A 203,534-nucleotide genomic window follows, 5' to 3' on the forward strand; every position below is an offset into this window, starting at 1 on the left:
TCAAAAATCGCACGCGCACATGAGACCCCCGCTCGGGCTATGCCCTCCCGGCGGTCTCATGTGCGCGCCAAAGGTGGCCTGGTCTTGCTCCGCCTAATGGCCGGATTTTACTCCGCCGTTGACAAGCAAACCAAAACTTATCCCCGCCCTCAAATCCTCCCGCATACTCCAGCCATCTCTCCGGGATACGGGCGGCGCTGCAGCGACCGGTGTCCGGGGCGACGGTCGGGAGGGTGGAGGTCGCGCTCCGCCCTGGGCTGTGCGGATGGGGCATTCGGGCATGGGGCTACGGTTCCATGCTGGGGCTTGCGGTCTGCCTTCCGAGAAAACCCGACGCCCCGAGGCGGTTTCGTCTCACTATTTATACCTTACCAGAGGCGATAGCCGCCTCGGGGCTCCGCTCGTTATTGCCATCGGCATCTGGCCGGGCGGCGCTTTCGCACGCGCCAATCCATGCTCCAAAATCGCCCCTCATCATATCAAGCTTTCTTTATATCCTTCTTGACCGCGACCGCTGGCGATGTCACAACCGCCTTATAATCGTTGGTTTTGAGCCATTTTCGTCAGTTTCGGGGGATACTCGTTGGCACGCTCGTCTTATCTCTTCACCTCGGAATCGGTTTCCGAAGGCCATCCGGACAAGGTTTGCGACCGGATTTCCGATGAAATCGTCGACCTGGTGTTCCGCGAAGCCAAAAAGAGCGGCATGGACCCCTCCCAGGTCCGGATTGCCTGCGAAACGCTGGCCACCACCAATCGCGTGATCATCGCTGGCGAGGTGCGCGTGCCCGAAACCCTGCTCAAGCACGGCAAGGACGGTCAGGTGCTACGCGACGCCGCCGGTCACCCGCTGGTCAATCCCTCCAAGTTCAAATCGGCCGCCCGCAAGGCCATCCGTGCCATCGGCTACGAGCAGGCCGGCTTCCACTGGAAGACCTGCAAGATCGACGTGCTGCTGCATGGCCAGTCGGCCGATATCGCGCAGGGCGTCGATGAGGCCGGCAACAAGGATGTCGGCGCGGGCGATCAGGGCATCATGTTCGGCTATGCCAGCCGCGAGACCCCGGAATTGCTGCCGGCGCCGATCTATTATGCGCACAAGATTCTCGAAAATCTGACCATCGCCCGCAAGGCCAATAACAGCGCGGCCGGCAAGCTCGGCCCCGATGCCAAGAGCCAGGTCACCGTGCGCTACGAAAATGGCAAGCCGGTCGGGGTCACCCAGATCGTGCTGTCGACCCAGCATCTGGACGAAACGCTGACCTCCGAAGATGTGCGCGTCATCGTCGAGCCCTATATCCGCGCCTCGCTGCCCGAGGGCTGGATCAACGCCGACACCGTCTGGCACGTCAATCCCACCGGTAAATTCGTCGTCGGTGGCCCCGATGGCGATGCCGGCCTCACCGGCCGCAAGATCATCGTCGATACCTATGGCGGCGCAGCGCCGCATGGCGGCGGCGCCTTTTCGGGCAAGGATCCCACCAAGGTCGACCGCTCGGCGGCCTATGCCGCGCGCTATCTGGCCAAGAATGTGGTCGCTGCCGGCTTTGCCGACCGCGCCACCATCCAGCTCAGCTATGCCATCGGCGTGGCCCAGCCGCTGTCGATCTATGTCGATCTGCATGGCACCGGCACGGTCGCCGAGGAAGCGGTCGAAATCGCGCTCGGCCAGGTGATGGACCTGACGCCGCACGGCATCCGCACCCATCTCGATCTCAACAAGCCGATCTATGCCAAGACCAGCGCCTATGGCCATTTTGGCCGCAAGGCTGGCCGCGATGGCTCGTTCTCCTGGGAAAAGACCGACCTGATCGGCGCCCTCAAGGCGGCGTTGAAGTAATCCCCGCCCGTTCCGGTCGCGGTATTGTGCATGAGAGGATTCCCGCGTAAGCGGGCATCTTCCCTTCGTTGACGACCGAAAAGGTCATCCCTGCTCACGCCGGGCTGACCCAGCCGATCCAAGGCCAGCATGACCAAGCCAGACCACGAACTCCCCAAGACGCGCTCGGGCGAACCGCGCGCCTTTTTCGGCCGCCGCTCCGGCAAGAAGCTGCATAGCGGCCAGCAGGCGGTGTTCGACGCCACCCTGCCCGACCTCGAAATCACCCTGAACGGCCAGCTCGATCCGCGCACGCTGTTTCCAGCTTCGGACCGGATCATCGTCGAAATCGGCTATGGCGGCGGCGAGCATCTGGCGCTGGAAGCCGGGCGATCTCCCGATACCGGCTATATCGGCTGCGAGGTGTTTACCGGCGGCATCGGCAAGATGGTGCAGACCATCGCTGCGGAGAATTTGCGCAATATCCGCCTGTTCACCGATGATGCGTTCAAGCTGCTGGTGGCGCTGCCCGACGCCTCGCTGGACGAGGTCTATCTGCTCTATCCCGATCCCTGGCCCAAGACGCGGCATCACAAACGCCGCTTTGTCTCGCCGACCACGCTCAACGAGCTGGCACGGGTGATCCGGCCGGGCGGTCAGTTCCACTTCGCCACCGATATCGAGGATTATGCCAACTGGACGCTGGCGCATATTCTGCGGGCGCCGCAATTCAGTTTCGCCCCCGAACAGCCGGGCGACTGGCATCAGCCCTATCCGGGCTGGCAGGCCACGCGCTACGAGCAAAAAGCCCGCCGCGAGGGCCGGCCGATCAGCTTTTATTTCAGCTTCACCCGGCGCTGATCACATTTTGAGGCAAGGGGGAACCTGCCGAAGTTTAATGAGGAAAGGCTCTGGAAGCGCCACAATCGCGCCTTATTATCGAACCCGACCACAATTTTGAGGTTCGCCATGCCCACTTTGTCTCCGTCCAGTCCGAACGAGAACGATGTGCTGATGGTCAGACCCGGCAAGTGGACGGTGACCGTTATCACCTTGCTGCGGGAGGACACCCGCCGCTTCAACGAGCTCAGGCGCGCTGGCGGCATTTCCCAGAAGACGCTGACTGTGACCTTGCGGGAATTGGAGCGCGATGGCTTCGTGACCCGCACCATGTATGCGACGATCCCGCCTCGGGTCGATTACGAGCTGACCGCGCTGGGACACGATCTGCTGACACTGGCCGACAGCCTGCGCGGCTTTGCCGATCGCAATCGCGAGCAGATGCAGGCGGCACGGGAGCGCTTCGATGCCCATGGCCACGACCCGGCCATCCGCCTCGTCGGGCATATCAGCTAGGCTAGAGGCGCCACCGACAAGAGCCGGCAGCGCCTGGGTAGACTGGTTAGAGAGCCACTGGCTGCAGCGAGCCGGGGGAGTAGAACTGCATCACCTGGCTACCGTCATCGAGGATAACATAGGCGCGGACCAGGCCGCTCCAGTCTTCGACGGCGGTGGCATTGATGCCGCGGCGGTTGAGTTCGGTGAGGACCGAATCGGCGACGAAGTCACGCATTTCGGGAGTGGTCTCGCCAAACGCGTTGTCGGCAAAAGCCGGGGCGGCAACGCCGACAAGGGCAGCGGCGGTAACCAGGGCAACTATCGTGTTCTTGATCATTTCGGTGTTCCTTTCGTGTTGAACACCACCGAAGTGATCCTGCCGACCGGCACTCTCAAGGGCTGATTTCAGCATTTTTGCCCTTGAACTTCGCTCCCGAGGCCCCAGAGTTCTATCAAGGTTCTCAAGGGCTTAAGCCGACCCTAAGTTCCCCTGGCGCTACCTGGTATCACCACGAGAACCCCTGACGATCGCGGGCCTTGGGCCGGGAACTATTGGCTCAGGTATGCGTCTAACGGGCACAAGGAGTTGGTCATGCCCGTCAGCGTCAAAATTCTCAAAACCGAACTGCTCACCCCCAATGTGCGGCGCTATCGGCTCGAAAAGCCGAAAGACTTTCATTTCGAGCCGGGTCAGGCGACCGAGCTGTCGCTCGACAAGGATGGCTGGCGTGACCAGAAGCGCCCCTTCACCTTCACCTCGCTCAATGCATGGGACGAACTCGAATTCACCATAAAGAGCTATCGCGACCATCCCGGCGTCACCAACCAATTGTGGACCGCCTGGCCCGGCGACCGGCTGCTGCTGCGCGATGTGTGGGGCACCATTACCTATAAAGGCCCCGGCACCTTCATCGCCGGCGGGGCCGGCGTCACCCCCTTCATCGCCATTCTGCGGCAGCTGGCCCAGGACGGCAAAATCGCCGGCAACCGGCTGATCGCCTCCTATCGCACCGAAAAGGACATCATTCTGCGCGATGAATTCGAGGCCATGGCGGGGCTCGAAACGCTATGGACCATCACCGATGATCCCGCCACCAGCCTGTCGCGAGCGCGGATCGATATCGACTTTCTCAAAACCCACATCACCGATTTCGCGCAGAACTTCTATCTCTGCGGCCCCGACCCGCTGGTGCATGATCTGCGCCAGGCCCTGAGCAAGCTGGGCGCGCGGGTCGAGCTGCTGACCTGGGAGCGCTGAAGCGGCGTCTCCAGCCTGCCCTTGCGGCGCGAGCGGTTCGGCGCTATATAGACGCCAACATCTCTAGCAATTTGCAGAGTGGGAGCCGCCCGGCCCCGCTCTTTTTTATTACCTGAAGGGACTGATGAGCTTCGATCTCGCAGCCAAGCGCTATATCAAGGAAACGGGCCTGGAAGCCCGGATCTCCCGTATCGTCGAGCCCGTGGCCAACGGTCTGGGCTTCGCACTCGTGCGGGTGAAGGTCACCCAGGAAAACGGGGGCACCCTGCAGATCATGGCCGAGGACGAACACGGCCGTTTCACCATCGTCAATTGCGAGGCGCTCAGCAAGGATCTGTCGCCGGTGCTGGACGTGGAAGATCCGATCGAGCGCGAATATCATCTCGAAGTCAGCTCCCCTGGCATTGATCGGCCGCTGGTGCGCCAGCGCGATTTCGCGGCCTATGTCGGCCACGAGGTCAAGATCGAGCTCAGCGACATGATCAATGGCCGCAAGCGCTATCGCGGCGTGATCAAGGCGGTGGACGACGAGGCGGTGACCGTCACCGTGCCCGACGCGCCCACCGGCACCGACCCAGACCATCGCCTGCTGCTCATAAATCTGGGCGAGGCCAAGCTGGTGATGACCGATGCCTTGATGGAAAAGGCGCGGCTCGACCAGGAAGCGCATCCCCTTGACGATGACGAGACCGAGACGGTCGAAATTGCCGATACTGACGATTCCGAGGAGACACATTAAATGGCTGTGAGCGCGAACCGCCTCGAACTGCTACAGATCGCAGATGCCGTTGCCCGCGAAAAGTCGATCGACCGCATGGTCGTGATCGGGGCCATGGAAGACGCCATGGAAAAGGCGGCCAAGGGCCGCTACGGCGCCGAGACCGAGATCAAGGTTGAGATCAACCCGCGCTCGGGCGAAACCCGCATGTGGCGTCTGCTGGAAATCGTCGAAACGATCGAAGAGACCAGCCGTCAGATCGACCTCAAGCATGCTCTGACCAAGTCGCCCGAAGCCAAGATCGGTGACTATCTGACCGAGCCGCTGCCGCCGATGGAATTCGGCCGTATTGCTGCGCAGTCCGCGAAGCAGGTTATCGTGCAAAAAGTGCGCGATGCCGAGCGCGAGCGCATGTATGACGAATATTTCAACCGCATCGGCGAGATCGTCAACGGCACCGTCAAGCGTGTCGAATATGGCAACGTCATCGTCGATCTGGGCCGTGGCGAAGCCATTATCCGCCGCGACGAGCTGATCCCGCGCGAAATGTTCCGCTATGGCGACCGCGTCCGCGCTTACGTCTATGACGTGCGCCGCGAACAGCGTGGCCCGCAGATTTTCCTCAGCCGCACCCATCCCCAGTTCATGGCCAAGCTGTTCATGCAGGAAGTGCCGGAAATCTATGATGGTGTCATCACCATCCGCTCGATTGCCCGCGATCCGGGCAGCCGCGCCAAGATTGCCGTGACCTCCTCGGACAGCTCCATTGATCCGGTCGGCGCTTGCGTCGGTATGCGCGGTTCGCGCGTTCAGGCCGTGGTGGCCGAGCTGCAGGGCGAAAAGATCGACATTATTCCGTGGACCGACAGCATTGCCGACCTCGTGGTCAGCGCGCTGCAGCCCGCCGATGTTGCCAAGGTGGTGCTCGATGAGCAGGCCGAGCGCATCGAAGTGGTTGTCCCCGACGAACAGCTGTCGCTGGCCATTGGCCGTCGCGGCCAGAATGTCCGCCTCGCGTCGCAGTTGATCGGCTGGGATATCGACATCCTGACCGAGCAGGAAGAAAGCGAACGCCGGCAGAAGGAATTCACCGAACGCTCGTCCCTGTTCATGGCTGCCCTTGACGTTGACGAGATGGTTGCCCAGCTATTGGCTTCGGAAGGCTTCTCCTCGGTTGAGGAACTGGCCTATATCGACGCCAATGAAATCGCTTCGATCGACGGGTTCGACGAAGAAACCGCTGGCGAAATCCAGAACCGCGCCACCGAATATCTGTCGGCCATCGACCAGGCCCATGACGAAGAGCGCAAGAAGCTCGGCGTCGCTGACGAGCTGTACGAGATTGCCGGCCTCACCGCCGCCATGCTCGAAGCCCTGGGTAAGGACGACATCAAGACGGTGGAAGACTTCGCCGGCTGCGCTGCGGACGATCTGATCGGCTGGAGCGAACGCAAGGATGGCGAGACCAAGCGCTTTGAAGGAACCTTCAAGGACTTCCCGATCAGCCGAGAGGAAGCCGAAGACATGATCATGCAGGCCCGGATCAAGGCCGGCTGGATCAATGAGGAAGACTTGCCGTCGATCGAAGGTGGCGAAGACGCCGAATTCACCGACGAGGCGACGGCTTAGGCCGTTTCGGAGCGAGGGACCAGATGGCCCGGCGCGAAGAAACGAGCAGGATGTGTGCTCTGACACGGGTTGAAAAACCCGTGGCGGAGCTGATCCGTTTTGTGCTCGGCCCCGATGATGTGCTGGTGCCTGATACGGAAGCCAAGGCCGAAGGCCGCGGCGTCTGGATCAGTCTCAACCGCGATCTGGTGGCCGAGGCGGTCAAGAAGAAGGTGTTTGCGCGGAGCCTCAAGACCGAGGTGACGCTGCCGGACGATTTGCCCGGCCTGACCCAGCTCCGGCTCGAGCAGCGTTATCTCAATGCGCTCAGCATGGCACGCAAGGCGGGCCAGCTGACCTTTGGCGCCACTAAAGTGCGCAGCCTGATCGATAGTGGTTCGCTGATCGCCCTGATTACGGCGACCGACGCGGCCGACGATGGCCGCAGCAAGATGGTCGGACCACTCAAGGCGCTGCATTACGCAGCGGCCGAAGACGGAATCGAAGGCTTCGATGTGCCCCATTTCGAATTGCTCGCCTCAGAGCAAATGGGTTTGGCACTCGGGCTGGAAAATGTGATACATGCTGCCCTAACAAGAGGGGCAGCAGCCCAAGCGGCAGTAGCAAAGGCCCGGAGACTGGCCTTATACATTGCCAAACCGACGGAACAGGACACCGACCGCGCTGCGGTTGACGGTGACCTTTTGCCCGAGGCCACCGACGAAAGACGCGAGATACATGGCTGATAACGACGACAAGCGCACCGACGACACTGGCGCCAAGAAGACGCTGACACTGAAGGGCGGCCCAGGCCTGGGCAACCGTCCGGGCATGTCGCGTGGTCCTTCGCGCTCGACGGTCGTCGTCGAGAAGCGCACGCGCCTGGTTCCCAAGCCCAATGCACCGAGCGCGCCCCATCGCCCCGCCGGCCCCCCGCAGGGTCAGCGGCCAGGATCCGGTCGCCCGGCCGCCGCACCACGCCCACCGCTGGGCCTGTCGGCAGCTGAAGCCGAAGCCCGCCGTCAGGCGTTGGCCCTGGCTGGCGCCCGCGCCGCCGAGGATCAGCAGCGCTTTGTCGCTGAAGAAGCGCGCCGCATGGAAGACGACGCTCGCCGTCGCCAGGTCCGTGAGGAAGCCGCCCGGCTCGAGCAAGAACGCGTCGCTGCCGATGCACCTTCCGAGCCGCAGGCTCCGGTCGCAGAAGCTCCGGCCGCAACGCCGGCCGCCGAAGCGCCTGCTGCTGCTGCTGCAACGGCAGCTGCGGCTCCCGCCGCAACGCCGGATGCCGCCGAGGCAGATTCCGACTATACACCGGCATCGCAGCGCAATCCGGGCCCGTCCAGCGTGCGCGTCGTCGCCGGCCGTCCTGGCCAGCCGCCGCGCCCGGTCCGTCCGGCCGGTGAGCGTCCGAGCGGCGGCAACACCCGCCCGGAAAGCGAACGTGGCGCCAATGCCCTGATCCGTCCCGGTGCTGCCGGTGCCCGTCCAGGCGGCGCCCCCGGCGCCCGTCCCTCGGGCACGGCTGGCCGTCCGGCCGGCGATCGTCGCCCGGGTGCTGGCATGGCGCCGATCGGCAACGTGCCGCCGGCACCGCCGAGCGAGGCCGATGGCCGCAAGATCCGTACGGGTGCACCGGCGACACGGCCGACCACCGAAGCTGAACTCGAGAACGCCCGCCGCGCTTCGCGCGCTGCGCCGGAACGGCCGACGCGCCGCGCTGGCCAGGATACCAATGCGCGTGGCCGCCTGACCGTGACCAATGCCGGCGCCGAGAGTGATCGTGATAAGGGTCCGTCCCTGGCCGCGATGCGTCGCCGCCGCGACAAGAAGATGGGCCGCAACCAGCAGGAAGCGCCCAAGCTCAGCCGCGAAGTCATCATTCCGGAAGCCATCACGGTTGCCGAACTGGCCAACCGCATGGCCGAGCGCTCGGTGACCGTCATCAAGATGCTGATGGCGCAGGGCACCATGGCCACGATCAACGATGTGCTCGATGCCGATACGGCCGAGCTGATCGCCACCGAACTGGGCCACACCGTCAAGCGCGTGTCGGAAGCCGACGTTGAAGAGGGGCTGTATGACATCCCCGCCGACGACAAGGCCGAGGATCTGACCGATCGTGCGCCGGTCGTGACCATCATGGGTCACGTCGACCACGGCAAGACCAGCCTGCTTGACGCGATCCGCAACGCCAATGTGGTGTCGGGCGAAGCCGGTGGCATCACCCAGCATATCGGCGCCTATCAGGTTGAGCGTAACGGCGCCAAGATCACCTTCCTCGACACCCCGGGCCACGAGGCGTTCACCGCCATGCGTGCTCGCGGTGCCCAGGCCACCGATATCGCTATCCTGGTGGTGGCGTCGGACGACAGCGTGATGCCGCAGACCATCGAATCGATCAAGCATGCCAAGGCAGCTGGCGTTCCGATCATCGTGGCCATCACCAAGATGGACAAGCCTTCGGCCAATGCGCAGAAGGTTCGCACCGAGCTGCTGCAGCATGAAGTGTTCGTGGAAACCATGGGCGGCGACGTGCTCGACGTGGAAGTCTCCGCCAAGACCGGCGAAGGCCTCGACAAGCTGCTCGAAACCATCCTGCTGCAGGCCGAAGTGCTCGAGCTCAAGGTGGCCCGCGATGGGCGCGCCGAGGGCCTGGTCATCGAAGCCAAGCTCGATCGTGGTCGCGGTGCGGTTGCGACGGTCCTGGTGCAGCGCGGTACACTCGCCATCGGTGACATTCTAGTCGCCGGCACCGAGTTTGCCCGCGTCCGCGCCCTGATCAACGACAAGGGTGAGCAGGTCAAGGAAGCTGGTCCCTCCATTCCGGTGGAAGTGCTGGGCTTTACCGGCGTGCCGAGTGCGGGCGACCGCTTCTCGGTCGTCGAGACCGAAGCCCGTGCTCGCGAAGTCACCGAATATCGTCAGCGCGCCATCCGTGAAAAGACGGCCGGCGGCGGCGCTACCAGCCTCGAGCAGATGATGAATCAGCTCAAGGTGGCCGGCATTGCCAAGTTCCCGCTGATCATCAAGGGCGACGTGCAGGGTTCGGTGGAAGCCATCGTCTCCTCGCTCAACAAGCTGTCCACCGACGAAGTGTCGGCGCAGATCCTGATGAGCGCCGTGGGCGGCATCACCGAAAGCGACGTGACCCTGGCATCGGCCTCGAACGCCATCGTCATCGGCTTCAACGTCCGTGCCAACAAGCAGGCGACCGAACTGGCCACCCGCGACGGCATCGAAATCCGCTACTACAACATCATCTACGACCTGGTGGATGACGTGAAGAACGCGATGAGCGGGCTGCTGAAGCCTGAGCGCCGTGAAACCTTTATCGGTAATGCGGAAATCCTCGAGGTGTTCAACATCACCAAGGTCGGCAAGGTCGCCGGCTGCCGGATCACCGAAGGCATGGTCGAGCGTGGCTCGGGCGTCCGTCTTATCCGCGACAACGTCGTTATCCACGAAGGCAAGCTCAAGACGCTCAAGCGCTTCAAGGACGAAGTCAAGGAAGTCCAGATCGGCCAGGAATGCGGTATGGCCTTCGAGAATTACGAAGACATGCGCGCCGGCGACGTCATCGAATGCTTCCGCGTCGAGACCGTGCAGCGCACGCTGTAATCCGGTCCAGACCGTTAGAAATGCCAAAGGGCGCGGTGCAAACCGCGCCCTTTTTGTTGGCTGGGTCACCCCAAACAAAAAAGGCCCGCTCAGTGAGCGGGCCTTTCAATTTCAATCCCGGGTCCTTGTCGCGGCAGCAGGTAACTTTGTCTCGGTGACTACGGATTCCGAAACAAGGCGTCCCACTGCCGCGGCAGTGACCCGGGAGGGAGTTAGTTGATCACGACGACGCGGGCGCCGGTGGGCACGCGGGCATAGAGATCGAGAATGTCCTGATTCATCAAACGGATACAGCCGGAGGAGACGCTGGTGCCGATGGTGTAGGGCTCGGTGGTGCCGTGCAGGCGGAACAGGGTGTCGGCGCCATTCTTGTAGAGATAGAGGGCGCGCGGGCCGAGCGGGTTGGTGATGCCGCCCTCCATGCCGCCGGCATAGGGGCCGTAGCGCTCGGGTTCGCGGGCGATCATCGAGCGGGTCGGGGTCCAGCGCGGCCACTCGGCCTTGCGGCCAATGGTGGCCGTGCCGCGGAACACCAGCGATTCATCCTTGCCGACGCCGATGCCGTAGCGCAGCGCGCGGCCGCCTTCGAGCACCAGATAGAGGAAGTGCTGCGGCGTATCGATGACGATGGTGCCGGGGCGCTCGCTGGTCGGGTAGGGGACTTCCTGGCGCCACCACTGAGGATCGACGCGGCGCAAATCCATGGCAGCAATGGGGAATTTTTCTCCCAGCACCGCGCCATACATGCGCTGGTAATACGGGTCGATCTGGGGCTCCTGCACGACCGGCGTGCGGGTCGAGGAACAGGCGGCCAAGGCTACTGCGGGCAAACCGATCATGAATAGGCGACGAGAAAGCACGGTAATTTCCTGGGTCACGGGTGACGCAAAACTGTGTAGGGCCAATGACCTAAGCCGTGACCAGAAGCTTCGCTAGTGCAGGAAAGCCTCACTGCCCAAACGGGCGATTAAGGAAGCGGTTCCTCGCAAAAAAGTGATGGCTTCTGACCTGTTGCCGCAAGGCCACACCATAAAAAGAGGCCCGGATCGCTCCGGGCCTCGTCTTCCAGCATGCTGGCGATTTTCTTGTGGTTTGCTGCCTATTCGGCGGCTTCTTCGTTCTTGATTTCCTTGCCGGTCGCCTGATCGACGATCTTCATGGAAAGACGGACCTTGCCGCGCTCGTCAAAGCCGAGCAGCTTGACCCAGACCTTGTCGCCTTCCTTGACCACATCGGTGGTCTTGGCAACGCGGGCTTCGGCCAGCTGGCTGATATGAACCAGACCGTCCTTGGCGCCGAAGAAGTTCACGAAGGCGCCGAAATCGGCGGTCTTGACCACGGTGCCCTGATAGATGGCGCCGACTTCAGCTTCATCGGTGATCGACTTGATCCACTTGATGGCCGCTTCGATCTGCGAACCGTCCGAGGAGGCGATCTTGATGGTGCCGTCGTCTTCGATGTTGATCTTGGCGCCGGTCTTTTCGACGATCTCGCGGATCACCTTGCCGCCGGTGCCGATCACTTCACGGATCTTCTCGGTCGGGATCTTCATGGTCTCGATGCGCGGAGCGAATTCGCCCACTTCCGAACGGGACGCGGTGATGGCCTTGGCCATTTCGCCCAGGATGTGGATACGGCCGCCCTTGGCCTGCTCGAGAGCGATCTTCATGATCGCCTCGGTGATGCCGGCGATCTTGATGTCCATCTGCAGCGAGGTGACGCCGACTTCGGTGCCAGCCACCTTGAAGTCCATGTCGCCGAGGTGATCTTCGTCACCCAGGATGTCGGACAGCACGGCGAACTTCTCGCCTTCGAGGATCAGGCCCATGGCGATACCCGCCACCGGACGCGCCAGCGGCACGCCGGCATCCATCAGTGCGAGCGAGGTGCCGCAGACGGTTGCCATCGACGAGGAGCCGTTGGATTCGGTGATCTCGGACACGATACGGATCGTGTAGGGGAATTCTTCGACCGACGGACGGATCGGGTTGATGGCGCGCCAAGCGAGCTTGCCGTGACCGATTTCGCGACGACCGGGCGAACCCATGCGGCCAGCTTCACCAACCGAATATGGAGGGAAGTTGTAGTGCAGCAGGAAGTTCTGCTTGTAGGTGCCTTCGAGCGAGTCGATATACTGCTCGTCTTCGCCGGTGCCGAGGGTGGCAACGACCAGCGCCTGGGTTTCGCCACGGGTGAAGATGGCCGAACCATGGGTGCGCGGCAGAATGCCGACTTCCGACACGATGGGACGCACGGTCGACAGGTCGCGACCGTCGATGCGCAGGCCGGTGTCGAGCACGTTCCAGCGCACGATCTTGGCCTGGAGGGTGTGGATCACTTCGCTGAGGGCTTCGCCGGAGACTTCACCCGACTCGACCTTGGCAGCAAAAGCTTCCTTGACCTTCTTCTTGGCAGCGTCGACAGCAGCGTAGCGATCTTCCTTCTTGGTGATCTTGTAGGCGGCGCGCAGATCGGCTTCGGCAACCGCCAGCACGTCCTTTTCCAGATCCGAATAGTCCGGAGCGTGGAAATCGCGGGGTTCCTTGGCGGCCAGCTCGGCCAGCTTGATGATGGCAGCGATCACCTTGCGGCTCTCGGCATGACCGAACATCACGGCGCCCAGCATGATTTCTTCGCTGAGTTCCTTGGCTTCGGACTCAACCATCAGCACGGCGTCTTCGGTGCCGGCCATCACGAGGTCGAGCTTCGACTCGGAACGACGGTCAACCGGCAGGTTCAGCACATATTCGCCATCGACATAACCGACGCGAGCCGCACCGATCGGGCCCATGAAGGGAATGCCCGAAATGGTCAGCGCGGCAGAGGCAGCGACCAGCGCCAGCACGTCCGGGTTGTTTTCCATGTCGTGCTGCAGAACGGTGACGACCACCTGGGTCTCGTTCTTGTAGCCATCGGGAAACAGCGGGCGGATCGGACGGTCGATCAGGCGCGAGGTCAGCGTCTCGTTTTCGGTCGGACGGCCTTCACGCTTGAAGTAGCCGCCCGGGATCTTGCCGGCGGCGAAGTATTTTTCCTGGTAGTTGACGGTCAGCGGGAAGAAATCCTGCCCCGGCTTGGCCGACTTGGCGCTCACGACAGTGGCGAGCAGCACGGTCTCGCCCAGGGTGGCGAGCACTGCGCCATCGGCCTGGCGGGCCATCTTGCCGGTCTCGAGCGTCAGGGGCTGACCGCCCCAGTTGAGCTCGACCTTATGGTGATCAAAATTGATCGTCATGTTTTTCGTCTTTCCATTCTGCCGGTTGAGCGGAAACGTGGGGGCGTAGCAATCCCACGAACTCAGCCGGTGTGCCCGCACCTGCTACTGCACCCCATGTGCAGCCCAGGCTCAAAATCAGGCACTGTTCACGTCTGGCGGTGACGAAACATGAGCAAGACAACAAGCAGCTCCCAGAGAATTCCCTGGCGGTCGCGCGGTCGAACCGGAAAAGTCTGCAACTTTTCCTGACCACGCTCCGTCTGGGAAGCCTCACGGATCAAAACCAAAATGTTGATTTTGTGCGCGTGAGGCGGGGGAGCGGCCAATAATCCTGCCATGCTCCGGCATGCGCCGGTCTACGCTTCCAGCGTCTTGATCTTCACGTGAGGACGGCCTGCAAAGCCCGATTTTCTGCGCTTCCGGTGCTCACGTACCTGAGTACGCTCCGCTCCGGTTCTCGAAAACCGGGTTTTCGGCTCGCCCTGACGTGATCTCAAGGCGCTGGTGACGGCTGCGGGGGAAAAGCCCCGCAACCGCAATTCGGTTGGACGCGTTAGCGACGCAGGCCGAGACGCTCGATGAGCGACTTGTAACGGGCGTCGTCAACCTTCTTGACGTAGTCAAGCAGGCTGCGGCGGGTCGAAACCAGCTTCAGCAGACCGCGGCGGGAATGGTTATCCTTGCCATGGCCCTTGAAGTGCTCGGTGAGGTTGGCAATGCGCTCGGACAGGATGGCCACCTGGACTTCCGGAGAACCGGTATCGTTCGGCTTGATGGCATATTCCTGGATCAGAGCATATTTGCGCTCAGCAGTGATCGACATCGGATAGATCCTTTACATAAGAGGATTGGGTCGCCCCGGCCGGGATGTCGTCCAGGAGGGGCCATGAAAGCCTCGGGCAAGTGGGCCAAAGACTGGCGTCCCTATAGTGCAAAGCGGGCGGGAAAGCCAGAATTTATTGGCATGTGGGGGAGGGGCTGGGCGTTGCGGATGTCAGTTCGCCGCCTCGGAGGCCTGTTGCTTAATTTCGGTCGCTAAACGCGGTGTCATCCCGGCCTTGAGCCGGGACCCATCTCGAGATGGAACCACCGGCAGGATCTCAGGATGGGCCCCGGCTCAAGGCCGGGGTGACATCGGGGTTGGCGCTAGAAAATTCCTCAATTCCGCTCAGTATTTGGCGCTGGAATCGCTGGCCGGGAAGCTTTCGTCCACGGCGTCGTCCTGTTTGTCCCAGGCGCTGGGCTTGTCGGCCTGGGCGTCCTTGCCGGCATTGCGCACCTGCACCGGGGAATCCTTGGGGCCGGGTTTCTTGCCGTTTTTCATGGCGGCGGCGTCGTCAGTCTTGTTCGGTTTGGTCATTTTGCAAACTCCCATGGGTTGGGAGAGAAACCCGCCACGCGCCTGCATGGTTGCAGACCCTTGGAGTCTGCGCCCATCCTCTGATAAAGAGCCGGCATGACCGAGACCCGCGCCAATACCAAGAAGCTGTTCATCAAGACCTATGGGTGCCAGATGAACGTCTATGACAGCGACCGCATGAGCGATGCGCTGGCGCCGCATGGCTATGAAACCACGCTGGATATGGCGCAAGCCGATCTGGTGCTGCTCAACACCTGCCATATCCGCGAAAAGGCCTCGGAAAAGGTATTTTCCGAGCTGGGACGGCTCAAGGAATTGCAGAGCGAGCGCCGCGCCGTGGGCGGCGACATGCTGATCGGCGTGGCCGGCTGCGTGGCGCAGGCCGAGGGCGAGGAAATCGCCCGCCGCGCCCCGGTGGTCGACATGGTGTTCGGCCCGCAATCCTATCACCGGCTTCCCGATATGCTGGCGCGGGCCGTGGCGCAGCAGCATCTGCATCCGAGCCTGAAAGTGCCGGTGATCGACACCGACTTCCCCGAGGAAGACAAATTCGAGCATCTGCCGGCGGCGCGCAAGGAAGTGACCATCAAGCGCGGGCTGACGGCGTTTCTCACCGTTCAGGAAGGCTGCGACAAATTTTGTTCGTTCTGCGTGGTGCCTTATACCCGCGGGGCGGAAGTCTCGCGGCCGGTTAGCCAGATCATTGCCGAGGCGCGCGGGCTGGTCGACGCCGGGGTCAAGGAAATCACCCTGCTGGGGCAGAACGTCAACGCCTATCACGGGCTTGATGGCGCCGGGCGCGTGGTTGGGCTGGGCGAGCTGGCGTTTCTGCTGGCCGAAATTTCCGGCCTGGAGCGACTGCGCTATACCACCAGCCATCCGCGCGACATGGATGACGCACTGATCGCGGCGCATCGCGATCTCGATATTCTGATGCCCTATCTGCATCTGCCGGTGCAGTCGGGCAGCGACCGAATTTTGAAGGCGATGAACCGCCGGCATACCGCCGCCGAATATCTGGCGGTGATCGAGCGGATCAAGAATGCGCGGCCGGATATGGCGCTGTCGGGCGACTTCATCGTCGGCTTCCCCGGCGAGACGGATCAGGATTTCGAGGACACGCTGCGGCTGATCGCCGAGGTTGGCTATGCCTCGGCCTATTCGTTCAAATATTCCACCCGTCCGGGCACGCCGGGGGCCAATCTGGGCGACCAGATCGACGAAGCGGTCAAGAGCGAGCGGCTATATCGGCTGCAGCATCTGGTCGATATGCAGACCACGGCGTTTCACGCGTCCTGTGTGGGCCAGACGCTGCCGGTGCTGATCGAGCGGCCGGGCCGCATGGCAGGGCAGGTGGGCGGACGTTCGCCCTATCTGCAGGCCGTGCATCTGGACGGCAGCCCGGATTTGATCGGGGCGATCCATCAGGTGGAAATTATCGGAACCAGCACCAATTCGTTGTTGGGCCGGCTGAAGGCGGCGGCGGCGGCTTAGGACTTGCTTTGCGGCCGACCTGGCCGCAAGCTCTCGAGGTTCCGGGTTCCTGGCCAAGCAGGATGGCGATGCCGCCAAATGACGAGATCTCGCCCAAGCCGGTCTGGCTATCGATCTGGCATGGCCTGAAATGCCGATGCCCGCGTTGCGGCAAGGGCTGGCTGTTCCACCACTATATCGAGCAGGTTGAGCACTGCGCGAATTGTGGCGAACCGCTTGCCCGCTACCGGGTGGGGCTGTTTCTGCCGCTGATCGTCATCACGGTGATGGTGCATATCATCGGCTTCACGATGCTGGAAATGGAACTGCATGGGCGTGGCAGCCCCTTGATCTACCTCTATGTGCTGGTGCCGCTCGCGGTCATTGTCCCACTCGCCATCCTGCCTTCGAGCAAGGGCGCGATCATCGGGCTGCTCTGGGCCAAGGGCTGGAGCGACGAGCAGGACCGCTGACGCCGGTCGCCCTGTGCCCCGCCATTCGGGCATAGCCCTCATGGCCTCCAGAGCTAAAATCGCTCCACCGGAGCGATTTTGCCGTTTGGGCCGCTCTGGAGCGTCACAATATTGCTACAGACAGCGGACCCAAATCGTCCTAGCCTCGTTAGCATATCGTGGCGCAGGCCCGCGCCACCCTCTTCCGGGAGCCACACCAGTTTGAGCAGGCACTTGTCACCGACCGCAGACAACGCACTCGCAACCCAACTCGAACTCGCTTTTGAAGACAATCGTCTCGCTGCCCAGCTGTATGGCGATTTTGACCAAAACCTGGCGCTGATCGAACAGCGGCTCAAGGTCACGGCCACGCCGCGCGGCAATCACGTTCTGCTGAAAGGCGCCGCCTCGTCGGTCGATCAGGCCCGAAGGGTGCTGGAATCGCTGTATGGCTCGCTCGAAGAAGGCCGCAGCGCCAATATTTCCGACGTCGACGGCGTCATCCGCATGATCGAGACCGAGGATAGCCAGCTGACGCTGCCGACGCTGGAGCGTAAGGGCAAGGTGCGCATGGCCCAGATCGCCACGCGCAAATCCACCATCGTCGCCCGCACCCCGGCCCAGGACGCCTATATGCGCGCCATGGAACGCAGCGAGCTGGTATTCGGCGTCGGTCCGGCCGGTACCGGCAAGACCTATCTGGCGGTGGCGCATGCCGCGTCGCTGCTGGAACGCGGCGATATCAACCGCATCATTCTCTCCCGTCCGGCGGTGGAAGCCGGCGAGCGTCTCGGGTTCCTCCCCGGCGACATGAAGGAGAAGGTGGACCCCTATCTGCGGCCGCTTTACGACGCGCTCTACGACATGATGAAGCCGGAAAATGTCGAGCGCTGTCTGACTTCGGGGATCATCGAAGTGGCGCCGCTGGCCTTTATGCGCGGCCGGACCCTGGCCAATGCCGTGGTCATTCTCGACGAGGCGCAGAACACCACCTCGATGCAGATGAAGATGTTCCTCACGCGCCTGGGCGAGAATTCCAAGATGATCGTCACCGGCGATCCGACCCAGGTCGATCTGCCGCGCGGCGAGCGCTCGGGGCTGATCGAAGCGGTGCATCTGCTTGATGGCGTCGAGGGCGTGCATATTTCGCGCTTCAACGATAAGGACGTGGTCCGTCACGCGCTTGTCGGCCGCATCGTGCGGGCCTATGAAGCCGATACCGCAAAACGACTGGCCGAAAAGGCCGGCGAAGGAAATATCCGCTGACTTCTCTACCGCTTGAAATCGCTATTATCCGCAATGACGACGCCTGGCCGGAGGATCTCGATCCCCTGGCCGAGCGCGCCGTGCTGGAAGCCCTCAAACAGGCCAAGGCCAAGGTCAAAGGGGCGGCGGAGCTGTCGATCCTGCTGACCAATGACGCGGAACAGCGCGAGCTGAACCAGCAATGGCGCGGCATCGACAGTTCCACCAATGTGCTGAGCTTCCCCCAGATCGAGCCGTTCGAGCCGGTGGTGGGCATATTGGGCGACATCACGCTGGCGCGCGAGACGCTGCTGGCTGAAGCCGATGAGCAGGGCGTCAGCTTCGAGGCGCATTTTACCCATCTCGTGGTGCATGGATTTTTGCACATTTTGGGTTATGATCACCTGACCGATGACGAGGCGACCGAGATGGAAAGCCTCGAAACCCGTATTTTGGCCGTTTTGGGGGTCGATGACCCCTATTCTGACTAGGCCTGCGACCCTATATTCGTCGGTGCAGTATTTCCGTTTGAGGATAGAAAGCCGCTTAGGTGCGGCGCCATGCAATGAACGACAGCGACAGTTTGGGCCCCTCGGCGCCCGCCAATCCCGAGCCTCCTTCTAGCCCCGCCTCCGTGCCTGCACGGGGGCCTTCGATCTGGAACCGCCTGCGCGCCATGCTCGCTCGCGGCACGGTTTCCCTGCGCGACGATTTACAAGTTGCGCTCGATGAACAGGGGAGCGCCGAATCTGCGGATTTTTCCGAGAGCGAGCGCACCATCCTGCAAAACGTGCTCAAGCTGTCCGATGTGTCGGTCGGCGACGTCATGGTGGAGCGCAGCGACATCCAGGCCGTCGATACTGACGTCAATCTGGGCACGCTGATCGCCAAATTCCGCCAGGTCGGTCATTCCCGCCTGCCGGTCTATGACGACAATCTCGACAACATCGTCGGCTTCATCCACGTCAAGGACGCGCTGGGCAAGATCACCGATCCGGTGACCGACCCGACCAAGGATGTGCCGGTCAAGCTGATCTCCCCGGTGTTGCGGCAGAAGCTGAGCAAGCTCGACATCACCCGCCAGGCGATGTTCGTGCCCACCTTCATGCCGGTGGGCGATCTGCTGCAGTCGATGCGCGCCTCTCGCGTGCATATGGCGATCGTGGTCGACGAATATGGCGGCACCGACGGTCTGGTGACCATCGAGGACCTGCTCGAAGCCGTGGTCGGCGAGATCGAGGACGAGCATGACGAGCTGGCCGCGGCGCTGATCCGCAAGGTCGGCGTCGACACCTATATCGCCGATGCCCGCGCCGAATTGAGCGATGTGCGCAGCCTGATCGGACCGGATTTCGACCCCGGCGAATATGCCGAGGAAGTGGACACGATTGGCGGGCTGGTGTTCGACCTGGCCGGGCACGTGCCCAAGCGCGGCGAACGGGTGACGCGGCTGGCCGGCTTTGAATTCGAAGTGCTGGCTGCCGACAGCCGCCGCATCAAGCGGCTGCGCATCCGCCGCCAGCGCGACGGCGGCGAGGTGCTGGCCATTACCGACCAGCGCAGCGACGCCCAGAAGGCGGCCGCTGAATAAGCTTACAGCTTTGGGGGAAGCATGACGGTTCATCGGTTTAACGCCAGTGTCTGGCACAATGTGCTGGGCACGGTGCCGGCTGCCTTGACCATCGCCGATGGCGACAGCGTCATCACCCAGACGCTGGATGCAGCGGGCTTTGACAAGGACGGGGTGCAGCGCGCCTCGGGCCCCAACCCGATGAATGGGCCGATTTTTGTCACCGGCGCCGAACCGGGCGATAGTTTGCGGGTGGAAATCCTGCGGATGACGCCGATCCGTGACCGGGGTTGGACCCGGGCGGCGCTGGCGGCCAATGTGCTCGACCCCGAACGCGCCCGCGACCTCTCGCCGCGCGACCGGACGGAATGGATCATCGAGAATGGCACGGTGCGGCTGGAGCAGCCGGTTGCCGGACTGGAGCATCTGGTGCTGCCGCTGGAACCGATGCTGGGCTGTTTCGGCGTGGCGCCGCATAGCGGTCAGGCGTTTTCGACCGCCACCAGCGCCGAAAACGGCGGCAATATGGATTATCGCGGCTTTGGGCCGGGGACGACTGTGTGGTTGCCGGTGGCGGTGCCGGGGGCGCTGTTCTTCCTCGGCGATGGCCACGCCATCCAGGGCGACGGCGAAATCGTCGGCACCGGGGTGGAAACGGCATTCGAGGTCGAAGTGCGGCTGAGCGTGATCAAGCAGCAGGCATTGAGCTGGCCGCGCGGCGAGACCGCAGACGCGATCTTTACCGTGGGCAATGCCCGCCCGCTCGAACAGGCCTTGCAGCATGCCACCAGCGCGATGCTGGACTGGCTGATGGGTGAGTTTGGGCTGAGCCAGATCGCGGCCAGCCATTTGCTGGGGCAGGTGGTGCGCTACGAAGTCGGCAATGTGTTCGACCCGGCCTATACCATGGTGTGCAAGATCGAAAAGCGCTGGTTGCCGCGCGGGGGGTGACGTTCCGACCACCTTGCGGCGGCGGCGAGATCTCGGGATGGGTCCCGGCTCGAGGCCGGGATGACATCGGGTATGTTGAAACAAAAAGGCCCAGGGATTACTCCCTGGGCCTTTTGGCTTGCTGCTTGACTGAAATCAGACCTGCTGGACGGCTTCGACGCCGGGGACGAAGTGGCGGAGCAGGTTTTCGATGCCGCTTTTGAGCGTGGCAGTGGAAGACGGGCAGCCCGAGCAGGCGCCCTGCATATGCAGGAAGACGGTGCCTTCCTTGAAACCCTTGAAGATGATGTCGCCGCCATCCATGGCCACGGCCGGGCGCACGCGGGTGGCCAGCAGCTCCTTGATCACTTCAACGGTTTCGCTGTCTTCGGCTTCGAAGAATTCCTCGACTTCGTCGTGATTGGCCACCTCAGCGGCGCCCTCGACGATCACCGGCTTGCCGGAGAGGAAATGGTCCATGATGACGCCGAGAATGGCCGGCTTGATATGGGCCCAATTGGTGTCGTCCTTGGTCACCGAGATGAAATCGGAACCAAGAAACACCCCGGTCACCCCGGAGATGGAAAACAGGCCCTGCGCCAGCGGCGAATTGACCGAGGCCTCGACGCTGCGGAAATCGCGCGGCTCACCAACCAGCACATCGCGCCCCGGCAGGAACTTGAGGGTCGCGGGGTTGGGCGTGGCTTCGGTCTGAATGAACATCTGGCGCCTCTGAAGTTTACGATTAGAACGCTTCTAAAATAGACTTTTGGCGGCGAAGTGCAAGGGCGTTTCCGCATAGCGACCACGTGCCGCCTTCACGGCTCGCCCGGGCAGGGATAGCCAAAGCGCATGATCCAGATCTTTCGCAGCGTCGGCCTTATCGAAGGCATCACCACTCTGGCCCTGTTTGGGGTGGCCATGCCACTCAAATATGGCTTCGACTATCCGCATCTGGTGCCGCCAGTGGGCATGATCCACGGCGTCGCGTTCGTGGTCTACCTGATCGCCATGGTGATCTGCCTATGGGGTCGAGGCTTTAGCGCCGGGGAATGGGCACGGACCACGGTCGCGTCGTTGTTTCCGTTCGGGACGTTTTTGAATGACGGGATGTTGAAGCGCAAGCAGCTGGCGGCAAGCGCTGCTTAGGTCCACCGCGCCGTCACCCTCGGGCTTGACCCGAGGGGGTTGCACTCACGCGGCGCTCAGCAAGTGAAGAGCCCTCGGGTCAAGCCCGAGGGTGACGCGCGGTGGTGGTTGGAGCCTTGCCATTCGAGCGCAGCTCTCATGGCCTGCTTCCCTAAAATCGCGCCACTGGCGCGATTTTGCCTGCGGCCGGTCAGCAGATGGCGATGATCTCGTCGTCGGTCATGCGGCCGGGGACGACGGTGAGGGGGATGGGCAGAGCGTTGGAGCGGCTGGCGAAATGGGCGACCAGCGGGCCGGGGCCTTCGCCGGAGGTGGACGCCGCCAACACCAGAATGGCGATGTCGCGGTCCTGATCAATCACGCGCTCGATTTCTTCGGCGGCTTCCCCCTCGCGGATCACCGATTCGCTGCGCACTTCGCCAATGTCGCGGATGCGAGCGAGACGGGCATCGAGATTGCGCTCGGCCTCCTCGACCGCCTCGGCGCGCAGCACGGCTTCGACGCCCAGGCCGATGAATTCGGGCTTCTGCACCACGCTCATCAGCACCACGGTGCCGCCGGTGCGCTTGACCCGATAGGCGGCAAAGGTCAGCGCCCGCTCGCATTCGGGCGTTTCGTCGATGACGACGAGGAATTTACGCTTGTATTCAGTCTGGGAAACCATGGCGCCCCTGCATTTTTTGTCGCTGGAAACGCTTCAGCGAATGAAGCCGACAATATTGCGGACATCGACCATTGTCTTCTCCGCAATTGCACTGGCGCGCTCGGCGCCGTCCCGCAGGATGGCGTCAATGGTCGCCGGGTCCTCGATCAGCCGCCGCATTTCGTCGGCCATCGGCGCCAGCTGGGCCACCGCCAGATCGGCCAGAGCCGGCTTGAAAGTGCCCCAGCCCTTGCCGCCATATTGGGCAATGACTTCGCTCTTGGTCAGATCGGCCAGAGCGGCATAGATGCCCACCAGATTGTCCGCCTCGGCGCGACCGGCCAGGCCCTCAACGGTCTCGGGCAGGGGCTCGGGATCGGTGGTGGCGCGCTTGATCTTCTTGGCGATGGCGTCGGCGTCGTCGAGCAGGGAAATGCGCGACTGGTCGGACGGGTCCGACTTGCTCATCTTCTTGGTGCCATCGCGCAGGCTCATGATGCGGGTGGCCGGGCCGGCGATCAGCGGCTCGGTGATGGGGAAAAACTCTTCGTCCAAGCCTTCGGCGGTAATGGACTTGGCATAGTCATTGTTGAACTTGGCAGCGATATCGCGCGTCAGTTCGAGATGCTGCTTCTGGTCGTCGCCCACCGGCACATGGGTGGCCTTGTAGAGCAGGATATCGGCGGCCATCAGCGAGGGATAGGCCAGCAGCCCCAGCGACACATTCTCGGAATTCTTGCCGGCCTTGTCCTTGAACTGGGTCATCCGGTTCATCCAGCCGATGCGGGCAATGCAATTGAACACCCAGGCCAGTTCAGCATGCTGGCTGACCTGGGACTGGTTGAAGATGATCGAATTTTTGGGATCGACCCCGGCGGCGATGAAGGCGGCAGCCACTTCGCGGGTGGCGCGGCGCAGATCATCGGGCTCCTGCCAGACGGTGATCGCGTGCATATCCACCACGCAATAGATGCATTCATAGCTCTGCTGCAGCGGCACGAAACGGCGGATGGCGCCGAGGTAGTTGCCCAGATGCAGATCGCCCGAAGGCTGGATGCCGGAGAAAACGCGGGGAGTGAAGGTCATGGGATCAGCCGTTCGATAATGCGGTTGTTGGGCCCGTTCTATATGGGCGGAGGCATAATGGGAACCGGGGGTGGGATTAGCGCCGCCGCAGGCGGCGGAGCAGCAGCCCGAGCGGCTGGACGCCGGAGACGTGAATCAGGGTGAAATAGAGCGCCATGCCGAACAGCACCAGCGTCCCCAACACGCCGATCTGCTCCCAGATCGGGGCCGCCGTCGTCATATGCGCCGCGCCGCGCGCCGCCAGCAGAAACAGCGCACCGCCCATGATGATGCTGATGGCGATGATCAGGCCGTGCTTGCGCCAATCAGCCAGGCCAAGGGCAAAATGGCCGCGCCGCGCCAGAAACACCGCCAGCAGAATGGCGTTAAGCCAGGCGGCGACCGAGGTGGCGATGGCGATGCCGACATGCAGATAGGTCGGGAACAGCAGCAGCGACAGCACGATATTGGCGACCACCGAAATGCCGGCGAAAATGGTCGGGGTCACGGTGTCCGCGCGGGCGAAATAGCCCGGTTGCAGCACCCGAATCAGCACATAGGCGGGCAGGCCGGTGGCAAAGGCGATCAGCGCCTGGGCGGTCTGTAGCGTGGCTAGCGCATCGAAGGCGCCGCGTTCGAACAGCACCCGCACGATGGGTTCGGCCATGGCGATCAGTGCGGTGGCGGCGGGCATCGACAGCAGCATGGCGATGAGCAGCGACTGATCCTGGGTGGCGCGGGCCTCGGCGTCGCGGCCGCCGGTCAGATGGCGCGACAATTCGGGCAGCAGCACGGTGCCGATGGCGATGCCGATAATGCCGAGCGGCAATTGATAGAGCCGATCGGCATAGTTGAGGATGGAAATGGCGTTATCGGCGCCCGAGGCGATGATGGTGCCGACGAAAATATTGATCTGGGTGATGCCGCCAGCCAGGATCGCCGGAATCGCCAGCACCCAGAAGCGCCGCACTTCGGGATCGAGCCGGGGCAGGCGGAAGGCGGGCAGGAAATCGGCGCGTTTGATCGCCGCCCAGACCAGCCAGAGCTGGGCGAGGCCGCCGACCATGGTGGCGCAACTGACCCAGATGGCGGCGCCGACCTGGTCCTGCGCCCAGAAGGTGACCAGCGGAATCATCGCGGCGATATTGACCAGATTGAGCAGCACCGGGGCAAAAGCGGCGGCAAAGAACCGGCCGAGGGAATTGAGGATCGCCCCATAGGCGGCCATCAGCGACATGCAGGCCAGATAGGGGAACATGATCCGCGTCAGCAGCACGGTGAGGTCGAATTTTTCCGCGTCATCGGTAAAGCCGGGGACGAAGGCCACCATCAGCTGCGGCATGAAGATTTCGGCCAGGATGGTCACCACCACCAGCATGGCGACGAGCCAGCTCATGATGCGCGCCGCCAGATCGAGCGCCGCATCGGGGCCGTCCTGCTCCAGCGCACCGGAAAACATCGGCACGAAGGCGGTGTTGAAGGCGCCCTCGGCAAATAGCCGGCGGAACAGATTGGGAAAGCGGAAGGCGGCGAAAAAGGCGTCAGCAGCGGGGCCGGTGCCGAGCACGGCGGCCATCAGCGCATCGCGGGCAAAGCCGGCGACGCGGGAGACCAAAGTGAGGCCGCCGACGGAGAGGAAATTGCGGTAAAGGCTCATGGGTGGGGGCTACCCATTATTCAACGGCTTGGGGTGGAACACCGCCATCAGCGCGTCGTGAATCTTGCGCTGGCGCGGCTTGCTCATGATTTTCTGGCCGGTGAGGTCGGTGACGTAGAAAACGTCGACGGCCTTTTCGCCATAGGTGCCGATATGGGCCGAGCCGATGGTCAAATTGAGGTCGGCGATCTGATGGGTCAGCGAGTGCAGCAGGCCCATGCGGTCGAGCCCGGACACCTCGATGACGGTGAATTTTTCCGACAGCACATTGGAGACGGTGACCTGCGAGGGCACGGCGAAGGGTTTGAGGCGCTTGTTGTGGCGGCTTTCCTTGCCCAGATCGATGAGGATCTGCCGCTTGCCCTGCAGCAATTGGCGGACGGTATCGATGATGCGGGTGGCGCGGACCTTTTCATCCTCGTCGGAGGTAAAGGAACGGCGCAGGCGAAAGGTGTCGATGGCGTGGCCGTCGCGGGTGGAGAAAATCTGCGCCCCGATAATGGAGGCATCCTGCATGGTGCAGGCGCCGGCAATCAGCGACAGCAGGCGCGGATGGTCGGGCGTGTAGAAATTGACCTCGGTAATGCCCTCGAAGGCCTTGACGCGGATGGAACCGGCAAAGCTCTCGCCAGCCAGATCGGCCTGGCGGATCATGCGGGCATGTTCGACCTGCAATTCGGGCTCGGCGCGCAGCCAGTAATGGTCGTAATGGCGGGCGACATAGGTGGCCACGTCGTCGGCGGGCCAGGCCTGCAGCGCCTCGGCCAGCTCGCGGCGGGCAGTCTCGATGCGGTCGGACTGGGTGACCTGGCTGTGGCCGCCGGAGAGCAGCGGTTCGGTGGCGTAATAGAGGGCGCGCAGCAGGCTGCCCTTCCAGCCGGTCCAAACGCCGGGACCCACCGCGCGGATATCGCAGGCGGTGAGGATCATCAGCAGCGCCAGGCGCTGCGGCGACTGCACCAGCTCGGCAAAAGCCTTGGCGGTTTCGGGGTCCTGAATATCGCGGGCCTGGGCGATGGCGCTCATCAGCAGATGATGCTCGATCAGCCAGGAGACGGTATCGGTTTCGGCCGGTGACAGGCCGAAGCGCGGGCAGAGCCGGCGGGCGATGCGGGCGCCGGCGATGGAATGGTCCTCGGGGCGGCCCTTGGCGATATCGTGCAGGAACAGCGCCACATAGAGCAGGCGGGTATCGTTGAGCTGGGGCAGCAGTTCATGGGTCAGCGGCAGCTCGTCGCGCATGCCGCCATTGGCGATATTGGCCATGACGCCGACGGCGCGGATCAGATGCTCGTCCACCGTATAGTGGTGGTACATGTTGAACTGCATCAGCGCGACGATCTTGCCGAATTCTGGGACGAAACGGCCGAGCACGCCGCTTTCGTTCATCTGGCGCAGGATGCGTTCCACCGATTGCGGATCGGTGAGGATGGTCAGGAAATGCTCATTGGCCTTGCGGTCACTGCGCAATTTGTTGTCGATCAGGCGCAGCGAGCGGGTGATGACCTTGATGGCATCGGGGTGGAACAGCAATTGTTCGCGCCCGGCGACCAGGAAAATGCGGATCAGATTGACCGGATCGCGCTCGAACACGTCGGGGGCGGCGATATTGAGCCTGCCGGTATCGAGCATGAAATCGCTCTCGCCCTTGATTTTAGACCGGCCGGGGCGGAACGGCGCCAGCACGCGGCCGACCAGATCCATATCCTTGGCGTGGTTGAATTCGAGGCTGGCGCAGATGATGCGGGTCAGGTCGCCGACATCCTTGGCGACGAGGAAATAGCGCTTCATGAAGCGCTCGACGCCCAGCATGCCGACACGCTGGGCATAGCCCATGCGGCGGGCCAGTTCGGGCTGCACGTCAAAGGTCAGTTTTTCCTCGGCGCGGCCGGTGATGAAATGGAGGTGGCAGCGTACCGCCCAGAGGAAATCTTCGGCGCGGGAGAACAGGCGATTTTCGGCGGCGCTGAGCACGCCCTTGCCGACCAGCTCCTGGCTGGTTTTGACCTGGTAGAAATATTTGCCGATCCAGAACAGCGTGTTGAGGTCGCGCAGCCCGCCCTTGCCGTCCTTGATATTGGGCTCGACCACATAGCGGGTATTGCCCATCACGCGGTGGCGCTCGTCGCGCTCGGCCATTTTGGCGGCGATGAATTCGGGGCCGGTATGGGGCACGATTTCGGATTCGAAGCGCTGCACCATCTGGTCGAACAGGGTTTTGTCGCCGGTGAGGAAGCGCGCCTCGAGCGTGGCGGTGCGCACCGTCATATCGGCGCGGGCCATGCGCAGGCATTCATCGACCGAGCGGACGGCATGGCCGACCTTCTGGCCCAGATCCCACAGCATGTAGAGGATATATTCGGTGACCTGCTCGCCCCAGGGCGTCTGCTTGTAGGGCAGGATGAACAGCAGATCGATATCGGAGCCCGGCGCCAGCGTGCCGCGGCCATAGCCGCCGACGGCGGAGAGGGCGATGGCCTCGGCGCCGCTGGGATTGTCCACCGGATAGACCCGGCTGGTGGCGAACAGATGCACGGCGGCGATGATTTCGTCCTGCTGGGCACTCAGATTTTGCGCGCAGCGCGTGCCCTTGCCGCTGGCGAGCAGTTCGACCTCGGCCAGATGGCGTGCATCGGTCAGCGCCTTGCGGATATGGGCCAGCACAATGGCGCGAGCGGCGCTCGACTTGGGCGATTCATTGCCAATAGCCGCATCAAGCTCGCCGAGCAGCACTGCGGCGGGTTTGAAAGCGAAGAGGGATTTTCGCGGCTTTGCCTCAGCTTCGGCGAGCGTCATCGCGGATTTTCTTCAACTCGTACAGCGCTTCAATCGCTTGTTTGGGGGTCATCTCGTCAGGTCGGACGGCGTCGAGCGCTAAGTGTACAGGGTCCGGTCCCACCGGCAAGGCCGCAGGCTGATGGGCGAAAAGTGGCAGATCGTCTAGCACGCTGGCTTTCTGGCTGGAAGAGGCCGTGCCAGTCGAGCGCTGTTCCAGGACGGTCAGCACCTGCCGGGCGCGGACCAGCACCGGCTCGGGCAGGCCGGCTAGACGGGCCACCTGAATACCATAGGAGCGATCGGCGGCGCCGGGGCCGACTTCGTGCAGAAACACCACCTCCCCCTCCCATTCGCGCACCTTCATGGTGACATTGGCGACGCGGGTCAGGGTTTTGGCGAGACTGGTCAGCTCATGAAAGTGGGTGGCAAACAAGGCCCGGCAACCGGTGGTCTCATGCAAGGCTTCCACCGCCGCCCAGGCGATGGAGAGGCCATCGAAGGTGGCGGTGCCGCGACCGATTTCGTCGAGCACCACCAAAGAGCGCCGCGTGGCGCGGTTAAGGATAGCGGCAGTTTCGACCATTTCCACCATGAAGGTGGAGCGGCCATGGGCAATGTCGTCGCTGGCGCCGACGCGGGAAAACACCCGATCGATGACGCCGATACGAGCCAGGCTCGCCGGCACGAAGCTGCCCATCTGCGCCAGAATGGCAATCAGCGCGTTCTGGCGCAGGAAGGTCGATTTACCGCCCATATTGGGACCGGTGACCAGCCAGAGACTGCCACCGCCAATGGCGTCATCGCCCGACAGATCGGCATCATTGGCGACAAAGCTCTTACCCTCGGCCATGATCATGTCTTCCACCACCGGGTGGCGGCCACCTTCAATGCGGAAGGCCAGCGAAGTGTCGATCTCGGGGCGGGTATAGGAGCGGGTGGCGGCGAGATGGGCCAGGGCGGTGGTGACGTCGAGCTCGGCCAGCGCATCGGCGAGGTCTCGCAGCGTCTCGGTGCGGCTCAGCACGTCGGCGCGCAGGCTGGCAAAGACGCGCAGCTCGATTTCGAGCGCCGCCTCATGCGCCCGGGCGATGCGGCCTTCCAGCTCGGCCAGTTCGGTGGTGGTGAACCGCATGGCATTGGCCAGCGTCTGGCGGTGGATGAAGCTCTGGCGGTGCGGCTCTTCGAGCAGCTTGGCGCCATGCGCCGCCGGCACTTCGACGAAATAGCCGAGCACGCCATTGTGCCGGATTTTCAGCGAACGGACATCGGTCTCGTCCATCAGACGCGATTGCAAGGCGGCGACCACGGCGCGGGTCTGGCTGGCCAGCGCGCGCTCCTCGTCCAGCTGATCGTTATAGCTTTGGCGGACGAAGCCGCCATCGCGGCTGAACAACGGCAAATCATCATCCAGCGCCAGCGCCAACTCGGAGGCCAGCGGCAGCGGCGCAGCGGCCAGAATGCGGGCCAGTCGGTCGAGCACCGCCGGAATATCCTCGATGCGGGCAAAATGCCCCGAGAGCGCCGAGGCCGCGCTGACCGCCTTGCCGATCGCAGCCAGATCGCGCGGGCCACCGCGATCGAGCGCCAGCCGGGTCAGGGCGCGCGCCAGATCGGGCACCGCCTTGAGATCGGCGCGCAGCCGGCCGGTGAGCAGCGTGTCATTGGCGAGCAGGCCCACCGCATCGAGCCGCTCATTGATGGCCGGGGCATCGGCCAGCGGCGCAGCCAGTCGCGCCGACAGCAGGCGCGAGCCGGGTGCAGTGACCGTCAGATCGATGGCCTGCCGCAGCGAACCGCGCTGCTGGCCACGCTGGGTCTGGTGCAGTTCGAGGCTGGAGCGGGTGGCCTGATCGATGGCCATGTGGCGGGTCGCGGTATCGGCGACCGGCGCGCGCAGGGCGACGCCGACGCCCTTCTGGCTTTCGCGCACATAGGCGACGATGGCGCCCAAAGCGGACCGGGCCGCGCGAGACAGGGCGCTGGCGTCAAAGCCCTCGCCCGGAAAGGCGGCGCGCAGGTTTTCCGTCGCCGTCTCGCTATCAAAGCTCTCGGCCGGGGCGGGGTGGGTGATATCCACCCAATTGGGGGCAAACAAATGCCGCTCGACCAGCAGGGCGCGGGTCGCATCGGTCAGCAGCAATTCGGCCGGGTCGATGCGGGCCAGCTCGTCCTGCAACTGTTCGGCCGAGAGGTCAGTGGTAAAAGTCTCGCCGGTCGACACATCGGCCCAGGCGAGGGCGAAATCGGTTTCGCCGTGCCGCACCATGGCGAGGGCCGCCAGAAAATTGGAGGAGCGGGCGTCGAGGTGATCATCCTCGGTCAGGGTGCCGGCGGTGATCAGGCGCACCACGTCGCGCTTGACCACGGATTTGGCGCCGCGTTTTTTAGCTTCCTTGGGGTCTTCCACCTGCTCGCAAATGGCGACGCGGTGGCCGAGCTTGATCAGCTTGTTGAGATAATCATTGGCGGCGTGGATGGGCACGCCACACATGCCGATATCTTCGCCCAGATGCTTGCCACGCTTGGTTAGCACGATGCCCAAGGCAGCGCTGGCGATCTCGGCGTCCTCGAAGAACAGCTCGTAGAAATCGCCCATGCGATAAAACAGCAGATAGCCCGGATTAACCGCCTTGATCTCGAAATACTGCGCCATCATCGGCGTCAGTACCGGGGTCTGCGCGGGTTCGATTGGCGGCTGGTCCATCGGCAATAAGGTCTCGGAAAGGAAGCCGCGACCTTATGGGGTTCGTCCGCTAAATCCAACCGCTTGCAGTCGATTTGCCCGTTTTGTTGGCGGCTTACAGCCCCCTGATGTCAGAGGCCGGTTCGACCAGCTGGCGATAGAGGTGCCAGGTGCCGTGACCGAAGATGGGAATGACCAAAGCCAGCCCGACAAACAGCGGCAGCGAGCCGATGAACAGGCCCGCGCCAACCAGAATGCCCCAGACCAGCAGCGGCAGCGGATTGCGCAGCACCGCGCGGAACGAGGTTTCCACCGCCACATAGGCGCCGACATCCCGATCAAGCAGCAGCGGGAAGGCGATCACCGAGGTGCAGAGCACGACCAGCGCGAACAGTGCGCCGAGCAGCGAGCCGACAATCAGCAGGGTCATGCCGCCCGGCTCGGTCAACACCTGCTGCATCAAGCCGGTCAGCGTTTGCGGCGTTGATGAGCCAAAGATGCTCTCATACAGCGCCTGGGCGGCGGTGAGCCACAGGGTGAACAGCGCAAACAGCATGACGCCCACCACGGCAATGGAGGCAATTGCTGGCGAGCGCAGCACCTCGAAGGCATGGCGCCAGGAGGTATCGAGGCCCTGTTCGCGGCGGCGGGAAATCTCGTAGAGCCCGATGGCGGCAAATGGCCCGATCAGGGCAAAGCCGCCGACCAGCGGATAGAGCAGGGGCCAGGTGTAATAGCCGCTCATCCACACCGTCAGCACGATGCCGACAATGGGATAGATCAGCACCAGCATGACGTAATGGCTGGGCTGTTCCCAAAAATCGGCCGCGCCCCGGCGCAATGCGGTGAAAACGTCGCCCACGGAAATGGTGCGAATAATCGGGTGGTCGAGCTTGTCGCCCGCGCCGGCAATGACGTGGAAACTGGACATGGCTGTTCTCCGCTGCCTCTTGCAGAGAGTCTTCGCCATTCGGCCAAGCAGGAGAGTGGCCGTCGATGAACGAAGCCGTCTGCAAGAGGGAGAATATGCCAGAAACGGGAGCCTGTCGCCCCCGTTTCTAGAAATTGTGATTCGGGCCCTTGGCCTAGATTTCGTAGCGATCCGTCGCGTGCCGCACCGGGCGGTAGAGGAAATAGTCGAAGTCGGCCGGGCTGGCCGTACCGTTCAAATCCTGTGCCGCCATCCCGACAAAAGCGCCGGTGAAGCTGCCATGGGCCTGATGGCCACCGCATTCGTCCGACAGCAGCGAGGCATCCAGCACTGGGCCGATCGGCTGCAAATCCTGCCCGTCCAAGGCGTAGAAGAACTGCAGCGCGGGCCCGCGAATGGTGAGGGCGAGCTTGACCTTGCCGCTGTTGGGGATTTGCACCGGTTCGGCGGGGAAGCTGAGATTGCCATCGGGCCAGCTGGCTTCCGAACTCATCAGCAGCAGCTCGCGCTGGCCGTCGGAGTGGGCGGTGACCGCCAGATAGAAGAAATTGTAGCGGCTGTAATAGGCGGTGAGGCCGGCCATAGTGCGCTCGTCGGTGGCGGCGAAATCCACCAGCGTCTCAGCATCATAGGAGAAATGGGTCTGGCGGCGGGCGACCTGCGCCTGTTCGAACCACGAGCCGATCGACTCGCGGCCGTAGAGGCGCAGCCTGTTGTCCGTGAGGGCAAAAATGCGGTCGGGTTCGGGGGTGCGGAGCCACTGGAAGTCGAGGGGCAAGTCGCCGTCGAAGCTGTAGCGCTGCTCGGCCCAATAGGGGGCGTCGTCGCGGGTGCCGGGCACCTCCACATGCAATGACGGCACCGGACCGTGTTTCACGTGAATCCAGTCGTCATCGCCCCAATAGGCTTCCTGGATGGAAGTCTCGCGGCCGAGCACGCAGCGGCGCTCCTGGGTGGTCGGGCGGCCGCCGAGATGGACCAGATAGGTCTTGCCATCCGGCGTCTCGACCAAGTCGCCATGGCCGGCGCGCTGAATGGCGGCGAAGGGGGCATCCTTGCTGGTCAGAATATGCTGGTCGGGATGGGTTTCGTAGGGGCCGTCGAGGTTTCGCGAGCGGGCAAAGGTGACGGCGTGATCATAGGCGGTGCCGCCTTCGGCGGTCAGCAGGTAATACCAGCCGTTGCGCTTATAGAGATGGGGGCCTTCGACCAGCTTGAGGTCGGTGCCCTGATAAATATTCTTGATCGGGCCGACGAGCTTTTCCCCCACCGGGTCGAATTCCTGCAGCGCAATGCCGGCGAATTTCAGCGGCCGGGCGCGGTGGTCCCAGAGCATGTTGACGAACCATTTGCGGCCATCGTCGTCATGAAACAGGCTGGGGTCGAAGCCCGAGGAGTTGATGTAGATCGGATCGGACCAGGGACCGTCGATAGTGTCGGCCCAGACGATGTAATTATGCGCGTCCTTGAACGAGCCGTCCTTGCGCTTGACGTCGGTATAGACCAGCCAGAATTTTTCCCCGTCATGGCTGAGGCAGGGAGCCCAGACGCCGCAGCTATCAGGATCGCCACGCATATCGAGCTGGCTCTTGCGAGTCAGCGGGCGGGTGAGCAGCGTCCAGTTGGCCAGATCGCGGCTGTGGTGAATCTGCACGCCGGGGAACCACTCGAAGGTGGAGGTGGCGATGTAGTATTCGTCGCCGACGCGCAGAATGGACGGATCGGGATTGAAGCCGGGCAGGATGGGGTTGGTGATCTGGGGCATGTCAAATCTCGGGGTGGAGAAATCAGAACTAGACCCATCCCATCGTCATCACCGGGCTTGTCCCGGTGATCCACTCGCTTGCCCTTTGCGCCGGGGCAGAATGGATTGCCGGGACAAGCCCGGCAATGACGATGAAACAGCGGTCGGAATGACCAATCAGACGAAGCGGTTGATCAGGTTTTCCAGATATTCCTGCTGGCCGGATTTGGGCTGCGGGTTGAGGTTTTCGGCATCGACCTTGGCGGCCAGATCGGCGAGCGACAGCTTGCCGCCGAGAATGCCCTGGCCGAGTTCGCCGTTCCAACCGGCATAGCGGGCGTCGAGCGCCTGGTCATAGGTGCCGTCGGTGATCAGCGCGGCCGCCGCCTTGAGCGAGCGGGCCAGCACATCGAGGCCGCCAATGTGACCATAGAGCAAATCAGCCGGATCGATCGACTGGCGGCGCACCTTGGCGTCGAAGTTCCAGCCACCCGAGTTCAGGCCACCGGCCTTGAGGATCTGGTAGAAGGCCAGCGTGGTCTCTGGCACCGAATTGGGGAACTGGTCGGTGTCCCAGCCGGACTGGATATCGTTGCGGTTGGCGTCAACCGAACCCAGAATGCCCAGCGAGGCGGCCAGCGCCAGTTCGTGCTCAAAAGTGTGGTTGGCGAGGAAGGCGTGGCCGACCTCGATATTGCACTTCACCTTGGTTTCGAGGTCGTACTTCTTGAGGAAGCCATAGACCGTGGCGACGTCGAAGTCGTACTGGTGCTTGCTCGGCTCCTGCGGCTTGGGCTCGATCAGGATCTGGCCCTTGTAGCCGATCTTTTCGGCATGCTCGATCACCAGATGCAGGAAACGGCCCATCTGGTCCTGTTCCTGGCCAATCTTGGTGTTGAGCAGGGTTTCATAGCCCTCGCGGCCGCCCCACAGCACGTAATTGGCGCCGCCCAGCTCATGGGTCAGCTCCAGCACGTTCTTCACCTGGCCGGCGGCATAGGCGAAGATTTCCGGATCGGGATTGGTGGCGGCGCCGGACATGTAGCGGCGATTGGAGAACAGGTTAGCCGTGCCCCAGAGCAGCTTGGTGCGGCTGGTTTCCATCTTGCGGGCGAAGATTTCGCCGATCTCGCGGACATTGCGATTGCTCTCGGCCAGGCTCGCGCCTTCGGGGGCGATATCGGCGTCGTGGAAGCAGAAGAACGGCATGTCGAGCAGATCGAACAGCTCAAACGCCACATCCGCCTTGAGGCGCGCGCCCTCCATGCCCTTGTCATACCAGGGGCGATCGAACGTGCGGCCGCCAAACGGGTCGCCACCTTCCCAGGCAAAACTGTGCCAATAGGCGACGCCGGGGCGGATATGATCCTCCATGCGCTTGCCGAGGACGATCTCGTCCTTGTTGTAGTGGCGATAGGCCAGCGGGTTGGTGCTGTCCGGGCCCTCGAACTTGACCGGGGCGATATTCTTAAAGAAATCCGTCACTTACGTGCCTCCTCAATAGCGGGATAGAGCGCGGCAAAGCGCGCATATTGGTCGGAATAGGCGGCCGACAGGCTTCGGTCGGGCGCAATCACGGTTTTAATCGGCGGCATGGTCATCACCGTTTTGGGGTCGGCCCCTTCGGCGGCGCAGAGGCCGAGCCGGGCCGCACCCAGCGCGCCACCGAAATCGCCGTCCTCGGGGAGGGCGATTTCCATATCGAGATTGGTGGCGATCAGCTTGAGCCACAGCGCCGATTTGCTGCCGCCGCCGACGGCCAGCAACCGGTCGATTTTTGTGCCGGCGTCGGTGAGCACGCGCTGGCTGTCGCGGAAGGCAAAGGCGACGCCCTCCATCACCGCCTGGGCCAGCTTGGCCGGGTCGGAAAGGTGGGAGAGGCCGACGAAGCTGCCGCGCGCCGCGGCGTTGTTGTGCGGGGTGCGCTCGCCCGAAAGATAGGGCAGGAAGATTTCCTCGCCCGGCCCGGTGAACTGGGCTTCGGCGGCGGCGGAAAGTTGCGCCTGCTTCTGGCCGGTGAGCTTGCTCAGCCAGTTGAGGCTATCGGTGGCCGAGAGGATGACGCCCATCTGGTGCCAGGTATCGGGGATGGCGTGGCAGAAAGCGTGGACCGCGCCGGCAGTATTGGGGCGGAACCTGTCATTGGAGACGAACAGCACGCCCGAGGTGCCGAGCGAGACAAAGCCCTCGCCGGGCCGGATGGCACCAATGCCGCAGGCCGAGGCGGCATTGTCGCCCGCGCCGCCGGCGATCACCACATTCTCGTTCATGCCCCAGCGTTGGGCCAGATCGCGCTTGAGAAAGCCCGAGGGGGCGGAGCCTTCCACCAGACGCGGCATATGCGAGCGGTTGAGGCCGGTGACGGCGAGCAGCTCGTCGGACCAGTCGCGCTTGCCGACATCGAGCCACAGCGTGCCGGCGGCGTCGGACATGTCTTCTACATGCTCGCCGCTGAGCAGCAGGCGCACATAGGCCTTGGGCAGCAGCACTTTGGCGATCTGTTCGTAGATTGCCGGCTCGTGCTTGCGCACCCAGGCGATTTTGGGCGCGGTGAAGCCGGGCATGGCGATGTTGCCGGCGATCTCGCGCAGGCGGGGGAGCGCGGCTTCCATTTCCCGGCATTCGGCGGCCGAGCGGCCATCGTTCCACAGGATGGCCGGGCGCAGGATTTCATCGTTTTTGCCGAGCAAGGTGGCGCCATGCATGTGGCCGGACAGGCCAATGCCGCGCACCGACGCCAGTTCGGTCGGGTGGCTTTTGCTGAGCGCGTCGACGGCGGCGAGGGTCGCGGTCCACCAGTCAGTGGGGTTTTGCTCGGACCAGCCGGGATGCGGCCGGACCGGCTCGACGGCGGCGGCCGAGGCCTCGCCCAGGGCGCGGCCATGCTCATCAATCAGCAGCGCCTTGACGCCGGAGGTGCCGATATCAATGCCAAGATAGGTCATGAGGCACGTACCTCAATTCTGGGCAGCAACAACATCTCAACGTCCTCCCGCCCGATTTCGGGCCCGTCTTGTGGTGATGACCGAAGGTCTTAGCGCAGATTGTCGCGCAGGAAAATCCCGATTTCAATGGGGTCCACGGCGCCCTTGCTGCTGCCGCCGAGCGCCAGGGTGCGGGCGACAGCGATGGCCTGCCGGATTTCACCATCCGGGTTTTGGTCCAGCACCACATCAATGGCGCCGGATTGCAGCCCGCTGCGGGTCGGATCGGTCAATTCATGCGCGATGACGCGGATGGCGCCGGCGCGGCTCGAGGCATCGAGCGCCCCGACCAGACCGGCATTGCCGGCACCCAGATTATAGATTCCAACCAGGTCGCGGTGCTGCTCCAGCAGTTGGTCCACCAGGGCCTGCGTTTCGCTGCGCTCATCATGCCCCTCAAGCGGGCCGATCAGCGTGATGGCGGGAAATTCAGCACTGAGAACGGCGCGGAAGCCGGCGAGGCGGTCGGCGTGGTCGCGCAATTGCAGCGAGCCGGCGATGACCGCGATTTTGCCGCCCTGCGGCAGGAACCGCCCCATCAGCGAGGCAGCGGTGCGGCCGGCGGCGGCGTTGTCGATGCCGATGAAATGGCGGCGCTGGGTGCCCGGCAGGTCGGACACCAGCGTCATCACCGCAATGCCGCGCCGCGTGGCGCTGTCGACGGCGGTGCGCACCGAGGCCTCGTCGCTGGCAACGATGATGGCGCAGTCGCAATTGCGGGCATCGAGCGCGTCGAGGCTTTGCGCCAGCGCGTTGGCGTCCAGCGCACGGACCCGGCGGGTCTCGATATGCATGCGATCGGCCAAAGCCGGGGCGCTGCGGCGCTCGACAGCGTCGGCGAGGCTGGCCATGAACTCATTGGAGCTGTCGGGAATGACGAAGGTCAACTTGAGGTCGCGGGCGCGGGCCAGCAGCGAGGCGCTGAGATCGCGCTGGAAACCGATCTCGGCGATGGCGGCTTCGACTTTCTCGACGGTGGCGGCGCGCACGCCCGGGCGAGCATTGAGCACGCGATCGACAGTGGCCAGGGAAACGCCGGCCGCCCGCGCCACATCATGCACCGTGGCCCGGCGTCTCAAACCAATCTCGTTCACGCTGGGACCCTCGTTTGTTCGCACCAAGCTTTGGCGGCGCGCGGCCAAACGTCAAGTGTATCGTTGCAGGCGGGTGGCGAAGCAGGCTACAGCTTGCCGCGATTTTTCTGGGGGCGGCCATGGGTATTTCAGTAGCGAATTTTGGCGAATTCAACGGCAAGCGGGTCGATCAGTTCTCGCTGCTCAGCGATACCGGCGTCGCCGTCGACCTGATTTCCTATGGCGTGGTGGTGCGCGACTGGCGCGTGCCGGTGGCTGGCGGCAGTCGCTCGGTGGTGCTGGGTTTTGACAGCTTCGACGCCTATCCGGCGCATAGCCCGCATTTCGGCTCACTGGCCGGACGGGTCGCCAATCGCGTCAAGGATGCCAGCTTCGAGCTGAACGGCAAGACCTACAATCTGCCCGCCAATGCCGGCAAATTGCAGCTGCATGGCGGCACCGAGGGACTGGGAAGGCAAGTGTGGGACGGGCAGGTCGATGAGGCCAATAATGCCGTGCGCTTCACTCATTTTTCGCCCGATGGCGCCATGGGCTATCCCGGCAATGTCAATTTTTCGGCGACCTATACGCTGGCTGGCAACAAACTGCGGCTCGAACTGAGCGCCACCACCGACCGGCCGACGCCGATCAGCCTGGTGCAGCATCAATATTTCAACCTCGGCACCAGTGCCGATGTGCTCGACCATTCCATCCAGGTCAATTCCAGCGCCTATACCGAACTGGGCGACGATCTGGCCCCGACCGGCGCCATCCTGCCGTCGCGCGGCACGATTTATGACCTGCGCACGCCGAGGACCATGCGCGATGCGGCTGGCCAGCCAGTGGATTACGATATCGGCATGGCGCTCGACACCGGGCGCAGCAATGCTGATCCGATTGCCAGTGTGGTGTCGCCGAACCAGGACTTGACGCTGAAGCTGTGGAGCGACCGGCCGGGGGTGCAGGTCTATAACGGGGTGTGGACCGCGGTTCCGGTGCCGGGATTGGGCGGCAAGAGCTATGGCAAGCATGCCGGCTTCTGCCTCGAAGACCAGGCTTTCGCCGATGCGCTGCATAATCCGCATTTCCCCAATGTGATCTACTCGCCCGAGCGCCCCTATCGCCATTGGTGCGAATTCGAAATTGCCTGAGGCATCGCAGCGCTGCTGACGGATTTTGTCAGCACGCTCGGGCACGGTTGGCGGTGTGATCCACTGGAGACACCGTCATGTCCCGTTTGTGCTGGACAGTTGGCCCCGGGCCGGGAATCTGGCATCCCAATCCGCCACGGGAGACTGATGCATGGACAAAACCGAGCGGTTGTTTGCGGTCATGGACGCCTTGCGGCGGCACCGCCGCCCGGTCACGGCGGCAGTTTTGGCCGAAGAGCAGGGCGTCTCGGTGCGCACGCTGTATCGCGATGTGCAGACGCTTATCGGGCTGGGCGCGCCGATCGATGGCGAGGCGGGGGTGGGCTATATGCTGAAACCCGGATTCTTTTTGCCCCCTTTGATGTTCACGCCGGAAGAGCTGGAAGCGCTGGTGCTGGGCGCGCGCTGGGTCGGGGCGCAACCCGATGACGGGCTGGGCGCCGCCGCCCAGAACGCGCTGGCCAAGATCGCCACCGCCTCGCCGGAAGATCTGCGCGACCGGATCAACGATACCGGGCTGTGGCCGGTCGCGGTGTGGAGCAATAATCGCCAGCCGATGCCGATATTGGGGCAGGTGCGCCAGGCGATGCGCACGGAAAAGGCGCTGACCATTGCCTATGAGGACGAGGCCGGCAACGCCACGGAACGCACCATCTGGCCGGTGCAGCTGGCCTATTACGAAGGCAAGCAGACCATCGCCGCCTGGTGCTGCCTGCGGCAGGCTTTTCGCAATTTCCGCACCGACCGCATTGTGGCGCTTACCATAACCGAGGAGCGCTATGGCAAGCGCCGCGCCGTGCTGGAACGCGAATGGCACGAGAGTTGGGAGCACGACCGGCGCTATGAGGGCCGGGATTTGAAGTAGAGGCTTCGCCGCCTTCACCCCATGCGCGCATAAAGACTTTCCGGTCGCACGGCGTCGTCGAAGCGAAAGCGGTGATCGGCGGGGGGATGGGCGCGCTGGCCGCATTCGAGGCGCGGGCAGATGCGGCAGCCGACGCCAATCGGCACCAGCTGGCTGTCGCCGGTCAGATCCATGCCGTCGGAATAGATCATCTCCTTGGCGTGGTGGATGGAGCAGCCCAGCCCGATCGACATATAGCGACGCGGCGCGTTGTAGCGGTGGTCGCCCTTGGAAATGGTGCGGGCGATGCAGAAATACTTTTGGCCATCCGGCATCTGGCTGAGCTGGATATTGATCCGCTCGGGGCTGAGAAACGCCGAATAGATATTCCAGCGGGGACAGGCGCCCGAATGGCGCGGAATGTGAATGCCCGACAGCGAAAAGCGCTTGGAAATATTGCCGGCAATATCGGTGCGCACCAGATGCAGCGGAATGCCGGCGGCGCCCTTACGCTGCAGCGTGGTCATGCGGTGGCAGACCTGCTCGAAACTGGCGCCAAAGCGGCGGGCAACGCGCTCGATATCATAGCGATAGTCGCGACAGGCGCGCAGGAACGGCTCATAGGGCATGACCAGCGCCGCCGCGAAATAGGCCGACAGCACATTGCGCGCCAGCACCGGCGCATCGCCCTCGGGCAGGGCGGAATCGGCAATGATGGCGTCGATTTCGGCGCCGGCGGCGAGCTGGCCGAGTTGGTGGGCGATGAGGAATAGCGCCGATTCAGCCGGCACGATATCGGAGACCAGCAAATGCTGGCGCCGCTGATCGAGCTGGCGGGCAATGCCATGCGGCAGTGAGGCCAGCCGCACTTCCAGCCCGAACACGTTGAACAGATAGGTGCGCAAGCCATAGTCGAAATTGTCGCCACCATGGTCGATGTCGGCGCGCACCCGCTCGGCAGCGGCTTCCAGTGCCGCGAAATGATTGAGGTTTTCCTGCAGGAAATCAGAAATCGCGTCGGTGGCGAGGTGGAACGGTTCGGCTTCGCCGGCGGCGACCGGGGCCGGGCCGGATTTGGCCACCAGCTGGTAGCGGTCATAGAGCTTGAGAATGGCCCGCGCAGCGGCCGGATTGGCGTGGGCCAGGTCGCGGATTTCGAGATTGGTGACATCGCTATCGGCGAACAGATCGTCGCCAAAGGCTTCCATCAAATCGCCGACCAGCCGCCCCTCATCGCTATCGACCAGCTCACCCGGCTCGACGCCGAAATAGCCGGAAATGGAAAACAGCAGCGGCACGGTGAGTTTGCGCCGATTATGCTCGATCAGATTGAGATAGCTGGCGGAAATGCCCAGCGCCTGCGCCAGATCGGCCTGGGCGATTTTCTTCTGCCGCCGCAACCGCTTAATGCGGCCGCCGATCTGCATGTCCTGCGTCTCGTTCATCGCTGCTCCTCCGGCTTCTGTTGACAGACTTTACAAATCTGCCGCCGAAACTTGACCGCTGCTTTACAGCTTTACTCGGCCTTATGCGCTTATTTCTTGCATGTCTCGGCGTTTTGTCAAATCTTTACATCAACAAAACGAGGAGACTTTCGGATGAGCCCGTCCATTAGCGAACGCGAGGAATATCTGACCATCATCGCCCCGACGGCGGTTGAAGCCATGGCGCAGTTCAAGGCGCGTGGCCTCGACACCCAGGGCTATGCCATTGCCGGCAAGATTGGCCGCCACCAGTTTTCGCTGGTCGGCGGGGAGGGCAGCACCGAGCTGTTTTCCGGTAACGGCATGATTGCCGCGACGTTCAGCCGGAAGGTGCTGGGGTAAAATCTCTCAGTCGACACCCTCCCCCTTGCGGGGAGGGATCAAGGGTGGGGATGAGAGCCGCGATATCCGGGCTCTCGCCCCCTCCCATCCTCCCCCTTCAAGGGGGAGGTGCCGCGCGGTGGTTGTTCGGCCTGCAAGCCATTCGAGCATAGCTCTTATGGCCTGCTTGGCTCGAAAGGCTCCACTGGAGCCTTTCGCCGGCGCTGCCGGACGCCCCGCAGTGTTCCACGTGAATCACCAAAACGCCCGGTTCACCGGACCGGCGAAGCCATGTCTCAAGGAGAAGACACATGCTCGATAAGCCACAATTCCCGACGCCCGATTATGCCCCCGACCGCTGGCGCAATATTGCCCGCAATTACACGCAGGCCGATATTGCCCGGCTGTCCGGGTCGCTGCCGATCCGCCATACGCTGGCCGAAAACGGTGCGCGCCGGCTGTGGGAGCTGCTGCAGAGTGAGGATTTCGTGCCGACGCTGGGCACCTTTACCGGCAATCAGGCGGTGCAGCAGGTCAAGGCCGGGCTGAAGGCGATCTATCTTAGCGGCTGGCAAGTTGCGGCCGATGCCAATAGCTCGGGCAATATGTATCCCGACCAGAGCCTCTATCCGGTGGACAGCGTGCCATCGGTGGTCAAGCGCATCAACAAGGCGCTGCAGCGGGCCGACCAGATCCAGACCATGGAACAGGCCGACGGCATCGCCACCACCGATCACGACTTTTTCGTGCCGATCATCGCCGATGCCGAAGCCGGGTTTGGCGGCGCGCTCAATGCCTTTGAGCTGATGAAGGCAATGATTGAGGCCGGCGCCGCGGCGGTGCATTTCGAGGACCAGCTGGCTTCGGAAAAGAAATGCGGCCATCTGGGCGGCAAGGTGCTGGTGCCGACCAGCCAGTTCATCCGCACGCTGAATGCGGCGCGGTTGGCGGCCGACGTGATGGGCGTGCCGACGCTGATCATGGCGCGCACCGATGCGGAAGCAGCGCGGCTGATCACCTCGGATATCGACCCATATGACGCGCCTTTCGTCACCGGCGAGCGGACCTCGGAAGGGTTTTACCTGCTCAAGGGCGGCATCGACGCGGCCATCGCCCGCGGCATTGCCTATGCGCCCTATGCCGATCTGATCTGGTGCGAAACCAGCACGCCTGATCTGGCCGAAGCGAAGAAATTTGCCGAGGCGGTGCGCAAGGTGCATCCGGAGCAGATGCTGGCCTACAATTGTTCGCCCAGCTTCAACTGGGCCAAGCATATGGACGAAGGCGCGATGGCCCGCTTCCAGCGTGAAATTGCGGCGATGGGCTATAAATACCAGTTCATCACCTTGGCGGGCTTCCACAATCTCAGCCTCACCACGTTCGAATTGGCCCGCGCCTACAAGCAGGACGGCATGGCGGGCTATAGCCGGCTGCAACAGGCCGAATTTGCCGCCGAGGCGCATGGTTTTTCGGCGGTGCGGCACCAGCGCGAGGTGGGCACGTCGTATTTCGATGCGGTGTCGATGGCGGTGAGCGAAGGCAAAAGCGCCACCACCGCAATGGGCGAAAGCACGGAAACGGCGCAGTTTCACTAGCTGCTGCTACCCCCAATCACGGTGTCATCCCGGCTCAAGGCCGGGATGACACCGCGTTTTTGGGGAGGGCGACCTTACCCCGCCACCGGCAACAGCGCGCCCAGCAGGCCGAAGGCCAGTGCTGCCAGACCGAGCGTGTGCAGCAGGGCAATGGCCCAGGTGGTGGCGACGAAGCGCGGTTTGACGGTCTTGTGGCGATAGACTTCCTGCGCCGCCAAGCCGCCAATAATGCCGCAGCACAGATCGACGACATGCAGATTGGTTTCGCTGACCCGGTATTTGCCGGTGAGCGCATAGAGCTTGTCAAAACGATAGAGCAGGGCGCTGCCGGTGCCCATGGCGGCATAAAGCAGGCCAAGCCAGACCGGCGCCCGCTCGGTGCCGATGGCCCAGAGGATCAGCAGCGTCATCAGCGTTGCAGCGGCGGTGCGCAGCCCCAATTTGTAGCGCGAGACATTCCCGCCGCCCTGCCGGACATCGCGCAATGTTGGCACCACGGCGGCCGCGACGGCAACGGTGACATCAACGGCCGACAGCCGGCCTTTGCGGCCGATGGCGGTATCGAAGCTGAGCTGATCGCCAATGCGCGGGCGCGCGCCGCCCGACACCTTGGAAATATGGACGTAATAGTCCCGCCCCGCGTCATCGCGCACGAAGCCATAGCCGCCCTTGTTATTCCACTGGACCAGTTCGCCCGATCTTCTCATCATCACCCTGCCGGCAGTTGCCGTCACCAATATGGGGCAGAAGGTTAACGAGGCTTAAGCAAAAGCTAATTTCTGTTGGCCGTTCAACCAGGATGGTTATAGGCTTTCCCGCAGTGCCGACCAAATAGCTGCTGCTGCCATGTCCCAATCAGCCAAGCGCTTCGTTGTAAGCCAACTCGACAAAGCCGGAATTACGCCCAATGGCGACCGGCCAACCGACCCGCAAATCCATGATGAACGACTCTGGGCCCGCCTGCTGCGCGATGGCACGCTGGGGCTGGGCGAAAGCTATATGGATGGCTGGTGGGACGCGCCCGAACTGGATCAATTCCTGTTCAAGCTTATGAATGCCCATATTCAGGACGCCTTTCCCAAGGATCTGGCGGAACTGTGGAGCGTGGCTCGAGGCAAGCTGCTCAACCTGCAGCGGCTACATGTCACCGAGGTGGGCGAGAAGCATTACGACATCGGCAACGATCTCTATGCCGCTATGCTCGACAGCCGGATGATCTATTCCTGTGCCTATTGGCGGGACGCCGGCGATCTCGACGCGGCGCAGGAGGCCAAGCTCGACCTGATCTGCCGCAAGATGGGGCTGATGCCGGGGATGCATATTCTCGATATCGGCTCGGGCTGGGGCGGTTTCCTGCAATTTGCCGCCGAACGCTATGGCGTGTCCGGCGTTGGCGTCACCGTCAGCAAGGAACAGGCGGCGCTGGCCAATACCCGGACGGCGGGGCTGAAGGTGGAAACGAAACTGCTCGATTATCAGGCGCTGGACGGGCAGTTCGACCGCATCATCTCGATCGGCATGTTCGAGCATGTCGGCTACAAGAATTACCGTGCCTATTTCGACAAGGCCGCCAGTCTGCTCAAGCCGGATGGGCTGATGCTGCTGCATTCCATTGGCGGGCACCACTCCACCACCCATGGCGATCCGTGGAGCGAAAAATACATCTTTCCCAATGGCATGCTCCCCTCCGTCGCCCAGATCGGCAAGGCCATTGAAGGCCTGTTCGTGATGGAGGACTGGCATAATTTCGGTGCTGACTATGATCGCACCCTGATGGCCTGGCGCGACAATTTCGATGCGGCCTGGCCAGAACTGATCAGCGAGCAATATGACGAACGCTTCCGCCGCATGTGGCGCTACTATCTCAGCGTCTTCGCGGCGCTGTTTCGCGCCCGCAATATCAGCCTGTGGCAGGTAGTGCTGTCGCCCAAGGGCGTGCCGGGCGGCTATGTCAGCATCCGCTGAGGGGCGGATTCACGTGAAACACATAGGCTTCAAGTGGCGCCGAAATTGAGCCGATAGCTCAGAGCCTCAGCGATATGCGGGCGACCGACACTGTCCACGCCGGCCAGATCGGCCAGAGTGCGGGCTACTTTGAGCACGCGGTGATAGGCGCGGGCCGAGAGGTTGAAGCGCTCGGCGGCTTGCAGCAGCAGCGCCTGACTCTCCTTGTCCGGATTGACCAGAACCTCAATCAGCGTCGCGCTGGCGGCGGCATTGGTGAAGATGCCGGGATGCTCGGCATAACGCTGGCGCTGCCGCACCCTGGCGCGCGCCACCCGCTCGGCCACCACGGCGGAGCTTTCGGCGATGGTGGATGGCATGATCATGTCGGCGGCCGAAACCGCCGGTAGGTCGATGCGGATATCGATGCGGTCAAGGAACGGCCCCGAGATGCGCGCCTGATAATCATCGGCACAGGCCCGGCCACGCTTGCAGGTGTGACCGGGGGTGCCGGCCATGCCGCATTTGCACGGGTTCATCGCCGCGATCAGTTGCACCCGGCTGGGATAGGTGACCCGCGCATTGGCGCGGGCGATGATTGTTTCGCCCGCTTCCAGCGGCTGGCGCAGGCTGTCCAGCACGCTGGGGGCAAATTCGGGCAGTTCATCGAGAAACAGCACGCCATTATGCGCCAGGCTCACCTCGCCCGGTTTCACCCGCAAGCCACCGCCGACCAGTGCCGCCATCGAGGCCGAGTGATGCGGGGCGCGGAATGGTCGGCGATCCGACAGCGCGCCGCCGACCAAAGCGCCGGCAATCGACTGGATCATCGAGATATCGAGCAGTTCACGCGGTTCAAGCGGCGGCAGGATCGAGGGCAGGCGTGCCGCCAGCATGGATTTGCCGGCGCCGGGCGGGCCGATCATCAGCATATTGTGGCCACCGGCTGCTGCCACTTCCAGCGCCCGCCGCGCCACCAACTGGCCGCGCACGTCGCTGAGATCGGGCAGGCCCTCGGGCGCCGGGCGCTTGCGGGGCGTTGGCCGCGCCGCCAATTGATGGCCGGTGAGGTGATTGACCAGCGCCAACAGGCTTTCGGCGGCGATGATATCGAGCCCATCACCTGCCCAGGCGGCCTCGGCGCCCGAGGGGGCGGCGCAGATCAGCCCCAGATCGCGGCTCTGTGCGGCAATCGCCGCTGGCAAGATGCCACCGACATGGGCGAGGCGGCCGTCGAGCCCCAATTCGCCCAGCGCCAGATAGCCGTCCAGCGCGTCCTGCGGAATGGCGCCGATGGCGGCCATGATGCCGAGCGCAATGGGCAGATCGTAATGACTGCCCTCCTTGGGCAGGTCGGCCGGCGCCAGATTGACCACGATGCGCTTGGGCGGCAGGCCGAGCCCCGAGGCGATCAGCGCGGCGCGGACCCGTTCGCCGGATTCATTGACTGCCTTGTCGGGCAGGCCGACCAGAATGATTTTCGGCAGGCCGGGCGCGATCTGCACCTGCACATCGACCGGCACCGCCTCGATGCCTTGAAACGCGACTGTCGCTACGCGGGTGACCATCGTCCATGCCCCAAGCCCCAAGCCCCGCCGCAGAGTAGCAAAGCAAACCGAGGCTCACAAGAACGTAAAGCGAACGAAATACGGCATGTTAACCACGCCGCTTGCCACATAGGTAAACCTAATCCTCCGTTAACCGCGCCATGTTGAATCAAAGGCTCAGTCAGTCTTGCGTAGAGTTGTGATCCGATGCTTGCCAGCCGGCCTTTTCCCTCGTTTTCTGCGATCGCAAAGGGCACGGTTTCGGCCATGCTGGCCGCAATATTGGTCGCCTGTTCGTCCGGCGGCGGGCTGTATGGCCCGATCCAGGGCGATAACCGCCCCCATTCGGGCGTCGACCGGGCCAGGGCGATGCCGATCCAGGGGATCGACGTGGCGCGCTATCAGGAAAATGTCGATTTCCGACAGGCGTTTCAGTCCGGCATCCATTTCGTCTTCATGAAGGCGACCGAGGGCAAGGACTATATCGACCCCAATTTCCGGGTGAACTGGGTGCGGGCGCGCGAAGCCGGCATGCCGCGCGGCGCCTATCACTTCATGACCTGGTGCTCGCTGGCCTCCGAGCAGGCGGCCTGGTTCGTGCAGAATGTGCCCAATGATTTCGATGCGCTGCCGCCGGTGCTGGATCTAGAATGGAACAACCATTCGAGCTGCAAAAACAAGCCAAGCCGCGCCGATGCGCTGGAAAAGATCCGCGTCATGCTCGACGCCATGGAGCGCCATACCGGCAAGCTGCCGATCATCTATACCGACATGAACTTCCACCGCGACGTGCTCGACGGCGCTTATTTCCCCAATGCGTTCTGGCTGCGCTCGACCGCTGCCGAGCCGCATGAGCGCTATGGCAACCGCACCTGGACCTTCTGGCAGTGGACGCAGACCGGCGTGGTGCGCGGCGTGCGCGGCGAGGTGGATCGCAATGCCTTCTACGGCAACCAGAATGACTGGATCACCTTCCTGCTGACCGGCTGCGATCCGCGCGCCATTGCCTCATTGGGGCCGACTGGCCGGTGCCAGTCGGCGAAATAGGACTTGGTTAGCGCCCGCGCCACATGCGGGCGCGGCCATAATCGACGACCTCGGCATCGGCCTCGGGCTGATACAGCACCGAGTTGACGGTGACGGGTCCCTGCTCGGAATCATAGGTGAATTCCTGCTCGTCGCGCATGCCGAGCAGCGCCAGCCCATGCAGCGAGCGCAGGGAAATGGTCTGGCCGATGACTTCGCGCGCGGCGCCGAGCACCAGTTTATGTTCAAGCCAACGGCCATCGCCGACGCGATAGCGGACCTGGCTGTTCATGGTGACCACGGTAGGGTCGATCATCTCGGAGTCCACAACATCGGACTGGACGAGCTTTTGCCGAAGCAGATCGAAATAGCCGCGTTCTCCTGAGGGGCGCGCCATGGCGATGCCGCGCAGAATGGCATAATCCCGATCGGTCATGACGAACTGGGGCGAGTCCGACATTTTATGAGGCTCCTTAACAGCTGAAATGAAACAGGGAATGGGCGCCGCGCCAGGGAGGGCGCGGCGCCAGTCAATCAGGGCTTGCTGGTGCCGAGCGCCGTCAGCACGCGGGCGCGATCGTCAAGAGCGCGCAGGCGGATGGTCATGGTTTCGGTCTTGACCGGGGTCTGCGGCGGCAGCTTGTATTCCAGATCGGGTAGCACCGACTTGACCCAATCGGTGAAGCGCTGCAGCTTGTGCGCGCCGCTAATGGGCAGGGTGACGGCATATTTGAAGGTCATAATCGAATTATCCATACAAACGCATCGCCGCATCCCGGCGTCGGCAAGACGCGGGTGCTACGGACGATGACAACTGACCCGCGGAAAGCGGGTGCAAAATCAGCGGAAAATTAGGGACTTATCCTGGCCCGGCCCTTGCAACGCAGGTGGCCGAACCAGGTCACACACCTCGAAGGAGGCGGATCCGGTGCTGCTGGCGATGATCGGAACGATTGGCGCGCATGCCCATATCAAAGCAGAACGCGGCGGAAAGTCAAATCACTGCCGGCATACATGCCGGATCGGCTTGCCAGCCCTCAGGGTCGGGACTAGCCTTCGCCTATTATGAACCGGGCAAATTTGCCCGAGGAGGACTGAAATGGCCAAGGGTCAGATGCGCAGCAACAAAGAAGCCAAGAAACCCAAAAAGGACAAGATCGTCGCCGCCAAGCCGATCACCGGTCTGGGCTCGGGTAGCGCTGGCAACGCCAAGAAGTAAGCGTCCCAATCGCGACAGATGTGGCGGTCGACAGGGGTCGGCCGCCTTTTTTTTGTGGCCAGGCGTCAGGATGCGAGGCTGGGGGCCATCGACACTAGAATGTCCGTGCGCGGCACGCTGCCGTGGCTGGAACTGGCGGCCAGCATGGCCAGGATCATCAGGGCGATAACGGTAGCGATACGCACAGGCTCGGTCCTCCAGCAGAAGGTCTGAGCCCATCAACTGCGCCTTGGCGCTGCGGCGGTCAATGCCAGCGTTAAGACTTGCTTAACGGTGCAATTTTAGCGAATTTTCGAGGGTGTTCAGCCCGCCGTATGGCCGAGCAACCCGCTGGACTGGATCCCGTCAAAGACAAACTGCACCGCCAGCGCGGCCAGCAGGATGCCGACGACGCGCGACACCACCGCCAGCCCGGTGACCCCGAGCACGCGCTGGATCGGAATCGCCACCAGCAGCGTCAGCCAGGCCAGAAACAGGATCACCACCACCGCCAGCAACACCGACCAATATTCCAGATTGGTCTTGGTGCCGGTGGTCAGCAGGATCACTGCGCTGATGGCACCGGGGCCGGCGAGCAGGGGCATGGCCAGCGGAAACACGGCGATATCCTGGCGCTGGCGGGCCTCCACCTCTTCCTCGTCAGTGGTGCCGGTGCCGCCCGAATGGCGGGCGAACACCATGTCGATAGCGATCAAAAACAGCAGCAGGCCGCCGGCGGTACGCAGCGCCGGAATGGTGATGCCGAAGACTTCGAGGATCGGATTGCCCAGCACGCCGAAGAGCAACAGGATGATGCCGGCGATGATGACGCCACGCGTGGCGAAGGCAAAACGCTGCTTGGAGGTGTGATGCTTGGTCAGCGCCGCGAAGATAAAGGCGATATCGGCCACGCCCACAGTGGCGAACAGCGTCGCGAAGGCGACGAAAAAGGTAGTTGTGGGCATGACGCCGGTCCCCTCAGAGCGAGATAGACCTAGCGTTTTCGTGACCGTTTGGCGACCCCCTGCCGCGGGCCTGCTGTCGCCGGGTCAGACCATGCGTGCCGCGGTCGCCAGGCCGGCCAGCAACAGCAGGCCAAACCCGTCGATCCAGCCCCGCGAGCGGCTCAGCCAATCGGCTTTCGGCCGTGTTGTCGGCAGAAACCGCAGCAGCCAGACGGCGCCGTAGAGCACCCATACGGTGAAAAACGCCACCATCAGCAGATCGGCCCAACCGGAGCGGTTGAAGCCAACCATGATGCGGGTGATGCCGGCGCCGAGCAGGATCGACAGCAGATAGGCGCCGACTACGACCAGCGAGTTCCGCCAATAGGGCAGGGTCAGCCGCTGGTCGACCGGCAGGGTGCGGCGCCAGCGGCGGAACAGAAACCAGCCGACGCCGCCCAGTATCGTCGTCAGCAGCAGATACATCAGGCGCGGCGCTTTTCGATGGCGTCCCAGATCATCACGGCAATGTCCGGCCCGCCGAAGCGCTTGATCTCGCGGATGCCGGTGGGCGAGGTGACGTTGATCTCGGTGAGGTAGTCGCCGATGACGTCGATGCCGACAAAGATCATGCCGCGTTCCTTAAGCGCCGGGGCGATGGTGGCGCAGATTTCCAACTCGCGCGCGGTGAGCGGGCTCAGCTCGGGGCGGCCGCCGACATGCATGTTGGAACGCGCTTCGCCATCGGCGGGAACGCGGTTGAGGCCGGCAATCGGCTCGCCATCAATGATGATGATCCGCTTGTCGCCCTTGCGCACGTCGGGCAGGTATTTCTGGATCATGAAGGGTTCGCGATAGTTCTGCTCGAACAGTTCCAGCAGGCTAACCAGATTGTGGTCGCCCTCCTGGATGAAGAACACGCCGGCCCCGCCATTGCCGTAGAGCGGCTTGACGATGATGTTGCCATGCTCCTTGCGGAACTCATGGATCAGGCTGCGGTCGCGCGTCACCAAAGTCGGCGGCATCAGCTCGGGAAAATCCATCACCAGGATTTTTTCCGGCGCATTGCGCACCGCAGACGGCGGATTGACCACCAGGGTCTTGGGATGCAGCCGCTCGAGCAGATGGGTGAGCGTGATGTAATTCATGTCGAAAGGCGGATCCTGGCGCATATGGATCACGTCCTGCGTCGACAAATCGACCCGGCTGGCCTCGCCGAGCTGGTAATGTTCGCCCTTGGGCTTGTCGAAGACGCGGATCGGGGCGGCTAGTGCCGACACCACATTGCCGCGCAGCGCCAGCGTATCGGGCGTGTAATGCAGCAGCTCGTGGCCGCGCGCTTGCGCCTCCAGCATCATGGCGAAGGTGGAGTCGCCGAGGGGATTGATGGTGGCGACATGGTCCATCTGAACCGCGACTTTGAGCATTTTTGGCCCTTTTTGATCTGTGGTCGGGCGGCCGGAGCTTCAGCTGGCCGCATCGAAGGCGTTGATGACATGGCGCGGCCATCTGCCTTGTGCAAGGAAAATTACATCGAAGCGGCAGTTCGCCTGTGCTGCGGCGGGGTGGCGGGCCAGCCAATATTGCGCGGCGCGGGTGATGCGCGACTGGTTGACCGACGCCAGCGTCTCGGCTTCGCTGGATGCCTGACGGCGCGCCTTGACCTCGACAAAGACGATGGTGCCGAAGCGGCTGGCGATCAGGTCGATTTCGCCGACCGGGGTTTTGTAGCGTTGCGCGATGATGCGGTAAAATTGCAGGCGCAGCAGCCAGGCCGCCAGCAACTCGCCGCGCTGGCCGCCCTGGTAAGCCTTGATGCGCGCCTTACTTTTCGGCTTTAAGGGCGAGGGCGGCATCATAGACCTCCTTGCGCTTGAGCCCATATTGCTTGGTCACGTCATCGACGGCGACGCGCAGCGGCTGGTCAGCCATCGCTGCCAGCAGAGCCGCCTGCCATTCGTCGGCGTCGGGAGCGGTGGGCGCGGCGGCGCCGGCGACGACAATGACGGCTTCGCCCTTGGTTTCGGTGTCGGCAAAGGCAGCAGCCAGCGCGGGCAGGGTGCCGCGATGCACCCGCTCGAAGCGCTTGGTCAGTTCGAGCGCCACCGCGGCTTGGCGGTCTCCCCACAATTCAGCCATCGCCGCCAGCGTGTCGTCCAAGCGGCGCGGGCTTTCGTAGAACACCAGCGTTTCACGTGAATCCGTCAGCGCCTTGAGCGCATTGACGCGGGCGCCGGCCTTGGGCGGCAAAAAGCCGTGAAAGGCGAAGGCGTCGGTGGGCAGGCCCGCCACCACCAGCGCCGACAGCAGCGCCGAGGCGCCGGGAATGGGGAAGACCGGCTGGCCGGCTTCAGCGAGAGCGCGGATCAGCGGGAAACCGGGGTCGGACAGCAGCGGCGTGCCCGCGTCGGAAATCAGCGCGATGGCTTCGCCGGCGGCGACGCGGCGGACGATGTCCTCGGCCTTGGCCCGCTCATTGTGCTCATGCAGCGCCACGCGGCGCCCCTTGATGCCGTAGTGATCAAGCAGGCGGGCCGATTGCCTCGTGTCCTCGCACAGCACCACAGAGGCGGCCGCCAGCGTTTCCAGCGCGCGAATCGTGATGTCGCGCAGATTGCCGATCGGGGTAGCGACGACATAGAGGCCAGGCGCCAGTGGCGGGGCGGCAAATGTGGTGCCGGCGATGAAATAGCCCGAATTGGTGTCCGACATGCCCATTCCGCTGGTTGAGAATTGGTTAAGCAATTGCTGCCAAGTGTTAACAGACTGCTAGCATTGAGAGGCCCGAAAATGCGGATTTTCGGAAACATCGCCACTGCCATAGCACGCGGCGTCGGATCGGCGCTGCTGGTTTTGCTGGCCGCCTGTGCGCCGCTGCAACTCGGCTCCCGGGTGCTGGATTTTGGTGGCCCGGTGGGAACGCCCGACCAGCCGGGCCAGATGACGCCGAACCAGCCCCTGCAACCGAGCGGGCCGAGCCAGAGTTTTGGCCGCGGACCGGTGCCGGTGACGCTGTTGCTGCCGCTCTCGGGCGATCCCGGCATCGCCAGTGTCGGCCAGTCACTGGCCAATGCCAGCCGGCTGGCGATCAGCTTCATCGAGGCCAATCCCAATATCGCGGAAAACATCACCATCACCCTGCGCGACAGCGGCACCAGCGTGCAGGGCGCGACGGCGGCGGCCAGTGCGGCGGTGAGCAGCGGGGCCAAATTGATCCTGGGGCCCTTGCGCGCCGAGCAGGTGACGGCAGCCGGCGCGGTGGCGCGTTCGGGTGGGGTGCCGCTGATCGGCTTTTCCAACAATCCGATAGCGGCGAGCCCGGGCGTGTATTTGCTCAGCGTCTTGCCAGACATGGAGATGAAGCGCTCGCTCAACTGGCTCAAGACGCAGGGCAGACGCGGCATTGCCGGGGTGTTCCCGACCAGTGAGTTCGGCCAGGCGCAGCAGACAGCGTTCCGCCAACAGGCCATTGCCGCAGGCTATGCGCCCAATGCGGTCTATAGTTTCTCGTCAGTCGGGGAAGCCCAGCAGATCATCAATCAGGCGCTGCCCGAGATCAAAAAGGGCATGATCGACACGCTGTTCCTGCCCGACCGCGCCACCGCGCCGAATTTTGGCCTGCTGCTGGCGCAGGCCGGGGTGACGCCGGAGATGGTGCAAATCGTCGGCTCGGCCGATTGGGAGGGCGATCCGAGCATCGCCAGCAGCAGCGCCTTGGTGGGCGCGATCTATCCCAGTGTCGACCCGGCCGGCATGGCGGCAATCAGCGGCGATTATCAGCGCCAGTTCGGCGGTCAGCCGCACGCGCTGGCCACCCTCGCCTATACCGCAACCATCCTGGCCAATGTGAACACGCTGTCGATGGCCAATCCGCCCTATAATCCGGTGCTGCTGACCAGCCCGCAGGGGTTCAATGGGCGCGACGGGGTGTTCCGGTTTTTGGGCAATGGGCGCAGCGAATACGCGCTGGCGATCAAGCGTCTGGCGCCGGGCGGGGCGCAGATGCTGGAGGCCGCGGGCTCTAAGCGTCTGTCCGGCGCCTGACCTCAGCCAACGCAACCTCGACATCTACCATCGCATTGTTCAAGGCCAGTTTGGCAGCATCGAGAGCCATTGCAGCGTTGTGTAGCGATTTTCCCGACGAGTAGGGTCCTGCTGGCGGAAAATCCGACAGCGGCGACGGAACAATTTCTGGAAAAGTCCTACCCTGCTTGACATCCGCAACGCGGCCCGGGTTTACGCCAAACCACGCTGCGATGTCATGATTTCTGTCGCCTCTCAGCAGCATACCTTTTACGACTGCAGCATCAGTATCAGACAAGCGAATTCCGCTATTCTCTGCCTTCATCCCGCATCTCCATTCATGCGAGATGCATTATTGCCCGTTGCAGTTTAGATTCCAATATACTTTGGAGTCTTGCTTAAGCCGCCAGGTCGGCGACCACGGCGTCGAGCACCGGAAAGCCCTTTTCCGTCACGCGGATATTGCCATTCGGCAGGGTTTCCACAAAGCCGTAGCCCTTGAGGGTATCGATCTGGCGCTTGGAAATCTGGCGACCGGAGAGGGCGGTGAAGCGGGCGGGGGAGATGCCCTCCTTGAGGCGCAGCCCCATCACCAAAAATTCGTCGCCCTGTTCTTCCCAGGTGAGCACATCGTCCACCACCAGGCCGTGCCCCTTGTCGACGACCTTTTTCTGCCAGTCGAAGGGCATTTTTTCGGCGGCGGTGGCGTGGCGCTGATTGTTGATCATCAGGCGGCCATGAGCGCCCGGACCGATGCCGGCATATTCGCCATAGCGCCAATACAGCATGTTATGGCGGCTTTCCTGGCCGGGGCGGGCGTGATTGGAAATCTCGTAGGCTGGCAGGCCAGCTTCGGCCGTCAGCTCCTGGGTCATTTCATAGAAATCGGCGGCCAGATCTTCGTCCGGCAGCTTGAGCTTGCCGGCCTGCTGCAGATCGAAATAGCGCGTACCCTGCTCGATGGTGAGCTGGTAGAGGCTGAGATGGCCGCGCGCCATCCACAGCGCTTCCTTGAGCTCGTCTTCCCAATCATGCAGCGTCTGGCGCGGACGGGCATAGATCAGATCGAAGCTCGAGCGCTCGAACACCGATTGCGCGATGCGCACGGCGGCGATAGCTTCGTCGACGGTGTGACGGCGGCCCAGTTCGGCCAGCGGGCCGGGGCGCAGTGACTGCACGCCCAGCGAGACGCGATTGATGCCGGCGGCGCGGTAGCCCTTGAAGCGGTCGACTTCGACGCTGGTCGGATTGGCCTCCAGCGTGATCTCGGCATTGGCGTCCATGGTCCAATGCTTGGCGATGGCGTCGATGATGCGCGCCGTCGAGTGCGGGTTCATCAGCGACGGCGTGCCGCCGCCGAAAAAGATCGACTGCACGACGCGGCCCGGCGCCATGGCGGCAGCGGTGGCGATTTCGCGCTCATAGGCGGCGACATAGTCGATTTCGTCGAAGGCGCCGCGATGGACATGCGAGTTGAAGTCGCAATAGGGGCACTTGGCCGCGCAGAAGGGCCAATGCACATAGACCCCGAACATGTCGTTGGGGTTAGCGCTCAATCTGGTTCTCCACGAACAGGGCGAAAGCGCGGGCGCGATGGCTCAGGCCCTGCTGACCGGGGGTCCAACTGTGCTTCATGTCCGGCGGCATCTGGCCAAAGGTGATGTCGTAGCCGGCGGGCATGAACATCGGGTCATAGCCATGGCCCTGCTCGCCGCGCGGCGGCCAGACCAGGGTGCCGTCGCATTTGCCGACATAAAGCACGTCGCGGCCATCGGGATGGGCGAGGCAGAGCGTGGCATTGAACGAGGCCTTGCGGCGCGACGGCTCGGTAGCATTGGCGGCCTGCAGCGCATCTTCGACGCGCTTCATGGCGCGGTTGAAATCGCGCGGCACGCCGGCCCAGTCAGCGGTGTAAACCCCGGGATCGCCATTCAGCGCATCGACGCACAGCCCCGAATCATCGCTTAGCGCGATCATGCCGGCGCCTTGCGCGGCGGCATGGGCCTTGGTGCGGGCGTTCTCGGCAAACGTCGTGCCGGTTTCGTCAGGCTCGGGCAGGCCGAGTTCGCCGGCCGATACCAGCTCAAGACCAAACGGGGCGAACAGCTCCTGGAATTCCTTGAGCTTGCCGACATTGTGGGTGGCGAGGACCAGACGGTCGCCTTCGCGGAGTTTTGCAATACTGGTCATCGTGCGGTTGACCCTCCGAGGGCGGTCTTGCGGGTTTCGCTCTTCGTCCGACCCGCAGCGGGGCGAGGCGACAGATCGAGGGCGCGGGTAATGTCATGCCAGATCGCGCAAGTCTCCGCCGACACCACACGGTCTGCCTCGCCCGCCTGGGGCGCAGGCCGCGGTGAAGGGGCGGCTTTTTTGCGCGTAAAGAACTTCATGCGGTCAGCGCCGTCTGTTGCAGCAGGGTCAAATCGGCAATGCCCTGCTCGGCTAGCGTCATCAGGCTGTTCAGCTCGTCGCGGCTGAACGGGACCTGTTCGGCAGTGCCCTGGATTTCAACGAATTTGCCCGAGCCGGTCATGACGAAATTGGCGTCGGTATGGGCTTCGACGTCCTCGAGATAATCGAGGTCGAGCACCGGGGTGCCGCGATAGATGCCGCAGGAGACGGCGGCGACCGAATCACGCAGCGCCTTGCCCTTGGTCAGCTTGCGCTCATCCATCCAGGCAATAGCATCGGCCAGCGCCACATAAGCGCCGGTGATCGCCGCGGTGCGGGTGCCGCCATCGGCTTCGAGCACGTCGCAGTCGATGGTAATCTGGTTTTCGCCCAGCAGCTGCATATCGACCACGGCGCGCAGGCTGCGGCCGATCAGGCGCTGGATTTCCTGGGTGCGGCCGGTCTGCTTGCCGGCGCTGGCTTCGCGGCGGGTGCGCGAACCAGTGGCGCGGGGCAGCATGCCATATTCGGCGGTGACCCAGCCCTGGCCCTTGCCGCGCAGCCAGCCGGGCAGGCTGGTTTCGACCGAGGCGGTGACCAGCACCTTGGTATTGCCGAACGAGACGAGGCAGGAGCCCTCCGCCTTCATGGCGACTTTGCGCTCAATGCTGACTGCGCGCATCTGATGGGGCTCACGTCCGGAAGGGCGCATTAGGATTCCACGAAAAATTACTGTTAACCGCCTCTTAACCCTCCTCGCCCCGGCTCACAAGCACTGGCGGCTTGGCGCGCAGCAGCAATGCGCTTAAATGAGAGCGCAGGGTTAAAGTGAACGATTTTATCGAAAGCCGCATAGTGAAGCCGCAAGAAGACTTTCTGAGCGTGCTCAACGCCCGCAGTCAGGACATATTCAAGAAGATCGTCGAGCGTTATCTCGAGACCGGCTCGCCCGTGGGATCACGCGATCTCAGCCGCATGCTGCAGACCGGGCTGTCGCCGGCCTCGGTGCGCAATGTCATGGCGGACCTCGAAGATCTCGGGCTGATCGCCGCGCCGCATACCTCGGCCGGGCGCGCGCCGACCCAGGAAGGGCTGAGGTTTTTCGTCGATGCCATGCTCGAAGTTGGCTCGGTCAATGAGAGCGAGCGCGCCCAGATTGCGCACTCCATCGAAGGCCAGCAGCGCGGCCAGGTGGAAGATGTTCTCACGGAGGCCAGCCAATTGCTCTCCGGCCTCAGCCAGGGCGCCGGCGTGGTGATCGCCACCAAGGCCGACGTGGTGCTGCGCCATATCGAATTCGTGCGGCTCGACGCCACCCGCGCCATGGCCATTCTGGTCGGGCAGGACGGGCAGGTGGAAAACCGCATCATGGATATTCCGCCGGGGCTCACCGCCGGAGTGCTGACCCAGGCCGGCAATTATCTGGCCCATCATGTGGTGGGGCGCACCATTGCCGAGGCGCGCAAGGCGCTGGCTGACCGGCAGGCCGAACAGCGCGCCGAGCTGGATGAACTGACGCAGAAGCTGGTGGATGCCGGCATCGCCACGCTGGGCCAGGCTTCGGCCAATAGCCAGCCGACGGTGATCGTGCGCGGCCGGGCCAATCTGATTAATGACACCATGGCGAGCGATGAGTTGCTGCGCATGCGGCAATTATTCGATGAGCTGGAAAGCAAGGACGGCTTGCTCGACCTGCTCGGCGACGCCGAGAAGGCGCAGGGGGTGCGAATTTTCATCGGCTCGGAAAACAAGCTGTTTTCGCTGTCGGGTTCGTCGGTAATCCTGTCGCCCTATAAGGACGCCAATGACCGCATTGTCGGCGTGCTGGGCGTGATCGGGCCGACGCGGCTGAATTACGCGCGCATCGTGCCGGTGGTGGATTATACCGCAAACGTGATCAGCGCGATGATGGCCAGAAAGCGGACTTAGCGGCGGAGGCTTGAAAATCCGGTCGTATTGGCCGATATGCGGGACAAATCCTTTGACTGTTATGCGGAACAAAACAGATGAGCGACGACAACGCCGCCCCGGGCGAAATGCCTGAAGTCGAAATCCCGGTCGAAGAGACCATTGATCCGGTGGAAGCGCTGCGCGCCGAGAATGCCGAGCTCAAGGATCGCGTGCTGCGGACCATCGCCGAGATGGAAAACCTGCGCAAGCGCACCGAGCGCGACGTGGCCGACACGCGCAGCTATGCCATTGCCGGCTTTGCCCGCGACATGCTGAGCGCCACCGATGCGCTGAACCGCGCGCTGGTAATGCTGCCGGAAGGCACCCGCGAATCCGAAGACCCGACGGTCAAATCGCTGATCGAAGGCATCGAGATGACCGAGCGCGAAATGCAGCGCCTGCTGGCCAAGCATGGCGTCGTGCCGATCGAGGCTGAGGGCCTGAAGTTCGATCCGCACAAGCATCAGGCGATGTTTGAAGTGCCGGACGCGACCAAGCCGGAAGGCACTGTGGTGCAGGTGGTGCAGGGCGGTTTCGCCATTGGCGAGCGCGTGTTGCGACCCGCCATGGTCGGCGTCGCCAAGGGCGGTCCGGTTGCGGCTCCCAGCGGCGAGCCGGTCGACAAGAGCGCCTGATTTAGACCAATAGTTTCACGTGAATCCCCGCGAAAGCGGGGATTTTCTTTTGTGGGTTAGCCCAGAATATCCTTGGACTGGATGCGCTCCACGCCGGCTTCAGCCATGGCGGCCCAGGCGGCGGCGAGGCTGCCATTGGTGTCGATGGCGCGGCTGGCGTCGTCAATGACGGTGACGTCGAAGCCGCCGGCGGCGGCGTCGATGGCGGTCCAGCTGACGCAGAAATCGGTGGCGAGGCCGGCGATATAGAGCCGGTCGACTTCGCGTTCATTGAGATAACCGGCGAGGCCGGTCAGCGTCGAGCGGTCGGCTTCCTGGAATCCAGAATAGGAATCAATCAATCGGTTGAAGCCCTTACGGATGATCAGCTGGCCATGCGGCACGTCGAGATCGGCGGACAAGGCCGCGCCGTGGCTGTTCCAGACGCAATGGTCGGGCCACAGCACCTGGGGGCCATAGGGCAGTTCCACCATGTCGTAGGGGGCCTTGCCGGGGTGCTGGCTGGCGAAGGAAATGTGATCGGACGGGTGCCAGTCCTGGGTGAAGATCACATTGCTGAAATGGCGGGCCAGGGTGTTGATCAGCGGCACGATTTCGTCGCCGCCGGCCACCGCCAGACTGCCGCCCGGCAAAAAGTCATTCTGCACATCGACCACGACCAGCACGTCGGTGGGATTGATCTTGATGGTCATTTTCACTCCAGAAATCGTCAGTTTGCAGCAAGAAGGCTTATTGTACCCATTCGGCGCGGATGAGGCCGCGCACGGAATTGCCGAGCCAGACGGCGTCGGCCTTTGGCAAATCATCCAGCGTCAGAATCTGTTCCATCGCGCGACCGGTGGCCAGCAATTCGGCGCGCAGTGTGCCGGGCAAGAGGCCCGAGGATAGTGGCGGGGTCAGCAAGACCCCATCGCGTTCGAGGAACAGGCTGGTGATCGAGCCTTCGGTCAACTCATTGCGTTCATTGCAAAATACCACCTCATCAACGCCCAAAGCCGCCTGGGCGCGCTGGCGCGGTTCGTCGAGCATGGCCCGGTTGGTGGTCTTGTGCAGCAGAAAACGGTTCTGCGAATCCTGGCGTGTATCGGCGATGGCGAAGCGGAACAGGGCCGGATTGGGCGGCAGGGGCACGGCTGTAATGGCCGGGCCGCTGGCGTCGAGGGTGAGCCGTACCCGCATGGCGGCGTCGGTAAAGCTGTCAGCATGATCTGCCAGCATGCTGGCGATTTTCTCGCGGTTTGCTGGCAGTTGGAAATAGCGTGCCGACAATTCGAGCCGGTGCAGGTGACGCTCGAGCAGATCATAGCCGCTACCCGGTTGCCAGAGCAGGGTTTCGATCAGGGTCACCGGTTGGGCCGGTTCGGTGAAAAACGCCATTTTGAGCAGAGCCTCGCGATATTCGTCTTCGGCCTGACTATCGGCGACGATGCCGCCGCCAATGCCGATTTCGCCGTTGCCGTGATTGTCGATGACCGCGGTCCGAATCGCCACATTGAGGGTCAGATCGCCATTGGGGGCGAAGTAGCCGATGGAGCCGGTATAGACGCCGCGCGGTCCGGCTTCGACCTGGTGGATGATTTCCATGGCGCGCAGTTTGGGCGCGCCGGTGATCGAACCGCAGGGGAAGAGATTGGCCAGCAGGTCACTGGTGCTCACCCCCGGGCGGCGCTGGGCGACAATGCCCGAGGTCATGGTGTGCAGCGTGGAAAAGGTTTCGACGGTGAACAGGTCGGTGACCTTGACCGAGCCGATTTCGGCGATGCGGCCGAGGTCGTTGCGCAACAGGTCGACGATCATCAGGTTTTCGGCGCGGTTTTTTTCGTCACTGGCCAAAGCGGCCCGCCCGGCTGCGTCCTCGGCCAGATTGCGGCCGCGCTTGAGCGTGCCCTTCATCGGGCGGGCGCTGAGCTGGCCGGCCCGGCTCGAGACGAAGAGTTCGGGCGAGCGCGACAATATCCAATGGGTGCCAGTGTTGATCAGCGCGCCATAGGCGACCTGCTGTTTGCGCACCAGTTCGCGATACAGCGCCAGCGGATCGCCGTCCAACTGGAAGCCGGCCTTGAAGGTGAGGTTGACCTGGTAGGTATCGCCGGCCGCGATCAGGCTCTTCACGGTGTCGAAGGCCAGGCCATAGGCGGCCTCGTCCATGCGCGGAATGATGTTGCGGGCCGTGCCGGTGCTGATGCCAGCGAGGCGCTGCTCGACCTGTGCCGGGCTCAGGCGTTCGGGGGCGTCGTAAAGGCCGAGCCAGAGCAGGGGGGTGGCGTTGCGCTCTGGTAAAAGGGAGGTGAGGCGCTCCTCGAAGACAAAACCCAGCTCATAGGCGAGATAACCGGCAGCATGCAGGCCCTCGGCATTGGCCGCCTCCAGCCGGGCCAAAGCCGCCCGCACGCCGGCAGCGTCATGGGCGCACAAAATTTCGCGCGGGGCGGTGAACAGCAAATTCTCCCCGGCGGGATCGAGAGTATCGTGGAGCAGCACTGAACCGGGGGCGAACATGGCGGCTTTCTAATGGCTTTTGCCGCGCCCGTCACCGGGTTCGCCGTGCGAAAAAATTGCGGCTGGCCCCATGGCGCCGCTTCCGCTGATTTGGGCCGCCATGCTAAATAGCAGCGCGCCGGCGGCGGAATTGCCACCGGCTTGGGAGACTTCCATGAACTTTAATCTCAAGGGCGGCCTTGCCGCCCTGTCGCTGCTGGCCTTCGTCGTGCCGGCGGCCGCGCAGACTGTCGAATTCACGCTGATCAATAACAGCTCGCAGGCGCTGCATTATTTCTACACCAACCCAAGCAATATGGATGCCTGGGGCGAGGACCTGCTGGGCGAGGACGGCACGCTGGAATCCGGCGAGCAGGTCATAGTCACCATCGGCGATGGCTCGGACCAGTGCCTGTATGATTTCCGCTTCGAGACCGGCGAAGGCTCGATGTTGGAAGTTACCGAGGTCGATATCTGCGAACTCAGCAGCTACACGCTGACCGACTAACCCGCAAAAAAACGCGGTGTCATCCCGGCCTTGAGCCGGGATCCATCCCGAGATGGCTGCACCGGCTTGATCTCAGGATGGGCCCCGGCTCAAGGCCGGGGTGACATCGAGCGTGGGGCGATGTTTTACGACGTCACTCAAGGGGGAGGGTGTCGACTGAGACAATCGCGATAGCCCGGCAACGCCGGTCTCCGCCAATTCACCCCTTTGAGCGCTTGAAGCCATTGGGCGCCCCCCCTATATAGCCAGCAAGCCCAGACACGGGCGTATTCCAGTGCAAGGAACCCGGCCTTCACCGGCCACGGGGCTGCTTCCGAAGCGGAGGGCTCCAGCACGGGTTTGCTAGAAGAGAGGCTAATTCATAAATGGCTAAAGTCATCGGTATCGATCTGGGCACCACCAATAGCTGCGTTGCAGTGATGGACGGCGCCAATCCCAAGGTCATCGAAAACGCGGAAGGCGCACGCACCACGCCATCCATGGTCGCCTTTTCCAAGGACGGCGAACGTCTGGTTGGCCAGCCGGCCAAGCGCCAGGCCGTTACCAATCCGGAAGGCACGCTGTTTGCGTTCAAGCGCCTGATCGGGCGCCGCTACGACGACAAGGTCGTGGCCAAGGACAAGAACCTCGTCCCCTTCAAGATCGTCGCCGCCGAGAATGGCGATGCGTGGGTCGAAGCCTCGGGCGAGAAGTATTCGCCCTCGCAGGTCTCGGCCATGATCCTGCAGAAGATGAAGGAAACCGCCGAATCCTATCTCGGCGAAACCATTACCCAGGCCGTCATCACGGTTCCGGCCTATTTCAACGACAGCCAGCGCCAGGCCACCAAGGATGCGGGCCGCATCGCCGGCCTTGAAGTGCTGCGCATCATCAACGAGCCGACCGCTGCGGCGCTGGCCTATGGCCTCGACAAGAAGAACACCGGCACCATCGCGGTCTATGACCTTGGCGGCGGCACCTTCGACGTGTCGATCCTGGAAATTGGCGACGGCGTGTTCGAGGTGAAGTCCACTAATGGCGACACCTTCCTCGGCGGTGAAGATTTTGACATGCGTCTGGTCGATTACCTGGCCGACGAGTTCAAGAAGGAGCAGGGCATCGACCTTCGAAGCGACAAGCTCGCTTTGCAGCGCCTCAAGGAAGCAGCGGAAAAGGCCAAGATCGAACTCTCGACCCTGACCCAGACCGAAATCAACCTGCCCTTCATCACCGCCGACGCGTCGGGCCCCAAGCACCTGACGCTCAAGCTGAGCCGTTCGAAGCTCGAATCGCTGGTCGACGACCTGATCCAGCGCACCATCGAGCCGTGCAAGCAGGCGATCAAGGATGCCGGCGTCACCGCCGCGCAGATCGATGAAGTCGTGCTGGTCGGCGGCATGAGCCGCATGCCCAAGGTGCAGGAAATCGTCAAGCAGCTGTTCGGCAAGGAGCCCCACAAGGGCGTGAACCCGGACGAAGTGGTGGCACTGGGCGCCGCCATTCAGGCCGGCGTGCTGCAGGGCGACGTCAAGGACGTGCTACTGCTCGACGTGACCCCGCTGTCGCTGGGCATCGAGACGCTGGGTGGCGTGTTCACCCGGCTGATCGATCGCAACACCACGATCCCGACCAAGAAGAGCCAGACCTTCTCGACCGCCGAGGACAATCAGAGCGCGGTGACCATCCGCGTGTTCCAGGGCGAGCGCGAAATGGCCGCCAATAACAAGCTGCTGGGCAATTTCGACCTCAGCGGCATCCCGCCGGCCCCGCGCGGCGTGCCGCAGGTGGAAGTGACCTTCGACATCGACGCCAACGGCATCGTGCAGGTTTCGGCCAAGGACAAGGGCACCGGCAAGGAGCAGCAGATCCGCATCCAGGCCTCGGGTGGTCTCAGCGACGCCGACATCGAAAAGATGGTCAAGGAAGCCGAGCAGAACGCCGAAGCCGACAAGAAGAAGCGCGAATCGGTTGAAGCCAAGAACCAGGGCGAAAGCCTGATACACTCGACCGAAAAGTCGCTCAAGGAATATGCCGACAAGGTTTCGGCGGAAGACAAGAGCGCTATCGAAGCCGCCATCAACGACCTCAAGGGCGTGATCGAAGGCGACGACGGCGAAGTGATCAAGGAAAAGACCGACGCCCTCGGCCAGGCGGCAATGAAGCTGGGCGAGGCCATGTACAAGGCCAGCCAGGCTGAAGCCGAAGCCAAGGCCAATGGCACCGACGATGATGGCGAAGACGACGATGTGGTCGACGCCGACTTCGAAGAGGTCAAGGACGACGACGGCCAGAAGTCGGCCTAAGTTTGGCGATATGATCGCCAGCATGAATTGAAGGGGGTCCGGCGTCAGCCGGGCCCTTTTTTTTGTTGCGGGGGCTGCCTCCCTTCTCCCCTTGCGAGAGAAGGGGCCCCGAAGGGGCGGATGCGGAGTCTCTTTCCTGAAATCGCAGCATGGGGGCGCGCAGCACCCTCACCCTGAAAATCGGCTGAACGCCGATTTTCAGTCCCTCTCCCTCAAGGGAAGAGGGGAAACGGAGCCTTAAATTCTACACTTCCGCTTAGAATTGGCTTTTCTGGGCTGCATAGCCTATGAAGGCACATGAACATTCCAGACCCCCAGACCTTCATCGAACCCGAAAAACTGCGCAAGCTCATGGCCAATGCCGTGCGCCTGGGCTATCCCGACTTGGCCTTTGGCTGTCAGTTCCGCATCGCCGAACTGGCCGGCAACGCCCATGGCAAGGCCTTTGAAGGCCCCGCCGCCGAGCGCGCCGTCGAGCGCCTGTTCTGGATCGGCCTTGTTACCGCCGAAGAACTCCGCACCGCCGATAATGGCCGCACCACCCGGCTGATCAAGGTTCGCGCCAAGCACAAGCGCGTCGGCGCCGTGCGCCTGCTGTCCGATCTGATGATGACGGCCGAGCTGAGCGATGGCTTTGAAAAGCTGGTCGCCAATAACCGCAGCGACCTCACCGGCGAAGCCATCGTGGTCAGCCACGAAGACCTGTTCAGCATCGATGCGGTCAATGCCGCGCGCAAGAAGCTGATGGACCAGGGCGTGACCCTGAGCGAAACCGCCGAAGCCTGACCGTCCGCCGCTCGCTGCTTCGGCCTCCCCCGAAACTTGCAGAGCGCGTGACCGACCCCGCCATTCGAGCCCCAGCCCGCATGGCATCCCCGCAAACAATGCTCCGCTGGAGCGATTTCCCCCTAACCTTAACCTTCCTTCGTGCCATTCGAGCGTAGCTCGCATGGCCTTCTCGCCTAAAATCGCTCCACTGGAGCGATTTTGCCCTGCGGGCCGGTGAGAAGTTTCACGTGAATCCTTGTTTTCGGCCCCGGAGCGATCCGGGGCTTTTCCTTGTGGACAGCGTCCGACGCCGCAAAATGGGCTTGATTGAGTCAAGTGCCAGCCGCTTTTCGGGTGCAAATGAGCCACATGCGTTTCTGAGGCCGCTGCCATGACCGAATCCACCGCCGAGCATCCTGCGGCTGACACCACCGACTCCATCGGGCGGCTGGCCGAGCTGATCGCCGGCGATCCGATGGAACGGATCGATGCCGATATGAAGCATGTGCTCGATGGCATGGCCGAGCTGGGCGCGCGGCCGCTGGAGCTGATTTCGCCGGTGATGGCGCGACGCCAGCCGCGGGCGGCCGAAGCGATCAGCGCCATTCTGGACCGGCAGGAGCGCGAGCGCCCCGAGGATGGGGTCAGCACCGAAGACATCGCGATAGCGGGCGCTGACGGCGAATTGCCGGCGCGGCTCTATCGGCCCATGGGCCTACTGAGCCGCAACAACCCGATGATCCTTTATTTTCATGGCGGCGGCTTTGTCACCGGCGACCTCGACAGCCATGATGCCTCGGCGCGGGCTTTGGCCCGGCGCAGCGGCGCTATCGTGGTGTCACTCGCCTATCGGCTGGCGCCGGAGCATAAATTTCCAGCGGCGCATGACGATGCCTGGGCGGCGTGGCGCTGGCTGCTGGCGGCGGCACAGGGACTGGCCGGCGATGCATTGCGGCTGGCCGTGGCCGGCGAGGATGCCGGTGGCAATCTGGCGGCTTATGTGGCGCTGCGGGCGCGCGATGAGCGCGTCATCAAGCCGGTGCACCAAGTGTTGATCCACCCCATTGCCGGGGCCGAGCTGTCGACGCCATCCTATGGCCAGACCCTGCGGGCGCAGCCGATCGGACTGCCGGCGATGCGCTGGCGGTTCCGGCAGCTGTTCAATGACGACGCCGAGCGCAGCGATCCGCGCATCGCCCTGACCGAGATTACCAATCTGGCCGGCGTGGCCCCGGCGACCATCGTGCTGGCGGGTATCGACCCGCTGCGCTCGGAAGGCGAAGCCCTGGCCGCAGCCCTCGAAAGCGCCGGCGTCCCGGTGCAGTGCTGGACCTATGATGGGGTCACGCAGGGGTTTTTCGGCCTGGGCCTCGTGGTCACCAAAGCGCTGTTCGCGCAGGCCGATGTGGCCGATGCGCTGGGCAAGGCGTTTGCGCCGGACCGGCGTAGCTGACCCCACATCCTGCCAAAGCACAGCATGCCTTGCCGTTTGACGGCCTGACGCATTGAAGCGCGCGCGCTGGCTTGCTATGAGCCAGCCATGGTTTTGCCGGTTGCGGCCCCACCACCCCTTGCGGGACGTGGGGTCGATTGCCATCTAGGGGCAGACACCGGGGCATAATTTGATGCAGGGCGCGCGCCGGCGCGACCAGCAGGTTCGGAGACTATTTTTGGCCAAACGCGATTTCTACGAGGTGCTCGGCGTACAGAAGGGCGCTGACGACGCAGCGCTCAAGAGCGCCTATCGCAAGCTCGCCATGCAGCACCACCCCGACCGCAATCCGGGCAATGCCGACGCCGAAGCCAAGTTCAAGGAACTCAGCGAGGCCTATGACACGCTCAAGGACGGCCAGAAACGCGCCGCCTATGACCGGTTTGGCCATGCCGCCTTTGAAAATGGCGGCGGGCGCGGGCCGGGCGGTGGTTTTGGCCCCGAATTCACCTCCTCGATGTCCGATATCTTCGACGATATCTTTGGCGACTTCATGGGCGGCGGCGGTGGTGGCCGGGGCAGGGGTGGCGGCGCCGCCAAGCTGCGCGGCAGCGATCTGCGCTATAACCTCGAAATCAGCCTCGAAGAGAGCTTTGAAGGCCGCACCGTCGAAATCGACGTGCCGACGCTGGTCGGCTGCAATACCTGCGATGGTTCGGGCGCCAAGCCGGGCACCGGCACCCATACCTGCCGCCAGTGCAATGGCCATGGCAAGGTGCGCGCCGCGCAGGGCTTCTTCACCATCGAGCGCACCTGCCCGGTCTGTCAGGGCCGTGGCCAGATGATGGACCAGCCCTGCACCGATTGCGGTGGCCAGGGCCGCCGGCAGGAAAATCGCAAGCTCAGCGTCGATATCCCCAAGGGGATCGAGGACGGCACCCGCATCAGGCTGGCCAATGAGGGCGAGGCCGGACTACGCGGCGGACCGCCGGGCGATCTCTATATTTTCATCTCGATCCGCCCGCATGAGCTGTTCCAGCGCGACGGGGCCGATCTTTATGCTCGCGTGCCGATTGCCATGACCACGGCGGCTTTGGGTGGCGAATTCGAAGTGCCGACGCTGGATAATGCCCGGGCCAAGGTGAAAGTCGCGGCCGGCACCCAGCCGGGTCAGCGCGTCCGCCTCAAGGGCAAGGGCATGCCGGTGCTGCGTTCCAAGGATGTCGGCGATCTCTATGTGCAGCTCGATATCGAGACGCCGCAAAATCTGAGCCGCAAGCAGCGCGAGCTGCTGGAGGAATTCCAGCGCATCACCACCGAGGACACCAATCCGACCTCGGAAGGGTTTTTCGCCAAGCTCAAGAAGATGTTCGAGGCCTAAGCATTGTCCGATCCGATCGCGCCGGCCTCGCCCATTCCCCCAGCAGCCGGCCCGATCGAGATCGTCCTGGCGTTTGACGACGCCTTCTGGGCGCCGACTTACGCCACCATGCGTTCGATCTGCCTGACGACGCATCACCCCGAGCGGCTGCGGTTTCATCTGCTGCATCGCACGCTGACGCCCGAGCATCACGCCGCCATCGCCAGCATCGGCAGTGATTATGGCGCAGTGCTGAACTTCATCGATATCGATGCGCGCAACATCTTGGCGGAGCGCATCGCGGCGTTCCCCAAGATCCGGCTGGCGCGGCTCAACCCGATTGTCTATGCGCGGCTGTTTCTCGGCGATCTGCTCGATCCCGCGATTACCCGCGTGCTGTATCTGGACAGCGATCTATTCGTACGCAGTGCGCTTGATCCGCTGTATTTCATGGATATGGACGGCCACGCCATCGCCGCCGTGCTGCAGCCCGACCGCACCCATTGCATCGCCGGGCAGGATCTGCGCGCCCGCAATGCCTTCTCCATGGCCGAGCCCTATTTCAATGCCGGGGTGATGCTGATCGATATGGCGCAATACCGGGCAATGGATTTTGCCGCCACGCTGGCCCAGCTGGAGCCAGCCGAGCTGGCGATGTTCTATTACGATCAGGACATGATCAATTACTGCTTCAAGGGGCGGATTCTCGAAGTCGAGCCGCGCTGGAATTTGCAGAATGCCGAGCCGGCGCATGAGGTGTTCAACCCGACCATCGTGCATTATTCGGCCAATGCCAAACCCTGGCTGAGCTGGTCGCGCGTCGCCTTCAAGCGCACCTATCGCCATCTGATGACCAACCAATATTACTACCAGTATCGGCGCGAACGCCTGCTGCGCCGGCTCAAGCGGCTCGTCGGCTGGCGCTAAGCCGGCTTGCCGGAGGCGAAGGCGGCGGGCAGAGTGGGTCCATAACAAGGACCAATCCCCCATGCTGACTGCGCTAACGCTTTGCGGCTCGATCCGCAAAAATTCCTATAACCGGATGCTGCAGGAGCATGTCGGGCACAAGCTGGAGGCGGCGGGCGTGGCGGTCAACGCCATCAGCCTCGCCGATTTCGAAATGCCGATCTTCAATGAGGATCTGGAGCCCGACCATGTGCCCGAGGCCGCCGGACGGCTGGCCGAACTGTGGCGCAGCCACGACATCGTCTTCATCGCCAGCCCGGAATATAATGGCGGGCTGACGCCGCTCACCGTCAATATGCTGGCCTGGCTTAGCCGGCAAAAACCCAGCCCGTTTCGCCATGCGGTATTCGGCATTGGCGGGGTCAGCACCGGCAAATATGGCACCATTTTCGGCCTCAGCCATCTGCGCGATTCGCTGAGCAAGATCGGGGCGCTGGTGGTGCCGACTTTGCTCGGTATCGGCCCGGTCGAAGACGCCTTCGACAAAGACGGCAATCCCACCGAGCCCGCCATCATCCGCAAGGTCGACCAGATCGTGCAGGAACTGACCCAGTTCCGCCGGGGCGGCTAACCATGCGGGCGCTGTATCTGACCCATCCGCAGGTGGCCATCGACGCCAATATGCCGGTGCCGTTATGGGGGCTGTCGGCCCTGGGCCGGCAACGCGCCGAGGCATTTGCCCAATCGGGCGCCGTGCCGGTCGGGGCGATGATCTTTTCCAGCAATGAGCGCAAGGCGCTGGAATTGGCGGAACTGCTGGCTACGGCGGCCGGCACAGCGGTGCTGAGCGAGCATGCGATGGGCGAGAATGACCGCAGCGCCACCGGCTTTTTGCCACCGGCCCTGTTCGAGGCGACCGCCGACCGGTTCTTTGCCGCGCCGGAGCAGAGCATTGATGGCTGGGAGCGGGCCATCGACGCCCAGCGCCGCATCGTCGCGGCGGTAGCGGCCGCACTAGCCCGGGTGCCGGAGGGCACGCCGGCGATACTGTGCGGCCACGGGGCGGTGGGCACATTGCTCAAATGCCATGTGGCCGCGCGGGCAATTTCCCGCGCCGAGGATCAGGGTCCCGGCGGCGGCTATGGCTTTGTTTTCGATTTCGGCGCCGGCCGGCTGCACAGCGAGTGGACAGCGCTGGAACAGCTCGCGCCGGATTGGCTGGCCCGCGCTAACCTTGCGACAATCGCGAATTTGCTCTAGTCCGAACCCAACATCGACAGTGGAGAAAGACCATGGCTGGCCAATTGATCGTGGGCCTCGACGTTTCGTCGCGCGCCCGTGCCGAAGAGATCGTCTCCCTGCTGGGCGATACGGTGGATTTCTACAAGATCGGCTATCAGTGCTTTTATGGCGCTGATGGCTATGCGCTGGGCAAGGCGCTGATCGCCGCCGGCAAGAAGGTGTTCTTCGACCTCAAGCTGCTCGATATCGACAATACGGTCGAAAAGGGCGTCGCTGCCTTTGCCGAAACCGGCGCCACCATGCTGACCGTGCATGCCTATCCCAAGACCATGCGCGCCGCCGCCAAGGCTGCCGCCGGCTCCAATCTCTGCGTACTGGGCGTCACGGTGCTCACCTCGATGGACGACGAAGACGTCAAGGAAGCCGGCTATGAGCGCGACGCCGCCGGGCTGGTGGCGCTGCGGGCGCAGCAGGGCCGCGACGCCGGCATTGGCGGGTTGGTGGCCTCGCCACATGAAGCCACCATGGTGCGCACCATTGTCGGCAACAAGCTGGCCATCGTGACCCCCGGCATTCGCCCGGCGGGCAGCGCCATGGGCGACCAGAAGCGGGTGATGGGCCCAGCCGAGGCACTGGGGGCCGGCGCCAGCCATCTGGTGGTGGCGCGACCGATCATCGAAGCTGCCGATCCGGCGGCAGCGGCGCGGGCGATCCTGCATGAAATGAACAACGGGACGCGCCTCGCATGACCAGGTTTTCCGCCTGCATCGACATGCTGTTCGTCGGCGAAACCACCAATGCCGCCGAGCGCATCCGGCTGGCCAAGGCCAGCGGCATGGATGCGGTGGAATTCTGGCTGTGGTCGAACAAGGACCTCAACGAAATCGAGGACGCGCTGGGCGCGACCGGATTGCCCTTGGCCGGCATTGTCGCCGAGCCGTTTGCCGAACTGACCCGCGTTACCGACCATGACCGCTTTCTCGCCGGGCTGGAACGCAGCCTTGCGGTGGCGCAGCGGCTGGGCACCAAAATGATGATGCCCAGGCCGGGCCGGAACTGGCCGGCGTGCCGCGCCAGCAGCAGCATGATGCGCTGGTCGAGGCCATGGCGCGTTCGGCTGAGGTGCTCAAGGGCTCTGGCGTGCAGCTGGCGCTGGAGCCGCTCAATACGCTGGTCGATCATCAGGGCTATTATTTGCCGTCGACGGTGGAAGGGCTCGACATTGTCGATGCGGTCAACCGCCCGGAAATCGCGCTGCTGTATGATCTTTATCATTCGATGGTGATGGGCGAGGACACCGCAACGGTATTGGCCGGCCGCGTCGACCGCATCGCCCATATCCACATCGCCGACCACAAGGGCCGCAATCAGCCGGGGACTGGGGGCTTGCCGCTGCGGGCGAGTCTCGATTGGCTCGAAGGGCAGGGCTATGCCGGTTATGCCGGGCTGGAATTCGTGCCGATTGGGGCGACGGCCACGGCGCTGGATGAGACGCGAGTGGTGCTGGGGCGTTAGGGCGCTAGCGCCCGCCACCACCGCGTCCGCTCATCACAACCGCCACCCCACCCCCGATGTTACCCCGGCCTTGAGCCGGGGCCCATCTCGAGATCACGCCAGCACACCCATCTCAGGATGGGTCCCGGCTCAAGGCCGGGATGACACCGCGTTTAAATGCACGATTTGCGCTAGCGCCTATCCGACCAGGCCGTGCTGGCGGCTGAGGTCTTCCAGGTCGAGCTGTGGCCTTGCGCCGATGTGGCTGATGACTTCGGAGGCGGCCAGGCACCCGGTCTTGAGGGCGCTTTCCAGCGTCTGGCCACGGGCCATGCCGAGCAGGAAGCCCGAGGCGAACAGATCGCCGGCGCCGGTGGCGTCGACCACGCGGTCGACCGGGAAGGCCGGGACCGAGGTGATTTCGCCATTGTAGATCGCCATGGCGCCGTCGGCGCCCATGGTGATGGCGGCGAGTTCGGTGTCCTTGGCGACTTCGCGCACGGCTTCGCCCAGATCGTCGGTCTGATACAGCGACTTCAGCTCATGCACATTGGCAAACACATAGTCGATGGTCTTGGAGCGCATCAGATCGAGGAATTCGGGGCGGAAGCGATCGACGCAGAAGGGGTCCGACAGGGTGAAGGCCGCGGCGCGCTCATGCTTATGGGCGTAATGCGCGGCGCGGACGAAAGCCTTCTTGGCTTCCACCGGGTCCCACAGGAAGCCTTCCATATAGGTGATGGCGGCGCCGCCGATTTCGTCTTCGAAGATATCGGCTTCGGTCAGCTCGTGGCAGGCGCCCAGATAGGTGTTCATGGTGCGCTCGCCATCGTCGGTGACGAAGATCATGCAGCGCGCGGTCATGGCGCCGTTGATCAGGGGGAGCGTCGAATAATGCACGCCCAGATCGCCCATGTCGGCGGCGAACACCGCGCCCAGATCATCCTGCGCCACCTTGCCGACAAAGGCCGCCCGGCCGCCCAGCGAGGCGACGCCCGCGGCGGTATTGCCGGCGCTGCCGCCGGAGAATTGCTGCCGGCCGACCGGCATCTTGGCATAGAGATTGGCCGCCCGATCGCTGTCGATCAAATGCATGATGCCCTTGTTCATCGCCTCGCCGGCAATGAAGGACTCCTCCACCGGGGCAATGATATCGACAATGGCATTGCCGATGGTGAGGACGTCGAAACGGGTCTGGGTCATGCGAGGGTCCGGCGTGAGGGAAGGCCGTGAGCCGGTTTAGAGCAGGACCGGGGTCGGTGCAACCTCGCGGTTCTCGATGATGGCGGTGATCAGCGCCTCGATATCCTCGCCGGCCTGCATGGCGATCTGCCCGTCGAGCAGCAGCACCGCCAGCCCATGCACCCGCGCCCAGGCGGCCAGAGCCGCCATCCGGCCATTGCGGCCATCGCCACCGCTGACCTGGCGCAAGGTGGCAAAGGCGGCTTCGGCGGCAATGCGCAGGCCGGGCCGATTGTCGCGCCGCAGCTGGGCCGAGAACATCAGCCGGAACAAGGCCGCATTATCCAGCGCGAACAGCACATAGGTCTTGCCCATCGCCGCCAGCAGATCGGGCGGATTGGCGGCGCTGACCTCCGCCATGGCGCGGGTGAAGCGCTGATAGCCGGTGACCGCCAGCGCCTCGAGCAAGGCGGCCCGAGAATCGAAATGCCGATAGGGCGCCGCCGGCGACACCCCCACCGCCCGCGCCAGATCGCGCAGGCCCAGCCCCGCCTCGCCCTCGCGTTCGAGGATCAGCAATGCCGCTTCGAGCAGGGCATTGCGCAGATCGCCATGGTGATAGGGCGCATTTGGACGAGATGTTGACATTGTTCACTTATAGGAAAATATATGTAAGCGTTGATTACATGACGCGGAGAGGACGCGCAAATGGATATCGATCTGCTGCTGACCATTGGTCATCATCTCGCGGTGTTTAGCCTGGTTGGCATTATTGCCGCCGAATTTGCGCTGCTGCGGCCGGGATTGGCCGGGCCGCGCGTCAGCCAATTGGCGCGCATCGACGGCGTCTATGGCGCCATGGCCGGGCTGGTGGTCATCGTCGGGGTGCTGCGGGTGATCTTTGGCGCCAGCGGCTGGGAATATTATGTCGGCAATTATGCCTTCTGGGCCAAGATGGCGGCCTTCGTGGCGGTAGGGCTGCTGTCGATCAAGCCCAGCATCGCCATCCGCCACTGGGCCCTAGCGGCAAAAACCACGGCGGATTATGCCGTCCCGGCAGATGATCTCGCCAGCAATCGGCGCTTCATCCACTACCAGTTGGGTGTGCTGCTGCTGATCCCGATCTTCGCCGCGATCATGGCGCGGGGGTGAGGGCCGCTACTTGCCCACGGGCAGCGGCGATTTCGGCTCGTACCGGCACCATTGCTTGATCTCGCAGCGCCAGCATTCGGGTTTGCGCGCTTTGCAGACATAGCGGCCGTGCAGGATCATCCAGTGATGCGCATGTAGCAGATATTGCTTGGGGATCACCTTGAGCAAATGCTGTTCCACCGCCAGCACAGTCGCCCCCGGCGCCATGCCGGTGCGGTTGCCGACGCGGAACAGATGGGTGTCCACGGCGATGGTGGGCTGCTTGAACCACAGATTGAGCACCACATTGGCGGTCTTGCGGCCGACGCCGGGCAGGGCCTCCAGCGCCGCGCGATCGTCGGGCACTTCGCCGCCATGCAGATCGAGCAGCAGCTGGCTCAGGGCGAAGACGTTTTTCGCCTTGCCACGAAACAGCCCGATGGTGCGGATATGATCGGTGATCTGATCGACGCCCAGCGCCACCATGGCGGCAGGGTTGTCGGCCAGTTCGAACAGGGCTTTGGTGGCCTTGTTGACGCCGACGTCCGTCGCCTGCGCCGACAGCACCACCGCGACCAGCAGGGTAAAGGCATTGCTGTAGTCGAGTTCGCCCTTGGGCTCGGGCTCGATTTCGTGGAAGCGGTGAAAGATGGCTTCGACATCGGCTTTGGAGAGCGGTTTCACTTTTTTGACTGCGGCCATTCTCTCGCCCCTGATTCTGCGCCTATAGTGTCCAAGAGACCGCCATGCCAATGCAAGCCACAACCACCGCGCCCCTGTTCGCTGCGACACTGAAGCCCGACCGTTCGGCCCGGCTGACCGGTGGCTGGCTGGCGTTTTTCACCAGCGCCATATTGGCTTCGCCGCTGGTGGTGGTGGTGCCGGAAATGCTGGTGCCGGCAGGCGTGGCCTTTGTCGTGGGCTTTGGCGGGCTGACCGCCCTCAGCGTGCGGCAGTCGCGCCAGCGCCGGGTAACCCAACAGGTGACCCTGTGGCAAGACCAGCTGGAAATCGTCACCATTGACGGCAAGGGCGGCCGGACCTTGCAGCGCTTTGATCCGCAGGCGGTGCGGCTGGTGCTGCATCGCGATGCCAATGAAAAAACCCAATCGATGGGCCTGCGCAACGGTGCCGATGAAATCGCCATCGGCGCGTTTCTCGGGCCCGAGGATCGATCGAGCTTCGCCCAGGCCTTTGGCACGGCGTTACGCCGCGCCCGGCAGGCCGCCTAGTCAAAACCGGGTCGCGCGTGGCGACCAAGCGGCCTAGACAGACACCTTGAAACATCACCAGATGGGTGTCCCGATGAACCAGATCACGCATATGACCCCCGCCACGGATTACGACACCATCCGCGCCGCTATCCGCTATCTCAGCGAACACGGCCCCGATGCGCTCGACCTGCCCGGCTTTGCCCGGGCGCTGGGGCTGAGCGAACGCCAACTGACCGATTTGTTCCGCCGCTGGTGTGGCCTCAGCCCCAAGAGCTTTGCCCAGGCGGTGGCGCTTGACCATGCCAAGAGCCTGCTGCGCGACAAGCAAAGCGTGCTCGACACCACCTATGAGGTGGGCCTCAGCTCGACCTCGCGGCTGCATGATTTGTTTGTCACTTATGAAGCGATGCCGCCGGGCCAGTTCCGCGCCGGCGGCGCCGGGCTCGACATGGTGTGGGGCGCGGCGCCGTCGCCCTTCGGCATGGCGGTGGTGACGGCTACCGACTACGGCATGTCGGGGCTGGGCTTTGCCGATGAAGAGATTTCGGTGCAGCAGGCCTTTGAGGATCTGGCCAATCGCTGGCCCAATGCCCGCTTTACCCGCGACGACGCCCGCATCGCGCCGATGGTGGCCGATGCCTTTGATCCAGCGCGCTGGTCGCCCGACCATCCGGTGCGGCTGGTGCTGATTGGCACCGATTTCGAGGTGAAGGTGTGGGAGACGCTGCTCAAGATTCCGGTGGGCCAGGCCACCACCTATCAGAGCGTCGCCAATGCGGTGGGCCGGCCCAAGGCGGCGCGGGCGGTGGGCGCGGCGGTGGGCAAGAACCCGATTTCGTTTGTGGTGCCCTGCCATCGTGTGGTTGGCACTTCTGGCGCGCTCACCGGCTATCACTGGGGCGTGCCGCGCAAGCGGGCGATCCTGGGCTGGGAAGCCGGCGTGATCTCCGCCGCGCATTAAGTTTCACGTGAATCCTTGGGCTGGTGATCGTGGCCCCACCCCCTCCCAACCTCCCCCATCTAGGGGGAGGTGCTGTTCTGTGGGTGAGGCGAGATGCTGCCCAACACTCGATCTGATACCTCCCCCTTGATGGGGGAGGCTAGGAGGGGGTGGAGCCGAGAACTCTAGAGTTCGACCCGCTCCAGCAGCTTCCCATCGGCGCCGATCTTGTACACCGTCGGCTGGCCGGTGCCGATTTCGCGCTGCAAAATCTCGTCCGGGGTCAGCCCTTCAATGGCCATCACCAGGGCGCGCAGCGAATTGCCGTGGGCGGCGACCAGCACGGTTTTGCCGGCCTGCAGCTGGGGCAGGATTTCGCTGTCGTAATAGGGCAGGGTGCGGGCGGCGGTATCCTTGAGGCTCTCGCCACCCGGGGGCGGCACGTCGAACGAACGGCGCCAGATCAGCACCTGTTCCTCGCCCCATTTGGCGCGGGCGTCGTCCTTGTTGAGGCCGGAGAGATCGCCATAGTCGCGCTCATTGAGCGCGATATTGCGGATGATGGTGAGATTGAAAATGCCCATCTCTTCCAGCATCAGATCGAGCGTGTGCTGGGCCCGGCGCAAAGCCGAGGTGTAATACAGGTCCGGCACGATGCCGCTGGCCTTGAGCGCCTTGCCGGTGGCGCGCGCCTCCTCGATACCCAGTTCGGTCAGGTCCGGATCGCGCCAGCCGGTGAACAGGTTTTTGAGGTTCCACTCGCTCTGGCCGTGGCGGACGAGGATCAGGGTACCGGTCATCGCAGACTTCCTTGTTATGATCAGTTGAGGCCGAGCACGTCGGCCATGGAATAAAGGCCGGGCTGTTGGCTGGCGGCCCACAGCGCGGCGCGGGCGGCGCCATTGGCAAACATGGCGCGGTCTTCGGCGCGGTGATTGAACTCGACGCGTTCATGCGGGCCGGCAAAGATCACCGAATGATCGCCGACCACCGTGCCGCCGCGCAGGGTGGCGAAGCCGATGGTGCCGGCTTCGCGCGGGCCGGTATGGCCATCGCGGACGCGCACCGAATGATCCCGCAGCGCGATATTGCGGCCTTCGGCCACTGCCTCGCCCAACAGCAGGGCGGTGCCCGAGGGCGCATCGACCTTGCGGTTGTGGTGCATTTCGAGGATTTCCACGTCGTAATCGGCCAGCATGCTGGCCGCCTTGCGGACCAGGCTGGCCAGCACATTGACGCCGAGCGAGAAATTGCCGGATTTGACGATGCGCGCCCCGGCAGCGCCCGACTGGGCAATGGCCGCATCGTCGGCCGGCGCGCAGCCGGTGGTGCCGATGATATGGACGAGGCCGAGCTCGGCCGCCTTGCTGGCCAGCATGACGCTGGAGCCGGGCGCGGTGAAGTCGATGATGACGTCAGCGCCGGCCAGCGCCGCATCGATATCGTCGGTAATGGCGATATTCAGCGCCGGCAGGCCGGCATGGGTGCCGGCATCAATGCCCAGCGCCGGGGCGCCAGGGCGATCCAGCGCGGCATGCAGCACAAGGCCCGGATGCTCTGTCACCGCGCGGATATTGGCCGCCCCCATGCGCCCACCGGCGCCTGCTACCACGACCCGCAATTGTGCCATTGCCCGCCTCCTGAAATCTGGCCTGCCTATAGCAGCGCCGGGCGTAAACGCCAACAGCACTGCCCCAATGCGGTCAACATGCTAGGATCAGCTTCGACGCAGACAAAGGGACGCCAATTGACCATCTCCAATGTGCTTGCCGGCATCGCGGTGGACGATCTGAGCGAGGTGCTCGAATATTATGAGACGCTGTTCGGCCGACTGGCCGATGCCCGCCCGATGAGCGAAGTGGCCGAATGGAAGCTGCCCGGCGGTGGCTGGGTGCAGGTGTTCACTGACGCCGACCGGGCCGGCGCCTCGTCACTGACGCTGATCGTCGACGAGCTGGCCCCCGAACTGGCCCGGCTCGACCTGCACGGCCTCAAGCCGGTGGCCCAGGCGATGGGCGATTTCTTCAAAACGGCAAAGTTTCGTGATCCGGATGGCAATCAGATCATCTTTAGCCAGCCGCAGCCGGGGACGTATTGACCAAAGCCGCTCACCAAAACGCGGTGTCATCCCGGCCTTGAGCCGGGACCCATCCTGAGATGGGTGTTACCGGCACTATCGGGGGATGGGCCCCGGCTCAAGGCCGGGGTGACATCGGGGGTGGGGCTCTCGCAGAAGCTAAACCCGCCGTAGCTGCACTTTTTCGATCATGTGGCTGCGGCCCTTTTTCAGCACCAGATCGGCGCGGCTGCGGGTCGGCAGGACGTTTTCCAGCAGGTTGGGCAGGTTGATGCTGCGCCACACTGTCTTGCCGAATTCGCCGGCCTCGGCTTCGCTCATCTCGGCGAATTTGCGGAAGAAGGAGGTCGGGTCCTTGAACGCGGTGTCGCGCAGGCGGAAGAAGCGCTCCATGAACCAGGCTTCCAGATCGTCATTGTCGGCGTCGATATAGATCGAGAAATCGATGAAATCGGAGGCGAACAGGATCGGCTTGCCATCGCTGGGCAGCTCGCCCGGCTGCAGGATGTTCAGCCCCTCGACGATCAAAATGTCCGGCCGGTCGATGATCACATTGCTGCCGGCCACCACGTCATAGACCAGGTGGGAATAGACCGGCACGTCCACGTGCCCCTGGCCCGATTTGATATCGGCGAGGAACTGCACGAAGCGGGCGCGGTCATAGCTTTCGGGAAAGCCCTTGCGCTCCATGATGCCGCGTTCGGCCAGGATCGCGTTGGGGTAGAGGAAGCCGTCGGTGGTCACCAGATCGACCTGCGGGCTGGCGGGCCAGCGCTGCAACAGCGCCTGCAGGATGCGCGCGGTGGTCGATTTGCCGACGGCAACCGAGCCGGCGACGCCGATGATGAAGGGCACTTTCTGGTCGGGGGTTTCGAGAAACCGCGTCGACACATTGTGCAGGCCCTGCACCGCCTCGACATAGAATGACAGCAGGCGGGTCAGCGGCAGATAGACCTCTTCGGCCTCTTCCAGCGAAATCGGATCGCTGAGGGTACGCAGCCGCTTGATGTCGGCGGCGTCCAGCGTCATCGGCTCATCGGCGCGCAGGGCGCTCCATTGATGCTTGGTGAAGTGATGATAGGGCGCCAGCACCGGAGAGCGGCGCGCCATCAGTGCTGATCCTTGCGGGCGGCTTTTTCGGCCAGGCCCGACTGGGCGGTGCGGGTATCGAGTTCGGCCATCACCTCGGCCAGCGGCACCTCGGCGGCGCGCAGCACCACCAGCAAATGATACAACACATCCGCCGCTTCCTTGACCAGCTCGGGGCGGTCGCCGGTGACGGCGGCGATCACCGCTTCGGTGGCTTCCTCGCCCAGTTTTTGCGCGCATTTATTCATGCCGCGGGCGATCAGCTTGGCGGTGTAGCTGTCTTCGGGTGAGGCGGCAGCGCGGAGGGCGATGCGGGCTTCGAGGTCGTCAAGGGTCATGGCAGTAGAGGCTCCTCATCCCCATCGCGTTTGGGGCAGGCTTAGAGCAAAAAACTTCAGCTACGTCTCTACGACCTAAGCCGCGCCATCCATGCGCACGTCGATGCCGTGGTCGCGCAGATATTGCTTGGCCTGCTGAATGGTGAAGGTGCCGAAATGGAAGATCGAGGCGGCCAGCACGGCGCTGGCATGGCCTTCCACCACGCCATCGACCAGATGCTGCAGCGTGCCGACGCCGCCCGAGGCGATCACCGGCACTTCCACCGCATCGGCAATGGCGCGGGTCAGTTTCAGATCAAAGCCCGACTTGGTGCCGTCGCGGTCCATCGAGGTGACCAGCAATTCGCCGGCGCCGCGCGCCACCATGCGGGCAGCGAATTCCACGGCATCGAGCCCGGTCGGGTTGCGGCCGCCATGGGTGTAGATTTCCCAGCCAGCACCATCGGTGCGCTGCTTGGCGTCGACCGCGACGACGATGCATTGATTGCCGAATTTGTCGGCGGCGCGGGCAATGAAATCAGGATCGGTCACGGCCGCCGAATTGACCGCCACCTTGTCGGCACCGGCCAGCAGGAGCTTCCTGATATCCTCAATGCTGCGCACGCCGCCGCCCACCGTCAGCGGGATGAAACAATGTTCGGCGGTGCGGGCCACCACGTCGAAAATGGTGTCGCGGCCTTCATGGGTGGCGGCGATATCGAGAAAGGTCAGCTCATCGGCGCCGGCGGCGTCATAGGCGATGGCGGCGGCCACCGGATCGCCGGCATCGATCAGATCGACAAACTGCACGCCCTTGACCACACGGCCGTCCTTGACGTCGAGGCAGGGGATGAGGCGGGTCTTCAAAGTCATGGACGAGGTTTCCGGGCGTTGCGGGTCAGCGTGGCGACCAGCGTGAACGCCAGCGAAAACAGCCACATGAAAAAAGCGAAGATGGCGACGAGCAGGGCCCAGCTCGGTAGCCAGTTGAGCAGCGCCGCATAACCCAGTGCCAGAATGGGGACGATCGGCACCAGATACCACCACCAATTGACCTTCGAGATCATGATGTGGCGCGGCGCTGCCATCAGGCGGCAGCCTTCAGCAGGGCCAGTGCTTCACGTGAATCAATGCGCCCGTCATAGAGCGCGCGGCCGGAAATGGCGCCTTCCAGCACGGCATATTCGGGCTGGGTCATGCGCTCGATATCGTCCATCGAGGCGAGGCCACCCGAGGCGATTACCGGAATGGAGGTGGCGCGGGCCAGCTCCAGCGTCGAGTCCCAATTGATGCCGGCCAGAATGCCGTCGCGGTCGATATCGGTATAGATGATGGCGGCGACGCCCGCGCCTTCAAAGCGCTTGGCCAACTCGATCACCGCCAGCTCGGAGGTTTCCGCCCAGCCTTCGACGGCCACCATGCCACCGCGCGCGTCAATGCCGACCGCGACCTGGCCCGGCCATTTTTTGGCGGCCTCTTTCACCAGGGCCGGATCACGCACCGCGACGGTGCCGAGGATGACCCGGGCCAGGCCCTTGTCGAGCCAAGCTTCGATATGGGCCAGGCTGCGAATACCGCCGCCCAGCTGCACCGGGAATTTTACCGATTTAAGGATGGCTTCCACCGCTGCGCCATTGACGCTCTCGCCGGCAAAGGCGCCGTTGAGGTCGACGACGTGGAGATATTCAAAGCCCTGCTCTTCAAAGCTGCGCGCCTGGGCGCCCGGGTCGTCGTTGAACACGGTGGCCTGGTCCATATCGCCCAGCTTGAGGCGAACGCACTGGCCATCCTTGAGATCGATGGCAGGGAACAGGATCATGGAGTCCACCTTAGAAAATTATCGATGAGCTTGAGGCCCAGTGCCTGGCTTTTTTCCGGGTGGAACTGGGCGCCGAACAGATTGTCACGGCCAACGCAGGCGGTGATTGGCCCGCCATAGTCGGTGGTGGCGACCAGCGTCTCGGCGCTGGCGGTCACCAGATGATAGGAATGCACGAAATAGGCATGCAGGCCGTCAGGGCCAGTGGGAATGCCGTCGAGCAAAGCATGGGGCCGCGTCACCTCGATGGTGTTCCAGCCCATATGCGGAATTTTGAGCGCCGGGTCCGTCGGGGCCAGCGCCTGCACTGCGCCGGGAATCCAGCCGAGGCCCGGGGTGATGGTCTTTTCGCGGCCTTCACTGGCCATCAGCTGCATGCCGACACAGACGCCGAGGAAGGGCACGCCACCGCGAATCACCCGCTCTTCGAGCATCTCCACCATGCCCGGCACCGCATCGAGCCCGGCCTTGCAATCGGCAAAGGCGCCGACGCCGGGCAGCATGATGCGGTCGGCCCGGCGCACCAGCTCGGGATCAGCGGTGACGACGATGTCGATGCCACGGTCAGCAGCGACGCGACGGAAAGCATTGGCGGCGGAGGCGAGATTACCGGCGCCATAATCAATGATGGTGACCACACTCATGCCAACGCCTCCAGCTGCGCCAGCTCGGCACTGAGCGCGACGCGATCACCGCGATGGGTCCAGCCGCGCAGTTGCAGGGCATGACGGCGGAGCCCCGAGGCGGCAAAGCCGAGCCAGATGACGGTGGTGAGATAGAGCAGGAAGGCGGCATCGCCGCCGATGAAGCGGGCGAGGATGACCAGCGCCACGAGTTTGACGATCCAGAGCAGCAGTTCCAGCCAGAGGCCATGCGTGGCCAGGAAGATCGGCGGCAAGAAGGCGGCAAACCACGAGAAGGTTTCCGGGATGGCTGCCGGCAGAGCGGGTTGCCCAGGCTTCGGGTCGAAGATGGCGTAGAGGGTCACAATGGTCTCCAGTACCTCGATGTCATCCCGGCCTTGAGCCGGGATCCATCTTGAGATCTCAGGATGGGCCCCGGCTCAAGGCCGGGGTGACACCGCAGATGGGGGACGATCTAGTGCAAAAACCGCGAAAACGAAAGCCTTACAGCGTGCCCTTGGTGCTGGGCACGCGGTCACCGACGCGCGGATCGATCTCCACCGCATCGCGCAGGGCGCGGGCGACGGCCTTGAACATCGACTCGGCCAGATGGTGGTTGTTGTCGGTGTAGAAGTTTTCGATATGCAGCGTGATGCCGGCATTCATGGCAAAGGCCTGAAAGAACTCACGAAACAGCTCGGTGTCCATCTCGCCGACCTTGTCGCGCGAAAACTCGGCGCGGAACACCAGGAACGGGCGGCCGGACACGTCAAGCGCGGCGCGGGTCAGCGTGCCATCCATCGGCAGGTCGGCGCTGGCATAGCGGCGGATGCCCTTCTTGTCGCCAAGGGCCTGCTGGATGGCCTGGCCCAAAGCGATGCCGACATCTTCCGCCGTGTGGTGAAAATCGATGTGCAGATCACCCTTGCAGCTGACCTCCATATCGATCAGCGAGTGGCGCGACAGCTGGTCGAGCATGTGATCGAAAAAGCCGATGCCGGTCGCCATCTTATGCGCGCCGGTGCCGTCGAGGTTGATCGAGACGGCGATCTCGGTCTCATTGGTCTTACGGGCAATGCTGGCGGTGCGCATGGTCAGGTCTCCGAGAATACCGGGGCTGACTAGCAGATAGGCATGCAGCCGTGAAGATCACGTTAGGGGAGCACCCGTCATTGCGCCACATTCGGCTGACGATCTGGGCATCCCGCCTCACGGAGATGACCATGCGCCAAATGTTGATTCTCGCCACCGCCGCGGTGCTGTCGGCGTCGCCCGCCTTGGCCCAGTCGAGCCGCACCGCCTGCGACATGGTCCCGAGCGGCATGCTGGAGCAGAGCTTCGGCGGACTCGCCACCCTCATCGAGCGCGGTGACCAGGACGGGGTATCCTTCTGCAATTGGCAAGGTGGCGACGAGGTCTACGCCAAAATTACGTCCATCACCGCCGCCAGCCAGAACATCGTCGGGGGCACGCCGCTGCAATATTTCGCCCAGTCGCAGGCGGGGATGGCTGACAATGTCGGCGCCGAGAATCTGGCGCCCCTGGACGGGCCCTGGCAGGCCGGCTTCATCATCGACCCCGCCGATAACCCCTCGCAAGCCTATAGCATCAGCTTCATCAACCAGGACGACACCGTGACGGTGGCGACCTTTGGACTGCCCAGGGACAAAGCCGTCGCGCTCGCCGGCGCCGTCGCCGCCGGCATGTAGCAACTCACGCATTGCATTCGCTGCACTGTCACCTAAATATCACTCAACAGTTCTGGAGTACCTCCCCAATGAGTGACAATAATTTCCCCGGCTGGCACGGGACGACCATCGTTTCCGTGCGCAAGGGCAACAAGGTCGTGGTGGCGGGCGATGGCCAGGTCACCATGGGCCAGACCGTGATGAAGCACGGCGCCAAGAAGGTGCGGCGGCTGGCGGGCGGCAAGGTGATCGGCGGTTTTGCCGGCTCCACCGCCGACGCCTTCACCCTGTTCGAGCGCCTCGAAGCGCGGCTCGAGCAATATCCCGACCAGCTGATGCGCGCTGCCGTCGAGCTGGCCAAGGATTGGCGCACCGACCGCTATCTGCGCAAATTGGAAGCCATGATGATCGTGGCCGACAAGAAGGAAACCCTGGTGCTGACCGGTACCGGCGACGTGCTGACCCCCGATCACGGCGTTACCGCCATCGGCTCGGGCGGCAATTATGCGCTGAGCGCGGCGCTGGCGCTGGCCGACGCCACCGAGCTCGACGCCGAGGAAATCGCACGCCGCGCCATGAAGATCGCCGAAGAAATCTGCGTCTACACCAATGGCAATGTGACGCTGGAAACCATCGAGCTCGACAATTGAACTACGCAATCCGGCGCCTTACCCGGGATGATGTCGACGCCTATCGCGCCATTCGGCTCGAGGCGCTGACCAACCATCCCACGGCCTTCTTCAGTGCCGCCGAGGAGTTTGCGCAACGCTCGGTCACCGACTTGCTGGAGCTGCTGGCAACCCTGGTGTTCTTCGCTGCGGAAACCCCGGCCGGCGAGCTGGTCGGCATCATGGCCTATGAGCGCGGCGAGAAGCGCCAGGCCCATCGCGGCTGGGTGTATCAGGTCTATGTCAAACCGGTGATGCGCGGCACGGGCTGCGCCCGGGCACTGCTGGGGGCTGTGGTCGAGCATGCCCAATCCGAGGTGCAGCAATTGCATCTCAGCGTTGAAAGTCAGAATGAGCCGGCCCTCCGGCTCTATCAAAAGGCGGGGTTTGCCATTTACGGCACCGATCCCCGCTTCCAATGCGTGAACGGTCGCTTTTGCGACGAACACCTGATGGTGCGCTTTTTCGATAAGGCACCTGGAGAAAACCCATGAGTGAAGCCAATTTTTCCCCGCGCGAGATCGTGTCGGAACTCGACCGCAATATTGTCGGCCAGCATGACGCCAAGCGCGCTGTCGCGGTGGCGCTGCGCAATCGTTGGCGCCGGCAGCAGCTCGGCGACGATATGCGCCGCGAGATCACGCCCAAGAATATCCTGATGATCGGGCCGACCGGCGTCGGCAAGACCGAGATCGCCCGCCGTTTGGCGCGACTGGCGCAGGCCCCGTTCATCAAGGTGGAAGCCACCAAATTCACCGAAGTCGGCTATGTCGGCCGTGACGTCGAACAGATCATCCGCGATCTGGTGGAAGCCGGCATTGCCGTGCTGCGCGACAAGCGCCGCGCCGATGTGCAGGCGCAGGCGCATCAGAATGCCGAGGACCGGGTGCTCGAAGCGCTGGTCGGCCATTCGGCGGCACCCTCGACCCGCGATTCGTTCCGCAAGAAGCTGCGCAATAACGAGCTGGATGACAGCGAAATCGAGATCGAAATGACGCCGGCGCCCAATACCGGCGGCTTTGAAATTCCCGGCATGCCCAATGGCGGCATCGGCATGATCAACCTTTCCGACATGTTCAAGTCGGCAATGGGCGGGCGCGGGGTCAAGCGCAAGATCAAGGTCAAGGACGCCTATGAGCCGCTGATCGCCGAGGAAGCCGACAAGCTGCTCGATCAGGACCAGCTGCGCAGCGAAGCGGTGGAACTGGTGGAAAACCACGGCATCGTCTTCATCGACGAAATCGACAAGGTGGCGCATCGCGAAGGCGGGGCGCAGGGCGGGCCGTCGCGCGAAGGCGTGCAGCGAGATCTGTTGCCGCTGATCGAAGGCACCACGGTGTCGACCAAATATGGCCCGGTCAAAACCGACCATATCTTGTTCATCGCTTCGGGCGCCTTCCATGTCAGCAAGCCGTCCGACTTGCTTCCCGAACTACAGGGCCGCCTGCCGATCCGGGTGGAGCTGAAGGCGCTGACGCGCGAGGATTTCATCCAGATCCTGTCGAGCACCGATGCCAGCCTGATCAAGCAATATGTGGCGCTGATGGGCACCGAAGGCGTGACGCTGGAATTCTCCCAGAGCGCCATCGAGGCCATCGCCGATGCGGCGGTGAAGGTGAACAACTCGGTCGAAAATATCGGTGCGCGGCGGCTGCAGACGGTGATGGAGCGGCTGGTGGAGGACATCAGCTTCGAAGCCCCCGACAAGCAGGGCCAGACCATTACCATCGACGCCGCGTTTGTGGCCGAGAAGGTCGGCGTGCTGGCGGCCGATCAGGATTTGAGCAAGTTCGTGCTGTAGGGCGCACCCACCTCTCCCCTGAGGGGAGAGGTCGACCCATAGGGTCGGGTGAGGGGTTCAGTGTTTGGAGCGGGCGCAGCGCCTTCACCGGCACTGAACCCCTCACCCTAACCCTCTCCCCTCAGGGGAGAGGGGACTAAGAAAGTTCAGCGCTTCTTCCCTGACCGCCGCACCAGTTCGTCGCGCAGGAACCGTAAATCCTCGGCGTCGAGCTTGCCGATATCGGCCGCCAGCCGGTTGGTGAGTTCGGTGGCTTCGGGGACGAGGCCCCCGGTGTCGATGGTGACTTTTGGGTCGCTGATTTCCGCCAGCCGCTGCAATTCCTCGGCTTCATCCCAGATCACATTGAAAAACGTGATCATGCGGTGCAGCAGGAAGCCGGTGGGTTTGCCGCGTTTGCCATGTTCGAGTGCCGACAAATAAGCGCTGGATACATTGAGCGCTGCCGCCATGTCTTTCAGTGAAATGCCGCGCGCCTCGCGCAGCTCGCGGATCTTGGCTCCCAATGGCGTCATAGCCGACGCAGGCGCACATACCACGCCCCCTCGCCACCATGGCCGCGCGCGGCGAGGCTCCAGCCCGATACCATGGGCGACAAAGTCGGTTCGCTCAGCCAGAGCGGCAGCATGGTGCGCAGCACGCCGCGCTGGGTCATCGCCGCCATATAGTCATGCTCGGTTTTGACGCCCTTGCCGGTGATCACCAGCACGGTGCGGTCGCCGCGACCAAAGCGGTCATGAATGAAGCGGTGCAGGGCGCCGCGGGCTTCGAGCTGGGTCATGCCATGCAGATCGATGCGGCTATCGATCTCGATGCGGCCGCGCCCGACTTTTTTGCGAATGGCCGGATCGACGGCCTTTTCCGGCAGGGGCGCCGTCGACAAGGGCGCTTGATAGGGCGGCAGGAAAGGTTTGCGCGGCGGCTGTTTGCGGGGCGGGGCCTTGGTGGCGGCGGTCACCGCCACCGGCGTTTCTTCGACCGGCAGCGGCAGGGGGCCGGCTGCCAGTTTCAGCAGGCCCTTGCGGCGCAGCGGGTCGACGGTCGAGGCGACCGCCGTCCACAGATGGAAGTCGTGCGGCAGGCGCCTGGGATCACGCTTGGACATGGGATGGAACGCCGGCCCGCCGCTACTGGGTTCAATCGAGCTGGCTGGTGGTGACGACCTTCCAATTGGGATCGCGCGACTTGGGATTGCGGGCAAACGTCCATTCATCGGCGATGGTCTGGACCTGATCGGCATTGCCGTCGACCAGCGCGCCATCCTTGTCGCGGGTGGCGGACACCACTTCGGCATGGAAGCGCACGGTCACCAGCACGTTTTTCTTGTCATATTCGGCGTCGGAGAATTCCACCTTGGGCAGGCCGACAAAGGTGAAGTCGACCGTCTGGCCGGCGGCCTCGCGATCGGCAATGGCGCGCTGGAAGCCGTCATAGACCTCTTTTTCGACCAGGTTCTTCAACGTCTGGCGATCGCCGGAGGCAAAGGCGGTGACGATCATCTCATAGGCCTGCTTGGCGCCTTCGAGGAAGGATTTCGGGGTAAAGCCCGGATCGGCCTCGACCACGGCGCGGAAGCCTTCGGCCAGCTCGGCATTGCCCTTGGCGAATTGTTCGATCTCGGCTTCGGTCTTGCGGGCGCGACGTTCGTCATCCAGCTCGGGCGCGGCAGTGCCACGCGGGCGCAGCGGCACCACGGTGTCCTCGGCGGTGGCCTCGGCCAGCGGCTTGCGGCGCTCCTGCGGCGGACGCTCATTGCCGGTCCTGGTGCCCAGCACCGAGCGCAAGCGGAACAGTACGAAGACTGCCACAGCAATCACGATGAGGGTGGGCAGATCGAAAAATTCATCCATGGGGCATTGCACCTTAGCGTGAGCGCGCTGCAAAAAAGCGACGCGGCGCGCTCGTTGAGCGCTTCATTGTGCCTATATATAGGCAAAGCCTCACCCCAAAACCAGTTCACAACGGGGCGAGAGAGTGTTTTGCCACGCTGGCTATAGAAGGAAACCCATATCTTGGCACGATTTTTTGCGCTCGGGCTGATTGCCCTGCCGCTTATCGAGATCGCCCTGCTCATCAAGGTGGGCCAGAGTATTGGCCTGTTCCCGACGCTGGCGCTGCTGATCGGCGCGGCGATTGGCGGGGGCATGCTGCTGCGCCATCAGGGCCTGTCGGTGCTGACGCAGCTGCGCAGCAATGTAAATGCCGGCCAGATGCCGGGCCGCACCATTGCCGAGGCGATGATGATCGGGGTGGCGGCGCTGTTTCTGGTGCTGCCGGGGCTGCTCAGCGATGTGGTGGCATTGGCGCTGCTGCTGCCGCCGGTGCGCGGCTGGATTTATGCGGCGCTGGCCAGCAAGGTAACGGTGGTCGACACGGCCGGTTATCGCGCCCACAATCCCCAGACCGGCCGGCATCTGGGCGAGGGCACGATCGATCTCGACGAAGACGACTACCGCCCACGTTAAGCCGGGCGCAAAGCGCCCGCCAGCTTGTCGCTTCGGCGCAAAGATGCTAGCCACGCGGCAACAATATTCCGGCGAAGGACCACAGACCATGACCGACGAAACCCAGGGCGGCGCGGCCCCCCAGGCTGCCGAACTGCCCTCGATGAACATGGTGGGCCAGTATATCCGCGACCTTTCCTTCGAAAACCCGGGCGCGCCCGGCTCGATCATGGCTGGCGGCGGCAATCCGAGCTTCAACGTCTCGATCTCGGTGGCGGTGAAGAAGCAGGCCGACGATATCTACGCGGTCGAGCTGACGCTGAATGCCAAGGCCAATCGCGAGCAGACCATCCTGTTCAATGTGGAACTGGTCTATGGCGGCGTGTTCCGTCTCAAGAACATCCCCGAAGCCCAGCTCAGCCAGCTGCTGATGATCGAATGCCCGCGCCTGATTTTCCCGTTTGCGCGTCAGGTCCTCGCCAGTGTCACCCAGCAGGGCGGTTTCCCGCCGCTGATGATGGAGCCGGTCGATTTTGCCGCCATCTATCGCCAGAACCTGGCCAAGCTGGCCGCCCAGCAGGGCGCCGCACCGCTGACCGCCGACAGCGCCGAGACCGACAAGCCGAACTAAGTCCGCTCCATCGTCATTGCCCGGCTTGTCCGGGCAATCCACTGGCAGCCACGAATGCTGATGGATGGATCACCCGGACGAGCCGGGTGATGACGGCAGTCAAACAAAAAGCCCCGCTTCGTGCGGGGCTTTTTTTATTCGGCGGCCTGGGCGGTGTATTGGGCCCAGATGGAGTCACCCAAGGTCGCCACCAGTTTTTCATGGGCGGCGCGTTCGCTCTCGCTCAGCCGGCTGGGCAATGCCACCGGACGACGGGCGGCAATAGTTCTTGTGGCGATGGCATCGGCGCCTGACATCTGGTCTTCGGCGATCAGCGCGAGGCTGACCTGCTTGCCGCCGAGCAGTTCAAGATAGACTTCGGCCAGGATCTCGCTGTCGAGCAGCGCGCCGTGCAGGGTCCGGCGCGAATTGTCGATGCCGTAATGCTTGCACATGGCGTCAAGGCTGACGCGGGCGCCGGGGTGTTTCTGCCGCGCCAGCATCACCGTATCGATGACCGGATTGCTCAGCGGTGGCTGGCCGAGCTTGCCCAGCTCGGCATTGAGAAAGCCCATATCGAAAGGCGCATTGTGGATGACCAGCGTGGCATCGCCGATAAATTCACGGAAATCAGCCGCCACCGCCGCAAACAGCGGCTTGTCGGAGAGAAATTCCTCGCTCAGCCCATGCACGCGAAACGCCTCTTCGGGCATTGAGCGCTGCGGATTGATATAGACGTGGTGATGCCGGCCCGAGGGAATGTGGTTGATCAGCTCGACACAGCCGATTTCGACCAGGCGATCACCCGAATTGGGCGACAGGCCGGTGGTTTCGGTATCGAGCACGATCTCACGATTCATTTTTTTGGCCCTTTGGCTCTGATGCCAGCGACAAGCGCCGCGACCATCCCGACCGTTTCGGTAACGGGCATTCCGGTATCGAAGAGATAGGTGGCCCGTGCCTTCTTGTCGGCCTGGGGAAGCTGGCGGGCAAGAATGGCGTTGAGCTTATCCACGGTCATGCCCGGCCTTGCCAAAGCCCGCTGGCGCTGAATGGCCGGATCGACCCAGGTGACGCCCACCGCGTCAAAGCCATAATCATAGCCACTCTCAAACAGCAGCGGCACTTCCACCACGGCCAGTTCGGCGCCCGCTGCTTCGGCATCGTCCATGAAACGGGCAATGCGCGCCCGTACCAGCGGATGCACCACGGCTTCAAGCCGGGCGAAACCGGATGGATCGGCCGCGAGGCGTTGCGAGAGTAAATTGCGGTCGATGACGCCATCCCGGATCACGCCGGGAAACAGCGCTTCCACTGGCGCAACCGCAGCGCCCGCATAGAGTTCGGCCACCGCCGCGTCAGCCGAAAACACCGGCACGCCCAGCTCGGCAAAGGCGTTGAGCACGGTGGATTTGCCGGTGGCGATGGAGCCGGTCAGCCCGATGCGCCACATGACTCAGCCCTCCAACGTCGCTTCGACGCGGGCGCGCAGTTCCGGCGTCACCGTCGGCCGCACGCCGAACCAGGCCTCAAAGCCCGGCGCGGCCTGGTGCAGCAACATGCCCAGCCCATCGACAATGCGCAGGCCATGCGCCGCCGCGTCAGCCAGCAGGGGCGTCACCAGCGGGGTATAGACGATATCGGTGACCAGGCTGGTCTTGGCCAGCAGCCCCAGATCGAGCCAATCAAACCGGCTGCCATGCATGCCGATGGAGCTGGTATTGACCACCAACCCGATCTGCGGCGCCAGTTCGGCAAAAGCCTCAAAGCCATGCGCCTCGAACGGGCCGTCGATCTCTTCAACCAGCGCCTGGGCCTTGCTCAGCGTGCGGTTGAGCACATGCACCTTGCCGCCATTGCGCCGACGCAGCGCCACCAGCACCGCCCGGGCCGCGCCGCCCGCGCCGATGATCATGGCGTCGGCCGGACCATCGGACCAGCCGGGGGCCGCAGCATCGAGATTGCCAAGAAAGCCGAGATAGTCGGTATTGCTGCCATGCACCTTGCCGTCTTTGACCACCAGCGTGTTGACCGCGCCGATCATGGTGGCCAGTGGGTCGACGCTGTCGCACAGCGCAAACACCGCCTCCTTATGTGGAATGGTGACATTGCCGCCGACAAATTCGCCACTGCGCAGCCGCTCGAAAAATGCCGGCAGCTCGGATGGGGCGACATCGATGGCGTCATAGCGCCCGTCAATGCCGTGTTCTTCCAGCCAGGTGCCGTGAATGAGCGGGGAACGCGAATGGGCGATGGGGTGGCCGATAACGAAGGCTTTGGTGGTCAATTGAGGGTCTCGGGGGCGAATTCGCGCAAGGCGGCCAGCAATGGCAGCAAGGGCAGGCCCAGAATGGTGAAATAATCGCCGCTGACAGTTTCAAACAGGCGGATGGAGGGGCCTTCGAGGCGATACCCGCCGACCGAGGCCAGGATAGCATCGCCTTCGCGATTGAGCACATCGTCGCGCTCTGCCGGCGAAAACTCGCGCAAAGTCAGCTCCGCCGTCTCGACGCCGGACCACAGCAGCACGTCATTGCGCACCAGCGCCACCGCCGCATGCAGGCGATGGGTCTTGCCGCGCAGATAGTCGAGCTGGGCCGCCGCCTCGTCGCGATTCCCCGGCTTGTGTAAAAGTTCGGTGCCCAGGCCCAGCGTCTGGTCGGCGCCGATCACGATGGCATCGCGATGCTGGGCCGCGACCGCCGCCGCCTTGTTTTGCGCCAACTGCAAAGCCACGTCGCGACCATTGCCGCCGGCCGCTAAAACCGCGTTTTCCACTGCCCGCTCCTCGATCAGGGCCGGGGCGGTGGAAAAGCGCAAACCGGCCTGTTCCAGCAGGGCTTTGCGGGTGACGCTCTGGGAGGCAAGGATCAACATAGGGAGATGTTTTCCACACTGTCCCGCACAGCTCAAGCCCAAGCCTGTGATAATGACTCATGGTTTTGGCCATTTGCCGAACTTGTTCGACCTCGTTACCAATTCATTAACAGTCTGGCCTGCCACCCCTGCCGGACCGGGCTGGGGATAGCACTGGGGAAAACCCGCGGGGCGGGAGCCGTTATAGCAGAACGGTTTTACACAGCGAAAAGCGAATCGTTGACTCGGGAGTCGCCACGTTAACGCCTCGTTAAGACGTATTGACGACTGGTTAACGCTCGAGCCGCCGTCAAATACTAACAGGCCGTTAACCAAGGGGCTGCGCGCTTGTGCCGCCGTGGCAGAGATTGTGGACGGCGCTGAATTGTCCCAAAACACCGCTATGATAATACTGATACGAAGTAAGAAAGACTCTTTAGGGGTTTTGAAGGGAAGGCAGACATGACCCACAAACCCCTCCTCGCAACCGTGCTCGGCGAGCGACAGGCGCGCCCCCCGATCTGGGTGATGCGACAGGCCGGACGCTATCTGCCCGAGTATCGCGAAATCCGTACCAAGGCCGGCAGCTTTCTCGACCTCTGCTACAATCCAGAGCTGGCTGCCGAAGTGACGCTGCAGCCCTTGCGGCGCTTTGATCTCGACGCCGCCATCCTGTTCTCCGACATCCTGGTCATTCCCGACGCTTTGGGCCAGCCGGTTCGCTTTGAAGTCGGCGAAGGCCCGCGGCTGGATCCGATGACCGCCGAGACGCTGGCGAGCCTCAAGCCGGAAAAGGCTTTGGATCATCTGGAGGCTGTCCTGGAGACCGTGCGCAAGGTTCGGGCGGCACTGGCTCCCGAGAAGACGCTGATCGGCTTCTGTGGCTCTCCCTGGACGGTGGCGACCTATATGATCGCTGGCCGGGGCTCGCCGGATCAGGCGGCGGCGCGGCTTTATGCTTTGCAGCAGCCGGAAGACTATGCGCGGCTGATGGATATCCTGGTCGCTGCCAGCATCGATTATCTGGTGGCGCAGCTCGAAGCCGGCGCCGATGTGGTGCAGCTGTTTGAAAGCTGGGCGCTCAATCTCGACGATGAAGCCTTCACCACCCAGGTCATCGAACCCAATCGGCGGATTGTCGAAGGTGTGCGGGCGCGCATTCCCAATGCCCCGATCATCGGCTTTCCGCGCGGCGCCGCCGGCAATATCGCCCGCTACGTGGCAGCCACCGGCGTCAACGCCGTGGGGCTGGATTATTCCACGCCGCTGGATTTCCCCAAGACGGTGCTGCCGACCAGCCTGCCGGTGCAGGGCAATCTCGATCCGCTGCGCCTGGTGACCGGGGGCGAACAGCTCGACCGCCGCGTCGACGCCATCATCGAAGCGTTCAGCGATCGCCCGCATATTTTCAATCTGGGCCACGGCATCGTGCCGCAAACCCCGATTGAGCATATGGCCCAGCTGGTGAATCGCGTTAAAGGCCGCTAAGCGGCTAGGCCACTAGTGGCCGTTTGTTGAGGAGTTCGCGCTATGGAATGGGTCAAGGCGTTTCACGTGATCTCCGTTATCGCCTGGATGGCGGGGCTGATGTATCTGCCCCGTCTGTTCGTCTATCACGCCGGTGTCGCGGTGGACTCGGAGCAGTCCGAGACTTTCAAGATCATGGAGCGGCGGCTCTATCGCGGCATCATGCTGCCGGCGATGATCGCCACCTGGATTTTTGGGCTGTGGCTGGCCTTTGGCTTCGGCCTCGTCGATTTTTCGATGGGCTGGATGTGGCTCAAGGCGGTGATGGTGATCGCACTCAGCGGCGTGCAGGGCTTTTACGGCTCGCTGCTGCGCGCCTTCCAGCAAGACCGCAACACTCGCTCGCATAAATTCTTCCGCGCCATCAACGAAGTCCCGTTCGTGATGGCGATCATCATCGTCATCGCGGTGATCGTGAAGCCGTTTTAGAACTTCAATATTGCCCACCCGCGATGTCACCCCGGCCTTGAGCCCGGGCCCATCCCGAGATCACGTCTCCTAAACCATCTCAAGATGGATCCCGGCTCAAGGCCGGGATGACAGTGAGTTTGCTGAAACACCCAGCTGTTTCACGTGAATCCCGACATCCTGCTTCGGTTTCTTTCTTGAAACTGCCGCCGGATCGCGCTACATGGCAGACAACGCATCCCATAAAAAAGCTGATCTCCCCGGTCGCTGCGCGGTGCCTGCCCTCCCAAATACCCAAGACTTTCAGATTTCCCTCAAGGGTTTAATCGCTCCATGCAGAATATGAAGCTCAGTGAGCTCAAGGCCAAATCTCCGGCCGAACTTTTGGTGTTCGCCGAAGAACACGAGGTCGAAAACGCTTCGACCATGCGCAAACAGGAATTGATGTTTGCCATTCTCAAGGAACTGGCCGCCCAGGAAGTGGACATCACCGGCGAAGGCGTCGTTGAAGTTCTGCCCGACGGTTTCGGTTTCCTGCGTTCCCCGGACGCCAATTATCTCCCGGGTCCCGACGATATTTACGTCAGCCCATCCCAGATTCGCCGCTTCGGTCTGCGCACCGGCGACACGGTTGAAGGCCAGATTCGGTCTCCCAAGGATGGCGAGCGCTATTTCGCGCTGCTCAAAGTAAACACGATTAACTTCGAAGATCCCGAGGCGGTTCGCCACAAGGTCAACTTCGACAACCTCACCCCGCTCTATCCCGAAGAACGGCTCCGCATGGAGCTGCCCGACCCCACGGTCAAGGATCGCTCGGCCCGCCTGCTCGATCTGGTGACGCCCTTGGGCAAGGGCCAGCGCGCGCTGATTGTTGCGCCGCCGCGTACTGGTAAGACGGTACTGTTGCAGAATATTGCACAGTCCATCGCTACCAATCACCCCGAATGCTATCTGATCGTGCTGCTGATCGACGAGCGTCCGGAAGAAGTGACCGACATGCAGCGCTCGGTGCGCGGCGAAGTCATTTCCTCGACCTTTGACGAGCCGGCTTCGCGCCACGTTCAGGTCGCCGAAATGGTGATCGAAAAGGCCAAGCGCCTGGTCGAACACAAGCGCGACGTGGTCATCCTGCTCGACTCGATCACCCGTCTTGGCCGCGCCTACAACACCGTCGTGCCGAGCTCCGGCAAGGTGCTCACCGGCGGTGTCGACGCCAACGCTCTGCAGCGCCCGAAGCGCTTCTTCGGCGCGGCGCGCAATATCGAAGGCGGCGGTTCGCTGACCATCATTTCGACGGCGCTGATCGATACCGGTTCGCGCATGGACGAAGTGATCTTTGAAGAATTCAAGGGCACCGGCAACTCGGAAATCATCCTTGACCGCAAGGTCGCCGACAAGCGCATCTTCCCAGCCCTCGACATCACCAAGTCGGGTACCCGCAAGGAAGAGCTGCTGGTCGAGCCCGATATCCTCAAGAAGATGTATGTGCTGCGCCGTATCCTCAATCCGATGGGGACCATCGACGCCATGGAATTCCTGGTCGACAAGGTCCGCCAGACCAAGACCAATTCCGACTTCTTCGACTCGATGAACACGTAATGACGATGGGCGCGCTGCTTCCCGCCGCCGCCCATTGTTTCGCCTGATCCATGCGGTCGGGTGATACCATTGTGGCGCTGTCCTCCGGGGCACCGCCTTCCGGAGTGGCGGTGATCCGCCTCTCCGGGCCGGATGTTCCGGGACTGCTGCAGACTGTCGTCGGCAGCGTCCCCGAACCCCGCAAACTGGTGCTGCGCCCAATCGGCCATGACTCTCTGCTCGACCGTGGCCTGGTCGCCTATTTTCCCGCCCCGCATAGTTTTACCGGCGAAGACTGCGCCGAATTGCAGGTGCATGGCTCACCCGCCGGCGTGCGTGCCATCCTGAAATTGCTGGTCAATCAGGGCGCGCGGCTGGCCGAAGCCGGCGAATTCACCCGTCGCGCCTTTGAAAACGGCAAGCTCGATCTGGTCGAAATCGAAGGCCTGGGCGATCTGCTGGAGGCCGAAACCGAAAACCAGCGCCGTCAGGCGCTGGCCCGGTTTGAGGGTGGTCTTTCCCAGCGCATCGATGGCTGGCGCGACCAACTGCTCGATCTGCGCGCCGAGATTGAAGCGCGCCTCGATTTTTCCGACGAGGGCGATGTCGATGAGGCACTGCCCGAGAGTTTCGCCAGCGCGATCAATGCGCTCCGCGCCGAACTCGCCGAAGCCGTCGCTTCCATCGAACACGGCCGCATAGTCCGCGAAGGTGTTCGCGTCGCGTTGGCTGGTGCCCCCAATGTCGGCAAATCCAGCCTGCTCAACGCCCTGGCCAAATCTGATATCGCCATCGTCACCGATGAAGCTGGCACCACGCGCGACGTGCGCGAAGTGCCGCTCGATATCAATGGTCAGCTTTATATCCTGCTCGATCTGGCCGGCTTGCGCGACACCGACAGCAAGGCCGAAGCCGAAGGCATCCGTCGCGCCCGCCAGGCGATCCAGAACGCCGATATCGTGCTGTGGCTGACCGCGCCCGATCTCGACAACCATGAAGTCACGCCCACGCATGACCGGCTGCTCCGCGTTGCAACCAAGGCCGATCTTGGCCCGGTAAGCGATGCTCACATTGCCGTATCCGCCCAAAGCGGGGCAGGGCTCACAGCACTTCTGGCCGAGATCGAACGCCTCGGCGGGCAACTGGCCCAAGGCGAACCCTCACTGCTCAGCCGCGAACGCGACCGCGCTGCCCTGACCGCCGCCATGGCCGCGCTGGACCAGTCCACCGGGCAGCTCGCCATGCCCGAACTGGCCGCCGAAAGCCTGCGTATCGCTTCGCAGGCACTGGAGCGGCTGGTGGGACGGCTGGATGCTGAACGCGTGCTCGACCGGCTATTTGCCAGCTTTTGCATCGGCAAATGATTCACGTGGAACATTGTTCCCGCCGACCCGCATGGCAGGCGTGATCGGCCAAGAATTGATTCACGTGAAACATTGGCCTATTGAGCGGGTCTGGAGTTTAGACCATGACTGACTATGCCGTCATCGTTGTTGGAGGCGGACATGCCGGCTGCGAAGCCGCTGCTGCCTCGGCCCGCCTGGGCGTGCCGACCGCATTGATCACCCACAAGTTTGATACCATTGGCGTCATGAGCTGCAACCCGGCCATCGGCGGCTTGGGCAAGGGCCATCTGGTGCGCGAGATCGATGCGCTGGATGGGTTGATGGGCCGCGTCGCTGATCAGGCCGGTATTCAGTTCCGCGTGCTCAATCGCCGAAAGGGCCCGGCCGTGCGTGGCCCGCGCGCCCAGGCCGACCGCACCCTCTATCGCAAGGCGATGCAAGCAGCGATCCTGGCCCAGCCCAATCTCGATGTGATCGAGGCCGAGGTCGACGACATCGAAGTCACCGATGGCCTGGTCAGCGGTGTGCGGCTGCTCGACGGTCGCCGCATTGGCGCCAAGGCTGTGGTGCTGACCACCGGCACGTTTTTGCGCGGGCTGATTCATAGCGGCGAAACCAGCTATCCGGCGGGCCGCCTGGGCGAAAAGCCGGTGCTCGGCCTGTCGACGCGGCTGGAAGCCCTTGGCCTGCGCCTCGGTCGCCTCAAGACCGGCACCCCGGCGCGGCTCGACCGTGACTCGATCAACTATGCCGTCTTGGAAGAGCAGCTCGGCGACAATCCGCCTGAGCCGTTTTCGGCGATGACCACGGCCATTACCACCCGCCAAGTGCCGTGCCACATCACCCGGACCACGGCAGAAACCCACGCCATCATTGCCGCCAATGTGCATCGCTCGCCGATGTATTCCGGCCGCATCCAGAGCCGCGGCCCGCGCTATTGCCCGTCCATCGAGGACAAGATTGTCCGCTTTGCTGACCGCGACAGCCACCAGATCTTTCTCGAGCCCGAGGGGCTGGACGACATCACCGTCTATCCCAATGGCGTCTCCAGCTCGCTGCCGCCCGAAGTGCAGGATGCGTTCCTGCACACCATGCCGGGCTTGGAAAATGTCCGCATCATTCAGTATGGCTATGCCATTGAATATGATCACGTCGACCCGCGCGAACTGCGTTCCACCCTGGAGCTGAAGAAGCAGCCGGGCCTTTATCTCGCCGGACAGATCAATGGCACCACCGGCTATGAAGAAGCCGGTGCGCAGGGCTTGCTGGCCGGCGCCAATGCCGCGCGTGCGGTGAACAATGACGAAGCGATTGTTCTCTCGCGCACCGACAGCTATCTCGGCGTCATGGTCGACGATCTGGTGACGCGCGGCGTGGCCGAACCCTATCGCATGTTCACCTCGCGCGCCGAATTCCGCCTACATCTGCGCGCCGACAATGCTGACCAGCGGCTGACCCCGCTGGGCATTGAGACCGGTCTGGTTGGCGGTGAGCGCAAGGACATGTTTGGCACCCGTGCGCAGCAGCTGACCGAGGGCAGGGCACTGCTGCAACGGCTCAGCGCTACACCCAATGTCGCGCGCAAGGCCGGCATCGCCGTCAATGAAGATGGCAAAGCCCGCACGGCGTTTGATCTGCTGTCCTATCCCGACGTCACGCCAGCCGACACCGCGCGTCTGTGGCCCGAAATCGCCGACATCCCGGCCTCCGTGATGGAGCAACTGGTGGTCGACGCGCAATATGCGGTCTATCTCGACCGCCAGCGCCGTGACATCGAGGCGGTGCGGCGGGATGAGCAGAAGCCGATTCCCGATAGCCTGGACTATGACGAGGTGCCCGGCCTGTCGATCGAGCTGCGGCAAAAGCTGGCGCAGCACCGGCCGCAAACCATTGCCCAGGCCCAGGCGCTGGATGGTATGACGCCGGCGGCGATCACCCTGTTGCTGGCCGTGGTGCGCCGCGGCGATCTGCGTAAGGCGAGTTAATGGCTGATTTCGCGGCCATTGCCGCCTATGCCCCACATTTCAGCCGCCCCCTCGACCAGGTGGGCCGTGATCTGGAATCCTATGCTCAACTGCTGAAGAAGTGGCAGGCGGTACAGAATCTTGTTTCACGTGAAACACTGGATGCGGTGTGGTCACGGCATTTTGCCGATAGTTTGCAAATCCTGCCGCTGCTGACCGCGAGTGACAAACGCTTCCTCGACCTCGGTAGCGGCGGCGGTTTCCCGGCCCTGCCGCTGGCCATCGCCCTCAAGGGGCCGAATCACCACTTCACTTTGGTTGAACCCACCAGCCGCAAGGTCAGCTTTCTGCGCACTGTGGCGCGGGAATTGGGGCTTTCGGTGACGGTGGACGGCCGCCGCAGCGATCAGATTGATTCACGTGAAACACCGGCGCCGGATGTCATAACCTCCCGCGCACTGGCGGCTTTGCCGACGCTTTGCGGCTGGATGCAGCCGTTTTTTGCCGAGACCAGCCGGGCCATCCTGCATAAAGGCAGGGAACATGTTGAAGAAGTCACCGAAGCCGCTACGCTTTGGGACTTTAACGTGTTAGTAACCGGGAGTGATACCGACGATAAAGGTGTCCTGCTCACGCTCACGAATTTGCGTGCGAAAACAGTTAGTTAGCGGCAAACGAGCTGGAGGCCGATAGTGGCGCCCCGTATCCTGACACTGGCCAATCAAAAAGGCGGCGTGGGTAAGACCACGACAGCCATCAACCTTGCCACGGCCCTGGCCGCCATTGGCGAACGCGTGTTGATTGTCGACCTCGACCCGCAAGGCAACGCCTCCACCGGTCTGGGCATTTCGCGCGTCGATCGCGATGTGTCGTCCTATGATCTGCTGGTCGGCGAAGCCACCGTGGCGCAGGCGGCAATCATGACCAGCGTGCCCAATGTGGCCATTGTCCCCTCGACGATGGATCTGCTGGGCGTCGAATTGACCATTGCCGGCCATGCCGACCGCGCCTTCAAGCTGCGCGACGCCTTCAAGCTGCTCGGCGAGCTGAGCATTAATGACAAGCCGGTGAGCTATATCCTCATCGACTGCCCGCCCTCGCTCAACCTGCTGACGATCAACTCGCTGGTGGCCGCCGACGCGGTGCTGGTGCCGCTGCAATGCGAGTTTTTTGCACTGGAAGGCCTGAGCCAACTGCTTCAAACTATTGAACAAATTCGCTCGACGCTGAATCCGCGCCTGTCGATCCAGGGCGTGGTGATGACCATGTTCGATAAGCGCAATAATCTCAGCGAACAGGTGTTGCAGGACGTGCGCCAGGAAATGGGCGATCTGGTCTATGACACCGTGATCCCGCGCAATGTGCGGCTCAGCGAGGCGCCGTCTTACGGCAAGCCGGCGCTGTTGTATGACTTGAAATGTGCCGGCAGCCAGGCGTATCTCCGGCTGGCAACCGAAGTGATCCGCCGTGAGCGGCAGCTCAACGCGGCATAGGAGCCCGGATATGAACGACAAACCCACACGGCTCGGTCGCGGGCTGGCAGCATTGATCGGCGATATGGCCATTGTCGAGGGCGCACGCGTCACCGAATCGGGCGGCGTCAAGAAACTGCCGGTTGAGTTCATCATGGCCAACCGGGCCAATCCGCGCCGCACCTTCAATGACGAGCAGCTCGAAGAGCTGACCAATTCGATTCGCGAAAAGGGCGTGATGTCGCCCTTGCTGGTGCGGCCGAGCGAAGACCCCAATATTTTCGAGATCATCGCTGGTGAGCGCCGTTGGCGCGCGGCGCAGCGCGCGGGCCTGCATGAAGTGCCGGTGATTGTCCGCGATGTCGACGACAAGGAAGCGCTCGAACTCGCCATCATCGAAAACGTACAGCGCGCCGATCTCAATCCGCTCGAAGAAGCGATGGGCTATGGGCAGCTGATCGAGCAGTTCGATTATACCCAGCAGGATCTGGCGCAGGTGATCGGCAAGAGCCGCTCGCATGTCGCCAATACACTGCGCCTTCTACGTCTGCCCGAGGACGTGCGCAGCATGGTTTCCAGCGGCACCCTGACCGCCGGCCATGCCCGCACCCTGATCACCGCCGAAGATCCGGCCGCCCTGGCGCGGCAGATCGTCTCCGGCGGCTTGTCGGTGCGTGAGGCCGAGGCTTTGAGCCAGCAGCGCGAGATCGCCGGCAAGAAGCCGGTGGCTGGCGCCGCGACCGAGCGCGATGCCGATACCGTGGCGCTGGAGCGCCGCCTGGCTGATGCGCTGGGGCTGTCGGTGTCGTTGGCGCATGGCGAACGCGGCGGCAAGCTCGAAATCCGCTACAAGACGCTGGAACAGCTCGACGGCATCTGCCTCAAGCTAACGGGTTACCAGAACTAGGTTTTTTTGGGTTTTGCTGTTTTGCACATCACACCATCCGGGTAATACCGGGTGGTGTTTTTTTGCGCGGTGCGCCGAGGTGGCTTGGCGGCAATAACGGCCACGCGACGATATGGATTCACGTGAAACCATGCCCCGATCTCCCCGCACCGTCACCACCCGACTTGTTCGGGTGGTCCATGGAGTGGCCGGAGGACGCTGGATTGCCGGGACAAGCCCGGCAATGACGGTCAAACTTAAAATCTGCGCCCAGCGTTTCACGTGAAACATGACTCCGGCGTTTGCCCACCCACCGTGTCATCCCGGCCTTGAGCCGGGACCCATCCTGAGATGGGACCGCCGACGAGATCGGGAGATGGGCCCCGGCTCAAGGCCGGGGTGACATCGCGTTTTTACCGGCGGGGGAGGATGGCACCACGACGGCCATGGCGCTAATGCGCGGCGGCCATCATGCAGATGGCCAGCATTGTGCGACGCAGGGCGGCGTCGGCCAAAGCCGGGCGGCGGCGGCTGTCGGCGGTGGTCTGCAGAATGCGCGCCGAGGCAGTCGCCAAAGCGGCGTCGGACCACAGGCGCAATTGCTGTTCGAGTGCGCCGATGCGCGAAAAATGCGGCTTGGGGCGCTGGCCTTCCAGCACCATGCGGGGCGGCTTACCGGCATCGACTTCGACGCGCCAACGCCGCAGATTGGCGAAATGGATGGTGCACATCGCAAGCAGACGCTGCGGATCGACGGCCGATGACAGCGCCCGATTGAGCGCCAGCTCCAGCTTTTCGGCGTGGCCGCCGCCGGCGGCGTCGAGAATGGCGTCGATCACCAGCATGCCGTTGTCGGCACAGAGCAGCAGCACGTCATCGCGGGTGAGCTGCTTGCTGGCGGCGGCATAGAGCGTCAGTTTTTCCAGCTCGCGCCGGGTGATTTCGCGGTCATTGCCGAGGATTTCGCGCAGAGTGGTCACCACGTCAGCGTCGACGCGAATGCCGTGCTGATTGAAATTCTCGCGGATCAGCGCCTGCAGCGTCTCGTCACTATCGGGGTAGCAGGGCAGGGCGCGGCCATTCTTGTCGGCTTCCACCAGCGCCCGCAGCGCGTCGCGAGGCAGCAGATTGCCGGCCTCGAGCACGATGGCGGCGCCGGGGGGATTGTCACGCAGATCGGTGAGCGTCATCACCAGCGACTTGCCGGCGCCGCGCACCCGGATGATGCGCTTGCCGCCAAACAGCGACATGGTGCGGGCTTCCACCGCCAGAATCGAGGGGTCGGCATCTACCTCGCTGCCATCCAGCGTCACGATGCTGGCGGCTTCGGGGTCGTCGCCGCTCAACTGGCGGATCAGCCGCTGCGCTGTCTCGCGCACCAGGCCGGCATCGGGGCCATAGGCGAGGAAAATGCCTTCACTCAGATCGGGGCGCGCCAGAAAGCGCGCCACTTCATGGGCCTTGAGCGCCGTCATCAGCGGCTGAGCGCGGCGAGCAGGCCCAGCCGCAGCGATTCGGCGGCGGCCTTGGCGGCGCGCTCGCCGGCTTCGGTGGCGGCCGCCTGATTGGCCAGCACCTGATCACTGGTGGTGTAGTCGGCGCTGGCGTGGCGGGTGATGCTGAGCGGCTTGGTGCCGTCGCGATCGCTGATATTCAGCGTGGCCGTTACCGTGACGCGGGTGAGCTTATAGGGATTGGCCGTCGCCGACAGGCCGATCGCCACGGCCGAGGCGCTGGCGGTGACCATGGCAAGCCGTGCCGTCTCGGCGTCGGAGCTGCCGAAGCGCAGCGCCAGCTCCTGATAGATGATCTGTTCCAACCGGCTGGCGGGCTTGGCATAGGCCAGGCTCAAGGCCGGCTGGGCGGCCGTCGTGCCGCCATAGACCGGGGTAAAGCTGCAGGCGCCCAGCATGGTGCCAGCGCCCAAGAGGACGCCGGCCATGGCGATGGGGCGGAAGAGCCTAGACCACAACATTGACGATCCTGTCCGGGACGATGACGATTTTCTTGGGCGGCTTGCCGTCCAGAATGCGGACAATCTCGTCCAAAGACAAGACCAGCTGCTCAACTTCGGCCGCCGGGGTGCCCTTGGCCACGGCGATCTCGCCGCGGCGCTTGCCATTGATCTGGATCGGCATGGTGACCGTGTTGTCGACCAGCAGCGCCGGATCGACCTCGGGCCACAACGCATCGGCCACCAGCCCGGTCTTGCCCAGGGCCTGCCAGCAGGTTTCGGCCAGATGGGGCATCATCGGTGCAATCAGCTGGATCAGCCGCTCCACGCCGTCCTGCAGCGCGCCAATGCGGGCGGCAGGCGCGGCCGAGGCAATGCCGGCCGAGCGGACCAGCGCATTGGTCAGTTCATAGATCTGGGCGACGGCGCGGTTGAAGTGCAGGCCCTCGATTTCGGCGGCCACATTATGCACGGCGCGATGGGCGGTCCGGCGCAGCGCCAGCCCCTCATCGTCGTCCGAAACGCGAACAGTCTCGGCAGACTGTTTCACCAAGGCGATGGTTTCGCCGACCAGCCGCCAGACGCGCTGCTGGAAGCGGCTGGCGCCTTCGACGCCGGCCTCGGTCCACTGCACGTCACGCTCCGGCGGCGAATCCGACAGCATGAACCAGCGTGCGGTATCGGCGCCATAGGTGGCGACGATCTCGTCGGGATCGACGACGTTCTTCTTGGATTTGCTCATCTTTTCGATGGAGCCGATGGTGATCTTCTCGCCCGATTGCAGATGGCGCGCCGTGCGGGTCTCGCCCTGGGCCTCCAGCACGATATCGGACGGCTGCACCCATTCGCCGCTCGGCGACTTATAGGTCTCGTGGGTCACCATGCCCTGGGTGAACAGCCCCTTGAACGGCTCGTCGACGCCGACGTGACCGGTGGCCTTCATGGCGCGGGTGAAATAGCGCGAATACAGCAGGTGCAAAATCGCGTGCTCGACGCCGCCGATATATTGATCCACCGGCAGCCAGCGATTGGCCACTTCGGGAATGGTCGGGGTGGCGGCGTGCGGAGCGGTAAAGCGGGTGAAATACCAGGACGAGTCGACAAACGTGTCCATGGTGTCGGTTTCACGCCGCGCCGCGCCACCACACTGGGGGCAGTTCACATGCTTCCAGGTCGGGTGATGGTCCAGCGCATTGCCCGGCTTGTCGAAAGTGACATCTTCGGGCAGCACCACCGGCAGGTCCTTCTTGGGCACCGGCACGGTGCCGCAGACCTCGCAATGGATCACCGGAATCGGGCAACCCCAATAGCGCTGGCGCGACACGCCCCAGTCGCGCAGGCGATAATTGACCTCCACAGCGCCTTGCGGCTTGCCGTCGACCGTCAGCGCGGCAAAGTGCGCGGCAATGGCCTTCTTGGCGGCGTCGATCGACAGGCCGTCAAGGAAACCGGAATTGAAGATGGTGCCGGCATCGGTATAGGCCTCGTCGCCCACCGCAAAGCTGGCCGGGTCGGCATCGGCAGGCAGCACCACGGGCACCACCGGCAAATCATAACGACGAGCAAATTCCAGGTCGCGCTGATCATGCGCCGGGCAACCAAAGATGGCGCCGGTGCCGTAATCCATCAGCACGAAATTGGCGACATAGACCGGCAGGGTGACGCCGTCCAACACCGGATGCTTCACGTGAAGCCCGGTGAACACGCCCTTTTTCTCGGCCTTTTCAATGGTTTCGGTGGCCGTGCCATGGCGATGGCATTCGGCGACGAACTCGGCCAGCTCGGCATTGTTCGCGGCCAGCTGCGCGGTCAGCGGATGGTCGGCCGACAGCGCCAGGAACGAGGCGCCAAAAATCGTGTCGGGCCTGGTGGTGAAGACTTCCAGGCTGGTGGTGGCGGTCAGCGCGCTGGGTTGCACTTCAAACAGCAGCCGCAGGCCTTCGGACTTGCCGATCCAGTTGCGCTGCATGATGCGCACTTTCTCGGGCCAGTCGGTCAGCCCGTCCAGCGCTTCGAGCAGCTCTTCGGCATAGTCGGAAATCTTGAAGAACCACTGGGTCAGCTCGCGCTGCTCCACCGGCGCGCCGGAGCGCCAGCCCTTGCCGTCGATGACCTGCTCATTGGCCAGCACGGTCATGTCGATGGGGTCCCAATTGACCTTGGACTTTTTGCGGGTGACCAGATCAGCCGCCATCATGTCGATGAACATCGACTGCTGGTGCTGGTAATATTCCGGCTCGCAGGTGGCGATTTCGCGGGTCCAGTCGATGGCCAGGCCCATGGATTTGAGCTGGGCCTTCATCGCGGCAATGTTTTGGCGGGTCCAGGTGCCGGGATGGGTCTTGCGCTCGATGGCGGCATTTTCCGCCGGCAAGCCAAAGGCGTCCCAGCCCATGGGGTGCAGCACATTCTTGCCGCGGGCGCGGTGGTAGCGCGCCACCACGTCGCCCATGGAATAGTTGCGCACATGGCCCATATGGATGCGGCCCGAAGGATAGGGGAACATCTCGAGGACGTAGTAGGGTTCACGCGGATCGTCATTGGAGCTGACAAAGCTGCGGGCATCGTCCCACACCTGCTGCCACTTGGGTTCCATTTCACGCGGATTGTAGCGTTCGCCGCTCACTATTGTTGTCCTTGGATGTTCGTCGCGAAGCTGCACAAAGGTCCGGCGCTGCTTGCGTTTATGGGGGATTTTGGCTACCGGACCATCACCAGAAATCCCCACCAAGGTCAACAGGAACAGGGCGAAAGCATGGACTCTGCCGCTGCCGAGAGGCTTGCCGACATCACCACACGCATCGCCCACGCCCAGGCCCGCTTCGGCGCGCCGCCTGAAAAGGTGGAACTGGTCGCCGTTTCCAAGACCTTTCACGCCGCCGAGATCGAGCCGTTCCTCGCCGCCGGGCAGCGCGTGTTCGGAGAAAACCGGGTGCAGGAGGCCAAGGACAAGTGGCCGGCTTTGCGCGAAGCCTATCCGGATGTGGAACTGCATCTGATCGGCCCGCTGCAAACCAACAAGGCGCGCGAGGCGGTGGCGCTGTTCGACGTGATCCAGACCGTCGATCGCGAGAAACTTGCCAGCATGCTGGCAGCAGAGATGGCTCTTGCTGGCAGAAATCTGCCCTGTTTCGTGCAGGTCAATATCGGGCTCGAGCCGCAAAAGGCCGGCATCACCCCCGCCGAAGCGACTGCCTTCGTCGCCCGCTGCCGCGACGTGCATGGCCTCGATGTGGTGGGGCTGATGTGCATCCCCCCCGAAGGGGTGCCGGCTGGCCCGTATTTCGCCCAATTGGCCATGCTGGGGCAGGCCGCCGGCGTCGCCAAATTGTCGATGGGAATGAGCGGCGATTTCGAGACCGCCATCGCCATGGGAGCCACCCATGTGCGGGTCGGCTCGGCGCTGTTTGGCAGTCGCCCACCCCTGGCCGAGCCCAAGCGCGACTGAATTCGCGATAACGGCGATTTGGCGTGCAACTTCCGGTCACTCTGCATCGTTGCTGTGGGCAATGACGCCGTTGTGATCACCTAGCCCAAAACCGGTCGCAATCTTGTGACTCATGGGCTGGCTGACGCGAAAAGGCCGGAGAAAACAATGATCAAGCGACGCATCCTGTTGGTGGACGACGACGCCGACCTGCGCCAGACCCTGGTCGAACAGCTCGAGACCCATCCCGAGTTCGACATTCTGCAGGCTGGCACCGCCAATGATGCGCTCAAGGCGACGCGTGAGCACAATATCGACCTGATGATTCTCGATGTCGGCCTGCCCGATATGGATGGCCGCGAAGCGGTCAAGCTGCTGCGCAGCGAGGGCTATCAGAGCCCGATCCTAATGCTGACCGGGCACGACACCGATGCCGACCAGATCAGGGGCCTCGAAGCGGGCGCCAATGATTATCTGACCAAGCCGTTCCGCTTTCCCGTGCTGCTGGCCCGCATCAATGCGGCGCTGCGCCAGCACGACCAGAGCGAGGGCGTGGTCTTCACCATCGGCCATTACAGCTTTCAGCCGGCGGCCAAGGTGCTGGAGACCAATGACGGCAACAAGGTGCGCCTGACCGACAAGGAAACCTCCATCCTGAAGTATCTTTATCGGCAGGGGCCGAAAACCATCACCCGCGATGTGCTGCTCAAGGAAGTGTGGGGCTATAATAACCGCGTCACCACCCACACGCTGGAGACCCATATTTATCGGCTGCGCCAGAAGATCGAGCGCGACCCCTCCAATGCGCGGCTGCTGGTCACCGAAGAGGGCGGCTATCGGTTGGTGCCGTAGAGCCTTATGCGATTTGACTAAATCAAATCGCCGGCTCTCGGTTTTTTGCCGCAAGGTTATTTGCGAAAAGCCGGTCCCCACCTTTTCGCACCTTGCTCTAATCGGGGGAGCGGCACAAAAGCCGGTACAAAATCGCGACAAATGCCCTATAGGATGAGACGGCTCCGCACTGGCGGGGCCGTTGGCGTATCCGGGTTGGGCATATGATCAGGGACGATGCGGCCGAGGCGCTGGCCCAGGCCGAATTTTTTGATATTTGCGACGACGAGCAGCGGCGCATGCTGGCCTTTGCCGGCGATCTGCGCCGGTTCGACCCCGATGCCGTGCTGTATCAGGCCGGCGCGGTGCCCGAGGGCGCCTATGTGCTGGTCGACGGCACGCTCAAGGCCAAGCCGGACAGCGGCAAGCCCTACACCATTGCCGAGCCCGGCAGCGTGGTGTCAGCCATGGCGCTGATCCTGGCCAAGCCCCGCCCGGTGAGCATCTCCGCCGTTACCGAATGCACCGCCCTATTCGTGCCGCGCACGGCTTTCCTCAAGCTGGTGCAGCAATCCCCCGAACTGGCGCAACGTGCCGTGGCGCGGGTCGAGCGCGATCTGGGAGACTATCTCGGCGCGCTTGAGCCGGTGCGGCGCAAGATGAAGGCGGACGACAGCTAACGCCGTCCCAACCCACTGCGCGTCACCCTCGGGCTCGACCCGAGGGCTCTCCACTTACCGAATGTGAAGTCAGTACAGTGGCCTCGGGTCAGGCCCGAGGGTGACGATCTGTGAGCGCGTAGCGCCCCCTAAACCCCACTAAACCGTGCAATCACCGGCACGTGGTCGCTCGGCTGCGGGGCGTAGCCGCGGTAGGATTTGATGATCTCGGTGCCGATGCAGTGCTCGGCGATGTCGGCGGTGGACCAGATATGGTCGAGCCGGCGGCCGCGATCGGAATTTTCCCAATCCTTGCCGCGATAGCTCCACCAGGAATAGAGCTTCTGGTCATAGGGCACGTGCTTGCGCACCAGATCGACCCAGCCATGGCCGCCATTGAGAATGGCGTCGAGCGCTTCGGTTTCGATCGGGGTGTGACTGACGACCTTGAGCAACTGCTTGTGGCTCCACACGTCATTTTCATGCGGCGCGATGTTGAAGTCGCCGGCAATCAGATGGCCGCGCTGGAACACCGGCTCGTTGAACCAGCTGGTCAGTTCGGAGAGAAAGCCCAGCTTGTGCTTGAATTTGGGGTTGATCTCGGGGTCCGGCTCGTCGCCGCCTGCCGGGATATAAAAATCATGCAGCGTCACCGGGCCATGGCCGAAATCGGTCAACGCCGAGATGTGGCGCGATTCGGGGATTTCGCAGAACATCCGACTCGACACATCGGTCAGCGGGAATTTACTGACGATGGCGACGCCGTGATAGCCCTTCTGCCCATGCACGGCATGGTGCGGATAGCCAGCCTCGGTGAAGGCATTACGCGGAAACTGATCGTCCTGGCATTTGATCTCCTGAAACATGATCACGTCCGGCGCGTGCTGGGCGATGAATTCCAGCACCATGGGCAGGCGCAGGCGGATCGAATTGATGTTCCAGGTGACAATGGAGACGGACATTTTTTGCCTTTGGCTGAAGGGGCCTTCTTATCGCCAAGCCGGGGCGGAAGGACAAGCCGGTTTTGTCGGCTGGGCTAGCGTTCCGGACATCACCCCCCCGACCTCCCCCATCATGGGGGAGGCGCCGTTCTGTGGTTGTGGCTCGATCTCGTCCCAAACCCGATCTGATACCTCCCCCTTGATGGGGGAGGCTAGGAGGGGGTGGGCCAAACACACGGCGCCATAGATTGCCCGGTGACCCATCTTCCTCACACCCAACGTTTCACGTGAATCCAACAAAAAAACCCGGCCTTGCGACCGGGTTTTTCAAATTTAGCGATGCACCAGAGCCTATTCGGCCTTGGGTGCCTCTTCAGCGCTGGCGGCAGCGGCCTGTTCGGCGGCGGCGGCGGCAGCTGCAGCTGCTGCGGCTTCCGCGTCCTTGGCGGCCTGCTCAGCGGCAAAAGCCTCGGCGGCTGCGATCTTCTCGGCTTCGCGGGCTTCCTTGGCGGCAACAGCGGCAGTGCGCTCGCTGGCTTCGATCTTCTTGGTGCGCGAATTGGTCGATTCGACGATACGCGCCGACTTACCGCGACGATCACGCAGATAGTACAGCTTGGCGCGACGGACCTTACCGCGCTTGAGCACTTCCACCGACGCCACGTTGGGGGAGTAGTAGGGGAACACGCGCTCGACGCCTTCGCCATACGAAATCTTGCGCACGGTGAAGCTGGCGGTGATGCCGCCGGCGCTCATGGCAATGACCACGCCTTCATAGGCCTGCAGGCGTTCTTTTTCGCCTTCGCGGATCTTGACCCACACCTTGATGGTGTCGCCATGGGTGAAGTCGGGAAGTTCGCGCTTGGCGGAGAGAGCAGCAACCTGCTCGGCCTCAAACTGCTGGATGATATTCATGTCGATTCCGTTCTGAATCTTTTCAAAGGAGCGTTTATCGAGCCAATGTGGCGCGTCGCCCGGTCTTGGTTGGTAACGGAGGTTTTTCGTCTTTTTATTGGTGCGCAACGGGTCCGATGGCCCAACACGCGGATAGTGGCGCGGCTATAGGGGAAAAACGCCCAAGAGTCTAGGCTTTGGCCGCGATTTATGACTTGGGACGGCCCAACAGGTCGGGTCGACGGGCCAAGGTGAGGTTTTGGCTCTGTTCGGCGCGCCATTTGGCGATTTTGCCGTGATCGCCCGAGGTCAGCACCGCGGGGATTTCCACGCCTTCAAAGCGTTGCGGCCGGGTGTATTGCGGATATTCCAGCAGCCCGTTTTCAAAGCTTTCGTCGGCATGGCTGTCGGCACCGCCTAGCACGCCGGGGATCAGCCGCACCACGGCCTCCAGCAGCACCATGGCGGCCACTTCGCCGCCGGCCAGCACATAGTCGCCAATGGAGATTTCCTCCAGCCCACGGCCGTCAATGACGCGCTGGTCGATGCCTTCGAAGCGCCCACAGATGATGACGGCGCCGGGGCCGAGCGCCAATTGACGGGCGCGAGCCTGGGTCAGCGGCGCGCCACGCGGCGACATCATCAGGCGCGGGCGCGAATCGTGTGGCGGCGACACGGCGTCGATGGCGCTGGCCAAAACGTCGGGCTTCAGCACCATGCCGGCGCCGCCACCCGAGGGGGTGTCGTCAACGGTGCGGTGGCGGTCGGTGGCGAAGTCGCGCAATTGCGTCGCCTCAAGCGACCACAACCCATCGGCCAGGCCACGGCCCAGCACCGAAGCGCCGAGCGGGCCGGGAAACAGCTCAGGAAACAGGGTGATGATGGAAGCGGAGAAGCTCAACCCGGCTCTTCCTCGCCCTCATCGGCATCGAGCGGCACGATCAGGGTCAAATAGCCTTCGGCCACATTGATCATCGGCACCACGGCCTTGGTGAAGGGGTAGAGATAGGTGCTGCCGCTCAGCGGATCGCGCACTTCCAGCAGGTCGCCGGCGCCGAAATTGGGCATGGCCGAGACCTGGCCGATGACCACGCCCGACTCGAGCCGCACGTCGAGGCCGAGCAGATCGGTATGATAGAAATCATCCTCGTCGTCGGGATCGGGCAGCTTGTCGCGATCGACATAAAGGCTGACGCCGTTCAGGGCCTCGGCCGCGTTGCGATCGGATACGCCCTTGATGTTAGCGATGACCACATTCTTCTGCAGGCGCAATTTGCTCAGGGTAACGGTCAGTCCCGGCCGGTCTGTATCGAGCGGGCCATAGGAGCCGATGGCCAGGGGGTCCTGGGTATGGGTGGCGATGCGGACGCTGCCCTTGATGCCATGGGCGGCGCCGATCTGGCCGAGGAAAATTTGATTGGTCTTGCTGGTCATGCGCGCTCCGACAGCTGGGCCCCGCGTCTTAGCAGGCATGACGGCGCTTGGGAATTGGCCGGTGCGCTTGTGGCGGCGGAACCAAGCAGGGGCGGTGGCAATTGTCTCAGCAAGCGTGACAAGGAGCGCGCTTTACCATGGCTAAAACCCTTACCAATCGCAATGATATCCGCCAATGGGCCGAGGCCCGGGGCGGCAACCCCATGCTGATGGATACGCCTGACGGCAGCGGCATCCGAACGCTGCTGCAACTGACCTTCGGCCAGCACGCCATCAATACCGACGGCAATGAGGGCCCCGACCGGCTCGGCGGCTTTCATCTGGTGAGCTGGGAAGAATGGTTTGCGGCGCTCGACGAAGGCAAACTGGCGCTGCGCGTGTCGGATGACCTCGCGGGCGGCAATGAAGCCGAGTTCGAGTTCGTCAGCAAGGACGGCTCGTATACGGCCTAGTCCCCGTCCGCCGCGGCTTCGATGGCTTCCATGTCGTCGTCAGAAAAGCCGAAATGGTGGCCGAGTTCGTGGATCAGCACGTGGGTGATGATTTCGCCCAGCGTGTTGTCGTCGTTTTCGGCCCAGTAATCGAGAATGGCGCGGCGGTAGAGAAACACCGTGTTGGGCAATTGCCCGGTCTGCGGCACGGCGCCGTCTTCGGTGAGGCCGACGCCGGAAAACAGCCCCATCAGCTCGAAGGGGCTTTCCATGCCAAAACCTGCGAGAATGTCGTCTTCGACGAATTCGGCGACCGAGCAGGTCACATCGGCGGCCAGCGTTTTGAACGGCTCGGGCAGTTCGCGCAGCGCCTGGCTGGCCAGGGCTTCGAAATCGTCAAGGGAGGGCGCGTAGCGCGCCCCCCAGTCGGCGTGACCTACTGCCACTCGCGGATATCGACGAAGTGGCCGGCAATGGCGGCAGCGGCGGCCATGGCGGGCGACACCAGATGGGTGCGGCCCTTGAAGCCCTGGCGGCCTTCGAAGTTGCGATTGCTGGTCGAGGCGCAGCGTTCCTGCGGCTTGAGCTTGTCCGGGTTCATGGCGAGGCACATCGAGCAACCCGGCTCGCGCCATTCAAAGCCGGCATTGAGGAAGATCGTGTGCAGGCCTTCGGCCTCGGCCTGATCCTTGACCAGACCCGAGCCGGGCACGACCATGGCGCTGACGGTGGAGGCCACCTTGCGGTCGCCAATCACGGCGGCAGCAGCGCGCAGATCTTCGATGCGGCCATTGGTGCAGGAGCCGATGAACACGCGGTCGATGCCGATCTCGGTGATCGGGGTGCCGGGCTTGAGGCCCATATAGTCCAGCGCCCGCCACTTGGAGACGCGCTTGTTCTCGTCCTCGATGTCATCGGGATTGGGCACCGCGCCGGTGACCGAGATCACGTCCTCGGGCGAGCTTCCCCAGGAGACGATCGGCGGCAGCTTGGCGGCGTCGAGAATGACGACCTTGTCGTAAACCGCGCCTTCGTCGGTGTAGAGCGTCTTCCAGTAATCCAGCGCCATGTCCCAGGCCTTGCCCTTGGGGGCGCGGTTGCGGCCTTCGACATAGTCGAAAGTGGTCTGGTCGGGGGCGATCAGGCCGGCGCGGGCGCCGCCTTCAATGGTCATGTTGCAGACCGTCATGCGGCCTTCCATCGACAGCGCCTGGATGGCTTCGCCGGCAAATTCGATGACGTGGCCATTGCCGCCGGCGGTGCCGATCTCGCCGATGATGGCGAGAATGATGTCCTTGGCGGTGACGTGCGGCGGCAGCTGGCCGTCAACACGCACCAGCATGTTCTTGGCCTTCTGCTGGATCAGCGTCTGGGTCGCGAGAACGTGTTCCACTTCCGAGGTGCCGATGCCATGCGCCAATGCGCCGAAGGCGCCATGGGTGGAGGTGTGGCTATCGCCGCAGACGATGGTCATGCCGGGCAGGGTAAAGCCCTGCTCGGGGCCGACGATGTGGACGATGCCCTGACGCTTGTCGAAGGCGTCGAAATATTCGATGCCGAAATCGCGCGTGTTCTCGGCCAGCGCCGCGATCTGGACAACGCTTTCCGGGTCGGGATTGGGCAGCGAGCGGTCGGTGGTCGGCACGTTGTGATCGACCACGGCCAGGGTGCGCTCGGGGTGGCGCACCTTGCGGTTGTTGAGGCGCAGGCCTTCAAACGCCTGTGGGCTCGTGACTTCGTGGACGAGGTGCCGGTCGATATAGAGCAGCGAGGTGCCGTCCTCATTGTTCTGGACCAGATGGTCGTCCCAGATCTTGTCGTAGAGCGTGCGGGCTTTGGTCATGGCGGTCTTCCGGCAGGAGAGTTTGGAGTCGTTCTAAGCCGCAAAGGGCCGATGGGTCAAGTATAACCGTACTCGTGGGTACGGTTGGTTCAGGCGGGGCGGTCGATGGCGCGGCGCACCGAAAACACGCCGAGCAGGCTGGTATCGAGCCCGATGCGCAGCCGGCACCACAGAGCGATGGCGATCTGGGCCACGATCCGGGCCCCCATATTGGCAGCGGCGGCGCCGACAATGCCGAAAGCCGGGATCACCGCGATCTGTACGACAAAGCCCAGTCCCATGATAATGCCAAAAATGGCGACATAGGCGCGCTCATGCCCGGTCATCATCATGACGATCTTGGAGGGGCCGGTGGCGGCGTCGAACAGCAGCCCAAGCGCCAGCAACACCAGCACCAGCGTGCCCTCGGCATAGGCCGGTCCGAATAGCGACAGCAGGAATTCGCCCCAGATCACAAAGCCGGCAAAGATCAGCAGCGAAAAGGCAAAGCCGGCCCAGGCGCAGAGCGCGACAATGGCCTGCGCCTGGCGCATCTGGCCGGCATGGAAATGCTGCGCCACCATGGGGGCGATCACCAGTTCGATGGCGAAGGTGAACAGCGTCATCAGCCCGGCGGTGCGGAAGGCATTGAAATAAATCCCCGAGCTCTCCAGATCAAGCATCAACCCAACCAGGATCACATCGGCATTGAGCGCGGCGGTTTCGATCAGCGCGCCCAGCATCAGCCAGCGGCTGATGCCGCCCCATTTGGCCCAATAGGTCCGCACGCCGTCCAGGGCCGGGGCCAGCAAATAGGTCGTGCGCCCTGCCTGCCAGAATTGCAGCGCCAGCATGCCGGCCAGCAGAGCTGCCGACAGCACCAGTGCATCGGGCCCACTCAGCACGATGCCAAAAGCGAACAGGGCTAGCACCGCCGCCGGCAGCGCCAGCCGCCACAGGATGTCGCGCGGCACCAGCGCCGTCCACAGCGAGCCCTGGGCGCGCAGAGCCGAGGAATTATACTCCGCCAGCGCCATCGGCAGCACCAGGAAGGCGGCGCCATAGAAATGGCTGGCGGTATCGGCCAGCGTGACGAATTGCAGGGTGACAAAAACGATGGCCGCGAGCCCGAGACTGGCCGCGACGCCGGCCAGGATGGTCAGCATCGAGCCGGAGCGGATAGCGGCGATGGCGGCAAGCTTTCGCCCGGCCACGCTTTCCTGCGGCCAGAGGCGCAGGATGGCCATGGGCTGGCCGACACCGGCGGCAATGGCCAACACGGTGGCAATCGCCAGTCCGAAAGCGAAATGGCCATATTCATCGGGGCTCATGGTGCGCGACAGCACCACATAGGTCAGATAGGTCAGCCCGGCGGTGGCGATCTTGATGGCCAGCGAGCCGACCGAGCGCCATAGGCCGGTATGCAGCAGGGCCGACAGATCCGAAGGTATTTTCAGCCGCATAACTGACGTCCCGAGGCCGCGAGCCTGAAGCCGCGAACCCCGCCAATCTGCCACGCCAACCTCAAGAAGGTCTTACTTGGCTGGGGTGGGCGGGATTACAGATTGGTAAGGTGCGGACCGCTTCACCTCTCCCCCAAGGGAGAGGTCGACCCACTTGGGTCGGGTGAGGGGCCTTTACTGGGGGCAGAGCGAGGGGAAGGCCCCCTCACCCGTCGGCTGCGCTGCCGACCTCTCCCCCAAGGGAGAGGTAAGACGTTTATTAATGCCGGAAATGCCGCATCCCGGTCATCACCATGGCGATGCCGGCAGCGTCGGCAGCAGCAATGACTTCATCGTCGCGCATCGACCCGCCCGGCTGGATCACCGCGGTGGCGCCAGCCGCGACCAGCGCTTCCAGGCCATCGGCAAACGGGAAGAACGCGTCCGACGCCGCGACCGAGCCGGCGGTCAGTGCGCCCTCGATGCCGGCGGCCTTGGCCGCGTCGATCGACTTGCGGTGGGCGGTGAGCGCGGAATCGACGCGGGACATCTGCCCGGCGCCAATGCCGACGGTAGCCCCGGCCTTCACATAGACGATGGCGTTGGACTTGACGTGCTTGGCCACCTTGGCGGCCAGCCGCAGATCGGCCATTTCAGCGGCGGTGGGCTGGCGCTTGGTGACGACCTTGAGCTCGCAATCATCGACATTGCGATTGTCGCGCGACTGGACCAAGAGGCCCCCGGCGACGGATTTGACCATCAGCCCATCGGCCTTGGGATCGGCGATGCCGCCGGTCAGCAGCAGGCGCAAATTCTTCTTGGCGGCGATGATGGCCTGGGCTTCGGGCGTGGCCGAGGGGGCCACGATCACTTCGGTGAACACCTTGACGATTTCGGTTGCGGTGGCCGCGTCGATCTCGCGATTGGTGGCGACAATGCCGCCAAAGGCCGAGACCGGGTCGGTGCGCAGGGCGTTCTGATAGGCCGTGAGCAGATTGTCGGCCACGGCCACGCCGCAGGGATTGGCGTGCTTGATGATGGCGATAGCCGCAACCTGGGAGGGGTCGAACTCGCTGACCAGCTCGAAGGCGGCGTCGGTGTCGTTGATATTGTTGTAGCTGAGCGTCTTGCCCTGCACCTGCGTGGCGGTAGCGACACCGGCACGGCTTTCGCCATTGGCGTAGAAACCGGCCCACTGATGCGGGTTTTCGCCATAGCGCATCACTTCGCGCAGGGAGCCGGCAAAGCTGCGATAGGGGATTTCGGGGTAGTCGATTTCCTTGGCGAACCAGGTGGCAATGGCGCTGTCATAGGCGGCGGTGCGCGCATAAGCCTTGGCGGCCAGCTGCTGGCGCAGCGCATAAGGCACGCCGCCGGTTTCGCTGATCGCGGCGAGGATGGCGGGGTAATCCGCCGGATCGACCACCACGGTCACATAAGCGTGGTTCTTGGCGGCGGAGCGGACCATGGCGGGGCCGCCAATATCGATATTCTCGATGATCTCGTCATAGGAGGCGCCGGAGGCGACGGTCTGCTCGAAGGGATAGAGATTGACCGCCACCAGCTCGATGCCGCCGATCTCGTGCTCTTCCATCGATGCGGCGTGGTCAGCCTTGTCGCGCACGGCGAGAATGCCGCCATGCACCTTGGGGTGCAGGGTCTTGACCCGGCCATCCATCATTTCGGGAAAGCCGGTCAGCTCGGCGATCTCGCGCACCTTCAAGCCGGCATCCTTGATCAGCTTATGCGTGCCGCCCGTGGAAACCAGCTCCACGCCGGCCGCGCTCAGCCCCTTGGCAAACTCGGCCATGCCGGACTTGTCGAATACCGAAAGCAGCGCCCGCCCGACCTTGACCGTCTTGCTCATGAGGATATTTCGTCCTGTATTGTGGATTTTCCGGCTCGCTAGCACGAAGCGGGGGGTGCAGCCAACCGGTGATTGCGGATGGCAGCGATGCGCTAGGCCTGTTCGCGGGTCAGAATCCAGGCGACTTCGGTCTCGGCGGCGACCTCGACTTCGAGCACTAGCTGCCGTGTTTTGTGGAAGCCGACATAGGCCGATTGGCGCACGCTTTCCTCTTCGCGGAAGCTGGCGCCTTCCCAGAGGAAGCTCCACACCGCGCCATTGGGCAGCACCAGCCGCACGATATCGTCGCCGCGATTGCGCCGCACTATGATGCCGGGCGCCAGATGGAAGCGGACGGCCAGCAGGCCGGGCGATGGCGTGCCATGGGCGATCATGCGGTCCTGGCCGACCAAAGTGGTACCCTCGGAGAGCAGCGTCAGCCGCCGTTCGAGATCGACGCCGAAGCGCTTGGCATAGCCATCGGTGGACAGGGTCAGCAAATGGTCGGCGGCATCGAGGGTAATCGACGGCGTGCCGTGAATGTCGGCGTCCTCGGCATCGATGGTCGGTGCAGAATGAGCCACGCCCTGGCGGAACAGCGCCTTGCTGTCGGGCAGGTCGGACGGCGCCGGGCCGCAGCTGCCCAGGATCAGCTCGCTGGCATGGGAGAATTCAAAGGCCAAAGCGCTGGCATGCAGATCGCCGGCCAGACCCGGCGCCGGCACCAGCCCGGAATCGGCGATCACCACGGCGTCGCCATCGCGCAAAATGCCATAGCCGCCGAGCAGCATGGAGCGCGGCTTGCGCCCCGGGCCATTGGCCTGAATGGCGATCAGCACGTCATGCGGCAGTTGCCCGCAGCCGTTGAAATAGGCCGGCTCGCCGCTGGACAGAGTCAGCGTATCGAGACTTTCATGCATGCGGTCGATCTGCGCGCCCAGCTCATGGCCGGCTTCGGATTTGGCTGCTGCCGCCACCCGGCGAATGCTGACCAGCTCGACCAGCAGGTGCAATTGCAGGCGCGGATTGCGCGACAAATGCAGGCCATCGGCGTCGAGCTGATTGGCGAGGACGGCATTGAGCCGCTCCACCCGCCTCGGGACGTCGGTCTTGTCGTCCTGTTCGCAATATTCGGCGCCGAGCAGGGCAATGGCGGCAAACAGCGCGTCGGTGGGGTCGCTGGCCAGTGGCGCCCGCAGTTTGAGGCTCTGGATCTGTGCGCCCAGCACGCGCTGGATGGTCCGCGCCTGATCCGGCGTGGCGCCATCGAGCAGCAGCGGCAGATGACGCAGCCAGTTGAGCACGCGCTGCGCCGTCAGAGCCAGGGCCCAGCTATCGTGCTGGAACTGGCCTTCGCGGGTGATCCAGTCGAGCACCAGCGTGCGGGCAAAGCGGCGTTCGCCATTGTCGCGCACATCGCGGAAATGGCGCAGCCAGGAAAAGCCGTGCAGATTGAGCCACCAGTCGGGATGGTCGACATCGAGGCTGAAAGGGGAGGCGCCGCCGGTTTCGATGAGCTTGCTGGCCAGCAGATAGCGGCCCGACATCATGTCGCGCACGGCTTCGCGGTCGGGCGGGCGGAATTCGGGCAGGTCGCCGGCAAAGGCGTCATCGGCGAGGCCCCGCCAGGTCCAGCGCAGGATGGGCAGGGTCACCACCAAATCGGCGAGGCCGAGCGCATGGCGGCGCATCGCGTGCGAAAGGCCGGACGCCATCAGCGCGCCCGCCTGTGCCACGCGGCCTGAGCCGGTGTTGCCATCTGTGTGCCCGTCAACGGCCCATTTCCCTGTTCGGCGCCGTCCCCCCAGGTGGCACCCGTCTCAATATAGGCTCAGCGGCGGCGGAAACGCGCCACGAAAAACCCGTCCATACCGCCGGATTTGCCGCCCGGCGCCATGCCCGGATGGGTGCGCACCAAACCGCGTTCGGTCACCGCGCCCTCCAGCCCCGGCAGTTCGGCGGCAGTCACCGGCCACAGTTCCAGCTCGGGCAGGGTCTCCAGCGCCCAATCGACCTGGCCTTCGCCCTCGGCCGGCTCAAGCGAACAGACGCAATAGACGAGCACGCCGCCGGCTTCAAGGCAGCGAAAAGCATTGGAAAACAACGCTCGCTGCAGCCGCACCCGGCCGGCAACGTCGCCCACCGAGCGATGCCAGATCACTTCGGGATGGCGACGGAAGGTGCCGGTGGCCGAGCAGGGCGCGTCGAGCAAGACGCCATCGTAACGCTGTTCCGGGACGTATTTGCCGGCATCGGCGACCACGGTTTCGGCGCTGTAGTCGAGGCGCGCGAGGTTCTGCTTGAGCCGCTCCATGCGGGTGGCGTCGCTATCGAGCGCCGTCACCTGATAGCCGGCCTTGATCAATTGGGCGGTCTTGCCACCCGGGGCGGCGCAGAGGTCGAGCACGCGGCCGCCTGGCTTGGCGCCCAGCAGGCGCGCCGGAATGGCCGAAGCCGTATCCTGCACCCACCACAGACCCTCGGCAAAGCCGGGCAGGGCCTCCACGGTCCGGTCGCGCTGTTCGATGCGCACGGTATCGGCTATGACGGGTTCGGCGCCAAGCTGCTCAATCAGTGCCGAATCATCACTCTTGAGCGTGAGATCGAGTGCGGCACCGGCCAGCAGCGCCGAGGAGAAGCCATCAATGGCTTGCTCGCCATAGGCATCGAGCCAGGTGTCGCCAAAAGTGTCGGGAATCAGCAGATCATCGCTCAGCATGCCGAATTTGGCCGAATTGGCCTGGGCGCTGCGCAAGACGGCGTTCATCAGCCCGCTGAGATGGCGGGCCTTGGGATCACGCTTGGTGGCTTCCACGGCCAGGAACAGCGCGCTATGCGCCCCCAGATCGGGCAGGAACACCAGCTGCGCCAAGCTCAGCCGCAACACCGCTTCAAAGCTGCCGGATTTGCCCGGCATGCCCTTGTCGAGCAGCGTGTGAATCATGAAATTGAGTTGGCCCTGCCGGCGCAGAGCCGTGGTGATCAACCGGTTGGCGAGGCCACGGTCGCGCCCATCGGCCAGCTCGCTGGCATTGAGCGGCACGAAATTGTCGCCGCCCAGCACGGCCTTGAGCCGCTGGGCCGCAACGAGGCGGAGCTTGAGCCCCGCCGGATCAGGTTTGTTATGCGCCACGCTTGTTTTTATCCCCAGGGACCGCGTTGTCCGCCATCCTCGTCGGTCCGTCCGACGGTCGGCACGCGCCAGCCGCCACCGATATCACGACCGGTCGAAACCGGCTGCGGGCGAGGCTGAGGCCTGCGGCCCTTATCGTCCACCTGCATGCTCGCTGCAAGCGTGCGCAGCGCCTCGATGCGGTTTGTCGTATCAGGATGGGTGGAAAACAGATTGTCCATCCGCTGCCCCGACAGGGGATTGATGATGTACATATGCGCCATGGCCGGGTTGCGCTCGGCCGCGACATTGACCTTCTGGCCAGCAAAGGCGGCAATCTTTTGCAGCGCCGAGGCCAGCGCCAGCGGGTCGCCGGAAATCGCGGCGCCGTCCTTGTCAGCCTCATATTCGCGGGTGCGGCTGACCGCCATCTGCACCACCATGGCGGCGACCGGGGCGAGAAACACCATCAGCAGCGCGCCAAAGCCGCCGAGCGGATTGTCGCGATTATTGCCGCCGCCAAAGAACAGGCCGAACTGCGCCAGCGCCGAAATCGCCCCGGCAAAGGTGGCGGTAATGGTCATGGTCAGCGTATCGCGGCTGCGGATATGGGCCAGCTCATGGGCCACCACGGCGGCGACTTCGTGGGTTTCCAGCTGCTGCAACAGTCCGGTGGACACCGCCACAGCGGCGTTTTGTGGATTGCGGCCGGTGGCGAAGGCATTGGGCTGGTCGGTCTGGATCACATAGACCGCCGGGGTCGGGATGCCGGCCTTGCGCGAGAGAATATCGACCATGTCATACAGCTCGGGCACGCGGGAGCGCTCGACCGGCACGGCATTCTGCATGCGCAGCACCATCTTGTCGGAGTTCCAGTAGCTGAACAGATTGGTCCCCAGGGCAAAGATGAAGGCGATCATCATGCCACCGGTGCCACCGATGAAATAGCCGACCACCATGAACAGCGCGGTCAGCGCGGCGAGGAGGACGGTGGTGCGAAAAGCATTGAACATCAGGAGCCCTTGGGTTCGCGGTCTTGACCGATTATGTTGTGCAGACCGGGCCGTCCTGCAAGCGGCATGCGCAAATCGTATTTTTGAGCTGGACCATGAGCGACCAAGAAATTCCCGACGACACCCCCCGTCCGCCCTTGAGCGAGGCGGCCAAGCGCGCGCTGGCCGAAGCTGCGGCCCGTCGTCGCGAGATCGACGCCAAGCGGGCTTTTGCCCCCAAGGAGCAAGGCGGGCGCGGCGGGCTCGAGCCCGGCCGCTATGGCGACTGGGAAATCAAAGGCCTGACCAGCGATTTTTGAGCCGGCTAATGCGGCCCCCAAAAACGCGGTGTCATCCCGGCCTTGAGCCGGGACCCATCCTGAGATGGGGGAGCTGGCGTGATCAGGGGATGGGCCCCGGCTCAAGGCCGGGGTGACATCGTGGGTGGGGCGCGTTCGCCAGCCACGCCAGCGTCAGGTATCTCTACACCTAGCCGCCAATCAGGTCGGCGAGGCTAAAACCTGCCGCCGATGCGGCGATGGTCATCGCCACGGTGACGATGGCGGCGATGAGCCCGTGCTCGACCCAGGTGATGCCGGCTTCATCGCGAACAAAACGCAGTACAAGTTTGATCATTTCAATGCTTTCGGCACTTTTTCAATGCCCGGACCATGCAAAACCCGGGCTGAACGCAATCTGAACGACGGCTGCTAAGCTAGCCGCGTGCCCTTTCTATGGCGGGCAGCAATTCGGTTTCGATCGCTTTTGGCGTCAGTGGGCCGACATGCTTGAAAATAATCACCCCGGCGGCATCGACCACAAAGGTTTCCGGCACGCCATAGACGCCCCAGTCGATGGAGACGCGGCGGTCGCGGTCGGCGCCGACGGCGTCATAGGGATTGCCCAGTTCGGCGAGGAACGCCCGCACATTCTCCGGCGCATCGGACTGGTTGATGCCGAACAGGCGGACGCCGGTGATGTCCTTGAGCGCGGTGAGCAGCGGATGCTCGTCACGGCAGGGAATGCACCAGCTGGCAAACACATTGACCACGGTGACCTCGCCCTTGAGCGCTTCGGTGTCAAAGCCGGGCACGCCCAATTCGGGCACGGCCGCCATGGCAAAGCTGGGGGCGGGCTTGTCGATCAGCACGCTGCGGATCAGGCCGGGGTCGCGGTTCATCGAACTGGCAAACACCGCCACCAGCGCAATCAGCGCGATCAGCGGCAAGCCGAACAACACATAGCGCATCATTTGGCGGGCCGCCGGCGCGGATTGCTGGCCTCCAGCCGGGTGAGCTTCTTGTCGGTACTGCTGGCGTCGTAGAGCGTCCAGGCAATCAGTCCAGCCACGGCGATGGCGACGCCGAGATAAGCCCAGATGATGAAAGCGGCGTGGGGTCCCAGATCGATCATGCGCCAGCTCCCTGTGCGGCCTGCCGCGCCAGATTGGTGACCCGGCGGCGCTTGATTTCAGTGTGCATGGCTTTGAGCTGCAGCGTGATGAACAGGAATGTAAACGCAAAAAACATCACGAAAAGCGGCGTCAGGATCGAGCCCGGCATGGTCGGCCCATCGGCCCGGAACACGCTGGCCGGCTGGTGCAAAGTGCTCCACCAATCCACCGAGAATTTGATGATCGGAATATTGACCGCACCCACCAGGGTGAACACGGCAATGACGCGGGCGGCGCGCAGCTGATCGTCAAAGGCGCGCCACAGCGCGACAATGCCGAGATAGATGAACAGCAGCACCAGAGTGGAGGTCATGCGCCCGTCCCACTCCCAGAAGGTGCCCCAGGTCGGGCGGCCCCACAGCGCGCCGGTAAACAGCGCCAAGGTGGTGAACATGGCGCCCAGCGGGGCGGCGGTCTTCATCGAGACGTCGGCCATCGGGTGACGCCAGACCAGCGTGCCGATCGCCGAAATGGTCATCACCACATAGACGAACTGGCTGAGCCAGGCATTGGGCACGTGGACATACATGATGCGCACGGTGTCGCCCATCTGGTAGTCCTCGGGCGAATTGAAGAAGGCGAACCACAGCCCGACGCCGAACAGCAGCGCGGTGACAATGGTCAGCGGCCACAGCAGCGGCTTGGTCCAGATGACGAACTGCCCCGGATGGGCAATCCGCTGCCACCAGCTGAGCTTGGGTGCGGTGTCTGTTGTCATCTGAATGTCCGGCTCCTTCGTCCCCTCCCCCTTGAGGGGAGGGACAGGGTGGGGGTCCTTCGGTCTGTGCACTGAACCATCGACCCCTACCCTCGGTCCCTACCCTCAAGGGGGAGGGAGGCGATGAGGGGGGTGCAGTGACAAACACCAGGCTGTCTAATCTTCGCTTGAGCTTATCGCAAGCGCGGCGGCGAAGGGAGCCAGTGCCACGGCCATGAGGCTCAATGCCGCAAGAAACAGCAGCGCGGCACTGGATTGGGCATGGGTGATACTGCCGACGCCGAAGATCAGCACCGGGATCGACAGCGGCGCAATCAGGATCGGCGCGATCAGCCCGCCGCGCCCGATCCCAACGGTCACCGCCGCGCCCACGGCCCCGAAGGCGGCCAGCGCCGGCGTTCCGGCCAGCAGCGAAATCAGGGTTTTCCAGAAGGCGTCCAGCTCCATCGCCAGCAACACCGCCAGCACCGGGCTGGCGACGATCAGCGGCAGGGCCGAGACCAGCCAATGGGCGATCAATTTTGCGGCAACCACGGCGCTGAGCGGCAGTTCGCTCTGCCGCAACAGCACCAGACTGCCGTCTTCATGATCGGGGCGGAACAGCCGGTCGACGCCGAGCAGCATGGCGAGAAACGCGGCGATCCACACCACGCCCGGCGCGATGGCGGCGAGCAGCACTTTGTCGGGGCCGACGGCAAAGGGCACGATGGCGCCGACAATGATGAAGAACAGCACCAGCGTCAGCATGTCGCCGCCGCCGCGCAGCGCCAGCCGCAATTCGCGGCTGAGCATGGCGCCAAAAGCCCTCATGCCTGCGCCCCCAGCGTCAGAGTGTCCAATCGGCTCGGGTCGGGCAGGGTGATCGGATCATGCGTCGCCGCCAGCACTAACCCGCCACGATCGAGATGACTGTCGATCAGCCCAGTCACCAGCGCGTGGCCTTCCACATCCAGCGCCGCCGTCGGTTCGTCGAGCAGCCACAGGGGCCGCCGGCTCACCAGCAGGCGGGCCAGCGCCAGCCGCCGCGACTGCCCGGCCGAGAGGTAACCGGCATCCAGTTCGGCCAACGGACCCAGCCCCACTTGCTCAAGCGCCGCCAGGGCGGCAATGCCATTGGCGCCGTTGAGCTGGCCCCAGAAATCAAGGTTTTCTCGCACCGTCAGCCGGGGTTTGACCGCATTGCGGTGGCCGCAATAATGCAGTTGCGGCCCGGCCTCGGGGTCCACCCCTTCGAGGGCAAACCCACCGGCCATTGGCGTCACGATACCGGCCAGGGTCAGCAGCAGCGTCGACTTGCCGGTGCCATTAGGGCCGCGCAGCAGCAGGCATTGCCCGGGCGCGACGGTGAAGTCGAGGCCGGTGGCCAATGCGACGCCGCCGCGACCGCAGCTCAGGCTTTGGGCGTGCAGGCGCAACGGGGGATAGACTTGCCAATCGGTCATGGCCCCATCTCGTATTGAACCCAAGGTCGGGCTGGCAAGCCCAATCGTCTTTCTCTATAAGCCCTTATAGATTGGACTCATTCCAGGGAAGGCGGCGCTTTTGCGCGGTTTTCGGGCATTTTGTCCGGGCCGGCGCGCCTGCTGCACCAGATAATAAAGGGCGGAAACCATGACCTCGGTAAACAGCTTCAAGTCGAAATCGACCCTGGTGGTCGGCGACAAGACCTACACCTATTACTCCATCGAAGAAGCCGAAAAGAACGGCCTCCAGGGCGTCTCCAAGCTCCCGCACTCGATGAAGGTGGTGCTGGAAAACCTGCTGCGCTTCGAGGACAACCGTACCGTCACCAAGGCCGATATCGAGGCTGTGGCCACCTGGCTCGTCACCCGCACCTCCGAGCATGAAATCTCCTACCGTCCGGCCCGCGTGCTGATGCAGGACTTCACCGGCGTCCCCGCCGTGGTCGATCTGGCCGCCATGCGCGACGCCACTGCCAAGCTCGGCGCCGATCCGCAGAAGATCAATCCGCTGGTGCCGGTCGATCTGGTCATCGATCACTCGGTGATGGTCGACAGCTTCGGTAGCCCGCTCTCCTTCGGCCAGAACGTCGAGCTGGAATATGAGCGCAATGGCGAACGCTATGAGTTCCTGCGCTGGGGCCAGTCGGCCTTTGACAATTTCCGCGTCGTGCCCCCCGGCACCGGCATCTGCCACCAGGTGAACCTCGAATATCTGGCGCAGACCGTGTGGACCAAGGACGAGAACGGCGAAACCGTCGCCTATCCCGACACGCTGGTCGGCACCGATTCGCACACCACCATGGTCAATGGCCTGGCCGTGCTCGGCTGGGGCGTCGGCGGCATCGAGGCCGAGGCCGCCATGCTCGGCCAGCCGATCACCATGCTGATCCCCGAAGTCGTCGGCTTCAAGATGACCGGCAAGATCAATGAAGGCATCACCGCCACCGATCTGGTGCTGACCGTCACCGAAATGCTGCGCAAGAAGGGCGTGGTCGGCAAGTTCGTCGAATTCTACGGCCCGGGCCTTGATTATCTCAGCCTCGAAGATCAGGCGACCATCGCCAATATGGCTCCCGAATACGGCGCCACCTGCGGCTATTTCCCGGTCGACGCCGATACGCTGAAATACCTGACCACCTCGGGCCGCGCCGATGCGCGCGTGGCGCTTGTCGAAGCCTATTCCAAGGCGCAGGGCATGTTCCGCGACGCCAGCTCACCCGATCCGGTGTTCACCTCGACGCTCGAACTCGACCTCACCACCGTGGTGCCATCCATCTCCGGCCCCAAGCGCCCGCAGGACCGTATCGCCCTCGACAACGCCAAGCAGGCTTTCGCCGCGGCTTTGCCCAAGGAATTTGGCAAGACCGACGATCCGCGCATTGCCGTTGACGGCGCCGATTACACCATCGGCCATGGCGACGTGGTGATCGCTGCCATCACCTCCTGCACCAACACCTCCAACCCGTCCGTGCTGGTTGCTGCCGGTCTCGTCGCCCGCAAGGCCCGTGCGCTCGGCCTCGACTCCAAGCCCTGGGTCAAGACCTCGCTGGCCCCCGGTTCGCAGGTCGTCACCGACTATCTCGATAGCGCTGGCCTGTCCGAAGATCTCGACGCCATCGGCTTCAACCTCGTTGGTTATGGCTGCACCACCTGCATCGGCAATTCCGGCCCGCTGCCGGCGGAAATCTCCAAGGCCGTGCAGGAAGGCGATCTGGTCGCCGCTTCGGTGCTGTCGGGCAACCGCAATTTCGAAGGCCGCGTGAACCCGGATGTAAAGGCAAACTTCCTTGCCTCGCCGCCGCTGGTTGTGGCTTACGCCATCGCCGGCTCGATGAAGATCGACATAACCAAGGACCCGATCGGCATCTCCAAGGATGGCAATCCGGTCTATCTGCGCGATGTCTGGCCGACCAACCACGAAGTCGCCGAAATCGTGCGTCAGCACGTCACCAAGGAAATGTTCCAGGGCCGCTACTCGGACGTCTTCAAGGGCGACGAGAATTGGCAGAACATCGTCATCGAAGGTGGCGAGACCTATGGCTGGAATTCGTCCTCGACCTATGTGCAGAACCCGCCCTATTTCGAAGGCATGACGATGGAGCCCAAGCCCATCACCAATGTCGAAAAGGCCAAGGTGCTGGCGCTGTTCCTCGACTCCATCACCACCGACCACATCTCCCCGGCTGGCTCGTTCAAATCCTCGACCCCGGCCGGCAAATACCTCGAAGAGCATCAGGTCGCGCCGCGCGATTTCAACTCATATGGCGCCCGTCGCGGCAATCATGAAGTGATGATGCGCGGCACCTTCGCCAATATCCGCATCAAGAACCAGATGCTGGATGGCGTCGAGGGTGGCTACACCCGCGGCCCCGATGGCTCGCAGATGGCCATCTATGATGCAGCCATGGCCTATCAGGCCGCCGGCACGCCGCTGGTGATCTTTGCCGGCAAGGAATATGGCACCGGCTCGTCGCGTGACTGGGCCGCCAAGGGCACCAATCTGCTCGGCGTCCGCGCCGTGATTGCCCAGTCCTTCGAGCGCATCCACCGCTCCAACCTGGTCGGCATGGGCGTCATCCCGCTGCAGTTCAAGGATGGCGAGAGCTGGCAGACGCTCGGCCTCGATGGCACTGAAACCATCGATATCGACGGCGTCACCGCGATCGCGCCGCGCGCCCAGGTCAATGTTCGCATCACCCGCGCCGATGGCACGGTGCTTAATGTCGAAACCCTCTGCCGCATCGATACCGCCAACGAGCTCGACTATTACAAGCATGGCGGCATCCTGCACTACGTGCTGCGCAGCCTCGTCGCCGCTTAAGGCTTCGGCTTATTCACTTTGCAAATGGCGGCCTCCGGGCCGCCATTTTTGTTTGGCGTGATCGCCAAAGCCGCCCCATCCCCAATGTCACCCCGAACGCGATCGGCACCTCTCCCTCGAGGGGGAGGTTGGGAGGGGGTGAGAGCCTCGATGTCCGGAGCAGCAACCCCAGTTCACTCTGACGGCAGAAACTCCGCCTCTCACCCTCTTTTGACTAGCGAGCTTCGCCGCCCCCGGCTTACAACACTGCTCATGACGATCAGACCCCTTTTCGGCACCCTCCTCGGCCTTGTCGCTTTCGCTGCCCTGGCCCATCCGGCCGGCGCCGACTCCACGCGGGCGCGACCCAAGGCGGTGGTGGAATTATTCACCAGCCAGGGCTGCGCCTCCTGCCCACCCGCCGACGCGCTGCTCACCATGCTGGCGGCCAGGGATGACGTGGTGGCGCTCGCCTATCACGTTGATTATTGGGACTATGTCGGCTGGGAGGACACCTTCGGCACCGCTGCCTATTCCGACCGCCAGCGGGCCTATGCCAAGAGCTGGGGCTCGTCGCGGATCTACACCCCGCAAATGGTGGTCAATGGCGCCAAGGCGGTGGTCGGCTCGCGCCGCAGCGAGGTGCATGGTGCGCTGGACGGGGCCAGCCTGCCGCTGGCCGTCGATATCGTCCGCGAGGGCGATATGCTCAAGATTTCCATTCCGCCCAATACCAGCCTCGACGACGCGGTGGTCTGGATGGTGACCTATCTCGACCGCGCCGACGTCAAGATCGACACCGGCGACAATGCCGGCAAGGCGATGGTCTATACCCAGGTGGTGACCGGACGGCAGGTTCTGGGCATGTGGGAAGGGGCCAGTGGCGCCCATCTCAAGCTACCTTTGCCCGAAGTGTTCAACGAGGTCAGCACCGGCATCGCCGTCATCGTGCAGCAGGAACGCCAGGGCCTGCCCGGCCCGATTCTGGGCGCCGCCAGCTTCGAGCGCTGACGCGACCAAAAAAATCCCGCTCCTGGGCACAGGAGCGGGGAGATTGGTCAACTAATTGGGAGGCTGGCACCCGGGCTTCTGGGTTTGGGGGCTCGGTCGGCCCAGATGCCAGCCACTGGAGGCAATGACCCATTGATGACGCTGCATTCGGGCATCCGCAGGGACAGAATGTGACCGAATTGGGGTATTTTGAGCCTATTGCCAACTCGGGCAATTGCCGTAATCATGACGGGGTGATGACAGGGAGCTAGGGCTGGCTTGCAAAGTCCGGCAAACGACAGCAAGGCAAAGCTGGCATTGGTGCATGTGGGAGACCCACAGCCCGCGCGCGGCATTCAGCCCATCGTCGCGTTCGATCGACGCGAATTGATGCAGATTCTGTCGGTCTATGGCAGCCATGTGATCCGCGGCGAGTGGCGCGATTACGCCATGGATTTCCTCAAGGACCGGGCGCTGTTTTCCATCTATGCCCGCGTCTCCGAGCGCCCGCTCTATGTGGTCGAGAAAAACCCCAAGCTGCGCAATCGCCAGGGCCAATATCTGGTCAGCAACCAGCAAGGCCTGATCCTGCGCCGCGGCCACGACCTGGCTCAAGTCCTCCGCGTGCTTGACCCTCATCTCGTCGTGGTGGGGTGAGGCTTCGCCTCGGGCTTTTCAACGCACTCGATGTCATCCCGGCCTTGAGCCGGGACCCATCCTGAGATGGTTCAGCCGGCGTAATCTGGAGATGGGCGAGATCGGGGATGGGAGGTCGCTCCCATTGGGCAGAGGAAACCGGCAGCTGCGTCTGCAACATTGGCGTACCTGAACCAACCTGCGAAAATCCCGGCATGATGGCGAGGCGGCTGTCTCACTAACTAACTATCCATCGAGGCAGCGCCTCGCCATCATCGCTCGAAACCCGCACACAGGCGGCGCTTTGGCACGCCGCTACAGCCCCAGCTGCAAATGCTCGATATCCAGCCAGCGGTCGAATTTGAACCCCACCGCCTCATAGCGCCCCACAGGCCGAAAGCCGAATTTCTCATGCAGGCGAATGGAATTCTGCGTGCCCGCCGTGATCACCGCAATCATCTGGCGAAACCCGAATGTTCGCGACTGGGCGATCAATTCGCTCAGCAGCGCACTGCCGAGCCCCCGGCCGGTAGCGTCGGGATGCAGGTAGATCGAATCCTCGCAGGTGAAGCGATAGGCCGGGCGCGGGCGATAGGTCGAGGCATAGGCATAGCCCAGCAGCCGGCCTGCGTTCTCGGCCACGATCAGCGGATGGCCGAGGGCAACGAGATGGCCGAATTTTTCCGCCATCGCCGATTCGCTGGGCGGTTCGGTGTCGAAGGTGACCGTGGAGCTGTCCACATAATGGCGGTAGAGCGCGGTGATGGCGGGCAAATCGGCCCAGGCAAACGGGCGGAGCAGATGGTCGGACACTTGGGTGTTCCAGACAAAGAAAAGGACCGCAGCTGTTGTAAGCTGCGGTCCAATTTGTCGTCCAATAAAATCGCCGCTTGGGCGCCGATGTTACTCGCGATTGCCGAACAGGCGGAGCAGCATCATGAACAGGTTGATGAAGTCGAGATAGAGGCTCAGCGCGCCCATGATGGCGCCCTTGGCCATCACGTCGGCGCCGTGGGCCTCGTTGTAGCCTTCCTTGATCTTCTGCGTGTCATAGGCGGTGAGGCCCACAAAGATCAGCACGCCGACCGCCGAGATGGCGAATTCGAGCATGGAAGACTGCATGAAGATGTTGACCAGCGACGCGATGATCAGGCCGATCAGGCCCATCATCAGGAAGCTGCCCATCTGGGTCAGGTCACGCTTGGTGGTGTAGCCATAAAGGCTCATCGCGCCGAAGGTAGCGGCGGTGATGAAGAACACCTTGGCGATGGACGCGTCGGTATAGACCAGGAAGATCGAGCTGAGCGAGACGCCCATGATCGCGGCAAAGCCCCAGAACACGGCCTGTGCGGCCGGCACGGAGAGCTTGTTGATGCCGAAGCTGAGCACCAGCACGAAGGCCAGCGGCGCCAGCATCACAACCCACTGCAGCGGGCTGGCATAGAGCAGGGCGCCCCACTGGGTGACATATTGGCCATTGGCCAGCTGGCCGACGGCGGCGTCTGCATTGGTGGTGATAGCGGCGGTGGCGGCAAACCATGCGGCCAGGCCGGTCACGATCAGGCCAACGCCCATGTAATTGTAAACGCGCAGCATATAGCTGCGCAGCCCTTCGTCGATGGCGAGGGCCGAGCCGGCCCGCGCACCGAGGGTCTGACGGTCATATTCAGCCATAGATCGGCTCCTTGATCCCGAGTGATGCGGTCCAGCGACCGCCGGTGGGCATTGCTTGCCACTTGGACGACAATATGGATGCGGGGCCAATCGTTTACAAGTGATCTCGGATCGGTTTTCACGAATCGGCTGGCCGGTCGGAGGGGGTATGTTACGGTCCAATCCGAATCGCTTTTCTGATTTCTTGCTGCGGAGGACGCGATGCCCCGGCTGTTTACCGGTCTGGAAATCCCCACTGACATTGGTTTTGCGCTGTCGCTCAAGCGGGGCGGCCTGTCCGGCGCCCGCTGGGTCGATGCGGAAAATTATCACATTACCTTGAGGTTCATCGGCGACGTCGATTACAAGACCGCCGATGAGGTGGCCGACAGTCTCGACCGGCTGGCCAATTCGCTGCGATTTTCCGTGCGGCTGACCCAGTTGGGCAGCTTTGGCGGCGAAAAGCCGCGGGCGCTTTATGCCGGCGTCGAGCCCAGCGAGGCGCTGAGCCGGCTGCAGGCGGCGCAGGAGCGGGTGTTGCAGCGCGCCGGCCTGCCGCCCGAAGGGCGGAAGTTCACCCCGCATGTCACCTTGGCGCGGCTGCGCGGCGTCGGGCCCGAGGAGGTGGCGCGCTTCATCACCGAGGCCGGGCGCTTCGAACCGCTGAGCTTTCCGGTCGGGCGCTTCGTGCTGTATTCGAGCAAGGATTCGGTGGGCGGCGGGCCTTATGTGGTGGAACAGAGCTATCCACTGGCCGCCTGATGTTAGCCAAATCTTAACCGTGACGGCGCAAACCAAAAGCCTATTGGCCCAGCCCGTCAAAATGCCGCCGCGATTGGCCCGCACTTGATGCAAATGCGATTGAATGCGGCGGCGTTTGACACCTTGGTAACCATGTTCGGGGCAGAGTTGGCGGGCAGCTCCGTCCCTGGCAGGACCTTCGAGACAAAGGATGAATTGGCGATGACGACGAAAACCGGTGGCCTTGCACTCGGGCTCGCGGTCGGCGCGATCATGGCTCTGGCTCCAGCTGCCATGGCGCAGCAGGCCACTGAGCTTGGCACTTTCAATGCCTGGACCGCCTGGCAGGCGAATGACGCTTCGGGCGTCATCTGCTATGTGTCGGCAACCCCGCAGAAGAGCGAGCCAGCCGGCGCCAACCGCGACCCGATCCATTTCATGATCATCCACCGCAAGGGGATGGGCACCAAGAACGAGGTGCAGACCATTATCGGCTACCCGTTCAACAGCACCGCGGCCAATGCCAGCGCCGTCATCGACGGCAAGGCCTATCCGATGCTGACCGAAGGCTCGGCCGCTTGGCTGGCCTCGACGGGTGACGAAAGCGGGTTCGTGCAGGCGTTCAAGGCCGGCAGCAATCTGCTGGTCAAGGGCACCAGCCAGCGCGGCACCGCGACCACCGACACCTATTCGCTGTCGGGGGCCACGGCGGCCGTCAACGCCATCGACGCCGCTTGCAAGTGATTTTGGGTTGCCCGGCCCGGGCGATCCGCCATAAAGGGCGATGGGCTGATCTCAGCCCTTCGCCTTCTGTCGTTGTTACGAGGCCCTGATGATCAAATCCGCTGTGGGGCTCGCCCTTGTTGCCAGCCTGCTCCTGTCCACCAGCGCCAGCGCCCAGCAGGTGCGGCTGCTCGGCGAGCATCGCGCCTGGACCAGCTACGCCGCCAATGATGCGGCCGGCGCGGTGTGCTTTGCCATGACCAAGCCGGAAGCGGTGACGCCGTCGCCCGATGGCTATACCCAGGCCTATATCTACATCACCAATCGCCCGGCCGAGAACGTCGCCAACGAGTTCAACCTCGTCGCCGGCTTCCCGTTCCAGCCCGACAGCAAGGCGACCGTGGCGGTGGGCAGCAATGTGTTCAACCTGTTCACCCAGAACGATGCCGCCTGGCTCGACGATGCCGGGCAGGCCGGCAATCTGGCCAGCGCCATCCGCGCCGGCTCCAGCATGGTCGTCGAAGGCACCAGCGCCGCCGGCATCAAGATCACCCAGACCTATTCCCTCTCCGGCGCCACCGCCGCCCAGCAAGCCATCAATTCGGGCTGCTGAGCCACCCACCGCGCGTCACCCTCGGGCCTGACCCGAGGGCTCTGCACTTTTTGGCGATCCGGTATTGCGGTCCGCGCTCCCCGCATCCCTCCCTCCCACGTCCATGACTTTGCGCAATCCGCGCCATTGTGCTATTGCCCGCGCCAATCCCGCATTGTCAGACCCCTGTGTAGCCACGCCATGAGCATCGCGCTGAACCTTGACCATTCGACCGCTATCCGCCCCGCTGCGGCCAGCCGGCCGTCGCTGATCGCCCTTTCCAAGCCGCAGCTTGCCGAGGCGCTGACCGAGGCGGGCATTGCCGTCGACAAGGAAGCCCGCATGCGGGCCAGCCAGTTGTGGAATTGGCTCTATGTCAACGGCACCACCGATTTTGAGCGCATGACCAATGTCGCCAAGCCGGTGCGGCAGAAGCTGGCTGACACTTTCATTCTCGACCGCCCGGAGATCGTCACCGAGCAGGTGTCCACCGATGGCACGCGCAAATGGCTGTTCCGCTTCCGCGACCCGGCCAATCCCAATTACCCGCCGGTGGAAGTCGAAACCGTTTACATCCCCGAGCAGGATCGCGGGACGCTGTGCGTCTCGTCGCAAGTCGGCTGCACCCTGACCTGTTCGTTCTGCCACACCGGCACGCAAAAGCTGGTGCGCAACCTCACGGCTGGCGAAATCCTCGGCCAGATCCTGATGGCGCGCGAGCGGCTGGGCGATTTCCCAGGTGGCTCGCGTCCGGATGATGGGGGCCTCGTGCCCAGCGAGGGCACCCGCGCCATCACCAATATCGTGATGATGGGCATGGGCGAGCCGCTGTATAATTACGACAACGTCAAGCAGGCGCTGCTGATCGCCTCGGCCGGCGACGGCATGAGCCTCTCCAAGCGCCGCATTACGCTCTCGACCTCGGGCGTGGTGCCGTTCATCGAGCCGACCGGTCGCGAAATCGACGTCATGCTGGCGATTTCGCTGCATGCGACGAATAATGACCTGCGCGACGTGCTGGTGCCAATCAACAAGAAGTGGCCGCTCGAAGAGCTGCTGGAAGCCTGCCGCAATTATCCCGGCCTCTCCAATTCCCGCCGCATCACCTTTGAATATGTGATGCTCGACGGCATCAATGACAGCGACGCCGATGCCCGTGAACTGGTGCGGCTGCTGGCCAATATTCCGGCCAAGATCAACCTGATCCCGTTCAATCCGTGGCCGGGCGCCAATTACGGCACCTCGCCGTCGAGCCGCATCGAACGCTTCGCCGATATCGTCAACAAGGCCGGCTATGCCAGCCCGGTCCGCACCCCGCGTGGCCGCGACATCTTTGCCGCCTGCGGTCAGCTCAAGAGCGAAAGCGAACGCCTGAGCAAGAAGGACCGCGAGGCGCTGGCGGGGTAAAAATGGGCATCGCCATCAAGCGCATCACCCAAGCCGATACTGCCCTGTTCGGCAATATCGGCGTTGATGTCTTCGATGAGCCCATCCATCCTGGCCGCCTCGAGGCCTATCTCGCCCAGCCCGGCCACCTGATGGTGCTGGCGCTGGAGGACGAGCTGGTGGTCGGCCAATGCGCCGGGGTGGTGCATCACCATCCCGACAAGGTCACCGAACTTTATGTCGACGAGGTCGGCACCGCCTCCAGCCATCTGCGGCAGGGCATCGCCGCGGCGATGCTGGCAGAGCTGTTTGTCTGGGGGCGTGAGCTGGGCTGCGATGAGGCCTGGCTCGGCACCGAGCTGGATAATGTCGCGGCCAACGGCCTCTACCGCCGCTTTGATGGCGCGGCGGAGACGATGGCCTATTACGAGTTCAAACTCTGACGCCGGCCCTTGCCGCGTGCTAATATCGCCGCCTGCTCACAAGCGGAGGTTGCGATGACCCAGTCCAGGGATTTTGGCAGCATCGGCCAGCTCAGCCGCAGCGTCGCTGACATTGCCGCCGCCGAGGCGTGGTGGCGTGATGTGCTCGGTGTGCCCCACCTCTACACCTACGGCCCGCTGGCCTTTTTCGATTGCGGCGGCGTGCGGCTGATGCTGAGTGCCGAAGCCGGCCCGGCCCAGGCCAATGTGATCTATTTCCGGGTCGACGATATCGACGCGCGTTTTGCCGAGCTGACGGCGCGCGGCGTCGAATTTCAGGGCAAGCCCCACCTCATCCACCGCCACCCCGATGGCCTGGAAGAATGGATGGCGTTTTTTACCGACAATGAGGGGCGGGTCCTGGCCCTGATGAGCCAGCGCCGGCCGGCCTGACTATTTGCGGCCTTCGGCCAGCAGGATGGTCGCGGCAAAAGCGGTGAACACCGCGGCAAAACTCCAGTTCAGCGCCCGCTGCACCCAGACGCTGCGCACCAGCGTGCCGGCCAGCCATTCGGCGGCGAACACCGTCAGCACCGCCAGCGGGATCGACACCACGATGAACTCGGCGCCAAGAAAGAACAGCTTCTGCCCCGCCGCCGGATCGTGGCGATCAACGAATTGCGGCAAAAACGTCATGAAAAACAGCACGACCTTGGGATTGAGCAGGTTGATGCCGACCCCGGTCAGATAGCTCTGCGCCACGGTCGGGGTCTTGACCGCCTTCTGCGCCAGCCGCAGCCCGCCGCCCTGGGTGATCGCCTGCCAGGCCAGCCACAGCAGATACAGCGCGCCGGCAATCTTGAGCACCAGAAACGCCGTCGGCGCCGCCACGATCAGCACTGAGATGCCCAATGCCACCAGGCAGGTATGCACCAGTATCCCGGTCATCGCCCCGGCCGCCGTCGCCAGGCCATGGCTGCGGCCATAATTGATGGCGCGCGACATCTGCAGCGCCATGTCCGGGCCAGGGGTAATGGCGAGCACGATGGTGGCCAAGGCAAAGGCCAGCATGACGGAGAGATCGGGAATGAAGCCGGACATATGCTAACTCTGAGCAAAATTGTGCGGGCGAACATTGCATGGGCAAGGTTGCATGAATAGGGTGCGGCCGAATTCCGGGCGTGACCGCGCCCTCCACCACTCAATGTGTGACATCATGGCAAAAGACATCAAGAAAGTCGTGCTGGCCTATTCGGGCGGCCTCGATACCTCGATCATCCTGAAATGGCTGCAGGAAACCTATGACTGCGAAGTGGTGACCTTCACCGCCGATCTCGGTCAGGGCGAAGAGCTGGAACCGGCGCGCAAAAAGGCCGAGATGTTCGGCATCAAGGATATCCGCATCGAGGATCTGCGCGAGGAATTCGTGCGCGATTTCGTGTTCCCGATGTTCCGCGCCAACGCCCTCTATGAGGGCCTCTATCTGCTCGGCACCTCCATCGCTCGCCCGCTGATCGCCAAGCGGCTGGTGGAAATCGCGCAGGAAGTCGGCGCTGACGCCATTTCCCATGGCGCCACCGGCAAGGGCAATGATCAGGTGCGGTTCGAATTGACCGCCAATGCGCTCGATCCTTCCATTAAGGTGATCGCACCGTGGCGCGAATGGGATTTGCAGTCGCGCACCAGCCTGATCGAATATGCCGAAAAGAACCAGATTCCGATCGCCAAGGACAAGCGCGGCGAAGCCCCGTTCTCGGTCGACGCCAATCTGCTGCACACCTCTTCCGAGGGCAAAGTGCTGGAAGATCCGGGCGTCGAAGCGCCGGAATATGTCTATCAGCGCACCGTCAGCCCGGAATCGGCGCCCGATACCCCCGAGACCATCGTCATCGGCTTTGAAAAGGGCGATGCGGTTTCGATCAATGGCGAGCGCCTGTCGCCGGCCGAACTGCTGACCAAGCTCAACGAGCTGGGCGGCAAGCATGGCGTCGGTCGTCTCGACCTGGTGGAAAACCGCTTCGTCGGCATGAAGTCGCGCGGCGTTTACGAAACCCCCGGCGGCACCATCCTGCTGCAGGCGCATCGTGGCATTGAATCGATCACGCTGGATCGCGGCGCGGCCCATCTCAAGGATGAGCTGATGCCGAAATATGCCGAGCTGGTCTATAATGGCTTCTGGTATTCGCCCGAGCGCGAGATGCTGCAGGCGCTGATCGACAAGAGCCAGGAATTCGTCGCCGGCGAGGTTTCGGTCAAGCTCTACAAGGGCAGCGCTAATGTCGTGGCCCGCACCTCGCCCTATTCGCTCTATTCGGAAGATCTGGTGACCTTCGAAGAAGGCGCCGTGGCCTATGACCACAAGGACGCCGAGGGCTTCATCCGCCTCAATGGCCTGCGTCTCAAGACCTGGGCGGCCCGCAACAACAAGGCGCGCGGCTGATCTGATCTGGGCCGGGGCGTCTGTCGCCCCGGCTTCGTCACCGACCTTAATTGCTCATTAACGAGAACAATCTAGCGTTCGCTTCGACGTCGTGCGTAAGCACAATGACGAGGGGAGAATGTGCGGGTGCGAGCAGGAGACGCTGGCAGCTTGGGCGAAAAGGCCGAGGCTTTGCTGCTCGACGCTGCGCTCGAGAACATTCCCTATGGCTTTTGCGTCTGGTCGCCGCAGTTCCGCCTGTTGATGTGGAACAAGCATTATCGCGACATTTACGGCTTTTCCTCCGACGCCATCTATCGCGGCATGAGTCTCGAAGAGATCGTGCAATTGTCCATCTCGCTGGGCAATCACGGCGGCGCCGATGTGGCGGAATTCTACGAGGAATATAGCAGCCAGCTGCTGTCCAATCGCGGCGGCGCCCGCATCAAGAACGAAGAAGTGGTGCATGGCGGGCGGACCATCGAATCCGCCCATATCTATTCCGAAGCTCTGGGCTGGGTGGTGACCCATGAGGACATCACCGACGAAATCGCCCGCAGCGAGGTGATGCAGAAGCGCAAGCTCGAGCTGGAACGGCAGAACATCAGGCTCGACGCGGCGGTCAACAATATCAGCCAGGGCCTGTGCATGATGGACGCCAAGGGGCGGCTGGTGATCTGCAACGAGCCCTATGCGCGCATCTACAATCTGCCGCCCAACCTGCTGAAGGCCGGCACCCAGCTCGAAGACATTCTCAGCCATTTGTTCGATGTCGGCATGAGCGCTGGCGGCACGCGCGATGAATATATCGCCTGGCGCCGCGACGTCATTGCCCGCCGCGAATATGGCAAGAATATCCACGAGCTGAACAATCGCACCATCATGATGCAGCACCATCCGATGAAGGATGGCGGCTGGGTGTCGACCCATGAAGACATTACCGAGCAGCGCCAGAACGAGGCGCGCATTCGCCATCTGGCGCGCCATGACGCGCTGACCGACCTGCCCAACCGCATCGAATTTCTCGAACAGATGGCCAAGACCGAGGCTGGGCTCAGTCGCGGCGAGATGGCGGCGGTGCTCTATATCGATCTCGATCACTTCAAGGCGGTCAATGACACGCTGGGCCATGCGGTGGGCGATGAGGTGATCAAGCAGGCCTCGGCGCGGCTCTGGGGTACTACACGGGAAACCGACGTGCTGGCGCGGCTGGGCGGCGACGAATTTGCCCTGCTGATGCGCCCCATCGACAGTGCCGCCGATGCCGCCAAGGTGGCCGACCGCATCATCAAGGCCATCGGCACGCCGATGCTGATCAACGGCCAGCAGATCGAAATCGGCGCCAGCGTCGGCATTGCCATCGGCCCGGGCGACGGGGTCAAGACCGACACGCTGGTCAAGAATGCCGATCTGGCGCTGTATCGCGCCAAGAGCGAAGGCCGTTCGACCTATCACTTCTTTGAAACCGGCATGGATGCCGATCTGCAGCAGCGCCGCTCCATCGAGGCCGGCTTGCGCCTGGCCCTGCAGCGCGAAGAACTGCGCCTGATGTTCCAGCCGCTGCTGGGGCTGGCGGAAAACCGGGTGACCTGCGTCGAGGCGCTGCTGCGCTGGGACCATGAGGGGCGCACCATCTCGCCCACCGAATTCATCCCCATCGCCGAGGAAACCGGGCTCATCGTCGCCATTGGCGAATGGGTGCTGCGCGAGGCCTGCAAGACCGCCGCGACCTGGCCGGGCGAGATTCGCGTCGCGGTCAATCTGTCGCCGATCCAGTTCAAGAGCCGCGACCTGCTGGGGGTGGTGCGCTCGGCGCTGGCCGAGGCGCGCATTCCGGCCACCCGGCTGGAGCTGGAAATCACCGAATCCCTGCTGCTGGCCGAAAACGACACCAATCTGCGGGTGCTGCATGAGCTGCGCGCCATGGGCGTGCGCATCTCGATGGATGATTTCGGCACCGGCTATTCCTCGCTCAGCTATCTGCGCTCCTTCCCCTTCGACAAAATCAAGATCGACCGCTCCTTCATGCGCGACCTGACCAGCCGCGGCGACAGCCAGGCCATCATCCAGGCGGTGATCGGGCTGGGTAAATCGCTCGGCATGTCGACCACCGCCGAGGGCGTCGAAACCGAGGAACAGCTCGAAATGGTGCGGGCGCAGGGCGCCTCGGAGGTGCAGGGCTTCCTGTTCTCGCCGCCGCTGCCCCCGGCGGCGCTGGCCAATCTGCTGCATTCCGAAGCCGCCAAAGCCCAGACCGCCCGCAAGAAGGCCTCTTGAGGGTTCACCCACTGGCCAAATTCCCTCGCCCCTCAGGGGAGAGGGGTAGGGTGAGGGGTGCACAGGCCAGGGCGAACCGCCCAATTTCCACCTGTTCAGTGACGACTATTTCCTGCCTTGCGGCGGCCATTTAGCCGTATTGCAGGCCCCCTCTGCGTCCCCAGCGCTTGTCGATCCGCGCTTCTTGCTGTAAGAGCCGGCACGAATGCGCCAGCCTGCCCTTTTGCGGCTGGTGTTCATGTTTTCCGCATGATTTCAGCCAAGGTGCGCTCCGAACGACTTCCGGGGTCTTTTTTTGGGATCATGCCACTTCGAGGCACTGCCCCTATGTCCTTGCGCAATATCGCCATCATCGCCCACGTTGACCACGGCAAGACCACGCTGATCGACGTCCTGCTCAAGCAGTCCGGTTCGTTCCGCGAAAACGAGCGCGTCGACGAACGCGCTATGGATAGCAACGATATCGAGCGCGAACGCGGCATCACCATTCTGGCCAAAGTGACTTCCCTGCTGTGGAAGGACAACCGGATCAACATCGTCGACACCCCCGGCCACGCCGACTTCGGCGGCGAAGTCGAGCGCATCCTGTCCATGGTGGACGGCGTGGTGCTGCTGGTCGACGCGGCCGAAGGCCCGATGCCCCAGACCAAGTTCGTGCTGGGCAAGGCCCTGGCGCGCGGCCTGCGCCCGATCGTGGCCATCAACAAGATCGACAAGTCCGACGAGCGCCACATGGAAGTGCTCGAAGAAGTGTTCGACCTGTTCATCGCGCTGGACGCGACCCCCGAGCAGCTCGACTTCCCGGTGCTCTATGGCGCCGCCAAGCAGGGCTGGATGATGAATGAGCCGGACGGCCCGCGCGAGAGCCTGGGGCCGCTGCTCGACAAGGTGATGGAGCATGTGCCCGAGCCCAAGGTCGAGGAAGGCCCGTTCCAGATGCTCGTCACCACGATCGAGCGCAATCCGTTCCTCGGCCGTATCCTGACCGGCCGTATCTATTCGGGTTCGGTCAAGCCGGGCGATGCGATCCACTCCATCCATCATGATGGCAAGATCGTTGAAAAGGGCCGCGTATCCAAGGTGCTGGCCTTCCGTGGCCTCGAGCGTACCCCCATCGATCACGGCGAAGCCGGCGATATCGTCGCCATTGCCGGTCTCGAAATCACCACGGTGGCCGATACCATCGCGGTGCCGCAGATTACCCGCCCGCTCGATGCCAAGCCGATCGATCCCCCGACCCTGTCGGTCACCTTCCGCATCAATGACGGTCCGCTGGCCGGCCGCGAAGGCGACAAGGTGCAGTCCCGCGTCATCCGTGAGCGGCTGATGCGCGAAGCCGAAGGCAACGTGGCCATCCGCGTCACCCCCGGCGAAGACAATGACAGCTTCGACGTCGCCGGCCGTGGCGAATTGCAGCTGGCCGTGTTGATCGAAAACATGCGCCGCGAAGGCTTCGAGCTGACCATTGGTCGCCCCAAGGTGCTGTTCAAGGAAATCGACGGCGTCCAGATGGAGCCGATCGAAGAGGTCATCGTCGACGTTGATGATGAGCATACCGGCGCCGTCGTGCAGAAGCTGACCGAGCGCAAGGGTGAATTGACCGATATGCGTCCGTCCGGCCTCGGCCGTACCCGCATTAGCCTGCTGGTCCCCACCCGCTCGCTGATCGGCTACCAGGCCGAACTGCTCAGCGACACGCGCGGCACCGCCATCTTCAACCGCCTGTTCCACTCCTTCGTGCCGTTCAAGGGCGATCTGCCCGGCCGCCGCACCGGTGTGCTGATTTCCAACGGCACCGGCCAGTCGGTGGCTTTCGCGCTGTGGAATCTGGAAGATCGCGGCCCGATCATGATCGACGCCGGTGTCGAGATTTATGAAGGCATGATCATCGGCGAGCACTCCCGCGAGAACGACCTCGAGGTCAACGCGCTCAAGGGCAAGCAGCTCACCAATATCCGCACCACCTCCAAGGACGAGGCGGTGCGCCTGACCACGCCGAAGAAGCTGACGCTGGAGCAGTCGCTGGGCTATATCGCCGATGACGAATATGTCGAGGTGACCCCCAAGTCGATCCGCCTGCGCAAGATCTGGCTCGACCCCAATGACCGCAAGCGCGCCATGCGCTCCAAGGTCGGCTGAAGCTAAGTCGAGACTGCGGCCCCACCCCCTCCTGGCCTCCCCCATCAAGGGGGAGGTATCAGATCGAGTTTGGGGCAGGATCGCGTCACAACCACAAGGCAGCACCTCCCCCTTGATGGGGGAGGCTGGGAGGGGTGATGAGAGCCCCGATCCCCGAGGAGACACCCCCATGACCGACTGGATCATCCAGACCATTTCCGAGTGGGGCTATCTCGGCATTTTCATGGTCATGCTGGCCGAGAGCCTCTTCCCGCCCATTCCGTCCGAACTGATCATTCCCTTTGCCGGCTTTGCCGCCGCCAATGGCCAACTTGACTTCTTCGGCGTCCTCGCCACCGCCACTTTCGGCGCCGTGGTGGGCATGCTGCCGTGGTATTTTGCCGGGCGGCTGTTCGGGCTCGAGCGGGTACGCTGGCTGGCTGACCGCTTCGGCCGGCTGCTGACCCTTAACGCCGAAGAGATCGACACCGCCATCGGCGTGTTCCGCCGCTTCGGGCCGATCATCGTGCTGTTCGGTCGGCTGATGCCGATCATCCGCACGCTGATTTCCATTCCTGCCGGCCTTGCTCGCATGTCGCTGCCGGTGTTCCTGCTCGCCTCGACCGCCGGGGCGCTGCTGTGGAACACTGTGCTCACCCTGGCTGGTTATGTGCTGCATGAGCATTATGAGCTGGTGGAAGTGATCCTCGATCCGCTGAGCTATATCGTGCTCGGGCTGATCGTCGTCATCTACCTGTTCCGCGTCATCACCTGGAAGCCGAGCCGGGCGACCGAGTAGCCTGTTGCAAATTGCGAGACCTGTCGCATTCTGCCTCGCAGCTTCACCAGCAAAACGCGAATATTCATCATCGCTTAAACTCTGAGGCCCGGTTTCCGGGCCGCATCGACTTGGCACGCTTCCTGCAATGCAGGTGGTGTCCGGAAGTTTTGTATTGCGTACCGGATGTCAGTCATTGGGCCTCGTTCCGTGCGACCGGAACGGGGCCTCATGCTTTTGCGCCCGCTCTTGCCGCAAGGCGCGCCAGCCACTAGATATTCCTGACCCTTTTCAGTCGCGTTGTCGTCAGCGCGCAATCGGAGACGCCCATGCGCGCCGTGCTCGATATCATCCTTCTGATCCTCCAGCTCTACTGGTGGGTTATCCTCGCCATGATCATCATGAGCTGGCTGATCTCGTTCAACGTGATCAATACGCGCAACCAGTTCGTCGCCAGCGTCTGGCGCGTCATCAACCAGCTCACCGAGCCGGTGCTGCGCCCGATCCGCAAGATGCTGCCGAATTTCTCCGGCCTCGACCTGTCGCCGATCGTGCTGTTCATCATCCTGTTCTTCATCGAGCGGGTGATCATTTATTACATCTATCCCAACGTGTTCTGAGCCCGTTGGACACACCCAAATGCTACCGGCTCAGCCCCACAGGGCTGAGCCTTTTCATTCGCGTCACCCCCAATGCGGGACGCGACAGCATCGAAGGCGTCGAACGCCGCGGTGACGGCACTGCGGTGCTGCGCGTCCGCGTCAAGGCCGTGCCCGACAAGGGCAAAGCCAATGCGGCGGTTTCGGTATTGCTCGCCAAAGCTTTGGGCGTATCCAAATCCTCGATCACCGTCACCAGCGGCGACACCTCCCGGCTGAAGACGCTGGCGGTGGTGGGGGATGGCCCGGCGCTGGTGATCCAGCTCGAAAAACTGAGCCAGCCCACCACCCCCTCCTAGCCTCCCCCATCAAGGGGGAGGTATCACTCCACTCATGGGCACCATCTCGTCCCAACCACCGAACTGTACCTCCCCCTTGATGGGGGAGGCTAGGAGGGGGTGGGGCAACAAGCCCCGGTCGCATCGCCCCCACCAGCCCCACCCACCCGCGACAAAACAGCGCAATTTCCATTGCTTAACCAATCAATCCGGCTAATCTCGGTGTTGGAAGGGGCTCATGGAGGGCGGCCTGCGGTGGGTTGGAGGACCTGCCCAGTCTTGCGTTTGAGTCCCCGGAGGAACTCTAGAGGGACTGTTCTATGACTTTGGCACTCTGGCTGATCGTCGCGTGTGGCGCTCTGTCCATTATTTATGGGGTGGTCACCACCCAGCAATTGCTGGCCGCCGATAGTGGCAGCGCTCGCATGCAGGAAATCTCGGCAGCGGTGCGCGAAGGGGCCTCGGCCTATCTCAAGCGCCAATATACCACCATCGCCATTGTCGGCGTGGTCATCCTGATCGCCGCCTGGTTCCTGCTCGGCATCTATGCCGCCATCGGTTTCCTGATCGGCGCCGTGCTGTCGGGCGCGGCGGGCTTTATCGGCATGAATGTGTCGGTGCGCGCCAACGTGCGCGTTGCGCAGGCGGCCATCGGCTCGCTCGGCAAGGGGCTCGATCTGGCGTTCAAGTCAGGCGCGGTCACCGGCATGCTGGTGGCGGGTCTCGGCCTGCTGGGCGTCGCCCTCTATTTTATCGTGCTGACGCAGTTCCTCGGCTTCGCCTTCAATGACCGCGTGGTCATCGACTCGCTGGTCGCTTTGGGCTTCGGCGCCTCGCTGATTTCCATCTTCGCCCGTCTCGGCGGCGGCATTTTCACCAAGGGCGCCGACGTCGGCGGCGATATGGTGGGCAAGGTCGAGGCCGGCATTCCCGAAGACGATCCGCGCAATCCGGCCACCATTGCCGATAACGTGGGCGACAATGTCGGCGACTGTGCCGGCATGGCCGCCGATCTGTTCGAAACCTATGTGGTGACCATCGTCGCGACCATGGTGCTGGCCGCCATCATCCTGCCCGATGCGTTCAAGCTGATGGGCATGGTGCTGCCGCTGGCGATTGGCGGCGCCTGCGTCGTCACCTCGATTATCGGCACCTATTTCGTCAAGCTGGGCGCCGACAACAACATCATGGGCGCGCTCTACAAGGGCATCATCGCCACTGGCGTGCTGTCGCTGATCGCCTTGCTGCCGGTGTTGTGGTTCGTCTTTGGCGACCTCAATGTGGTGATCGAAGCCACCGACAAGTCGTTCACCCCGTGGAGCCTGTTCTGGTGCGGCGTGGCCGGGTTGATCATCACCGGCCTGATCATCGTCATCACCGAATATTACACCGGCACCAATCGCCGTCCGGTCAATTCCATCGCCGAAGCCTCGGTCACCGGCCATGGCACCAACGTCATCCAGGGCCTCGCCGTGTCGCTGGAATCCACCGCCCTGCCGGCGCTGGTGATCATCGCCGGCATCATCGTCACCTATAACCTCGCCGGCCTGTTCGGCATCGCCTTCGCCGTCGCCACCATGCTGGCGCTGGCCGGCATCGTGGTGGCGCTCGACGCCTTTGGTCCGGTCACCGATAACGCCGGCGGCATCGCCGAAATGGCCGGGCTCGACGCCTCGGTGCGCCACAATACCGACGCGCTCGACGCGGTGGGCAACACCACCAAGGCCGTCACCAAGGGCTATGCCATCGGTTCTGCCGGCCTCGGCGCCCTGGTGCTGTTCGCCGCCTATACCCAGGATCTGATCTACTTCGCCAATCTACCCGATGCCCCGGCCATCTTCCAGGGCATGGGCACGCTGACCTTCTCGCTGGCCGACCCCTATGTGGTGGTGGGCCTGCTGTTCGGCGGGCTGCTGCCCTTCCTGTTCAGTGGCATGAGCATGACGGCGGTGGGTCGCGCCGCGCAATCGGTGGTGGTGGAAGTCCGCCGCCAGTTCAAGGCCGATCCGGGCATCATGGCCGGCACCTCCAAGCCCGATTATGCCCGGGCCGTCGACATGCTGACCCAGGCGGCGATCAAGGAAATGATCCTGCCCAGCCTGCTCCCCGTGCTGTCGCCAATCGTGGTGTTCTTCGTGATCTACTGGATCGCGGGCCCCGCCGCCGGCTTCTCGGCCCTAGGCGCCATGCTGATGGGCGTCATCGTCACCGGCCTCTTCGTCGCCATCTCGATGACCGCCGGTGGCGGCGCCTGGGACAACGCCAAGAAGAGCTTTGAAGATGGCTTCACCGACTCAGCCGGCGTCACCCACCACAAGGGCTCTGACGCCCACAAGGCCTCGGTCACCGGCGACACCGTCGGCGACCCCTACAAGGACACGGCCGGCCCGGCCGTCAACCCGATGATCAAGATCACCAACATCGTGGCGCTCCTGCTGCTCGCCGTGCTGGCCCATTGGGGCTAACCAGACTTCGTCTGGACTGAACTGAAGGGGCCCGGGGGAAACTCCCGGGCCTCTTTTTGCCATTGGGGTTCCCCACCCACCACGCGTCACCCTCGGGCTTGACCCGAGGGCTCCACACTGCCGGTGGTAAGTTGAGCGCAACCCCCTCGGGTCAAGCCTGAGGGTGACGGGCGGATGATGAGCAGCCAGGCTTGTTGTAAGTCCCAGTTGTCGGCGAGCCCCCAAATCACCTCGCCCCTCAGGGGAGAGGTCGGCCCGAAGGGCCGGGTGAGGGGTGCCATGCAGATGCTGAACCACCAGCGCCGAGCCATGGATTGCCCGGACGAGCCGGGCAATGACGGCGGTGGATAGATTGTCGCCCTCCCCACCGTCATCACCGGGCTTGTCCCGGTGATCCATCTTCCTGCACCGCGCCGTCAGTCGACCTTCCCTCCCCCTTGAGGGGAGGGATCGAGGGTGGGGGTCGGCGGGTATTTACGCAGGAGCCGCCGCGACCCCCTCCCTGGCCCTCCCCGCAAGGGGGAGGGGACGCTGGAGCTGAGGCCAACATACAAGGCCGGGATGACATCGGGTTTGTGGGGCGCCCGGAACACCCACTTATCCATCTTATCCCCGCCCTCAAATCCTCCTGCATACTCCCCCCATCTCTCCGGGATACGGGCGGCGCTGCAGCGACCGGTGTCCGGGGCGACGGTCGGGAGGGGGGAGGTCGCGCTCCGCCCTGGGCTGTGCGGATGGGGCATTCGGGCATGAGGCTACGGTTTCATGCTGGGGCTTGCGGTCTGCCTTCCGAGAAAAACCCGACGCCCCGAGGCGGTTTCGTCTCACTATTTATACCTTACCAGAGGCGATAGCCGCCTCGGGGCTCCGCTCGTTATTGCCATCGGCGGCCAGACCTGGCCGGCCGACGCTTCGTGCTGGCCGGCGCATAATCTTGGCGTCACAGTGTCGATCAGCACCTGCCTCGTTCGTTGCACTGGCAGATGGCCGCTGACGCGGCGTCACATTCAGGAGACTGCAATGCGTAAATTGACCGCCGGCCTGTTCTATTCCGTCGATGGCGTGGCCGAGGCCCCCGATCAGTTCCAGTTCGACAGTTTCGATGCCGAGCTGGGCCAGATGCTCGGCAGCGTCATGGGGGACGTCGACACGGTGCTGATGGGCCGGGTGGGCTATGAGGAATGGGCCGGCTATTGGCCCAATGCCAGCCAGGATCAGGACTTTGCCGGCTTCATCAACAATGTGCCCAAATTCGTCGCCTCAGATACGCTCAAGCCAGACGAACTCGGCTGGAGCAATTCCACCCTGATCGAGGGCGATCTCGACGCCTTTGTGCGCGACCTCAAGAGCCAGCCGGGCGGCACCATCGCGGCGATGGGCGGCATGTCGCTGGTGAGCCAGACGCTGCTGGCCGGACTGATGGATGAGCTGACGCTGATCCTGCATCCCGTCGTTGCCGGCAAAGGACGCCGCCTGTTCGAAGACGGTACGCCGACCACGCGGCTGCAATTGCTGCGCTCGGAGCAGACCAGCAAGGGCAATGTGGTGCTGACCTATGCCAGACGCGCGGACTAGTCCGCCGCGTCCTGGGCTTCCAGCACGGTGATCACCCGGCCGAGCAGGCCCAAAAACTGCTGACGCTCGGCGGGGGTAAACTGTTCCAGCGCCAGCGCATTGATGGCGCTGACCACTCGCTCCACACTTGCCACCTGGCCCAGCGCCAGGGGTGTCAGCGTCACCAGGGCGCTGCGCCCATCGGCGGGGTCGGGTTGGCGGGTGATCAGGGCGTCGCGCTGCATGCGCTTGAGCGTGGCGGCCATGGTCGGCTGTTCGACGGCGGCGCGGCGCGCCAGTTCCTTCTGCGACAGGCTGCCGCCATCGGCCAGCGCGAACAGCACCGGCATATAGGCCGGGGCGATGCCGCTGGGGGCCAGTTGCCGCTCCAGCTCGCGGGCGAACAGACGGGCCGCCCAATTGGCCATATAGCCGGCCGAGGCCTCGCGAATCAGAACCACTTACATAGCTTGCTATCTAAATACATAGTATGCTATCTATACCTCTGGAAACTGCATCCCGCAAGGAGCCGGCATGTCGCTCAAAAGCAGCCCCACCCGCTACGGTCCTGTCGCCATCGCCATCCATTGGCTCACGGCAATCGCCATCATTTGCATGTTGGCCAGTGGGCTGAGTGCCGCCAATACCCAGGATCAGGCGCTCAAGCTCGCCCTGCTGCGTGGCCATGCGGTCACGGGTGTGGTGGTTGGCGTGCTGACGCTGCTGCGCATCGTGTGGTGGCTGGCGATTGATCGTCGCCCGCAGGACGCGCCCGGCCTGTCGCGGGGGCAGGCGGTGGCGTCCCGTGTCGTGCATTACGGGCTCTATGGGGCCATCCTGGTCATGGTGGCGAGTGGCATCGCCACCGTCGCGCTCAGCGGTGCTGGGGCGCAGCTCACCGGCGCTGCGGCATTGCCGCTGCCTGATTTTACTCTGGCGCCACCCCTGAAGGTGCATGTCCCGCTGGCCTTCGCTCTCATGGCGCTGCTGGTCGGCCATATCGGCGCGGCACTCTGGCACCAGTTCATTCAGCGCGATCGCCTGTTGGCCCGGATGGGCGTGGGTCGGTAGCGGCCAGCGTCGCAAAGACGCGCGGACTGGACTGATTGGCCAGCGCTGCGGCGATGGCGGCAACACAGTCCTCCGCCGTCATGCTGCCGGTATCGACCGTGAGGTCATATTGGCCCGGCACATGCACCGCGTCCTGCCAGCGCTGCACCGGCTCGGGTATGCCGGGGCCACTGGCATAAAACCCGTTCTGCGGATCGGCATTGCGCCGCCGCATGATTTCATCGAGCGGGCAATAGACGCCGGCAAACAGCACCTCCAGCCCGGCAAGCCGCTTGGCACAGGCCGGCAGAATGCCGAGGGGCTGCGAATAGAAGTCGTGGTGCCCGAGATCGGCCACCACATCAAAGCCCTGCCGCGCATGGGCAGCGATGGCGTCGTAGAGCGCCGCATACAGCGCCACCACCACGGGCTCGAGATCGGGCCGTTCGCCGCCCGGCCGCAAACCTATCCCCGGCTGCAAATTCTGTGGCAGCATGCGGTTCTGTGCATCGACGCCCAGATTGATCCAGCGACCGGGGAGGTTCGCCTGCATGGACGCCGCGATGGAGGATTTTCCCGAGCGCGGCGCGCCGTTGAGAATGACGATGCGGCCACTCATGGCAGGCGCATGCCGGTCAGGTTTTGCCCATTCTGGTGCAGCATCAGCGTCGGCGCCGCGCCGTTCACCGGCTCGGCAAAGGTGATCTGGGCATCGACCACCTTGAAGAAGAAGCGGTTGGCGCTTTCGGGAAAGATTTCGTAGCGCGCCTGGCCGGTGAGCTGGGCAAACAATTTTTGCTCCGCGGTGGAGATGGTGACGATGACGCCGGGGGCCAGCACATAGTCGCCGGCATAGGCGGGCAGCACGCTCGGATCGATTTCCGTCACTTGGCGCGGCGTCGGCTGTGGCCGCAGCGTCAGTGCCGGGTCGAGCAGATGAAAGCCGATATCTTCGATACCGGCGGCCGTGACCATGCTCGACAGCAGCACCACGCCATTGCCGGTCTTGGCGTCATAGCCGGCAAAGCTGCGGAAACCCGCGGTAATGCCATTATGCCAGACGATGTCGCGCTCGCCCTCAAGCAGCTTGAACCAGCCGAGCCCGATGACCTCGCCATCGCTGCCAGCCGAGCGGGTGCGCTCCAGCATGAGGGCAAAGGCGGGATCGAGCGGGGTGGAGACCGCGCCGCTGGCAGCGGCGATGAATTTGGCGAGGTCGGCAGTGCTGGTGACCAGCGCCCCCACGGGAGCAAACACATCCATGTCCCAATTGGACACGGGCTCACCCGCCGCGTCATGGCCTGTCGCCATGCCGGGGATGGTCCCCGGCGCGGTGGCCAGCCGGGTCTCGGTCATACCGAGCGGATCGAGAATTTGGCTCTGCAGCAGCGCCGCATAGGGCTGGCCGCTGACTTCGGTGATGGCCTGCGCCAGCAGGGCCGTGCCGACATTGGAATATTCGAATGCTTCGCCAATGCCGCGCGGCAGCTGATAATCGGCAATCCACGCCATCAACTCGTCGGCGCCATAGCCCGAATAGGGATTGTCGAGCCCTTTGGCCAACAGCGCCTCGGGCAGGCCGGAAAAGCCGGCGCTATGGGTCGCCAGATCAAAGGCGGTGATGGCCTTGCCGTCGCGCTCGGGGAGCTTGGTGCCGGCCGGCAGATAGTCGGTCAGCGGCGCATCGAGGTCGATCTTGCCGGCGACCACCAATTGCGCCAGCAGCAGATTGGTGAAGACCTTGGTGATCGAGCCGGCCTCGAACAGCGTGTGTTCATCGACCGGGGTGGGATCATCCGTGGCCAGCGTGCCATGCGAGACGAAGCGCGGCATGCCGTTCTCGATCACCGCCACGGCGATGGCGACATTGGCCTGATCGCGGTCGATGCGGTCGGCCAGGATCTGCGCGATGGCGGCGTCGGAAGGCATGGCGGACTGCTGCGCCGCCAGCGGCGTGGCCAGCATTGCGGTGGTGGCCAGGGCGGCGAGGGCGCGGTTCATCGGAGCCTCCGGGGGTGCAGGAACGACATAACGCCATGCACACCCCGTGGGGCAAGGATAAGGCGCCGCCTATTTCGCCTTGTTGTGCATCTCGATGGAGTCGAGGATCACCTTCTTGGCATCCTCATAGCCGCCGACATGGGAAATCTTGGCCCATTTGCCGGGCTCGAGATCCTTGTAGTGGGTGAAGAAATGCTTCACCCGCTCGACCTGGATGGCCTGCATGTCGCCGATATCCTGGATGGAATCATACATCCGGGTCAGCTTCTGCACCGGCACGGCGAGGATCTTTTCGTCCTGGCCGCCATCGTCTTCCATGAACAGCACGCCGATCGGGCGGCAGCGGACCACCGCGCCGGGCACCAGTGGGCGCGAATTCATGACGATGACGTCGAGCGGATCGCCGTCGCCGCACAGAGTGTGGGGCACGAAGCCGTAATTGCCCGGGTAACGCATCGGCGTATAGAGGAAACGGTCGACGAACAGCGCGCCCGAGGCCTTGTCGATTTCGTACTTGATCGGCTCGCCGCCCATCGGCACTTCGATGATGACATTGAGATCGTCGGGCGGGTTCTTGCCGGTGGGGATGGCGTCGATGTTCATGGCTTCAGCTCTCGTGCAGCGGGGAGGCGACAAAGTGCCTGCGTTGTGCCCAACACAGGCCGTAAACGCAAGCCGATTGCGGGTGTGCCAGCTATGCCTATCTGTCACACCCACGCGATTTGGCGGCGGGGCTTAGTCCTTGGCGGCCTTGCCGACCTGGTTGCGCAGAATGGTGCGGTCGCGGCTGGAAACGCCGATCAGCTCGGCGATGCGCCAGACCATATTGTCTTCCAGCTCGTGGTTCTTCTTGTCGGAAAACACCACCAGCCACATCATCCGCACGATCTCGATGCGGTCATCCATCGGCAGCTGGGTCAGGCCCTGGGTGAAGCGGTAGAAATCCACCGCCTCGGCATCGCGCAAGGCGGCGTCCTTGACCAGCCGGTCGACGGCGGCTTCGTCCAGCTCGTAATGCTCCTGCAGCACCGCCTTGATGGCGTTGCGCTCCGCGTCCTTCATCTGCCCATCGACAGCGGCCAGATGCACCAGCAGGGCGGCGACCGCCAGCTTGGGATCATGGGTGGACAGCGCCGTTTCCGGCTTGTTGAACAATCGGGTAATGGCCTCGAACATGGCGCAGGGCCTCCTTCGGGGTGCGAGGGGAGTGACGAAAGGCTTGTGCGCACCGGGAGGCAGGCAGTTCAGAGTTAAGCAGGCGGCGCGATTTCCTCAATGGGCGCGAGGCCCGGTCACGCGCTCTTGACCCGGCTTGATGCGGAAGCGCCACACCGGGGGCAGCGAAAGGACTCGACTCTTCGGAGATTCGGAGTCTAAATGTTCCTGTTTTGTTCACTTGCTCAGGAAGGGTTGGTGCGATGCTTTCGCCCGATCGCCAGCAGCGCCTCGCCGCGCTGCGGGACAGCATTGCCGATATCGAACGCAAGCCGGCGCTGGCCGAGGCTCGGGCGCAGGTGGCGCAACCGACGGCAGATTTCCCGCAATTTGCGGGCGGCTTGCTGCAGGAAATCTACACCGATGAACGGCGCAATGCCGGCGCGCTGCTCGGCTTCGCCCTGGGCCAGGCCCGGGGCCTGCTCACCGGGCAGCGGCTGGCGGTGATCTATCTGCAGCTGGCCGACGAGGCGCAGAAGCTGGGCCTGCCTTATGGGCCGGGACTGCTCAGCTTTGGCTTTGATCCTGACGCACTGGTGCTGGTACGGGCCGCCACGATGGGCGAGCTGCTCTGGGCCGCCGAGGAGGCGATTGCCTGCCGCGCCGTGGCGGCGGTGGTGGCCGATATTGGCGGCCATGCCAAGCTGCTCGATTTTACCGCCAGCCGGCGGCTCAGCCTGCGGGCGGCGGCCACCGGCGGCTCGATCTTCATGCTGCGCTATGGGCAGGCGCGCCAGGCCAGTGCGGCGCAGTTGCGCTGGCGCCTGTCGCCGTCTCCCAGCGCGCTGCGGCGTTGGGATGCCGGGGCGCCGGGGGCGCAGCGTTGGCGCGTCGAACTGGAAAAAGCAACGCTCCTCAAGAAGCAGACCAATTGGCTGCTGGGTTGGACGGAAAATGGATTTGCAACACTGCCTGCTCACGCCAATGCTGCCGAGCGGCTCGGCGGGGCCGCGGCGCTTTCTCGTGCTGTTCCTGCCGCATTGGCCGACCGACTATCTCAAACGGCGTGAGCCCCAGCTCAAGGGGCCGTTGGCGCTGTATGAGCGGATCAAGGGCGGGCTGCGACTGGCCGCCATCGATGCCGAAGCGGGTCGGCTGGGCCTGCATGTCGGGCAGAACCTGGCTGACGCAAGGGCCATGCTGCCGGGCCTGACGGTGCGCGAAATCGATCGTCCACTGCTCGAAGCCGGCTTTGCCGATTTTGCCGACTGGCATTCCAATGCCAGCCCGCTGGTGGCGGTGCTGGATGAGGTCAGTGGCTTTGGCGATCTGGTGCTCGATATCACCGGGGTGGCGCATTTGTTCGGCGGCGAGCGGCCCATGCTGCGCCTGCTGCTGAGCCGGCTGCGCGAACTCGGCTATAGTGTCGCCGGCGCCATCGCCCCCACCATTGGCGCGGCCTGGGGCGTCAGCCATTTCGCCCGCAGCCAGGTGGTCGAAAGCGCCGATATGGAGGCCATTATCGAGGCGCTGCCGGTGCAGGCGCTGCGGCTGACCCAAGCGCAGATTGCCGGCCTCACCCAGATGGGGCTCAAACAGATCGGCCAATTGCGCGGCCGGGACCGCAAGGCGCTGCAGGCGCGCTTCGGGATGTCGCTACTGGTGCGACTCGATCAGGCCTTTGGCGGGCTCGAAGAACGGATGACACCGCGTCTGCCGCCGGCCGAGCGCTATGCCGAGCGGCGGTTCGCCGAGCCGATCGGGCTGATGGATGATGTGTTGATGACCACTCATGATCTGGCCATCCAGCTCGGGGTTCGGCTCGAAGCCGAAGGGCAGGGGGCGCAGGCATTTCACCTGTTCCTCTATCGTGTCGACCACAAGGTGATGACGCTATCGGTCAATTCGGCGCGGCTGACCCGCGACCCCGAACATATCAGCAAGCTGTTCAGCCATCGCTCGGAACGGCTCGAGGGCGCCTATGATGCCGGCTTCGGCATCGACATGATCAGGCTGGCGGCCAGTTCGCTGGCGCCGCTCGATGCGGTGCAGCTGGGGGCCTTTTCCCATCAGGGCGTGGCCGAGGATCTCGACCAGCTCAATGACCGGATGAGCAGCCGGCTCGGGCCGCTGGCAGTGTTGCGCACGCAAATGGTGGCCAGCCACATTCCCGAGCGGGCGGCGCGGCTGGTGCCGGCGCTGGCGAGCGGCGCCCTGCCACCACGCGCCGCGGCCTGGCCGCTGCCTGAGCGGCCGCTGCGGCTGTTGCCGGTGCCCGAGCGGGTCAATATCAATGCCGAAGTGCCCGACGGGCTGCCGGCCTCGATGCTGTGGCGCGGCGACAGCTACAAGATCGAACGCGCCTCGGGCCCCGAGCGGCTGGGCGCGGAATGGTGGCGCAGCGGCCAGCGCCTGCAATTGGTGCCCCCCGCGCCGCCGGAAAAGGGGGAGCCGACGCCCTATGTCCCCAAGCTGGACCTGTTCGATCCCGATGGCGTGACGCGCGATTATTACGCCGTTGAAGACGCCGCCGGCCGCCGCTTCTGGATCTACCGTCACGGCTTCCACCGGCCGGACGAGCCAGCGGTCTGGTATCTGCACGGATTTTTCGCATGAGCCAGGTGGTTCCGCTCACCCTGCCGGTGACGGCGCGGCGCCGACCGCCAGCGCCGGTCGCGCCTTATGCCGAACTGGTGTCGACGACCAATTTCTCCTTTCTGCGCAGTGGTTCGCACCCCGAAGAACTGGTGGCAGCGGCCATGGCGTTGGGGCTGAGCGCGTTTGGTGTCACCGACCGCAACAGTTTCGCCGGCGTGGTGCGGGGCTATGTGACGGCCCGGGACAACAAGGAGATCAGGCCCGATTTCCGTTACCTCGTCGGCGTGCGGCTGTGCTTTGCCGACGGCACACCGGACATCATCGCCTATCCTAGCAGCCGGGTAGCCTATGGGCGGCTGTGCAAACTGCTGACCATCGGCAATCAGCGCGGGGAGAAGGGTAGCCCAAAACTGTTCTTCAAGGATCTTTTTGGTTCCAATGACCCAGCCTCGGAAACCGAGCAGGGGCCGTCGGAAAATTATTCGCAAGGCCAGCTGTTCATCCTCATGCCCGATGAAAGCGACTGGGGGCTGACCGAAAAAACACTCGATCAGCTGAGCCGGCAAGTGCCCGGCCAGGTCTGGGTGGTCGGTACTCCTCGCTTCGATGGCAATGACCGTGCGCGTCTCAACCGTATCAATGCCTTGGCCCAGCGGCACGGGGCATGGATGCTCGCCAGCAATGATGTGCTTTATCACGAGCCCGACCGGCGCATTGTCGCCGATGTGGTCACCTGTATCCGCGAGCATGTGTCGCTGGAAGCTGCGGGTTTTCTGCTCGGCGCGAATGCCGAGCGGCATTTGAACCCCCCGCGCGAAATGGTCCGGCTATTTGCTGGATTTCCGGAGGCCATTGCAGAGACACAGCGGTTTATCGAGCGGATCGAATTCTCTCTCGAGCAGCTCGAATATAATTATCCCGAGGAAACCGTTGGCAATGGCGAAACGGCGCAACAGACCTTGGAGCGTCTCACCTGGGCCGGCGCTGCCAAGCGGTTTGCCGGCGGCGTACCCGACGATATTGCCGACAATATCCGGACCGAACTCCAACTGATCGATGAAAAGTTCTACGCGGCCTATTTCCTGACCGTGCATGACATCGTCCATTATGCCCGTTACGAGAAGGGCATCCTATGCCAGGGCCGCGGCTCGGCGGCCAATTCCACGGTCTGCTATTGCCTCGAAATCACTGAGGTCAATCCGCGCAAGGCCAATCTGGTTTTCAGCCGCTTCATCTCGACCGAGCGCGACGAACCACCCGATATCGACGTCGATTTCGAGCACGAGCGGCGCGAGGAGGTGATGCAGTATATCTACCAGAAATATGGTGGTCGGCGCACGGGCCTGACCGCCAACGTCATTTCATACCGATCCAAGAGCGCCATTCGCGAAACGGCCAAGGTGTTCGGAATTTCCGACGACACGATCAGCGCTTTCAATCAGCTGCATTGGGGCTGGGGCTCCAGCCTCAACCTGAAAAATGTTGCGGCCATCGGCCTCAATCCAGACGATCCGGTGCTGGCGCAGATGTTCGAAGTGGTGAAGGTGCTGCGCGGTTTTCCGCGTCACCTCAGCCAGCATGTGGGTGGCTTCGTCATCACGCGGGATTCACTGGAAAGCCTGGTGCCGATCAGCAAAACGGCAATGGATAGCCGCACCATCATCGAGTGGAACAAGGACGACATCGACGCGCTTAAAATCCTCAAGGTCGATATCCTGGCTCTGGGCATGCTGACCTGTCTCCGGCGCGCCTTCGATCTCATGGAAACGCATTATGAGCGCGAGGTAACGCTCGCCGAGCTGCAGAATGAAGAGTTCGATGAACCAGAGCGGGCCCGGCCGGTCTATGAAATGACCCACCGGGCCGACACGATCGGGGTGTTCCAGATCGAAAGCCGGGCCCAGATGTCGATGTTGCCACGGCTGAAGCCCGTTGAATTTTATGATCTCGTCATCGAAGTCGCCATCGTTCGCCCCGGCCCCATCCAGGGCGGCATGGTGCATCCCTATTTGAAGCGTCGACAGGACAAGAGCTGGAAAGCGGACCCCGACGATCCGCTGGATATGGTGCTCGAAAGAACGCTGGGCATCCCCCTGTTTCAGGAGCAGGCCATGCAAATGGCGATCAAGGGTGCGGGGTTTACCCCTGGCGAGGCCGACCAGTTGCGCCGGGCCATGGCCGCTTGGCGACGGACTGGGAAGATCAGCATCTTCAAGGATAAATTCATCAACGGGATGCTGAACAATCCTGGGCGGCATTATGAGCGCGAATTTGCCGAGCGCTGCTTTTCCCAAATCGAAGGCTTCGCCGAATATGGCTTTCCCGAAAGCCACGCGGCTTCGTTCGCGCTGCTGGTTTACGCCTCGTGCTGGCTCAAATGCCACTATCCCGATGTGTTTGCTTGCGCGCTGCTCAATTCGCAGCCCATGGGGTTTTATGCGCCCAGCCAGCTCGTGCGGGACGCGAGCGAGCATGGCGTCGAGATCAGGCCTCCCGATATCAATCTTTCGACCTTCGATTGCATGCTGGAAGCTGACGGCTGGGAAACTGCCGAGCATGTCTGGCCCCGCCATGCCGAGATGAAACAGCACATCAAAACCACCAAGGCGCTCAGGCTCGGGCTGCGCAGCGTCGAGGGGCTGGCCGAAAAGGACATCACCGCCCTTGTCGAGACGCGTGGCGATGCGGGCTATGAGTCCATACGTGATCTCTGGCTGCGGACAGGCATGCCGATCGCCAGTCTTGAAAAGCTGGCCAAGGCCGATGCCTTTGCTTCATTGAAGCTCAATCGACGAGAGGCGCTCTGGGCTGTCAAAGGCCTGATCGGCACGCATGGCGCCGAGACATTACCGCTATTTTCTGCTGCCGGATTGCCGCCGGCCCTGATGACAGACGAGGCCGGAAACCTGCCACTGATGCAGCCGGGCGAGGAGGTCATCCACGACTATGCGACGCTGTCACTCTCGCTCAAGGGGCATCCAGTCCAGTTCCTCCGTCCGCTGTTGCAGGTGCGCGGCACCACGCGGGCGGTCAATCTCGGTACGGTGACGCCAGGACATCGCATCGAGGTGGCAGGGTTGGTGTTGGTGCGGCAACGGCCCGGCACGGCGAGCGGGGTGATCTTCGCCACTCTCGAAGACGAGACCGGGGTGGCCAATATCGTGGTCTGGCCGAGCCTGTTTGAAAACGACCGCATCCGCAAAACCCTGCTGTCGAGCCGTATGCTGGCGGTGCGCGGACAGCTGCAGCGCGAGGGGCTGGTGATCCATATCATTGCCGAGGACATGGAAGATCTGACGCCGCATTTGCTAGATCTGTCGCATGGCAAGGATATCGGTGATGTCGTGGTGGCGCGGGCCGACGAAGGTAAGTCGGGGCCGCCGGATGGGGCGAGTCGGGACCGCAATGCCACTCGAGAAATCGACATCGCCCGCCGCCGGGCCTATGCCGCGCTGCCGGGCGGGCGCAACTTTCACTGACGCTGTGGTTGAAGCGGTTACGCCAGAATCTTGTCGATGGCCTTGGCCAGGGCGATATCCTTGGCGCTGAGGCCGCCGGCGTCGTGGGTGGAGAGGCGAATGGTCACGCTGTTGTAGCTGTTGGACCAGTCCGGGTGATGCCCGGCTTTTTCGGCGGCCAGCGCCACCCGGCCCATGAAGCCGAAGGCTTCGGAAAAATCCTTGAATTTGAAGGCGCGCTCGATGGCCAGCGCCGCCTCGTCATAAATCCAGCCCTTGAGGTCCCGCAGGGCCTCTTCCCGTTGCTTGCTGCTCAGCGTCTCGACCATGCTGTCACCTGTCTCCAAAACTGGGTCTGCCAGCTGCCAGACTAGCCGGGCAAAGCGACGCTACCATGGCGGGCATTAACGCCATGGCAAGCAGTTTGGTCGCAGCGTGCGGAGGACATGGCCGAGTGCAGCGCGGTAAATTTTGAGGCCGCTCGCCCGCCCCATCAACCTCCACCCATCCAAGGACCCGCGCGTGATCTGGACGAGATGTTTCGCCGCTCCGATCCTGGCCTGTGGGCTGGCAGTTCCGACCGTTACCGCCGCCGATCTCGTAGTCTATCACAATTGGGCCGCGCCGGCCGAACTGGCGGCGCTGAATGTGCTGCGCGATGTGCTCGAAACCCGGGGCCATGGCTGGGTGCCGCTGTCGATACCCCATGATGCCAGTGGCGATATCGATGTGGTGGAGCTGATCGCGGCCGGGGCGACGCCCAATGTCTTCCTGCAATTGCAGCCCGATATCTACCGCGCACTCGATGCCGACGGACGACTGCTGCATCTGGGTGCGCAATTTGCCGCGAGCGGCGTGCTGGCGCAATTGCCGCAAGTGGTGCGCGACGCCATTACCATCGATGGCGCCATCGTCAAGACGCCCGCCACCATTCATGCCGACGCGATGATCTATTATAATCGCGCCGTCGCTCTGGCGGCGGGGGTCGATCCGGCAGGCTGGACGTCGCTCGAGGCGATGTGGGCCGATTTTGCCGCCATCCGTGCCGCCGGCTTCCAGCCGCTGGCGCTGGGCGCCCAACCCTGGCAGGTCGGCTATCTTACCCATGCGCTGGTGGCGAGCCTGGGCGCGGCGGGCGTTTATGCCGGGCTCTATGGCCAAACCATTGATCCGGCGGTGTTTGACGATGCCAGTCTGCTGGCGGTGTTTGCCTGGTTGCGGCGCTTCCAGCAGGAAGCCGACGCTGATGCGGTCAACCGCGACTGGAACATGGCCACCAGCCAGGTCATCCAGGGCCAGGCCCTGCTGCAATTGCAGGGCGACTGGATGAAGGGCGAGTGGCACGCCGCCAGCAAGAGTGAAACCGATGATTATGGCTGCCTGTTCGTGCCCGGTGCTGCGCATCTGCCGGTCACCGTCGACAGCTGGGGCCTGCTCGGCGGCATGGCGCCGGAGATCGAAGCCGCCGAACGGGATTTCGCCGCTGCGGTGGTCGAGGTGGCTACCCAGACCCGTTTTGCCGCCGCCAAGGGCTCGACGCCGGTGCGGCTCGATGCCCATGGCGATATCGATGCCTGTTCGCAACTGGTGCTGGGGGCGCTGGATCGGGATGATTTCGCCCTGCCGACGCCGCATCTGACCGCCTCGCCCTCCTGGGTGGCAGCGGTCTGGGCGGTGGCCAATAGCTTCTGGAACACCCCGACCATGGCACCCGCCATGGCCGTAGCGGCGCTCAAATTGGCCTACGCCGATCGGTAGCCGGTTAAGCTGTTATTCACCTTTCCGCTCGGAAAATCGCTGCCAAATCGGCGTCCGGAGCGGTCTGGCAAGGCGATATTAATCCCTGAAGCGCTTTGATCCGTGGGAATAAGGGGAATTGGGTGTTTACCTCGGCGCGAAACACAATGCCGGCGCTCGACTACGTGTCGATCATCCGATCGGTCTATGGTGACCGGCGTGCGATGCTGGCTGGCGCCTTTGCCAGCGCGTTGACGGCTGCGCTGACGGCCTATCGGTCCCAGTCGATACCGCTTTATCTCATCGCCCTCGCCTTCATCATCATCGGTCTGCTGCGCTATTTCAACATGCGGGCCTTCTGGCGCGCGGCGATCGACAATGACGATGCCGAAGCCGCCGCACAGTGGGAAAACCGGGCGCTGACCAGTGGTACGGCGCTGGGGCTGGTCTATGGCTTCTGGTGCCTGTTCGCCATGCTGCTGGTCGACGACCCCTTCGCCGAACTGGCCAGCGTATCGCTGTCGATCGCGGCCATGGTGGGGGTCTGCGCCCGCAATTTCGGTCTCGACCGGCTGGTGACGCTGCAGATGCTCTGCGTCATCGTGCCGATGGCGGTTGGCTTTTTCCTGCATGGCGACATTTTTCATCCGGTGCTGGCGGCGTTGCTGATCGTCATGCTGGCCAGCTTTCGCAAGCTGGCCGGAGACATTCGCTCCATCCTGCTCAGCGCGGTGCATGGCCGGGTCGAGGCGTCGCGGCTGGCCAGCGAGCTGGATATGGCCATAACCACGCTGGAGCATGGTCTGTGCATGCTCGATGAGCGTGGCGTGATCTCGGTGGCCAATGAACGCGCGGTGCGGCTGTTCAGCCTGCTCGGCCTGCCTGACCTGATCGGGCAGCGGGTCGCCGAAGTGCTGGAAAATCTTGGGGCCAGCGGCGTGCTGCCGCGCACCGCCGTCGACCGGCTGCTGGATGTGATCGCCCGGCATGTCTCGGGCAAGGTGCTGCTCTGTCTGCCGGCGGGGCGCTATTACGAAGTGTCGGTCAGCGCCCGCCATCAGGCCACCGTGCTGCTGTTCGAAGATATCAGCGAGCGCATTGCCTCCGAAGAGCGCATCAATTTCATGGCGCGACATGATGCGCTGACGGCGCTGCCCAACCGCCCCTATTTCGGCGAACTGGCCAGTGAGGACATGGAGGCAAGGCGCTTTGCCGGGGCTCTGCCGCGCCTCGTGTCGCTGATGATTGTCGACGTCGATGATTTCAAGCATGTCAACGACACGTTCGGCCATCTCGTGGGCGATGAATTGCTGTTGCAGGTGGCGCATCGCCTGCGCCAGACATTGCCGGCCGAAGCCGTGCTGGCGCGGCTGGGTGGCGACGAATTCGTCGTCTATCGCGGCGCGGTGGGCGATGCCGCCCAGGCGCAGCGCGATGCCGATGCCATGCTCGCCGCCTTCGCCGCGCCGTTCAAGCTTGAGGGGCTGACGTTGACGGTCAAGGTCAGTGTCGGGTTGGCCACCAGTGCCAATGTCAGTGAGCAGCTCGACGATCTGATGACCAAGGCCGATCTGGCGCTATATGCGGCCAAGGGCGACGGCAAGGCCCGCAGCCAGATTTTCCATGCCCAGATGGATATCGACTATCATTACCGCCAGCGGCTCAAGAGCGATCTGCGCGAGGCGCTGCAGAATGGTGACCTGACTTTGGTGTTCCAGCCCCTGCTCGATATTGCCACCCGCAAGGTGGTGACCTGCGAGGCGCTGGCACGCTGGGATCATGCCGAGCTGGGCCTGATTCCGCCCTCGACCTTCATTCCTCTGGCCGAAGAGATGGGCCTGATTTCCGAGATCACCGCCTGGGTGATCCTGCGGGCGGCGGCGCAATGCAGCCAGTGGCCGGGCGATGTGGGCGTGGCGGTCAATATCTCGGCGCGTGATTTCCGGGGCAATGATCTGGGGGGGCTGGTCGATCAGGCCCTGGCCAGTTCCGGTCTCGATCCCAAGCGGTTTGAAGTCGAGGTCACCGAAACGGCGGTCATCGAGGAATACGAGATTGCCCATCGCGTGCTCAGCGAGCTGGCCGGCAAGGGCATTGCCATCGCGCTGGACGATTTTGGCACCGGCTATTCCTCGCTGAGCTATCTCAACGCGCTGCCCTTCACCAAGCTCAAGATCGACCGCTCCTTCGTGGCCGATATCGCCAGCAATCCACGGGCTTTGCGGCTCTTGGCCAATGTGGCCCGGCTGGGGCGCGATCTCGATCTGACGGTGATCGCCGAAGGCGTCGAGACCGAGGCCCAGCTCAACGCCATGCTGGAGCAGACCGAGATCCAGCAGGTGCAGGGTTATTTCTTTAGCCGGCCACTGCCGGAGCGCGATATCGGCGAATTGATCGGTCGGCTTAATGCCCGGTCGGTGGTGCGATCAAACCGTCGGCATGGTTAATCACCGTTAACGCTTTGTAAACCATAATCAATTGTCGATCTATCCGCCTCTGGTCGGCGGGTAGCGTCATTTTTCCCCATGCCGTTATGGCTAACGAAAGGTTAATGTCCCGGCGCCACTACGGGGATAATGGGGACATTGGTGATGAGTGCGGCAACGCAAGCAAGCGGCGCGACCTCGCGCTTCGCGCTGACCCTGATCGATTTGCTGGATCGCGTGCAGTATCGCCGCGTCTCGATCGATGAGCAGCTCGATCCGGTGTATCGGCTGCGCTACGAGGCCTATCGGCGCGAAGAGTTCATCCCGATCAATTCCGAACAGATCACCCGCGACGCCTATGACGACGCGGGCAATTGCTATTGTTTCGGGGTCTATATCGACGACAAGCTGGTCAGTTCCATCCGCCTGCACATCGCCACGGCCGAGGACCCGACCTCGCCCAGTCGACGGATCTGGCCCGATGTGCTGGGCGCGATCATCGATTCTGGCGGCAGCTATGTCGATCCCAGCCGCTTCACCGCCGATCATGATGCCTCGCTGGCCTATCCGGCGCTGCCCTATCTGACATTGCGCATGGCGGTAATGGCCTGCGAGCATTTCGACACCACCTACTGCATCTCCTCGGTGCGCCCCGAACATGGTCCGTTCTACAAGCGGGTGTTCGGGCTCGAGCAGATGGCGGGCATCGGCTATTGGGGCGAACTGACCTTCCCGGTCTGCCTGTTCGGCGCCAAGGTGCCGGTGATCTACGACCGCATCATGGACCGGTTTCCGTTTTTCATGTCGACGGCCGAAGAACGCCAGGTGCTGTTTGGCCCCGCCGGCCACGCGCTCTCCGCCATCACGCCCACCGCCCGCCAGGCCCATCGCCTGCGCCTGGTCGGGGCTACGGAAACCGCGTAGCGGATCAACGAGGGGGCCGGCCCAACGCCGGTTCTGATCGGACAGTTGAATAAGTGTCGGGGACGGGCCCGCTTCACTCCGGAACCTATGGGCTGAACCAGGGGGACTACATGTCGCGCCACCCTCCTGTTATGTGACTGTATGAACACCCTTTACACCCTGACGGCCACGGCTAACGACCGACAGGAGATCAAAAAAAAGCCGGTTCATTGCCATCGCTGGCGCCGTCAATAATGACGACGCGGCCAAAGCGTTTGTGGCAGCCCATTCCGATCCCACGGCCAATCACAATTGCTGGGCGTGGCGGGTCGGGCAAAGCTACCGCTTCAATGATGACGGCGAGCCCAGTGGCACCGCCGGCAAGCCTATTTTGCAGGCTATTGATGGGCAGGCGCTGGATCGCGTCGCCGTCGTGGTCACGCGCTGGTTCGGTGGCGTGCTGCTCGGTAGCGGTGGGCTCATCCGCGCCTATGGCGGCACCGCCGCCTTGTGCCTGCGCAACGCCGACAAGGCGCCACTCATCGATACCATACCGGCCATGGTGACGTGCCTGTTTGGCGACCTGGCGCTGTTGCAGGCGCGGCTTGGTGCGTTGCCCGGCGTGCAGATGCAGGGCACGACATTCAACGACAGTGGCGCCGAATGGGCGCTTGCCGTGCCACGCAGCGATGCGGACGCGGTGGCACGGCTGGTGACCGATCTGACGAGCGGGCGGGCACTGCTGCGCTTCGAGGAATGAAGGCGTTTCGTCGCGGCCAAGCGCGACCGTGTCGTTGGCCTTGAGCGGCACCAGCCCCTACACTCGACAATTGAAGCAGGAGCCGCTCCCGTATGGAAATTTCTATCGTTGATATCTGCCCAACCCCGGTCGATGGCGATCAGTCGCAGGCCTTTGCCAATGCGGTTGATCTGGCGCAGCGCGCTGAAGCGCTTGGCTTCAAGCGCTATTGGGTGGCTGAGCATCACGGGTCGGCCTCTACGGCGTCACAGGCGCCGGAGGTTTTGATTGCGCATCTGGCGGCGCAGACCAGCACAATTCGCATTGGTTCGGGTGCGGTGCTGCTGAACCATTACAGCCCGCTCAAGGTCGCGGAGCAGTTCAGGACGCTGCACGCGCTGTATCCGGGGCGGATCGATCTGGGCATCGGTCGGGCCTTTGCCGGTCCGGTGGCCGATGTGGCGTTGATGCGGCACCGCGATGGTAAGCGGGTGGACGACTATGCCGAGCAGGTATTCGAGCTGCTGTCGTGGATCAACAACGCCATGCCGGCCGACCATCCCTTTGCCAAGGTGGCCATTGCCCCCGATGTGCCGGGTGCACCGGAGCCGCTATTGCTAGGCTCCAGCCAGTCCAGCCCGCTGTTGGCGGCGCAGCTCGGTCTGGCCTATGTGTTTGCTGGCTTCATTTCGCCGGATGGCGCGGCATCGGCCATCCGCAACTATCGACAGGGCTTCCAGTCCTCGGCGCTGGTGGGCCTCAAACAGCCGCACACCATGCTGGCCATCCATGTGGTGTGCGCCGATACCACTGCAGAAGCCGAGCGCCAGGCCATGCCGGTGCGGCACATGTATGCGCAATTGTCGGAAGGCAAATTTGCCGAGCGTCTTACCACCCCCGATCAGGCGATTGCCCATTTCGGCGGCGTCATTCGCGCTGAAGACGATGCCTGGCCCCGCTTTGTCATTGGCGATCCGGCGCGCGTTGCGTCTATGATCGGGCGCATGATTGAGGAAACCCAGCCGGACGAGCTGATGATTCAGGACCTGATCACCGACCATCACGCCCGCCGCCGCTCGCATGAGCTGCTGGCCGGTATTTTCGCTGGCCGGTGATGAATTGAGGAGTACAGCCATGATTACTGACGTGGATCGCCGGCATTTGCAGCGTTGTGTCGAGCTGGCCGCACAGGCGCTGACAACGGGCGATGAACCCTTTGGCTCGGTGCTGGTGTCGTCCGATGGGGAAGTGCTGTTCGAGGACCACAATCATGTGGCCGGCGGCGACCACACCCAGCACCCCGAATTCGCCATCGCGCGCTGGGCGGCCAACAATATGGCGCCGGCAGAGCGGGCCAGGGCCACGGTTTACACCTCGGGCGAACACTGCCCGATGTGTGCCGCCGCGCATGGCTGGGTCGGCCTTGGCCGCATCGTCTATGCCAGCTCCTGCCACCAGCTGGGGGAGTGGTTAGCCGAACTCAATGTACCGGCGTCGCCGGTGCGGGCGCTGTCGATCAGTGAAATCATCAACAACGCGCAAGTCGTCGGACCGGTCGAGGAATTTGCCGAGCAGGTTCGGCAGCTGCACATCGCGTTCCACGCCAACGCCAGGTCCGGTGGCTAGCCCGGACAGCAGCTTAAGCGATCGGCTGTGGATCCTCGCCTTCGTCCTCCTCGTCATCTTCGAAGCACTGCCAGAAGAAGGCGTTGAGCTGCTCGTCGGCAGCCGCCTGCGCCGCCTGCAGCCTGATCAGTTCGGCCTTCTTCAGCGCGTATTTCTGGCGATCAGCAGCGGAGAGGTGCTTTGCGGTCGTGTCGTGACGGCGAAAATCGGTGGACATGTTGTTCCAGTCAAATGGCGGTCAACCATGGTTCGGCGCTGTGGCTGGGGCTGCGACCAATCTCGCCCCGGCCCAATAATATCGTGCCGATTTGAATGGAGGAAACTGGTGCCGCTTAGGTGACTCGAACACCTGACCCCATCATTACGAATGATGTGCTCTACCAACTGAGCTAAAGCGGCAACGGGTGGCCTTTTACGTTGGGTTGGCGGCCGGTGCAAGAGGCAACGGGAGTTCCACAGGCAATTGCGGCAATGTGGGCGCGCTGGCACGGCCGGTGACCGTCATCGGCACCTTCCATTCGAAGGCGTCCAGCCGCCCGGTGACCGGCGAGATCGGCTCCCATTCGTCGCTGACCAGCCCATCGGCGGTCCAGGCCGGGTCGCGCGGCGCGCGGACGGCGCGGGCCAGCCATTCGCGGGCCTTGCCCTGGTCGCCGCTCTGGCCTTCTTCGATTTCGGCCATCAGGCTGGCGACACCCTGGGTGGCGTCGGAGCCGGCAAAGGGCTCCAGCGCCAGGCGGGCCCGGGGCCAGTCATAGGCGTCGATGGCGGCGCGGGCCAGGGCCATGCCAGCGGCGCGGCTGGGCGGCGGGCTCTCGATGATTTCGCCGAGGCGCTTCAGCCGTTCCACCGCCGAGGCGCCGGGCTGGGCATGGGCATAGAGCGCGGCGATGTCGGGATGGCCGGTGGCGCGCCAGATGCGGCGCAGCAGGCTCATCGCCTTGCGCGTCTCGCCGCGATTGATGTGGATGCGCGCTGCGATCAGCGCCGCCGGCACAAAATCCGGCAACAGCTTGAGGGCGGTGAGCGCGTGGTCGAGGCCGGCCAGCGGGGCGCTGGTTTCGGCCTCGCGGGCGCGGGCGGTTTCGATCACGGCCTGGCGGCGGCGCTTGCGGGCGCGGTCCTCGCGGCTGCTGGCCTGTTCGACATTGACCATGGCGACGGCTTCGGCCCACTGGCCGCGCTGCGCCAGATCGTTGAAGACGGCATCGGCGGCCCAGCCGCTTTGCGGCGCCAGCGCCAAGGCTTTCCGGGCAAAGGTCAGCGCTGCTTCGGGGCGGTGCTGGGCGCGGGCCTGGTCATAGAGGCCGGTCAGCGCCGCGACAGCAGTTTTTTCATTGGCGATCAGCGCACGATAATGCTCGCGGGCAGCGGGCATATCGCCCAGCGCCAGATCGGCGCGGGCTTCGAGCAGGCGGGCAGCGGCATTGCTGGGCAGGCGAGCCTGCGCGTCGCGGGCCAGAGCGCGGGCGCGGCTGGGGTCGCCGGCCTGCAGCGCCACAATGGCGTCGGACAGCGCCTCGACGCCCTGTTCATGACGGCGCTGGCGATTGCGGCGGGCCATATGGCGCGGCGCGGCGAGGATGCGGCGGATGATGGCCCAGAGGAAGATGACGACAATCGCCACCACGAGGAACATGACGATGGCCGCGCCGAGCCGGGGCTGCATGCGATAACCGCCGGCTTCCAGCGTCAGCGTGCCGGGCAGGGCGATCAGCCAGGCCGCAATGGCGGCGACGACCAGACTGCCAACGATCCAGGAGGCGAGACGGATCATGGTTTGACCTCGCCGGAAAGCGCGTTGGCGCGCACAGCGTCGAGGAAGCGCGCCGCTTCGGCCTGGCTGGTGACCAGCGCCGGCACATCTTCGGCGGCGGCCAGCATTGGCGCGGGCAGAGTGGCTAGCAGGCTTTCGGCGCTCAAAAAGTCGCGGCGGGCAATGGCGCCTTCAAGCCGTGACATCACTGCTTCGGGCGAATCACCGTCGATCTCGCCGGTGGGGCGCAGGGCGATGGCCGAACGGAACCAGTCGAGCGCGCCATCCTGCCATTGGGCGTCGGGATTGGCGCGGCGGCCGGCCAGCATGGCGGGCAGCACGTTGGCGAAGCGGCTGGCAATCACGTCGGGGCGGGCGAGGCCGGTGGTGGCCGCGTTGGCCAGCGCCGTGGGAATGGCGGCCGACGGCAGCGCAGCGCGCAGGGCAGCGAGTTCGCTGGCATAGGGGCGGCCGGTGGCAAAGGCGGTGTCGAGGCCCGACAGAATCAGCGGCAATTGCAGCACTGCGCCAATATCGCTGGGCTGTTCGGCCAGTGTCGCGGTGGTCGCCGTCATGGTGGTGTCGAGACTGCGCAGCCCGGCTTCGGCGGTGCCGAGGCGGGCGGCGACTTCATCAAGCCGTGTGGTCAGCGCGATCAGTTCGGCCCGCAAGCCATCCACGGCGCCGGTATCGGCGGTGGGGGCGGGCGCGGTGGACAGCCGGTCGATGCGGGCGGCCAAAGCGGCAATATCGGTTTCAACGCCGCTGAGATCGGCGGGTTCGCCGGTGGCGGTGGCTGGCGCTGCCGGTTCGGCACTTTCCAGCGCGCCGAGGCGCTGGTTGAGCGTCGCCAACTCGGCCTGGGTGGTCTGGGTCACTGTCTCCAACTCGGGAATGGCGCTGGCGAACTGGGCGAGGCGCGGATCGGCGGGGGCAGGGGCCGCCGGCGGCGTCGGCCACAGGCCAAACCAGGCCAGCCCATAAGCCGCCGCGAGGCCAAGCACGCCACCGGCCACGGCGGCGCCAAGGGCAAAGCGCGATGGTGTGACCACGGGCGGCGCGACAGCTGGCTTGGGGCTGGGCGCCGGGTCCTTGTCGGGCGCAGGCTTGCTCGCGGACGGGCCAGCGCTGGCTTCGCGCGCCTTGAGGTCGAGCACCGGCGGCTTTACCGGGCCGGTTGGCTTGGAATCAGTGCCCTTTGGGTCCGCCATGGCTTGTCCTCATTCGTGGAGGCCGATCATGGCCCAGTTTGCTCGCGGGCAAAAGCCAGTGCGAGCGCCAACATGGCGTCTTCGTCGGGCCGGTCGGCCAGGCTGATGCGGCTGAAGCGGGCGTCGAGCAGGGGCCCGGCGACGGCTTCAGACATGCACAGAACGGCCAGATTGCGCCGCCGTTCCCGCGAGATCGACGCGGCCAGTTCGGCAAAGATCTGCGCCGAGCGGCGCGAATAGGCCAGCACGGCGGTGATCTCGTCGCCCAATTGCGCCAGAATGGTCTCGGGCAGGGCGTCGATCGCCACCATTTCATAGACTTTGGCGGTGACCACCATGATGCCGAGCGGGGCCAGCGCCTTGGCCAGATCGGCGCTCTGATGCTTGCCGGCGGGGTAAAAGATCGGCCCGGGCAGGCGGGCAATGCGCATGGCATTGACCAGATCCTGAAACGCCCCGGCGGCGCTGCTGACCCGGACGAAACCGGCGACAGAGGCCTCGCGCGCCGTGTGATCGCCCACAGCGAAGACCGGCAGATGGGCAAAGCGCTCGACCATGTTGCGTTCTGCCAGTGAGCGCACCGCATTGGCGCTGGTCAGCACCACGGCGGTAAAACCATCCGGCGGCGGCAGGCTGGAATCGAGCGTCTGGCGCGTCATCACCGGCGCGGCGACGGCCTCAATGCCGAGCGCCGCCAGCCGGTCCAGCGTCGATTGGCCATCCGGTTCCGGCCGTGTCACCAGCATCCGGCTCATTGGCGCGCCCACTGGGCCAGCCAATCGGTGCCGGCCTGCGCCAGCAGATCGGCGCCGACCTGACGGCCAACCGCCAGCGGGTCACCGCCGCTGGCGCCGCTCTCAAAGGCAGTTTGGCCGTCGAGGCTGAGAATCTGGCCGCGCAGCGTCACCGTGTCGCCGTCGAGCCGGCTCAGCGCCCCCACCGGGGTGCGGCAGGAGCCGTCCAAGACTTCGAGCATGGCGCGTTCGGCGGCGATCATGGTGTGGGTTGGCGCGTGGTCCAGCGCCGCGATCAGTTTTGCCATGCGGGAATCGTCGCTGCGCACCGCGAGGCCAATTGCCCCTTGCGCCGGCGCGGGCAAAAACACTTCGGGGTCGAGCAAGGCAGTGGCGCGGTGGCCCTCGCCCAGCCGGTTCAGCCCGGCCATGGCCAGCAGCGTCGCATCGGCCACACCGTCGAGCAGCTTTTGCAGCCGCGTACCGACATTGCCGCGGAATGCCACGATTTCGAGATCCGGCCGCACCCGGCGCACCTGGGCGGCGCGGCGAATCGAGGAGGTGCCGAATTTAGCGCGCTCGGCCAGATGGTCGAGGCTTTGCACCTTCACTGACAGGAAAGCGTCGCGCACGTCTTCGCGCTCGAGGAAGGCCGCCAGCGTAATGCCGTCGGGCAGGCGCGTGGCCACGTCCTTGCTGGAATGCACGCCGATATCGACGCGGCCGGACAGCATGGCCTCGTCGATTTCCTTGGTGAACAGGCCCTTGCCGCCGATTTCTTCGAGGCTGGCATTGCTGGCCTGGCTGCGGTCGCCGCCGGTGGAAATCACCTCGATGGCGATGTCGTCTTCGGGCACGCCGTTGGCTTCGCTCAACAGGCGCCGCACCAGCCGCGCCTGGGCCAGTGCCAGCGGACTACCGCGCGTTCCGATCCGGGCGAAGGGGGCTGACGATTGCAATGTCTTTGCTTCCTATAGTAGGCAGGGCCGTCGTTGAATTTCGCCGCTATCGCGAAACCCGGCACAAGCTTTTCTGCATTCTGCTCCAGAGGGAGTAACCAGTTCGTCGTGACCGGGCAAGCGCCAGCCATAATCCTTGGTATCGAGACCAGCTGCGATGAAACCGCGGCCGCCATTGTGCGGCGCGACGCAGCCGGCCAGGGCACGATTGTGTCCAATGTGGTGCGAACCCAGCTCGATGAACATGCGGCATTCGGCGGCGTGGTGCCCGAACTGGCGGCGCGCGCCCATGTCACCTATCTCGATCACATCATCGCCCAGGCCTGCCGCGAGGCCGGCATAAGGCTGGACGAGGTCGATGCCATCGCCGCCACCGCTGGTCCGGGGCTGATCGGCGGCGTGCTGGTCGGGCTCACCACGGCCAAGGCTTTGGCCGCCGCGTTGGACAAGCCGATCATCGCGGTCAATCATCTGGAAGCCCATGCGCTGACGGCGCGGCTGACCGATGGCGTGCAATTCCCTTATCTGATGCTGCTGGTGTCGGGCGGCCACAGCCAATTCGTGCTGGTGCGCGGCGTCGGCGATTATCAGCGCTGGGGCACCACCATCGATGATGCGCTGGGCGAAGCCTTCGACAAGGTGGCCAAGCTGCTCAGCCTCGGCCCGCCCGGCGGACCGGCGGTGGAGCAGCTCGCCAAGTCCGGCGATCCGAAACGCTTCAAATTTCCGCGACCGCTGCTGCGCGAGGCGCGGCTGGATTTTTCCTTCTCCGGGCTCAAGACCGCGGTGCGGCTACAGGCCGAAGCGCTGGCGCCGCTGAGCAATCAGGATGTTGCCGATATTGCCGCCAGCTTTCAGGCGGCAGTGGCCGAAGTGGTCGCGGTGCGGGCCGGGCAGGCGCTGGAGCGGTTCAAGGCCGAATTGCCCGATGCTGCGCCGCAACTGGTGGTGGCCGGCGGCGTTGCAGCTAATCGCACCATCGCGGCTTCGCTCGAATCCGTCTGCGCCAAGGCCGGTGCCACGCTGATCGTGCCGCCGATTGCGCTGTGCACCGATAATGGCGCCATGGTCGCCTGGGCTGGGGCGGAACGTTTCGCGCTGGGCGTCGAAAATACCCTCGATTTCACCGCGCGGCCGCGCTGGCCGCTCGATCTCGACGATATGAGGATTAGCCCCGATGCAGCTTGAAACTGTCAGCGTCATCGGTGGCGGCGCTTGGGGTACTGCTTTGGCACAAGCGGCGGCGATGGCCGGCCGCCAGGTGTCGCTGGTGGCGCGGGACGCGGCACAGGTCGCCGAAATCAATAGCCAGCATACCAACACCCGCTATCTCGGTGCCCAGCAGCTGCATCCCGCCATCACCGCCGCGACCAGCGCCGGCCCCGCCGATTTCATCATTCTCGCCGTGCCGGCGCAATCGAGCCGGGCCGCTCTGGCGGCGCTCGATCCGGCGTTGCTGGCCGGCCGGCCGGTGATCCTCTCGGCCAAGGGGCTGGAGACCGGCACGCTGGACCGGCAGAGCGAAATCCTCATCGATATGGCGCCCAGTGCCATCCCCTATGTGCTGTCCGGTCCCAGCTTTGCCGTCGATGTCGCGGCGGGTCGGCCCACGGCGGTGACGCTGGCCGGGGACGATGCCGAAGCCACCTCAATGCTGGCGGCGGCTTTGGCCGGCCCCAGTTTCCGCCCCTATGCCGCCGATGACCGTATCGGCGTCGAAATCGCCGGGGCGCTGAAAAATGTCTATGCGCTGGCCTGCGGCGCCGTCGATGGCGCCGGGCTCGGCGCGTCGGCCCGTTCGGCGCTGATTGCCCGCGCCTATGCCGAAATGGCCCGCATGGTGTCGGCCATGGGCGGCTCGGCGACAACGCTCACCGGGCTGGCCGGGCTGGGCGACCTGACGCTGACCTGCACTTCGGAGCAGTCGCGCAATTATCAGTTCGGCATGGCGCTGGGGCGTGGCGAGAGCGTCGAGGCGATCCTGGCGGGCGGCGCCAAGCTGGCCGAGGGTGTCGCTACCGCGCCGGTGGCCGAAGCACTCGCCAAAAGCCTCGATGTCGATACTCCGCTGGTGCAGGCGGTCAATGCCGTGCTCAGCCGCAAGGCCAATATCGCCACCATTGTTGCGGGGCTAATGTCCCGCCCACTCAAACGAGAGGATTGAACCCCATGTTGTTCGCCATGATCGCCAAGGACGCACCCGGAACTGCCGACAAGCGGCTGGCCGTGCGCCCGGTGCATTTGCAGCATCTGGAAGGGCTGGGCCAGCAGCTGCGGCTGGCCGGCGCGCTGCTCGACGCCACCGGCACGCCGGAGGGTTCGCTGATGGTGGTGGAAGCCGAGACGATCGAAGCGGCAACGGCGATTTTCCACGCCGATCCGTTCGTGTCCGAGGGCATTTTCGGCAACATCGAGATCAAGCCCTGGCGCATCGCCTTCGATCACATGTCACCCAAGGCCTAGTGTCATGGCTTATTGGCTGATGAAATCGGAGCCTGACGTGTTCTCCTTCGAGGACATGCAGGCCAAGACGGCGCGCGGCGAACCCGAAGCCTGGCATGGGGTGCGCAATTATGCGGCGCGCAACAATATGCGGGCCATGGCGCTGGGCGATCTGGCGTTTTTCTACCACTCCAATATCGGCAAGGAGATTGTCGGCATCATCCGCGTGGTGGGGCTGTCGCATCCTGACGACACCGCCGAGCTCAACGCCAAGGGCGAAGTGGTGTGGGACTGCGTCGATGTCGAAGCGGTCAAGCCGCTGCCCAAGCCTGTAACGCTGGCCACGGTCAAGGCCACGCCCGAATTGTCCGAGCTGGAACTGGTCAAGCTTTCGCGCTTGTCGGTGTCCAAGGTCGGCCAGGCCGAATGGGAGCTGATTTGCAAGATGGGCGGGCTCTGAGCCCGTCTATTTGGCTGCTTCCGATCCCCTCTGAGCGGCGCTAACCTGCTCCACGCGCAAAAGCGCGCTTGGGGAGTTCAATCATGTCGCATTTCGCCGTCAACTGGCTGGCCGTCGTGCTGGCCACAGTCGTGAGCTGGGGCGCCGGCGCCGGCTGGTATATGCTGTTTTCCAAGCAATGGCTGGCCGCGATCGGCAAGAAGCCGGAAGACATCAACCGGGCCGATTACACGCCCTATATCTGGTCGGTGGTGTGCCTGGCGGTGATGGCCTATTTCATCGCCCTGCTGACGCCGGCGCTGCTCGGCTCGCTCAGCGTCACCAATGGGCTGATCGTCGGCGCCCATATGTGGCTGGGCTTTGTGCTGACATCCATGGTGCTCAACCACCGCTATGCCGGCTCGCCCTGGTCGCGCACCGTCATCGATGGCGGCTATCTGCTGGTCGTGCTGCTGCTCGATGGCGCCATCATCGGCGTGTTTGGCTAGGCCACTACGTTTCAACATACTCGGTGTCATCCCGGCTCAAGGCCGGGGTGACGCGGTGGTTGGGGCAGACCCGGAGCCTCAGCTCTCCACCACGATCGGCGGCACATGCTTGGGCTCGGCCTCGGGGGCATATTTGTTCAGCAGGCTGACCTGGCTGATGGAGAAAATCACCGTCAGCGGCATCACGCCCCAGACCTTGAACGCCACCCAGATATCGGTCGAAAAATTGCGCCACAGCACTTCGTTGATGATGGCCAGCACCACGAAGAACAGGCCCCAATTCAGCGTCAGCTTGCTCCAGCCCTCGGGGCGGAGCTTATAGACGTCGCCAAACACATATTTCAGCAGGGAGTGGCCGAACACCAGCCCGCCCAGCAGCACCGCCGCGAACAGGCCATTGGTGATGGTCGGCTTGATCTTGATGAAAGTGTCGTCCTGCAGCCACAGCGTCAGCCCGCCAAACACCAGCACCACGACGCCGGTGACCAGTGGCATGACGGCAATCTTCTTGAGCAGCAGCCAGGTCAGCACCAGCGACACCACCATGGCGCCCATGAACCAGGCGGTGGCGGTGAAAATATCGGCGCGGGCATTGGCGATGAAGAAGATCACCAGTGGACCGAGCTCAAGCCCCATCTTGATGAGCTGGGGACGCAATTCGTCCCAGTTGAGCTCGGGTTCGGCTTTGTCGGTCATGGCAATGGTCTCTAAACGGCATCAAAGGGCAATGTGAGCGCTGAGGCTCGCCCATGCAAGGGCGGGATAGGCCTCAAGCATGGTCAGATTGGGGCTATTCCCGCCCGGCAATCGCCTGTGCGAACTCGCTGGCGGTAAAGGGTTCGAGATCGCCGACGCCTTCGCCGACGCCGATGAAATGCACCGGCAGGCCGAATTTCTGCGCAATCGCCACCAGAATGCCGCCGCGTGCCGTGCCATCCAGCTTGGTCATTACCAGCCCGGTCACCCCGGCGCGCTTGCCGAAAATCTCCACCTGCCGCAGCGCATTCTGCCCGGTGGTGGCGTCGAGCGTCAGCAGCGTCGCGTGCGGCGCAGTCGGGTCGACCTTCTTGATGACGCGGATGATCTTTTCCAGCTCGTTCATCAACTCGTCGCGGTTCTGCAACCGCCCGGCGGTGTCGATGATCAGCACATCGCGGCCTTCGGCACGGGCCTGGGTCACCGCGTCAAAGGCCAGGCCCGAAGCGTCGGAGCCGGCCGGGCGGGTGATCACCGGCGCATTGGTGCGCTGGCCCCAGACCTGGAGCTGTTCAATCGCCGCGGCGCGAAACGTGTCGCCCGCCGCCAGCATCACCGATTTGCCCTCGGCGGTAAATTTCTGCGCCAGCTTGCCGATGGTGGTGGTCTTGCCCGAGCCATTGACCCCGATCATCAGGATGATGAAGGGCTTTTGCGCCGGGTCGATTTCCAGCGGCCGGGCCACCGGCCCAAGCACTTTTTCCACTTCGGCGGCCAGCACGGCGCGCACATCCTCGCCCGACACATCCTTGTCAAAGCGGTCGCGGCGCAGGGTTTCGGTAATGGCGGTGGCCGTCTCGATGCCGAGGTCGGCCTGGATCAGCACGTCTTCCAGCTCGTCGAGCGTCGCCGCATCCAGCTTGCGTTTGGTGAACACCGAGGTGATCGAGCCGGTCAGCTGATCCGACGAGCGCTTGAGACCACCGGCCAACCGGGCAAACCAGCCCTGACGCGGGGCCTCTTCGGCGATCGTCACCGGAGCGAGCGGCGCGACCGGGGCAGGGGCGGCCACCAGTTGGTCTTCCACCTCCTCGACATAGTCGGGCGTGGTTTCGGGTGGACCGGGTGGCGGCACGACTTCCGGTTCCGGTTCGGGGGTAGGCGCTGGCTCTGGAATCGGCTCAGGCGTCGGCGCCACCGGCCCCGGGGCTGGCACTGGCGGCGGCACGGCCTCGGGCAGCGCTTCCGGCGGCGCGGGCGGTTGCACCGGCGTCTCGCCGCCAAACAGGCGCTTGAAAAATCCCGGCTTCTTGTCGGTCATAAATGTGCCTTCAATTCCAAACCATGCGAGCGTGTCTCTATCACGCCGCCGCAACTCTTTGTGTTTCACCCACCAGCCCGTCGGCGTGAACCCCGGTGACCAGCACATCCAGCAAATCGCCCGGCTGGGTGCCCGTCATCTTGACCGGCACGAATTGCGCGGTGCGGCCCAGCCCGTTGCGCTCCATCAACACATGCTCGACGCGGCCGACCCGGCTAGCGCAGAGCTTGGCAAATTGCCGATCACCCGCCGCCCGCAGCAGGGTGGCGCGCTTGCGGGCAATTTTGCCGCTCACCTGCGGCATGCGCGCCGCCGGCGTGCCTTGGCGCGGCGAATAGGGAAAGACATGCAGGTAGGTCAGTTCCGCCTCGCTGACGATGGCCAGCGTATTGGCGAACATGGCGTCATCCTCGGTGGGGAAGCCGGCAATGATATCGGCGCCGAACACCATGTCGGGGCGCAAAGCGCGCAGCTTGCCGACAATGGAAAGCGCATCGTCGCGGCTATGGCGGCGCTTCATCCGCTTGAGGATCATGTCATCGCCCGATTGCAGCGACAGATGCAGATGCGGCATCAGCCGCTGCTCGCTCGCCACCACGTCATACAGCGCAGCGTCGGCCTCGATGGAGTCGATGGAAGAAATGCGCAGCCGGGGCAGGTCGGGTACATGGCGCAGAATGGCCTGGGCCAGCTTTCCCAGGGTCGGCGCGCCCGGCAGGTCGGGACCATAGGAGGTGATATCGACCCCGGTCAGCACCACTTCGCGATAGCCATTGCCGACCAGCTTCTTGATCTGTTCGACCACCATGCCCATCGGCACCGAGCGCGACGGGCCACGGCCAAACGGGATGATGCAGAAGGTGCAGCGGTGGTCGCAGCCATTTTGCACCTGCACGAAAGCGCGGGTGTGCCCATCCATGCCCTCGATCAGATGGCCGGCGGTTTCCCGCACGCTCATGATGTCGTTGACCTGCACCTTGTCATTGAGGGGCAAGCCAAACACCAGCGGGGTGTAGCTTTCGGCCTGCATCTTGTCGTTATTGCCGATCACCAGATCGACTTCTGCCATGTCACCAAAGCTGCGGGCTTCGGTCTGGGCGGCGCAGCCGGTGACGATGATGCGGGCGTCGGGATGGTCGCGGCGGGCCTTGCGCACCGCCTGCCTGGCCTGGCGGACCGCCTCGGCGGTCACCGCGCAGGTGTTGAAGATGATGGCATTATCGAGCCCGGCCTTTTCGGCCTCGCGCTTCATAACCTCGGCTTCATAGGCGTTGAGCCGGCAGCCGAATGTCACGGTTTCGACAGCCATCAGGCCGCGACCTCGTTGCGCGCCCACAGCCCCGAGGCCGGGTCGAGCGTGCCGGTCCATTCCAGCTCGGCCGGGCCGGTCAGCACCACATGGTCGTCATCGCGCCACTCAACGACGAGATCGCCGCCGGGCAGGGTGACGGTCGCCTTGCGGGCGGAGCGGCGGGTGCGGGCGCCATTGACCACGGCGGCGCAGGCAGCGGTGCCGCAGGCTTCGGTCAGGCCGGCGCCGCGCTCCCAGGTGCGCAGGACGATCTTGTCCGGCGCGATCACCTGGGCCAGCGAAATATTGGCGCGCTCGGGAAAGATCGGGTGGTTTTCCAGCATCGGCCCGAAGCGGTCGAGCGCATAGTTCCACACATCGTCATGCACCCAGAAGGTGGCATGCGGATTGCCCATCGAGGCAACCGAAGGCGAATGCAGCACCGGCGCATCGATCGGCCCGATCTGCAGCTCGATCTTGCGGGTATCGGCAAATTCCTCGGCCAGCGGAATGTTGTACCAGGCGAATTTCGGCGTACCCATATCGACGGTGATCTGGCCGTCAGCCAGCTCTTCGCCAAACAGGATGCCGGCGATGGTCTGGAAGGTGAAATGCTTCTGCTCGCCCGCTGCGGCAAGGAATTGGGTGACGCAGCGCATGCCATTGCCGCAGGCCTGGGCGCTGCTGCCGTCCGAATTGATGATGTCGACATAGGCCACGGTGCCGGGCATGCGCGGATCATGGATGGCCATGATCTGATCGAACTTCGTGCCCTCGGCGGCATTGATGGCGATGGCGGCTGCGGGCGTGATCCGGTCAGCGCGGCCGCGCATGTCGGCCACGATAATCTGGTTGCCCAGCCCGTTCATCTTGAGAAACGGCGCGCCGCTCACTGGTCGCCTCGTCCGCGAGTGTTGGAATTGACCACTATATGGCGGATGTAGCCCAAAATTGCCAGTGCGGCCGTTGGCATGGTTCCGCAGTCCCGTCGGCAGCGGCGCGCCGGAAAAATACGCAGGAAAAAACCTTTGAATTGTTTAGATTTGCGGGGGTTTCCGGCTTCATGGCGCTTTAACCAGGCGACCAGCTTGGCCGCGCCAAAGGCCCGATTGTGCGCTAGCCTCCTGACAGAGGTTGAGGATCATCCCTCGCTGCCACCGTTTTCGGAGCCCAGCCCATGAACATGACCATGCTGACTGACCAGATCATCACGGACTGGCAGCCTCATTTTCCCTCGCTGTTCGGCAATCATTCGCTGGCGCTGAGCCACAACCTGGCCAGCTCGCCGCTGTTCACCGATGCGGCGCTGGCGCAGTTGATCGACAACACGCCGCGCGAGGCCTACCACGTCAATTATTCGCAGAAGACGCCGGGCAATCCGCCCAAGCGCCGCGAAGGCGAGATCAAGGGCCTCTCCGGCCAGCAGGTCATCGACGTCATCAAGACCGGCAATATCTGGGTCAATCTCACCGCCCCGGCCAAGACCGATCCAGCCTATGGCGCGCTGCTCGATAGTTTCTACAGCGAATTCGAGGAACGGGTTCCCGGCTTCAAGAGCTACAAGCGCAACCTGACCATCCTGATTTCCTCGCCCAATGTGTCGGTAAAATATCACTCCGACGTGCCGGGGCAGAGCCTGTGGCAGGTGCGCGGCACCAAGAAGCTCTATGTCTATCCGCCGTCCAAGCCGTTCATCAGCCAGCCGGCGCTGGAAAAGCTGATCCTGGGCCAGCTGCGCGAAACCGACATGCCCTATGAGCCCTGGTATGACGACTATGCCGAGACCCATGTGCTCGACGCCGGCAAGATGATCCACTGGCCCCTCAACGGGCCACATCGCGTGGTCAATGAGGGGATGCTCAACGTCTCCTTCACCACCGAGCACTGGACCGACGAGCTGCGCAAGCACTACGCCGTCAACTATGCCAATGGCATTCTGCGCGCCAGGACCGGCAAGCAGAACCTGTCGCAACAGGTGACGGGGCTGAGCTATTATTCCAAGCTGGCGCTGGCCGGGCTGGTGAAATTCACCCCGCTCAATCCGCAGAAGCAGAAAATCTACAAGGTCGACTTCCAGGTCGATCCGAGCGCCCCCGAAGGCGTGCGCGACATTGAAGGCTATTCCTTCAGCAAATGAGCGCGCTTACGGCCCTTCCCTGGAGCGAAGAGCGACGGCGTCCCGACGCCGTCGATCGCGTTTCCGCGCCGGGTCATGGGCTGCACATCGAATTGGTGCAAACCCGCGAGGCGTTCGACGCCATCGCCCAACAATGGGCAGCATTGGAACTCCAGGTGGCCGGCGCCGTGCTGTTTCAGGGCAGCGGCTGGGCTCGTGCAATCTTCGATTTCGAGGCAGCGCGGGGCAATGCGGCCTTCGATCCGGTGGTGGTGACGCTCAGCGAGGGGCAGCGGCTGGTGGCGGTGCTGCCGCTCGAGCGCATCCGCACGCCGATGCGCATTGTGCTGGCGCCGCTCGGCCATGCCTTCAGCCAATATTCGGACGTGCTGATCGCTGACGGGCTCAACCCGCAAGAGACGCTGGCGCGGCTGCTGCGCGCCGCCATCAAGGCTGCCCCCTGCGATGCGGTGAGTTTCCTCAAGGTGCGCAGCGATAGTCAGCTGGCCCGGGCCATGCCGGAAAATCACCTGGTCACCGGCGCCGCCCAGGGCGCGCCCTATGTGGCGCTCAGCGACTTTGCCGATTACGACGCCTATTTCCAGACCATCAAGCCCAAGACGCGCAAGAATATGCGCAATGAGCGTAACCGGCTGGAGCGCGACGGCGCGCTGACCCACCATGTCGCGGCCAATGCAGGCGAGACGCTGGGCGTGGTCGAGCGGACCCTGTCCGGTCGCGCCAATCGCCTGCGCGAGCAGGGGCTGAGTTCGCGGGCCTTCAGCAATAATGCCTTCACCGAATTCTGCACCGGCCTGCCCGAGCGGCCCGATCTGACGCTATTGGCGATGTCGCTGCAGCATCGGGGCGAAAAGCTGGCCGAGCAGTGGGGCTTTGTGCACCAGCAGCGCTATTATGCCTTCGTCGCCAGCCGCGATTTCGGCCATTCCGAGGACAGTCCGGGCAAATTGCATCTGGGTGAAGTCATCCATGCATGCGCTGATCGCGGCCTGGTCGGGGCCGATCTGATGGTGCCGGTGATGCCCTACAAGCTGACCTGGGCCACCGAGGTGATCAGCGTGACCGACTATGCCCTGCCGGTCACCCCGCGCGGCGTGCTGGTGCTCAATATCTGGGACAAGCGACTGCGACCGGCGCTCAAATCCGCCATGCTCGGCATGCCCCGCTGGCTGCGCAGCCTGCTGCTGCGCGTCGCCGGGCGGAATTTGTAGGGCCAGCCACCCGCTTTTGCCGTTTTTCTTGACTCCCGCCCCGCCTTCCCCTACACCGCACGCCATTCATCAGGCGTAAGCTCCTGACCAGCCGACCGGGACCCCCTAGGGTATAAACCGATCCCGGAGGCCAACATCCGCCAGCGCGTTGCGCCCGCGGGTGGGTTTGGCGTTTGCGTGGATGGATACCATATGGCTCACTGGACGAGCGAAGCGAGGACCCCGCCAATGATTTGGCGCCCCCGCGGAGGGCCAGCGAAGCCGCCAGCGCGGATTTAGCGCGTCGGTGGCGAAGCGGTGCGGCCCGTGAGCGAAAGGGAAATTAAATATGTTCGAGAGCCTTTCCGACCGGCTTGGCAAAATCTTTGATGGCATCCGCGGTCGCGGCGCGCTCAGTGCAGCCGACGTCGATGCCGCCATGCGCGAGATTCGCCGCGCGCTGATCGAGGCCGACGTCTCCCTCGAGGTCGTTCGCGCCTTCGTCGAACAGGTGCGTGAGCGCGCCGTCGGCGCCGAGGTCACCCGTTCGGTGACGCCGGGCCAGCAAGTGGTCAAGATCGTCCATGACGAGCTGATCGCCGTGCTCGGCTCGGATAGCGTGCCGATCGATCTCAATGCCAAGGCCCCCGTCACCCTGCTGATGGTCGGCCTGCAAGGCTCGGGCAAGACCACTACCACGGCCAAGATCGCCAAGCGGCTGAGCGAGCGGAACAAGAAGAAAGTCCTGCTCGCCTCGCTCGATACCCGCCGTCCGGCTGCCATGGAGCAGCTGCGCGTGCTGGGTGAACAGGTCGGCGTCGATACGCTGCCCATCGTCGCATCCGAAACCCCGGTGCAGATCGCCCGCCGCGCCGAGCGCGAAGGCCGTCTCGGCGGCTATGACGTGCTGATCCTCGACACCGCCGGCCGCACCCATATTGACGACGAGCTGATGGCCGAAACGGTCGCCATCAAGGACATCGCCAACCCGCATGAAATCCTCCTGGTCGTTGATGCGTTGACCGGCCAGGACGCCATCAATGTGGCGCGCTCCTTCGATGGCCGCCTCGATATCACCGGCATCGTGCTGACCCGCGTCGACGGCGATGGCCGTGGTGGCGCGGCTCTGTCGATGCGTGCTGCCACCGGCAAGCCGATCAAGCTGATCGGCGTCGGCGAAAAAATGGATGCGCTGGAGGATTTCCATCCGTCGCGTATCGCCGACCGTATTCTGGGCATGGGCGACATTGTCTCGCTGGTCGAAAAGGCCGCCGAACACGTCTCGGCCGAAGACGCCCAGAAGATGGCCAAGAAGCTCAAAAAGGGCTCCTTCGACCTCGACGACCTGCGCGGCCAGCTGTTGCAGATGAAGAAGATGGGCGGCATGGGCGGGCTGATGTCCATGATGCCGGGCGTTGGCCAGATGAAAAAAGCCATGGCTAATTCCAACATCGACGAGAAGGTGTTCGATCGGCAGATCGCCATCATCAATTCGATGACCAAGAAAGAGCGGGCCGCGCCCGACCTGCTCAATGCCAGCCGCCGCAAGCGCATCGCCGCCGGCGCGGGTGTGGAAGTCAGCGAAATCAACAAGCTGGCCAAGCAGCACCGTCAGATGGCGGACATGATGAAGAAAGTGTCCAAGGGCGGCATGGGCGCCCTGGGTGGCATGTTCGGCGGCAAGATGGGTTCGATGATGGGCGGCATGCCCGACATCTCCAAGATGGACCCGGCCCAGCTCGAGCAGATGGCGCGTCAGGCCGGCATCGACCCCAACCAGCTCAAGGGCCTGCCCGGCGCCCAGCCGCAACTGGCCGAAAAACTGCCGACCGATGTCGGCGCTTTGTTCAAATCCGCCGGATCGGGTCTGCCCGGTCTGGGCAGCGCTCCCCGTTTCCCCGGCCTTCCCGGCCTGGGCAAGAAGAAATAGTCGTTCAACCAAACTCAACTCAAGGATACCAAAATGGCCCTCAAGCTCCGTCTCGCCCGTGGTGGCACCAAGAAGCGCCCATTCTACCACATCGTCGTCTCCGATGCCCGTTCGCCCCGCGATGGCCGCTTCATCGAGAAGCTGGGCACCTTCAATCCGCTGCTGGCCAAGGACAATGAAGGCCGCATCGTGCTGAACACCGAGCGCGCCAAGCATTGGCTCGGCGTTGGCGCTCAGCCGACCGACCGCGTGCTGCGTTTCCTCGACGCCGCCGGTCTGACCAAGCGCGACGCACGCAACAACCCGAACAAGGCAAAGCCGGGCGAGAAGGCCACCCAGCGCGCTGAAGAGAAGGCCGCCAAGGCTGCCGCCATCGAAGAAGCCAAGAACGCGCCGAAGGAAGCTCCGGCCGCTGAAGAGACCGCTGCCGAATAAGTTTTGGCCGCTGAATCACAAAAGCCCCGGTGCGCAAGCGCCGGGGCCTTTTTTATTTATCCATCCCAAAACTCGATGTCATCCCGGCCTTGAGCCGGGACCCATCCTGAGATCGTGCCCCCGCCGCAAGGTGGCCCACGATCTCCATTCCACCGTCATTGCCGGGCTTGTCCCGGCAATCCATCGCACCGCTGGCGCGATGGCAGATGGACCACCGGGACAAGCCCGGTGGTGACGACAGTGGTAAGTCGGCGTCTTAGGCCTTCAACTTCGCCAAAATCGCTGCGCCCATCTCTTCCGTGCCCACAATCTTGCGATTGTCCTGGGCGATATCGCCGGTGCGCAGCCCGTCGCTGAGCACGGCCGAGATGGCGTTTTCGATCCGCGTCGCCAGTTCGATCTGGCCGAAGGAGTAGCGCAGCGCCATCGCCACCGAAGCGATCATGGCGATCGGGTTGGCAATGCCCTTGCCGGTAATATCCGGGGCCGAGCCGTGTACCGGCTCGTAGAAGGCCTTGCGCTTGCCGGTCACCGGATCGGGCGCACCGAGCGAGGCGGAGGGCAGCATGCCGAGCGAACCGGTCAGCATGGCGGCCACGTCCGACAGGATGTCGCCGAACAGATTGTCGGTCACCATCACGTCGAACTGCTTGGGATTGCGCACCAGCTGCATCGCCGCGTTATCGGCCAGGATGTGGTGCATTTCGACATCGGGATAGTCCTTGGCGACGCCCTTGACCACTTCGTCCCACAGCACGCCGGACCTCATCACGTTCTTCTTGTCGGCCGAGTGCACCTTGTTGTTGCGGGTGCGGGCCAGATCGAAGGCGACGCGGGCGATGCGGTCGATTTCGTAGGTTTCGTAAACCTGGGTATCGATGGCGCGCTTCTGGCCATTCTCCAGTTCTGTAATGGTCTTGGGCTCGCCGAAATAGACGCCGCCGGTCAGCTCGCGCACGATCAGGATGTCGAGGCCTTCGACCAGCTCGCGCTTCAGCGAGGAGGCATCGGCCAGCGCCGGGTAGCAGATGGCGGGACGCAGATTGGCGAACACGCCCAGTTCCTGGCGCAAGCGCAGCAGCGCGGCTTCGGGGCGCTGCTCATAGGGCACGTCATCCCATTTCGGGCCGCCCACGGCGCCAAAGATCACCGCATCGGCGGCCTTGGCCTTGGCCACGTCCTCATCGGTGATCGCCACCTGATGGGCATCATAGGCCGTACCGCCGGCCATGCCGCGATCGGTCGAGAAATCGGTGAGCTGCTCGGCATTGGTCCAGGCGATCAGCTTTTCGACTTCGACCATGATTTCATGGCCGATGCCGTCGCCCGGCAGCAGGAATAGGGAATGAGTGGCCATGATCGGTCCTTACCGTACTGGTGGTTACGCTTCGATAGGGCGACATAGCGTCTTTTTCACGCGCTGCGCAAGCCGGACGCGCATGGGCCGAAAAAATCGAAGTTTTCTAGCGGCGGATTTAGCAAGTCTTTACGACCGCAATGCTTGTTTGCCCGCCACTAAAGCGTTGGAGAGCCTAGAAAATGTTGAAGCGCCGTGCCACCATCTCCCTCTTGGCTCTCCTGGCGGCCTCGCCGTCGGCACTGGCGCAGGATGCCGGCGCGCTGGCGCTAGGCGAAATGCCGATCTGGGTGCGCTATCCGGCGATTGCGCCCGATGGCGAAACCCTGAGCTTCACCTATCGTGGCCGCATCTTCGTGGTGGATGCCGAGGGTGGGCTGGCCGTGCCGCTCACCGCCAACGGCACCTATAGCCATGGTGCGCTGTGGTCGCCCGACTCGGAAAAGCTGGCTTTCGCCTCCGATCTCAATGGCGATGACGACGTCTATCTGACCGATTTTTCCGGCACGCTGCAACGCATGACCTGGTCTTCGGCCAGCGAGATCCCCACCAGTTTCGCGCCGGATGGGCAGTCGATCCTTTATACCGCGCTGCGGTTGGGCGATGCCGAACAGAGCGTGCAGGGCGCCCTGTCGGGCAAGCCACAGCTGCATGCCGTCGATATCGGCAGTGGCCGCGAGGGGCTGGTGCTGCCCAATCTGGCCGAGCAGGCGCAGTGGAACCGCGAGCAGACGCGGCTGGTCTATAGCTACAATCCCTCCATCGATCCGGAAGACCGCCAGCATCGCGTCGCCGCCAATGCGCGCCAGCTCTGGACCTATGATCAGGTGAGCGGGAGCCACCAACCGCTGTTCCCGGTGGATGGCATTGACCGGCACAATCCGGTCTGGAGCGCCGATGGCACGGCGCTGTATTATCTTTCCGAGGCCTCGGGCTGGCTCAACGCCTGGCGGCTCGATCTCGCCTCGGGCGAGGAGGTCCAGCTCACCCACTATGAAGGCGACCCGGTGCGCGACCTGTCGGTGGCCGATAACGGCACGCTGGCTTTTGCCTATCGCGGTCGCATCCATGTCATGCCCGCCGCGGCGAGCGAGGCCCGGCCCATTGAGGTGCTGACGCTGGAGCAGCGCGCCAGCCGGCAGGACAATTTCTATGCCGGCAGCACCCGCGAATTTGCCTCCTCGCCCGATGGCGAGCATTTCGCGCTCATCGCCAATGCCGATGTGTTTATCCAGGATGTGGCGGGCACCTTCCGCCAGCTCACCGCCACGCCCGGCGCGGAAAATAACATCGCCTTTTCCCCCGATGGGGCGATGCTGGCCTATGCCGCGCAGCGCGACCATCAATGGGGCATTTATGGCGTCGACCTGCGGCCCGATGGCGATAGCGGGCTCGAGCCGCGCTATGAGGAAATCCCCCTCTATCGCCCCGAAACCGGCAATGCCTATCAGCCGGCCTTTTCGCCCGATGGACGCAAGCTCGCCTTCATCGCCGACCGTCGCGAGGTCCAGGTGCTCGATCTGGAGAGCGGCGCGGTCCAAAAGCTGTTCGGCGAGGCCGACTATAATTCGACCTATAAGGATGGCGATCTGGGCTTCAGCTGGTCGCCCAGTTCCGAGGAATTGCTGGTCGACTGGCGGGCCATTGGCGGCGGCGATATTCGCCGGGTCGCCATCGTGCCGGCCGATGGCAGCGCGCCGGCCCGGCCCATCGGTGCGGTGCCCAATCTTTACAACGGCTTCTGGAGCCTCGACGGCACCCAGGTGCTCGGCCTCACCTCGCTCTACAGCCTGCGCGATGCCCAGCTTTGGGCCCAGGGCACCGAGCTCTACCGCATCTTCCTGTCGGAAGAGGCGCGGCAGGATTTCCTCGATACTGTCGAGGGGCTGGGGGGCGCCTATGGCGAAGCCGAGGATGGCACGCCGGTGGTCCGGCGCTACGCGCTGGACGGCTTCCGGCCGCAGCAGCTGGAAGGACGGCTGACCCATGGGCTTGACGGCGTCAGGCTGGTCGAGCCGCTGCCCGATCTCAATAGCCTGCTGGTGGTAGCGGCGGTCGATGAGGATAGTTACGCGATCAATGTCGTCAGCCTGGTGGATGGCAGCGTCAGCACCATTGGCGGTTTCGATGCGCCCGATCTGCAAGCGCTGACCTATGTGCCCGATCTGGGCGCGCTCGACGCCAAGCTGGCCGGGCACATCAGGCGCATCCCGCTGGCGGCGCCGGATCAGGCTGACATCATCGCTTCCAATCTGTTCTATGCGCGTGACGCCGATGCGGCGCGGCTGGCCGGTTTCGAGCAGGCCTGGGCCGATGTCGAATACCGTTACTACGACAGCGGCCATGAGGGGCGCGACTGGGCGGCGATCGGCGAAAAATACCGCAATTATCTCGGCTCCATCGCCAGCGACCGCGAATTGCGCGAGCTGATTTCGGCCATGTATGGCGAGCTGTCGGCCTCCCATATGTTCACCGGCTATCGCGGGCGCGAAGCCGAGCGGCAGGATCTTGGCAACACCAATGACGCGCTGGGCGTCTATCTGGACCATGGCTATGAGGGCGCCGGCCGTCGCGTCGCCGCCATCCTGCCCGGCGGTCCGCTCGACCGCCGCGCCATCGATATCGCGCCGGGCGATATCATCACCTCGATCAATGGCCATCCGGTGCCGGAGGCCGGCGGGCTCGACCGGCTGCTCGCGCTCAATGTCGGCCGTCCGGCTCTGGTAGGGGTCAATGATGGGGAAACCCAGGAGGAGCGCTTCTATTCGGTCAAGCCGATCGATCAGCTTGAGGAGACGGCGCTGGCCAAGACCCGGCTGATCGATGCGCGGCGCGAAATGGTGGCGCGGCTCTCCAACAGCTGCATCGCCTATCAATATGTGCCGAGCATGGACACGGCGTCCTATCTCGACCTGCTGGGCAATCTCACCGCCCAGCGCGGCATCGCCAAGGCAGCCTTGATCGATGTGCGCTCCAATGGCGGGGGTAATCTCACCCGCGAGCTGATCACCCTGCTGAGCGGCAAAGCCTATTCGACGCTGGGGCTGGAGGGCGGCCCGACCGAAATCGAGCCCAATAATCGCTGGGTCTGGCCCAGCGCGGTAGTGGTCGACAGTTTTGGCTATTCCGATGGCTCGGTGTTCCCCCAGGCCTATCAGGATAGCGGCATCGGCAAGCTGGTGGGCGACACGGTGCTCAATACCGGCACGGCGGTGGATTATGTCTCCAGCCCCGTGGTGCCCGGCCTCGTCTATGGCATTCCGGTGCTGCCCAACAAGCGGCTGGACGGCCGCTATTACGAGAACAACGTCATCGCGCCCGAACTGCATGTGCCGTTCAGCCCCAATAGCGCGGGCTTCAATACCGACCCGCAAATCGAGGCGGCAATTGCCGCGCTGATGGACGAGCTGGGCGACGGCGTCGATTGCCGACTGCCGTAAACCGGCAACAAAAAAGGCGCCCGTAAGGGCGCCTTTTTCATAGTGAGCGTCGCGGCTGGTCAGCCGGCGAAATAGGACTGGGTGCCATGTGCCTCGATGGCGGTGGCGAGACGGCCAAGGGCATGGATATAGGCAGCCGAGCGAACCGAGACGCCGCGGTCGCAGGCGATGGTCCAGACTTCGCGGCCTTCGCGTTCCATCATCTTCTTCAGGCGCGAATGGATTTCTTCCAGGTCCCAATAGAAGCCCTGGCGGTTCTGCACCCATTCGAAATAGGAGACGGTAACGCCGCCGGCATTGGCCAGAATATCGGGCAGCACGGTCACGCCCATATCGGCGAGGACCTTGTCGGCTTCGGCAGTGACCGGGCCATTGGCCAGTTCCAGAATCACCTTGGCCTTGATCGAGGCCGCATTGTTGATGGTGATCATTTCTTCCAGCGCCGCCGGCACCAGCAGATCGACTTCAACGCCGAGCAGGTCGTCGGCGGGGATGATGGCGGCATCCAGTTCGGCGGCCATTTCGGTCACCCGGCGGCCGGCATTCTTGCCGGCGATCAGCTTGGCGACGTCCAGCCCGGCGGGGCGGTGAATGGCGCCATTGGAATCGGAGACGGCAACGATCTTGTTGTTGTCGGCGGCCGAGAGCTGGGCATAAAACTGCCCGGCATTGCCAAAGCCCTGAATGGCGACGGTGTGGTCACGGGCGAGGCCCAGCTCGCTCGCCAGATGGCGCACCAGATAGAAGCCGCCGCGCGCGGTGGCGTCATTGCGGCCAAGCGAACCGCCCAGCGCGATTGGCTTGCCCGTAATGACGGCCGGCGTCACGCTGCCGGTGATCTGGTTATATTCGTCGGCCATCCAGCCCATGATCATGGCATTGGTATAGACGTCCGGCGCCGGAATATCGCGGTCGGGACCGACGGTGGAGGCGAAAGCCTGCATATAGGCGCGCGACAGGCGCTCCAGCTCGGTGCGCGACAGCGTGCGCGGATCAACCCGCACGGCGCCCTTGCCGCCGCCATAAGGCAGGTTCATCACGGCGCATTTGAAGGTCATCCAGAACGCCAGCGTCTCGACTTCCTCGATGGTGCTGTCGGGATGGAAACGGATGCCGCCCTTGGTGGGGCCGCGCGTGTCGTCATAGCGGCAGCGCCAGGCCAGGAACGACTTGCGCGAGCCGTCATCCATGCGGATCAGCAGGCGGGTCTTGGTGGTCTCGCGCGGATATTTGAGTTTCTCGATGACATCCGGATCGATCTGGAGATGGCTGGCCGCCTCTTCGAGGCGGACAAGGGCGCGATCAAGCAGGTTGTCGTCGGTCATGGCGGATCCTTTGCGCGGGAATTTGGGCAATATGCACAAATATGGGGCGCATTGTGTGCCACGGCGGCTTTCTTAGGTCAATAAGGCTGACATTAAATGCTGCTTTGCTGTCCAATATGCCTATTGACCGGGCACGGGCTAGCCGTGCAGATGGTTTCGCTGCCCGATGAGACCCCATGTGCTGACTTCCGCCGCCTTGCCCGACCTGCTGATTAATGCGGACGACTACGACCGGGTGTCGTCGCTGGTCGAGCGGGCCTGCGAACAGCTGCCCTATGTCGCCGCCTATCTCGAACGCGAGCTGAACCGCGCCGCCGTCTGCGCGCCCTGGGACAAGGCCGGGGTGTCGATGGGGGATCGGGTGATGTTCCGCCTCGATGACGAGCCGCTGACGCGGCTGGGTCGGCTGAGCTATCCCAATCGTCCGTTCGGCGAAAAAGGCAATGTCACGATTCTGGGGGCGGTGGGCGCGGCGCTGATCGGCATGAAGCGCAATGCCAGCATCGAATGGCTCGATGGCGAGCGGCTGCGCACGCTGACCGTGCTGGATTACGGCTGGTAGGGTTAGACAAAGCCATTGCTGTCGAACAGCACCCAGAAGGTCAGCACATTGGTCAAAGCATGGGCAATGGCGGTCCAGAATACCGAGCCGCTGCGCCAGGCGATCCAGCTCCACAGCAGCGCCAATGCCGCCGCGCCGCCGACCAGCGCCAGTGCGCCACCATCAAAAATCAGGCCATGACTGAGCAGCAGCGGCACATGCCAGGCGCTGAACAGGACCCAGCTCAGCCAGAAGCCCAGCCGTCGCCGCTCGGCAAAGCGGGTGAGAAACCCGCCGCGCCAGGCCGCTTCCTCCAAGGGTCCATTGATCACCCCGATCAGGGTGGCGAGCATCGCCCCATGCGTGGTCAGCAGCGCGGTGTTGGGCACAAAGGCCACCAGCGCGACAATCCCAACTTGGATCAGCAGCAAGCCCGGCACGAACCAGTCGCGCCAGGCCAGCCGCTCCGAAAACAGCCTTCCGTCATGACGTTTCCAGGCATGCCAGAAGATGACCGGCAGGCAGAAGCCGAGCCAATAGATCACCAGGGTCAGCAGGAACCCGCTCAGGCCGCCCAGTTGCAGGGTCAGCGCCGGTACGATGAGCACCATGGCGGCAATCAGCGCCATGGCATGCAGGACGAGGGCGATCTGGGAACGGCTCATAAAGGCTCGGCGGCTGCGGACAATCGCCGGCATTGAGTCAGAAGATGGCGGCTGGAGCAATGGCGCTTACGGCGGGCAGGGCGTTCTCCCACCCATAATCGCTACGCTTCAGCGGCGCTAATGCATGTCGCGGCGCGTCACCAGCTCGAAATCATCGGCCACGGGATCAACCTTGAGCGCCAGATGCTGGCGGTCGAGTTCGGCCAGCCAGGCCGTCCACGAGCAGGGGCTCATGCCGTCATCCTGGCTTTCCATCTGCGCCTTGTCGGGCTTCTGGAAGCTCAGCTTGAGCAACGCCCGTTCTTCCCCGAACCGGTTGCGCACCCGGGCAATCGCCGGAATGCCGTGTCGGTCGGTCACCCAGTTCTGGATGTCGCGGTGTCGTGTCAGTGTGTGGTTTCGGGTCATGCTGGCCTCCCCGCCATGGATGCTGCTCACAAGCGCAACGATAGCTGAGCCCCACAGGTTCCGGCTAGAGGTTAACCATTAAGTTTGCGCAGCAGCTTTTCCACCCGCTGGCGCTTGCTGTCCTGCACGATCTTGCCCAGCCGCCCGGTAAGCAAAGCCACAAATCCCGGGTGTTCCGCAGGCGGAATCACCGGGGCCATGGCCTCGGCATAGCTCGGAAACTGGTTGGGCGCGGCATGCTTGAGCCGTTCAAGCAGGATCGGCACCACCTTGTCGCCATAGCCGGCGCGGGCCAGCTTGATCAGGATCGAGTTGCAATGGTCCTTGGCGATCACCGAGCCCCGATCGGCGGCCTCGATGATGGCCGGCAAGTCGGCCACCAGCGCCTCGGCGCGTTGCTCGGCCACGGCGTCGAGCGCCGTCATGGCGCCCCATACCGTGCGATTATTGGCGCTTTTGAGCGCGTCGATGAAAACCGGGCATTCGCCCCCGATCAGCTCGGGCCGTCTGGCGCCGATTTCATACAGCACCTTGAGCGCGTCATTGGCCTGCCGGGCCGAGCCGGAGCGCACCGCCCCGGCCAGTTCGGCGACAGCCGCGCTGTCGCCGGAGGCCGCGATGGCAGCGGCCAGTTCGACATTGGGCCCTTCGTCGCGACGGTCGAGAGCCCCTGAAAGTTTGTCGAGCACGCTCATGGCAGGCCTCCTGACGGCGCCTTAAGCCTCGATGGCCACGTCCAACGCCAGCGTCACCATTTCCTTGAGCGAGGTCTGGCGCTCATTGGCGTCGATCTCTTCCTTGGTGATCAGGCAGTCGGTCATGGTGCAGATGGTCAGCGCCTTGACGCCAAAGCGCGCCGCCAGAGTATAGAGCGCCGCGGCTTCCATTTCGACGCCGATAATGCCGTGCGCGGGCAGGGCGCCATAGCCTTCCAGCCCCGGCTCGGCATGATAGAAAATATCGCTGCTCAGCATATTGCCGGCATGGAAGCGCATGCCCTTTTCTTCGGCCTTGTTGGCGGCAGAGCGCAGCAGACCGAAATCGGCGATCGGGGCGAAATTATATGGCCCGAAGCGGTCGCGCACGATGGCGCTGTCGGTGGTGGCGGCCTGCGCCAGCACCAGATCGCGCACCTTGACCTTGGCATTGAGCCCGCCGCAGGTGCCGACGCGGATCAGCGTCTTGAGCCCATAGACGTTGATCAGCTCATGCACATAGATCGACAGCGAGGGCTGCCCCATGCCGGTGGCCTGCACCGAAACCTTCTTGCCCTTGTAGGTCCCGGTATAGCCCAGGCAATTGCGCACCGAATTGACCAGCTTGGCGTCATCGAGAAAATTCTCGGCAATCCACTTGGCGCGCAGCGGGTCGCCCGGCAGCAACACGGCCTCGGCATAGTCACCCTGCTTGGCGTGGTTATGGGGGGTCATCTTGATCTCCTCGGTTTTTGTCCAGTTGGTCAAATCAATGGCATTGCCGCTCGCCAATGACAACAGACGGCTGATGCCTTGACCTTGCCTTGCCTGCGGTCCATCTACGTTTCCAGCAATGGAGTGACGCAATGGTTGCCAAGATTTTCATCGACGGGGAAGCCGGAACCACGGGTCTGCAGATCCGCGAGCGCCTGGCCGGCCGGCGCGACCTGGAGGTGCTCTCCATCGCCGCCGACAAGCGCAAGGATCAGGACGAACGCCAGCGGCTGCTCAATGCGGCCGATGTGGCGATCCTGTGCCTGCCCGATGATGCGGCCAAGGAAAGCGTCAGCCTGATCACCAATGGCACCACGCGCGTCATCGACGCCTCCACCGCCTATCGCGTCGATCCGGACTGGACCTATGGCTTTGCCGAAATGGACCAGCGCCAGAGCGCGGCCATTGCCGCCGCCCGCTTCGTCTCCAATCCGGGTTGCTGGCCGCAGGGCCTGATCGCCAATATCCGCCCGCTGGTCGAGGCTGGCCTGCTGCCGGCCGATAGCCGGCTCACCTATAACGGCATCAGCGGCTATAGCGGCGGTGGCAAGGCGATGATCGCCGACTACGAAGCCGCCGGCCCCTCGGCCAGCCACTTCATGCCCTATGGCTTGATGTTCAATCACAAGCATGTGCCGGAAATGACGGCCTATCCCAAGCTGACCCACGCGCCGCTCTTCGTCCCCAGTGTGGGCGATTTCGCGCAGGGCATGGCCAGTTTCGTGCCGCTGCAGCTCGGTGATCTCGCCAGCGTGCCGACCGGAAAACAGCTCCACGCGGCTTTGGCCGATCACTATGCCGCCATCCCCGACAGCTTCGTCACCGTCGCGCCTTTCGAGGCGACTGGCCGCGTCGAGGCCCTCGATCCGCAAACCAATAACGGCACCAACCAGCTGACGCTCTACGTCTTCGCCAATGACAGCCTGGCCCAGGCCTTGCTGGTGGCGGTCTATGACAATCTAGGCAAGGGCGCCTCCGGCGCCGCCGTGCAGAACCTCAATCTGATGCTCGGCGTCGACGCCAAGGAAAGCCTGGCGGCATAGCCGCCGGGGGGCGAGCCGAACGCTTTCCCGTCTTCCCGACTTGACCCCGCGCCTGCTTATGCGCGATGAACCGGCCAAAGCGAGGTTTTCCAGCCATGGACAAGTTCACCACCCTGACCGGTGTCGCGGCACCCCTGCCGATCATCAATATCGACACCGACATGATCATCCCCAAGCAGTATCTCAAGACCATCAAGCGGACGGGTCTGGGGACGGCGCTGTTTTCCGAGATGCGCTATCATGAAGATGGCACGGAAAATCCCGATTTCGTGCTGAACAAGCCGGGCTATCGCAATGCCACCATCATCGTGGCCGGCGACAATTTCGGCTGCGGTTCCAGCCGCGAGCATGCCCCCTGGGCGCTGCTCGATTTCGGCGTGCGCTGCGTCATCTCCACCAGCTTCGCCGACATCTTCTACAATAACTGCTTCAAGAACGGCATTCTGCCGCTGGTCGTTACCCCCGAGCAGCTCAAGCTGCTGCTGGACGATGCCGAGCGCGGCTCCAACGCCACGCTGACCGTCGATCTGGAAAGCCAGACCGTCAAGGGTCCGGATGGCGGCACCATCCATTTCGATATCGATCCGAGCCGCAAGCAGATCCTGCTCGAAGGCCTCGACGATATCGCCGGCACGCTGAAGTCCGATCCGTCCATCTCGGCCTTTGAAGGCCAGATGGCCACCGACCGGCCCTGGCTCTAAGCCTGTCCCAATCAACCCCGCCAGTTCAGCTGGCGGGGTTTTTTCATTCCCGAAACCACCCACCCCCAAAAGGCCCCATCATGGTGCAGCGCGTTTCCACCGGTTCCCCCTTTGAAGCCACCTTCGGCTATTCCCGCGCCGTGCGGCATGACGATACCGTCTATGTCTCGGGCACCACCGGCTATGATTACGCCACCATGACCATGCCCGACGATATCGGCCAGCAGGCGGCCAATGCGCTGGCCACCATCGACAAGGCGCTGCGCGAAGCCGGCTCGTCCATTCAGGACACCGTGCGCGTGGTGTATTATGTCGGCGACCGCGCTGACGTCGACGCGGTGGTGAAGGCCGTCGGTCCGGTGTTCAAGGACATCCGCCCCGCCGCCTCGATGCTGATCGTGCAGATGATCGAAGCCGGCATGAAAATCGAAATCGAAGTCACCGCCCGCATCGGCGCCGCCAACTCCTAGGCCGACAACCCACTCGTCCGAGTCAGCGCCGCTTCATCACCCGTCGACACCCGGTCACGGCCATTGGCCTTGGCGTGGTACAGGGCGGCGTCGGCCCGCCGCAGCAGGTCCGACAGGCTGTCGCCCGGCACCAGCTGGGCCACGCCGAAACTGGCGCTGGCCTGGCGGTTGCTGCCGAGATGGGCCAGCGACAATCCGGTAAAGCCGTTGCGCACCCCCTCGGCATAAAGCCGCGCCATCGCCAGATTGGCGCCGGGCATGAACACGGCAAATTCCTCGCCGCCGAGCCGGCCGACCACGGCGCGCGTATCGGCGGTGGCGGTCAGCACATTGCCAAAGGCGGTGATCACAAGGTCGCCGGCCTCGTGGCCAAAACTGTCATTGATCGTCTTGAAGTGGTCGAGGTCGGCCACCACCATGGCGCCGGGCGTGCCGCGGCGCAGCAGCCGGCTGGCGCGTTCCTCGAAGCCACGCCGGTTGAACAGGCCCGATAGCGTGTCGGTTTCCGACCGCGCGGTCATTTCGGCCATGACGTCACGGACAATGATCAGCAGAGTCAGCAGGCCGTTGGTAATGAGCAGCACGGCCCCCAGCGTCTGCGAATAGGCGGCATAGTTGGACGCCAGATAGTCTTGCGGCGCGGCCCCGGAGCCGATCGCCATCGCCATGATCGGCTTGGCCAGGAAGTGCAGCGCCACGCCGAGGTAAAGGCAGAACAGGGCGATATCGAGCGCGCGTTTTTTGGGCAGCCGGCTGAGTACGGCAATGCCCACCACCTGCACCAGGAAATACGGCAGCTGGTAGAGCAAATTGCGCAGGGCGCTTTCGCGCTCCATGTCGAGAATCGAGAGGTTGAGCAGGAGCGATGCGCCGATCAGGGCCAGCAGCGGCCGCCAGGGCGGAACCAGCCGATAATGATGGGCGAGACCGATCACGCCACTGGCCAGCGCGATCAGGAAGACTGCGAAAATGCCAAAGCTGACCAGGCGATGGTCATCCTGATAGGGCAGGATGAATTCGAGCACCATGTAAAGGGCGCCGAAGCCATAGGAAAACGCCAGCCAGCGCGCCCCGATGGCCGAGCGCTGATAGGCTGCCACGACGCCGAAGGCGGTGGCAAAGATGCCGGCAACAAAAAGATTAATGGCAAGCACGAAGGCTGCGGCACTCATAAAACCAGTCCGTGGTCAGATGGCGCCGATCCTAGTGTTCAGGGGCAAAACGAGACGTTAACAGGGCGGGAGTTTGTGGGGCGACTGAGCGATAAGTCACTGCGCGATCAGTCTGCCACCCTCCCCCTTGCGGGGAGGGAGAGCGAGATAGGACTTAGCCCTTGCTAAGTCCGTGATCGAGCCGGGAGGGGGTGCGAGAGCCCCGATGTCCGGGCCAAACCACCCCACCCTTGATCCCTCCCCGCAAGGGGGAGGGTGTCGACTGCAACAACAATGCCAAGCGGGGTGACACGGTGGGCGCCTAGCGCCCCGCCACCCCAAACGCCTCGGCGATCAGCGCATAGCTGCGCCGACGCAGTTCATAGCTATGCACCGTCGTGGTGATCATCACCTCGTCGGCCTCACAGGCTTCCGCCTTTTCCGCAATCGCGTCGCGCACCGTTTCGGGCGAGCCGACAATCCACAGCGTCGACTGGTGATCGATGACATTTTGCTGCTGCGCGGTCAGCACCCTTGCATGGGCCTCTTCGGGGGCCATCAGCTTGCGCTGCTCGCCGGTGGTGAACAGCGCCCAGCTCACCGCCTGCGAATGCGACAGATATTGCGCCTCCTCGTCGGTCGGCGCGCAGATGGCCGAGACACAGAGCATGGTTTTGGGCTTGGGAAAGGCGTCGCTCGCCATGAAGCCATAGCGATAGGCTTCAAAGGCCGGGGCCGGCGGGGTGTGGCTGAAATGGGCGGCAAAGGCGTAGCCCATGCCCAATTGTCCGGCCGCCTGGGCACTGGCGCCCGACGAGCCGAGCAGCCACATCGGCGGCAGACGCACCCCGCCCGGCGACACCGGCACCCGCGAATAGGGATGCTCGGGCGGAAAACTGTCTTCGTCAAACGCCATCAGCTCGGCCAGATAGGCGGTAAATTCCTCGCCGCCGCCACTGCGCAAGGCGCGCATGGCATAGCCATCGCCACCCGGCGCGCGCCCGAGGCCGAGATCGATACGGCCGGGAAACAGCCCTTCCAGCGTCCGATAGGCCTCGGCGATGCGCAGCGGCGCATGGTTGAGCAGCATGACGCCACCGGCGCCGATGCGCAGGTTTTTGGTATGGGCAGCGGCGCTGCCGATGAGGATTTCCGGCACTGACGAGGCAATGGAGGGCATGCCGTGATGCTCGGCATACCACAGCCGCTGATAGCCCAGCCGGTCAGCTTCCTGCGCCAGCAGAATGGTTTCAGCCATCGCCTGGGCGGTGGTGGTGCCTTCGGCAATCGGGGCGAGGTCCTGCAGCGACAGGGCAAATTGGGCGGCCATGGCAATTTCCTTTTGGAGCAATCGCGGCGTTCTATCGGCAAAATGCGATGAAAGCGAGATGGCAATCTTGGCGCGGTAACCTCTGATTCATTGCAATTTGAATCAAACCTTGCCGATCCGGCTCCGGCGCGCTCAATCGCAGATTGACGGCAAGGAGCCAAAGCCATGCGTATGTTCTGCAAGCGAATTGGCCTGATCGTGGCGCTGCTGTTGCTGGCCGTGCCAGCGGCGCAGGCCCAGTTCAATTTCCTGCCCGAAGTCCGCGCCGGCATCTTTTCGCGTGGCGTCGATGGCGGTGGCCCGCTGCTCGATGCCAACCGCATCGGCGACGCCAATGTCGAGCTGCTGTTCGCCGTGCCCGATCTCAATGCCTGGACACTGATCGGCGAGCTGCGCCCGCATCTGGGCGCGACGATGAGCTTTCGCGGCCAGGATTCTTATGGCTATGCCGGGCTGAGCTGGACCTTTCAGGCGCCGGTGCTGCCGGTGTTTGTCGAAGCCAGCGCCGGTGGCGTGCTGCGCAGCAGCATGTTTTCTGCGCCCGAGAATGATCCGGCGCGCAATTTCGGCTGCGGCGTCGGCGCCCGCGTCGCCGGCAGCGTCGGTCTCAACCTGCCGCTGGGCACCTCGCTGATCGGCACCGTGGAACATCTGCCCGATTTCGGCACCTGCGGCACGACCCGGGCCAATACCAATGTCGGCGTGCGGCTGGGCTTCCGGTTTTAGGTTTTTGCCGCCGAGGATGCAGCGGGCCTGTGAGCTTGCCCCACCCTCGATGTCACCCCGGCCTTGAGCCGGGGCCCATCCCCCGATCACGCCAAGAGTATCCATCTCAGGATGGGTCCCGGCTCAAGGCCGGGATGACACCGCGTTTAAATGCAGGTGCTTGCAAAAACCCCTAGGCCGCCTGGCCGGCTGCCCAGCCTGAGGCCCAGGCCCATTGGAAATTATAACCGCCGAGCCAGCCGGTCACGTCCACCACTTCGCCGATGAAATAGAGGCCGGGCACGTCGCGCGCGCCCATGGTCTTGGCGTCGAGATCGCGCGTATCCACCCCGCCCAGCGTCACTTCGGCAGTGCGATAGCCTTCCGAACCCACGGGCTTGAGCGTCCAGCGCTTCAAAATCGCTTCGACAATGGCCAGCTTCTTGTCGGAAAAATCGCCGATCATGCCGCCCATATCCAGCTCTTCGCCGAGCAATTGCGCCAGCTTCTTCGGCAGCATCTGGCTCAGCACCGTCTGCACCTGCAGCCTTGGCGTCGCCTGCCGCGCCGCGCGCAGCGCCTCGCCGGCGTCCTGATGCGGCAGCAAATCCACCGCAATGGCGTCGCCCTCGCGCCAATAGGAGGAAATCTGCAAAATCGACGGGCCGGACAGGCCGCGATGGGTGAACAGCAGCGCTTCCTCGAAGGCGGTCTTGCCATGGCTGACAATGGCGTCGGCGGCGATGCCGGAGAGCTGCTTGAGCTTTTCCAGTGCGCCGGTCTCAAAGGTCAGCGGCACGAGGCCCGGCCGTGTGTCGGTCAGCCGCAGGCCGAATTGGGTGGCGAGCTGATAGCCCAGCCCGCTGGCGCCCATTTTCGGAATGGATTTGCCGCCGGTGGCGACAATCAGGCTTTCCGCCGTGATCGACGAAGTCGAGAGCGCGATGGCAAAGCCGGTCTCCTCGCGGCTGACGCTTTCGACAGAGGTTTCCAGCACCAGCGTCACCCCGGCGCGGCGCATTTCGCCCAGCAGCATGGTGTTGATCTGGGTGGCCGGGCCATCGCAGAATAATTGCCCCAGCGTCTTTTCGTGGAAGGTGATGCCGTGGTCGCGCACCATGGCGATGAAGTTTTCCGGTGTATAGCGGCTGAGCGCCGACAGCGCGAAGCGCGGGTTCTGGCTCAAAAACCGGTCGCGGCCCTTCTCGATGGTGGCGTTGATATTGGTGAAGTTGCAGCGCCCGCCGCCCGAGATGCGGATTTTCTCGCCGGCATATTTGCCGTGGTCGACCAGCAGCACGCTGCGGCCGCGCCGCCCGGCCTCGATAGCCGCCATCATGCCGGCCGCACCGGCGCCAAGGATCACGACATCATAATGGGGCATGGCTTGGTCCTGCGTTGGCGACAGGGTGGCTCTTAGTCGAAGTGCCACACCGTGCCAATGGTGACCTTGCTGGTGCTCGGCCCGCTGACCCCGGTCAGGCCCGGCGCGCCATCGATGCGGCCAAGCAGCAGTGCCTCGCCGCGCAGGCTCGCCTGCCCCCACAGCGCATATTCGACGCCGCCGCCAAACACATAGGCGCCGCGGCCCTCGACCAGCCCTAGCCCGCCCGCCACATAGGCCAGCACGCCGTCGGTGGGCACGACGCCGATGTGCGCCAGCCCCAGCACGTCGAGCCCGGCATCGCCCGACGTATCGAAATTGAACCCGAGCTGGGTTTCGATACCGGCGCGGAAGCTGTCATTGAGGGCGTAATTATAGCCGGCCAACCCGCCCATCTCGAAGCGGCTCAAATGCCAACCCCAGCCGTAATCATCGAAGAAGTTGAATTGCGGGTCGGTCAGGCCGCCAATATTGATGCCGGCATAGGGACCACTGAAGTCGGTTGCCGGCCCACTGTTGAAGCCGGTGGCGGCCGCCCCGCCATCGAGCTGCCAGAGCAGGCCCGAGGTGATGCGCATCGCCGAAATGGCGGGAATGTCATTGCCATTGGGCACCGGGCCGAGCTGGCCGATGCCGGCCGCTTCGAGCCGCAGCGCCATGGCGTCGGTCACCATCACTTCAGCGCCGATACCGGCCTCGAAGGCCCAGCTTTCGCCGAGATGGCCGACGCCACCCAGCAGATAAATCAGGCTATTGTCGCCGGCGGCAAAGCCGAGCCGGGCCAGCGCCATGGCGCGCAGATAGGTCGCGTTGGAAAAGTCAGTGGCGACCGTCGCCTGTAGCTCAGCGCCTAGGATCACCCCGGGCGCGACGGGCTGGTTCCAGCCGATCACCGCGCCAAGTTCGGGGCGGATGTCGGCGCCGGCGCTGTTGAAATTATTCTTGCGCGCCGAAATCGGACCGAGCAGTACGCCGGCATAAAGCCCGTCAAAGGCGCTGGGGGCGGTGAAGTCGGCCGTCAGCTGGGGGCTGAAATACAGCGCGTCCTGGCCATGGGCGCCGCTCGCCAGCAGCGCCGTCGCCATCAATGCCCCTGCAATCGCGCCAGCCCGCATCGCCCTATCCTCGCACGTTCCGCCATTTCGGCGCGGAAGCCGCTAATGCCGCAACAATTTTGTTCCTTAACACCGTCTTAACAGAGCCGCTGTTGCAAATCAGCACCATTGCGCCGCCGGCCCGGCAATTGCATTGACTCTTTCCTATTACGGAGTATGAGAACTCCTGCTTTCCAACCGAAGCAGTCAATTGATGCGCAGCTTTTTCGACATTGCAGACCCTGCAACCGCCCGGCCACTGGCCGGTGGCGTCGCTGCCCTCATGACCAAAACCACCAAAACCGCCTGACGCTTGTCCCCGGGTCGTCTCCCGACGGGGAGAGGCGAAGGCACCGGATGGCCGCGACGCTACGTCGCGCGGGGGCGGAAATTGGTTAGGAACTGGAGTTCAAAAATGGGTTATCGCGTCGCTGTCGTCGGGGCCACGGGCAATGTGGGCCGGGAAGTTCTCAATATTCTGGCGGAGCGCAAGTTCCCCGCCTCCGAGGTGATTGCGCTGGCGTCGTCGCGCTCGATCGGCCGGGAAATCTCCTATGGCGACAAGATACTCAAGGCGAAGAACCTTGATGATTTCGACTTCAAGGGCGTCGATTTCGCCATTCTGTCGGCCGGCTCGACCATCGCCAAGGATTGGGGCCCGCGCATTGCCGCCACCGGCTGCATCGTCATCGATAATTCCAGCTTCTGGCGCTATGATTCCAATGTGCCGCTGATCGTGCCAGAAGTGAACGGGCCGTCGCTCGCCAAGTGGCTGGCCAATCCGAACCGCCTCAACATCATCGCCAATCCCAATTGCTCAACCGCCCAGCTGGTGGTGGCGCTCAAGCCCCTGCATGACTTCGCCAAGATCAAGCGCGTCGTGGTCTCGACCTATCAGTCGGTGTCGGGCGCCGGCAAGGAAGGCATTGACGAGCTGTGGAACCAGACCAAGGGCATTTTCGTCAATGACAGCCCGGGCAATGGCAACAAGTTCCCCAAGCAGATCGCCTTCAACGTCATCCCCCATATCGACGTCTTCATGGAAGACGGTTCCACCAAGGAAGAGTGGAAGGTGATGGCCGAAACCAAGAAGATTCTCGATCCCAAGATCAAGGTGACCTGCACGGCCGTGCGCGTGCCGGTGTTTGTCGGCCATTCCGAAGCGGTCAATATCGAGTTCGAAAATCCGATCACCGTCGATGAAGCGCGCGACGTGCTGCGCGAAGCGCCCGGCGTTGCGGTGATCGACAAGCGCGAACCGGGCGGCTACGCCACCCCGGTCGAGAGCGTCGGCGATAACGACACCTTTGTCAGCCGCATCCGCGAAGACGTCACCATCGAGAACGGCCTCAATATCTGGGTCGTCTCGGACAATCTGCGCAAGGGCGCGGCGCTCAACACCATCCAGATCGCCGAAACCCTGATCGAACTCGGCCTCAAGCCCCGCGCGGCCTAAGCCGCCGACGGCGCACTTCCCTTCTCCCCTGAGGGGAGAAGGTGGCCCGATAGGGCCGGATGAGGGGTTTAGCCTCACGGCTTCTGCCGATGGGCCTTCACCCCTCACCCCAACCCTCTCCCCTGAGGGGCGAGGGGGCGAAAGAGCCGACGATACCAAGTGGGTGTGAAACGCGCTAAGGCTACTCCAGCGGCGGTGCTGAATGGTGCCGCCCACCCCCCCACCTCAGCCCTCCCCATAAGGGGGAGGGAGCCAGATCGAGCGGCTGAGACGATCGCGCTCCACAACCCCACAGTCCTTCCATGCCCATCCGCGATGTCCTGCTGGCCCTTGCTGTCGTGTTCATCTGGGGGCTCAATTTCGTCGCCATCAAATGGGGCGTCGCTGAAATCTCGCCCTATCTGCTGACCGGGCTGCGCTATCTCGGCTGCGCCCTGCCGGCGGTATTTTTCATCCGCCGCCCCCCGGTGAGCTGGTGGCTGTTGATCGCCTATGGCCTCAGCGTCGGCGTGTTGCAGTTCGGCCTGCTGTTCGCGGCGATGAAGTTCGGCATGCCGGCGGGACTGGCCAGCCTGCTGATGCAGGTCCAGGTGTTCTTCACCATGATATTGGCGGTGCTGTTCCTTGGCGAACGGCCGACGCTGCCGCAGCTGGGCGGGGCGCTCGTGGCGCTGCTCGGCCTGGGCATTATCGGGGCCGAGCATCTGGGTGGCACCATGCTGATGCCCTTGCTGATGACGCTGCTGGCGGCGCTGTTCTGGGCCATTTCCAACATTCTGACCAAGCGCGCCGGCAAGATCGACATGCTGGGCTTCGTGGTGTGGAGTAGCCTCGTGGCGCCGCTGCCGATGCTGGCGCTGGCGCTGCTGATCGACGGGCCGCAGGTGGTGGTGGAGCTGTTCAGCATCAGCCCGCGGGCGCTGGCGTCGATGCTGTTCATTGCCTATGGCTCGACCCTCGTCGGTTATGTCGGCTGGGCGGTCTTGCTGGGGCGGCATCCGGCGAGTCTGGTCGCGCCCTTCTCGCTGCTGGTGCCGGTGGTCGGCTTTGCCGCCGCCTATGTGCTGCTGGGCGAGCAGGTGAGCCTGCTTGAAATCGCCGGCAGCGCGCTGATTTTTGTCGGCCTGGTGCTCACCATTATCGGGCCGCGGCTGCTGGCCCGGTTGCGGGCTGCCTGATGCCGCTGCGTCATATCGGGCTGGCGCTGCTGGTGGTGGCGATCTGGGGCTTCAACTTCGTCATGATCAAGCTCAGCGTCGAGGCGCTGCCGCCGATTCTGGCCGCCGGCCTGCGCTTTGTCGCGGCGGCGCTGCCGGCGGTGCTGTTTATCCGCCCGCCCAAGGCGCCTTGGTGGCTGGTCACCGGGTTCGGGCTGGCCTTCGGCTTTGCGCTCTATGGCTTTCTCAATCTGTCGCTGGCCTGGGGCATGTCGGCCGGGCTCAGCTCGCTGGTGCTGCAGACCCAGGCGTTTTTCACCATGGCGCTGGCTTTTATGCTGCTCGGCGAACGCCCGACCCGGTTTCAGCTGCTGGGTGCGGCCATCGCCTTTGCCGGCATCGCGGTGATCGCCACCGAACGTCTCACCGCCACGGCGCTGCTGCCGCTGGGCATGGTGCTGCTGGCAGCGCTGAGCTGGGGGGTGGCCAATGTGCTGACCAAAAAGGCCGGCCGGGTCAATGCGCTGGCTTTTACCGTCTGGGGCGCACTGGCCGCGCCGCTGCCGCTGCTGGCTTTGTCGCTGTGGCTCGAAGGGCCGCCGGTGGTGCTGGCGGCATTGGCCGGGTTCGGCTGGCGCGATGCCGGGCTGATCGCCTTTCTCGCCTATCCGGCGACGCTGTTGGCCGGCGGCATCTGGAGCTGGCTGCTCGGCCAGCATCCGGCCTCGGTGGTGGCGCCCTTTACCCTCTTGGTGCCGATCACCGGCCTGTTGTCGGGCTATCTGGTGCTGGGCGAGGTCATTACCCCGGTCGAGGTCGGCGGCGCCCTGCTGGTGGTGGCCGGCCTTGTCGTCACCGTGCTGCGCGGCCGCGCCGTACCGGCCAGCACGTCAGCCTGAGGCAACAAAAAAAGCCACCCCGGAAACCGGGGTGGCTGTTCGGTTGCCCAAAACTGGGCAGCCTGATTTAGCCGGCAGCTGCCGGAGGGGTCGTTGCGGCCAGAACGTCAAACTCTTCCACGGACAGCTCGCCATCGGCGTTGGTGTCAGCGGCTGTGAAAGACTCCTCGTTGAGGTCCGGCCAAGCGACCTGGGCTTCGACCAGGGTGAGGCCGCCGCTGGCATCGGTGTCGAACGAGGCGAAGTCAGGGGCAGCAGCCTGGGCAAAGGCGGCCGTGGACAGGCCAAGCACGACGAGGGACGACAGAATGATCTTCTTCATGGGAGTTGAGCTCCAATGTTGGGGGAGAGGAAAAAAGCGGTGACCGGTTAGCCGATCCCCGACGGGCCGTTCTCCTGCGGTCCGTGAGACAGACAATGCTGGTGCAATGTGTCTCGCCAGCGCCGAAAACTCGGCGGCCACCGGGAAATTCCGGGGCAAATTGCGGGCAGTTCTGGCCAGACTAAGGCAGGCCGTATCGGCCAAGATAATTTGACATTAACCACGATGGTTCGCAGGCAACGCTAAAAATGGCATTGCGCCTCCATGTAATATTATGGAATGGCGCAGACTAACTGCTTATTTTTTTGGGGTGTTCTTCTATCACGGCCGCGTGACCGCTTGAGCAAGACTTCACGCGGCAGTGATCGGCCAGTCAAAAGCGCTCGAGATCAGATCTCGGGGCGGACGAAATCGCCGCTCTCATTGTCCATGATCCACAATTCACCGGTGGAGATATCAAACCAGGCGCCATGCACCGCCAGCCGACCCTCTTCTTCCAATTCGGCGACATAGGGGAAGGTGCGCAGATTTTGGATCGAGTTGCGGATCGAGATGCGTTCGAGCGCTGTTTCGCGCTCGGCCGGGGTCATCAAGCCATTGCCGCTGAGCTGGCCGGGCAGGTCGCCCAGCATGTTCATCCACTTGCCGATGAAGTCGCCGGTGTCGAGCGGGCGCTGGTCGGTCGCCAATGCGGCGCGAATGCCGCCGCAGCGGCCATGGCCCATGATGACGATATTGGCGATATCCAGCGCCTTGACGGCATATTCAATGCCGGCCGAGGTGCCGTGCTGGCCGCCATCGGGCTGATAGGTCGGCACCAGATTGGCGACGTTGCGCAGCACGAAGAGTTCGCCCGGCCCCGCATCGAAGATCATCTCCGGCGCGGCGCGGCTGTCGCAGCAGGCGATAATCATGGTTGTGGGATGCTGGCCCTCGCTGGCGAGGCCACGAATTCGGCCCTTCTCACGGGCATAACGACCCGCCATGAAGTTGGCGTGGCCTTTGAGGAGATGATCGGGAAAACGATGCATGATTTCTGGATTAGCGATAAGAGCGTTTGAGATCAACTGCTACCATCGCTTCATAGTGCAATAGGGCCATGCATGATTATCTATCGCTTTCTCACCGGTGAAGACGATTCCGCCTTCTGCCACAAGGTCACCAAGGCCCTCAGCGAAGGCTGGCAGCTGCATGGCGCCCCCAGCTACGCTTATGACGGCTTCTCGAAAAAAATGCGCTGCGGCCAGGCCGTCACCCGCCTCGCCAAGGATCAACCCTACGATCCCGACAAAAAGCTGGTGGATTTCTAGTGCAGCTTCGCCGCCGCGTCCCCCATTGCATGGCCCAGGTCTGGAATGGGGTGGAGGCTGTGTGAGAACTCGTAGCGCCTTATCGAGCCGGATACCGGCGATGGCGTGAGGTGTTTCCTCTCACCCCTTCATCGCCTTGAGGGTGGTGTCGACACCGGCGACTGCAATGGCTCGCTTG

Annotated in this window: 204 protein-coding genes, 1 tRNA gene and 1 pseudogene; 103 read left to right on the top strand and 103 right to left on the bottom strand. The window is 63.6% G+C overall.

Translation table 11 applies throughout. The annotated features are described in order from the left end of the window. Nucleotides 1-583: 583 nt before the first annotated feature. From metK to ACX3OZ_RS12650, 3 genes are all read left to right on the top strand, one after another. Nucleotides 584-1,840: a methionine adenosyltransferase gene (gene metK, locus ACX3OZ_RS12640; protein WP_459094206.1), complete on the top strand. Its 1,257-nt coding sequence runs from the start codon at nt 584-586 to the stop codon at nt 1,838-1,840. A 129-nt stretch (nt 1,841-1,969) separates the two neighbouring features. Beyond that, nucleotides 1,970-2,680: a tRNA (guanosine(46)-N7)-methyltransferase TrmB gene (gene trmB, locus ACX3OZ_RS12645; RefSeq protein WP_459104636.1), complete on the top strand. Its 711-nt coding sequence runs from the start codon at nt 1,970-1,972 to the stop codon at nt 2,678-2,680. A gap of 108 nt (nt 2,681-2,788) precedes the next feature. Then, nucleotides 2,789-3,175 carry a winged helix-turn-helix transcriptional regulator gene (locus ACX3OZ_RS12650; RefSeq protein ID WP_459094204.1) on the top strand — a complete coding sequence of 129 codons (387 nt, stop codon included), beginning with the start codon at nt 2,789-2,791 and terminating at the stop codon, nt 3,173-3,175. 46 nt (nt 3,176-3,221) lie between these two features. On the opposite strand, the gene ACX3OZ_RS12655 is transcribed toward ACX3OZ_RS12650, so the two are convergent. After that, nucleotides 3,222-3,494 (bottom strand): hypothetical protein, encoded by a 273-nt coding sequence (locus ACX3OZ_RS12655; RefSeq protein WP_459094203.1) that lies wholly within the window; start codon nt 3,492-3,494, stop codon nt 3,222-3,224. Between the two features lie 255 nt (nt 3,495-3,749). Between ACX3OZ_RS12655 and ACX3OZ_RS12660 the strand changes: the two genes are divergently transcribed. The 5 genes from ACX3OZ_RS12660 to infB all read left to right on the top strand — a co-directional run bounded on the left by ACX3OZ_RS12660 (nt 3,750) and on the right by infB (nt 10,359). Beyond that, on the top strand, nt 3,750-4,415 hold the full coding sequence (locus ACX3OZ_RS12660) for a flavodoxin reductase (protein WP_459094202.1): 666 nt from the start codon (nt 3,750-3,752) through the stop codon (nt 4,413-4,415). A 124-nt stretch (nt 4,416-4,539) separates the two neighbouring features. Continuing rightward, nucleotides 4,540-5,154, top strand: a complete 615-nt coding sequence (rimP, locus tag ACX3OZ_RS12665; protein ID WP_459094201.1) for a ribosome maturation factor RimP — start codon at nt 4,540-4,542, stop codon at nt 5,152-5,154. Further along, complete coding sequence (nusA, locus tag ACX3OZ_RS12670) at nt 5,155-6,762, top strand: transcription termination factor NusA (protein WP_459104637.1); 1,608 nt, start codon at nt 5,155-5,157, stop codon at nt 6,760-6,762. Nucleotides 6,763-6,785: 23 nt separating this feature from the next. After that, nucleotides 6,786-7,487 (top strand): RNA-binding protein, encoded by a 702-nt coding sequence (locus ACX3OZ_RS12675; protein WP_459094199.1) that lies wholly within the window; start codon nt 6,786-6,788, stop codon nt 7,485-7,487. Then, on the top strand, nt 7,480-10,359 hold the full coding sequence (gene infB, locus ACX3OZ_RS12680; RefSeq protein ID WP_459094198.1) for a translation initiation factor IF-2: 2,880 nt from the start codon (nt 7,480-7,482) through the stop codon (nt 10,357-10,359). The genes ACX3OZ_RS12675 and infB overlap by 8 nt, the downstream gene beginning before the upstream one ends. Nucleotides 10,360-10,571: 212 nt before the next feature. On the opposite strand, the gene ACX3OZ_RS12685 is transcribed toward infB, so the two are convergent. From ACX3OZ_RS12685 to ACX3OZ_RS12700, 4 genes are all read right to left on the bottom strand, one after another. After that, nucleotides 10,572-11,198, bottom strand: a complete 627-nt coding sequence (locus ACX3OZ_RS12685) for a L,D-transpeptidase (RefSeq protein WP_459094788.1) — start codon at nt 11,196-11,198, stop codon at nt 10,572-10,574. 260 nt (nt 11,199-11,458) lie between these two features. Continuing rightward, nucleotides 11,459-13,594 (bottom strand): polyribonucleotide nucleotidyltransferase, encoded by a 2,136-nt coding sequence (gene pnp / locus ACX3OZ_RS12690; protein ID WP_459094197.1) that lies wholly within the window; start codon nt 13,592-13,594, stop codon nt 11,459-11,461. A gap of 535 nt (nt 13,595-14,129) precedes the next feature. Next, the gene (gene rpsO, locus ACX3OZ_RS12695; protein WP_459094196.1) at nt 14,130-14,399 is read right to left on the bottom strand and encodes a 30S ribosomal protein S15; all 270 of its coding nucleotides are present in this window, start codon (nt 14,397-14,399) and stop codon (nt 14,130-14,132) included. A 345-nt stretch (nt 14,400-14,744) separates the two neighbouring features. Next, nucleotides 14,745-14,936 carry a hypothetical protein gene (locus tag ACX3OZ_RS12700; RefSeq protein WP_459094195.1) on the bottom strand — a complete coding sequence of 64 codons (192 nt, stop codon included), beginning with the start codon at nt 14,934-14,936 and terminating at the stop codon, nt 14,745-14,747. Nucleotides 14,937-15,032: 96 nt separating this feature from the next. Here ACX3OZ_RS12700 and miaB point away from each other — a divergent pair, with 96 nt between their 5' ends. The 6 genes from miaB to ACX3OZ_RS12730 all read left to right on the top strand — a co-directional run bounded on the left by miaB (nt 15,033) and on the right by ACX3OZ_RS12730 (nt 20,627). Further along, the gene (gene miaB, locus ACX3OZ_RS12705) at nt 15,033-16,430 is read left to right on the top strand and encodes a tRNA (N6-isopentenyl adenosine(37)-C2)-methylthiotransferase MiaB (protein WP_459104638.1); all 1,398 of its coding nucleotides are present in this window, start codon (nt 15,033-15,035) and stop codon (nt 16,428-16,430) included. A 68-nt stretch (nt 16,431-16,498) separates the two neighbouring features. Then, nucleotides 16,499-16,882 carry a DUF983 domain-containing protein gene (locus ACX3OZ_RS12710; RefSeq protein WP_459094193.1) on the top strand — a complete coding sequence of 128 codons (384 nt, stop codon included), beginning with the start codon at nt 16,499-16,501 and terminating at the stop codon, nt 16,880-16,882. A gap of 153 nt (nt 16,883-17,035) precedes the next feature. Beyond that, nucleotides 17,036-18,127 (top strand): PhoH family protein, encoded by a 1,092-nt coding sequence (locus ACX3OZ_RS12715; protein WP_459094787.1) that lies wholly within the window; start codon nt 17,036-17,038, stop codon nt 18,125-18,127. A 26-nt stretch (nt 18,128-18,153) separates the two neighbouring features. Next, the gene (ybeY, locus tag ACX3OZ_RS12720) at nt 18,154-18,597 is read left to right on the top strand and encodes an rRNA maturation RNase YbeY (protein ID WP_459104683.1); all 444 of its coding nucleotides are present in this window, start codon (nt 18,154-18,156) and stop codon (nt 18,595-18,597) included. A gap of 74 nt (nt 18,598-18,671) precedes the next feature. After that, nucleotides 18,672-19,697 carry a hemolysin family protein gene (locus ACX3OZ_RS12725; RefSeq protein WP_459104639.1) on the top strand — a complete coding sequence of 342 codons (1,026 nt, stop codon included), beginning with the start codon at nt 18,672-18,674 and terminating at the stop codon, nt 19,695-19,697. A gap of 21 nt (nt 19,698-19,718) precedes the next feature. Further along, the gene (locus ACX3OZ_RS12730; protein WP_459094191.1) at nt 19,719-20,627 is read left to right on the top strand and encodes an acetamidase/formamidase family protein; all 909 of its coding nucleotides are present in this window, start codon (nt 19,719-19,721) and stop codon (nt 20,625-20,627) included. Nucleotides 20,628-20,762: 135 nt separating this feature from the next. On the opposite strand, the gene ACX3OZ_RS12735 is transcribed toward ACX3OZ_RS12730, so the two are convergent. Beyond that, the gene (locus tag ACX3OZ_RS12735; RefSeq protein ID WP_459094190.1) at nt 20,763-21,329 is read right to left on the bottom strand and encodes a NifU family protein; all 567 of its coding nucleotides are present in this window, start codon (nt 21,327-21,329) and stop codon (nt 20,763-20,765) included. Between the two features lie 129 nt (nt 21,330-21,458). Here ACX3OZ_RS12735 and ACX3OZ_RS12740 point away from each other — a divergent pair, with 129 nt between their 5' ends. Next, entirely contained in the window at nt 21,459-21,755 is a 297-nt protein-coding gene (locus tag ACX3OZ_RS12740; RefSeq protein WP_459094189.1) for a DUF3817 domain-containing protein, read from the top strand. Nucleotides 21,756-21,945: 190 nt separating this feature from the next. Here ACX3OZ_RS12740 and ACX3OZ_RS12745 read toward each other — a convergent pair whose 3' ends face one another. The 10 genes from ACX3OZ_RS12745 to ACX3OZ_RS12790 form a co-directional block, all read right to left on the bottom strand. Then, on the bottom strand, nt 21,946-22,419 hold the full coding sequence (locus ACX3OZ_RS12745) for a universal stress protein (RefSeq protein WP_459094188.1): 474 nt from the start codon (nt 22,417-22,419) through the stop codon (nt 21,946-21,948). A 33-nt stretch (nt 22,420-22,452) separates the two neighbouring features. Next, complete coding sequence (gene trpS, locus ACX3OZ_RS12750; protein ID WP_459094187.1) at nt 22,453-23,484, bottom strand: tryptophan--tRNA ligase; 1,032 nt, start codon at nt 23,482-23,484, stop codon at nt 22,453-22,455. Nucleotides 23,485-23,560: 76 nt separating this feature from the next. Continuing rightward, nucleotides 23,561-25,120, bottom strand: a complete 1,560-nt coding sequence (gene murJ, locus ACX3OZ_RS12755; protein ID WP_459104640.1) for a murein biosynthesis integral membrane protein MurJ — start codon at nt 25,118-25,120, stop codon at nt 23,561-23,563. 9 nt (nt 25,121-25,129) lie between these two features. Continuing rightward, nucleotides 25,130-27,916 (bottom strand): [protein-PII] uridylyltransferase, encoded by a 2,787-nt coding sequence (locus ACX3OZ_RS12760; protein ID WP_459104641.1) that lies wholly within the window; start codon nt 27,914-27,916, stop codon nt 25,130-25,132. Then, nucleotides 27,897-30,602, bottom strand: a complete 2,706-nt coding sequence (mutS, locus tag ACX3OZ_RS12765) for a DNA mismatch repair protein MutS (protein WP_459094184.1) — start codon at nt 30,600-30,602, stop codon at nt 27,897-27,899. The genes ACX3OZ_RS12760 and mutS overlap by 20 nt, the downstream gene beginning before the upstream one ends. A 94-nt stretch (nt 30,603-30,696) precedes the next feature. After that, on the bottom strand, nt 30,697-31,512 hold the full coding sequence (locus tag ACX3OZ_RS12770; protein WP_459104642.1) for a DUF2189 domain-containing protein: 816 nt from the start codon (nt 31,510-31,512) through the stop codon (nt 30,697-30,699). Between the two features lie 154 nt (nt 31,513-31,666). Then, a complete protein-coding gene (locus ACX3OZ_RS12775) occupies nt 31,667-33,277 on the bottom strand; it encodes a glycoside hydrolase family 43 protein (RefSeq protein WP_459104643.1) in 1,611 nt (536 codons plus the stop codon). A gap of 156 nt (nt 33,278-33,433) precedes the next feature. Further along, complete coding sequence (xylA, locus tag ACX3OZ_RS12780; RefSeq protein ID WP_459094181.1) at nt 33,434-34,741, bottom strand: xylose isomerase; 1,308 nt, start codon at nt 34,739-34,741, stop codon at nt 33,434-33,436. Further along, nucleotides 34,738-36,201, bottom strand: a complete 1,464-nt coding sequence (gene xylB, locus ACX3OZ_RS12785; RefSeq protein ID WP_459094180.1) for a xylulokinase — start codon at nt 36,199-36,201, stop codon at nt 34,738-34,740. Before xylB ends, xylA begins: the two co-directional genes overlap by 4 nt. An 89-nt stretch (nt 36,202-36,290) precedes the next feature. Next, nucleotides 36,291-37,334, bottom strand: a complete 1,044-nt coding sequence (locus ACX3OZ_RS12790) for a LacI family DNA-binding transcriptional regulator (RefSeq protein ID WP_459094179.1) — start codon at nt 37,332-37,334, stop codon at nt 36,291-36,293. A gap of 119 nt (nt 37,335-37,453) precedes the next feature. On the opposite strand from ACX3OZ_RS12790, the gene ACX3OZ_RS12795 reads away from it, so the two are divergent. Both ACX3OZ_RS12795 and ACX3OZ_RS12800 read left to right on the top strand, forming a co-directional pair. Then, entirely contained in the window at nt 37,454-38,464 is a 1,011-nt protein-coding gene (locus tag ACX3OZ_RS12795) for an aldose epimerase family protein (protein WP_459094178.1), read from the top strand. 151 nt (nt 38,465-38,615) lie between these two features. Beyond that, nucleotides 38,616-39,329, top strand: coding sequence for a helix-turn-helix transcriptional regulator (locus ACX3OZ_RS12800; protein ID WP_459094177.1), 714 nt, complete (start codon nt 38,616-38,618; stop codon nt 39,327-39,329). 14 nt (nt 39,330-39,343) lie between these two features. Here ACX3OZ_RS12800 and ACX3OZ_RS12805 read toward each other — a convergent pair whose 3' ends face one another. Continuing rightward, nucleotides 39,344-40,753 carry a helix-turn-helix domain-containing protein gene (locus ACX3OZ_RS12805; protein ID WP_459094176.1) on the bottom strand — a complete coding sequence of 470 codons (1,410 nt, stop codon included), beginning with the start codon at nt 40,751-40,753 and terminating at the stop codon, nt 39,344-39,346. 153 nt (nt 40,754-40,906) lie between these two features. Between ACX3OZ_RS12805 and ACX3OZ_RS12810 the strand changes: the two genes are divergently transcribed. Together ACX3OZ_RS12810 and aceA are read left to right on the top strand one after the other, a co-directional pair. After that, nucleotides 40,907-41,134 (top strand): hypothetical protein, encoded by a 228-nt coding sequence (locus ACX3OZ_RS12810; protein ID WP_459094175.1) that lies wholly within the window; start codon nt 40,907-40,909, stop codon nt 41,132-41,134. 290 nt (nt 41,135-41,424) lie between these two features. Then, complete coding sequence (aceA, locus tag ACX3OZ_RS12815; protein WP_459094174.1) at nt 41,425-42,708, top strand: isocitrate lyase; 1,284 nt, start codon at nt 41,425-41,427, stop codon at nt 42,706-42,708. A gap of 74 nt (nt 42,709-42,782) precedes the next feature. Here the strand turns inward: aceA and ACX3OZ_RS12820 are convergent, their stop codons facing one another. Beyond that, nucleotides 42,783-43,415, bottom strand: a complete 633-nt coding sequence (locus ACX3OZ_RS12820; RefSeq protein WP_459104644.1) for a DUF1294 domain-containing protein — start codon at nt 43,413-43,415, stop codon at nt 42,783-42,785. A gap of 139 nt (nt 43,416-43,554) precedes the next feature. On the opposite strand from ACX3OZ_RS12820, the gene cfa reads away from it, so the two are divergent. Next, the gene (gene cfa / locus ACX3OZ_RS12825; protein WP_459094172.1) at nt 43,555-44,673 is read left to right on the top strand and encodes a cyclopropane fatty acyl phospholipid synthase; all 1,119 of its coding nucleotides are present in this window, start codon (nt 43,555-43,557) and stop codon (nt 44,671-44,673) included. 29 nt (nt 44,674-44,702) lie between these two features. Here cfa and ACX3OZ_RS12830 read toward each other — a convergent pair whose 3' ends face one another. Next, nucleotides 44,703-46,220, bottom strand: a complete 1,518-nt coding sequence (locus ACX3OZ_RS12830; protein ID WP_459104645.1) for a YifB family Mg chelatase-like AAA ATPase — start codon at nt 46,218-46,220, stop codon at nt 44,703-44,705. A gap of 246 nt (nt 46,221-46,466) precedes the next feature. On the opposite strand from ACX3OZ_RS12830, the gene ACX3OZ_RS12835 reads away from it, so the two are divergent. After that, nucleotides 46,467-47,246: a glycoside hydrolase family 25 protein gene (locus ACX3OZ_RS12835; protein WP_459094150.1), complete on the top strand. Its 780-nt coding sequence runs from the start codon at nt 46,467-46,469 to the stop codon at nt 47,244-47,246. Nucleotides 47,247-47,253: 7 nt separating this feature from the next. Here ACX3OZ_RS12835 and ACX3OZ_RS12840 read toward each other — a convergent pair whose 3' ends face one another. The 7 genes from ACX3OZ_RS12840 to rsmI all read right to left on the bottom strand — a co-directional run bounded on the left by ACX3OZ_RS12840 (nt 47,254) and on the right by rsmI (nt 52,079). Continuing rightward, complete coding sequence (locus ACX3OZ_RS12840; protein ID WP_459094149.1) at nt 47,254-47,685, bottom strand: hypothetical protein; 432 nt, start codon at nt 47,683-47,685, stop codon at nt 47,254-47,256. Nucleotides 47,686-47,759: 74 nt separating this feature from the next. Beyond that, nucleotides 47,760-47,981 (bottom strand): hypothetical protein, encoded by a 222-nt coding sequence (locus tag ACX3OZ_RS12845; protein ID WP_459094148.1) that lies wholly within the window; start codon nt 47,979-47,981, stop codon nt 47,760-47,762. A gap of 765 nt (nt 47,982-48,746) precedes the next feature. After that, nucleotides 48,747-49,388 (bottom strand): MarC family protein, encoded by a 642-nt coding sequence (locus ACX3OZ_RS12850; protein ID WP_459094147.1) that lies wholly within the window; start codon nt 49,386-49,388, stop codon nt 48,747-48,749. 84 nt (nt 49,389-49,472) lie between these two features. Next, on the bottom strand, nt 49,473-49,853 hold the full coding sequence (locus ACX3OZ_RS12855) for a hypothetical protein (RefSeq protein ID WP_459094146.1): 381 nt from the start codon (nt 49,851-49,853) through the stop codon (nt 49,473-49,475). Continuing rightward, a complete protein-coding gene (gshB, locus tag ACX3OZ_RS12860; protein WP_459094145.1) occupies nt 49,853-50,794 on the bottom strand; it encodes a glutathione synthase in 942 nt (313 codons plus the stop codon). The genes ACX3OZ_RS12855 and gshB overlap by 1 nt, the downstream gene beginning before the upstream one ends. A 39-nt stretch (nt 50,795-50,833) precedes the next feature. Continuing rightward, nucleotides 50,834-51,223, bottom strand: coding sequence for a YraN family protein (locus ACX3OZ_RS12865; protein ID WP_459094144.1), 390 nt, complete (start codon nt 51,221-51,223; stop codon nt 50,834-50,836). Next, a complete protein-coding gene (gene rsmI / locus ACX3OZ_RS12870; protein ID WP_459094143.1) occupies nt 51,192-52,079 on the bottom strand; it encodes a 16S rRNA (cytidine(1402)-2'-O)-methyltransferase in 888 nt (295 codons plus the stop codon). The genes ACX3OZ_RS12865 and rsmI overlap by 32 nt, the downstream gene beginning before the upstream one ends. A gap of 78 nt (nt 52,080-52,157) precedes the next feature. Between rsmI and ACX3OZ_RS12875 the strand changes: the two genes are divergently transcribed. Then, the gene (locus tag ACX3OZ_RS12875) at nt 52,158-53,411 is read left to right on the top strand and encodes a penicillin-binding protein activator (protein ID WP_459104646.1); all 1,254 of its coding nucleotides are present in this window, start codon (nt 52,158-52,160) and stop codon (nt 53,409-53,411) included. Here the strand turns inward: ACX3OZ_RS12875 and ACX3OZ_RS12880 are convergent. The 4 genes from ACX3OZ_RS12880 to rph form a co-directional block, all read right to left on the bottom strand. After that, nucleotides 53,389-53,715 (bottom strand): hypothetical protein, encoded by a 327-nt coding sequence (locus ACX3OZ_RS12880; protein ID WP_459094141.1) that lies wholly within the window; start codon nt 53,713-53,715, stop codon nt 53,389-53,391. The genes ACX3OZ_RS12875 and ACX3OZ_RS12880 overlap by 23 nt on opposite strands. 73 nt (nt 53,716-53,788) lie before the next feature. Then, nucleotides 53,789-54,946, bottom strand: a complete 1,158-nt coding sequence (gene hemW / locus ACX3OZ_RS12885) for a radical SAM family heme chaperone HemW (RefSeq protein WP_459094140.1) — start codon at nt 54,944-54,946, stop codon at nt 53,789-53,791. Beyond that, nucleotides 54,936-55,580, bottom strand: coding sequence for a non-canonical purine NTP pyrophosphatase (locus ACX3OZ_RS12890; protein WP_459104647.1), 645 nt, complete (start codon nt 55,578-55,580; stop codon nt 54,936-54,938). Before ACX3OZ_RS12890 ends, hemW begins: the two co-directional genes overlap by 11 nt. Nucleotides 55,581-55,776: 196 nt before the next feature. Further along, the gene (gene rph / locus ACX3OZ_RS12895; RefSeq protein ID WP_459094138.1) at nt 55,777-56,493 is read right to left on the bottom strand and encodes a ribonuclease PH; all 717 of its coding nucleotides are present in this window, start codon (nt 56,491-56,493) and stop codon (nt 55,777-55,779) included. Between the two features lie 116 nt (nt 56,494-56,609). Here rph and hrcA point away from each other — a divergent pair, with 116 nt between their 5' ends. Beyond that, the gene (gene hrcA, locus ACX3OZ_RS12900; RefSeq protein ID WP_459094137.1) at nt 56,610-57,710 is read left to right on the top strand and encodes a heat-inducible transcriptional repressor HrcA; all 1,101 of its coding nucleotides are present in this window, start codon (nt 56,610-56,612) and stop codon (nt 57,708-57,710) included. Nucleotides 57,711-57,787: 77 nt separating this feature from the next. After that, nucleotides 57,788-58,366 carry a nucleotide exchange factor GrpE gene (gene grpE / locus ACX3OZ_RS12905; protein WP_459094136.1) on the top strand — a complete coding sequence of 193 codons (579 nt, stop codon included), beginning with the start codon at nt 57,788-57,790 and terminating at the stop codon, nt 58,364-58,366. A 56-nt stretch (nt 58,367-58,422) separates the two neighbouring features. Here the strand turns inward: grpE and pncA are convergent, their stop codons facing one another. Together pncA and pabB are read right to left on the bottom strand one after the other, a co-directional pair. After that, the gene (gene pncA / locus ACX3OZ_RS12910) at nt 58,423-59,058 is read right to left on the bottom strand and encodes a bifunctional nicotinamidase/pyrazinamidase (protein WP_459094135.1); all 636 of its coding nucleotides are present in this window, start codon (nt 59,056-59,058) and stop codon (nt 58,423-58,425) included. Nucleotides 59,059-59,095: 37 nt separating this feature from the next. Next, nucleotides 59,096-60,865: an aminodeoxychorismate synthase component I gene (pabB, locus tag ACX3OZ_RS12915; RefSeq protein WP_459094134.1), complete on the bottom strand. Its 1,770-nt coding sequence runs from the start codon at nt 60,863-60,865 to the stop codon at nt 59,096-59,098. A gap of 154 nt (nt 60,866-61,019) precedes the next feature. Between pabB and ACX3OZ_RS12920 the strand changes: the two genes are divergently transcribed. From ACX3OZ_RS12920 to ACX3OZ_RS12965, 10 genes and pseudogenes are all read left to right on the top strand, one after another. After that, nucleotides 61,020-61,352: a hypothetical protein gene (locus ACX3OZ_RS12920; RefSeq protein ID WP_459104648.1), complete on the top strand. Its 333-nt coding sequence runs from the start codon at nt 61,020-61,022 to the stop codon at nt 61,350-61,352. Between the two features lie 365 nt (nt 61,353-61,717). Further along, nucleotides 61,718-63,634, top strand: coding sequence for a molecular chaperone DnaK (gene dnaK / locus ACX3OZ_RS12925; RefSeq protein ID WP_459094132.1), 1,917 nt, complete (start codon nt 61,718-61,720; stop codon nt 63,632-63,634). Nucleotides 63,635-63,931: 297 nt separating this feature from the next. Continuing rightward, the gene (locus ACX3OZ_RS12930) at nt 63,932-64,420 is read left to right on the top strand and encodes a hypothetical protein (protein WP_459094131.1); all 489 of its coding nucleotides are present in this window, start codon (nt 63,932-63,934) and stop codon (nt 64,418-64,420) included. 373 nt (nt 64,421-64,793) lie between these two features. Beyond that, nucleotides 64,794-65,855 (top strand): alpha/beta hydrolase, encoded by a 1,062-nt coding sequence (locus ACX3OZ_RS12935; RefSeq protein WP_459104649.1) that lies wholly within the window; start codon nt 64,794-64,796, stop codon nt 65,853-65,855. Between the two features lie 217 nt (nt 65,856-66,072). Further along, nucleotides 66,073-67,215: a molecular chaperone DnaJ gene (dnaJ, locus tag ACX3OZ_RS12940; RefSeq protein WP_459094129.1), complete on the top strand. Its 1,143-nt coding sequence runs from the start codon at nt 66,073-66,075 to the stop codon at nt 67,213-67,215. A 3-nt stretch (nt 67,216-67,218) separates the two neighbouring features. Continuing rightward, entirely contained in the window at nt 67,219-68,121 is a 903-nt protein-coding gene (locus ACX3OZ_RS12945) for a glycosyltransferase family 8 protein (RefSeq protein ID WP_459104650.1), read from the top strand. A 61-nt stretch (nt 68,122-68,182) separates the two neighbouring features. Continuing rightward, nucleotides 68,183-68,731: an NADPH-dependent FMN reductase gene (locus tag ACX3OZ_RS12950; RefSeq protein ID WP_459094127.1), complete on the top strand. Its 549-nt coding sequence runs from the start codon at nt 68,183-68,185 to the stop codon at nt 68,729-68,731. Between the two features lie 2 nt (nt 68,732-68,733). Continuing rightward, nucleotides 68,734-69,360 (top strand): histidine phosphatase family protein, encoded by a 627-nt coding sequence (locus tag ACX3OZ_RS12955; protein WP_459094126.1) that lies wholly within the window; start codon nt 68,734-68,736, stop codon nt 69,358-69,360. Nucleotides 69,361-69,392: 32 nt separating this feature from the next. Continuing rightward, the gene (gene pyrF, locus ACX3OZ_RS12960; protein ID WP_459094125.1) at nt 69,393-70,091 is read left to right on the top strand and encodes an orotidine-5'-phosphate decarboxylase; all 699 of its coding nucleotides are present in this window, start codon (nt 69,393-69,395) and stop codon (nt 70,089-70,091) included. Beyond that, nucleotides 70,088-70,857 (top strand): annotated as a pseudogene (locus ACX3OZ_RS12965) (TIM barrel protein). The gene pyrF and the pseudogene ACX3OZ_RS12965 overlap by 4 nt, the downstream one beginning before the upstream one ends. A gap of 177 nt (nt 70,858-71,034) precedes the next feature. On the opposite strand, the gene ACX3OZ_RS12970 reads toward ACX3OZ_RS12965, so the two are convergent. Both ACX3OZ_RS12970 and ACX3OZ_RS12975 read right to left on the bottom strand, forming a co-directional pair. Beyond that, on the bottom strand, nt 71,035-72,039 hold the full coding sequence (locus ACX3OZ_RS12970; protein WP_459094123.1) for an adenosine kinase: 1,005 nt from the start codon (nt 72,037-72,039) through the stop codon (nt 71,035-71,037). A gap of 36 nt (nt 72,040-72,075) precedes the next feature. Continuing rightward, nucleotides 72,076-72,666, bottom strand: coding sequence for a TetR/AcrR family transcriptional regulator (locus ACX3OZ_RS12975; RefSeq protein ID WP_459094122.1), 591 nt, complete (start codon nt 72,664-72,666; stop codon nt 72,076-72,078). Between the two features lie 60 nt (nt 72,667-72,726). On the opposite strand from ACX3OZ_RS12975, the gene ACX3OZ_RS12980 reads away from it, so the two are divergent. Further along, the gene (locus ACX3OZ_RS12980; protein ID WP_459094121.1) at nt 72,727-73,170 is read left to right on the top strand and encodes a DUF2214 family protein; all 444 of its coding nucleotides are present in this window, start codon (nt 72,727-72,729) and stop codon (nt 73,168-73,170) included. Nucleotides 73,171-73,176: 6 nt separating this feature from the next. Here the strand turns inward: ACX3OZ_RS12980 and nth are convergent, their stop codons facing one another. Continuing rightward, nucleotides 73,177-73,851 (bottom strand): endonuclease III, encoded by a 675-nt coding sequence (gene nth / locus ACX3OZ_RS12985; protein ID WP_459104651.1) that lies wholly within the window; start codon nt 73,849-73,851, stop codon nt 73,177-73,179. Between the two features lie 44 nt (nt 73,852-73,895). Between nth and ACX3OZ_RS12990 the strand changes: the two genes are divergently transcribed. After that, nucleotides 73,896-74,381 carry a DUF2244 domain-containing protein gene (locus ACX3OZ_RS12990; protein ID WP_459104652.1) on the top strand — a complete coding sequence of 162 codons (486 nt, stop codon included), beginning with the start codon at nt 73,896-73,898 and terminating at the stop codon, nt 74,379-74,381. A 61-nt stretch (nt 74,382-74,442) separates the two neighbouring features. Further along, nucleotides 74,443-75,324 (top strand): methylated-DNA--[protein]-cysteine S-methyltransferase, encoded by an 882-nt coding sequence (locus ACX3OZ_RS12995; RefSeq protein WP_459104684.1) that lies wholly within the window; start codon nt 74,443-74,445, stop codon nt 75,322-75,324. A gap of 164 nt (nt 75,325-75,488) precedes the next feature. On the opposite strand, the gene ACX3OZ_RS13000 is transcribed toward ACX3OZ_RS12995, so the two are convergent. Continuing rightward, nucleotides 75,489-76,103 (bottom strand): 2,3-bisphosphoglycerate-dependent phosphoglycerate mutase, encoded by a 615-nt coding sequence (locus tag ACX3OZ_RS13000; protein ID WP_459104653.1) that lies wholly within the window; start codon nt 76,101-76,103, stop codon nt 75,489-75,491. Nucleotides 76,104-76,123: 20 nt separating this feature from the next. Continuing rightward, on the bottom strand, nt 76,124-76,933 hold the full coding sequence (dapB, locus tag ACX3OZ_RS13005) for a 4-hydroxy-tetrahydrodipicolinate reductase (protein WP_459104654.1): 810 nt from the start codon (nt 76,931-76,933) through the stop codon (nt 76,124-76,126). A 117-nt stretch (nt 76,934-77,050) separates the two neighbouring features. Here dapB and ACX3OZ_RS13010 point away from each other — a divergent pair, with 117 nt between their 5' ends. After that, nucleotides 77,051-77,401, top strand: a complete 351-nt coding sequence (locus tag ACX3OZ_RS13010) for a VOC family protein (protein ID WP_459094116.1) — start codon at nt 77,051-77,053, stop codon at nt 77,399-77,401. Nucleotides 77,402-77,539: 138 nt separating this feature from the next. Here ACX3OZ_RS13010 and coaA read toward each other — a convergent pair whose 3' ends face one another. The 8 genes from coaA to hisB all read right to left on the bottom strand — a co-directional run bounded on the left by coaA (nt 77,540) and on the right by hisB (nt 82,320). Beyond that, a complete protein-coding gene (coaA, locus tag ACX3OZ_RS13015; protein WP_459094115.1) occupies nt 77,540-78,490 on the bottom strand; it encodes a type I pantothenate kinase in 951 nt (316 codons plus the stop codon). Then, nucleotides 78,490-78,807 carry a phosphoribosyl-ATP diphosphatase gene (locus ACX3OZ_RS13020; protein ID WP_459094114.1) on the bottom strand — a complete coding sequence of 106 codons (318 nt, stop codon included), beginning with the start codon at nt 78,805-78,807 and terminating at the stop codon, nt 78,490-78,492. Before ACX3OZ_RS13020 ends, coaA begins: the two co-directional genes overlap by 1 nt. A 75-nt stretch (nt 78,808-78,882) precedes the next feature. Continuing rightward, complete coding sequence (gene hisF / locus ACX3OZ_RS13025; RefSeq protein ID WP_459094113.1) at nt 78,883-79,659, bottom strand: imidazole glycerol phosphate synthase subunit HisF; 777 nt, start codon at nt 79,657-79,659, stop codon at nt 78,883-78,885. Beyond that, nucleotides 79,656-79,874, bottom strand: coding sequence for a hypothetical protein (locus ACX3OZ_RS13030; RefSeq protein ID WP_459094112.1), 219 nt, complete (start codon nt 79,872-79,874; stop codon nt 79,656-79,658). The genes hisF and ACX3OZ_RS13030 overlap by 4 nt, the downstream gene beginning before the upstream one ends. Further along, nucleotides 79,874-80,605 (bottom strand): 1-(5-phosphoribosyl)-5-[(5-phosphoribosylamino)methylideneamino]imidazole-4-carboxamide isomerase, encoded by a 732-nt coding sequence (hisA, locus tag ACX3OZ_RS13035; RefSeq protein ID WP_459094111.1) that lies wholly within the window; start codon nt 80,603-80,605, stop codon nt 79,874-79,876. Before hisA ends, ACX3OZ_RS13030 begins: the two co-directional genes overlap by 1 nt. Further along, the gene (gene hisH / locus ACX3OZ_RS13040; protein WP_459094110.1) at nt 80,602-81,249 is read right to left on the bottom strand and encodes an imidazole glycerol phosphate synthase subunit HisH; all 648 of its coding nucleotides are present in this window, start codon (nt 81,247-81,249) and stop codon (nt 80,602-80,604) included. The genes hisA and hisH overlap by 4 nt, the downstream gene beginning before the upstream one ends. Further along, entirely contained in the window at nt 81,246-81,593 is a 348-nt protein-coding gene (locus tag ACX3OZ_RS13045) for a DUF2628 domain-containing protein (protein WP_459094109.1), read from the bottom strand. The genes hisH and ACX3OZ_RS13045 overlap by 4 nt, the downstream gene beginning before the upstream one ends. 139 nt (nt 81,594-81,732) lie before the next feature. Continuing rightward, nucleotides 81,733-82,320, bottom strand: a complete 588-nt coding sequence (gene hisB / locus ACX3OZ_RS13050; protein WP_459094108.1) for an imidazoleglycerol-phosphate dehydratase HisB — start codon at nt 82,318-82,320, stop codon at nt 81,733-81,735. A 131-nt stretch (nt 82,321-82,451) separates the two neighbouring features. Here hisB and ACX3OZ_RS13055 point away from each other — a divergent pair, with 131 nt between their 5' ends. The 4 genes from ACX3OZ_RS13055 (at nt 82,452) to hslU (ending at nt 85,385) form a co-directional block, all read left to right on the top strand. Next, nucleotides 82,452-82,937, top strand: coding sequence for a hypothetical protein (locus ACX3OZ_RS13055; protein WP_459094107.1), 486 nt, complete (start codon nt 82,452-82,454; stop codon nt 82,935-82,937). Nucleotides 82,938-83,005: 68 nt separating this feature from the next. Further along, nucleotides 83,006-83,566, top strand: a complete 561-nt coding sequence (hslV, locus tag ACX3OZ_RS13060; protein ID WP_459094106.1) for an ATP-dependent protease subunit HslV — start codon at nt 83,006-83,008, stop codon at nt 83,564-83,566. Further along, a complete protein-coding gene (locus ACX3OZ_RS13065) occupies nt 83,563-84,078 on the top strand; it encodes a GNAT family N-acetyltransferase (protein WP_459094105.1) in 516 nt (171 codons plus the stop codon). The genes hslV and ACX3OZ_RS13065 overlap by 4 nt, the downstream gene beginning before the upstream one ends. After that, entirely contained in the window at nt 84,075-85,385 is a 1,311-nt protein-coding gene (gene hslU, locus ACX3OZ_RS13070) for an ATP-dependent protease ATPase subunit HslU (protein WP_459094104.1), read from the top strand. Before ACX3OZ_RS13065 ends, hslU begins: the two co-directional genes overlap by 4 nt. Nucleotides 85,386-85,531: 146 nt before the next feature. Here hslU and ACX3OZ_RS13075 read toward each other — a convergent pair whose 3' ends face one another. The 3 genes from ACX3OZ_RS13075 to ACX3OZ_RS13085 are packed head-to-tail and all read right to left on the bottom strand — an operon-like array spanning nt 85,532 to nt 87,235. Beyond that, nucleotides 85,532-85,900: a helix-turn-helix domain-containing protein gene (locus ACX3OZ_RS13075; RefSeq protein ID WP_459094103.1), complete on the bottom strand. Its 369-nt coding sequence runs from the start codon at nt 85,898-85,900 to the stop codon at nt 85,532-85,534. Next, entirely contained in the window at nt 85,897-86,490 is a 594-nt protein-coding gene (locus ACX3OZ_RS13080; protein WP_459104655.1) for a Smr/MutS family protein, read from the bottom strand. Before ACX3OZ_RS13080 ends, ACX3OZ_RS13075 begins: the two co-directional genes overlap by 4 nt. Nucleotides 86,491-86,521: 31 nt before the next feature. Further along, nucleotides 86,522-87,235 carry a Tim44/TimA family putative adaptor protein gene (locus tag ACX3OZ_RS13085; protein WP_459094101.1) on the bottom strand — a complete coding sequence of 238 codons (714 nt, stop codon included), beginning with the start codon at nt 87,233-87,235 and terminating at the stop codon, nt 86,522-86,524. A gap of 162 nt (nt 87,236-87,397) precedes the next feature. Between ACX3OZ_RS13085 and ACX3OZ_RS13090 the strand changes: the two genes are divergently transcribed. Both ACX3OZ_RS13090 and secB read left to right on the top strand, forming a co-directional pair. Then, the gene (locus tag ACX3OZ_RS13090; RefSeq protein ID WP_459094100.1) at nt 87,398-87,850 is read left to right on the top strand and encodes an FxsA family protein; all 453 of its coding nucleotides are present in this window, start codon (nt 87,398-87,400) and stop codon (nt 87,848-87,850) included. A gap of 88 nt (nt 87,851-87,938) precedes the next feature. After that, a complete protein-coding gene (secB, locus tag ACX3OZ_RS13095) occupies nt 87,939-88,460 on the top strand; it encodes a protein-export chaperone SecB (protein WP_459094099.1) in 522 nt (173 codons plus the stop codon). 134 nt (nt 88,461-88,594) lie between these two features. On the opposite strand, the gene dnaQ is transcribed toward secB, so the two are convergent. The 4 genes from dnaQ to ACX3OZ_RS13115 are packed head-to-tail and all read right to left on the bottom strand — an operon-like array spanning nt 88,595 to nt 91,316. Next, nucleotides 88,595-89,299 (bottom strand): DNA polymerase III subunit epsilon, encoded by a 705-nt coding sequence (dnaQ, locus tag ACX3OZ_RS13100; protein WP_459094098.1) that lies wholly within the window; start codon nt 89,297-89,299, stop codon nt 88,595-88,597. Further along, complete coding sequence (gene coaE, locus ACX3OZ_RS13105; protein WP_459104656.1) at nt 89,296-89,892, bottom strand: dephospho-CoA kinase; 597 nt, start codon at nt 89,890-89,892, stop codon at nt 89,296-89,298. The genes dnaQ and coaE overlap by 4 nt, the downstream gene beginning before the upstream one ends. Before the next feature lie 3 nt (nt 89,893-89,895). Beyond that, nucleotides 89,896-90,726 (bottom strand): shikimate dehydrogenase, encoded by an 831-nt coding sequence (locus tag ACX3OZ_RS13110; protein ID WP_459094096.1) that lies wholly within the window; start codon nt 90,724-90,726, stop codon nt 89,896-89,898. Next, entirely contained in the window at nt 90,723-91,316 is a 594-nt protein-coding gene (locus ACX3OZ_RS13115; RefSeq protein WP_459094095.1) for a Maf family protein, read from the bottom strand. The genes ACX3OZ_RS13110 and ACX3OZ_RS13115 overlap by 4 nt, the downstream gene beginning before the upstream one ends. 441 nt (nt 91,317-91,757) lie before the next feature. Between ACX3OZ_RS13115 and hemE the strand changes: the two genes are divergently transcribed. The 8 genes from hemE (at nt 91,758) to ACX3OZ_RS13155 (ending at nt 100,497) form a co-directional block, all read left to right on the top strand. Next, complete coding sequence (gene hemE / locus ACX3OZ_RS13120) at nt 91,758-92,783, top strand: uroporphyrinogen decarboxylase (RefSeq protein ID WP_459094094.1); 1,026 nt, start codon at nt 91,758-91,760, stop codon at nt 92,781-92,783. Between the two features lie 42 nt (nt 92,784-92,825). Further along, nucleotides 92,826-93,251 (top strand): protoporphyrinogen oxidase HemJ, encoded by a 426-nt coding sequence (gene hemJ, locus ACX3OZ_RS13125; protein ID WP_459094093.1) that lies wholly within the window; start codon nt 92,826-92,828, stop codon nt 93,249-93,251. A gap of 312 nt (nt 93,252-93,563) precedes the next feature. Then, nucleotides 93,564-94,829 (top strand): transcription termination factor Rho, encoded by a 1,266-nt coding sequence (gene rho, locus ACX3OZ_RS13130; RefSeq protein WP_459094092.1) that lies wholly within the window; start codon nt 93,564-93,566, stop codon nt 94,827-94,829. Nucleotides 94,830-94,879: 50 nt separating this feature from the next. Further along, entirely contained in the window at nt 94,880-96,172 is a 1,293-nt protein-coding gene (gene mnmE, locus ACX3OZ_RS13135; protein ID WP_459094091.1) for a tRNA uridine-5-carboxymethylaminomethyl(34) synthesis GTPase MnmE, read from the top strand. A 104-nt stretch (nt 96,173-96,276) separates the two neighbouring features. Next, nucleotides 96,277-98,139, top strand: coding sequence for a tRNA uridine-5-carboxymethylaminomethyl(34) synthesis enzyme MnmG (gene mnmG / locus ACX3OZ_RS13140; protein WP_459104657.1), 1,863 nt, complete (start codon nt 96,277-96,279; stop codon nt 98,137-98,139). Next, nucleotides 98,139-98,786 carry a 16S rRNA (guanine(527)-N(7))-methyltransferase RsmG gene (rsmG, locus tag ACX3OZ_RS13145; protein WP_459094088.1) on the top strand — a complete coding sequence of 216 codons (648 nt, stop codon included), beginning with the start codon at nt 98,139-98,141 and terminating at the stop codon, nt 98,784-98,786. Before mnmG ends, rsmG begins: the two co-directional genes overlap by 1 nt. A gap of 24 nt (nt 98,787-98,810) precedes the next feature. Further along, a complete protein-coding gene (locus ACX3OZ_RS13150) occupies nt 98,811-99,611 on the top strand; it encodes a ParA family protein (RefSeq protein WP_459094087.1) in 801 nt (266 codons plus the stop codon). A gap of 10 nt (nt 99,612-99,621) precedes the next feature. After that, nucleotides 99,622-100,497 (top strand): ParB/RepB/Spo0J family partition protein, encoded by an 876-nt coding sequence (locus ACX3OZ_RS13155; protein ID WP_459094086.1) that lies wholly within the window; start codon nt 99,622-99,624, stop codon nt 100,495-100,497. Between the two features lie 431 nt (nt 100,498-100,928). Here the strand turns inward: ACX3OZ_RS13155 and holA are convergent, their stop codons facing one another. Genes holA through leuS form a run of 3 tightly spaced genes read right to left on the bottom strand, consistent with a single transcriptional unit; the run spans nt 100,929 to nt 105,056 of the window. Next, nucleotides 100,929-101,951 carry a DNA polymerase III subunit delta gene (gene holA, locus ACX3OZ_RS13160; RefSeq protein WP_459104658.1) on the bottom strand — a complete coding sequence of 341 codons (1,023 nt, stop codon included), beginning with the start codon at nt 101,949-101,951 and terminating at the stop codon, nt 100,929-100,931. Beyond that, entirely contained in the window at nt 101,951-102,451 is a 501-nt protein-coding gene (locus ACX3OZ_RS13165; RefSeq protein WP_459104659.1) for a hypothetical protein, read from the bottom strand. Before ACX3OZ_RS13165 ends, holA begins: the two co-directional genes overlap by 1 nt. After that, nucleotides 102,438-105,056 carry a leucine--tRNA ligase gene (gene leuS / locus ACX3OZ_RS13170; protein WP_459104660.1) on the bottom strand — a complete coding sequence of 873 codons (2,619 nt, stop codon included), beginning with the start codon at nt 105,054-105,056 and terminating at the stop codon, nt 102,438-102,440. Before leuS ends, ACX3OZ_RS13165 begins: the two co-directional genes overlap by 14 nt. Before the next feature lie 129 nt (nt 105,057-105,185). On the opposite strand from leuS, the gene ACX3OZ_RS13175 reads away from it, so the two are divergent. From ACX3OZ_RS13175 to ACX3OZ_RS13185, 3 genes are all read left to right on the top strand, one after another. After that, complete coding sequence (locus tag ACX3OZ_RS13175; RefSeq protein ID WP_459104661.1) at nt 105,186-105,878, top strand: YggS family pyridoxal phosphate-dependent enzyme; 693 nt, start codon at nt 105,186-105,188, stop codon at nt 105,876-105,878. A 147-nt stretch (nt 105,879-106,025) separates the two neighbouring features. Beyond that, entirely contained in the window at nt 106,026-106,709 is a 684-nt protein-coding gene (locus tag ACX3OZ_RS13180; RefSeq protein ID WP_459094081.1) for a response regulator transcription factor, read from the top strand. 203 nt (nt 106,710-106,912) lie between these two features. Further along, nucleotides 106,913-107,368 (top strand): Crp/Fnr family transcriptional regulator, encoded by a 456-nt coding sequence (locus ACX3OZ_RS13185; protein WP_459094080.1) that lies wholly within the window; start codon nt 106,913-106,915, stop codon nt 107,366-107,368. A gap of 128 nt (nt 107,369-107,496) precedes the next feature. On the opposite strand, the gene ACX3OZ_RS13190 is transcribed toward ACX3OZ_RS13185, so the two are convergent. From ACX3OZ_RS13190 to rimM, 4 genes are all read right to left on the bottom strand, one after another. Then, nucleotides 107,497-108,309 (bottom strand): exodeoxyribonuclease III, encoded by an 813-nt coding sequence (locus ACX3OZ_RS13190; RefSeq protein WP_459094079.1) that lies wholly within the window; start codon nt 108,307-108,309, stop codon nt 107,497-107,499. A 330-nt stretch (nt 108,310-108,639) separates the two neighbouring features. Then, complete coding sequence (gene rplS, locus ACX3OZ_RS13195) at nt 108,640-109,203, bottom strand: 50S ribosomal protein L19 (protein WP_459104662.1); 564 nt, start codon at nt 109,201-109,203, stop codon at nt 108,640-108,642. A gap of 187 nt (nt 109,204-109,390) precedes the next feature. Beyond that, nucleotides 109,391-110,083 (bottom strand): tRNA (guanosine(37)-N1)-methyltransferase TrmD, encoded by a 693-nt coding sequence (trmD, locus tag ACX3OZ_RS13200; protein WP_459094077.1) that lies wholly within the window; start codon nt 110,081-110,083, stop codon nt 109,391-109,393. Beyond that, nucleotides 110,080-110,616: a ribosome maturation factor RimM gene (rimM, locus tag ACX3OZ_RS13205; RefSeq protein WP_459094076.1), complete on the bottom strand. Its 537-nt coding sequence runs from the start codon at nt 110,614-110,616 to the stop codon at nt 110,080-110,082. The genes trmD and rimM overlap by 4 nt, the downstream gene beginning before the upstream one ends. A 137-nt stretch (nt 110,617-110,753) precedes the next feature. On the opposite strand from rimM, the gene ACX3OZ_RS13210 reads away from it, so the two are divergent. Continuing rightward, a complete protein-coding gene (locus ACX3OZ_RS13210; protein ID WP_459094075.1) occupies nt 110,754-111,068 on the top strand; it encodes a hypothetical protein in 315 nt (104 codons plus the stop codon). Here the strand turns inward: ACX3OZ_RS13210 and ACX3OZ_RS13215 are convergent. From ACX3OZ_RS13215 to htpX, 7 genes are all read right to left on the bottom strand, one after another. Then, a complete protein-coding gene (locus ACX3OZ_RS13215) occupies nt 111,065-111,493 on the bottom strand; it encodes a metallopeptidase family protein (protein WP_459094074.1) in 429 nt (142 codons plus the stop codon). The two genes, ACX3OZ_RS13210 and ACX3OZ_RS13215, sit on opposite strands and share 4 nt — an antisense overlap. After that, nucleotides 111,484-112,890, bottom strand: coding sequence for a 3-isopropylmalate dehydratase large subunit (leuC, locus tag ACX3OZ_RS13220; RefSeq protein WP_459094073.1), 1,407 nt, complete (start codon nt 112,888-112,890; stop codon nt 111,484-111,486). The genes ACX3OZ_RS13215 and leuC overlap by 10 nt, the downstream gene beginning before the upstream one ends. 89 nt (nt 112,891-112,979) lie before the next feature. Further along, the gene (locus tag ACX3OZ_RS13225; protein ID WP_459104663.1) at nt 112,980-114,332 is read right to left on the bottom strand and encodes a lipopolysaccharide biosynthesis protein; all 1,353 of its coding nucleotides are present in this window, start codon (nt 114,330-114,332) and stop codon (nt 112,980-112,982) included. Between the two features lie 259 nt (nt 114,333-114,591). Further along, nucleotides 114,592-116,178 (bottom strand): bifunctional phosphoribosylaminoimidazolecarboxamide formyltransferase/IMP cyclohydrolase, encoded by a 1,587-nt coding sequence (gene purH / locus ACX3OZ_RS13230; protein ID WP_459094071.1) that lies wholly within the window; start codon nt 116,176-116,178, stop codon nt 114,592-114,594. A gap of 92 nt (nt 116,179-116,270) precedes the next feature. After that, nucleotides 116,271-117,872, bottom strand: coding sequence for a heparinase II/III family protein (locus ACX3OZ_RS13235; RefSeq protein ID WP_459104664.1), 1,602 nt, complete (start codon nt 117,870-117,872; stop codon nt 116,271-116,273). A 116-nt stretch (nt 117,873-117,988) separates the two neighbouring features. Beyond that, nucleotides 117,989-119,290 carry an RsmB/NOP family class I SAM-dependent RNA methyltransferase gene (locus ACX3OZ_RS13240; protein ID WP_459094069.1) on the bottom strand — a complete coding sequence of 434 codons (1,302 nt, stop codon included), beginning with the start codon at nt 119,288-119,290 and terminating at the stop codon, nt 117,989-117,991. Between the two features lie 8 nt (nt 119,291-119,298). Next, nucleotides 119,299-120,282: a zinc metalloprotease HtpX gene (gene htpX, locus ACX3OZ_RS13245; protein ID WP_459094068.1), complete on the bottom strand. Its 984-nt coding sequence runs from the start codon at nt 120,280-120,282 to the stop codon at nt 119,299-119,301. Nucleotides 120,283-120,377: 95 nt separating this feature from the next. Between htpX and ACX3OZ_RS13250 the strand changes: the two genes are divergently transcribed. Beyond that, nucleotides 120,378-120,581: a DUF1674 domain-containing protein gene (locus ACX3OZ_RS13250; protein ID WP_459094067.1), complete on the top strand. Its 204-nt coding sequence runs from the start codon at nt 120,378-120,380 to the stop codon at nt 120,579-120,581. 169 nt (nt 120,582-120,750) lie between these two features. Here the strand turns inward: ACX3OZ_RS13250 and ACX3OZ_RS13255 are convergent, their stop codons facing one another. The 6 genes from ACX3OZ_RS13255 to ccmA form a co-directional block, all read right to left on the bottom strand. Next, nucleotides 120,751-120,897 (bottom strand): Flp family type IVb pilin, encoded by a 147-nt coding sequence (locus ACX3OZ_RS13255; protein WP_459094066.1) that lies wholly within the window; start codon nt 120,895-120,897, stop codon nt 120,751-120,753. Between the two features lie 79 nt (nt 120,898-120,976). After that, on the bottom strand, nt 120,977-121,513 hold the full coding sequence (locus tag ACX3OZ_RS13260; protein ID WP_459094065.1) for a DsbE family thiol:disulfide interchange protein: 537 nt from the start codon (nt 121,511-121,513) through the stop codon (nt 120,977-120,979). Beyond that, on the bottom strand, nt 121,510-121,674 hold the full coding sequence (gene ccmD / locus ACX3OZ_RS13265; RefSeq protein ID WP_459094064.1) for a heme exporter protein CcmD: 165 nt from the start codon (nt 121,672-121,674) through the stop codon (nt 121,510-121,512). The genes ACX3OZ_RS13260 and ccmD overlap by 4 nt, the downstream gene beginning before the upstream one ends. Continuing rightward, on the bottom strand, nt 121,671-122,432 hold the full coding sequence (locus ACX3OZ_RS13270) for a heme ABC transporter permease (protein ID WP_459094063.1): 762 nt from the start codon (nt 122,430-122,432) through the stop codon (nt 121,671-121,673). Before ACX3OZ_RS13270 ends, ccmD begins: the two co-directional genes overlap by 4 nt. A 156-nt stretch (nt 122,433-122,588) precedes the next feature. Beyond that, nucleotides 122,589-123,242 carry a heme exporter protein CcmB gene (ccmB, locus tag ACX3OZ_RS13275; protein ID WP_459094062.1) on the bottom strand — a complete coding sequence of 218 codons (654 nt, stop codon included), beginning with the start codon at nt 123,240-123,242 and terminating at the stop codon, nt 122,589-122,591. Next, the gene (gene ccmA / locus ACX3OZ_RS13280) at nt 123,239-123,847 is read right to left on the bottom strand and encodes a heme ABC exporter ATP-binding protein CcmA (RefSeq protein WP_459094784.1); all 609 of its coding nucleotides are present in this window, start codon (nt 123,845-123,847) and stop codon (nt 123,239-123,241) included. Before ccmA ends, ccmB begins: the two co-directional genes overlap by 4 nt. Before the next feature lie 196 nt (nt 123,848-124,043). Between ccmA and acnA the strand changes: the two genes are divergently transcribed. The 3 genes from acnA to ACX3OZ_RS13295 all read left to right on the top strand — a co-directional run bounded on the left by acnA (nt 124,044) and on the right by ACX3OZ_RS13295 (nt 128,342). After that, nucleotides 124,044-126,716, top strand: coding sequence for an aconitate hydratase AcnA (gene acnA, locus ACX3OZ_RS13285; protein ID WP_459094061.1), 2,673 nt, complete (start codon nt 124,044-124,046; stop codon nt 126,714-126,716). A 252-nt stretch (nt 126,717-126,968) separates the two neighbouring features. Then, nucleotides 126,969-127,706: a DUF1223 domain-containing protein gene (locus tag ACX3OZ_RS13290; protein ID WP_459094060.1), complete on the top strand. Its 738-nt coding sequence runs from the start codon at nt 126,969-126,971 to the stop codon at nt 127,704-127,706. Between the two features lie 258 nt (nt 127,707-127,964). Next, a complete protein-coding gene (locus tag ACX3OZ_RS13295) occupies nt 127,965-128,342 on the top strand; it encodes a DUF2794 domain-containing protein (protein ID WP_459094059.1) in 378 nt (125 codons plus the stop codon). A 294-nt stretch (nt 128,343-128,636) separates the two neighbouring features. On the opposite strand, the gene ACX3OZ_RS13300 is transcribed toward ACX3OZ_RS13295, so the two are convergent. Further along, nucleotides 128,637-129,134 carry a GNAT family N-acetyltransferase gene (locus ACX3OZ_RS13300; RefSeq protein WP_459094058.1) on the bottom strand — a complete coding sequence of 166 codons (498 nt, stop codon included), beginning with the start codon at nt 129,132-129,134 and terminating at the stop codon, nt 128,637-128,639. A gap of 90 nt (nt 129,135-129,224) precedes the next feature. Next, complete coding sequence (locus ACX3OZ_RS13305) at nt 129,225-129,995, bottom strand: Bax inhibitor-1/YccA family protein (protein WP_459094057.1); 771 nt, start codon at nt 129,993-129,995, stop codon at nt 129,225-129,227. Nucleotides 129,996-130,196: 201 nt separating this feature from the next. Here ACX3OZ_RS13305 and thpR point away from each other — a divergent pair, with 201 nt between their 5' ends. The 6 genes from thpR (at nt 130,197) to ACX3OZ_RS13335 (ending at nt 134,291) form a co-directional block, all read left to right on the top strand. Then, nucleotides 130,197-130,736 (top strand): RNA 2',3'-cyclic phosphodiesterase, encoded by a 540-nt coding sequence (thpR, locus tag ACX3OZ_RS13310; RefSeq protein WP_459094056.1) that lies wholly within the window; start codon nt 130,197-130,199, stop codon nt 130,734-130,736. A 201-nt stretch (nt 130,737-130,937) separates the two neighbouring features. Then, a complete protein-coding gene (locus tag ACX3OZ_RS13315; RefSeq protein WP_459094055.1) occupies nt 130,938-131,459 on the top strand; it encodes an invasion associated locus B family protein in 522 nt (173 codons plus the stop codon). A gap of 88 nt (nt 131,460-131,547) precedes the next feature. Beyond that, nucleotides 131,548-132,051, top strand: coding sequence for an invasion associated locus B family protein (locus tag ACX3OZ_RS13320; RefSeq protein WP_459094054.1), 504 nt, complete (start codon nt 131,548-131,550; stop codon nt 132,049-132,051). 180 nt (nt 132,052-132,231) lie between these two features. Then, the gene (rlmN, locus tag ACX3OZ_RS13325) at nt 132,232-133,437 is read left to right on the top strand and encodes a 23S rRNA (adenine(2503)-C(2))-methyltransferase RlmN (protein ID WP_459104665.1); all 1,206 of its coding nucleotides are present in this window, start codon (nt 132,232-132,234) and stop codon (nt 133,435-133,437) included. A gap of 2 nt (nt 133,438-133,439) precedes the next feature. Beyond that, nucleotides 133,440-133,859 (top strand): GNAT family N-acetyltransferase, encoded by a 420-nt coding sequence (locus ACX3OZ_RS13330; protein ID WP_459094052.1) that lies wholly within the window; start codon nt 133,440-133,442, stop codon nt 133,857-133,859. A 54-nt stretch (nt 133,860-133,913) separates the two neighbouring features. After that, nucleotides 133,914-134,291 carry a VOC family protein gene (locus ACX3OZ_RS13335; RefSeq protein ID WP_459094051.1) on the top strand — a complete coding sequence of 126 codons (378 nt, stop codon included), beginning with the start codon at nt 133,914-133,916 and terminating at the stop codon, nt 134,289-134,291. On the opposite strand, the gene ACX3OZ_RS13340 is transcribed toward ACX3OZ_RS13335, so the two are convergent. Then, nucleotides 134,292-134,939, bottom strand: coding sequence for a LysE family translocator (locus tag ACX3OZ_RS13340; protein WP_459094050.1), 648 nt, complete (start codon nt 134,937-134,939; stop codon nt 134,292-134,294). 115 nt (nt 134,940-135,054) lie between these two features. Here ACX3OZ_RS13340 and ACX3OZ_RS13345 point away from each other — a divergent pair, with 115 nt between their 5' ends. From ACX3OZ_RS13345 to ACX3OZ_RS13380, 8 genes are all read left to right on the top strand, one after another. Further along, complete coding sequence (locus ACX3OZ_RS13345) at nt 135,055-136,278, top strand: argininosuccinate synthase (RefSeq protein WP_459094049.1); 1,224 nt, start codon at nt 135,055-135,057, stop codon at nt 136,276-136,278. A 150-nt stretch (nt 136,279-136,428) separates the two neighbouring features. After that, entirely contained in the window at nt 136,429-138,534 is a 2,106-nt protein-coding gene (locus tag ACX3OZ_RS13350) for a putative bifunctional diguanylate cyclase/phosphodiesterase (protein WP_459094048.1), read from the top strand. Nucleotides 138,535-138,861: 327 nt separating this feature from the next. Further along, on the top strand, nt 138,862-140,673 hold the full coding sequence (gene typA, locus ACX3OZ_RS13355) for a translational GTPase TypA (RefSeq protein WP_459094047.1): 1,812 nt from the start codon (nt 138,862-138,864) through the stop codon (nt 140,671-140,673). Nucleotides 140,674-140,842: 169 nt separating this feature from the next. Next, complete coding sequence (locus ACX3OZ_RS13360; protein ID WP_459094046.1) at nt 140,843-141,451, top strand: DedA family protein; 609 nt, start codon at nt 140,843-140,845, stop codon at nt 141,449-141,451. Nucleotides 141,452-141,759: 308 nt separating this feature from the next. Continuing rightward, nucleotides 141,760-142,050, top strand: coding sequence for a YggT family protein (locus ACX3OZ_RS13365; protein ID WP_459094045.1), 291 nt, complete (start codon nt 141,760-141,762; stop codon nt 142,048-142,050). A gap of 5 nt (nt 142,051-142,055) precedes the next feature. Then, entirely contained in the window at nt 142,056-142,388 is a 333-nt protein-coding gene (locus ACX3OZ_RS13370) for a DUF167 family protein (RefSeq protein WP_459104666.1), read from the top strand. A gap of 299 nt (nt 142,389-142,687) precedes the next feature. Then, complete coding sequence (locus ACX3OZ_RS13375) at nt 142,688-144,832, top strand: sodium-translocating pyrophosphatase (protein WP_459094043.1); 2,145 nt, start codon at nt 142,688-142,690, stop codon at nt 144,830-144,832. Nucleotides 144,833-145,852: 1,020 nt separating this feature from the next. Next, nucleotides 145,853-146,407: a dihydrofolate reductase family protein gene (locus tag ACX3OZ_RS13380; RefSeq protein WP_459094042.1), complete on the top strand. Its 555-nt coding sequence runs from the start codon at nt 145,853-145,855 to the stop codon at nt 146,405-146,407. Here the strand turns inward: ACX3OZ_RS13380 and ACX3OZ_RS13385 are convergent. After that, on the bottom strand, nt 146,404-146,847 hold the full coding sequence (locus ACX3OZ_RS13385) for a MarR family winged helix-turn-helix transcriptional regulator (RefSeq protein WP_459094041.1): 444 nt from the start codon (nt 146,845-146,847) through the stop codon (nt 146,404-146,406). The two genes, ACX3OZ_RS13380 and ACX3OZ_RS13385, sit on opposite strands and share 4 nt — an antisense overlap. Nucleotides 146,848-146,920: 73 nt before the next feature. Here ACX3OZ_RS13385 and ACX3OZ_RS13390 point away from each other — a divergent pair, with 73 nt between their 5' ends. Further along, nucleotides 146,921-147,457 (top strand): cytochrome b, encoded by a 537-nt coding sequence (locus ACX3OZ_RS13390; protein ID WP_459094040.1) that lies wholly within the window; start codon nt 146,921-146,923, stop codon nt 147,455-147,457. On the opposite strand, the gene ACX3OZ_RS13395 is transcribed toward ACX3OZ_RS13390, so the two are convergent. From ACX3OZ_RS13395 to ACX3OZ_RS13410, 4 genes are all read right to left on the bottom strand, one after another. Beyond that, complete coding sequence (locus tag ACX3OZ_RS13395; RefSeq protein ID WP_459094039.1) at nt 147,411-148,055, bottom strand: chloramphenicol phosphotransferase CPT family protein; 645 nt, start codon at nt 148,053-148,055, stop codon at nt 147,411-147,413. The two genes, ACX3OZ_RS13390 and ACX3OZ_RS13395, sit on opposite strands and share 47 nt — an antisense overlap. After that, complete coding sequence (locus tag ACX3OZ_RS13400) at nt 148,052-149,437, bottom strand: serine hydrolase (protein ID WP_459094038.1); 1,386 nt, start codon at nt 149,435-149,437, stop codon at nt 148,052-148,054. Before ACX3OZ_RS13400 ends, ACX3OZ_RS13395 begins: the two co-directional genes overlap by 4 nt. 69 nt (nt 149,438-149,506) lie before the next feature. Continuing rightward, a complete protein-coding gene (ppa, locus tag ACX3OZ_RS13405) occupies nt 149,507-150,040 on the bottom strand; it encodes an inorganic diphosphatase (protein ID WP_459094037.1) in 534 nt (177 codons plus the stop codon). A gap of 132 nt (nt 150,041-150,172) precedes the next feature. Then, nucleotides 150,173-150,613, bottom strand: a complete 441-nt coding sequence (locus ACX3OZ_RS13410; protein ID WP_459094036.1) for a tellurite resistance TerB family protein — start codon at nt 150,611-150,613, stop codon at nt 150,173-150,175. Nucleotides 150,614-150,855: 242 nt separating this feature from the next. Here ACX3OZ_RS13410 and ACX3OZ_RS13415 point away from each other — a divergent pair, with 242 nt between their 5' ends. The 3 genes from ACX3OZ_RS13415 to ACX3OZ_RS13425 are packed head-to-tail and all read left to right on the top strand — an operon-like array spanning nt 150,856 to nt 156,669. Beyond that, on the top strand, nt 150,856-151,662 hold the full coding sequence (locus ACX3OZ_RS13415; RefSeq protein ID WP_459094035.1) for a hypothetical protein: 807 nt from the start codon (nt 150,856-150,858) through the stop codon (nt 151,660-151,662). Next, nucleotides 151,547-153,208 carry a Y-family DNA polymerase gene (locus ACX3OZ_RS13420; RefSeq protein WP_459094034.1) on the top strand — a complete coding sequence of 554 codons (1,662 nt, stop codon included), beginning with the start codon at nt 151,547-151,549 and terminating at the stop codon, nt 153,206-153,208. Before ACX3OZ_RS13415 ends, ACX3OZ_RS13420 begins: the two co-directional genes overlap by 116 nt. After that, nucleotides 153,205-156,669 (top strand): error-prone DNA polymerase, encoded by a 3,465-nt coding sequence (locus tag ACX3OZ_RS13425; protein ID WP_459094033.1) that lies wholly within the window; start codon nt 153,205-153,207, stop codon nt 156,667-156,669. The genes ACX3OZ_RS13420 and ACX3OZ_RS13425 overlap by 4 nt, the downstream gene beginning before the upstream one ends. A gap of 17 nt (nt 156,670-156,686) precedes the next feature. Here the strand turns inward: ACX3OZ_RS13425 and ACX3OZ_RS13430 are convergent, their stop codons facing one another. After that, nucleotides 156,687-156,977, bottom strand: a complete 291-nt coding sequence (locus tag ACX3OZ_RS13430; protein ID WP_459094032.1) for a 4a-hydroxytetrahydrobiopterin dehydratase — start codon at nt 156,975-156,977, stop codon at nt 156,687-156,689. Nucleotides 156,978-157,170: 193 nt separating this feature from the next. On the opposite strand from ACX3OZ_RS13430, the gene ACX3OZ_RS13435 reads away from it, so the two are divergent. The 6 genes from ACX3OZ_RS13435 to ACX3OZ_RS13460 all read left to right on the top strand — a co-directional run bounded on the left by ACX3OZ_RS13435 (nt 157,171) and on the right by ACX3OZ_RS13460 (nt 164,079). Next, nucleotides 157,171-158,406 carry an extracellular solute-binding protein gene (locus ACX3OZ_RS13435; RefSeq protein ID WP_459094031.1) on the top strand — a complete coding sequence of 412 codons (1,236 nt, stop codon included), beginning with the start codon at nt 157,171-157,173 and terminating at the stop codon, nt 158,404-158,406. A gap of 146 nt (nt 158,407-158,552) precedes the next feature. Then, the gene (locus tag ACX3OZ_RS13440; RefSeq protein ID WP_459094030.1) at nt 158,553-160,832 is read left to right on the top strand and encodes a putative bifunctional diguanylate cyclase/phosphodiesterase; all 2,280 of its coding nucleotides are present in this window, start codon (nt 158,553-158,555) and stop codon (nt 160,830-160,832) included. Nucleotides 160,833-160,976: 144 nt separating this feature from the next. Further along, nucleotides 160,977-161,735: an N-acyl amino acid synthase FeeM domain-containing protein gene (locus ACX3OZ_RS13445; protein ID WP_459094029.1), complete on the top strand. Its 759-nt coding sequence runs from the start codon at nt 160,977-160,979 to the stop codon at nt 161,733-161,735. 208 nt (nt 161,736-161,943) lie between these two features. Continuing rightward, entirely contained in the window at nt 161,944-162,474 is a 531-nt protein-coding gene (locus ACX3OZ_RS13450; protein ID WP_459104685.1) for an IMPACT family protein, read from the top strand. 92 nt (nt 162,475-162,566) lie between these two features. Then, nucleotides 162,567-163,568, top strand: coding sequence for an LLM class flavin-dependent oxidoreductase (locus ACX3OZ_RS13455; RefSeq protein ID WP_459104667.1), 1,002 nt, complete (start codon nt 162,567-162,569; stop codon nt 163,566-163,568). A 19-nt stretch (nt 163,569-163,587) separates the two neighbouring features. Further along, nucleotides 163,588-164,079 carry a nucleoside deaminase gene (locus ACX3OZ_RS13460; RefSeq protein ID WP_459094026.1) on the top strand — a complete coding sequence of 164 codons (492 nt, stop codon included), beginning with the start codon at nt 163,588-163,590 and terminating at the stop codon, nt 164,077-164,079. 13 nt (nt 164,080-164,092) lie between these two features. Here ACX3OZ_RS13460 and ACX3OZ_RS13465 read toward each other — a convergent pair whose 3' ends face one another. The 6 genes from ACX3OZ_RS13465 to hemC form a co-directional block, all read right to left on the bottom strand. Continuing rightward, nucleotides 164,093-164,296: a hypothetical protein gene (locus ACX3OZ_RS13465; RefSeq protein ID WP_459094025.1), complete on the bottom strand. Its 204-nt coding sequence runs from the start codon at nt 164,294-164,296 to the stop codon at nt 164,093-164,095. Between the two features lie 106 nt (nt 164,297-164,402). Next, nucleotides 164,403-164,478: transfer RNA gene (locus ACX3OZ_RS13470), tRNA-Thr, on the bottom strand. A gap of 13 nt (nt 164,479-164,491) precedes the next feature. Beyond that, a complete protein-coding gene (locus ACX3OZ_RS13475) occupies nt 164,492-165,856 on the bottom strand; it encodes a heme biosynthesis HemY N-terminal domain-containing protein (protein ID WP_459094024.1) in 1,365 nt (454 codons plus the stop codon). Beyond that, entirely contained in the window at nt 165,853-167,046 is a 1,194-nt protein-coding gene (locus tag ACX3OZ_RS13480) for a COG4223 family protein (RefSeq protein ID WP_459104668.1), read from the bottom strand. The genes ACX3OZ_RS13475 and ACX3OZ_RS13480 overlap by 4 nt, the downstream gene beginning before the upstream one ends. Before the next feature lie 26 nt (nt 167,047-167,072). Beyond that, the gene (locus tag ACX3OZ_RS13485) at nt 167,073-167,801 is read right to left on the bottom strand and encodes a uroporphyrinogen-III synthase (RefSeq protein ID WP_459104669.1); all 729 of its coding nucleotides are present in this window, start codon (nt 167,799-167,801) and stop codon (nt 167,073-167,075) included. After that, nucleotides 167,798-168,739: a hydroxymethylbilane synthase gene (gene hemC / locus ACX3OZ_RS13490; RefSeq protein ID WP_459094021.1), complete on the bottom strand. Its 942-nt coding sequence runs from the start codon at nt 168,737-168,739 to the stop codon at nt 167,798-167,800. Before hemC ends, ACX3OZ_RS13485 begins: the two co-directional genes overlap by 4 nt. 129 nt (nt 168,740-168,868) lie before the next feature. Between hemC and tsaD the strand changes: the two genes are divergently transcribed. The 5 genes from tsaD to ACX3OZ_RS13515 all read left to right on the top strand — a co-directional run bounded on the left by tsaD (nt 168,869) and on the right by ACX3OZ_RS13515 (nt 172,129). Then, on the top strand, nt 168,869-169,927 hold the full coding sequence (gene tsaD / locus ACX3OZ_RS13495) for a tRNA (adenosine(37)-N6)-threonylcarbamoyltransferase complex transferase subunit TsaD (RefSeq protein WP_459104686.1): 1,059 nt from the start codon (nt 168,869-168,871) through the stop codon (nt 169,925-169,927). Next, nucleotides 169,917-170,903, top strand: a complete 987-nt coding sequence (locus tag ACX3OZ_RS13500) for an NAD(P)H-dependent glycerol-3-phosphate dehydrogenase (protein ID WP_459104670.1) — start codon at nt 169,917-169,919, stop codon at nt 170,901-170,903. Before tsaD ends, ACX3OZ_RS13500 begins: the two co-directional genes overlap by 11 nt. A 5-nt stretch (nt 170,904-170,908) precedes the next feature. Then, nucleotides 170,909-171,202, top strand: a complete 294-nt coding sequence (locus tag ACX3OZ_RS13505; RefSeq protein ID WP_459104671.1) for a YciI family protein — start codon at nt 170,909-170,911, stop codon at nt 171,200-171,202. A gap of 4 nt (nt 171,203-171,206) precedes the next feature. After that, on the top strand, nt 171,207-171,641 hold the full coding sequence (locus ACX3OZ_RS13510; protein ID WP_459104672.1) for an EVE domain-containing protein: 435 nt from the start codon (nt 171,207-171,209) through the stop codon (nt 171,639-171,641). An 83-nt stretch (nt 171,642-171,724) separates the two neighbouring features. After that, on the top strand, nt 171,725-172,129 hold the full coding sequence (locus ACX3OZ_RS13515; RefSeq protein WP_459094017.1) for a DUF1761 domain-containing protein: 405 nt from the start codon (nt 171,725-171,727) through the stop codon (nt 172,127-172,129). Between the two features lie 78 nt (nt 172,130-172,207). On the opposite strand, the gene ACX3OZ_RS13520 is transcribed toward ACX3OZ_RS13515, so the two are convergent. From ACX3OZ_RS13520 to dapF, 4 genes are all read right to left on the bottom strand, one after another. Continuing rightward, nucleotides 172,208-172,825 carry a septation protein A gene (locus ACX3OZ_RS13520; protein WP_459094016.1) on the bottom strand — a complete coding sequence of 206 codons (618 nt, stop codon included), beginning with the start codon at nt 172,823-172,825 and terminating at the stop codon, nt 172,208-172,210. Nucleotides 172,826-172,919: 94 nt separating this feature from the next. Then, nucleotides 172,920-174,146, bottom strand: coding sequence for a signal recognition particle-docking protein FtsY (gene ftsY, locus ACX3OZ_RS13525; protein WP_459104673.1), 1,227 nt, complete (start codon nt 174,144-174,146; stop codon nt 172,920-172,922). A 40-nt stretch (nt 174,147-174,186) separates the two neighbouring features. Further along, the gene (gene mtaB, locus ACX3OZ_RS13530) at nt 174,187-175,455 is read right to left on the bottom strand and encodes a tRNA (N(6)-L-threonylcarbamoyladenosine(37)-C(2))-methylthiotransferase MtaB (RefSeq protein WP_459104674.1); all 1,269 of its coding nucleotides are present in this window, start codon (nt 175,453-175,455) and stop codon (nt 174,187-174,189) included. After that, nucleotides 175,455-176,306 carry a diaminopimelate epimerase gene (dapF, locus tag ACX3OZ_RS13535; RefSeq protein WP_459104687.1) on the bottom strand — a complete coding sequence of 284 codons (852 nt, stop codon included), beginning with the start codon at nt 176,304-176,306 and terminating at the stop codon, nt 175,455-175,457. The genes mtaB and dapF overlap by 1 nt, the downstream gene beginning before the upstream one ends. Nucleotides 176,307-176,614: 308 nt before the next feature. On the opposite strand from dapF, the gene ACX3OZ_RS13540 reads away from it, so the two are divergent. The 4 genes from ACX3OZ_RS13540 (at nt 176,615) to rpsP (ending at nt 181,129) form a co-directional block, all read left to right on the top strand. After that, the gene (locus ACX3OZ_RS13540) at nt 176,615-177,574 is read left to right on the top strand and encodes a hypothetical protein (RefSeq protein ID WP_459104675.1); all 960 of its coding nucleotides are present in this window, start codon (nt 176,615-176,617) and stop codon (nt 177,572-177,574) included. After that, complete coding sequence (locus ACX3OZ_RS13545; RefSeq protein ID WP_459104676.1) at nt 177,571-178,785, top strand: GNAT family N-acetyltransferase; 1,215 nt, start codon at nt 177,571-177,573, stop codon at nt 178,783-178,785. Before ACX3OZ_RS13540 ends, ACX3OZ_RS13545 begins: the two co-directional genes overlap by 4 nt. Before the next feature lie 328 nt (nt 178,786-179,113). Continuing rightward, nucleotides 179,114-180,694, top strand: a complete 1,581-nt coding sequence (gene ffh / locus ACX3OZ_RS13550) for a signal recognition particle protein (RefSeq protein WP_459104677.1) — start codon at nt 179,114-179,116, stop codon at nt 180,692-180,694. Between the two features lie 33 nt (nt 180,695-180,727). Then, entirely contained in the window at nt 180,728-181,129 is a 402-nt protein-coding gene (gene rpsP / locus ACX3OZ_RS13555) for a 30S ribosomal protein S16 (RefSeq protein ID WP_459094010.1), read from the top strand. 256 nt (nt 181,130-181,385) lie between these two features. Here rpsP and leuB read toward each other — a convergent pair whose 3' ends face one another. Further along, nucleotides 181,386-182,486 (bottom strand): 3-isopropylmalate dehydrogenase, encoded by a 1,101-nt coding sequence (gene leuB, locus ACX3OZ_RS13560; protein WP_459094009.1) that lies wholly within the window; start codon nt 182,484-182,486, stop codon nt 181,386-181,388. A 182-nt stretch (nt 182,487-182,668) separates the two neighbouring features. On the opposite strand from leuB, the gene ACX3OZ_RS13565 reads away from it, so the two are divergent. Continuing rightward, the gene (locus ACX3OZ_RS13565) at nt 182,669-185,926 is read left to right on the top strand and encodes a S41 family peptidase (RefSeq protein WP_459104678.1); all 3,258 of its coding nucleotides are present in this window, start codon (nt 182,669-182,671) and stop codon (nt 185,924-185,926) included. A gap of 59 nt (nt 185,927-185,985) precedes the next feature. Here the strand turns inward: ACX3OZ_RS13565 and ACX3OZ_RS13570 are convergent, their stop codons facing one another. After that, complete coding sequence (locus ACX3OZ_RS13570; RefSeq protein WP_459094007.1) at nt 185,986-187,251, bottom strand: Glu/Leu/Phe/Val family dehydrogenase; 1,266 nt, start codon at nt 187,249-187,251, stop codon at nt 185,986-185,988. 178 nt (nt 187,252-187,429) lie between these two features. Here ACX3OZ_RS13570 and ACX3OZ_RS13575 point away from each other — a divergent pair, with 178 nt between their 5' ends. After that, nucleotides 187,430-187,813 (top strand): hypothetical protein, encoded by a 384-nt coding sequence (locus ACX3OZ_RS13575; RefSeq protein WP_459094006.1) that lies wholly within the window; start codon nt 187,430-187,432, stop codon nt 187,811-187,813. Between the two features lie 2 nt (nt 187,814-187,815). Here the strand turns inward: ACX3OZ_RS13575 and ACX3OZ_RS13580 are convergent, their stop codons facing one another. The 4 genes from ACX3OZ_RS13580 to deoD all read right to left on the bottom strand — a co-directional run bounded on the left by ACX3OZ_RS13580 (nt 187,816) and on the right by deoD (nt 190,295). After that, complete coding sequence (locus ACX3OZ_RS13580; protein ID WP_459104679.1) at nt 187,816-188,457, bottom strand: CPBP family glutamic-type intramembrane protease; 642 nt, start codon at nt 188,455-188,457, stop codon at nt 187,816-187,818. Nucleotides 188,458-188,574: 117 nt separating this feature from the next. Next, entirely contained in the window at nt 188,575-188,865 is a 291-nt protein-coding gene (locus tag ACX3OZ_RS13585; protein WP_459094004.1) for a hypothetical protein, read from the bottom strand. A 71-nt stretch (nt 188,866-188,936) separates the two neighbouring features. Beyond that, a complete protein-coding gene (locus tag ACX3OZ_RS13590) occupies nt 188,937-189,560 on the bottom strand; it encodes a hypothetical protein (protein WP_459094003.1) in 624 nt (207 codons plus the stop codon). Nucleotides 189,561-189,581: 21 nt separating this feature from the next. Further along, on the bottom strand, nt 189,582-190,295 hold the full coding sequence (gene deoD / locus ACX3OZ_RS13595) for a purine-nucleoside phosphorylase (RefSeq protein ID WP_459094002.1): 714 nt from the start codon (nt 190,293-190,295) through the stop codon (nt 189,582-189,584). A gap of 131 nt (nt 190,296-190,426) precedes the next feature. Between deoD and argC the strand changes: the two genes are divergently transcribed. From argC to ACX3OZ_RS13610, 3 genes are all read left to right on the top strand, one after another. After that, nucleotides 190,427-191,377 (top strand): N-acetyl-gamma-glutamyl-phosphate reductase, encoded by a 951-nt coding sequence (argC, locus tag ACX3OZ_RS13600; RefSeq protein ID WP_459094001.1) that lies wholly within the window; start codon nt 190,427-190,429, stop codon nt 191,375-191,377. Nucleotides 191,378-191,472: 95 nt separating this feature from the next. After that, entirely contained in the window at nt 191,473-192,078 is a 606-nt protein-coding gene (gene leuD / locus ACX3OZ_RS13605) for a 3-isopropylmalate dehydratase small subunit (RefSeq protein WP_459094000.1), read from the top strand. Nucleotides 192,079-192,158: 80 nt separating this feature from the next. Continuing rightward, nucleotides 192,159-192,548, top strand: a complete 390-nt coding sequence (locus tag ACX3OZ_RS13610; protein ID WP_459104680.1) for a RidA family protein — start codon at nt 192,159-192,161, stop codon at nt 192,546-192,548. Here ACX3OZ_RS13610 and ACX3OZ_RS13615 read toward each other — a convergent pair. Further along, nucleotides 192,545-193,720 carry a GGDEF domain-containing protein gene (locus ACX3OZ_RS13615; protein ID WP_459104681.1) on the bottom strand — a complete coding sequence of 392 codons (1,176 nt, stop codon included), beginning with the start codon at nt 193,718-193,720 and terminating at the stop codon, nt 192,545-192,547. The two genes, ACX3OZ_RS13610 and ACX3OZ_RS13615, sit on opposite strands and share 4 nt — an antisense overlap. Nucleotides 193,721-194,021: 301 nt before the next feature. Continuing rightward, on the bottom strand, nt 194,022-195,029 hold the full coding sequence (locus tag ACX3OZ_RS13620; protein WP_459104682.1) for an LLM class flavin-dependent oxidoreductase: 1,008 nt from the start codon (nt 195,027-195,029) through the stop codon (nt 194,022-194,024). A 165-nt stretch (nt 195,030-195,194) separates the two neighbouring features. Here ACX3OZ_RS13620 and ACX3OZ_RS13625 point away from each other — a divergent pair, with 165 nt between their 5' ends. Continuing rightward, nucleotides 195,195-195,755 (top strand): hypothetical protein, encoded by a 561-nt coding sequence (locus tag ACX3OZ_RS13625; protein ID WP_459093996.1) that lies wholly within the window; start codon nt 195,195-195,197, stop codon nt 195,753-195,755. Between the two features lie 172 nt (nt 195,756-195,927). Here ACX3OZ_RS13625 and ACX3OZ_RS13630 read toward each other — a convergent pair whose 3' ends face one another. Together ACX3OZ_RS13630 and ACX3OZ_RS13635 are read right to left on the bottom strand one after the other, a co-directional pair. Then, nucleotides 195,928-197,118, bottom strand: coding sequence for a BaiN/RdsA family NAD(P)/FAD-dependent oxidoreductase (locus ACX3OZ_RS13630; protein WP_459093995.1), 1,191 nt, complete (start codon nt 197,116-197,118; stop codon nt 195,928-195,930). Nucleotides 197,119-197,150: 32 nt separating this feature from the next. Beyond that, nucleotides 197,151-198,233 (bottom strand): hypothetical protein, encoded by a 1,083-nt coding sequence (locus tag ACX3OZ_RS13635; protein ID WP_459093994.1) that lies wholly within the window; start codon nt 198,231-198,233, stop codon nt 197,151-197,153. A gap of 394 nt (nt 198,234-198,627) precedes the next feature. Here ACX3OZ_RS13635 and ACX3OZ_RS13640 point away from each other — a divergent pair, with 394 nt between their 5' ends. From ACX3OZ_RS13640 to ACX3OZ_RS13650, 3 genes are all read left to right on the top strand, one after another. Beyond that, the gene (locus ACX3OZ_RS13640) at nt 198,628-199,668 is read left to right on the top strand and encodes an aspartate-semialdehyde dehydrogenase (protein ID WP_459093993.1); all 1,041 of its coding nucleotides are present in this window, start codon (nt 198,628-198,630) and stop codon (nt 199,666-199,668) included. A 302-nt stretch (nt 199,669-199,970) separates the two neighbouring features. After that, nucleotides 199,971-200,846 (top strand): EamA family transporter, encoded by an 876-nt coding sequence (locus ACX3OZ_RS13645; RefSeq protein ID WP_459093992.1) that lies wholly within the window; start codon nt 199,971-199,973, stop codon nt 200,844-200,846. Beyond that, entirely contained in the window at nt 200,846-201,724 is an 879-nt protein-coding gene (locus ACX3OZ_RS13650) for an EamA family transporter (protein WP_459093991.1), read from the top strand. Before ACX3OZ_RS13645 ends, ACX3OZ_RS13650 begins: the two co-directional genes overlap by 1 nt. Nucleotides 201,725-201,791: 67 nt before the next feature. Here the strand turns inward: ACX3OZ_RS13650 and ACX3OZ_RS13655 are convergent, their stop codons facing one another. Together ACX3OZ_RS13655 and ACX3OZ_RS13660 are read right to left on the bottom strand one after the other, a co-directional pair. Continuing rightward, nucleotides 201,792-202,046: a hypothetical protein gene (locus ACX3OZ_RS13655; RefSeq protein ID WP_459093990.1), complete on the bottom strand. Its 255-nt coding sequence runs from the start codon at nt 202,044-202,046 to the stop codon at nt 201,792-201,794. Nucleotides 202,047-202,435: 389 nt separating this feature from the next. Next, nucleotides 202,436-203,077 carry a carbonic anhydrase gene (locus tag ACX3OZ_RS13660; RefSeq protein ID WP_459093989.1) on the bottom strand — a complete coding sequence of 214 codons (642 nt, stop codon included), beginning with the start codon at nt 203,075-203,077 and terminating at the stop codon, nt 202,436-202,438. Between the two features lie 72 nt (nt 203,078-203,149). Here ACX3OZ_RS13660 and ACX3OZ_RS13665 point away from each other — a divergent pair, with 72 nt between their 5' ends. Continuing rightward, a complete protein-coding gene (locus ACX3OZ_RS13665; RefSeq protein ID WP_459093988.1) occupies nt 203,150-203,356 on the top strand; it encodes a DUF1737 domain-containing protein in 207 nt (68 codons plus the stop codon). Nucleotides 203,357-203,534 lie beyond the last annotated feature (178 nt).

It is taken from the genome of Devosia sp. A369 (assembly GCF_054489345.1).

Bases quoted from the DNA above. Each gene is read 5' to 3' on its own strand.
- trmB (WP_459104636.1), top strand. From the start codon at position 1,970: ATGACCAAGCCAGACCACGAACTCCCCAAGACGCGCTCGGGCGAACCG.
- ACX3OZ_RS12650 (WP_459094204.1), top strand. From the start codon at position 2,789: ATGCCCACTTTGTCTCCGTCCAGTCCGAACGAGAACGATGTGCTGATG.
- ACX3OZ_RS12655 (WP_459094203.1), bottom strand. From the start codon at position 3,494: ATGATCAAGAACACGATAGTTGCCCTGGTTACCGCCGCTGCCCTTGTC.
- ACX3OZ_RS12660 (WP_459094202.1), top strand. From the start codon at position 3,750: ATGCCCGTCAGCGTCAAAATTCTCAAAACCGAACTGCTCACCCCCAAT.
- rimP (WP_459094201.1), top strand. From the start codon at position 4,540: ATGAGCTTCGATCTCGCAGCCAAGCGCTATATCAAGGAAACGGGCCTG.
- nusA (WP_459104637.1), top strand. From the start codon at position 5,155: ATGGCTGTGAGCGCGAACCGCCTCGAACTGCTACAGATCGCAGATGCC.
- ACX3OZ_RS12675 (WP_459094199.1), top strand. From the start codon at position 6,786: ATGGCCCGGCGCGAAGAAACGAGCAGGATGTGTGCTCTGACACGGGTT.
- infB (WP_459094198.1), top strand. From the start codon at position 7,480: ATGGCTGATAACGACGACAAGCGCACCGACGACACTGGCGCCAAGAAG.
- ACX3OZ_RS12685 (WP_459094788.1), bottom strand. From the start codon at position 11,198: ATGATCGGTTTGCCCGCAGTAGCCTTGGCCGCCTGTTCCTCGACCCGC.
- pnp (WP_459094197.1), bottom strand. From the start codon at position 13,594: ATGACGATCAATTTTGATCACCATAAGGTCGAGCTCAACTGGGGCGGT.
- rpsO (WP_459094196.1), bottom strand. From the start codon at position 14,399: ATGTCGATCACTGCTGAGCGCAAATATGCTCTGATCCAGGAATATGCC.
- ACX3OZ_RS12700 (WP_459094195.1), bottom strand. From the start codon at position 14,936: ATGACCAAACCGAACAAGACTGACGACGCCGCCGCCATGAAAAACGGC.
- miaB (WP_459104638.1), top strand. From the start codon at position 15,033: ATGACCGAGACCCGCGCCAATACCAAGAAGCTGTTCATCAAGACCTAT.
- ACX3OZ_RS12710 (WP_459094193.1), top strand. From the start codon at position 16,499: ATGCCGCCAAATGACGAGATCTCGCCCAAGCCGGTCTGGCTATCGATC.
- ACX3OZ_RS12725 (WP_459104639.1), top strand. From the start codon at position 18,672: ATGAACGACAGCGACAGTTTGGGCCCCTCGGCGCCCGCCAATCCCGAG.
- ACX3OZ_RS12730 (WP_459094191.1), top strand. From the start codon at position 19,719: ATGACGGTTCATCGGTTTAACGCCAGTGTCTGGCACAATGTGCTGGGC.
- ACX3OZ_RS12735 (WP_459094190.1), bottom strand. From the start codon at position 21,329: ATGTTCATTCAGACCGAAGCCACGCCCAACCCCGCGACCCTCAAGTTC.
- ACX3OZ_RS12740 (WP_459094189.1), top strand. From the start codon at position 21,459: ATGATCCAGATCTTTCGCAGCGTCGGCCTTATCGAAGGCATCACCACT.
- ACX3OZ_RS12745 (WP_459094188.1), bottom strand. From the start codon at position 22,419: ATGGTTTCCCAGACTGAATACAAGCGTAAATTCCTCGTCGTCATCGAC.
- trpS (WP_459094187.1), bottom strand. From the start codon at position 23,484: ATGACCTTCACTCCCCGCGTTTTCTCCGGCATCCAGCCTTCGGGCGAT.
- murJ (WP_459104640.1), bottom strand. From the start codon at position 25,120: ATGAGCCTTTACCGCAATTTCCTCTCCGTCGGCGGCCTCACTTTGGTC.
- ACX3OZ_RS12760 (WP_459104641.1), bottom strand. From the start codon at position 27,916: ATGACGCTCGCCGAAGCTGAGGCAAAGCCGCGAAAATCCCTCTTCGCT.
- mutS (WP_459094184.1), bottom strand. From the start codon at position 30,602: ATGGACCAGCCGCCAATCGAACCCGCGCAGACCCCGGTACTGACGCCG.
- ACX3OZ_RS12770 (WP_459104642.1), bottom strand. From the start codon at position 31,512: ATGTCCAGTTTCCACGTCATTGCCGGCGCGGGCGACAAGCTCGACCAC.
- ACX3OZ_RS12775 (WP_459104643.1), bottom strand. From the start codon at position 33,277: ATGCCCCAGATCACCAACCCCATCCTGCCCGGCTTCAATCCCGATCCG.
- xylB (WP_459094180.1), bottom strand. From the start codon at position 36,201: ATGACCTATCTTGGCATTGATATCGGCACCTCCGGCGTCAAGGCGCTG.
- ACX3OZ_RS12795 (WP_459094178.1), top strand. From the start codon at position 37,454: ATGGGTATTTCAGTAGCGAATTTTGGCGAATTCAACGGCAAGCGGGTC.
- ACX3OZ_RS12800 (WP_459094177.1), top strand. From the start codon at position 38,616: ATGGACAAAACCGAGCGGTTGTTTGCGGTCATGGACGCCTTGCGGCGG.
- ACX3OZ_RS12805 (WP_459094176.1), bottom strand. From the start codon at position 40,753: ATGAACGAGACGCAGGACATGCAGATCGGCGGCCGCATTAAGCGGTTG.
- ACX3OZ_RS12810 (WP_459094175.1), top strand. From the start codon at position 40,907: ATGAGCCCGTCCATTAGCGAACGCGAGGAATATCTGACCATCATCGCC.
- aceA (WP_459094174.1), top strand. From the start codon at position 41,425: ATGCTCGATAAGCCACAATTCCCGACGCCCGATTATGCCCCCGACCGC.
- ACX3OZ_RS12820 (WP_459104644.1), bottom strand. From the start codon at position 43,415: ATGAGAAGATCGGGCGAACTGGTCCAGTGGAATAACAAGGGCGGCTAT.
- cfa (WP_459094172.1), top strand. From the start codon at position 43,555: ATGTCCCAATCAGCCAAGCGCTTCGTTGTAAGCCAACTCGACAAAGCC.
- ACX3OZ_RS12830 (WP_459104645.1), bottom strand. From the start codon at position 46,220: ATGGTCACCCGCGTAGCGACAGTCGCGTTTCAAGGCATCGAGGCGGTG.
- ACX3OZ_RS12835 (WP_459094150.1), top strand. From the start codon at position 46,467: ATGCTGGCCGCAATATTGGTCGCCTGTTCGTCCGGCGGCGGGCTGTAT.
- ACX3OZ_RS12840 (WP_459094149.1), bottom strand. From the start codon at position 47,685: ATGTCGGACTCGCCCCAGTTCGTCATGACCGATCGGGATTATGCCATT.
- ACX3OZ_RS12845 (WP_459094148.1), bottom strand. From the start codon at position 47,981: ATGGATAATTCGATTATGACCTTCAAATATGCCGTCACCCTGCCCATT.
- ACX3OZ_RS12850 (WP_459094147.1), bottom strand. From the start codon at position 49,388: ATGCCCACAACTACCTTTTTCGTCGCCTTCGCGACGCTGTTCGCCACT.
- ACX3OZ_RS12855 (WP_459094146.1), bottom strand. From the start codon at position 49,853: ATGTATCTGCTGCTGACGACGATACTGGGCGGCGTCGGCTGGTTTCTG.
- gshB (WP_459094145.1), bottom strand. From the start codon at position 50,794: ATGCTCAAAGTCGCGGTTCAGATGGACCATGTCGCCACCATCAATCCC.
- ACX3OZ_RS12865 (WP_459094144.1), bottom strand. From the start codon at position 51,223: ATGCCGCCCTCGCCCTTAAAGCCGAAAAGTAAGGCGCGCATCAAGGCT.
- rsmI (WP_459094143.1), bottom strand. From the start codon at position 52,079: ATGTCGGACACCAATTCGGGCTATTTCATCGCCGGCACCACATTTGCC.
- ACX3OZ_RS12875 (WP_459104646.1), top strand. From the start codon at position 52,158: ATGCGGATTTTCGGAAACATCGCCACTGCCATAGCACGCGGCGTCGGA.
- ACX3OZ_RS12880 (WP_459094141.1), bottom strand. From the start codon at position 53,715: ATGAAGGCAGAGAATAGCGGAATTCGCTTGTCTGATACTGATGCTGCA.
- ACX3OZ_RS12890 (WP_459104647.1), bottom strand. From the start codon at position 55,580: ATGACCAGTATTGCAAAACTCCGCGAAGGCGACCGTCTGGTCCTCGCC.
- rph (WP_459094138.1), bottom strand. From the start codon at position 56,493: ATGCGCCCTTCCGGACGTGAGCCCCATCAGATGCGCGCAGTCAGCATT.
- grpE (WP_459094136.1), top strand. From the start codon at position 57,788: ATGAGCGACGACAACGCCGCCCCGGGCGAAATGCCTGAAGTCGAAATC.
- pncA (WP_459094135.1), bottom strand. From the start codon at position 59,058: ATGACCATCAAGATCAATCCCACCGACGTGCTGGTCGTGGTCGATGTG.
- pabB (WP_459094134.1), bottom strand. From the start codon at position 60,865: ATGTTCGCCCCCGGTTCAGTGCTGCTCCACGATACTCTCGATCCCGCC.
- ACX3OZ_RS12920 (WP_459104648.1), top strand. From the start codon at position 61,020: ATGAACTTTAATCTCAAGGGCGGCCTTGCCGCCCTGTCGCTGCTGGCC.
- dnaK (WP_459094132.1), top strand. From the start codon at position 61,718: ATGGCTAAAGTCATCGGTATCGATCTGGGCACCACCAATAGCTGCGTT.
- ACX3OZ_RS12930 (WP_459094131.1), top strand. From the start codon at position 63,932: ATGAACATTCCAGACCCCCAGACCTTCATCGAACCCGAAAAACTGCGC.
- ACX3OZ_RS12935 (WP_459104649.1), top strand. From the start codon at position 64,794: ATGACCGAATCCACCGCCGAGCATCCTGCGGCTGACACCACCGACTCC.
- ACX3OZ_RS12950 (WP_459094127.1), top strand. From the start codon at position 68,183: ATGCTGACTGCGCTAACGCTTTGCGGCTCGATCCGCAAAAATTCCTAT.
- ACX3OZ_RS12955 (WP_459094126.1), top strand. From the start codon at position 68,734: ATGCGGGCGCTGTATCTGACCCATCCGCAGGTGGCCATCGACGCCAAT.
- pyrF (WP_459094125.1), top strand. From the start codon at position 69,393: ATGGCTGGCCAATTGATCGTGGGCCTCGACGTTTCGTCGCGCGCCCGT.
- ACX3OZ_RS12970 (WP_459094123.1), bottom strand. From the start codon at position 72,039: ATGACCCAGACCCGTTTCGACGTCCTCACCATCGGCAATGCCATTGTC.
- ACX3OZ_RS12975 (WP_459094122.1), bottom strand. From the start codon at position 72,666: ATGTCAACATCTCGTCCAAATGCGCCCTATCACCATGGCGATCTGCGC.
- ACX3OZ_RS12980 (WP_459094121.1), top strand. From the start codon at position 72,727: ATGGATATCGATCTGCTGCTGACCATTGGTCATCATCTCGCGGTGTTT.
- nth (WP_459104651.1), bottom strand. From the start codon at position 73,851: ATGGCCGCAGTCAAAAAAGTGAAACCGCTCTCCAAAGCCGATGTCGAA.
- ACX3OZ_RS12990 (WP_459104652.1), top strand. From the start codon at position 73,896: ATGCCAATGCAAGCCACAACCACCGCGCCCCTGTTCGCTGCGACACTG.
- ACX3OZ_RS12995 (WP_459104684.1), top strand. From the start codon at position 74,443: ATGGGTGTCCCGATGAACCAGATCACGCATATGACCCCCGCCACGGAT.
- ACX3OZ_RS13000 (WP_459104653.1), bottom strand. From the start codon at position 76,103: ATGACCGGTACCCTGATCCTCGTCCGCCACGGCCAGAGCGAGTGGAAC.
- dapB (WP_459104654.1), bottom strand. From the start codon at position 76,933: ATGGCACAATTGCGGGTCGTGGTAGCAGGCGCCGGTGGGCGCATGGGG.
- coaA (WP_459094115.1), bottom strand. From the start codon at position 78,490: ATGGCGCGCCGCTCTCCGGTGCTGGCGCCCTATCATCACTTCACCAAG.
- ACX3OZ_RS13020 (WP_459094114.1), bottom strand. From the start codon at position 78,807: ATGACCCTTGACGACCTCGAAGCCCGCATCGCCCTCCGCGCTGCCGCC.
- hisF (WP_459094113.1), bottom strand. From the start codon at position 79,659: ATGACTTTGAAGACCCGCCTCATCCCCTGCCTCGACGTCAAGGACGGC.
- ACX3OZ_RS13030 (WP_459094112.1), bottom strand. From the start codon at position 79,874: ATGGCAGCGCCGCGCCACATCATGATCTCGAAGGTCAATTGGTGGTGG.
- hisA (WP_459094111.1), bottom strand. From the start codon at position 80,605: ATGATCCTGTTCCCTGCCATCGATCTCAAGGATGGCCAGTGCGTTCGC.
- hisH (WP_459094110.1), bottom strand. From the start codon at position 81,249: ATGAGTGTGGTCACCATCATTGATTATGGCGCCGGTAATCTCGCCTCC.
- hisB (WP_459094108.1), bottom strand. From the start codon at position 82,320: ATGCGCACCGCCAGCATTGCCCGTAAGACCAATGAGACCGAGATCGCC.
- ACX3OZ_RS13055 (WP_459094107.1), top strand. From the start codon at position 82,452: ATGCGCCAAATGTTGATTCTCGCCACCGCCGCGGTGCTGTCGGCGTCG.
- hslV (WP_459094106.1), top strand. From the start codon at position 83,006: ATGAGTGACAATAATTTCCCCGGCTGGCACGGGACGACCATCGTTTCC.
- hslU (WP_459094104.1), top strand. From the start codon at position 84,075: ATGAGTGAAGCCAATTTTTCCCCGCGCGAGATCGTGTCGGAACTCGAC.
- ACX3OZ_RS13075 (WP_459094103.1), bottom strand. From the start codon at position 85,900: ATGACGCCATTGGGAGCCAAGATCCGCGAGCTGCGCGAGGCGCGCGGC.
- ACX3OZ_RS13080 (WP_459104655.1), bottom strand. From the start codon at position 86,490: ATGTCCAAGCGTGATCCCAGGCGCCTGCCGCACGACTTCCATCTGTGG.
- ACX3OZ_RS13085 (WP_459094101.1), bottom strand. From the start codon at position 87,235: ATGGATGAATTTTTCGATCTGCCCACCCTCATCGTGATTGCTGTGGCA.
- secB (WP_459094099.1), top strand. From the start codon at position 87,939: ATGACCGACGAAACCCAGGGCGGCGCGGCCCCCCAGGCTGCCGAACTG.
- dnaQ (WP_459094098.1), bottom strand. From the start codon at position 89,299: ATGAATCGTGAGATCGTGCTCGATACCGAAACCACCGGCCTGTCGCCC.
- coaE (WP_459104656.1), bottom strand. From the start codon at position 89,892: ATGTGGCGCATCGGGCTGACCGGCTCCATCGCCACCGGCAAATCCACC.
- ACX3OZ_RS13115 (WP_459094095.1), bottom strand. From the start codon at position 91,316: ATGTTGATCCTTGCCTCCCAGAGCGTCACCCGCAAAGCCCTGCTGGAA.
- hemE (WP_459094094.1), top strand. From the start codon at position 91,758: ATGACCCACAAACCCCTCCTCGCAACCGTGCTCGGCGAGCGACAGGCG.
- hemJ (WP_459094093.1), top strand. From the start codon at position 92,826: ATGGAATGGGTCAAGGCGTTTCACGTGATCTCCGTTATCGCCTGGATG.
- rho (WP_459094092.1), top strand. From the start codon at position 93,564: ATGCAGAATATGAAGCTCAGTGAGCTCAAGGCCAAATCTCCGGCCGAA.
- mnmE (WP_459094091.1), top strand. From the start codon at position 94,880: ATGCGGTCGGGTGATACCATTGTGGCGCTGTCCTCCGGGGCACCGCCT.
- mnmG (WP_459104657.1), top strand. From the start codon at position 96,277: ATGACTGACTATGCCGTCATCGTTGTTGGAGGCGGACATGCCGGCTGC.
- rsmG (WP_459094088.1), top strand. From the start codon at position 98,139: ATGGCTGATTTCGCGGCCATTGCCGCCTATGCCCCACATTTCAGCCGC.
- ACX3OZ_RS13155 (WP_459094086.1), top strand. From the start codon at position 99,622: ATGAACGACAAACCCACACGGCTCGGTCGCGGGCTGGCAGCATTGATC.
- holA (WP_459104658.1), bottom strand. From the start codon at position 101,951: ATGACGGCGCTCAAGGCCCATGAAGTGGCGCGCTTTCTGGCGCGCCCC.
- ACX3OZ_RS13165 (WP_459104659.1), bottom strand. From the start codon at position 102,451: ATGTTGTGGTCTAGGCTCTTCCGCCCCATCGCCATGGCCGGCGTCCTC.
- ACX3OZ_RS13175 (WP_459104661.1), top strand. From the start codon at position 105,186: ATGGACTCTGCCGCTGCCGAGAGGCTTGCCGACATCACCACACGCATC.
- ACX3OZ_RS13180 (WP_459094081.1), top strand. From the start codon at position 106,026: ATGATCAAGCGACGCATCCTGTTGGTGGACGACGACGCCGACCTGCGC.
- ACX3OZ_RS13185 (WP_459094080.1), top strand. From the start codon at position 106,913: ATGATCAGGGACGATGCGGCCGAGGCGCTGGCCCAGGCCGAATTTTTT.
- ACX3OZ_RS13190 (WP_459094079.1), bottom strand. From the start codon at position 108,309: ATGTCCGTCTCCATTGTCACCTGGAACATCAATTCGATCCGCCTGCGC.
- rplS (WP_459104662.1), bottom strand. From the start codon at position 109,203: ATGAATATCATCCAGCAGTTTGAGGCCGAGCAGGTTGCTGCTCTCTCC.
- rimM (WP_459094076.1), bottom strand. From the start codon at position 110,616: ATGACCAGCAAGACCAATCAAATTTTCCTCGGCCAGATCGGCGCCGCC.
- ACX3OZ_RS13210 (WP_459094075.1), top strand. From the start codon at position 110,754: ATGGCTAAAACCCTTACCAATCGCAATGATATCCGCCAATGGGCCGAG.
- leuC (WP_459094073.1), bottom strand. From the start codon at position 112,890: ATGACCAAAGCCCGCACGCTCTACGACAAGATCTGGGACGACCATCTG.
- ACX3OZ_RS13225 (WP_459104663.1), bottom strand. From the start codon at position 114,332: ATGCGGCTGAAAATACCTTCGGATCTGTCGGCCCTGCTGCATACCGGC.
- purH (WP_459094071.1), bottom strand. From the start codon at position 116,178: ATGAGCAAGACGGTCAAGGTCGGGCGGGCGCTGCTTTCGGTATTCGAC.
- ACX3OZ_RS13235 (WP_459104664.1), bottom strand. From the start codon at position 117,872: ATGGCGTCCGGCCTTTCGCACGCGATGCGCCGCCATGCGCTCGGCCTC.
- htpX (WP_459094068.1), bottom strand. From the start codon at position 120,282: ATGTTCAATGCTTTTCGCACCACCGTCCTCCTCGCCGCGCTGACCGCG.
- ACX3OZ_RS13250 (WP_459094067.1), top strand. From the start codon at position 120,378: ATGAGCGACCAAGAAATTCCCGACGACACCCCCCGTCCGCCCTTGAGC.
- ACX3OZ_RS13255 (WP_459094066.1), bottom strand. From the start codon at position 120,897: ATGATCAAACTTGTACTGCGTTTTGTTCGCGATGAAGCCGGCATCACC.
- ACX3OZ_RS13260 (WP_459094065.1), bottom strand. From the start codon at position 121,513: ATGATGCGCTATGTGTTGTTCGGCTTGCCGCTGATCGCGCTGATTGCG.
- ccmD (WP_459094064.1), bottom strand. From the start codon at position 121,674: ATGATCGATCTGGGACCCCACGCCGCTTTCATCATCTGGGCTTATCTC.
- ACX3OZ_RS13270 (WP_459094063.1), bottom strand. From the start codon at position 122,432: ATGACAACAGACACCGCACCCAAGCTCAGCTGGTGGCAGCGGATTGCC.
- ccmB (WP_459094062.1), bottom strand. From the start codon at position 123,242: ATGAGGGCTTTTGGCGCCATGCTCAGCCGCGAATTGCGGCTGGCGCTG.
- acnA (WP_459094061.1), top strand. From the start codon at position 124,044: ATGACCTCGGTAAACAGCTTCAAGTCGAAATCGACCCTGGTGGTCGGC.
- ACX3OZ_RS13290 (WP_459094060.1), top strand. From the start codon at position 126,969: ATGACGATCAGACCCCTTTTCGGCACCCTCCTCGGCCTTGTCGCTTTC.
- ACX3OZ_RS13305 (WP_459094057.1), bottom strand. From the start codon at position 129,995: ATGGCTGAATATGACCGTCAGACCCTCGGTGCGCGGGCCGGCTCGGCC.
- thpR (WP_459094056.1), top strand. From the start codon at position 130,197: ATGCCCCGGCTGTTTACCGGTCTGGAAATCCCCACTGACATTGGTTTT.
- ACX3OZ_RS13315 (WP_459094055.1), top strand. From the start codon at position 130,938: ATGACGACGAAAACCGGTGGCCTTGCACTCGGGCTCGCGGTCGGCGCG.
- ACX3OZ_RS13320 (WP_459094054.1), top strand. From the start codon at position 131,548: ATGATCAAATCCGCTGTGGGGCTCGCCCTTGTTGCCAGCCTGCTCCTG.
- rlmN (WP_459104665.1), top strand. From the start codon at position 132,232: ATGAGCATCGCGCTGAACCTTGACCATTCGACCGCTATCCGCCCCGCT.
- ACX3OZ_RS13330 (WP_459094052.1), top strand. From the start codon at position 133,440: ATGGGCATCGCCATCAAGCGCATCACCCAAGCCGATACTGCCCTGTTC.
- ACX3OZ_RS13335 (WP_459094051.1), top strand. From the start codon at position 133,914: ATGACCCAGTCCAGGGATTTTGGCAGCATCGGCCAGCTCAGCCGCAGC.
- ACX3OZ_RS13340 (WP_459094050.1), bottom strand. From the start codon at position 134,939: ATGTCCGGCTTCATTCCCGATCTCTCCGTCATGCTGGCCTTTGCCTTG.
- ACX3OZ_RS13345 (WP_459094049.1), top strand. From the start codon at position 135,055: ATGGCAAAAGACATCAAGAAAGTCGTGCTGGCCTATTCGGGCGGCCTC.
- typA (WP_459094047.1), top strand. From the start codon at position 138,862: ATGTCCTTGCGCAATATCGCCATCATCGCCCACGTTGACCACGGCAAG.
- ACX3OZ_RS13360 (WP_459094046.1), top strand. From the start codon at position 140,843: ATGACCGACTGGATCATCCAGACCATTTCCGAGTGGGGCTATCTCGGC.
- ACX3OZ_RS13365 (WP_459094045.1), top strand. From the start codon at position 141,760: ATGCGCGCCGTGCTCGATATCATCCTTCTGATCCTCCAGCTCTACTGG.
- ACX3OZ_RS13375 (WP_459094043.1), top strand. From the start codon at position 142,688: ATGACTTTGGCACTCTGGCTGATCGTCGCGTGTGGCGCTCTGTCCATT.
- ACX3OZ_RS13380 (WP_459094042.1), top strand. From the start codon at position 145,853: ATGCGTAAATTGACCGCCGGCCTGTTCTATTCCGTCGATGGCGTGGCC.
- ACX3OZ_RS13390 (WP_459094040.1), top strand. From the start codon at position 146,921: ATGTCGCTCAAAAGCAGCCCCACCCGCTACGGTCCTGTCGCCATCGCC.
- ACX3OZ_RS13395 (WP_459094039.1), bottom strand. From the start codon at position 148,055: ATGAGTGGCCGCATCGTCATTCTCAACGGCGCGCCGCGCTCGGGAAAA.
- ACX3OZ_RS13400 (WP_459094038.1), bottom strand. From the start codon at position 149,437: ATGAACCGCGCCCTCGCCGCCCTGGCCACCACCGCAATGCTGGCCACG.
- ppa (WP_459094037.1), bottom strand. From the start codon at position 150,040: ATGAACATCGACGCCATCCCCACCGGCAAGAACCCGCCCGACGATCTC.
- ACX3OZ_RS13410 (WP_459094036.1), bottom strand. From the start codon at position 150,613: ATGTTCGAGGCCATTACCCGATTGTTCAACAAGCCGGAAACGGCGCTG.
- ACX3OZ_RS13415 (WP_459094035.1), top strand. From the start codon at position 150,856: ATGCTTTCGCCCGATCGCCAGCAGCGCCTCGCCGCGCTGCGGGACAGC.
- ACX3OZ_RS13420 (WP_459094034.1), top strand. From the start codon at position 151,547: ATGGATTTGCAACACTGCCTGCTCACGCCAATGCTGCCGAGCGGCTCG.
- ACX3OZ_RS13425 (WP_459094033.1), top strand. From the start codon at position 153,205: ATGAGCCAGGTGGTTCCGCTCACCCTGCCGGTGACGGCGCGGCGCCGA.
- ACX3OZ_RS13430 (WP_459094032.1), bottom strand. From the start codon at position 156,977: ATGGTCGAGACGCTGAGCAGCAAGCAACGGGAAGAGGCCCTGCGGGAC.
- ACX3OZ_RS13440 (WP_459094030.1), top strand. From the start codon at position 158,553: ATGCCGGCGCTCGACTACGTGTCGATCATCCGATCGGTCTATGGTGAC.
- ACX3OZ_RS13445 (WP_459094029.1), top strand. From the start codon at position 160,977: ATGAGTGCGGCAACGCAAGCAAGCGGCGCGACCTCGCGCTTCGCGCTG.
- ACX3OZ_RS13455 (WP_459104667.1), top strand. From the start codon at position 162,567: ATGGAAATTTCTATCGTTGATATCTGCCCAACCCCGGTCGATGGCGAT.
- ACX3OZ_RS13460 (WP_459094026.1), top strand. From the start codon at position 163,588: ATGATTACTGACGTGGATCGCCGGCATTTGCAGCGTTGTGTCGAGCTG.
- ACX3OZ_RS13465 (WP_459094025.1), bottom strand. From the start codon at position 164,296: ATGTCCACCGATTTTCGCCGTCACGACACGACCGCAAAGCACCTCTCC.
- ACX3OZ_RS13475 (WP_459094024.1), bottom strand. From the start codon at position 165,856: ATGATCCGTCTCGCCTCCTGGATCGTTGGCAGTCTGGTCGTCGCCGCC.
- ACX3OZ_RS13480 (WP_459104668.1), bottom strand. From the start codon at position 167,046: ATGGCGGACCCAAAGGGCACTGATTCCAAGCCAACCGGCCCGGTAAAG.
- ACX3OZ_RS13485 (WP_459104669.1), bottom strand. From the start codon at position 167,801: ATGAGCCGGATGCTGGTGACACGGCCGGAACCGGATGGCCAATCGACG.
- ACX3OZ_RS13500 (WP_459104670.1), top strand. From the start codon at position 169,917: ATGCAGCTTGAAACTGTCAGCGTCATCGGTGGCGGCGCTTGGGGTACT.
- ACX3OZ_RS13505 (WP_459104671.1), top strand. From the start codon at position 170,909: ATGTTGTTCGCCATGATCGCCAAGGACGCACCCGGAACTGCCGACAAG.
- ACX3OZ_RS13510 (WP_459104672.1), top strand. From the start codon at position 171,207: ATGGCTTATTGGCTGATGAAATCGGAGCCTGACGTGTTCTCCTTCGAG.
- ACX3OZ_RS13515 (WP_459094017.1), top strand. From the start codon at position 171,725: ATGTCGCATTTCGCCGTCAACTGGCTGGCCGTCGTGCTGGCCACAGTC.
- ACX3OZ_RS13520 (WP_459094016.1), bottom strand. From the start codon at position 172,825: ATGACCGACAAAGCCGAACCCGAGCTCAACTGGGACGAATTGCGTCCC.
- ftsY (WP_459104673.1), bottom strand. From the start codon at position 174,146: ATGACCGACAAGAAGCCGGGATTTTTCAAGCGCCTGTTTGGCGGCGAG.
- mtaB (WP_459104674.1), bottom strand. From the start codon at position 175,455: ATGGCTGTCGAAACCGTGACATTCGGCTGCCGGCTCAACGCCTATGAA.
- dapF (WP_459104687.1), bottom strand. From the start codon at position 176,306: ATGAACGGGCTGGGCAACCAGATTATCGTGGCCGACATGCGCGGCCGC.
- ACX3OZ_RS13540 (WP_459104675.1), top strand. From the start codon at position 176,615: ATGAACATGACCATGCTGACTGACCAGATCATCACGGACTGGCAGCCT.
- ACX3OZ_RS13545 (WP_459104676.1), top strand. From the start codon at position 177,571: ATGAGCGCGCTTACGGCCCTTCCCTGGAGCGAAGAGCGACGGCGTCCC.
- ffh (WP_459104677.1), top strand. From the start codon at position 179,114: ATGTTCGAGAGCCTTTCCGACCGGCTTGGCAAAATCTTTGATGGCATC.
- rpsP (WP_459094010.1), top strand. From the start codon at position 180,728: ATGGCCCTCAAGCTCCGTCTCGCCCGTGGTGGCACCAAGAAGCGCCCA.
- leuB (WP_459094009.1), bottom strand. From the start codon at position 182,486: ATGGCCACTCATTCCCTATTCCTGCTGCCGGGCGACGGCATCGGCCAT.
- ACX3OZ_RS13565 (WP_459104678.1), top strand. From the start codon at position 182,669: ATGTTGAAGCGCCGTGCCACCATCTCCCTCTTGGCTCTCCTGGCGGCC.
- ACX3OZ_RS13570 (WP_459094007.1), bottom strand. From the start codon at position 187,251: ATGACCGACGACAACCTGCTTGATCGCGCCCTTGTCCGCCTCGAAGAG.
- ACX3OZ_RS13580 (WP_459104679.1), bottom strand. From the start codon at position 188,457: ATGAGCCGTTCCCAGATCGCCCTCGTCCTGCATGCCATGGCGCTGATT.
- ACX3OZ_RS13585 (WP_459094004.1), bottom strand. From the start codon at position 188,865: ATGACCCGAAACCACACACTGACACGACACCGCGACATCCAGAACTGG.
- ACX3OZ_RS13590 (WP_459094003.1), bottom strand. From the start codon at position 189,560: ATGAGCGTGCTCGACAAACTTTCAGGGGCTCTCGACCGTCGCGACGAA.
- deoD (WP_459094002.1), bottom strand. From the start codon at position 190,295: ATGACCCCCCATAACCACGCCAAGCAGGGTGACTATGCCGAGGCCGTG.
- argC (WP_459094001.1), top strand. From the start codon at position 190,427: ATGGTTGCCAAGATTTTCATCGACGGGGAAGCCGGAACCACGGGTCTG.
- leuD (WP_459094000.1), top strand. From the start codon at position 191,473: ATGGACAAGTTCACCACCCTGACCGGTGTCGCGGCACCCCTGCCGATC.
- ACX3OZ_RS13610 (WP_459104680.1), top strand. From the start codon at position 192,159: ATGGTGCAGCGCGTTTCCACCGGTTCCCCCTTTGAAGCCACCTTCGGC.
- ACX3OZ_RS13615 (WP_459104681.1), bottom strand. From the start codon at position 193,720: ATGAGTGCCGCAGCCTTCGTGCTTGCCATTAATCTTTTTGTTGCCGGC.
- ACX3OZ_RS13620 (WP_459104682.1), bottom strand. From the start codon at position 195,029: ATGGCCGCCCAATTTGCCCTGTCGCTGCAGGACCTCGCCCCGATTGCC.
- ACX3OZ_RS13625 (WP_459093996.1), top strand. From the start codon at position 195,195: ATGCGTATGTTCTGCAAGCGAATTGGCCTGATCGTGGCGCTGCTGTTG.
- ACX3OZ_RS13630 (WP_459093995.1), bottom strand. From the start codon at position 197,118: ATGCCCCATTATGATGTCGTGATCCTTGGCGCCGGTGCGGCCGGCATG.
- ACX3OZ_RS13635 (WP_459093994.1), bottom strand. From the start codon at position 198,233: ATGCGGGCTGGCGCGATTGCAGGGGCATTGATGGCGACGGCGCTGCTG.
- ACX3OZ_RS13640 (WP_459093993.1), top strand. From the start codon at position 198,628: ATGGGTTATCGCGTCGCTGTCGTCGGGGCCACGGGCAATGTGGGCCGG.
- ACX3OZ_RS13645 (WP_459093992.1), top strand. From the start codon at position 199,971: ATGCCCATCCGCGATGTCCTGCTGGCCCTTGCTGTCGTGTTCATCTGG.
- ACX3OZ_RS13650 (WP_459093991.1), top strand. From the start codon at position 200,846: ATGCCGCTGCGTCATATCGGGCTGGCGCTGCTGGTGGTGGCGATCTGG.
- ACX3OZ_RS13655 (WP_459093990.1), bottom strand. From the start codon at position 202,046: ATGAAGAAGATCATTCTGTCGTCCCTCGTCGTGCTTGGCCTGTCCACG.
- ACX3OZ_RS13660 (WP_459093989.1), bottom strand. From the start codon at position 203,077: ATGCATCGTTTTCCCGATCATCTCCTCAAAGGCCACGCCAACTTCATG.
- ACX3OZ_RS13665 (WP_459093988.1), top strand. From the start codon at position 203,150: ATGATTATCTATCGCTTTCTCACCGGTGAAGACGATTCCGCCTTCTGC.